230 protein-coding genes, 6 tRNA genes, 1 pseudogene and 2 riboswitches (2 of these 239 running past the window's edge) are annotated in these 228,918 nt (G+C 64.0%); of the genes and pseudogenes, 132 read left to right on the top strand and 105 right to left on the bottom strand.

The features are described from left to right. The 7 genes from R2823_02395 to R2823_02365 all read left to right on the top strand — a co-directional run. On the top strand, positions 1–1,254 hold the 3' portion of the coding sequence (locus R2823_02395) for a CCA tRNA nucleotidyltransferase (protein ID MEZ5175041.1). Its footprint begins 159 nt before the window's first position; 1,254 of the gene's 1,413 nt are visible here — the last part of the coding sequence; the start codon falls outside the window, past its left edge; it ends in the stop codon at positions 1,252–1,254. A gap of 56 nt (positions 1,255–1,310) precedes the next feature. Then, entirely contained in the window at positions 1,311–2,342 is a 1,032-nt protein-coding gene (gene argC, locus R2823_02390) for an N-acetyl-gamma-glutamyl-phosphate reductase (protein ID MEZ5175040.1), read from the top strand. Beyond that, positions 2,339–3,241, top strand: coding sequence for an acetylglutamate kinase (gene argB / locus R2823_02385; protein MEZ5175039.1), 903 nt, complete (start codon positions 2,339–2,341; stop codon positions 3,239–3,241). Before argC ends, argB begins: the two co-directional genes overlap by 4 nt. Next, positions 3,238–3,696, top strand: coding sequence for an arginine repressor (locus tag R2823_02380; GenBank protein ID MEZ5175038.1), 459 nt, complete (start codon positions 3,238–3,240; stop codon positions 3,694–3,696). The genes argB and R2823_02380 overlap by 4 nt, the downstream gene beginning before the upstream one ends. Continuing rightward, on the top strand, positions 3,693–4,910 hold the full coding sequence (locus R2823_02375) for an argininosuccinate synthase (protein MEZ5175037.1): 1,218 nt from the start codon (positions 3,693–3,695) through the stop codon (positions 4,908–4,910). Before R2823_02380 ends, R2823_02375 begins: the two co-directional genes overlap by 4 nt. Before the next feature lie 2 nt (positions 4,911–4,912). Further along, positions 4,913–6,268, top strand: coding sequence for an argininosuccinate lyase (argH, locus tag R2823_02370; GenBank protein ID MEZ5175036.1), 1,356 nt, complete (start codon positions 4,913–4,915; stop codon positions 6,266–6,268). A 111-nt stretch (positions 6,269–6,379) separates the two neighbouring features. Further along, on the top strand, positions 6,380–6,808 hold the full coding sequence (locus R2823_02365; protein MEZ5175035.1) for a DUF3052 domain-containing protein: 429 nt from the start codon (positions 6,380–6,382) through the stop codon (positions 6,806–6,808). Positions 6,809–6,984: 176 nt separating this feature from the next. On the opposite strand, the gene R2823_02360 is transcribed toward R2823_02365, so the two are convergent. Next, entirely contained in the window at positions 6,985–7,119 is a 135-nt protein-coding gene (locus R2823_02360) for a hypothetical protein (GenBank protein ID MEZ5175034.1), read from the bottom strand. A 59-nt stretch (positions 7,120–7,178) separates the two neighbouring features. Here R2823_02360 and R2823_02355 point away from each other — a divergent pair, with 59 nt between their 5' ends. Then, the gene (locus R2823_02355) at positions 7,179–7,460 is read left to right on the top strand and encodes a ribbon-helix-helix protein, CopG family (GenBank protein MEZ5175033.1); all 282 of its coding nucleotides are present in this window, start codon (positions 7,179–7,181) and stop codon (positions 7,458–7,460) included. 140 nt (positions 7,461–7,600) lie between these two features. Here R2823_02355 and R2823_02350 read toward each other — a convergent pair whose 3' ends face one another. Beyond that, positions 7,601–8,452: an alpha/beta hydrolase gene (locus R2823_02350; GenBank protein ID MEZ5175032.1), complete on the bottom strand. Its 852-nt coding sequence runs from the start codon at positions 8,450–8,452 to the stop codon at positions 7,601–7,603. Between the two features lie 168 nt (positions 8,453–8,620). Beyond that, complete coding sequence (locus R2823_02345) at positions 8,621–8,791, bottom strand: hypothetical protein (protein ID MEZ5175031.1); 171 nt, start codon at positions 8,789–8,791, stop codon at positions 8,621–8,623. Between the two features lie 119 nt (positions 8,792–8,910). On the opposite strand from R2823_02345, the gene R2823_02340 reads away from it, so the two are divergent. Beyond that, complete coding sequence (locus R2823_02340; protein ID MEZ5175030.1) at positions 8,911–9,252, top strand: cupin domain-containing protein; 342 nt, start codon at positions 8,911–8,913, stop codon at positions 9,250–9,252. A gap of 37 nt (positions 9,253–9,289) precedes the next feature. Here R2823_02340 and R2823_02335 read toward each other — a convergent pair whose 3' ends face one another. Beyond that, on the bottom strand, positions 9,290–9,925 hold the full coding sequence (locus tag R2823_02335; GenBank protein MEZ5175029.1) for a hemolysin III family protein: 636 nt from the start codon (positions 9,923–9,925) through the stop codon (positions 9,290–9,292). Positions 9,926–10,073: 148 nt separating this feature from the next. On the opposite strand from R2823_02335, the gene uppS reads away from it, so the two are divergent. Beyond that, entirely contained in the window at positions 10,074–10,856 is a 783-nt protein-coding gene (gene uppS, locus R2823_02330) for a polyprenyl diphosphate synthase (protein ID MEZ5175028.1), read from the top strand. Between the two features lie 5 nt (positions 10,857–10,861). Here uppS and R2823_02325 read toward each other — a convergent pair whose 3' ends face one another. Next, entirely contained in the window at positions 10,862–11,545 is a 684-nt protein-coding gene (locus tag R2823_02325; protein ID MEZ5175027.1) for a histidine phosphatase family protein, read from the bottom strand. 167 nt (positions 11,546–11,712) lie between these two features. Here R2823_02325 and pyrE point away from each other — a divergent pair, with 167 nt between their 5' ends. From pyrE to R2823_02310, 3 genes are read left to right on the top strand one after another with little or no spacing between them, the layout of a single operon-like run. Next, positions 11,713–12,273, top strand: a complete 561-nt coding sequence (pyrE, locus tag R2823_02320) for an orotate phosphoribosyltransferase (protein ID MEZ5175026.1) — start codon at positions 11,713–11,715, stop codon at positions 12,271–12,273. Between the two features lies 1 nt (position 12,274). Beyond that, complete coding sequence (locus R2823_02315; GenBank protein ID MEZ5175025.1) at positions 12,275–12,958, top strand: hypothetical protein; 684 nt, start codon at positions 12,275–12,277, stop codon at positions 12,956–12,958. Beyond that, positions 12,955–13,716 (top strand): deoxyribonuclease IV, encoded by a 762-nt coding sequence (locus tag R2823_02310; protein ID MEZ5175024.1) that lies wholly within the window; start codon positions 12,955–12,957, stop codon positions 13,714–13,716. Before R2823_02315 ends, R2823_02310 begins: the two co-directional genes overlap by 4 nt. Before the next feature lie 194 nt (positions 13,717–13,910). Here the strand turns inward: R2823_02310 and R2823_02305 are convergent, their stop codons facing one another. From R2823_02305 to R2823_02295, 3 genes are all read right to left on the bottom strand, one after another. Further along, the gene (locus R2823_02305; GenBank protein MEZ5175023.1) at positions 13,911–15,317 is read right to left on the bottom strand and encodes a glycosyltransferase; all 1,407 of its coding nucleotides are present in this window, start codon (positions 15,315–15,317) and stop codon (positions 13,911–13,913) included. Further along, entirely contained in the window at positions 15,317–16,498 is a 1,182-nt protein-coding gene (locus tag R2823_02300) for a HEAT repeat domain-containing protein (GenBank protein ID MEZ5175022.1), read from the bottom strand. The genes R2823_02305 and R2823_02300 overlap by 1 nt, the downstream gene beginning before the upstream one ends. 83 nt (positions 16,499–16,581) lie before the next feature. Continuing rightward, positions 16,582–16,947 carry a response regulator gene (locus tag R2823_02295; protein MEZ5175021.1) on the bottom strand — a complete coding sequence of 122 codons (366 nt, stop codon included), beginning with the start codon at positions 16,945–16,947 and terminating at the stop codon, positions 16,582–16,584. Between the two features lie 40 nt (positions 16,948–16,987). Between R2823_02295 and R2823_02290 the strand changes: the two genes are divergently transcribed. Then, the gene (locus tag R2823_02290) at positions 16,988–18,181 is read left to right on the top strand and encodes an MFS transporter (protein ID MEZ5175020.1); all 1,194 of its coding nucleotides are present in this window, start codon (positions 16,988–16,990) and stop codon (positions 18,179–18,181) included. Between the two features lie 33 nt (positions 18,182–18,214). Here the strand turns inward: R2823_02290 and R2823_02285 are convergent, their stop codons facing one another. The 5 genes from R2823_02285 to R2823_02265 all read right to left on the bottom strand — a co-directional run bounded on the left by R2823_02285 (position 18,215) and on the right by R2823_02265 (position 22,583). Then, positions 18,215–19,576, bottom strand: coding sequence for an NAD-dependent succinate-semialdehyde dehydrogenase (locus tag R2823_02285; GenBank protein ID MEZ5175019.1), 1,362 nt, complete (start codon positions 19,574–19,576; stop codon positions 18,215–18,217). Positions 19,577–19,643: 67 nt separating this feature from the next. Continuing rightward, positions 19,644–20,219 (bottom strand): carbonic anhydrase family protein, encoded by a 576-nt coding sequence (locus tag R2823_02280; protein MEZ5175018.1) that lies wholly within the window; start codon positions 20,217–20,219, stop codon positions 19,644–19,646. Positions 20,220–20,319: 100 nt separating this feature from the next. Then, entirely contained in the window at positions 20,320–21,429 is a 1,110-nt protein-coding gene (locus R2823_02275) for an inositol-3-phosphate synthase (GenBank protein ID MEZ5175017.1), read from the bottom strand. A gap of 22 nt (positions 21,430–21,451) precedes the next feature. Next, positions 21,452–21,970 carry a PadR family transcriptional regulator gene (locus tag R2823_02270; protein ID MEZ5175016.1) on the bottom strand — a complete coding sequence of 173 codons (519 nt, stop codon included), beginning with the start codon at positions 21,968–21,970 and terminating at the stop codon, positions 21,452–21,454. A gap of 133 nt (positions 21,971–22,103) precedes the next feature. Next, positions 22,104–22,583 carry a PPOX class F420-dependent oxidoreductase gene (locus tag R2823_02265; protein ID MEZ5175015.1) on the bottom strand — a complete coding sequence of 160 codons (480 nt, stop codon included), beginning with the start codon at positions 22,581–22,583 and terminating at the stop codon, positions 22,104–22,106. A 96-nt stretch (positions 22,584–22,679) separates the two neighbouring features. On the opposite strand from R2823_02265, the gene panB reads away from it, so the two are divergent. The 9 genes from panB (at position 22,680) to R2823_02220 (ending at position 29,502) form a co-directional block, all read left to right on the top strand. Then, positions 22,680–23,579, top strand: a complete 900-nt coding sequence (gene panB, locus R2823_02260; GenBank protein MEZ5175014.1) for a 3-methyl-2-oxobutanoate hydroxymethyltransferase — start codon at positions 22,680–22,682, stop codon at positions 23,577–23,579. A 179-nt stretch (positions 23,580–23,758) separates the two neighbouring features. Then, entirely contained in the window at positions 23,759–24,301 is a 543-nt protein-coding gene (locus R2823_02255) for a DUF192 domain-containing protein (protein ID MEZ5175013.1), read from the top strand. Positions 24,302–24,555: 254 nt separating this feature from the next. Then, positions 24,556–24,843, top strand: a complete 288-nt coding sequence (gene rpsF / locus R2823_02250) for a 30S ribosomal protein S6 (GenBank protein MEZ5175012.1) — start codon at positions 24,556–24,558, stop codon at positions 24,841–24,843. A gap of 62 nt (positions 24,844–24,905) precedes the next feature. Beyond that, on the top strand, positions 24,906–25,352 hold the full coding sequence (gene ssb, locus R2823_02245; GenBank protein ID MEZ5175011.1) for a single-stranded DNA-binding protein: 447 nt from the start codon (positions 24,906–24,908) through the stop codon (positions 25,350–25,352). A 27-nt stretch (positions 25,353–25,379) separates the two neighbouring features. Then, a complete protein-coding gene (gene rpsR / locus R2823_02240; protein MEZ5175010.1) occupies positions 25,380–25,643 on the top strand; it encodes a 30S ribosomal protein S18 in 264 nt (87 codons plus the stop codon). A 2-nt stretch (positions 25,644–25,645) separates the two neighbouring features. Continuing rightward, the gene (rplI, locus tag R2823_02235; protein MEZ5175009.1) at positions 25,646–26,092 is read left to right on the top strand and encodes a 50S ribosomal protein L9; all 447 of its coding nucleotides are present in this window, start codon (positions 25,646–25,648) and stop codon (positions 26,090–26,092) included. Positions 26,093–26,316: 224 nt separating this feature from the next. Beyond that, positions 26,317–27,678, top strand: coding sequence for a replicative DNA helicase (gene dnaB / locus R2823_02230; protein ID MEZ5175008.1), 1,362 nt, complete (start codon positions 26,317–26,319; stop codon positions 27,676–27,678). Positions 27,679–27,747: 69 nt separating this feature from the next. Next, positions 27,748–28,641, top strand: a complete 894-nt coding sequence (locus R2823_02225; GenBank protein ID MEZ5175007.1) for a DMT family transporter — start codon at positions 27,748–27,750, stop codon at positions 28,639–28,641. A gap of 42 nt (positions 28,642–28,683) precedes the next feature. Next, complete coding sequence (locus R2823_02220; GenBank protein MEZ5175006.1) at positions 28,684–29,502, top strand: hypothetical protein; 819 nt, start codon at positions 28,684–28,686, stop codon at positions 29,500–29,502. A 215-nt stretch (positions 29,503–29,717) separates the two neighbouring features. On the opposite strand, the gene R2823_02215 is transcribed toward R2823_02220, so the two are convergent. After that, positions 29,718–30,035: a hypothetical protein gene (locus tag R2823_02215; protein MEZ5175005.1), complete on the bottom strand. Its 318-nt coding sequence runs from the start codon at positions 30,033–30,035 to the stop codon at positions 29,718–29,720. Here R2823_02215 and R2823_02210 point away from each other — a divergent pair. The 3 genes from R2823_02210 (at position 30,022) to dcd (ending at position 32,106) form a co-directional block, all read left to right on the top strand. Next, positions 30,022–30,288: a hypothetical protein gene (locus R2823_02210; protein ID MEZ5175004.1), complete on the top strand. Its 267-nt coding sequence runs from the start codon at positions 30,022–30,024 to the stop codon at positions 30,286–30,288. The genes R2823_02215 and R2823_02210 overlap by 14 nt on opposite strands. A gap of 49 nt (positions 30,289–30,337) precedes the next feature. Further along, complete coding sequence (locus tag R2823_02205) at positions 30,338–31,375, top strand: LLM class flavin-dependent oxidoreductase (protein ID MEZ5175003.1); 1,038 nt, start codon at positions 30,338–30,340, stop codon at positions 31,373–31,375. A gap of 158 nt (positions 31,376–31,533) precedes the next feature. Continuing rightward, positions 31,534–32,106, top strand: coding sequence for a dCTP deaminase (gene dcd / locus R2823_02200; GenBank protein MEZ5175002.1), 573 nt, complete (start codon positions 31,534–31,536; stop codon positions 32,104–32,106). Positions 32,107–32,159: 53 nt separating this feature from the next. Here the strand turns inward: dcd and R2823_02195 are convergent, their stop codons facing one another. Continuing rightward, positions 32,160–32,588, bottom strand: a complete 429-nt coding sequence (locus R2823_02195; GenBank protein MEZ5175001.1) for a universal stress protein — start codon at positions 32,586–32,588, stop codon at positions 32,160–32,162. A 112-nt stretch (positions 32,589–32,700) separates the two neighbouring features. On the opposite strand from R2823_02195, the gene R2823_02190 reads away from it, so the two are divergent. Next, positions 32,701–33,423 (top strand): protein-L-isoaspartate(D-aspartate) O-methyltransferase, encoded by a 723-nt coding sequence (locus R2823_02190; GenBank protein MEZ5175000.1) that lies wholly within the window; start codon positions 32,701–32,703, stop codon positions 33,421–33,423. On the opposite strand, the gene R2823_02185 is transcribed toward R2823_02190, so the two are convergent. Next, complete coding sequence (locus tag R2823_02185; GenBank protein MEZ5174999.1) at positions 33,413–33,883, bottom strand: thioesterase family protein; 471 nt, start codon at positions 33,881–33,883, stop codon at positions 33,413–33,415. The genes R2823_02190 and R2823_02185 overlap by 11 nt on opposite strands. Continuing rightward, a complete protein-coding gene (locus R2823_02180; protein ID MEZ5174998.1) occupies positions 33,880–34,479 on the bottom strand; it encodes a TetR/AcrR family transcriptional regulator in 600 nt (199 codons plus the stop codon). Before R2823_02180 ends, R2823_02185 begins: the two co-directional genes overlap by 4 nt. Positions 34,480–34,570: 91 nt before the next feature. Between R2823_02180 and R2823_02175 the strand changes: the two genes are divergently transcribed. The 7 genes from R2823_02175 to R2823_02145 all read left to right on the top strand — a co-directional run bounded on the left by R2823_02175 (position 34,571) and on the right by R2823_02145 (position 42,331). Continuing rightward, positions 34,571–36,118, top strand: coding sequence for a long-chain fatty acid--CoA ligase (locus tag R2823_02175; protein ID MEZ5174997.1), 1,548 nt, complete (start codon positions 34,571–34,573; stop codon positions 36,116–36,118). Between the two features lie 81 nt (positions 36,119–36,199). Then, positions 36,200–37,357, top strand: a complete 1,158-nt coding sequence (locus tag R2823_02170; GenBank protein MEZ5174996.1) for an acyl-CoA dehydrogenase family protein — start codon at positions 36,200–36,202, stop codon at positions 37,355–37,357. Between the two features lie 20 nt (positions 37,358–37,377). Next, positions 37,378–38,229 (top strand): amidohydrolase family protein, encoded by an 852-nt coding sequence (locus tag R2823_02165; GenBank protein ID MEZ5174995.1) that lies wholly within the window; start codon positions 37,378–37,380, stop codon positions 38,227–38,229. Between the two features lie 4 nt (positions 38,230–38,233). Continuing rightward, positions 38,234–39,247, top strand: coding sequence for an alcohol dehydrogenase catalytic domain-containing protein (locus R2823_02160; GenBank protein MEZ5174994.1), 1,014 nt, complete (start codon positions 38,234–38,236; stop codon positions 39,245–39,247). Positions 39,248–39,256: 9 nt separating this feature from the next. Further along, on the top strand, positions 39,257–40,033 hold the full coding sequence (locus R2823_02155) for an enoyl-CoA hydratase-related protein (GenBank protein ID MEZ5174993.1): 777 nt from the start codon (positions 39,257–39,259) through the stop codon (positions 40,031–40,033). Further along, positions 40,026–41,174 (top strand): acyl-CoA dehydrogenase family protein, encoded by a 1,149-nt coding sequence (locus tag R2823_02150; protein MEZ5174992.1) that lies wholly within the window; start codon positions 40,026–40,028, stop codon positions 41,172–41,174. The genes R2823_02155 and R2823_02150 overlap by 8 nt, the downstream gene beginning before the upstream one ends. Further along, a complete protein-coding gene (locus R2823_02145) occupies positions 41,174–42,331 on the top strand; it encodes an acyl-CoA dehydrogenase family protein (protein MEZ5174991.1) in 1,158 nt (385 codons plus the stop codon). Before R2823_02150 ends, R2823_02145 begins: the two co-directional genes overlap by 1 nt. A 43-nt stretch (positions 42,332–42,374) precedes the next feature. On the opposite strand, the gene R2823_02140 is transcribed toward R2823_02145, so the two are convergent. From R2823_02140 to R2823_02100, 9 genes are read right to left on the bottom strand one after another with little or no spacing between them, the layout of a single operon-like run. Next, a complete protein-coding gene (locus tag R2823_02140) occupies positions 42,375–43,553 on the bottom strand; it encodes a CoA transferase (GenBank protein MEZ5174990.1) in 1,179 nt (392 codons plus the stop codon). Positions 43,554–43,567: 14 nt separating this feature from the next. Continuing rightward, positions 43,568–44,194: a TetR/AcrR family transcriptional regulator gene (locus tag R2823_02135; protein MEZ5174989.1), complete on the bottom strand. Its 627-nt coding sequence runs from the start codon at positions 44,192–44,194 to the stop codon at positions 43,568–43,570. Positions 44,195–44,196: 2 nt separating this feature from the next. Further along, a complete protein-coding gene (locus R2823_02130) occupies positions 44,197–45,072 on the bottom strand; it encodes a 3-keto-5-aminohexanoate cleavage protein (GenBank protein MEZ5174988.1) in 876 nt (291 codons plus the stop codon). Further along, positions 45,069–45,857 (bottom strand): enoyl-CoA hydratase/isomerase family protein, encoded by a 789-nt coding sequence (locus tag R2823_02125; protein MEZ5174987.1) that lies wholly within the window; start codon positions 45,855–45,857, stop codon positions 45,069–45,071. Before R2823_02125 ends, R2823_02130 begins: the two co-directional genes overlap by 4 nt. A gap of 2 nt (positions 45,858–45,859) precedes the next feature. Next, positions 45,860–46,651, bottom strand: coding sequence for an enoyl-CoA hydratase-related protein (locus tag R2823_02120; GenBank protein ID MEZ5174986.1), 792 nt, complete (start codon positions 46,649–46,651; stop codon positions 45,860–45,862). Then, positions 46,648–47,055: a zinc ribbon domain-containing protein gene (locus R2823_02115; protein ID MEZ5174985.1), complete on the bottom strand. Its 408-nt coding sequence runs from the start codon at positions 47,053–47,055 to the stop codon at positions 46,648–46,650. The genes R2823_02120 and R2823_02115 overlap by 4 nt, the downstream gene beginning before the upstream one ends. Beyond that, positions 47,052–47,516 (bottom strand): Zn-ribbon domain-containing OB-fold protein, encoded by a 465-nt coding sequence (locus R2823_02110; protein ID MEZ5174984.1) that lies wholly within the window; start codon positions 47,514–47,516, stop codon positions 47,052–47,054. Before R2823_02110 ends, R2823_02115 begins: the two co-directional genes overlap by 4 nt. Further along, positions 47,513–48,670 carry a thiolase family protein gene (locus R2823_02105; GenBank protein MEZ5174983.1) on the bottom strand — a complete coding sequence of 386 codons (1,158 nt, stop codon included), beginning with the start codon at positions 48,668–48,670 and terminating at the stop codon, positions 47,513–47,515. Before R2823_02105 ends, R2823_02110 begins: the two co-directional genes overlap by 4 nt. Next, entirely contained in the window at positions 48,667–49,728 is a 1,062-nt protein-coding gene (locus tag R2823_02100; GenBank protein ID MEZ5174982.1) for a hypothetical protein, read from the bottom strand. The genes R2823_02105 and R2823_02100 overlap by 4 nt, the downstream gene beginning before the upstream one ends. A gap of 145 nt (positions 49,729–49,873) precedes the next feature. Between R2823_02100 and R2823_02095 the strand changes: the two genes are divergently transcribed. The 3 genes from R2823_02095 to R2823_02085 all read left to right on the top strand — a co-directional run bounded on the left by R2823_02095 (position 49,874) and on the right by R2823_02085 (position 52,346). Further along, a complete protein-coding gene (locus R2823_02095) occupies positions 49,874–51,259 on the top strand; it encodes an ABC transporter substrate-binding protein (GenBank protein MEZ5174981.1) in 1,386 nt (461 codons plus the stop codon). Positions 51,260–51,401: 142 nt separating this feature from the next. After that, on the top strand, positions 51,402–51,947 hold the full coding sequence (locus R2823_02090) for a DUF1697 domain-containing protein (GenBank protein MEZ5174980.1): 546 nt from the start codon (positions 51,402–51,404) through the stop codon (positions 51,945–51,947). A 189-nt stretch (positions 51,948–52,136) separates the two neighbouring features. Then, a complete protein-coding gene (locus R2823_02085; protein MEZ5174979.1) occupies positions 52,137–52,346 on the top strand; it encodes a hypothetical protein in 210 nt (69 codons plus the stop codon). Between the two features lie 178 nt (positions 52,347–52,524). Here the strand turns inward: R2823_02085 and R2823_02080 are convergent, their stop codons facing one another. Further along, entirely contained in the window at positions 52,525–53,043 is a 519-nt protein-coding gene (locus R2823_02080) for a PEP-utilizing enzyme (protein ID MEZ5174978.1), read from the bottom strand. A gap of 73 nt (positions 53,044–53,116) precedes the next feature. Further along, positions 53,117–53,190: transfer RNA gene (locus tag R2823_02075), tRNA-Gly, on the bottom strand. A 155-nt stretch (positions 53,191–53,345) separates the two neighbouring features. Between R2823_02075 and R2823_02070 the strand changes: the two genes are divergently transcribed. Continuing rightward, entirely contained in the window at positions 53,346–53,903 is a 558-nt protein-coding gene (locus R2823_02070; protein MEZ5174977.1) for a DUF5698 domain-containing protein, read from the top strand. A 14-nt stretch (positions 53,904–53,917) separates the two neighbouring features. On the opposite strand, the gene R2823_02065 is transcribed toward R2823_02070, so the two are convergent. The 5 genes from R2823_02065 to R2823_02045 are packed head-to-tail and all read right to left on the bottom strand — an operon-like array spanning position 53,918 to position 59,202. Continuing rightward, positions 53,918–55,015: an FAD-binding oxidoreductase gene (locus R2823_02065; GenBank protein MEZ5174976.1), complete on the bottom strand. Its 1,098-nt coding sequence runs from the start codon at positions 55,013–55,015 to the stop codon at positions 53,918–53,920. Between the two features lie 4 nt (positions 55,016–55,019). Then, entirely contained in the window at positions 55,020–56,336 is a 1,317-nt protein-coding gene (locus R2823_02060; GenBank protein MEZ5174975.1) for an aspartate aminotransferase family protein, read from the bottom strand. Further along, entirely contained in the window at positions 56,333–57,001 is a 669-nt protein-coding gene (locus R2823_02055) for a 3-oxoacid CoA-transferase subunit B (GenBank protein MEZ5174974.1), read from the bottom strand. Before R2823_02055 ends, R2823_02060 begins: the two co-directional genes overlap by 4 nt. Continuing rightward, positions 56,998–57,708: a 3-oxoacid CoA-transferase subunit A gene (locus R2823_02050; GenBank protein ID MEZ5174973.1), complete on the bottom strand. Its 711-nt coding sequence runs from the start codon at positions 57,706–57,708 to the stop codon at positions 56,998–57,000. The genes R2823_02055 and R2823_02050 overlap by 4 nt, the downstream gene beginning before the upstream one ends. Positions 57,709–57,738: 30 nt before the next feature. Continuing rightward, the gene (locus tag R2823_02045; GenBank protein MEZ5174972.1) at positions 57,739–59,202 is read right to left on the bottom strand and encodes a hypothetical protein; all 1,464 of its coding nucleotides are present in this window, start codon (positions 59,200–59,202) and stop codon (positions 57,739–57,741) included. A gap of 77 nt (positions 59,203–59,279) precedes the next feature. Here R2823_02045 and R2823_02040 point away from each other — a divergent pair, with 77 nt between their 5' ends. Beyond that, a complete protein-coding gene (locus R2823_02040) occupies positions 59,280–60,140 on the top strand; it encodes a MurR/RpiR family transcriptional regulator (protein MEZ5174971.1) in 861 nt (286 codons plus the stop codon). 32 nt (positions 60,141–60,172) lie between these two features. Then, positions 60,173–61,531: an amidase gene (locus R2823_02035; GenBank protein ID MEZ5174970.1), complete on the top strand. Its 1,359-nt coding sequence runs from the start codon at positions 60,173–60,175 to the stop codon at positions 61,529–61,531. Positions 61,532–61,567: 36 nt separating this feature from the next. Here the strand turns inward: R2823_02035 and R2823_02030 are convergent, their stop codons facing one another. The 3 genes from R2823_02030 to R2823_02020 form a co-directional block, all read right to left on the bottom strand. Next, entirely contained in the window at positions 61,568–61,879 is a 312-nt protein-coding gene (locus R2823_02030) for a GYD domain-containing protein (protein ID MEZ5174969.1), read from the bottom strand. Between the two features lie 27 nt (positions 61,880–61,906). After that, positions 61,907–63,583, bottom strand: coding sequence for a thiamine pyrophosphate-binding protein (locus R2823_02025; protein ID MEZ5174968.1), 1,677 nt, complete (start codon positions 63,581–63,583; stop codon positions 61,907–61,909). Positions 63,584–63,739: 156 nt separating this feature from the next. Continuing rightward, positions 63,740–64,468 (bottom strand): GntR family transcriptional regulator, encoded by a 729-nt coding sequence (locus R2823_02020; protein ID MEZ5174967.1) that lies wholly within the window; start codon positions 64,466–64,468, stop codon positions 63,740–63,742. A gap of 240 nt (positions 64,469–64,708) precedes the next feature. Between R2823_02020 and R2823_02015 the strand changes: the two genes are divergently transcribed. The 7 genes from R2823_02015 (at position 64,709) to R2823_01985 (ending at position 71,763) form a co-directional block, all read left to right on the top strand. Then, positions 64,709–66,274: an ABC transporter substrate-binding protein gene (locus R2823_02015; GenBank protein MEZ5174966.1), complete on the top strand. Its 1,566-nt coding sequence runs from the start codon at positions 64,709–64,711 to the stop codon at positions 66,272–66,274. 26 nt (positions 66,275–66,300) lie between these two features. Next, complete coding sequence (locus R2823_02010) at positions 66,301–67,224, top strand: ABC transporter permease (GenBank protein ID MEZ5174965.1); 924 nt, start codon at positions 66,301–66,303, stop codon at positions 67,222–67,224. Continuing rightward, on the top strand, positions 67,221–68,213 hold the full coding sequence (locus R2823_02005; protein MEZ5174964.1) for an ABC transporter permease: 993 nt from the start codon (positions 67,221–67,223) through the stop codon (positions 68,211–68,213). The genes R2823_02010 and R2823_02005 overlap by 4 nt, the downstream gene beginning before the upstream one ends. After that, positions 68,210–69,250 (top strand): ABC transporter ATP-binding protein, encoded by a 1,041-nt coding sequence (locus R2823_02000; protein MEZ5174963.1) that lies wholly within the window; start codon positions 68,210–68,212, stop codon positions 69,248–69,250. Before R2823_02005 ends, R2823_02000 begins: the two co-directional genes overlap by 4 nt. Beyond that, on the top strand, positions 69,247–70,260 hold the full coding sequence (locus R2823_01995) for an ATP-binding cassette domain-containing protein (protein MEZ5174962.1): 1,014 nt from the start codon (positions 69,247–69,249) through the stop codon (positions 70,258–70,260). The genes R2823_02000 and R2823_01995 overlap by 4 nt, the downstream gene beginning before the upstream one ends. 2 nt (positions 70,261–70,262) lie before the next feature. Continuing rightward, positions 70,263–71,033: an SDR family oxidoreductase gene (locus R2823_01990; protein ID MEZ5174961.1), complete on the top strand. Its 771-nt coding sequence runs from the start codon at positions 70,263–70,265 to the stop codon at positions 71,031–71,033. 67 nt (positions 71,034–71,100) lie between these two features. After that, positions 71,101–71,763 carry a GntR family transcriptional regulator gene (locus R2823_01985; GenBank protein ID MEZ5174960.1) on the top strand — a complete coding sequence of 221 codons (663 nt, stop codon included), beginning with the start codon at positions 71,101–71,103 and terminating at the stop codon, positions 71,761–71,763. 7 nt (positions 71,764–71,770) lie between these two features. Here the strand turns inward: R2823_01985 and R2823_01980 are convergent, their stop codons facing one another. Next, the gene (locus tag R2823_01980; GenBank protein ID MEZ5174959.1) at positions 71,771–73,300 is read right to left on the bottom strand and encodes an aldehyde dehydrogenase family protein; all 1,530 of its coding nucleotides are present in this window, start codon (positions 73,298–73,300) and stop codon (positions 71,771–71,773) included. A gap of 2 nt (positions 73,301–73,302) precedes the next feature. Continuing rightward, on the bottom strand, positions 73,303–74,598 hold the full coding sequence (locus tag R2823_01975) for an FAD-dependent oxidoreductase (GenBank protein ID MEZ5174958.1): 1,296 nt from the start codon (positions 74,596–74,598) through the stop codon (positions 73,303–73,305). A 56-nt stretch (positions 74,599–74,654) separates the two neighbouring features. On the opposite strand from R2823_01975, the gene R2823_01970 reads away from it, so the two are divergent. Then, positions 74,655–75,821, top strand: coding sequence for an MFS transporter (locus R2823_01970; protein MEZ5174957.1), 1,167 nt, complete (start codon positions 74,655–74,657; stop codon positions 75,819–75,821). 88 nt (positions 75,822–75,909) lie between these two features. Then, on the top strand, positions 75,910–76,839 hold the full coding sequence (locus tag R2823_01965; GenBank protein ID MEZ5174956.1) for a dihydrodipicolinate synthase family protein: 930 nt from the start codon (positions 75,910–75,912) through the stop codon (positions 76,837–76,839). A gap of 30 nt (positions 76,840–76,869) precedes the next feature. On the opposite strand, the gene R2823_01960 is transcribed toward R2823_01965, so the two are convergent. Further along, on the bottom strand, positions 76,870–77,085 hold the full coding sequence (locus R2823_01960; protein MEZ5174955.1) for a hypothetical protein: 216 nt from the start codon (positions 77,083–77,085) through the stop codon (positions 76,870–76,872). Between the two features lie 56 nt (positions 77,086–77,141). Here R2823_01960 and R2823_01955 point away from each other — a divergent pair, with 56 nt between their 5' ends. From R2823_01955 to dinB, 4 genes are read left to right on the top strand one after another with little or no spacing between them, the layout of a single operon-like run. After that, positions 77,142–78,062: a hypothetical protein gene (locus R2823_01955; protein ID MEZ5174954.1), complete on the top strand. Its 921-nt coding sequence runs from the start codon at positions 77,142–77,144 to the stop codon at positions 78,060–78,062. A 57-nt stretch (positions 78,063–78,119) separates the two neighbouring features. Next, positions 78,120–79,904, top strand: a complete 1,785-nt coding sequence (locus tag R2823_01950) for a long-chain fatty acid--CoA ligase (GenBank protein ID MEZ5174953.1) — start codon at positions 78,120–78,122, stop codon at positions 79,902–79,904. A 55-nt stretch (positions 79,905–79,959) separates the two neighbouring features. Further along, on the top strand, positions 79,960–81,114 hold the full coding sequence (locus R2823_01945; protein MEZ5174952.1) for a hypothetical protein: 1,155 nt from the start codon (positions 79,960–79,962) through the stop codon (positions 81,112–81,114). Positions 81,115–81,155: 41 nt separating this feature from the next. Beyond that, positions 81,156–82,388, top strand: coding sequence for a DNA polymerase IV (dinB, locus tag R2823_01940; GenBank protein MEZ5174951.1), 1,233 nt, complete (start codon positions 81,156–81,158; stop codon positions 82,386–82,388). 33 nt (positions 82,389–82,421) lie between these two features. Here the strand turns inward: dinB and R2823_01935 are convergent, their stop codons facing one another. The 3 genes from R2823_01935 to R2823_01925 are packed head-to-tail and all read right to left on the bottom strand — an operon-like array spanning position 82,422 to position 86,957. Next, positions 82,422–84,095, bottom strand: a complete 1,674-nt coding sequence (locus R2823_01935) for an ABC transporter permease subunit (protein MEZ5174950.1) — start codon at positions 84,093–84,095, stop codon at positions 82,422–82,424. Next, a complete protein-coding gene (locus R2823_01930) occupies positions 84,085–84,993 on the bottom strand; it encodes an ABC transporter ATP-binding protein (protein MEZ5174949.1) in 909 nt (302 codons plus the stop codon). Before R2823_01930 ends, R2823_01935 begins: the two co-directional genes overlap by 11 nt. Then, positions 84,990–86,957, bottom strand: coding sequence for a S9 family peptidase (locus R2823_01925; protein MEZ5174948.1), 1,968 nt, complete (start codon positions 86,955–86,957; stop codon positions 84,990–84,992). Before R2823_01925 ends, R2823_01930 begins: the two co-directional genes overlap by 4 nt. Positions 86,958–87,011: 54 nt before the next feature. Here R2823_01925 and R2823_01920 point away from each other — a divergent pair, with 54 nt between their 5' ends. Both R2823_01920 and R2823_01915 read left to right on the top strand, forming a co-directional pair. Then, entirely contained in the window at positions 87,012–87,914 is a 903-nt protein-coding gene (locus tag R2823_01920; protein ID MEZ5174947.1) for a cation diffusion facilitator family transporter, read from the top strand. Then, on the top strand, positions 87,911–88,753 hold the full coding sequence (locus R2823_01915) for a hypothetical protein (protein MEZ5174946.1): 843 nt from the start codon (positions 87,911–87,913) through the stop codon (positions 88,751–88,753). The genes R2823_01920 and R2823_01915 overlap by 4 nt, the downstream gene beginning before the upstream one ends. 20 nt (positions 88,754–88,773) lie before the next feature. Here R2823_01915 and R2823_01910 read toward each other — a convergent pair whose 3' ends face one another. Both R2823_01910 and R2823_01905 read right to left on the bottom strand, forming a co-directional pair. Further along, positions 88,774–89,193, bottom strand: a complete 420-nt coding sequence (locus tag R2823_01910; GenBank protein MEZ5174945.1) for a low molecular weight phosphatase family protein — start codon at positions 89,191–89,193, stop codon at positions 88,774–88,776. A 2-nt stretch (positions 89,194–89,195) separates the two neighbouring features. Beyond that, positions 89,196–89,936 (bottom strand): gamma-glutamyl-gamma-aminobutyrate hydrolase family protein, encoded by a 741-nt coding sequence (locus R2823_01905; GenBank protein MEZ5174944.1) that lies wholly within the window; start codon positions 89,934–89,936, stop codon positions 89,196–89,198. Between the two features lie 169 nt (positions 89,937–90,105). On the opposite strand from R2823_01905, the gene R2823_01900 reads away from it, so the two are divergent. Continuing rightward, positions 90,106–90,198 carry an AURKAIP1/COX24 domain-containing protein gene (locus R2823_01900; GenBank protein ID MEZ5174943.1) on the top strand — a complete coding sequence of 31 codons (93 nt, stop codon included), beginning with the start codon at positions 90,106–90,108 and terminating at the stop codon, positions 90,196–90,198. Between the two features lie 9 nt (positions 90,199–90,207). Here the strand turns inward: R2823_01900 and R2823_01895 are convergent, their stop codons facing one another. The 4 genes from R2823_01895 to R2823_01880 all read right to left on the bottom strand — a co-directional run bounded on the left by R2823_01895 (position 90,208) and on the right by R2823_01880 (position 93,641). After that, entirely contained in the window at positions 90,208–90,600 is a 393-nt protein-coding gene (locus tag R2823_01895; GenBank protein MEZ5174942.1) for a hypothetical protein, read from the bottom strand. An 18-nt stretch (positions 90,601–90,618) separates the two neighbouring features. After that, positions 90,619–91,530 carry a PAC2 family protein gene (locus tag R2823_01890; protein MEZ5174941.1) on the bottom strand — a complete coding sequence of 304 codons (912 nt, stop codon included), beginning with the start codon at positions 91,528–91,530 and terminating at the stop codon, positions 90,619–90,621. Between the two features lie 87 nt (positions 91,531–91,617). Next, positions 91,618–92,112, bottom strand: coding sequence for a hypothetical protein (locus tag R2823_01885; protein ID MEZ5174940.1), 495 nt, complete (start codon positions 92,110–92,112; stop codon positions 91,618–91,620). Next, entirely contained in the window at positions 92,109–93,641 is a 1,533-nt protein-coding gene (locus R2823_01880) for a thioredoxin domain-containing protein (protein MEZ5174939.1), read from the bottom strand. The genes R2823_01885 and R2823_01880 overlap by 4 nt, the downstream gene beginning before the upstream one ends. Before the next feature lie 389 nt (positions 93,642–94,030). Between R2823_01880 and R2823_01875 the strand changes: the two genes are divergently transcribed. Beyond that, positions 94,031–96,112 carry an immune inhibitor A gene (locus tag R2823_01875; protein MEZ5174938.1) on the top strand — a complete coding sequence of 694 codons (2,082 nt, stop codon included), beginning with the start codon at positions 94,031–94,033 and terminating at the stop codon, positions 96,110–96,112. A 67-nt stretch (positions 96,113–96,179) separates the two neighbouring features. Here R2823_01875 and R2823_01870 read toward each other — a convergent pair whose 3' ends face one another. Then, a complete protein-coding gene (locus R2823_01870) occupies positions 96,180–96,674 on the bottom strand; it encodes a hypothetical protein (protein MEZ5174937.1) in 495 nt (164 codons plus the stop codon). A gap of 167 nt (positions 96,675–96,841) precedes the next feature. Here R2823_01870 and R2823_01865 point away from each other — a divergent pair, with 167 nt between their 5' ends. After that, a complete protein-coding gene (locus R2823_01865; protein MEZ5174936.1) occupies positions 96,842–97,042 on the top strand; it encodes an antitoxin in 201 nt (66 codons plus the stop codon). A gap of 22 nt (positions 97,043–97,064) precedes the next feature. Here the strand turns inward: R2823_01865 and R2823_01860 are convergent, their stop codons facing one another. The 6 genes from R2823_01860 to R2823_01835 form a co-directional block, all read right to left on the bottom strand. Beyond that, the gene (locus R2823_01860; protein ID MEZ5174935.1) at positions 97,065–99,236 is read right to left on the bottom strand and encodes a heavy metal translocating P-type ATPase; all 2,172 of its coding nucleotides are present in this window, start codon (positions 99,234–99,236) and stop codon (positions 97,065–97,067) included. Positions 99,237–99,249: 13 nt separating this feature from the next. Further along, the gene (locus R2823_01855) at positions 99,250–99,462 is read right to left on the bottom strand and encodes a heavy-metal-associated domain-containing protein (GenBank protein MEZ5174934.1); all 213 of its coding nucleotides are present in this window, start codon (positions 99,460–99,462) and stop codon (positions 99,250–99,252) included. Continuing rightward, the gene (locus tag R2823_01850) at positions 99,459–99,758 is read right to left on the bottom strand and encodes a metal-sensitive transcriptional regulator (protein ID MEZ5174933.1); all 300 of its coding nucleotides are present in this window, start codon (positions 99,756–99,758) and stop codon (positions 99,459–99,461) included. Before R2823_01850 ends, R2823_01855 begins: the two co-directional genes overlap by 4 nt. A 128-nt stretch (positions 99,759–99,886) precedes the next feature. Beyond that, positions 99,887–99,960 (bottom strand) — tRNA-Pro (locus R2823_01845). Between the two features lie 18 nt (positions 99,961–99,978). Then, positions 99,979–101,229 (bottom strand): hemolysin family protein, encoded by a 1,251-nt coding sequence (locus R2823_01840; protein ID MEZ5174932.1) that lies wholly within the window; start codon positions 101,227–101,229, stop codon positions 99,979–99,981. Positions 101,230–101,284: 55 nt separating this feature from the next. After that, positions 101,285–101,641, bottom strand: coding sequence for a hypothetical protein (locus tag R2823_01835; GenBank protein MEZ5174931.1), 357 nt, complete (start codon positions 101,639–101,641; stop codon positions 101,285–101,287). 64 nt (positions 101,642–101,705) lie between these two features. Between R2823_01835 and R2823_01830 the strand changes: the two genes are divergently transcribed. Both R2823_01830 and R2823_01825 read left to right on the top strand, forming a co-directional pair. After that, positions 101,706–103,010: an NfeD family protein gene (locus tag R2823_01830; GenBank protein MEZ5174930.1), complete on the top strand. Its 1,305-nt coding sequence runs from the start codon at positions 101,706–101,708 to the stop codon at positions 103,008–103,010. Positions 103,011–103,130: 120 nt separating this feature from the next. Then, positions 103,131–103,382, top strand: coding sequence for a WhiB family transcriptional regulator (locus R2823_01825; protein MEZ5174929.1), 252 nt, complete (start codon positions 103,131–103,133; stop codon positions 103,380–103,382). Positions 103,383–103,385: 3 nt separating this feature from the next. On the opposite strand, the gene selB is transcribed toward R2823_01825, so the two are convergent. After that, entirely contained in the window at positions 103,386–105,185 is a 1,800-nt protein-coding gene (selB, locus tag R2823_01820) for a selenocysteine-specific translation elongation factor (GenBank protein ID MEZ5174928.1), read from the bottom strand. Continuing rightward, positions 105,154–106,494 (bottom strand): L-seryl-tRNA(Sec) selenium transferase, encoded by a 1,341-nt coding sequence (selA, locus tag R2823_01815; protein ID MEZ5174927.1) that lies wholly within the window; start codon positions 106,492–106,494, stop codon positions 105,154–105,156. The genes selB and selA overlap by 32 nt, the downstream gene beginning before the upstream one ends. Before the next feature lie 70 nt (positions 106,495–106,564). On the opposite strand from selA, the gene R2823_01810 reads away from it, so the two are divergent. From R2823_01810 to R2823_01795, 4 genes are read left to right on the top strand one after another with little or no spacing between them, the layout of a single operon-like run. Next, complete coding sequence (locus tag R2823_01810; GenBank protein ID MEZ5174926.1) at positions 106,565–106,945, top strand: FxsA family protein; 381 nt, start codon at positions 106,565–106,567, stop codon at positions 106,943–106,945. Beyond that, on the top strand, positions 106,927–107,706 hold the full coding sequence (locus tag R2823_01805) for an NUDIX domain-containing protein (protein ID MEZ5174925.1): 780 nt from the start codon (positions 106,927–106,929) through the stop codon (positions 107,704–107,706). The genes R2823_01810 and R2823_01805 overlap by 19 nt, the downstream gene beginning before the upstream one ends. Next, on the top strand, positions 107,703–108,506 hold the full coding sequence (locus tag R2823_01800; GenBank protein MEZ5174924.1) for an MBL fold metallo-hydrolase: 804 nt from the start codon (positions 107,703–107,705) through the stop codon (positions 108,504–108,506). The genes R2823_01805 and R2823_01800 overlap by 4 nt, the downstream gene beginning before the upstream one ends. Next, the gene (locus R2823_01795; GenBank protein MEZ5174923.1) at positions 108,485–109,699 is read left to right on the top strand and encodes a M23 family metallopeptidase; all 1,215 of its coding nucleotides are present in this window, start codon (positions 108,485–108,487) and stop codon (positions 109,697–109,699) included. Before R2823_01800 ends, R2823_01795 begins: the two co-directional genes overlap by 22 nt. A 37-nt stretch (positions 109,700–109,736) precedes the next feature. On the opposite strand, the gene R2823_01790 is transcribed toward R2823_01795, so the two are convergent. Then, positions 109,737–110,852 carry a P-loop NTPase gene (locus R2823_01790; GenBank protein ID MEZ5174922.1) on the bottom strand — a complete coding sequence of 372 codons (1,116 nt, stop codon included), beginning with the start codon at positions 110,850–110,852 and terminating at the stop codon, positions 109,737–109,739. Between the two features lie 215 nt (positions 110,853–111,067). On the opposite strand from R2823_01790, the gene R2823_01785 reads away from it, so the two are divergent. From R2823_01785 to R2823_01770, 4 genes are all read left to right on the top strand, one after another. Further along, a complete protein-coding gene (locus R2823_01785) occupies positions 111,068–111,385 on the top strand; it encodes an iron-sulfur cluster assembly accessory protein (GenBank protein MEZ5174921.1) in 318 nt (105 codons plus the stop codon). Between the two features lie 100 nt (positions 111,386–111,485). Then, positions 111,486–111,866, top strand: coding sequence for a Rid family detoxifying hydrolase (locus R2823_01780; GenBank protein ID MEZ5174920.1), 381 nt, complete (start codon positions 111,486–111,488; stop codon positions 111,864–111,866). A gap of 103 nt (positions 111,867–111,969) precedes the next feature. Further along, positions 111,970–113,484: an aldehyde dehydrogenase family protein gene (locus R2823_01775; protein ID MEZ5174919.1), complete on the top strand. Its 1,515-nt coding sequence runs from the start codon at positions 111,970–111,972 to the stop codon at positions 113,482–113,484. Positions 113,485–113,573: 89 nt separating this feature from the next. Beyond that, positions 113,574–115,565: a beta-propeller domain-containing protein gene (locus R2823_01770; GenBank protein ID MEZ5174918.1), complete on the top strand. Its 1,992-nt coding sequence runs from the start codon at positions 113,574–113,576 to the stop codon at positions 115,563–115,565. A gap of 67 nt (positions 115,566–115,632) precedes the next feature. Here the strand turns inward: R2823_01770 and R2823_01765 are convergent, their stop codons facing one another. Further along, positions 115,633–116,286, bottom strand: a complete 654-nt coding sequence (locus R2823_01765) for a response regulator transcription factor (GenBank protein MEZ5174917.1) — start codon at positions 116,284–116,286, stop codon at positions 115,633–115,635. Next, complete coding sequence (locus R2823_01760) at positions 116,283–117,632, bottom strand: glutamine synthetase family protein (GenBank protein MEZ5174916.1); 1,350 nt, start codon at positions 117,630–117,632, stop codon at positions 116,283–116,285. The genes R2823_01765 and R2823_01760 overlap by 4 nt, the downstream gene beginning before the upstream one ends. 155 nt (positions 117,633–117,787) lie before the next feature. Here R2823_01760 and glnII point away from each other — a divergent pair, with 155 nt between their 5' ends. After that, positions 117,788–118,786 carry a glutamine synthetase GlnII gene (gene glnII, locus R2823_01755; GenBank protein MEZ5174915.1) on the top strand — a complete coding sequence of 333 codons (999 nt, stop codon included), beginning with the start codon at positions 117,788–117,790 and terminating at the stop codon, positions 118,784–118,786. Between the two features lie 43 nt (positions 118,787–118,829). On the opposite strand, the gene R2823_01750 is transcribed toward glnII, so the two are convergent. Both R2823_01750 and R2823_01745 read right to left on the bottom strand, forming a co-directional pair. Next, positions 118,830–120,638, bottom strand: a complete 1,809-nt coding sequence (locus tag R2823_01750) for an alpha/beta-hydrolase family protein (protein MEZ5174914.1) — start codon at positions 120,636–120,638, stop codon at positions 118,830–118,832. 44 nt (positions 120,639–120,682) lie between these two features. Then, positions 120,683–121,261, bottom strand: coding sequence for a hypothetical protein (locus tag R2823_01745; protein ID MEZ5174913.1), 579 nt, complete (start codon positions 121,259–121,261; stop codon positions 120,683–120,685). A 103-nt stretch (positions 121,262–121,364) separates the two neighbouring features. Between R2823_01745 and R2823_01740 the strand changes: the two genes are divergently transcribed. From R2823_01740 to R2823_01705, 8 genes and pseudogenes are all read left to right on the top strand, one after another. Continuing rightward, entirely contained in the window at positions 121,365–122,096 is a 732-nt protein-coding gene (locus R2823_01740) for an SDR family oxidoreductase (GenBank protein ID MEZ5174912.1), read from the top strand. Positions 122,097–122,140: 44 nt separating this feature from the next. Beyond that, positions 122,141–122,527: a dihydroneopterin aldolase gene (folB, locus tag R2823_01735; protein ID MEZ5174911.1), complete on the top strand. Its 387-nt coding sequence runs from the start codon at positions 122,141–122,143 to the stop codon at positions 122,525–122,527. Continuing rightward, positions 122,421–122,936: pseudogene (folK, locus tag R2823_01730) on the top strand (2-amino-4-hydroxy-6-hydroxymethyldihydropteridine diphosphokinase). The gene folB and the pseudogene folK overlap by 107 nt, the downstream one beginning before the upstream one ends. Before the next feature lie 63 nt (positions 122,937–122,999). Next, a complete protein-coding gene (gene folE, locus R2823_01725; GenBank protein ID MEZ5174910.1) occupies positions 123,000–123,653 on the top strand; it encodes a GTP cyclohydrolase I FolE in 654 nt (217 codons plus the stop codon). Between the two features lie 139 nt (positions 123,654–123,792). Beyond that, complete coding sequence (moaA, locus tag R2823_01720; protein MEZ5174909.1) at positions 123,793–124,794, top strand: GTP 3',8-cyclase MoaA; 1,002 nt, start codon at positions 123,793–123,795, stop codon at positions 124,792–124,794. A 151-nt stretch (positions 124,795–124,945) separates the two neighbouring features. Then, a complete protein-coding gene (locus R2823_01715) occupies positions 124,946–125,323 on the top strand; it encodes a type II toxin-antitoxin system VapC family toxin (protein ID MEZ5174908.1) in 378 nt (125 codons plus the stop codon). A gap of 83 nt (positions 125,324–125,406) precedes the next feature. Further along, positions 125,407–126,018, top strand: coding sequence for a LysM domain-containing protein (locus tag R2823_01710; GenBank protein ID MEZ5174907.1), 612 nt, complete (start codon positions 125,407–125,409; stop codon positions 126,016–126,018). 3 nt (positions 126,019–126,021) lie between these two features. Further along, a complete protein-coding gene (locus R2823_01705; GenBank protein ID MEZ5174906.1) occupies positions 126,022–126,687 on the top strand; it encodes a hypothetical protein in 666 nt (221 codons plus the stop codon). A gap of 37 nt (positions 126,688–126,724) precedes the next feature. Here R2823_01705 and R2823_01700 read toward each other — a convergent pair whose 3' ends face one another. After that, complete coding sequence (locus R2823_01700; GenBank protein ID MEZ5174905.1) at positions 126,725–126,976, bottom strand: NifU N-terminal domain-containing protein; 252 nt, start codon at positions 126,974–126,976, stop codon at positions 126,725–126,727. Positions 126,977–127,115: 139 nt separating this feature from the next. On the opposite strand from R2823_01700, the gene R2823_01695 reads away from it, so the two are divergent. From R2823_01695 to R2823_01685, 3 genes are read left to right on the top strand one after another with little or no spacing between them, the layout of a single operon-like run. Next, positions 127,116–128,534: an FAD-linked oxidase C-terminal domain-containing protein gene (locus R2823_01695; protein MEZ5174904.1), complete on the top strand. Its 1,419-nt coding sequence runs from the start codon at positions 127,116–127,118 to the stop codon at positions 128,532–128,534. After that, a complete protein-coding gene (locus tag R2823_01690) occupies positions 128,531–129,577 on the top strand; it encodes an FAD-binding oxidoreductase (GenBank protein MEZ5174903.1) in 1,047 nt (348 codons plus the stop codon). Before R2823_01695 ends, R2823_01690 begins: the two co-directional genes overlap by 4 nt. Continuing rightward, the gene (locus tag R2823_01685; protein MEZ5174902.1) at positions 129,577–130,839 is read left to right on the top strand and encodes a (Fe-S)-binding protein; all 1,263 of its coding nucleotides are present in this window, start codon (positions 129,577–129,579) and stop codon (positions 130,837–130,839) included. The genes R2823_01690 and R2823_01685 overlap by 1 nt, the downstream gene beginning before the upstream one ends. On the opposite strand, the gene R2823_01680 is transcribed toward R2823_01685, so the two are convergent. The 3 genes from R2823_01680 to R2823_01670 are packed head-to-tail and all read right to left on the bottom strand — an operon-like array spanning position 130,821 to position 134,815. Continuing rightward, on the bottom strand, positions 130,821–131,684 hold the full coding sequence (locus R2823_01680; protein MEZ5174901.1) for a GNAT family N-acetyltransferase: 864 nt from the start codon (positions 131,682–131,684) through the stop codon (positions 130,821–130,823). The genes R2823_01685 and R2823_01680 overlap by 19 nt on opposite strands. 12 nt (positions 131,685–131,696) lie before the next feature. Beyond that, entirely contained in the window at positions 131,697–133,727 is a 2,031-nt protein-coding gene (locus R2823_01675; protein MEZ5174900.1) for a thiamine pyrophosphate-dependent enzyme, read from the bottom strand. Beyond that, entirely contained in the window at positions 133,724–134,815 is a 1,092-nt protein-coding gene (locus tag R2823_01670) for a Glu/Leu/Phe/Val dehydrogenase dimerization domain-containing protein (GenBank protein MEZ5174899.1), read from the bottom strand. Before R2823_01670 ends, R2823_01675 begins: the two co-directional genes overlap by 4 nt. Positions 134,816–134,917: 102 nt before the next feature. Between R2823_01670 and R2823_01665 the strand changes: the two genes are divergently transcribed. The 4 genes from R2823_01665 to R2823_01650 are packed head-to-tail and all read left to right on the top strand — an operon-like array spanning position 134,918 to position 138,258. Beyond that, positions 134,918–135,673, top strand: coding sequence for a hypothetical protein (locus R2823_01665; protein MEZ5174898.1), 756 nt, complete (start codon positions 134,918–134,920; stop codon positions 135,671–135,673). A gap of 15 nt (positions 135,674–135,688) precedes the next feature. Further along, positions 135,689–135,934, top strand: coding sequence for a hypothetical protein (locus R2823_01660; GenBank protein MEZ5174897.1), 246 nt, complete (start codon positions 135,689–135,691; stop codon positions 135,932–135,934). Further along, on the top strand, positions 135,931–136,917 hold the full coding sequence (locus tag R2823_01655; GenBank protein MEZ5174896.1) for a GNAT family N-acetyltransferase: 987 nt from the start codon (positions 135,931–135,933) through the stop codon (positions 136,915–136,917). Before R2823_01660 ends, R2823_01655 begins: the two co-directional genes overlap by 4 nt. Continuing rightward, the gene (locus tag R2823_01650; GenBank protein MEZ5174895.1) at positions 136,918–138,258 is read left to right on the top strand and encodes an NAD-dependent malic enzyme; all 1,341 of its coding nucleotides are present in this window, start codon (positions 136,918–136,920) and stop codon (positions 138,256–138,258) included. Positions 138,259–138,267: 9 nt separating this feature from the next. On the opposite strand, the gene R2823_01645 is transcribed toward R2823_01650, so the two are convergent. From R2823_01645 to R2823_01630, 4 genes are all read right to left on the bottom strand, one after another. Next, positions 138,268–138,513, bottom strand: coding sequence for a hypothetical protein (locus R2823_01645; GenBank protein MEZ5174894.1), 246 nt, complete (start codon positions 138,511–138,513; stop codon positions 138,268–138,270). A 94-nt stretch (positions 138,514–138,607) separates the two neighbouring features. After that, positions 138,608–138,680 (bottom strand) — tRNA-Phe (locus tag R2823_01640). A 57-nt stretch (positions 138,681–138,737) separates the two neighbouring features. After that, positions 138,738–138,815 (bottom strand) — tRNA-Asp (locus tag R2823_01635). A 6-nt stretch (positions 138,816–138,821) separates the two neighbouring features. Beyond that, positions 138,822–138,894: transfer RNA gene (locus R2823_01630), tRNA-Glu, on the bottom strand. Positions 138,895–139,018: 124 nt separating this feature from the next. Between R2823_01630 and R2823_01625 the strand changes: the two genes are divergently transcribed. From R2823_01625 to R2823_01600, 6 genes are all read left to right on the top strand, one after another. Continuing rightward, a complete protein-coding gene (locus R2823_01625; protein ID MEZ5174893.1) occupies positions 139,019–139,690 on the top strand; it encodes a hypothetical protein in 672 nt (223 codons plus the stop codon). Then, complete coding sequence (locus R2823_01620; GenBank protein ID MEZ5174892.1) at positions 139,687–140,196, top strand: RDD family protein; 510 nt, start codon at positions 139,687–139,689, stop codon at positions 140,194–140,196. Before R2823_01625 ends, R2823_01620 begins: the two co-directional genes overlap by 4 nt. A gap of 45 nt (positions 140,197–140,241) precedes the next feature. Next, a complete protein-coding gene (locus tag R2823_01615; protein MEZ5174891.1) occupies positions 140,242–141,963 on the top strand; it encodes a phospho-sugar mutase in 1,722 nt (573 codons plus the stop codon). A gap of 66 nt (positions 141,964–142,029) precedes the next feature. Further along, on the top strand, positions 142,030–143,076 hold the full coding sequence (locus tag R2823_01610) for a class I fructose-bisphosphate aldolase (GenBank protein ID MEZ5174890.1): 1,047 nt from the start codon (positions 142,030–142,032) through the stop codon (positions 143,074–143,076). Positions 143,077–143,175: 99 nt separating this feature from the next. Beyond that, the gene (locus R2823_01605) at positions 143,176–144,702 is read left to right on the top strand and encodes a phosphoenolpyruvate carboxykinase (ATP) (GenBank protein MEZ5174889.1); all 1,527 of its coding nucleotides are present in this window, start codon (positions 143,176–143,178) and stop codon (positions 144,700–144,702) included. 179 nt (positions 144,703–144,881) lie between these two features. Beyond that, the gene (locus tag R2823_01600) at positions 144,882–147,164 is read left to right on the top strand and encodes a DivIVA domain-containing protein (protein ID MEZ5174888.1); all 2,283 of its coding nucleotides are present in this window, start codon (positions 144,882–144,884) and stop codon (positions 147,162–147,164) included. A gap of 105 nt (positions 147,165–147,269) precedes the next feature. Here the strand turns inward: R2823_01600 and R2823_01595 are convergent, their stop codons facing one another. After that, entirely contained in the window at positions 147,270–148,748 is a 1,479-nt protein-coding gene (locus R2823_01595; protein ID MEZ5174887.1) for an aminopeptidase P N-terminal domain-containing protein, read from the bottom strand. A gap of 164 nt (positions 148,749–148,912) precedes the next feature. Between R2823_01595 and R2823_01590 the strand changes: the two genes are divergently transcribed. Then, the gene (locus R2823_01590) at positions 148,913–151,093 is read left to right on the top strand and encodes a cation:proton antiporter (GenBank protein MEZ5174886.1); all 2,181 of its coding nucleotides are present in this window, start codon (positions 148,913–148,915) and stop codon (positions 151,091–151,093) included. Positions 151,094–151,128: 35 nt separating this feature from the next. Here the strand turns inward: R2823_01590 and R2823_01585 are convergent. Continuing rightward, a tRNA-Lys gene (locus R2823_01585) sits at positions 151,129–151,201 on the bottom strand. A gap of 156 nt (positions 151,202–151,357) precedes the next feature. On the opposite strand from R2823_01585, the gene R2823_01580 reads away from it, so the two are divergent. Further along, positions 151,358–152,467, top strand: a complete 1,110-nt coding sequence (locus R2823_01580) for an amidohydrolase family protein (protein MEZ5174885.1) — start codon at positions 151,358–151,360, stop codon at positions 152,465–152,467. A gap of 60 nt (positions 152,468–152,527) precedes the next feature. Here R2823_01580 and R2823_01575 read toward each other — a convergent pair whose 3' ends face one another. After that, the gene (locus tag R2823_01575; GenBank protein MEZ5174884.1) at positions 152,528–153,796 is read right to left on the bottom strand and encodes a formimidoylglutamate deiminase; all 1,269 of its coding nucleotides are present in this window, start codon (positions 153,794–153,796) and stop codon (positions 152,528–152,530) included. 279 nt (positions 153,797–154,075) lie between these two features. Here R2823_01575 and R2823_01570 point away from each other — a divergent pair, with 279 nt between their 5' ends. The 4 genes from R2823_01570 (at position 154,076) to fdhD (ending at position 159,486) form a co-directional block, all read left to right on the top strand. Continuing rightward, positions 154,076–155,965 carry a molybdopterin-dependent oxidoreductase gene (locus tag R2823_01570; protein MEZ5174883.1) on the top strand — a complete coding sequence of 630 codons (1,890 nt, stop codon included), beginning with the start codon at positions 154,076–154,078 and terminating at the stop codon, positions 155,963–155,965. Between the two features lie 63 nt (positions 155,966–156,028). Further along, positions 156,029–157,795: an NAD(P)H-dependent oxidoreductase subunit E gene (locus R2823_01565; protein MEZ5174882.1), complete on the top strand. Its 1,767-nt coding sequence runs from the start codon at positions 156,029–156,031 to the stop codon at positions 157,793–157,795. Next, on the top strand, positions 157,788–158,669 hold the full coding sequence (locus R2823_01560) for a 2Fe-2S iron-sulfur cluster-binding protein (GenBank protein ID MEZ5174881.1): 882 nt from the start codon (positions 157,788–157,790) through the stop codon (positions 158,667–158,669). The genes R2823_01565 and R2823_01560 overlap by 8 nt, the downstream gene beginning before the upstream one ends. A gap of 28 nt (positions 158,670–158,697) precedes the next feature. Continuing rightward, complete coding sequence (gene fdhD / locus R2823_01555) at positions 158,698–159,486, top strand: formate dehydrogenase accessory sulfurtransferase FdhD (GenBank protein MEZ5174880.1); 789 nt, start codon at positions 158,698–158,700, stop codon at positions 159,484–159,486. A gap of 8 nt (positions 159,487–159,494) precedes the next feature. Here fdhD and R2823_01550 read toward each other — a convergent pair whose 3' ends face one another. Together R2823_01550 and R2823_01545 are read right to left on the bottom strand one after the other, a co-directional pair. Then, positions 159,495–159,788 (bottom strand): hypothetical protein, encoded by a 294-nt coding sequence (locus R2823_01550; protein MEZ5174879.1) that lies wholly within the window; start codon positions 159,786–159,788, stop codon positions 159,495–159,497. After that, positions 159,785–160,348 carry a molybdenum cofactor guanylyltransferase gene (locus R2823_01545; protein ID MEZ5174878.1) on the bottom strand — a complete coding sequence of 188 codons (564 nt, stop codon included), beginning with the start codon at positions 160,346–160,348 and terminating at the stop codon, positions 159,785–159,787. The genes R2823_01550 and R2823_01545 overlap by 4 nt, the downstream gene beginning before the upstream one ends. Positions 160,349–160,399: 51 nt before the next feature. Here R2823_01545 and R2823_01540 point away from each other — a divergent pair, with 51 nt between their 5' ends. Next, positions 160,400–162,088 carry a formate--tetrahydrofolate ligase gene (locus R2823_01540; protein MEZ5174877.1) on the top strand — a complete coding sequence of 563 codons (1,689 nt, stop codon included), beginning with the start codon at positions 160,400–160,402 and terminating at the stop codon, positions 162,086–162,088. Here the strand turns inward: R2823_01540 and R2823_01535 are convergent. Further along, positions 162,085–163,329 carry a multidrug effflux MFS transporter gene (locus tag R2823_01535; GenBank protein MEZ5174876.1) on the bottom strand — a complete coding sequence of 415 codons (1,245 nt, stop codon included), beginning with the start codon at positions 163,327–163,329 and terminating at the stop codon, positions 162,085–162,087. The genes R2823_01540 and R2823_01535 overlap by 4 nt on opposite strands. A gap of 99 nt (positions 163,330–163,428) precedes the next feature. Next, positions 163,429–164,253, bottom strand: coding sequence for a sulfurtransferase (locus R2823_01530; GenBank protein ID MEZ5174875.1), 825 nt, complete (start codon positions 164,251–164,253; stop codon positions 163,429–163,431). Between the two features lie 62 nt (positions 164,254–164,315). On the opposite strand from R2823_01530, the gene R2823_01525 reads away from it, so the two are divergent. Then, entirely contained in the window at positions 164,316–165,185 is an 870-nt protein-coding gene (locus tag R2823_01525; GenBank protein MEZ5174874.1) for a 5'-3' exonuclease H3TH domain-containing protein, read from the top strand. A gap of 48 nt (positions 165,186–165,233) precedes the next feature. Here the strand turns inward: R2823_01525 and R2823_01520 are convergent, their stop codons facing one another. Together R2823_01520 and R2823_01515 are read right to left on the bottom strand one after the other, a co-directional pair. Continuing rightward, entirely contained in the window at positions 165,234–166,022 is a 789-nt protein-coding gene (locus R2823_01520) for an META domain-containing protein (protein MEZ5174873.1), read from the bottom strand. 69 nt (positions 166,023–166,091) lie between these two features. Next, the gene (locus R2823_01515; GenBank protein MEZ5174872.1) at positions 166,092–167,399 is read right to left on the bottom strand and encodes an ammonium transporter; all 1,308 of its coding nucleotides are present in this window, start codon (positions 167,397–167,399) and stop codon (positions 166,092–166,094) included. Between the two features lie 135 nt (positions 167,400–167,534). On the opposite strand from R2823_01515, the gene R2823_01510 reads away from it, so the two are divergent. From R2823_01510 to R2823_01490, 5 genes are all read left to right on the top strand, one after another. After that, complete coding sequence (locus tag R2823_01510) at positions 167,535–168,431, top strand: ABC transporter ATP-binding protein (GenBank protein ID MEZ5174871.1); 897 nt, start codon at positions 167,535–167,537, stop codon at positions 168,429–168,431. Next, a complete protein-coding gene (locus R2823_01505) occupies positions 168,431–169,261 on the top strand; it encodes an ABC transporter permease (protein MEZ5174870.1) in 831 nt (276 codons plus the stop codon). The genes R2823_01510 and R2823_01505 overlap by 1 nt, the downstream gene beginning before the upstream one ends. Further along, complete coding sequence (locus R2823_01500; protein ID MEZ5174869.1) at positions 169,195–169,755, top strand: N-acetyltransferase family protein; 561 nt, start codon at positions 169,195–169,197, stop codon at positions 169,753–169,755. The genes R2823_01505 and R2823_01500 overlap by 67 nt, the downstream gene beginning before the upstream one ends. A gap of 73 nt (positions 169,756–169,828) precedes the next feature. Beyond that, a complete protein-coding gene (locus tag R2823_01495) occupies positions 169,829–170,125 on the top strand; it encodes a hypothetical protein (GenBank protein ID MEZ5174868.1) in 297 nt (98 codons plus the stop codon). 92 nt (positions 170,126–170,217) lie between these two features. Next, positions 170,218–170,433 carry a hypothetical protein gene (locus R2823_01490; protein ID MEZ5174867.1) on the top strand — a complete coding sequence of 72 codons (216 nt, stop codon included), beginning with the start codon at positions 170,218–170,220 and terminating at the stop codon, positions 170,431–170,433. Positions 170,434–170,677: 244 nt separating this feature from the next. Here R2823_01490 and R2823_01485 read toward each other — a convergent pair whose 3' ends face one another. Together R2823_01485 and R2823_01480 are read right to left on the bottom strand one after the other, a co-directional pair. Further along, a complete protein-coding gene (locus R2823_01485; protein ID MEZ5174866.1) occupies positions 170,678–171,502 on the bottom strand; it encodes an ABC transporter permease subunit in 825 nt (274 codons plus the stop codon). Further along, the gene (locus R2823_01480) at positions 171,499–172,428 is read right to left on the bottom strand and encodes an ABC transporter ATP-binding protein (protein MEZ5174865.1); all 930 of its coding nucleotides are present in this window, start codon (positions 172,426–172,428) and stop codon (positions 171,499–171,501) included. Before R2823_01480 ends, R2823_01485 begins: the two co-directional genes overlap by 4 nt. A 109-nt stretch (positions 172,429–172,537) precedes the next feature. Between R2823_01480 and R2823_01475 the strand changes: the two genes are divergently transcribed. From R2823_01475 to R2823_01455, 5 genes are all read left to right on the top strand, one after another. Continuing rightward, complete coding sequence (locus tag R2823_01475; GenBank protein MEZ5174864.1) at positions 172,538–173,230, top strand: SOS response-associated peptidase; 693 nt, start codon at positions 172,538–172,540, stop codon at positions 173,228–173,230. Then, positions 173,227–174,324, top strand: a complete 1,098-nt coding sequence (locus R2823_01470; protein MEZ5174863.1) for a DUF2332 domain-containing protein — start codon at positions 173,227–173,229, stop codon at positions 174,322–174,324. Before R2823_01475 ends, R2823_01470 begins: the two co-directional genes overlap by 4 nt. 14 nt (positions 174,325–174,338) lie before the next feature. Then, positions 174,339–175,397 (top strand): lysylphosphatidylglycerol synthase transmembrane domain-containing protein, encoded by a 1,059-nt coding sequence (locus tag R2823_01465; GenBank protein MEZ5174862.1) that lies wholly within the window; start codon positions 174,339–174,341, stop codon positions 175,395–175,397. A gap of 53 nt (positions 175,398–175,450) precedes the next feature. Continuing rightward, positions 175,451–175,535, top strand: a riboswitch (glycine riboswitch). A gap of 4 nt (positions 175,536–175,539) precedes the next feature. Further along, positions 175,540–175,612: riboswitch (glycine riboswitch) on the top strand. Between the two features lie 33 nt (positions 175,613–175,645). Further along, entirely contained in the window at positions 175,646–178,501 is a 2,856-nt protein-coding gene (gcvP, locus tag R2823_01460; GenBank protein ID MEZ5174861.1) for an aminomethyl-transferring glycine dehydrogenase, read from the top strand. Positions 178,502–178,579: 78 nt separating this feature from the next. Beyond that, on the top strand, positions 178,580–179,050 hold the full coding sequence (locus R2823_01455) for a nitroreductase family deazaflavin-dependent oxidoreductase (GenBank protein MEZ5174860.1): 471 nt from the start codon (positions 178,580–178,582) through the stop codon (positions 179,048–179,050). Positions 179,051–179,100: 50 nt separating this feature from the next. Here the strand turns inward: R2823_01455 and fadJ are convergent, their stop codons facing one another. From fadJ to R2823_01425, 6 genes are all read right to left on the bottom strand, one after another. Next, positions 179,101–181,257 (bottom strand): fatty acid oxidation complex subunit alpha FadJ, encoded by a 2,157-nt coding sequence (fadJ, locus tag R2823_01450; GenBank protein ID MEZ5174859.1) that lies wholly within the window; start codon positions 181,255–181,257, stop codon positions 179,101–179,103. Between the two features lie 2 nt (positions 181,258–181,259). Next, a complete protein-coding gene (fadI, locus tag R2823_01445) occupies positions 181,260–182,558 on the bottom strand; it encodes an acetyl-CoA C-acyltransferase FadI (protein MEZ5174858.1) in 1,299 nt (432 codons plus the stop codon). Between the two features lie 68 nt (positions 182,559–182,626). Next, positions 182,627–183,151 carry a hypothetical protein gene (locus R2823_01440; protein ID MEZ5174857.1) on the bottom strand — a complete coding sequence of 175 codons (525 nt, stop codon included), beginning with the start codon at positions 183,149–183,151 and terminating at the stop codon, positions 182,627–182,629. 107 nt (positions 183,152–183,258) lie between these two features. After that, positions 183,259–184,188: a sigma-70 family RNA polymerase sigma factor gene (locus R2823_01435; protein ID MEZ5174856.1), complete on the bottom strand. Its 930-nt coding sequence runs from the start codon at positions 184,186–184,188 to the stop codon at positions 183,259–183,261. 105 nt (positions 184,189–184,293) lie between these two features. Next, positions 184,294–185,103: a thioesterase family protein gene (locus R2823_01430; protein ID MEZ5174855.1), complete on the bottom strand. Its 810-nt coding sequence runs from the start codon at positions 185,101–185,103 to the stop codon at positions 184,294–184,296. After that, positions 185,096–186,175, bottom strand: a complete 1,080-nt coding sequence (locus R2823_01425; GenBank protein ID MEZ5174854.1) for an amidohydrolase family protein — start codon at positions 186,173–186,175, stop codon at positions 185,096–185,098. Before R2823_01425 ends, R2823_01430 begins: the two co-directional genes overlap by 8 nt. A gap of 108 nt (positions 186,176–186,283) precedes the next feature. On the opposite strand from R2823_01425, the gene R2823_01420 reads away from it, so the two are divergent. Together R2823_01420 and R2823_01415 are read left to right on the top strand one after the other, a co-directional pair. Further along, a complete protein-coding gene (locus R2823_01420) occupies positions 186,284–187,321 on the top strand; it encodes an ATP-dependent DNA ligase (protein MEZ5174853.1) in 1,038 nt (345 codons plus the stop codon). A gap of 79 nt (positions 187,322–187,400) precedes the next feature. After that, on the top strand, positions 187,401–187,751 hold the full coding sequence (locus tag R2823_01415; GenBank protein ID MEZ5174852.1) for a DUF805 domain-containing protein: 351 nt from the start codon (positions 187,401–187,403) through the stop codon (positions 187,749–187,751). Positions 187,752–187,757: 6 nt separating this feature from the next. Here R2823_01415 and R2823_01410 read toward each other — a convergent pair whose 3' ends face one another. From R2823_01410 to R2823_01400, 3 genes are read right to left on the bottom strand one after another with little or no spacing between them, the layout of a single operon-like run. Next, a complete protein-coding gene (locus tag R2823_01410; protein ID MEZ5174851.1) occupies positions 187,758–189,068 on the bottom strand; it encodes an acyltransferase in 1,311 nt (436 codons plus the stop codon). A 24-nt stretch (positions 189,069–189,092) separates the two neighbouring features. Next, the gene (locus tag R2823_01405; GenBank protein ID MEZ5174850.1) at positions 189,093–190,325 is read right to left on the bottom strand and encodes an MFS transporter; all 1,233 of its coding nucleotides are present in this window, start codon (positions 190,323–190,325) and stop codon (positions 189,093–189,095) included. Positions 190,326–190,373: 48 nt separating this feature from the next. Beyond that, positions 190,374–191,360 carry an ATP-dependent DNA ligase gene (locus R2823_01400; protein MEZ5174849.1) on the bottom strand — a complete coding sequence of 329 codons (987 nt, stop codon included), beginning with the start codon at positions 191,358–191,360 and terminating at the stop codon, positions 190,374–190,376. Between the two features lie 72 nt (positions 191,361–191,432). On the opposite strand from R2823_01400, the gene R2823_01395 reads away from it, so the two are divergent. Further along, positions 191,433–191,981: a DUF308 domain-containing protein gene (locus R2823_01395; GenBank protein ID MEZ5174848.1), complete on the top strand. Its 549-nt coding sequence runs from the start codon at positions 191,433–191,435 to the stop codon at positions 191,979–191,981. A gap of 27 nt (positions 191,982–192,008) precedes the next feature. Here R2823_01395 and R2823_01390 read toward each other — a convergent pair whose 3' ends face one another. Beyond that, the gene (locus tag R2823_01390; GenBank protein ID MEZ5174847.1) at positions 192,009–192,980 is read right to left on the bottom strand and encodes an alpha/beta hydrolase family protein; all 972 of its coding nucleotides are present in this window, start codon (positions 192,978–192,980) and stop codon (positions 192,009–192,011) included. Beyond that, positions 192,977–193,642, bottom strand: coding sequence for an enoyl-CoA hydratase-related protein (locus R2823_01385; protein MEZ5174846.1), 666 nt, complete (start codon positions 193,640–193,642; stop codon positions 192,977–192,979). Before R2823_01385 ends, R2823_01390 begins: the two co-directional genes overlap by 4 nt. 48 nt (positions 193,643–193,690) lie before the next feature. Here R2823_01385 and R2823_01380 point away from each other — a divergent pair, with 48 nt between their 5' ends. After that, on the top strand, positions 193,691–194,071 hold the full coding sequence (locus R2823_01380) for a thioesterase (GenBank protein ID MEZ5174845.1): 381 nt from the start codon (positions 193,691–193,693) through the stop codon (positions 194,069–194,071). Between the two features lie 19 nt (positions 194,072–194,090). Here R2823_01380 and R2823_01375 read toward each other — a convergent pair whose 3' ends face one another. The 3 genes from R2823_01375 to R2823_01365 all read right to left on the bottom strand — a co-directional run bounded on the left by R2823_01375 (position 194,091) and on the right by R2823_01365 (position 196,396). Further along, complete coding sequence (locus tag R2823_01375; protein MEZ5174844.1) at positions 194,091–194,417, bottom strand: hypothetical protein; 327 nt, start codon at positions 194,415–194,417, stop codon at positions 194,091–194,093. After that, positions 194,414–195,169, bottom strand: coding sequence for an AAA family ATPase (locus R2823_01370; protein MEZ5174843.1), 756 nt, complete (start codon positions 195,167–195,169; stop codon positions 194,414–194,416). The genes R2823_01375 and R2823_01370 overlap by 4 nt, the downstream gene beginning before the upstream one ends. Before the next feature lie 141 nt (positions 195,170–195,310). After that, positions 195,311–196,396, bottom strand: coding sequence for a CapA family protein (locus R2823_01365; GenBank protein MEZ5174842.1), 1,086 nt, complete (start codon positions 196,394–196,396; stop codon positions 195,311–195,313). Between the two features lie 63 nt (positions 196,397–196,459). Between R2823_01365 and R2823_01360 the strand changes: the two genes are divergently transcribed. Next, entirely contained in the window at positions 196,460–197,902 is a 1,443-nt protein-coding gene (locus R2823_01360; GenBank protein ID MEZ5174841.1) for a DUF2079 domain-containing protein, read from the top strand. Here R2823_01360 and R2823_01355 read toward each other — a convergent pair. Together R2823_01355 and R2823_01350 are read right to left on the bottom strand one after the other, a co-directional pair. Then, positions 197,860–198,774 carry an alpha/beta hydrolase gene (locus tag R2823_01355; protein ID MEZ5174840.1) on the bottom strand — a complete coding sequence of 305 codons (915 nt, stop codon included), beginning with the start codon at positions 198,772–198,774 and terminating at the stop codon, positions 197,860–197,862. The genes R2823_01360 and R2823_01355 overlap by 43 nt on opposite strands. Next, positions 198,774–199,697, bottom strand: coding sequence for an LLM class flavin-dependent oxidoreductase (locus R2823_01350; protein MEZ5174839.1), 924 nt, complete (start codon positions 199,695–199,697; stop codon positions 198,774–198,776). Before R2823_01350 ends, R2823_01355 begins: the two co-directional genes overlap by 1 nt. 117 nt (positions 199,698–199,814) lie before the next feature. Between R2823_01350 and R2823_01345 the strand changes: the two genes are divergently transcribed. Further along, on the top strand, positions 199,815–200,507 hold the full coding sequence (locus R2823_01345) for a TIGR02453 family protein (protein ID MEZ5174838.1): 693 nt from the start codon (positions 199,815–199,817) through the stop codon (positions 200,505–200,507). A 23-nt stretch (positions 200,508–200,530) separates the two neighbouring features. On the opposite strand, the gene R2823_01340 is transcribed toward R2823_01345, so the two are convergent. Further along, positions 200,531–201,085: a helix-turn-helix domain-containing protein gene (locus R2823_01340; GenBank protein ID MEZ5174837.1), complete on the bottom strand. Its 555-nt coding sequence runs from the start codon at positions 201,083–201,085 to the stop codon at positions 200,531–200,533. Positions 201,086–201,244: 159 nt separating this feature from the next. Between R2823_01340 and R2823_01335 the strand changes: the two genes are divergently transcribed. From R2823_01335 to R2823_01290, 10 genes are all read left to right on the top strand, one after another. After that, on the top strand, positions 201,245–203,047 hold the full coding sequence (locus R2823_01335) for an acyl-CoA dehydrogenase (protein MEZ5174836.1): 1,803 nt from the start codon (positions 201,245–201,247) through the stop codon (positions 203,045–203,047). 51 nt (positions 203,048–203,098) lie between these two features. Further along, positions 203,099–203,599: a nitroreductase family protein gene (locus R2823_01330; GenBank protein MEZ5174835.1), complete on the top strand. Its 501-nt coding sequence runs from the start codon at positions 203,099–203,101 to the stop codon at positions 203,597–203,599. 44 nt (positions 203,600–203,643) lie between these two features. Then, complete coding sequence (gene murI, locus R2823_01325; GenBank protein ID MEZ5174834.1) at positions 203,644–204,954, top strand: glutamate racemase; 1,311 nt, start codon at positions 203,644–203,646, stop codon at positions 204,952–204,954. Positions 204,955–204,979: 25 nt separating this feature from the next. After that, positions 204,980–205,801: a pyrroline-5-carboxylate reductase gene (gene proC / locus R2823_01320; protein ID MEZ5174833.1), complete on the top strand. Its 822-nt coding sequence runs from the start codon at positions 204,980–204,982 to the stop codon at positions 205,799–205,801. Then, entirely contained in the window at positions 205,798–206,703 is a 906-nt protein-coding gene (locus R2823_01315; protein ID MEZ5174832.1) for a proline dehydrogenase family protein, read from the top strand. The genes proC and R2823_01315 overlap by 4 nt, the downstream gene beginning before the upstream one ends. Positions 206,704–206,838: 135 nt before the next feature. Then, on the top strand, positions 206,839–208,005 hold the full coding sequence (locus R2823_01310) for a hypothetical protein (GenBank protein ID MEZ5174831.1): 1,167 nt from the start codon (positions 206,839–206,841) through the stop codon (positions 208,003–208,005). An 82-nt stretch (positions 208,006–208,087) separates the two neighbouring features. Continuing rightward, positions 208,088–208,843: a PspA/IM30 family protein gene (locus R2823_01305; GenBank protein ID MEZ5174830.1), complete on the top strand. Its 756-nt coding sequence runs from the start codon at positions 208,088–208,090 to the stop codon at positions 208,841–208,843. A 43-nt stretch (positions 208,844–208,886) separates the two neighbouring features. Next, positions 208,887–211,046, top strand: a complete 2,160-nt coding sequence (locus tag R2823_01300; protein ID MEZ5174829.1) for a heterodisulfide reductase-related iron-sulfur binding cluster — start codon at positions 208,887–208,889, stop codon at positions 211,044–211,046. 70 nt (positions 211,047–211,116) lie between these two features. Beyond that, positions 211,117–211,941, top strand: a complete 825-nt coding sequence (locus tag R2823_01295; protein MEZ5174828.1) for a prephenate dehydratase domain-containing protein — start codon at positions 211,117–211,119, stop codon at positions 211,939–211,941. Positions 211,942–212,015: 74 nt separating this feature from the next. Beyond that, a complete protein-coding gene (locus R2823_01290) occupies positions 212,016–212,897 on the top strand; it encodes a site-specific DNA-methyltransferase (GenBank protein ID MEZ5174827.1) in 882 nt (293 codons plus the stop codon). A 78-nt stretch (positions 212,898–212,975) separates the two neighbouring features. On the opposite strand, the gene nhaA is transcribed toward R2823_01290, so the two are convergent. Then, positions 212,976–214,385, bottom strand: coding sequence for a Na+/H+ antiporter NhaA (nhaA, locus tag R2823_01285; protein ID MEZ5174826.1), 1,410 nt, complete (start codon positions 214,383–214,385; stop codon positions 212,976–212,978). An 86-nt stretch (positions 214,386–214,471) separates the two neighbouring features. On the opposite strand from nhaA, the gene R2823_01280 reads away from it, so the two are divergent. The 3 genes from R2823_01280 to R2823_01270 are packed head-to-tail and all read left to right on the top strand — an operon-like array spanning position 214,472 to position 218,728. Further along, complete coding sequence (locus tag R2823_01280; GenBank protein MEZ5174825.1) at positions 214,472–215,401, top strand: sodium:calcium antiporter; 930 nt, start codon at positions 214,472–214,474, stop codon at positions 215,399–215,401. Continuing rightward, positions 215,398–217,152: a DNA polymerase/3'-5' exonuclease PolX gene (gene polX, locus R2823_01275; protein ID MEZ5174824.1), complete on the top strand. Its 1,755-nt coding sequence runs from the start codon at positions 215,398–215,400 to the stop codon at positions 217,150–217,152. The genes R2823_01280 and polX overlap by 4 nt, the downstream gene beginning before the upstream one ends. 16 nt (positions 217,153–217,168) lie before the next feature. After that, the gene (locus tag R2823_01270; GenBank protein ID MEZ5174823.1) at positions 217,169–218,728 is read left to right on the top strand and encodes a molybdopterin-dependent oxidoreductase; all 1,560 of its coding nucleotides are present in this window, start codon (positions 217,169–217,171) and stop codon (positions 218,726–218,728) included. Between the two features lie 57 nt (positions 218,729–218,785). Here R2823_01270 and R2823_01265 read toward each other — a convergent pair whose 3' ends face one another. Then, on the bottom strand, positions 218,786–221,347 hold the full coding sequence (locus tag R2823_01265) for a penicillin acylase family protein (protein MEZ5174822.1): 2,562 nt from the start codon (positions 221,345–221,347) through the stop codon (positions 218,786–218,788). Positions 221,348–221,392: 45 nt separating this feature from the next. On the opposite strand from R2823_01265, the gene R2823_01260 reads away from it, so the two are divergent. Together R2823_01260 and R2823_01255 are read left to right on the top strand one after the other, a co-directional pair. Next, positions 221,393–221,881 (top strand): proteasome activator, encoded by a 489-nt coding sequence (locus tag R2823_01260; GenBank protein MEZ5174821.1) that lies wholly within the window; start codon positions 221,393–221,395, stop codon positions 221,879–221,881. A 9-nt stretch (positions 221,882–221,890) separates the two neighbouring features. Beyond that, positions 221,891–222,742, top strand: a complete 852-nt coding sequence (locus tag R2823_01255; GenBank protein MEZ5174820.1) for a PAC2 family protein — start codon at positions 221,891–221,893, stop codon at positions 222,740–222,742. Here the strand turns inward: R2823_01255 and R2823_01250 are convergent, their stop codons facing one another. Then, on the bottom strand, positions 222,743–223,345 hold the full coding sequence (locus tag R2823_01250; GenBank protein ID MEZ5174819.1) for an FHA domain-containing protein: 603 nt from the start codon (positions 223,343–223,345) through the stop codon (positions 222,743–222,745). A gap of 129 nt (positions 223,346–223,474) precedes the next feature. On the opposite strand from R2823_01250, the gene R2823_01245 reads away from it, so the two are divergent. From R2823_01245 to R2823_01235, 3 genes are all read left to right on the top strand, one after another. Then, positions 223,475–224,125 carry a CBS domain-containing protein gene (locus tag R2823_01245; protein ID MEZ5174818.1) on the top strand — a complete coding sequence of 217 codons (651 nt, stop codon included), beginning with the start codon at positions 223,475–223,477 and terminating at the stop codon, positions 224,123–224,125. 224 nt (positions 224,126–224,349) lie between these two features. Continuing rightward, complete coding sequence (locus tag R2823_01240; protein ID MEZ5174817.1) at positions 224,350–224,658, top strand: WhiB family transcriptional regulator; 309 nt, start codon at positions 224,350–224,352, stop codon at positions 224,656–224,658. A 117-nt stretch (positions 224,659–224,775) separates the two neighbouring features. Then, positions 224,776–226,215, top strand: a complete 1,440-nt coding sequence (locus R2823_01235) for a fused MFS/spermidine synthase (protein ID MEZ5174816.1) — start codon at positions 224,776–224,778, stop codon at positions 226,213–226,215. A 14-nt stretch (positions 226,216–226,229) separates the two neighbouring features. On the opposite strand, the gene R2823_01230 is transcribed toward R2823_01235, so the two are convergent. From R2823_01230 to R2823_01215, 4 genes are all read right to left on the bottom strand, one after another. Next, positions 226,230–226,742, bottom strand: a complete 513-nt coding sequence (locus R2823_01230) for a peptidylprolyl isomerase (GenBank protein MEZ5174815.1) — start codon at positions 226,740–226,742, stop codon at positions 226,230–226,232. Positions 226,743–226,791: 49 nt separating this feature from the next. Next, positions 226,792–228,027, bottom strand: a complete 1,236-nt coding sequence (locus R2823_01225; GenBank protein ID MEZ5174814.1) for a DEAD/DEAH box helicase — start codon at positions 228,025–228,027, stop codon at positions 226,792–226,794. Positions 228,028–228,103: 76 nt separating this feature from the next. Further along, complete coding sequence (locus R2823_01220; protein ID MEZ5174813.1) at positions 228,104–228,907, bottom strand: HAD family hydrolase; 804 nt, start codon at positions 228,905–228,907, stop codon at positions 228,104–228,106. Next, positions 228,904–228,918: the 3' portion of an acyl-CoA dehydrogenase gene (locus R2823_01215; GenBank protein MEZ5174812.1), read on the bottom strand. The gene runs 1,755 nt beyond the window's last position; the window shows 15 of its 1,770 coding nt (coding positions 1,756–1,770); its start codon lies beyond the right edge, outside the window — the gene reads right to left on this strand; its stop codon occupies positions 228,904–228,906. Before R2823_01215 ends, R2823_01220 begins: the two co-directional genes overlap by 4 nt.

The raw sequence follows: 228,918 nt of genomic DNA, 5'->3' as shown, positions 1-228,918 counted from the left end.
CGCCCGGGAGACATCGAACGCATCGGCGCGGAATGGGCATCATCGCTGTTCCTCGCAGGCAAGGATTTCGGCACGGTCGGTCTCGTCCACGAAGGAAGGGTCCATGAGATCACGACATTCCGATCGGAGGTCTATCGCGGGGATTCGCGCAAGCCGGTCGTGACCTTCAGCGACCATCTCGTCGAAGATCTGTCGCGGCGTGACTTCACCGTCAACGCGATGGCCCTTTCGGTGCCGACCGACCCGCGCACCGATCCCGTGATGGAAGACCCTTTCGGGGGACTGCCGGATCTCATGGAGGGCATTTTGCGTACACCGCAGCCGCCCGAGGTACTTTTCTCCGATGACCCCCTCCGGATGCTGCGCCTGTTCCGATTCATGTCGACGCTTGGCTTCGTGCCTGAGCGGGAGGTGCTCGACGCGGTCGCATCCATGGCGGACCGCCTCGACATCATCTCGGCGGAACGGATACGAACCGAGTTCGACAAGCTCATCGTCGGCGCGCATGTCGTGGTTGCGCTCGAGGCGCTCATCGAAAGCGGGCTCGCAGACCACTTCATTCCCGAGATACCGGCCCTTGCTGTCGAGCAGGACCCCGTTCACCGGCACAAGGATGTGCTCGCACATACGATCGCCGTTGTCGGCAAGACCGATGCTGGCCGCGAAGAGCCGAGGCTCGAGGTGAGGCTTGCCGCCCTCTTTCACGACATCGGCAAGCCAGCCACGCGTGAGTATTCGGGGAACGGGGTGTCGTTCCACCACCACGAGGTGGTCGGTGCCCGCATGGCGCGGAAGCGGATGAAGGCGATGCGCTATCCGAACCATGTCGTCCAAGATGTCGGCAACCTCGTCTTTCTCCACATGCGGCCCCACACCTACAAGATGGGTTGGACCGACGCTGCCGTGCGTCGGTATGTCCGCGACGCCGGACCGCTGCTGGATCAGCTGAACGAACTCGTGCGGTGCGATGTCACGACGCGGAACGAGCAGCGCGCGCGAGCCATCTCGCGCCGGATCGATGAGCTCGAGGAGCGGATCGTCTCCCTGCGAGCCCAAGAGGAGCTCGACGCGCTCCGGCCACCGATCGACGGGAATCAGGTCATGGATTATCTCGGCCTCGAGCCATCGCGAGAGGTTGGCCGCATCATGGACATGTTGCTCGAGAAGCGGATCGAAGACGGCCCCTACACCGAAGAGGAGGCCTACGCGATGCTGGACGCGTGGGCAGCAGCGTCGTCGGACACGCGGGGGTGACGCTCGGTCGAGCGCCACCGACGCATAACGCTGCGAATATGCGTATACTCCATGGCATGTCGATCTCTGTTGCGGTGGTTGGCGCTTCCGGATATGCCGGGGGTGAGCTCATCAGGCTTCTCGACGCGCACCCGGTGTTTTCGGTTGAGCTGCTTGGCGCCAATTCGAAGGCAGGCTCGGCGCTCGGCGATGTCCATCCACAGCTCTCGGGCGGTGAGCGCCCGCTCGTGACCTTCGACCAAGAACGATTCGGTGAGGTCGACGCGGTGTTCTTCGCGCTGCCGCATGGCGCGTCGGCATCGCCCGCCGTTGAGATGCTCGCCCGTGGTGTCGCCGTCATCGATCTCGGAGCTGATTTCCGTTTTGATGATCCTGACCGATATCGCAACGCATATGGCACGGAACATCCCCATCCCGAGCAGCTCGGGGAGTTCGTCTACGGGGTTCCCGAGTTGTTTGCGGACGCGGTTCGCGGCACCGATCGGGTCGCGGTCCCTGGCTGCTATCCGACAGCGACGATTGTTCCGCTCGCGCCGCTCGCATCGGCCGGGCTCGTTGACACGAGCGACATCGTTGTCGATGCGATGTCCGGCGTGACCGGTGCGGGGAGGGCCGTTTCGGAGTCGACGGCGTTCGGTGCGATCGACGAATCCGTGCGGGCGTACAAGGTGCTCGGGCATCGCCACCAACCCGAGATGATCCAGGGGATCGAACGGTTCGCGAGCGGCGAGGTTCGTGTCGTGTTCACACCCCACCTCGTACCGATGCTACGAGGCATCCTGTCGACGATCCATGTCAAGACCAACCCCGGCGTCGAATTCGGTGATGTCGTCGGCGCGTTCGACGGGACCTATGCCGATGAGCCCTTCGTGCGCAGGCTCGAGGTGCCGCCCGAGACGCGGTGGGTCGTTGGTTCCAACAACGCCCTCGTGTCGTACCACCTCAACGGTTCGACCGGACATCTCATCGCCCTGTGCGCCATCGACAACCTACTCAAAGGCGCAGCCGGTCAGGCGGTCCAGTGCGCAAACCTGATGTTCGGTTTGGAGCAAACGGTTGGCCTCTCCACGGAAGGATCGATGCCATGACCGGTCACACGAGTCCGTCACCACTCAAACCGAGGATCGCTTCGACCATGGGCAAGGCTGGGATCTTCTCGGAAGCCCTGCCGTTCATTCGGCGGTTCCGAGACACCACGGTCGTGATCAAGTACGGCGGGTCGGCAATGGTCGACGAGGAGCTTCGATCCACCTTCGCCGACGATGTGGCGATGCTGCACTTCGTCGGGATCAAACCGATCATCGTCCACGGGGGCGGTCCACACATCTCGCGCGCGATGGGTCAGCGCGGCATGGAGCCCCAATGGGTCGAGGGACTCCGGGTGACGGACGAAGAGACGATCAGGGTCGTGCAGGCGACACTGGTCGGTGAGGTCAACCCCGACATTGTTCGCCTCGTGAACAACCACGGTTCGGTCGCCGCCGGCGTGTCCGGTCTCGATGCGAACCTCTTCGTCGCCGAGCCCCAGGATGAACGCCTCGGGTTCGTCGGCAGGGTCACCAAGGTGAACACGGAGCTGATCGAAGGGCTCCAGGGGCAGGGCTATGTGCCGGTGATCGCCCCGATCGCACGCGGGGAGGACGGGCAGACCTACAACCTCAACGCCGACACCGCCGCAGGTGCCCTCGCTGCGGCGATCGGTGCATCAAAGCTCGTGTTCCTGACCGATGTCGAAGGTCTCTACCGGGATTTCGGAGACAACACAAGCTTGATCTCGAGGATCAGCACTCCCGAACTGTTCGACTTCGTCGAGTCCGGAGCCGCATCCGCTGGGATGCTGCCGAAGATCCGGGCGAGCCTCGCCGCCATCGATGCTGGCGTCAAGCAGGTGCACATCCTCGATGGGCGCGTCCAGCACGCACTGCTGCTCGAGATCTTCACCCCTGAGGGGATCGGAACAATGGTGACGCCGGAGGGAACAGAGTGAGAACCGACACGCACACCCGTCGGCGAGCAATCCGCTCCATGTTGGCGTCGTCGCATCCGGGGACGCAGGCCGAGATCCGTTCCCATCTCGCCGAGCAGGGCTTTGAGGTCACGCAGGCGACAATCTCGCGGGATCTCGACGCCGTTGGAGCCGTTCGCGTCAGGGCCGATGGTGGGACCGTCTATCAGCTCGGCGATCCAATCCATGATGATGAAACGACAACGGTTCTGCACGACGCCGTCGATGAGTTCGTCACGAGCATCGCGGTCTCAGGCAATCTCGTCGTGTTGAAGGTGCCGCCGGGGGCAGCCCATCTGGTGGCTAGCAGGATCGATGCAGCCGCCGTGGAGGGTGTTGTCGGCTCGGTCGCCGGTGACGACACGATCCTCGTCGTCGTCGATCAATCGGTCGATGCGGCCGTCGTGGCAAGCAGGCTGCAGGGAGTCGACACATGAACAGGAACATCAACAAGGTGGTGCTTGCCTACAGCGGCGGGCTCGACACTTCGGTGATCCTGCGATGGATCATCGAGGAGTACGGTGCGCAGGTCGTCGCCTACACCGCCGATGTCGGCCAAGGGGAGGAAACGGAGGAGGCGAGGGCGAAGGCCCTCCGGACCGGGGCCGTCGAGGCGATCTGTGAGGACCTGACGGAGGAGTTCGTCACCGACTATGTCTTCCCCGCGTTCCGAGCGTCGTCACTGTACGAGGGGTACTACCTCATGGGAACATCGCTCGCGCGGCCGGTCATCTCCAAAGGGCTGGTGCGTGCCGCGATCAACACCGGCGCCGACGCCATCGCGCACGGCGCCACCGGCAAGGGGAACGACCAGGTCCGCTTCGAGCTCTCCGCGTACGCGCTCAAGCCGGACATCAAGGTCATCGCACCCTGGCGCGAGTGGGATCTCAAGGGGCGCGCGGACTGCGTCGCCTACGCGGAGGCGCATGGCATCCCGACGCCGGTGACTCCGGACAAGCCCTACTCGATGGATGCGAACCTGCTCCACATCTCGTACGAGGGAGGCGTGCTCGAGGATCCGTGGACAGGGCCGCCAGCAGGCATGTTCAAGATGACCGTCGATCCCGAGGATGCCCCTGACGAGCCCGAGTTCGTCACCGTCGGCTACGAGGCGGGTGACCCCGTTTCCGTCAACGGGGACCGTCTGGGTCCAGTCGAGTTGTTGACGACGCTCAACGAGCTCGGCGGACGGCACGGGGTTGGTCGGGTCGATATCGTCGAGAACCGCTTCGTCGGGATGAAGTCGCGCGGCGTGTACGAGACCCCGGGCGGGACGATCCTGTATCACGCCCATCGGGCCGTCGAGTCCCTCACGCTCGACCGTGAGGTTGCCCATCTGCGAGACGAACTCTCGAACCGGTACGCCGAGATGGTGTACAACGGCTTTTGGTTTGCCCCAGAGCGCGAGGCATTGCAGCAGTTCATGGACGATCTCCAGAAGCCGGTCACCGGCGAGGCGCGCATCAAGCTGTATAAGGGCCAGGCGATCGTCGACGGGCGCCGTTCGGACACGCACGCTCTCTACGACGAGGCGACGGTGACCTTCGAAGCCGACGATGTCTACAACCAGTCCGATGCCGAGGGGTTCATCAGGCTCCAATCGTTGCGCCTCCGAACCTTTGCCGAGAAGCGGCTCGGGGAGGGGGAGTAGCGATGACCCTGTGGTCGGAGGGGCGGTTCACGCAAGCACCCGCGGAGGAGCTCTGGGCGTTCACGGTCGATCACGCCGACCGTCGCCTGCTCGTCGACGATGTCGAAGGATCGATCGCGCACGCGTCGATGCTCGGTGCCGTGGGTCTGCTCGATGGGTCCGAGACCGACGCGATCGTCGCCGGGCTTCGAAAGATCGCCGCAGAGGCGGCGAGCGGTTCGTTCGAGTTCACCGATGGCGACGAGGATGTTCATTCAGCCGTCGAGCGTCGACTCGGGGAGATCGTCGGGGAGATTGCAGGGAAGCTCCACACAGGACGGTCTCGCAACGATCAGGTTGCACTCGACATCCGCCTCTACCTGAGGCGGTCGGTTGCGGATCGGATCCGTCAGATCAAGTCGCTTGTGGGGATCATCGTCGACAAGGCCGAGGAGGCAGGCGACACCGTGGTCGCGTCCTACACGCACCTCCAGCAGGCACAGGCTGTCCCCCTCGCCCACCAGCTGTTGTCGTATTGTTGGATGCTGACGCGTGACGTTGGGCGGTTCGAGGGGGTCGCCGGGCGCATCGATGTTTCGCCGCTGGGTGCAGGCGCCTCCGGGGGGTCAACCCTGCCGCTCGATCCCGACGCGGTCGCTGCGCGGCTCGGATTGGGGGCCGTCTTCGACAACTCGATGGACGCGGTCGGGTCCCGCGATGTCGTCGCCGAGACCGTCTGGTGTTGCACCCAGACGATGATCCATCTCTCGCGGCTCGCCGAGGATCTGCTCCTGTGGTCGTCTTCCGAGTTCGGCTGGGTTGTGTTCGCCGACAACTACACGACCGGTTCGTCGGCGATGCCCCAGAAGAAGAACGCGGACATCGCCGAGTTGGTCCGTGGACGAGCCGCAGCAGCGATCGGTGACCTGACCGCGATCGTCGCGCTGCAAAAGGGTCTCCCCATGACATACAACCGCGACCTGCAAGAGGACAAACGCCTGGTGTTCCATGCCGACGACACCCTCGCCGGTTCTGTCAGCGCGCTCGGTGGGATGCTCGCCACCGCGTCATTCCAACCCCCTGTCCCTGATGCCGCGGTGACGGCCCTCGACCTCGCCGAAGCGCTGACCACGCGGGGAGTCCCTTTCCGTCAGGCGCACCAAGTCGTCGGTCGGCTCGTCGCCACTCTCCTCGCCGATGGCCGAACCCTGTCGGAGGCCGTGGCCGACGACCTGTCCAACGCTCATCCGGACTTCGAGCCGGGCGACCTCGACCTGATCGATGTCGAAGTGTCGGTCGCGAACCGGGCCACCCCCGGAGGCGGTTCCCACGAATCCGTTGCTCGGCAGATCGCTGCCCTGCGGTCCTGGATCGGGTGAGCCGGACGGAGCGACGGGCGTTCGGGCGGATGCTTGTGGTGAGGTCGGTGAAGGGGAGTCGGCGGGCTCGGCGCCGTTCTCGCGGCGGGGTCGGGTCGGTACGCTGCCGATATGGTCGGATACTCGGGTACGCCCCTCGCCAAGAAGATGCGGATCGTCGAAGAGTCGAGAGTTTTGACAATCCGGGCCCCCGATGCCTTTCCATCGTGGCTCGCACCACTCCCGGAAGGCGTACAGGTCTCGTCGCGCCTTCGTGTCGCTGATGTCGTGGTTGCCTTCTGTGTCACTGAGCAGGACCTCATGAGAGCCCTGCCGAGAGCCACAAGAGCGATCGGCCCGACCGGCACTGTGTGGACCGCTTGGCCAAAGAAGGCGTCAGGGATCAGCAGTCCTCTCCAGAAGCGAGAGACGATGATGTCCGTGATGGAACCCAGCGGGCTCGTGGATGTGAAGGTCGGTGCGATATCGGAGGTCTGGTCCGGTCTCATGTGGCTCGTGCGCCGCGACCTGAGAGACCACTGGCCACCGGCCGGGCTCTGAGGGCGCTGGGTCTGGATAGGCGCTCTACTCAGAAGGATGTTGATCGGGACCGGTGTTCTCCCCTGTTTCCCTATTCCATTCCTCACAATTGCGTATTACGATACTTCTGATGTGGAGATTCACTGGTCGGCCCGTAAGCACGGAGTGGCGGATGCCGCGATTCTTCACGCCCTCCATCACGCCGTCACTGCCATCGACCTCGACCCGGACACCGACCCTCCGAAGGTTCTTGCGATCGGCCCGACCATGCGGGCAACCTGCTGGAGATCCTCTGGCTCGAGCTCGCCGATGATGTCGATCTGGTGATCCACGCCATGCCTCTGCGACCCGTCTTCTACGACCTGCTCCCGCAAGCGAAGGAGGATTTGCGGTGACCGAACCGAAGACCTATCGCACTTCCAGCGGCCGCCTGCTCGCCGACGAGGAGATCGAAGCGGTGTCGACCGAGGTCGCCGAGACCGAATATGATGTCGAAGCCCTCAAGATCCGGCGACGGGGTCGACCTTCGATGGGGTCGGCACCTGCCGATGTGGTTCCGGTACGTATCGACCCCGAACTACGTGCCGCGATCGAAGCCCGCGTCGCGGCCGAGCAAACCACGACGAGCGAGGTCATCCGCGAGGCTATCCGCCGATTCCTCGAGGTCGTCTGACCTGACACGAGCCCATATCGTCGTGGAGTCGAAGCGTCTTGACCGACAGTCCGGTGGCGTCGGAGAACCTCCCGATCTACATCAGGTGGTGTTCGCGTTCACTCATGTTGGCCATTCTGGGGTCTCCCGCAGGGGGGGAGTCAAGGCGTTTCGCGGAATCGCGCCTTGTTGGCTTCCATGGTTCGATAGAAGTCGAACAGGGTGGCGAGCCACTGATCAGGATGGGTCCGGTAGGGCACATGCCCAACCCCCTCGAGCGTCTCGACTCGTACCGTAGGCACCTGTCGGATGAGTTCCATTGTCGTTTCGACCAGCAGGCGCGGACTCTCGGTTCCGAGGGTGACAAGGATCGGAACGGTGCTCTCCGCAAGGGCGTCCGTGTCTACCACGAATGCCGTTGGATCGGAGAGTTCTCCAGCGTAGGTGCCCGCATTGGCGATGTAGGCCGACTTCACCTCCTCCGGGAACTGATCCCATGCTCCCGACCCGACGGCCACATTGTCGATGAAGTACTCGGTTGCGGCCTCATCTCGGCCGGACTCGATCATCGTCTTCACCGCGTCGAGGTCACGGTTCATTTCCCTGAGTGTCCTAGCGGTGGCTTCGTCTGCGGTGTCTTCCAAGAGGCCGGGCAGGGCCGGCTCATGTACTGCGACACTGGAGACGAGATCCGGGTGGGTCACCAGCATCTTCAAGACCACAGCCCCACCGGACGATGTCCCGTACACATGTGCTCCGCGCCGGCCGAGATGGTCGATGAGGCCGGCTAGATCGGCAGCGTCTTGATCCAAGGTGTCAGGTCCGTCGCCTGCCGAGCTCCGACTGTGCCCACGCCTGTCCCATGTGACCACTTCGTATCCCTTGGCCAGTCCCGGCACGACGGCTCGCCATGCGGTGGAATCTCCCCAGGATCCGTGGGTGAGTAGCACCGTGTTACCGGAACCGTGCACCTCGTGGTACAGATCGGCGCCGTTGATCCGCGCAACTGGCATTCCAAGTCTCCTCTCTCCGTCTGGTGTCCCTCTGCCTCGAGGGTCCGTTCGGCGCAAGGGGCGATGACCCGACCTATTCGCTCCTCCGGATCACCCTGATGTTCGAGATCCGACTCCAGTCCGGGTTTCGCCATGCTCGCCGCGTCGAGTCGATGGTACTTCGACTTGCTATGCCGCCCTGACCGCAGCGGGGAAGCAGGTCCCGCAGCCGGCATCGTCGCAGTGCGGTACGACCGTGACTTCGACACCGAGCGCTGCGAACCAGGTTTCGAGCTCGCGGTCAGTGAGGGCGTCGGCATCGACGAACTCCGACATCGTTGTGAGGGTCATTGTGTCCATGTTTGTAACCTACCGATCGGGTGTGACAGAAACGGCGAGTGCCCGCGTTCTGTGGGCCGAAAGTAACCTTTTAGTTGAACGCGAACCCTGGGTACGCGGAGGGTGCGTAACATCGGTGTGTGGAATTGCGGCGATATTCTGACGCGCCGGTCTTCGAGTTCGGGGACCTGCAGCTTCGCGAGCTCACTCCCGATGTCTTCGATGTCGCGTCGTTCGCCGAGGTGATCGTTCCCATCGGCGCGGACCGTGAACCCCGCTCAAGCGCCAAGGAGCACCGCATCTATATCTGCTTCGCGGGAACCGTTGAGTTCTCTGTTGACGATGCGACGGTCCGTCTCAGTTCCGGCGATGTGCTCCACATCGCGCAGGGTGAACGCTACGGGTTCCACAACGGTGGCTATGAGGATGTGCGGCTGTTACTCCTCCGGGTGCCGGGGCCGAGCATCCCGGAGAACCTCTGAACAGTCCTTCTGCATGGCGCCGTGCCCTCGACCGGGTTCAGGCTCCCGTTGGCAACACATACCGCCAGATCATCACGAAGTGCACGATCGATGCCGTGACGACCATCACATGGAAGAGCTCGTGATACGAAAACACGCTGGGCCACAGCTTCGGACGGTTCGTGATCAACAGCACCATCCCGATCGTGTAGATCGCTCCGCCGCCCAAGGCCAGGCCTGACGCCGTCCAGCCGAGCTCCGTGACGAATCTCCACGCAAGGACCAGTCCAAGCCATCCCATGCCCACGCCGAGCGCCATCGAGAAGCCTTGCCGCTCGGTGGGGTAGAGCACATGCTGGAGACCGCCCACGAGGACGGTTCCCCACGCCACAGCCAACACCGTCCAGCGGAGCGGACCGTCAAGGGTTGCGATGATGACCGGCGTGTAGGTGCCTGCGATCAGCACGATGATCATCGAGTGATCGAGACGCTGCATCCGCTTCTTCCAGACTCCGCGCCATGGCACCGAGTGATACAACGAGCTGGTCGTATACAGCGCGACGAGGGCGAGGCCGAACACGATCGCACCGAACCGAAGCCCCCAGTTGGGTGCGCGTGCGACGAGCAGTGCCGTGCCGAACACGGCAGCGACGGCTGCGAAACCATGCAGCATGCCCCGGACGGGGTTCTGCATTCTGCCCAGTGTTGCCCGCGGAGGAATCATCGGCGCAAGGCTATCGGAGAAGAGCGCATCCGCGAAACAACCGATCGGCACACACGATGCACGCCGGACGCCTACGATTCGGCGTGCCGGGGCGGTGCCCCGAGCAGGAGGAGAACCCGTGTCGCTTCGGGACCGTGCGCTCAAACCGATCTATCGACTCTACGAGGACCGCCTCACCCGGGATCTCGACCTCGGAGCCCTTCCCCGTCACATCGGCGTCATCCACGACGGCCATCGCCGCTACGCGAGGGCCGAAAGGCTCCCCGACTACGCAGCGTCCTATCGGGTCGGAATGGCGAAGTTCATCGAGTTCCTGCAATGGACCGCTGATCTGGAGATCGAAGCGGTGACCTGCTGGCTCCTCTCGACCGAGAACCTCGCACGGCCACAGGCAGAGCTCGACCCCTACTACCGCGTCCTGATCGACATGTTCGACGCGATCCCCGGCACCTTTGCCGGGCAACATGTGCGGGTGCAGTTCATCGGGAGCCTCGACCTCCTCCCCTCCGACCTCGTCGACGCCGCCAAGAACCTCGAGTCGCGTTGCCGTACCGGGGACCGTCGAGTGACGATCGCTCTCGCCTACGGCGGGCGACAAGAGATCGTCGACGCCGTCAAGGACCTCGTGGACGATCTGGCCACCTCAGGCATCGATGCCTCCCACATGGCCGACCACATTGACAACACGGCGCTTTCTGCGCGCATGTACGCGTCGGATCTCCCCGACCCCGACCTCGTCCTGCGCACCTCGGGGGAAGCGCGGCTGTCGGGATTCCTGCTATGGCAGGCAGCGTATGCGGAGTACTCGTTCGTCGATGTCTACTGGCCAGCGTTCCGGCGCATCGACTTCCTGCGAGCTCTCCGCGACTACACGCGACGAGAGCGCCGGTATGGCCGGTAGGCGGTCTAGCGCGACCGCTGGTCGATCGGGATGTGGTCCTGATCGTTGAAGGTGCGCAGACTCATGACATGGTTCCCGGCAAGGGGAAGCACCTTGACCCGGGCGAACGATGCGTGGAAGAGAACGAACTTCTCCCATTCCCACGGTGACGGTGGAATCCCCAACAGGTGCGTGAGGCACACCGAGTTGGTTCCACCGTGGCCAACGATCACGATGCGCCCGTCGTCGTTGGCGCAGTGCCACAGGTTCGGGTCGTTCTCGTCCTTGGTGATGCCGCGTTCGGCAAGCAGGTGATCGAGTGCCGTCGTCACTCGATTGTGGAAGTCGCGGAACGACTCTCCCCCGTCGAGGCCCTGCCACCACTCCTCGGGCGAGCGGTGCTTCGTCGTCTTGAAGATGTTGATGACGGCCTCTTCTGACATACCGGACCAATCAGGCATCCGGACCTCGACGAGATCATCGATGGTATAGCCATCGAGTCCGGTGAGATCGGAAATCGGGGCGGCGGTCTGGCGGGACCGTAGCGCGGGCGACACAACGAGCTCGGTTGATCGACGATCATCTGACGCGAGGCGTTTGGCTGCGAGAGCAGCCTGTTCGTGTCCGAGGTCGGTGAGGTACGGATCAGCTTGCGAGAGGCCGTCAACGGCCCATTGCGGCTGCCCATGTCGGATGAAGACGATGTCCATCGGGTCAGGATACCGACGAATCCGCCAGAGTTCGGGGCCGCCCGAAGCAGCACAAGAACAAGGGGCCGCCTTTCGGCGGCCCCTGTTCGGGCTTAGACGGGAGGTCAGGAAGGCATCCTGTCTGGCTACTGTATCGGCACAACCCGCGCGAACTTGAGGACTTTCTTGTGGCCGAATTCAGCCCTTCAAGGCAGGCACTCATCGATCACCTCAAAGCCAATGCGGTCCTCACGAACGGGCCTTTCACGCTTCGCTCCGGAGTGGTCTCGTCGTGGTACATCGATGCGCGTCGAACGACATTCTCGGGAGAGGGTTCCCTGCTCGCGGGAACCGCAGTTGCCGAACTGCTCCCTGCCGAGGCGACCGCAGTTGGCGGAATGACGATGGGCGCTGACCCCATCGCCGTGGCGACCGCGATCGCTGCTTCGATGACAGGGCGACAGGTATCGGCGTTCTCCATTCGGAAGGAGATCAAGGATCACGGAACCGGAGGGCGCGTCGTCGGCCCAATCGCCGAACGGGATCGTGTCGTTGTCCTCGAGGACACCACGACGACCGGTTCTGCGCTGATCGAGGCGATCGGTGTCCTGCGCGCAGAGGGAGTGGCGGTGATCGGTGCGATTGCCTTGGTGGACCGGTCGGATGGAGCCGCAGCGGCAGCTCTGGAACGCCTCGACATCCCCTATCTGGCACTTGCCACTCGGGCCGATCTCGGGGTGGAAGCCTGACATGCACGCCTTCCGATCTCCCTTTCGCCTCTTCGTCATCGGAGTCGTCGGGCTTGTCCTTGTGCTCGCAGCGATCGACATCATGTATGTTCACGAGTTCTCGACGCCTCCCGATGGTGCCCCCGACGCCTTGACAACCCGCGGTCTCGCCCAACAGCGGGCCGACATCTTCTGGGGCGCCGCCCTGATGGGGCTCGGTGCGGTGCTCGTTGGCTCGTCCCTCGTCGACCTGTTCAGGCGCAGACCGGTCGTCGATGTGCGCGACGACGGGCTCTACGCCCGTGTTGGAGCCGACAACCCGGATGTGTTGATCCCATGGGAGGCGATCGCCGATGTGTCGAGCGGTGTGGACACCGACCAGTTCGACGGCTCCGCGCGCCACAAGCTGATCGTCACCGTGCATGACGCCGGGTCCGTCCCAGAAGCGGTGGCCGGGGCAGCATGGCACGGGAACGAACTCCACATCGATGCCAGCGATTGGAGTCGCTCGGTCACCGACATCGCCCTTGCTGCGCAAGGAGCAAGGGCGAACGCCTTGCGTCCACCTCCGTCCGCGGTGCCCTCATCTGGTGGGGCACCGTCGCTGATGTGGGAAACGCGGGTGGATCACACCTCGGAGCGCATCATCGATGCCGATGTGACACCGACTATCGGCGGTGAGAAGGGCACAGGGGGCGACGCGTGAGAATCGGGGCTCATGTGTCGGCCAGAGCACCGCTCGCCGAGGCGGCCGAGCGCGATGCTGAAGCCGTCCAGATCTTCCTGTCCAATCCCCAATCGTGGAAGCCGCCGGTTCCCCGCGCTGACGCCGACGAACTGCGGGTATCGGACATCGATGTGTATGTGCATGCGCCGTACCTGATGAACCTTGCATCACCGAACAACCGGGTGCGGATCCCGTCGCGCAAGACACTTGCGAGCACGGTCTTGGCCGCCGAGGCGATCGGTGCGCTCGGCGTGGTCGTGCACGGCGGAAGCGTCGGACCCGACGAAAGCGTCGAGGTCGGATTCGAACGATGGCGCAAGGCGCTCGAATCGTTCGAGGTGAAGGTGCCGATCCTCGTGGAGAACACGGCCGGTCGTGGCAACTCGGTGATGCAGAACCTTGAGAACTACGGACCGCTTTGGGACGCGATCGGCGACCTGAATGTCGGGGTATGTCTCGACACATGCCACACCTGGGCTGCCGGGCAGGACATGGAGCGCGCGGTGACGATGATCTCGGACATGACCGGTGGCGTGGCCCTCGTACACGCGAACGACTCTCGGGATGAGGCGGGCTCGAACCGTGATCGCCACGCCAACTTGGGCCACGGCTTGATCCCCGAAGGGCTCATCGTCAGCCTCATCGCACAGGCAAACACGACGACCATCGTCGAGACCCCGGATGACAACGGGGGCCAGGCGGCCGATATCGCATGGCTGCGTGAGCGGTTGGCCTAGTGCCCTGACCGGCAACATCTGCCGCGTTGACGGCGGCCAGATGACATCGCTGGCGGCGTCCTTGTCCTCGACCCATCCCCTGATGCGCCTTCGTCCTGCGTCCTTGCCAGCCACGCCCCCGGCTCGCCCTCAACATCGCGAACGAAGCCGGACAGGGCACTCGCCGGGTTGACCCCTGAAGGATCCGCTGTCGCTCAGGATGCGAGCTGGGTGACGCCACGCCGTTCCATGTCGCCCCACACGCGGGTCGACCGGCCACCGATCATCGCCCGAATCCTCCACCACACGGTCATCTGGCGCAGCCCGAGGTTCTCGATGAAGACCAACCCGACGAGTTGCAGTGTCTCCATCGGGTCGTTGAAGTACCCGTACCGCTCGTCGAGGACGAGGGCGAGCAAGGAGGTGAAGGCGCCGAAGAACAGCGCCATGAGGGCAAGCATCACGACCGTCTGTGGAGTGACCCATCCGAGGGCGAGGGCGAGCGGAATCATCAGATAGCCGGTGAACTCGACGATCGGGGCGAGGAACTCGAAGATGACGATGAACGGCCACATCAGCATGCCGACGGTGCCGTGGCGTGGGTTGAAGAGGCTCGTACGGAAGTCCCACACGGCCGTCATCAGGCCCCGATGCCAGCGGATTCTCTGGCGCCGAAGGATCGCCTTGGTTGGGGGCACCTCGGTCCACAGGACCGCGTTCGGCGCATACCGGATCCGGTACGGGACTCCGTGGTCGTGGCAGTATCGGTGGATGCGCATCGTCAGATCGAGATCCTCCCCGAAGTGGCCGGATGTGTAGCCCCCGAGTCCCGTGACGATCTCTCGGCGGAAGATCCCGAACGCCCCCGACACATTCGGAAGGGCGTTGATCGCGGCCCATGCCGGCTTGGTCGCGATGAACGAGCGGACATACTCGAGCACCTGGTAGCGGGCGATCAGCGACTTCGGGACCCCGGGATCGACGATGTGGCCGTGACGAACCGTGCCGCCGTTCAGGGGTCGGATGTTCCCTCCCACAGCGACGACCCGCTCGCGGTCCTCGGCGATGAGGCGCATCGAGTGAATGAGGGCATCCTCGTCGACGATCACATCGGCATCGGTTGCCATCACATAGGGGAACTGGGCGGCGTTGATCGCAGCGTTGAGCGCATCGGCCCTTCCCCCGTTCTCCTTGTCGACCACGGTAAGAACGACACCGGTGGCGTGGCGCGACTTGTAGATGCCGCGGATCGGTGCCGTTTCGATGTTCACACGGAGCGGATATGGCATCTGTTCGAGGTCGAATGCCTCAACCAGGAGATCGAGCGTGTCGTCGCTGCTTCCGTCGTTTGCGACGACGATTTCATATCGGGGATACGAGATCATGGTGAGCGACCGCACGGATTCAACGATTCCTGCTGCCTCGTTGTACGCAGGGATCACGATCGATACCGGTGGCGCAAGGTCCGAGTCGAGCATGTCCTGGTCCCGTCCGAAGCGTTCAACGATTCGCTCACGCCGGAGAAACACTGCCGAGCCCGCTGCGAGGACAAGCATGATGACCTGGAGCGCAACATAGAACACGAGGAAGAACAGGGACACGAAGGTGAGGAAGCCGATCATCAGAGGACGGACTCCAACCCTGTCAAACCCATCACCAACGGTTGGGCGTCGATCGGTAGGTTGCCGACATGCGCGAGCAGGTCGACATCGACCCGTGTCGGCTTTCCCGTTCGGGACCGCCTCGCCGCTTCAACGACCGCACCTTGCAGCGTCAGCTGGTACAACGCCGCGTCTGCGGCAAACGGATCATTGCCAGAGAGTGCTTTGACGAGAACCTCGGTTCCGCCGGGGAGCCGGCCGATGGCCTCGGCAGCGTTCTGACGAACCCACCACATCTCGTCGTTGAGAAGCGGTCGGAGTTGATCGGTGGCGCTGGCCACCGCGAGATGCCCGAGGGATGCAGCGGCTCGGGCTCGAACGGGCCAGTGGCGGTCGCTCAGTGCGCTGATCAGGGCGGTCGCGGCGCTATTGCCCCCGACGAAGCCGAGCGCCGAAGCGGCAGCGACACGCCACTGCGGCTGGTCCGACGCGAGGATCGACACGAGGAGGTCCTCCGCCGCGGGATCGGATACCTGTCCGAGGACCCGCACCGCGAGGGCAACCGTCTTGATGGGTGGTTGGGGGTCGTCGATGCTGCGCTCGATCCATGCGCGTGCGGGCGGGCCTACCACCGGTCCGTATCCGACGAGCGCGTCGGCGAGCCTCGCGGCGTGCCACGGCGATGCCTCGACCGCTCGGTCGAGAATGGGAGCGACGGACGGGATGTCGCGAAGACGGCTCAACCCCTTTGCCGCGTGGATCGCGATGTGATGACTCGGATCACCGAGCAGCCCCCTGAGATCATCCACATACGATTCGGTCGCGAGGTCGACGAAGGTGGCAACGGAGGCGAGTCTCGCGCTCGGCCGAAATGGTTTCCCGATGCGGTCGACGAGCACATCGAGCACTCCGAGGTATTCGACCAGATCGTCGATGAAACCTCGCTCGGAGCCGACGAGGGACAGGCGGTATTCGGCGAGGGCGCGATGGAACAGCGGATCGCGAGCCCATCCGGGCGCGGGACGCTCGGGCAACAGTTTGCGGCTGACCATCTCGCCGATCGCCGCGATGTAGTGCGCCATGCGGGCGCCTTGCCACCGCAGGTACATGCGATGGATCAGCTTCATGACCACGAGCAGAACGGTCGCAGCCAGCGCGGCGAGAACCGAGATGATGAGCCAGAGCACCAGTGGATCGTCCATGTAGGTGAGATATCGGAGCGACCGCGGGTCCGGTTGACCCATTCCCGCCCGATCGACGGTTCTGGAGACGGACCAGTCGCTCGTCAGCCGGAAGTCGCGAGGACGCGGCCCACCCTTGCGTTGAGCTCGGACGGGCTGAACGGCTTCCGGATGTAGTCCGCCGCACCTTCTTCGAGGGAATCGACGACAGCGTGATGGTCATCCACCCCCGACAGGAGTATCACCGGGAGATCGATCTGCTCCGAACGCCAGGTGTGGAGAACATCGATTCCCTTCATGCCGGGCATCAGCTGGTCCAAGATGGCGAGATCGAATCCTTGCGAGCGCCCGAGCTCAAGCGCCGCTGGCCCGTCGACGGCCTCCGTCACCTCATGACCGGCGGCTTGCAAGTGCCGCTTGACGAGAAGCCGAATCGTCGCGGCATCGTCTGCGATGAGGATGTGTGCCACGCGTCAATCGTAGCGATCAGATGCTTCCTTGCTGTGCCCGATGGAAGACAACGGCTTGCCGCGTGCCCTTGCGATACTGGAGGGGATGCATGTTCCCGCAAGGGTCCTCTACGGAGGTCGGTCAGGCACCCCGTTCGCCCTCATTGCGTCGACGGCTGCGGTCGCCGTCCTGTTCTCTGCGACACCGTTCCTGCTTGCTCCCATCGCTGAGCGCTATGGAGTGTCCGAGGGACTCACCAACTCGATCGCCGTGGCACAGGTCGGGGCGTTCGCGTTGGCGAACTTCGTCCTCCCGCGGTTGTTTCGACCCAACGGTCGAATCCTGCGATACGCGGCGATCGGCCTCGTCGCCACGAACATCCTGAGCATGGCGCCCAACCGGTACGAGGTGCTGGTCGGCCTCCGGATCCTCGCTGGCATCTGCGCAGGAACGATGACTTGGCTTGCGTGGGCAAGCGCCATGAAACGAATCCGATCGATGTCGTCGATCGCGGCGACGGGGCCGGTTGCCGCGTTGGTCGTGTCGCCCGTGCTCGCCGTTGTGGCAGAACACGGCGACCGGGCGGTCTATGGCCTTCTTGCTGTCGTGACGATCCCGGCTGCCGTGTTCCTCGCTCCGATCTCGGGGAGGCGGAGAAGCCGTGGCCATGTGTCTCGCTCCCGGTCGAATCGGATCCTTCTGGTGGTCCTGTTCGCATTGACCTTTTTCGGGTCGAGTCTGTATCTGAACATGATGATCGTCAGCCGCGACATCCACGACATGGCACCGCTCGCGGCCTCGATCGGGTTCAGCCTCAACGCCTTCGGTGGGTTGGTCGGCGCCTGGATGTCGACCCGCCACTCCAAACCCGGTTGGTTCATCGCCTCGATCGGGGTCGCCGCGGCGGTGACGGTCTTCGGCGGTCCATTCCTGTTCTTCGTCGGGATGTTCTGGTGGGGGTTTGCACACTGGATGGGGGTACCAGGTGTCCTCCAGATGCTCGTCGATCGGTCCCTCGAACCAGCGGAGCGTGCGGGTGACGGCCAGGGGGTCATGGCCCTCGGTCGCTCGTTCGGCCCCGCCATGGGCGGCGCTTTCGTCGACGCGGGAGCCCTCGGTGCGCTCGCGGTCGTGTCGGCGTCGGGTCTCACCGCCACCGGTTTGACGGTGGTCGCTGTCAAGGCGGGACGACGCCGACTGCCGGCAACCGACACCGAGTCCCTCGACCAGGGCGATGGATGGGCCGGAGCGTGACTGTACCAAGCCCACACCGTCCGTCGTGCCCTTTCAGTCGACCACAACGGTCTTCAGGTTGAGGAACTCATGCATACCGAGGGATGACAGTTCGCGCCCGTAGCCGGAGTCCTTGATGCCACCGAACGGGAGCCGTGGATCCGAGGCGACGAAGGCGTTCACGAAGCAGGAGCCGGCTTCGAGCTCGTCCCTTGCGATCTGCTCACCCCGTTCGACATCGCGCGTGAACACGGCGGCACCCAGGCCGAATACCGAGTCGTTCGCCATGCGGATTGCTTCGGCGTCGCTGGCCACCGTCGTCACCGCGGCGACCGGCCCGAAGGTCTCCTCGCGAAACACGGGCATGTGCGGCTGGACGCCAGCGAGCACCGTTGGCGGATAGAACGCCCCCTTGCCCGGCTCGATCCTTCCACCGGAGGTGACGGTCGCGCCGAGTTCGGTCGAGCGACGAACGAGGTCGTGGAGCTCGTCGCGCAGGTCGACACGAGCCATCGGGCCGATTTCGGTTGCGTCATCGAGCGGATCGCCGACGACCCGACGCGCCATGGATACCGCGAGCTTGTGCGTGAATTCCTCAGCAATGGCGGTGTGGACGATGAAGCGTTTCGCGGCGATGCACGACTGGCCGCCGTTGATCAGCCGCGACGCTGCGCAGGTCTCCGCGGCACGATCGACATCGGCATCGGCGAGAACGAGGTACGGATCGGACCCGCCGAGTTCGAGCACGGTCTTTTTGAGGCGCGCCCCCGCCCTCGACGCGACGGCGCGGCCAGCGGCATCCGAGCCCGTGACGGTCACGCCTCGAATCAGCGGATGGTCGATCATCTCCCCAACCCCCGACGAGGGGACGATCACGGTGCGGAACAGGCCGTCCGGAAACCCCGCAGCCACCACCATCTCGTCGATGGCGATGGCGCACCCCGACACATTCGATGCGTGCTTGAGGATCCCGGCGTTGCCTGCCATCAGCGCAGGGGCGGCGAAGCGGATCGCCTGCCACAGCGGGAAGTTCCATGGCATCACGGCAAGCACCACACCGATCGGCCGGTACGAGATATAGCTCTTGGCCCGGTGTGTTTCGATGGGTGTGTCTTCGAGGAAGCCAGCTGCTGAGTCGGCGTAGTACCGGCAGGCAAGCGCGCACTTGTCGACCTCGCCGCGTCCTTCCCGCACCGGTTTCCCCATCTCGACGGCCATGAGTTCTGCGAGCTCCTGCCGTCGCGACTCGAGAACCTCTGCGAGTCGATGCATGTGGTTGGACCGAACCACGAGATCGGTGCGCATCCAGTCCCGTTGGCGTTCTGCAGCGGTTTCGATATGGGCAACGATGTCAGCCGGGGTGGTGCGGTCGTAGGCCGCTACGACCGTGCCGTCGAGGGGATTGACGGAGATCATCTCCACATCGTACCGCAGTAACTCGTCGGGCCCCTTTGGTGAGGCAGGGCTCAGGGGTGCCGGGCGGTTACCCGTACGAGATGGACTCGCTGCCCGTCGGCTGCACAGGCCGGTTGTTCGGGCCGTACCGGTCGGCGAACTCGGTGAGCGCTTCGACCCCGACCGGGAGTCGTTCCGTGAGCACCACCCACCTGACATTGTCGGTGAACGGTGGCGTGGTCAACGATCCCACATAGGAAAACTGGGGCGCCCGGAACGGAACGAGATCCGACAGCCGAATGGGTTCGATCTGCGGCCCGCTGGTGAGAACCATGTCGATCGGATGGGATCCCGGGGCGGGGTCAAACATCACGCCGACGACGGCGATCTCTTCGCTCACGGCCTGATGGACGAAGTGAGCTTCGAGATCCGCCCCAACACCGTCGATCGTGTGCTCACTTGGTGTGTGGCAGTGGATCTCGGACAGGGAATACTGGGTTCCGTCGATTCCGATCACACCCCCCGGCTCCGCCACGGCGGTCACGGTCCAACCGGCGTCTTCGGTTGTGAGATGGCTCAGGTGGTGATAGGAGACCGACAGGCGCCTCGCACCGTCTGCCGCCGGGGTTGTGAGATTGGTCGTGAGATCGATCGGTGACTGCATGGAGCCGATCGTACCGAAACCGGATCCGCAGGCCACCGCCGCGCGCCTCCGCCGACGGTCGGTGCACGGGTGTCGAGGTGCTGGGCTCCGGTGTGGGGCTTCAGCCGCCGAGGAATGTCACGAGATCGGCCTGCGCCGGATCGTTGCCCGCAATGAACGCCTCGACATTGTCATGGGCGACGCTGTCGTGGTATTGCACCGAAGGAGACTTCATGAAGTACGACGACGGCGCAAGGAGTGGTCCGCCGAGACCGCGATCCAAACCGATCTTGGCGCAGCGGACTGCATCGATGATGACGCCTGCGCTGTTCGGCGAGTCCCAGACCTCGAGCTTCATCTCCACATTGAGCGGCACATCGCCGAAGCTCGTACCTTCGAGGCGGATGTATGCCCACTTGCGGTCCGTCAACCACGGCACATGGTCGGAGGGGCCGATGTGGACATTGTCGGAGTTGATCTTCTCTTCGATCTGACTGGTGACAGACTGGGTCTTGGAGATCTTCTTGGACTGGAGACGCTCCCGTTCAAGCATGTTCATGAAGTCCATGTTGCCGCCGAAGTTCAGCTGGTAGGTGTTGTCGATTCGCACGCCACGGTCTTCGAAGAGGCGTGCGAGCTGGCGGTGCACGATCGTTGCCCCGACCTGCGACTTGATGTCGTCACCGATGATCGGCAGTCCGGCGTCGACAAACCTGCGGGCCCACGCAGGATCCGAGGCGATGAAGACGGGAATGGCGTTGACGAAGGCGCAACCTGCATCGATGGCTGCCTGGGCGTAGAACTTCGTTGCCTCCTCCGAGCCGACAGGGAGGTATGACACGAGTACCTCGGCGCGGGCCTCCCTGAGTGCCGCAACCACATCGACGGGCTCTGCCGGAGACTCCTCGACCTGTCCGGTGTAGTACTGGCCGAGGCCGTCGTAGGTCGGGCCGCGCAACACTTCGACGCCCAGATCAGGAACGGTTGCGAACTCGATGGTGTTGTTCTGGCCGCCCCACATGGCCTTCGCGATGTCCTGGCCGACCTTGGAGGCGTCGACATCGAACGCCGCGACGAACTCGACATCGCCGATGTGGTAGTCACCGAGCCGGACATGCATGAGGCCGGGGATCTTGAGGTCGGCATCGGCGTCCTTGTAGTACTCGACACCCTGGATGAGGGAGTTCGCGCAGTTCCCGAGCCCTGCGATGGCTACTCGAATCTTGGACATGGATGCCCTCCTGTGGGGATGTTCAGGTACTCAGGCCGACTCGGCGTTCGCTGGCGATCAGTCCGTCCAGCCAGGCCATGTCTGCTTCGATGGACCGCATCGCATGCTCCATGAGGGCAAGGCGATACCGGTCCTGGTTCTGTGATGTGGTGCGCGCTTCGACGACGATTTCTCTGGCGGCCTTGAGTTGGGACGCGACCTTGGCCCTTCGGTGTTCGAGCACGCGGCTGCGCTGCGACTGGGGGAGCTGTGAGAGGAAGGCGAGCCTGATCTGGAAGGCACGATCGGTCTCGGACGCGTCGGGATCCGCGGTGAGGAGGGAGTCGAAGAGGTCACGCCCGTCGGCGGTGATGGCATATGCCTTGCGCCGGCCGGTTCCTTCGGTCGCTTGGATCGCACCGCGTTTGTCGAGTCGACGCAGCGCCGGGTACAGCGAGCCGAACGAGACCGTCCAGAACCCGAGCTGGGCAAGGGAGCGCTTTATTTCGTACCCGTGTCGCGGGTGTTCGATGAGCAGGCCGAGAATGGCGAAGTCCAACACGATGCCGCCAGTATATCGAATCGATACACGATTGTATATCGTTTCGATATAGAACGCGAAAAACCCGCGTACCCAGGGTTCGCGTTCGACAAAAAGGTCGGTCTCAGCCCACAGAACGGCACACGGGTGCGTGTCAGTATTGGCCGCCGAGCTTCGTGTGATCCCACGAGGCGACCGTGTGGGGTTCGACGATCACGGCCGTGTTCTTGGTCGCGTGACCCCCGAAGGTCTCGCGTAGTTCGTCGTCGCTGAGCGACACCGGTTCTGATCCGACCATCGGGTATCGAGCCGAGAGCCTCCCGTACAAGGCGAGCACATAGTCGGGGTCGGTGACGAGGGACGCGGTGCCCCGGATCATGACGCCGCGGAGCTCGCTGTAGGCATCACCCTCTTCGACGAGAACCGACAGCCTCGGGTCTCGAGCAAGGTTGACGATCTTCTGCGACTTGGTGAACGACCGGAACACGATTCGGCCGTCGTCGACCGCATACCACATGGGTGCCAGGTGGGGTGCCCCGTCCTTGCCCAGCGTGGCGAGTTGCAGGATCTTGCGACCCTCGGAGAGAAACTGCTGGATCTCGGCGTCGGTCATGGTGATGTCTTTGCGTGCCATGGCAACAGCATACGGTGCGCCGCTGCAGGCGCATAGCCCGATGGTTACCATGGTGGTGTCCCCCGACCCGCAGCGGCGGGGAGAAAGGATCGATCGATGTCTGGGAACAACGAACGCAAGCCGATGTCGGCTCCGAGCGTGGCCGCGCGCAAGGGTGGCGCCAAGCTCAAGATGATCACGGCCTACGACGCGCCGACGGCACGGATCGCAGACCGTGCGGGTGCCGACATCATCCTCGTCGGGGACTCGGTGGCCAATGTCGTGCTCGGTCATAGCGATACCCTCGCGGTGTCCGTCGATGTGATGGTCCATCACACGGCCGCGGTCAGCAGGGCCGAGCCGCGTGCGCTCATCGTGGGCGATATGCCGTGGCTGTCGTATCACTCCACGCCGGAGGAAACTGTTGCCAATGCGGGACGGTTCATTCGTGAAGGGGGTGCTGGCGCGGTCAAACTTGAGGGTGGACGCAAACGGCTCCCGATGATCGGAGCGGTGCTCGATGCGGAGATCCCGGTGATGGGACACCTGGGACTGACGCCTCAGTCGGTTCACGCGATGGGTGGCTACCGAGTGCAGGGCAAGGAGGCTCAGGCGGCCTACGAGCTGATCTCGGATGCGAGGGCGCTTGAGGATGCCGGGGTGTTTTCGATCGTGCTCGAAGGCGTGCCCGATATCGTCGCACAGATCGTGACGGAGGAGCTGTCGATCCCGACGATCGGGATCGGCGCCGGGGTCCATTGCGACGGACAGGTGCTTGTGTTCCACGATGTCACCGGCCTCGGGGCCGGGGAGTACCTGCCCAAGTTCGTCCGTCAGTACGCCCATCTCGCCGACGACGCCGTCGCGGCGGTTACCGCGTTCTTCGACGATGTCGAAAGCGGCGCGTTCCCTTCGGACGCCGAGACCTACCACATGCCGGCCGCCTCCGAAGAGATCCTTCGGAACCTCTCGGCTCCCTCGGATCACTTCCTCGCCGACGAAGCCATGGAACGGTGAGATAACAGATGACAGATAACAGATGACAGATAACAGATAACAGATAACAGATAACAGATAACAGATGTCGGTTGTCTGGGTTCTGGTATCTGGTATCTGTTGTCTGGGTTCTGGTATCTGGTATCTGTTGTCTGGGTTCTGGTATCTGATATCGGAGGTGTGGCGGTAGCGTCTCGGGGATGAGGATCCTCACACGGTCGACACTGTGTTTCGTCCTCGTCGCGTGCTCCTCGTCGACACCGGTCATCCCGACGAGCACCACGCCGACCACTTCGACGACGGTGCCCGCAGCCACAACCACCACGCCGCCCGTCACAACCACCAAACCGGATGCGACACCACCACTGCTTGCGGGGCACGAGATACGAGATGTCCGAGTTGGCGACCGGGTTCTTCGCCTCGCGATTGCTGATACGCCGGGACTGCGGGCGACCGGGTTGATGGGTGTCACCGACCTCGGGAACCTTGACGGCATGCTCTTCTATTGGCGTCATACTCCCGACGACGGCTTCTGGATGAAGGACACGGTGATCCCCCTCGATATCGCCTGGTTCGACATGGACGGGTCATTCATCGGCCTCGCCTCGATGGTTCCGTGCGACAAGGACCCGTGCATCTCGTATTCGCCTGGTGACGGCATCGACTACCGATACGCGATCGAAGCCGATCCAGGAGACCTCGACTGGATCGACGAGGACACGATGATCCTCTACACCGACTGAGATCAGTTATCAGATATCAGATATCAGACAACAGGTACCAGATACCAGATATCAGAGTTCTGGGTTCTGGCTTCTGGCTTCTGGCTTCTGGCTTCTGGGTTCTGGCTTCTGTCATCTGAAATCTGATTCCCGGTACACTCCCACCACACAGTCGGCACCAAGCCCGTGCCGCGACGCCGCGGCGTCACGATCCTGCTCCGGCCACCTGCCGGGGCCTTCCGCACCGCCGGATGTCCACAGGAGGAATATCGAACATGCGCTCCTACGAGCTGATGGTGATCTACCGCTACGACATGGCGGAGCCCGATGTCAGGGCTGCGATCGAGGAACTGGAAACAGCGATCTCCGACCGTGGAGGCGTTGTCAGCGAAACCGACTTCTGGGGCAAGCGACGATTCGCCTACGAGATCGACCACATGACCGAGGGCTACTACGCCGTCGTGACCTTCGACTGCGATGTGGATCTCCAGACCACCCTCGAACGATCGCTCGGTCTCCTCGACAGCGTGGTCCGTCACAAGATGATCCGACTGGTCAAGTAGCGAAAGTGTCACAGGGCCCCGCCATGCTGTCACCAGCAGGGGCCAGAGAGAAGAGAGATGGAATGAGCAACAGTGTGACCCTGGTTGGCAACCTCGTCGAAGACCCCGAACTCCGTTTCACGGCGAGCGGCGTCGCAATGGCCAAGGTTCGACTCGCGGTCAATCGGCGATACCGCGACCGCAACCAGGATTGGCAGGAAGAGACGAGCTTCTTCGGCGGCACATGCTGGCGTGAAGTCGCAGAGAACATCTCAGAGTCACTTTCGAAGGGTGACCGAGTGTTCGTGACCGGCCGACTCGAGCAGCGATCGTGGGAAACGAACGATGGGGAGAAGCGCTCGGTCGTCGAGGTCAGGATCGAGGAGATCGGACCGTCGTTGCGCTGGGCCACCGCTCAGGTGACCAAGACACCGAGGAACGACGGGGGCGGCAGTTACGGCGGTGGGAACACCACGCCGCCTGCACCGACCGCAAGGGACGACTACGGCCCTGACGAGGCGCCGTTCTAGCGGTAACCACCAGATCAAGGAGCAATCATGGCAAGTCCAAAGAGCCAGAAGCGACGGCGCAGACGCCCCGAGTTGAGTCCGAAGCGGAAGCGGATCGTTCACAAGTTCGCCGATGGTGAGGTCGTTGACTACAAGGATGTCGTGCTGCTGCGCAAGTTCATGTCGGATCGGGGCAAGATCCGCCCGCGTCGTGTCACCGGGTTGAGTCCGAGGCGGCAACGGGAGGTTGCCCAGGCGATAAAGAACGCACGGGAGATGGCCCTGCTGCCCTACACGCAGACGAGGCAGTAGCGATGAAGGTCATTCTCACCAAGGCGGTCGAGACACTCGGCGACAAGGGTGATGTCGTCGATGTTGCCGACGGCTACGCCCGCAACTACCTCGTTCCGAAGAACCTCGCCGTCAAGGCGTCGGAAGGCGCACTCCGCCAAGCGGAAGAGATGCGGCTCGCGAGGATCGAGGCGCAAGAAAAGGCACTCGCGGCCGCGGAGGAACTCGGGGAGAGCCTCGCTGGCACGAGGGTCGTCGTCGCGGCCCGAGCGGGGGATTCCGGCAACCTGTTCGGTTCGATCGGCGCGGCCGATGTCCGCGAGGCAATCGTCAAGTTCACCGGGATCGACATCGACAAGGGCATCGTGGTGATCGACCGGCCGATCAAGGAGATCGGTCTCCACGAGATCATCTTGCGCCCGCACGCCGAGGTGGAGGTCTCGGTCACCCTTGATGTGATCCCGGCGTAGGTCGTGCGCCGCTGCCTCCGGCACCAAGGCGCGAAGAAGAAGCGTGAACGGGAAAACTATGCCGTTGGATCCATCCTTGGTGGTCGGCAGGTCTGCATACACTCGCTCCCGGAAGCGCCAGAGCCCTGATACCGCGGGCATCCGATGTCCAGGGCTCGATGTGTGAAATCTGTCACACAACGACGGGATGATGTGACGGTACGACGAGCCACCGAGGAGGACCGGTGACATCGGTCTTGGACGCACCAACCGCCACATCGGGACCGCGCGTTCCGCCCCACTCGATCGACGCCGAGGTGTCGGTGCTCGGAGCGGTCCTGTTGTCGTCGGAAGCCGCAAACATCGCTCTCGAGAAGCTCCACCCTGAGGACTTCTACAAGCCCGCGCACCAGCAGGTGTTCGAGGTGGTACGGGGGCTCTTCGACGCCAATCAGCCCATCGATGCCGTGACGGTCTCTGAGGGTCTGCGTAGGGACGGGACACTTGATCGGATCGGAGGGATCGCCTTCCTCACCGATGTCATCGATGCGGTGCCTGCAACCTCGAATGTCGACTACTACGCCGCCATTGTCGAGGAGCACGCGCTTCGTCGACGCCTCATGCGGGTCGGGGGCGATATCGGGGTGATCGCCGCCCGGATGGCTGAACCGATCGAAGAGGTGGTCGATCGTGCTGAGCAGGCGGTCTTCGCGGTGGCCGAGAGGCGGGTCGGCGACGGGCTCCAGTCCATCGACGAACTGCTCGGGCCCGCGATCGAAAAAGCGGAGGAGCTGCAGCGCAGCGGTGCCGAGGTCACCGGCATCTCAACCGGGTTCCGCGACCTTGACCGGAAACTAGCCGGACTTCACCCGACGAACCTCGTGGTCGTGGCTGCGAGACCCGGCATGGGTAAGACCTCCCTTGCCCTGAACATGGCTCAGAACATCGCGCTCGGTGGCAGGGTGGTCGCGATCTTCTCCCTCGAGATGAGCAGGGAAGAGGTCGTGACGAGGATGCTGTGCTCGAAGGGACGGATCGACTCGCAGCGGCTCCGGACCGGCAAGCTCAACGAGGCTGACTTCACGAAGCTGTCGAATGCCGCGGGCGCGTTGTACAAGCAGAACATCTTCGTCGACGACTCGCCCGGCCTGACGGTCACCGAGATCAGAGCAAAATGTCGGCGCCTCAGGCGCAAGCCCGGACTCGACCTCGTGGTTGTGGACTATCTCCAACTCATGAACGGGTCCGGACAGGAGAACCGTCAGCAGGAGATCGCGATGATCTCGCGATCGCTCAAGAGTCTCGCCCGCGAACTCGGTGTCCCGATCATTGCGCTGTCCCAGCTCAACCGGCAAGTCGAGAGCCGCGAGGATAAACGACCAAGGCTCGGGGACCTCCGCGAATCGGGTGCCGTCGAACAGGACGCCGATGTGGTGATGTTCATCTACCGGGACGAGTACTACAACCCCGACCGGATCGAGTCGAAGGGTGTCGCAGAGGTGGTCATCGCGAAGCACCGGCAGGGTGGGGTCGGCAGGGTGGACATGACCTTCCTCCCCGAGTTCACGCTCTTTGCCGACATGGGGCGCTCCGAGTCGCCGATGTAGCGGCCACTCGCACGGTCGATCTTGGTCCGGTCGATCTTGGTCGATTCCGGCGAGCTGTACCGTTTCGTGATGTCCGACTCGCGCCTGTCCCCGCTGATGGCAAGCCTGCTCCTTGCGGGCGTTGCTGTGGCGTGGGGGGCGATCCCGCTATTCGTGCGCAACGATGTCCCTTCCGTCGGCCTCGTCGGGGTCAGGATGACCCTCGGTGCGAGTGTCCTGATCATCGTTGCTGCATCGCTCGGCAACCTTCGGCTTCCTCCGATGCACCGAGGGCGCGTCGTCGCGTCGGGGCTCCTGCTCGCGTCGCATTGGATCGCGTTCTTCGCGTCGATCAAGCTGACGACGGTCGCGATCGCCCTGTCCGTCCTGTATCTCGGCCCGATCGCCGCGTCCACCCTCGCGGGCCCGGTCCTCGGCCAGGTCGTGCCGCGACGCTTGTGGTACGCCCTCGGGATCGCGGCGACCGGAACACTGATTGTCGTCCAGCCGTGGGACATGGGCGACACGGGAAAGGCTTCGATCGAGGGGCTCGCCGTCGCCGCGTTGGCAGCGGCCCTGTTTGCCGCCCTGATGCTCGTGGGGTACCCGGCTGCACGCGACCTGCGCGGTCTGACGATGTCGATGGGCGAACTTGTCGTCGGGTCGGTTGTGCTCGCCCCTGCCACGGTGAGCGCCATCGCCAACCATCCCGACGAACTGGTGAATTTCGTGGTGCTCGGAGCGGTCTTCACCGGGCTCACCGGGTACCTGTACTGGGAGGTGTACCGGCTCATTCCCGTGGCTTCGGTGAGTACCATCATGTATCTCGAACCGGCATCGGCGGTCATCTGGGCGATGCTGTTCCTCGGCGAATCCCCGACCACACTGACTTGGGTCGGGATCGTCCTCGTGATCGCCGGAGGTGCAATCGCCGCAACCATGGCAACGGTCGAGGACGCCAAGAAGGCGCCATCGACGCTGTGATGCAACGCTGATGGCGTCGGGGACGGTCGGTACCATCGGGGTATGGAGACGATGGAGCGAACCGCAACCCCGATCGAGCGCGACATCGTCGTTGTCGAAGGATCGGACGCACGGTCGTACCTGCAAACGCAGCTGACCCAAGATGTCGAAGCGCTCGACCTCGGCCAGTCGGCGTGGTCGTTCATCCTCGACCCGAAGAGCTCCATCGAGGCGCTGGTGCGGGTCACGAGGATCGGGCATGATCGGCTCACGCTCGACATCGAGCCAGGCCACGGCGATGCCGTCCGCAAGCGGCTCGATGGCATGTTGTTTCGCACCGATGTGCGGTTCTCCCAGACGCGATGGCCTGGGGTGGCGTGGCGCGGGCACCGTGTCGGGGACTACTCCGCTCGCGCTCCGATCGTGTCGCGCTGTACGATCGGAGGCATCGAAGGGGTCGACATCGTCGGGCCCGATGTCGAAGCCCCCGTGGGGGTCCCTGCGGTCGATCTCGAGGAGCTCCGCATCGAGACCGGGTGGCCGGCGATGGGCGCCGAGCTGGTTGAGGGGATCACTCCGGCGATGACGGGGCTGGTCGCTGCGACGGTGTCGTTCGACAAGGGGTGCTACACGGGCCAGGAACTCGTGGCAAGAGCGCACCGTCACGGCGCGGCACCGACGAGGCGTCTCGTCCACATCACGGCAGAACCCGGAACCGTCACTGCTGGCTCCGAATTGACGGTCGATGGCGACCCCGCCGGGTCGGTCACATCGATGCTTCCCAGCGGGAAGGGCCTCGGTTACCTCGCTCGGAGGTTCGAGGTGCCGACGCGAGCGATGTGTGGCGCCACGACCGTCGAGATCACAGCGATCGAATCGTAGACATCAGTTGACAGTTCACAGTTGACGATGAACGGTTCAACGGGTCCCGTTTGCTCGCCGAGGGGCTCCAGTCCCATCTCGATGTGTCGATCCAGACGGCGCGCTCACTGGTGACTGCGGACGAGGATGCGTCCGGGTGACTCTCTCTTCGACCTGTGCGACAATTGGAGGACCACCGAACCGAGAGAACAGGTGACCATGTCGGATCTCCACATTCACGACGATCTCACACGCGCACGCTCATCCCGGCTGAGACGGTCACTCCTTGTGCCTGCAATCGTCCTCGTGGTCGGCCTCATCGTCGTCGGATGCGACACATCGTCGAGTGACTCCACAACGACGACATCGGCAGCCGTATCGACGACAGATGCACCAACCACCAGCACGACCATCGCTTCTCCGACCACCACGACCACGAGTACGACGACCACCCTCGTGGTCACGAGTACGACGACCACGAGCACCACATCGACGACCACGACCGTCCCTTCCGATCCGCCACCTGCCAAGGTGACCGGCGTGACCGTGGGCATCGGCGGAGGAAGCGGGGAGGTCTATGTCATGTGGAACGCGTCCGGTGCCGGAGACCTCCACCACTACTCACTGTCGTACTCGGAGAACCCCGGCGGCTCGAAGAGCCACCTTGTGGATGTGGCGGCAGGCACAACCGAGTACATCGACTTCCCGCGGGAGCTCATCTCGGGAATCCACTGCTATGTGATCTCGGCAGTCGACACCGGCGGTCACGCAGGTCCCGGCTCCAACGAGGTCTGTCTGACCATCTAGCGGTCCCGCGGCGCTTTCGGGGGTCACGGGCAGCCGTAGGCTCACGACGATGGATCTCGGGATCACCACCTTCGCAGAGACCGCAATCGGACCTGACGGCAAGCCGGTCATCAGCTATGGCGATCGGCTCAGGCAGGTCGTCGAAGAAGCGGTCCTTGCCGACGAGGTCGGACTCGATGTCTACGGCGTTGGCGAGCACCACCGGCCGGACTTCGCTGCATCGGCACCCGCCGTGGTGCTCGCCGCTATCGCTGGACGGACCGAACGGATCAAGCTCAGCCCCGCGGTCACCGTGTTGTCCTCAGACGATCCCGTGCGCGTCTTCCAGCAGTTCGCCACCCTCGACATCGTCTCGTCAGGCCGGGCCGAACTGCTCGTCGGTCGCGGATCCTTCATCGAATCGTTCCCCCTCTTCGGCTACTCCCTCACCGACTACGAGGAACTGTTCGCCGAGAAACTTGACCTATTACTGGCTATTCGTGACCAGGAACGGGTTACTTGGTCGGGTCAATTCCGTTCGGCACTCGACGACCAGGGGATCTACCCGCGACCGGACCGCATCCTGCCCATCTGGGTCGGTGTCGGTGGGACACCCGAGTCGATCGCTCGCGCTGCCAAGCGGGGGCTTCCGGTCGCCCTCGCCATCATCGGGGGCTCACCCGATCGGTTCGCCGTCCTGAGCAGGCTCCATCGCCAGATCCTCGACGACGCCGGATATGCGCCCGAGGACGCGCCGCTTGCGGTCCACGCCCACGGTCACATCGCACCGACCATGGAACAGGCAGTAGAGGAGTTCTATCCATCCTATGCAGCCGCGATGACCCAGATCGGGCGCGAACGAGGCTGGGGCCCGATGACAAAGGCCCAGTTCGATCAGATGGCAACCCCGGAAGGATCACTCGTCATCGGCACGCCTTCCGATGTCGCAGCCAAGATCCTCCGGTGGCGGGACATCCTCAAGATCAATCGGTTCATGCTCCACATCAGTGTCGGCACGATGGACCACGACCATGTGATGCGGGCGATCCATGCACTGGGAACCGAGGTCCGTGATCTCGTCCGCTCTGGCTCGTGCCCCGACCGGTAATGTTTGCCGCGTTGGCGGCGGCCAGATGACATCGATGGCGGCGTCCTCGTCCTCGACGCCTCCTTTGATGCGCCTTCGTCCTGCGTCCTGGCCAGCCACGCCCCCGGCTCGTCGTCAACATCGCCAACGAAACCGGACAGGCACTAGCATCGACACCCGTGATCTTCTCGGACCGCAGCATCAAGGAATGCGTTGCGTCGGGTCGGATCCTGATCGATCCGTACGACGAATCCATGGTGCAGCCGTCCAGCATCGATGTGCGCTGCGACGCCAACTTCCGAGTCTTCGAGAATCATCGCTACTCGCTGATTGATCCCAAGACCCCACAGGAAGCCCTCACCAAACAGGTGACGGTGGCCGGCACCGATCCGTTCATCCTGCATCCCGGCGAGTTCGTGCTTGGCTCCACCCTCGAAGTCGTTGGCCTCGCAGACGACATCGTCGCCCGTCTCGAAGGGAAGTCGAGCCTCGGACGGCTGGGACTGCTCATCCATTCGACGGCGGGATTCATCGATCCGGGCTTCAAGGGTCAGGTCACGCTTGAGCTGTCAAATGTCGCCAACCTCCCGATCGCGATCTATCCGCGGATGAAGATCGGGCAGATCAGCTTCTACCAGATGACGACCAGTGCCGACCTCCCCTACGGTTCACCCGAGCTCGGCTCCAAGTACCAAGGCCAGTCGGGCCCGACTCCGTCGCACATGCACGAGGACTTCCGCACTTCCGAGTAGGCCGTTCCGGGTAGGCCGTTCCGAGTGGGCCATCGGGGTCGGTGGACCGGTCCCTACTGCTCGGGCGGTTGCTCCGGCTTGACGACGAGCACATCGCATTCGGCGAGATGAATCGCTCGTTGACTCGTACTGCCAAGGAGCAGAGAGGTGAAAGAGCCCCGGCCGCGGGTCCCCACAACCAGGAGTTCCGCCGCGTGTTCAGAGGCATACCGCACCAAGACATCGGGCGGGTAGCCGCCCAGGTCGACGCGTTCAATCGAGATATCGGCCCCGGCGATGGTCGACTCGAGGGACCGCCACACCGCATTCCGTTGTGCCTCGGCGAACGCGGCCATGTCAAGTGGGAACTCTCCATAGGTCACCGGAGCTTGCAAGACATGCACCACATGCACATCGGTACCTCGCCACCTCGCTTCCTGGATGCCGCGTGCGAGCACCGTCACCGAAACAGGGGACTCATCGACACCTACCACAACGACCATGTCTGGCACCTCTTTCCGGGATGTGGCCGAGGACACACCTTCCTCTGTTTCATGGTACCCGGTCTCAGGCCCGGTCGAGAGGCGGTACAGTGACGATACGGATGAAGCAGTGATGAACCGGGATCCGAAACGAGGAGAAGGTCAGGCTTCCGACGAGGGATCGGTTTTCACCCGGGCGCGTGCGCGGATGGTCGCACGAGACATCGCAAGCCGCGGTGTGTCCGATCCCGATGTGCTGCGGGCGATGAGGACCGTCCCACGGGAGCGCTTCATTCCCTCCGAATTGGCCGAGTTCGCATACGAGAACCATCCTCTTCCCATCGCTGAGGAACAGACGATCTCACAGCCATACATCGTGGCGTTGATGGCAGAAGCGGCGGAGGTCGGGCCCAGAGATCGGGTGCTCGAGGTCGGCGCGGGATCAGGGTACGGCGCTGCAGTCCTGAGCCGGATTGCCGCAGAGGTGTGGACGATCGAGCGCCACAGGGCATTGGCTGACAATGCCCGCCGAATGCTCGAGGAACTCGGCTATCACAATGCGCATGTGGTCTGGGGCGACGGCACCCTCGGATATCCTGACGCGGCGCCATTCGATGCCATCGTGGTGACTGCCGGGGCCGTGCAGATACCCGAGGCACTGCTGGAACAACTCATCGATGGCGGACGCCGCGTGATACCGGTCGGGCCCACTTCACGCCAGCAACGCCTTCTCCGGATACGCCGCGATGGAGACACCTTCAACAGGGAGGATTTCGGTCCGGTGCGGTTTGTGTCCCTCGTCGGTGACGCGGACGAGAAGCGCGCTTTCCCCAAGCGGCAGTCAACTAGGGAATGATGTAGGTACCGGTGCCGACAGCAATGAGGGTCTCCGCGTCGTTGTGGAGCTCCATCCGGGTGACCGCAAGGCGGTTCCCCACCCGCAACGGATATGCCTCGGCGGTGAACGCGTCGCCGGTACCGGGGCGCAAGAAGTCGGTGCGCAGATCGATCGTACTGAGCCACGGTGAGACCTCGTCCGACCCATTGCTGTTCCGACCCTGCGCAACAACCCCCAGCAGAGCAGCGAAACCACCAACCGTATCGAGCACAGCCGAGATGATGCCGCCATGGAGGATGTTCCTCGCCGGGTTGCCAACGAACTCGTCGCGCATCTTGAGCCCGACATGGACCCGTTCGGTTGTGAGATGGGTGAGTTCGAGACCGAGCCATTGACCGAATGGGACGCGCTGCATCGCCGTGTGGATCATGTCGGTGACGGTTTGGGGATCGTCGTGGTTCGGAATGCGTCGACTCATGGCTTGGCGGCCGGTGAGCGGGCGACGAGGCCCATCCCGACGATGTCGTTGAGCGTGTCGAGAGCGACGACGAGGGGGAGCTCGGCAGTGTCGTCGAGTTCGGATCGCACGATCGCCCAACCGATCTCGAAGAGCACCGCCGCGGTCGCCTCCACATCGAGATCGGCTCGGATGGATCCGTCCTCGATCCCCTGCGTGAGCACTTCTGCGAGCAGGGCGCGGATGCGGCTGCGCTGGATGTCGGCGGCTTCGCGTGCCACGGTTCCGTCGACGAGCGCAGCCTCCCCGAAGAGGGATGCACGCAGCAGTTCGTCCTTGCCATAGTGTTCGGCGGTCACGGCCACCAGGGTGCGGAGGCGCCGTGGAACCGAACCGGGCTGGTGGAGGGCGGCGTCGGCCTCGGCGAGGAATCGCTCGAGTGACGCTTCGACGACGGCCATGTAGGCAGCTTCCTTGGAGGGGAAATGCAAGTAGAAGCTGCCCTTGCCGACCTCGGCGACCCTGGTCACATCGTCAATGGTCGTGCGGCGGTAACCGAACCGACGGAACTGTCCTTCGGCGGCTTCGATGAGTTGTTCCCTGACCGTTGTCGTCATGTGGGCTCGACTTGCAGCGGGGTGACCGGAATCCTAACTTGGTCACAGGTCAAGGGATCGTTTCCCGGACCTGACAACGGAGAGTATGGAAATGCGCACGAATATCGGTTCCTTTCTCACCAAGCGAGCTCTCCTCGATCCGACGATGGTCGGGTTGGTGTTCGACGGCCGGCCGGTCGCCTACCGAGCATTGAACGAGCGTGCGAATCGTGTCGCCAACGCCTTCCGCGACCACGGGTTGCGTCAAGGCGACCGGGTCGGCCTCCTGCTCGGGAACTCGCCCGAATTCCTCGAGTCCTTCTTCGGTCTCGCGAAGATCGGCGCCGTCATCGTTCCGCTCAATTGGCGTCTCGCTCCTCCTGAGGTTGTCCCTGTTGCGAGTGACGCTGGTTTGTCAGCACTCGTCTACGGGTCCGAGCATCGTGACACCGCACAAGTGGTGTGCGCCGAGACGACGGTCGGAATCCGGGTGGTCGTCGGTGAAGAGGCCTCCGGTGGAGACCATCGCTATGAGGCGCTGATCGAAAGCCACGAACCGAATGAGCCGAAGATCGAAGCCGGTGGTGATGATCCGGTCGTCATCATGTTCACCGCGGGCACCACGGGCCGTGCCAAAGGAGCGGTGCTGAGCCACAACAACCTCTTCTATGACTCGTGCACGGTCACATTCAGCCTTGACTGGCGTCGCAACGATCGGGTGCTCGTGGCACTTCCCCTGTTCCACATCGGTGCCCTTATCTACGCGGTGATCAATACCCATGTCGGGGCGACCACGGTGCTCATGCAAGCGTTCGACCCCGTCGCCTTCCTCGAATCGATCGAGGAGCAGCGAATCGACTCGTTCCTTGCGGTACCCGCCATGCTCAACTTCATGCTTCATGTGCCGGACTTCGACCGATACGACCTGGCATCGGTCCGATGGGCGCTGTGTGGTACCGCACCAGTCCCGGTGCCCCTGATCGAGGCCTGGGCAGGGCGCGGTATCGCCATCCAGCAGGTCTACGGACTCACCGAGTGCACGGGAGGGGCAGCAGTCCTCGGAGCGGAGCAGGCTCTCGACAAGGTGGGATCCACCGGACTGCCGATGTTCCACACGGATATCCGAGTCGTGGATTCTGATGGCAACGATGTCGCCCCCGACGAGGTGGGTGAGATCATCATCAGCGGACCCCATGTCATGGTCGGCTACTGGAAGGATCCCGCGGCGACGGCAGCTGCTCTCGAGGACGGCTGGCTGCACACCGGTGACCTCGGCCGGGTCGACGAAGACGGATATCTGTTCGTCGTCGACCGCAAGAAGGACATGATCATCTCCGGTGGGGAGAACATCTACCCCGCCGAAATCGAGAATGTGCTTGCCGCCATGCCGACCATCGCCGAAGCCACCGTCATCGGCGTGCCACATCCCGAATGGGGAGAAGCCGTATGCGTTGTTGCTCGCCCCATCGAGGGTCACGACCTCACCCTCGAAGAGGTTGTAGCGCGTTGCGAGGGCAGGCTCGGGCGATACAAGATTCCAAGGAGGCTCATCGTGACCGATCAGCCCCTGCCGCGGACGCCGGCAGGCAAAGTCCTCAAGCGCGTCCTCCGCCAGGACGCTGATGCGTCGGCTCAACCAGTTGGAATAGACGACGACTGACTGATATCCTCAGATAGTCAGTCGTCCAGTGAGGGGCGTCCCGGCACGGGTCGTCCCGCAAGACCGTCCGGAAGGATCGCGATGGCGTACCCCCGCCAACCATCTCGCTACCTTGATGCCGACCTGGACGCCTTCCGCCGCACGGTCGCTTCCTTCGTCGAAAGGGAGATTCGCCCCAATGCCGACGCGTGGGAAGCAGCAGGTGAGTTCCCGAGGGAGCTGTATGGCGAGGCTGGAAGGGCGGGTCTCATCGGCCTTCGCTACGACGCTGCTTGGGGCGGGGGTGAGGGCAGCTATCTGGCCACCTGCGTGCTGTGCGAGGAACTCGCGAAGGGCGACACCGTTGGCACCGCGGTTGGGCTCATGGCGCAGTCGGAGTTCGCCCTTTCGGTGCTCGCCGACGAGGGATCCGATGAGCTCAAGGCCACCTACCTCGGCCCGGCGATTCGAGGGGAGCTCATCGGTGCGATCGGTGTGACCGAACCGGCCGCAGGATCCGATGTGGCCGCCATCACGACCCGTGCGGTCCGTGACGGGGACGCCTATGTGATCTCGGGTCAGAAGACCTTCATCTCGAACGGGACGCGAGCAGACTTCATCACGCTCGCCGTCCGAACCGGAGATCAAGGGCCCCGCGGTGTGTCCGTTGTCGTTTTTCCGACCGCCACGGCTGGGTTCGAGGTCGGGAGAAGGCTCGACAAGCTCGGTGCCCGAGCCTCCGACACGGCCGAGCTGTTCTTCGACGAGTGCCGCATTCCGGTCGGGAATCTCATCGGAGCAGAAGGAATGGGTATGCGGTACATCCTCGCCCACTTCGCAGGTGAGCGCTTGGTGATCGCCGCGTTCGCCGTTGGGATCATGGAAAGACTCATCGAGCTCGGCCTCGCGTACGCCTCCACAAGGCGAGCCTTCGGTTCGACCTTGGACGGATTCCAGACATGGCGCCACCGATTCACCGAAATGGCGACACGGCTCGAGGCGACTCGCCTCCTCACCCATCAGGCGGCCTATCTGCTCGACGAGCACCATCCATCCGGTGAGATCGCCGTCTCGATGGCCAAGCTGCACGCCGCAGATGCGGTTCGTTTCGTCGCTTCTGAGGTTCTTCAACTCCACGGAGGCTTCGGACAGATGGAGGAGTCGCCGATTCCCCGGTACTACCGCGATGTTGCCGGCTTCTCCATCGGAGCTGGGACCTCCGAGATCCAGCGAGAGATCATTGCAAGGGCACTGATGTGAGCGAAAGGAAGGAGAGGCGAGTGACGCAACGAGTGGGTGCGATCGATGCATGGATGACGATCTGTTCGCCGGCCACTGCCGACCGATGGCCGGACTCGTTCTGGCACATCTTCCGCAAGTACGGCGTCGAGGAGCGGTTCCGGAAGGGCTTCACGCTCGACGAGGTGATTGCCGAGATGGACGAGGCAGGTGTCGAGATCGGAGTCGCATCTGCATTCAAGTTTCTCGACACATGGGTCGTCACGAACGATGAAACGGCTACCTATGTGCGCGAAGCACCCGACCGGTTCGTCGGGTCCTTCACCGTCGACATCAGGGATCCCATGCCTGCGATGCGTGAGTTCCGCCGGTGTGTCGAAGAACTCGACATGCGCGTGTTTCGGCTCGAGCCATATCAATACGGTGACGGGCGCACGACGGCGCCCCCTCCAACGAACCGGATGTACTGGCCGTTCTATGTCGCATGTGTCGAATACGACATTCCTCTCGCAATCCAGGTCGGGCACACCGGTCCGCTGCTGCCGTCGGAATGCGGTCGACCCATCTACCTGGATGAGGTCGCGCTCACCTTCCCCGAGTTGAAGCTGATCGGGACCCACAACGGGGATCCATGGGTCGAAGAGATGATGATCCTCGCCTGGAAGCATCCGAATGTCTACATCGAGTCGTCGGCGCGCCCCGCTCGATACTGGTCCGATTCCCTGAAGCGGTTCGCCGGTGGGCGTGGCCGGGACAAGATGCTGTGGGGTACCGACTATCCCCTGCTGCCGTTCTCGTGTGTCGATGATGTGTATGACGCCGGTTTCTCAGATGAGGCAACACGCAAGATCCTCCGCGACAATGCCGCACAGGTCTTCGGGATAGGCGCGTAGGGAGATGCGCGCTGTCGTCTTCCACGGAGCCAACGATCTGAGGATCGATACCGTCCCTGATCCCGATCTCGCCCCGGGCGAGGTCATGCTCGAGGTACGAGCTGCCGGGATCTGCGGAACGGATCGCCACATCGTCGCAGGCGAACTCGGAGTGGCCGCAGGGACGGTACCCGGTCACGAGATTGCCGGTGTCGTGACCGCCGTTGGCACCGGTGTCGATGGAGTTGTCGTTGGTGACCGTGTCCTTTCCTACGGCCAGGTCACATGTGGTGCCTGCCGAGCGTGCCTCGAGGGAAACGAGCATCGCTGTCGTCGTCCGGAGGTTCTCGGCATGAACCGCCAGGGGGGTTTCGCCGAACTCGTCGCAATCCCACACCAGATCCTGATTCCGATTCCGGACGAGGTGTCGGACGAAGTCGCCGCGATCGTGCCTGACGCCATCGCAACGCCCTATCACGCTCTGGTGTCGATCGGCAAGATCAGGGCAGGTGAGATCGTCGTGGTCGTCGGCGCTGGGGGGCTCGGGCTCCAGGCGATCGCGATCGCCCGCATGGCGGGAGCCAGACGAATCGTTGCGGTCGATCCGTCACCCGATGCGAGAGATGCGGCGCTTGCCGTCGGAGCGGACGATGTGGTCGATCCGGCCTCCGGTGACGGTTCCAAGTCCATCTTTGAACGCTCAGGCGGCCCTTCTCTCGTCGTTGAGTGTGTTGGTCGGGCCGAGTCCGTGGAACTCGGTGCGGCTTCGTTGGCGCCAGGGGGAAGGTTGGTGATCGTCGGTGTGGGCCACGACCACCCTCGTCTCCCGTCGCTCATCCGCTTCGTGGCGGGGGAGAACTCCGTCAGCGGATCGTTCGGTTCGACGCTCGCTGAAATCAGGACGGTCCTCGATCTCATTGCGTCGGAACGGCTCGATGTCACACATGCGATATCTCGAACGATCACACTCGACGAGGTTCCCGGAGTTTTCGAACATGCCCCGACGCCGGGGCGCACCGTCATGGTCCAACACAGGTGAGGTAGCAACATGGAGTCAGATGTCCTCTTTGACGAAGCCGACGGAATCGCCACCGTCACCCTGAACCGGCCCGACCGGCTCAACACGCTCGCGATCCCCACGGTAGGTCTTCTCGTGGAACGGCTCGAACAGGCGGCGGCGTCAGATGCCGCGGTCGTCGTACTTGCAGGCAACGGCAAGGTGTTCTGTGCCGGGGCCGATCAGGGCGAGATGGAGCCGCGGCCTGCCAAGGAATGGGAGGAGATCGTGCGGCACTACCTCGATCCCATCCACGCGATCGTAACAATGGACAAGCCGGTCATCGCGTCGCTCCACGGTGACACCGTCGGGGGCGGTCTCGGGCTTGCCATGGCGTGCGATTTCCGGATTGCTGCACGAGGGATCCGCCTCGGCGCCCCGTTCACAAGAATCGGGCTCGCCGGGTGCGACATGTCCGCTGGCTGGTTCCTTCCGCGGTATGTGGGCCTCGGCAAGGCACAAGAGCTCATGTTCACCGGCCGTCTCTTCGACGCTGATGAGGCGTTGGACATGGCTCTGGTTCATCGCGTCGTTGAACCGGCCGACCATGCCGCCGAGGTGGCCAAGTGGGCCGCTCGGATCGGATCGGGACCACCGATCGCGCACGCCTGGACGAAGCGGGCGATCCATCGATCCCTCGGAGTCGACATGGCGGACGAATTCGAATTTGAGATCTTCGCGCAGGTTCAGTGTCTCCAGACGGCTGACCATCGCGAAGGTGTTGCTGCGTTTCAACAGAAGCGGACACCGGAGTTCACCGGTGCGTGAACTGACCTCCGACCAGACGGCGTTCCGGGATGAGGTCGAGCGGTTCGTCGCATCGGAGATCGCGCCGCATGTTCGGGAATGGGAACTCGCCGATCGCTACCCCGTCGAGTTGTTCAAGCGTCTTGGCGATCTCGGCTGGCTTGGTATCGGCATTCCGGAAGAGGCCGGGGGATCTGGGGGAGGTGCGGTCGAGCGGTGCATCCTGTTCGAGGAGCTGTCGGTCGCCTCTGCCGGGGTGGCTCTCGGCATCTATGTCCACGCCGTCCTCGCTGGCGGGGCCCTTGCACTCGTCGCATCAGACGAGCTGCGCAACTCGGCCCTTCCCGGAGTGTTGACGGGCAGCACCATCGGCGCGTGGGCGTACGCTGAACCCGATTCAGGGGCCGATGTCACACGCGTCCGGCTTGCCGCAAAGACGACCGGCGACACCTTCACCCTGAACGGCTCCAAGCTCTACATCACGAACGGCACGATCGCCGACCTGATCCTCGTTGTGGCGAGAACTTCTGGTGAGCCCGGATCGCTTGCCGGGATCTCGGTGTTTGCTGTCGACGGCGACACACCGGGTCTCACCCGCACCGAGATGGACAAACTCGGCATGGACCCTTCGAAGCTCGGCGAGCTCCACTTCGACGATGTGAAGGTGCCGTCGAGTCGGCTCGTCGGACGGGTGGACGAGGGATTCCGCCAGTGTCTTCCCGTGCTCTCCCAAGGTCGAATCTTTGGGGCGACACTCGCCCTCGGTATCGGACGAGCCGCCCTTGACGCGGCGGTCAGCCACACCCGGACGCGGGAGCAGTTTGGTGGTCCCATGTCCGAACTGCAGGCGGTGCGGTTCACCCTCGCCGACATGGCCGCCCGACTCGTCGCGTCCCGGAACCTCGTCTATGACGCGGCTGGGATGCTCGACGCGGGCAGCCCCTACGACACCGAAGCATCGATCGCCAAGCTGGTGGCCTCGGAGACCACGACCTGGCTCGCCGAACGAGCCATGCACCTCCACGGGGCGCAGGGATACATGATGGAGAGCCCCGTGCAGCGGTACTACCGGGATTGCAAGATCATCGAATACGGGGAGGGCGCCAACGAGGTGCAACGCGAGATGATCTTCACCGCGCTCACCAAGGGGTGGAGGCCCTGATGATCACCGATTCACCCGAACACGCCATGATTCGTCGAACAGTTGGGGAGATCGCCGACGACTTCGGGCACGAGTACTTCGCGCAGCGGGCCCGCGGCAACGGGCATGTCGATGAGCTGTGGGACGCCGCTGCCAAGGCAGGCTTCGTCGGAGTGAACATTCCTGAACGCTTCGGCGGGGGAGGGATGGGTATGACCGAGTTGGCCATCGTCATCGAAGAGCTGGCCGCCCGTGGTTGCCCTCTCCTGATGCTCATCGTCTCACCGGCGATTTGTGGATCCATCCTTGCGCGACACGGGACCGCGGCCCAGCAGGACGAATGGCTCACCGGAATCGGTGATGGCACGAAGCGGATGGCCTTTGCGATCACCGAAGCTGATGCAGGCTCCAATTCGTACGAGATCTCGACCATGGCCACCCGCGACGGTGACACATGGCGGCTCACGGGAGCGAAGACCTTCATCACGGGCGTCGATGACGCCGACGCCATTCTCGTTGTCGCCAAGACGACCGAGCCTGGAGGCGATTCGAACGCGCGTGATCGGCTCTCGTTGTTCATCGTCCCAACCGATGCCGAAGGACTCGAACGCCAAGAGATCGCGATGGAGCTCATCACCCCCGAACGGCAATACACGCTCTTCTTCGACGATGTTGCGGTCCCGGCCGACTCGATGGTCGGGACCGTTGGTGCGGGTCTTCGCGTGTTGTTCACCGGTCTGAATCCGGAGCGGATTGCAGCGGCGGCAACCGCAAACGGAATCGGACGCTATGCCATCGGCAAGGCAGTCGAGTACGCACGAGAGCGAACCGTGTGGCGCACTCCGATCGGTGCCCACCAAGGCATTGCCCATCCCCTTGCCGAGGCGCACGCTGGGCTCCAACTGGCTCGGCTCGCGACCCAACACGCTGCGGCACTCTACGACGCCGACGAGGATGCCGCCGAAGCCGTCAACATCGCGAAGCTCGCATCGGCAGATGCCGCGGAACTCGCCCTCGATCGGGCCATCCAGACCCACGGCGGGAGCGGGTTCACCTCCGAGATCGGTCTCGCAGATCTCTGGTTCGTGGTTCGATCACTCCGGACGGTGCCGGTGAGCAGGGAGATGATCCTCAACCACATCGCCCAACACTCCCTCGGGTTGCCGACCTCGTACTGACAACGGCATTGGTGCCGACGAGTTCGGACTGTCCTTCCCGAAGTCAGATGACGGCTTCGTCCCGGAGTCGAGCGATGGCCGTGGTCGTGTACCCGAGTTCAGAGAGGATCTGGTCGGTGTGTTCGCCGAGCCGCGGTGGACGGTGATGGATGCCGGCGGCCGTGACACTGAACGAGACGGGCGTGTCGACGAGCGGAGGGGGTGAAGGGGTTTCCGGGTATGGTGTTGGTTTGAGCAGCCCGGTCGCCCGAATATGCGGATCGTCGAGCACCTGCTGGGGTGAATAGACAGGCCCGGCCGGGATCCCGACCGCAGCGAGCTCGTCAAGAGCGGTAGCGGTGGAACGAACGCTACACCAGGCGGCCATGGCTTGGCAGAGGGTGTCGCGGTGGTCACCGCGAGACTGATCGCTCGCGAAACGACTATCGGTGAGCCACTGCTCCTCACCCATGAGCCCGACCCATCGTCGGAAGAGCTGATCGCCCACCACCTGAACGATGACCCATCCGTCGGTGGTTCGAAATATGTCGGCTGGCGCCGCGACCTGTGATCGGTTCTGCGTGGCCACCCGATTCGGACCGATGACCGACTGCTCAATCAGCGCCGAGTTGGCCACGGTCAGCGCAGATGCCAGGAGGGAGCTGTGTACATGCTGGCCGCGACCGGTTCGTTCGCGCTCGGCAAGTGCCGCCATGGTTCCGAACGCCGCGATGGTGGCTGCAAGGAAGTCGACCCACGGCACATAGGACTTCGAGGGGAGATCAGGGTCACCTGAAAGAAAAGCAGACCCGCAGATTGCCTGACCGACACCATCGAAGCCGAGTCGGTCGCTCCACGGTCCCGGCTCGTCGTATGCGTCGATTGTTGTCAAGATGATGTGGGGATTGATCTGCGCCAGTGACTCGTAGTCGATTCCCATCCGGGCAAGGATCTGGCGGGGAGCATTCGCGACGACAACATCCGCTTCCGACACGAGATCCCTCACAATCCGGGCCCCGTCGGGATTCGTCGGATCGAGTGTCAGGCTCCGTTTGTTGCGGTTCGACTGGAGGAACATCGCCCCTCCGTCGTTGTGGGCGACCGGGATGAGCAGCCGATCCTCGCTGCCCGCAATCTTCTCGACTCGAATCACATCGGCGCCGAGATCGGCGAGCAAACACGCACAGTACGGTCCGGCGATGTAGCGACCGAAGTCGAGTACCCGGATTCCGGCGAGGAGCATCCGATCCTGCTCGGTCATTGCGATGTCCCCGGAGGGGAGAGTCCTTTCTCAAGCAGCCCAAGAGCGGCGACGAGGCCTGCCGGCGTCGGGTGCTCTGGCGCTCCGAGGTTTGTGCGGCTCTGGCGGAGGACCATCAGCCCGAGGAAGGTCGACCACAGGACATCTGCGGCGAGGCGCGGGTTCGCCACTCCGTCGAGTTCTGCCATGAGGTCTGCGAGACGCAGGAAGTTCTCCCCGGTCAGCTTCTTGAGGTTCGCCATGACATCGGCATCGACGGAAGTCGTCGATTGTGGCTGGGCGAGGTAGGTCGAGACATGGACATACTCGGGGTGTTCACGCTGAACATCCCCGAAGAAGCTCCAGACATCGGCGAGCTTCTGTTGGGAGTCTCCGTCCGTCGAGAGCAGCGACGCAAGTCCGTCTGCCCAGTATTGGCACGCCTCCTCAAGCAGCGAGATCAGGATCTCGTCCTTGCTCGAGAAGTAGAAGAACAGGGTTGCTTCTGACAGTTCGCAGAGTTCGGCGATCTGACGCGTTGTGGTTCCGTTGAAACCGTGCTCTCTGACCAGCTCCCTGGTCGCGTCGAGTATTGCCCGCCGGCGCGCTTCGCGTTCGCGCGCACGGCGCTCTGCGGTGCCCATCGCTACGCCCCCCGCAGCGAAAGCAACTCCCTGGCTTCATCAGGAGTCGCCGCCTCGAACCCCACCTCGTGGATGATCCGAACCGCCCGCTCGACGATCTGGCCATTTGATCGTGCGAGTTCGCCATGGTCGATGTACACATTGTCCTCCATTCCCACCCGGACCTGCCCACCCATGGCGAGCACGGCGCCGATCATACGGAAATGGTTGCGTGCACCGATCGAGGTGACTTGCCATACGGCGTCGTCCGGGAGCTGATCGACGAGGAAGACGAGGTCCTTCACCCTCGACGAAGTGATCTCGCCAGGGATCCCGGTCACGAAGTTCACAAGCATGGGGTGATCGAGCGCGCCGATCCGGTCGAGGTCGTGCACATTGTTCATCATTCCGGCGTGATACACCTCGAGCTCGGGCCGTGTCCCGTGCTGTTGGAAGATGCGAGCCACACGCTCGAGTTCACCGTGGGAGGAGAACAGCGGAACCCAGCGGTCGTTGACCCATCGATCGGTACGACTGTCGTACCGACCGAGGAGCGCTCCACCGCCGACGCTGTACGACGCGATCTCGGGAGCGAGGGCTGGTACGACCGCAACACGCTCCTCGAGAGGAAGACCGGCAACTGCTCCTCCGGTGGTGAGGTTGATGACCGCATCGCATCCCGCTGCTTTGATGCCTTCGACGATCGTCCGAAACACCTCGACATCGGCGGTGGCCTTGCCGTTGCGGTCCCTTGCATGAATGTGGAGGATGGCCGCCCCTGCATTCCACGCTTCGACACCTTGCGCAATGATCTCGTCCGGCTGCTCCGGTAGGTTCGGATTGGCCTCCTTGCCTTGCTGTGCCCCCGTGAGGGCACAGGTCACGACGACCCGGTTCATCGTTGTCCTCCTTCGAACTCGGCCTCTCGCTTCTCGAGGAAGGACGCCATCCCTTCCTTCTGGTCCCGTGTCAGCCAGTTGAGGACCACCGTGTTGATCGAAAAGTCGATGGCCGACTCGAGATCGGTGGTCATCCATTTGTGGATGATCTCCTTTTGGGTCCCAAGGGCCGCGGCAGGTTTCGTTGCAAGCCGACCGACGAGCGACTGAACCTCATCTTCGAACTCGCCCGGTGGAACGGCCGCATACAGGAGACCCCTGCGCTCTGCCTTCGCGGCGTCCCAGAAATCACCGAGATATGCCATCTCGCGAGCGCCTTGGATCCCGACCGCCATCGGGAGAATGGCTGCCTCGACGATGGCGGGTATCCCACGATGGATGTTCGGAAGCCCGAAGGTGGACCGATCGGTGGCAATCATGAAGTCGCACGAGACGGCAAGTTCGAGGCCGGCTCCGAGACACAGGCCGTCGATTGCGCAGACAATGGGAATCTCCTCGGTTCGCATGGCAAGGAAGGTCCGATGGAGTTCCCTTCCGATCTCACGAACACCGAAACCGGCTAGGTCCTTCACATAGGCGACATCGATCCCGGAGCAGAAGGCCGTTTCGGCGGCCGAGTCGATCAGCACGACACCTGTTGCGGGATCTTTCGCAGCCTCGGCAACGGCCTCTCTGAGTTCGGTGAGCATGGCGCCGTTGAGAGCGTTGAGCACTTCGGGCCGGTTGAGCGTGATCCGGCGCACCCGACCTTCGTTCGTACAGGTGATGGTGGTTGTCCGGTGCATCTTCATCGTCCTTTGAACTCGGGTGTTCGTTTCTCACGAAAGGCCTCGAGGCCCTCTTTGACATCTCCGGTGCTGCGAAGGGGTTCGGCGATCTGCTGTTCGAGACGGAGACCTTCATCGAGTGGAAGATGGCGTCCCTGTCTGGCCGCTCGGCGAACGGCTCGAACGGCGAGGGGCGCGTTGCGTGCGATTCTCGTCGCGATGTCGTACGCCGCACTCATCAGATCCCGCCCGGGGAAGACGGCACTCACGAGCCCCGAACGCAGGGCTCGTTCGGCATCGATGACATCGCCGGTGAGCAGCATCTCCATCGCCGTGGCGCTCGAGACCATGGCGGGAAGACGCTGGGTCGCTCCGGCACCCGGGATGAGACCCCATTTCACTTCGGGAAGCCCGAAGGTGGCATGGTCGGCAGCGATCCGGATGTCGCACGCGAGTGCCAGCTCAAGGCCTCCTGCGAGACATGCGCCATTGATCGCTGCGATGATCGGTTTCCCAGGGTCGAGGTTGCGCGTGATCCCCCCGAGACCGGGCTGGGTCTCGGCGTGCTGCCGTCGCTCGTCAGGGGACATCGACGCGTACCAAGACCCCACTTCTGTCAGGTCCGCACCGGCGGAGAACGCCTTGCTTCCGGCCCCCGTGAGGACGGCAACTCGCAACTCCGGGTCGTCGGCGAAGTCCTCCCACACTCCGATGAGCGTCTCGGTCATGGCGAGGGTGATGGCGTTGCGCGCCTGCTGATGGTCGATCGTCACGGTGATGACATGATCCTGCCTGGTGACGCCGATGCTCATGAATCGACTCCTAGTGCGATGAATCCCTCGATGTCGGTGATCCTTGCATCGCGGTGTTCAGCGAAGACCGCAATGACGCGACTGACTGAATCCCAGTCGGTCTGCCCGATCAACCGGTGGACGAGGGGTGTATCGGCGCCGTCGAGGTGAATGAGACCGAACACACCCTTCGTGGGCTGTTCGGTCCAAGCCTCGAGCGTCCCACCCGGGCCGATCCCGACCACCTCTTCGGTGGCGCGGCCGCATGCGGGGCAGAACGGAAGAGCCGGAGCGGTGACGGTCGAACAGCCCGTGCATCGAGCACCGAGAATGGCCCGCTCGTCCCGCAGGGAGACGAGGAACCGTGAGCTGATACCGCCCGCGGCATACGAGAAGGGGAGCTTGATCGTGCTCTCGAAGATCATCGCAGCACCTCGAAGTGGATGATGTCGTCCATCGCTCCGAGGAGCTCCTCACGCCACACCGCTCGCACCGTTGCGCCGATCGTGAGGAGCTCGGGATCGGCGGTTGCCATGTAGTGGTTGAGGGCCGTGTCGGAACCGTCGAGTTGGATGAGACCCATTCCGTATGGGGATGGGCGCGGCTCCCCCGTTCGGCCGTCGATGATCGGGACATGAACGACGGTCCATGCGACCAGCGTCCCGGTGTCGTCGACCGGGACCCACTCGTGCATCCGGACAAGGCATCGCCCACAGAACGGCCGAGGTGGCAGGTAGCGGCAGCCGCACTCCGGGCAGCGTGTTGCTTCGATGCGCTTCTGCGTGAGGCCCTCGAGGAAGCGTTCCATCGGTGCCCCCGATGCATATCGCCAGGTTGTGTCGAGCTCCAGCGTGGTGCTGATGAACTCCGGTTGGCTGGCCTTCACGGCATCTCCGTTCGCAGCACGATGACATCGCTCCACGCGTAGACCCCGTACCCGGTGACGAGGGCGGTTCGCGCACCCTCGACCTGTCTCGATCCGGCCCGGCCGTGGAGTTGTGCCGAGGCTTCCGCAACTCGGATGACACCGGACGCCCCGACCGGGTTCGTGGATAGGACGCCGCCTGAGGGATTGACCGGCAACGAGCCATCCATTTGAGTCGTTCCGTCAGCGATCAGGCGGCCAGCCTCGCCGTCCTCGCATAGACCGAGCGCCTCGTACCAGGCCAGCTCGGCATAGGTTGCGGGTTCGTAGATCTCTGCGACATCGAAATCCGCGATGGGCTTGGTGATGCCTGCTTGCGCGTATGCGGATGCCGCCGCGCTTCGCAGGGCCCGCGTCGTGACCAGCCGACGGTCGAGGTCGCCGAGGTAGGGCTGATCGTGGCGGGTTGCCGCCCCGTGGACCCAGGCTGTCGCCTTGCCACGGACCCGCGCCGTGTCGCCAGAGGCAACGACGATGGCCGCTGCTCCGTCGGACTGTGGACACATGTCGAGCAGCCGGAGGGGTTCGGCGAGCATGCGCGACGACAGCACCTCGTCCACGGTGAGATCGGGCATCTGGAGGTGGGCGTACGGGTTGTTCGCTGCGTTGCGTCGTGCCTTCACGGCTACCTGTGCGGCATGCTCCTCGTTGACGCCTCGTTCGACCATGTACTGAGATATCGACAAGGCGAAGTTCCCGAGTGCACCGGAAGCAACGGAACGGTCCCAGAACGGATCGACGAGTGCCATGCCGGTCTGGGTGTGTCCCTCCGAGTGCTTTTCGAATCCGACGACGAGAACCGTCCCGAACATGCCGGACGCCGCCTGGTGAAACCCGGCGATGCATGCGCTGGTACCCGAGGTCCCGCCGGTCGCGACCTTCATGACGGGCTTGCGATCCCCGTAGGCTCCTGCAGCGACCCAGAGTTCAGGAAAGGCGCGTCCCTCGAACATCTCCATGTTCGAGATGACGACCGCGTCGATGTCAGCGGGTCGAAGCTCTGCATCGGCGAGTGCGGCATCAACCGCTTCTCGTACGAGCTCGGGCTGTGAGACATCACTTCGGTCCTTCGCGTGGTTCGTCTGGCCGGTACCGATGATCGCAACGGGGTTCATCGGGCCTCCACGATCGCGACTGCCTGGCCCTGTCCGGCCGGACCCCAGGTGCCGTGAGCGAGCCCCCGTTCACCACGATGGCCGTTGAGGGTGTGTGCCACCCGGATGAGCCTGCTCAGACCTGAGATGGCAGGGGCGGTTCCAGAGAACAGTCCTCCGTCAACCGAGTGATTCGTCTCCGCGCCGATGCCGGTTGCAGCAACGAAGAGTTCCTCCTCGTGGGGGAACAAGCACGAGGGTTCGACTGCGGCGAACCCCGGTGAGACGATCCCTGCCGCCATGTAGGCCCGGCGACAGGCCCTTTGCAGTCCGGTCCACCTGCGGAGATCCCGTGCACCGGGATGATGGGGCTCGAGGTCGTGACCCGTTGCGGTGACCATCACGGTTCCACCCGGCGCCGAGCCGAGAATCACCGCACAGGCGCCGTCGCCGACCGGCGCGCCCATTTCGGCACGCAGCGGTGACGCAACGACGGGTGATGCCATCACCTCGGCCGCGCTGACGGGACCCGCGATCCCGCGCGGGGCGGCCGACCGTCGCTGCTCGACGATGGTCGCCCAGCGGGAAACAGCGGTCTCGTCGGAGTGGGCGAGTGACGATGCCTGGAGGCCTGCCATCGTGAGGAAATCGACCTGGAGCGGCTGAAGGAAGATCGGATCCATGGCCCAAGCGGTGAGGTCCCAGTACGGCGCCATCGACGCCTTGCCGTGGGCAACGACGAGAATCCGATCGTAGGCGCCAGCGGCGATCTGGTGCGCTGCGTGGATGGCGGCTGCAAGGCCGTCCGCGGCGATCCGCGTCTCGGGCTTCATGACCGCCCCGACCACCTCCGTCACCGCGATCGATGATGCCGTCAGCCCGTCGAAGAGGTCGACCGATGCGGTCACGACGGCATCGATGTCGTGCCACTCCAAATCGGCATCATCGAGGGCGTCCTCGACCACGGACAGCACCATTTCCGGGATGGACCGCGGGTCGTCGAACGACACACCCGTCTCCGCCGTCCCCAGAATCGAGACAAGCAGCCCGGGTTCGTCGGTCGGTCTCGTCCTGTCCAAAGTGTTCCTCAGTTGACAAATACTCAAAGTCTGAGTAATACTCAAGTCACTGAGCATATCAGTGTCAAGTCCGTTCGATCCGCGGCGTCGATCAGACGCTTCGACGGGGGCCAACGGAGGATGATTGAGGAGGAAGGGACAACACATGACCCGGCACAGAAGCGTGCTCGTCGTGGTCTTCACGCTGGCACTTGTTGCGGCAGCCTGCAGCTCGAGCAGCGACGACACGACAACCACGACCGGGCCCACCGGTCAGGACACAACGACGACCGCAGCGGAGGCAACCACGACGACGACTGCTCCGCCGGAGCTCAAGACGGGTCGGGGTGTCGATGTCGCGACGAAGACCATCACCATTGGATTGCTCGCCGACCTCACCGGCTTGTTCTCTCCGCTGGTGATCGATGTTGCCGATGCCCAGCGCGTCTACTGGGACAAGGTGAATGCCGAAGGGGGCGTTGACGGTTGGACGATCGAGCTCGTTGTTGAAGACACCAACTACAACGTCGAGCAGCATGTCGAAAAGTACGGGAAGATCAAGGACGATGTCCTCGCGTTGAGCCTGTCAACCGGCTCACCGCCGAGCGTGGCGGCTCTGCCAGACTATGTCGCGGACAGCATGCTTGCCGAGCCCCTCGGCTGGTACTCGGGGTGGGCGATTCCCGAGTTCGATTCGGGTGTGATGCTCGAACAGAACTCGAACTACTGCTTCGATGCCATGAACATGGTCGAGTTTGCCAAAGACCAGGGCGGCACCAGCGTGGCTCTCGCGACCTTCCCCGGCGACTACGGCCAGGACACGGCGGCAGGCGTCAAGCACGCCGTCGACTACTACGGGCTCGACCTTGCCTACGACGGCGAGGCCGCTGTGATCCCCGGACAAGACCTCACCGAGATCGTCCAGAGCATCACGCAGTCCGACGCTGATTGGACCATCCTCGCCGTGAGTCCCGGAACGCTCGCCGAGATCATGGGCGGTGCGGTCCAAGGTGGTTACACCGGCAAGTTCATCGCGAACAACGCTTCGTACAACTACGCGCTCTTGGACAGCGCGGTTGCGCCACTCGTTGACACCATGTTCTATCAGTCGGCGTTCAATATCGGGTGGGGTCAGGACGCACCAGGGAACAACGAGATGATGGCCGCGATGGCCGAGGCCTATCCCGATCGGCGACCGAGTGATGTGTTCATCCTCGGCTGGAATCAGTCATACCTGATGCACCAGGTCATCGCCAAGGCACTCGAGAACAACGATCTCACGCCCGAAGGCATGGTCGCCGCCTCGCACGAGATCAAGGTCGACTTCGGCGGATCCCAGCCGGCACAGGACTGGATCGGCGCCCCGAACGACTATGTCATTCGTGCCACGGCGATCTTCAACCCGGATCTCGCCTTGTACACGGCGGCCGGTGGTGCCGGGCAGACGCTGAGCCAAGCCGACGGAACCACGGGTTCCGTGTTGGAGAAGGACTTCTTCGTGTCCGAGGCGTCCGCTGAGTTCGACTTCACCGAGCCCTGCTGGCAGATCTGAGGAACGACGGGACGCTGGGGCCGACAGGCGGTCCCAGCATCCCGCTTCGAATGCCGTTGAGCACATGGAGCGGTGAGCCTGTTCGGCTCCGTATGGTGTCTCCGACGCGATTGCTGTCCCCGCAGAAGCGTACGCTCGGGGGATGGATTCCAACATCGCCCTTCTGCGTGGCATCAATGTCGGTGGCAAGAACCGGGTGGAGATGCCGAGGCTCAAGGCGATCTTCGAGGCACTTGGCTACAACCCGGTTGCCACCTACATCAACTCCGGCAATGTGATCTTTGGAGGAACCACAGACGCCGAGCAGCCCGTGACCGAGATCGAGCAGGCGATCGAGGACGAATTCGGATTGTCGGTCAGGGTGTTGCTCAGAACGAAACACCAGGTTGACGCTGTCCTTTCGGCGGTCCCGAGGACATGGGTTCACGACAAGACGACTCGGAGCGAGGTGCTGTTTCTCTGGGACGAAGTCGATCGTCCCGACATCGTCGACGAGATCCCTGTGAGAGAGGGAATCGACCGTGTCCTGTACGCCCCGGGGGCCGTTCTGTGGAATGTCGATCGAAGCGATCTGGGTCGCAGCCGGATGAGCCGTCTCGTCGGATCCAAGATCTACAAGATGATGACCATGCGCAACATCAACACCACCCGCAAGCTCGCAGGGCTGATGCACCAGCTGACCGAGTGAGATCGCACGATCAGCCGCCTCCGTTGCGCGAGACTTCGAGCATCACCGATCGTCGCCAGGCTGGACGACCCCCCGAAGGTCTGTCGGCAGCGGCGACAGCCTGTCCGTGGACCCCGGTTTTGCCTCGCCGTACCGCCAATCGCTGGTGCCAGCTACGATTTGCACGATCGAGCAGGATCGGATGCAACGATGAGACGCAGCATGCAATTCGTCGTCGGGGACGGGCTGGTCCTGATCGTCATGTGGTCCGGGGCACTCGGCTATGCCGTTGCGGAACTGTCGGAGGGCTGGCGAGAGGTGCCGCGACACTGGTGGTCGGCGTTCCCGCTTGTGGGACTGGCGGTCTCGTTGGCCGCGGTCATCGGCGCCCTGTCATTGCTGACTCGGCGCGACGAATGACCAACGGGGCGGGTGACGGGGATCGAACCCGGCCCTGATGCGGGATCGGTCAGAACCGCGACCTCCGTCATTTCCGCGATGTGCGGAGTGACGGTCGCCGTGGTCGTGGTGTCGCCGTGTGGCGTGCAAGGGGTTGGTTCTGTGGGAGTCGCTCACGGGTACGGGCCGTCCACGGACCTCACGACTCGCTCGATGGCATGGCAAACACGAGGCCGCGGGTGCCGTCGATCTTGACATGTTGACCGTCGCGAAGGGGGGTGGTCCCGTTGCCGGTGCCGAGCACGGCGGGGATGCCGTGCTCGCGAGCGGCGATGGCAGCGTGGCTGAGAGCACCGCCGCCGTCGGCGGTGACACCGCGCGCGAGGGGGAACAGCGGTGCCCATGCCGGGCTTGTGACCTGACAGACCAACACATCGCCGTCGTTGAGATGGTGCATGTCGTCGTGGGTTCGAATGACTCGTACCGGCCCCTCGGTGACGCCGGGTGAGGCGGCGACGCCGGCCAGGAGGATGTCGGTGTCGTCGGGTGCCGGGGTTGGCGCAGGGTATTCGTGGCTGACCATCCACAGGATCGGTTCGTTGACCCTTCGCAAGGAGGCGGGGAGTCGGCTGGTGTCGGGAGGTGCGCCCTGCTTGCCGACATATGCGGGTCCTGGGTGGGCTCGAACCCAGGCTTCCTCACCGCGGCGCAGGATCACCCGGTCAGTGAGGTCAGGGGCCGGGTCACCGATGAGTGCCGCGGTGATCCCTCCGATCTTCCGCTACCCGTGGTGGAGCGGGTGAGGGGAATCGAACCCCCGTATTCAGCTTGGGAAGCTGATGTTCTGCCATTGAACTACACCCGCAGATGGCCGGATTCTACTTCCCAGCCGTGTCTTGGCATCGCCGATCCCGATGGGGTGAGTCAATTCGCTCGGGCCGGTATCATCACGAAGACCGCATCGCCTCAGGAGGTGCGGTTCGTCGCGTACAACCCGTGCCCCATTGGAGCTGATTTCTCATGTCCACCCTCGGAATCGTGTCTGCCGACACCTTGGCGACCGCTGGGATCCTTGCGCTGATCGTCGCCATGCGGATCGTCGATGTGTCCGCTGGTGTCCTTCGTGTCATGTTCCTGATGCGAGGGAGGCGCCTGCCCGCAGCGGCCGTCGGGTTTATCGAATCGTTGACATGGCTCATCGCCGCCGCCGCCGTGTTCGCGTCACTCGACACGCCGGCGAAGGCGATCGCGTACGCGGGAGGGTTCGCGGTCGGGACCTGGATCGGGTCTTGGCTCGAGTCGACGCTTGCCGTTGGCAAGTCCGTGGTCAGGGTGTTCGTCCCCGTCGACGGGCCGATCCCGACTGAGGCGCTCCGAGACGCAGGGTTCGGAGTCACCGAGATCGAGGGAACCGGCTTCCGTAGCCCGGTCCTGATCCTGTTCTGCGTCGTGACCCGCCGTCGCACTCCCGAGGTGATGCGGATCGTTGCCCAAGAGAGCCCCGACGCTTTCGTGACCGTCGAAGATGTCGACACCCTCGACCTCACCCACCGTCGATACCAGCGCTCCCGCGTCTGACGCGGGCAACGGAATCAGCCGTCGACGAAGCGGGCAGGATCGACAAGCCCGTTGAGCCGGTCCGCCTCATCCCATGCCGGTGGGCAGCCGTCGAGGATCCACGACGCGGTGTAGGTCGCAAGGGAGGGCGCGGTCTTGATCCCTGAACCGCCCTGACCAACGAGCCAGAAGAACCCCTCGACCTGCGGGTCGAAGCCAACGGCGGGTGTGCGGTCCGGTGTGAAGGTCCGCAGCCCTGCCCATGACGAGCGCACCGAACGGATCGACAGATCCGTTGTTTTCCCGATGCGTTCGATGCCGAGGGCGATGTCGAGCTCATCGGGCCGTGCATCAACCGGTGGCGAGGGTGTTTCGCTCGCTGCCGAGCCGAGCACATTCGGTCCCTCCGGTTTGAGGTACCAGCGTTCGCCGGTATCGACAAGGAGCGGCCAGTGTCCGGCGTCGCGGCGGGGATCGAACAGAAACACGGATCGCAGCAACGGTGCAAGGCCGAGCGGTGGAATCCCCGCGAGGCCCGCCACCTGATCGCCCCATGCCCCGGCGGCGTTGACGATGACCGGCGCTCGGTGGGTATCGGCACCGGTCCCGACACGCCACATCTCGCCATCACGGTCGATCCGGGTCACCCGCTGCTCAAGCAGCATCTCGGCGCCGTTCCGTCGCGCGGTGCGCCGGAAGGCGGATGCGATCAGATCGACATCGAGCTCCATCGCGTTGGGTTCGAGCATCCCTGTTGACACCGTCTCGGGCCGAACGGCATCGCAGATCGTGACGATCTCGTCCCGATCGACCTCCCGCAACGAAGGTACGAGAGTCCCGAACTCGGCGAGCATCGAACCGATCGTGTCCGGCTCGTCGTAGGGAGCGACATACAGCACCGATCGGGGCGAAGTGACCCCTTCGTCGACGAAGAACTCCCTTGAACGCTGTGTGAGGAGCCGGATCGCCTCCGATCCGCGGCATTCGCTGTACATCGCTGCGGAGCGCCCCGATGCGTGATAGTTGAGTGTCGGTTCGGCTTCCACGACGACCACCGACGCACGAGCCGACAGCTCTGCAGCCGCGGACACGCCGGCGATCCCACCCCCGACGACGATCACATCGGCGTTCAAGGAGTCACAGGTCCAGTCGCTTGAGCCCCGACTCCACCGATGCCACGAGTGCGTCCACATCGTCGGTGTTCATCACCGTGGACAGGATCGCTGTGCAGGTGTTGACCATCATGAAACCGTCGTCGAAGAGATGGTCGAGCAGGGCGCTGCGGGCCGCGAGTTCACGGGGTTCCGCGAAGGCGGTGCGGTGGTTGGTCGGGGGATCCGGCTTGAGATGGATCCGGAACATCGAGCCCGCTCCCGTGACGCTCGCCGCTGCGCCGGTCCGACCGATGGCTTCCTCGATGCCAGCGATGGCGGTACTCGTGAGGTCGTTGAGGTCGGTCACCGAGGTGGCGTCGTAAAGGGTCATCGCCGCCAAGCCCGCCGTCATCGTGATGGGATTCGCAGAGAAGGTCCCCGAGTGGGGGAACCGCACCTTGTCGGTCAGCGGGTTCATGACCTGCATGACATCGCGACGACCCGCGATCGCACCGACGGGGAAGCCGCCACCGATCGCCTTCCCCATCGCGGTGAGATCGGGTGCAACGCCGAGACGCTCCTGAAAGCCGCCGACCTCGGTCCGGAAGGTGATCACCTCATCGAAGACGAGCAGTGCCCCGTCGCGGCGAGCCCAGTCGCTGAGCCGTTCGACGAACGACCGTGAGACGGGAATCAGCCCTACCCGATGCGGCATGGGATCGATCAGGACGCACGCGATCTCACCGGGATGGCTCTCGAGGATGGCGATTGCCGTGTCGGCGTCGTTGAAGGGGACGACAACCACATCGCCGAGCACCGATTCGGGTGTGCCGTGCGACACCGGGACGCTTTCGGGGCGCGACGCGTCACCCCAGTTCGACGGATTCGATGTCTGGCTCACTTCCGCGAAGTCGTAGAGGCCGTGATAGGCCCCCTCGATCTTCGCGATCTTTGGCCTCTCGGTGAACGCACGGGCGGCCTTGAGGGCACCCATGACCGCCTCGGTGCCCGAGTTCACGAACCGCACCTGGTCGAAGTTGTCGCTCCGGCCACAGATGTGCTCCGCGTGTTCGACCTCGACCTCCGTCGCGAGCGTGAACGCCGAGCCGCGTTGGAGTTGTTCGGTGACGGCGCCGACGATGGCGGGGTGGGCATGACCGTGGATCAGCGACGCCATGTTGTTGGCGAAGTCGATGCGTTCCACGCCCTCGATGTCGGTTACGCGGGATCCGGCCGCATGCGCCGCGTACAGCGGGTGCGGTGATCGCAGCACCGTGTTGCGGCTGACGCCGCCGGGGAGTGATCGCTGTGCGCGCTCATACAGCGCAGCGCTCTTGGTCGTCGTCAGGTGTTGGGTCATGTCATTCCCATCGGTCGGGCATCCACGAGGACACCGTCGGTGCGGCTCGCCACATCGTCGTAGGTCACCCCCGGCGCGAGTTCGAACAGCTCGAATCCATCATCTCCGATATCGATCACGGCGAGGTCGGTGTACACCCGCGAAACCACTCCGATGGCCGTGAGGGGGTAGGTGCATTGCTTGACGAGCTTCGGTTCGCCGTCACGGGTCGTGTGCTGCGTGATCACGAAAATGCTCGGGACGCCCGCCACGAGATCCATGGCACCCCCGACGGCGGGAATGGCGTCAGGGCCGCCGGTGGACCAGTTCGCAAGGTCGCCCGCGTGGGACACCTGGAGCGCACCGAGTACGCACAGGTCGATATGGCCACCGCGGATCATCCCGAAACTGTCCGCATGATGGAAGTACGACGCACCGGGAAGGGCCGTGACCCGCTTCTTGCCGGCGTTGATCAGCTCCGGTTCGCCTCCGCCTTCTTCCGGTGCCGGGCCCATCCCGAGCAGCCCGTTTTCGGTGTGGTAGATGAACTCGCGTCCTTCGGGGACATGGGACGCAACCAGCTCGGGGATCCCGATCCCGAGGTTCACATACGAGCCGTCCGGGATGTCAGCCGCGGCGCGCTTTGCCATCTCGTCCCTGCTCCAGCCGATTCGGTCACCGGTCATGGATACGACACCCCCCGTGCAACGAGATCCGACTCCTGCGCCGGATCCCGCACCTCGACGACCCGATCCACGAAGATGCCAGGCGTCACCACACACTCGGGATCGATCGAGCCCGTCTCGACCAGTTCATCGGTCTGCACGATCGTGGTTGTCGCAGCGGTAGCCATCACCGGGCTGAAGTTCCTTGCGGTCTTGTTGAACCGGAGGTTTCCGAGTCGGTCGGCCGTCCGGCATTTGATCAGGGCGAAGTCCGCCGTCAGCCCGTGCTCGAGGACATAGTCCCTTCCGCCGAAAGAGCGGAGCTCCTTGCCTTCTGCGAGGGGCGTACCCACGGATGTCGGCGTGTAGAAGGCGGGGATGCCGGCGCCACCGGCCCTGATCCGTTCCGCGAGCGTGCCTTGGGGCACCAGATCCAGTTCGATCTCCCGTGCCCGGTACAGGTCAGGAAACACGGTCGAGTTCGCCGTCCTCGGATACGAGCAGATCATTCGCGCAACCCGCCGTTCCTTAATGAGCGCCGCGAGGCCCACCTCTCCGCTGCCCGTGTTGTTGTTGACGACCGTCAGCCCCGTCGCACCCTGATCGATCAGGGCATGAATCAGCTCGATGGGGCTTCCCGCCTCACCGAAGCCTCCGATCATCACCACCGAACCGTCGGTGATGTCGGCCACCGCGTCGTGCACCGAACCGACCGTCTTGTCGATCATCTCTCCGGCCCTTCTCGCAAACGGGTCGGTTCAGCTGCCAACCGGTACGGCGACCGGCACCTCGACGGGCTTCTTTGTGACCCTCGTGTAGTCATACAGGCCCGCCTCGTCGAACAGGACGCGGTCCTCGTAGTCGTCAAACCAGATCGCTTCCGGATTACGGCCAACGATACAGACCTTGCCACGATCCGGGGCATCGGCTGCGTTGCGCAGGATCTTGAAGATCAACACACCGTTCTCCGACCCGGCGAGTCCCGGGATCGGTTCGTTGGTGACGGCTGCGACCTCCGTCTTCCCCTTGTAGTGGGTGATCGACAGCCGCGCGTGGGTCTCGACACCCGAGAGGCCCTTCTGGGACTCGTTGAGGATGTTCCACGCCGTCTCGATCGGGACATTGAACGCACGGTATGCAACGATGTCGCGACCGCAGAAGAAGTAGTGGTTCCCCACACCGACGCGGTACAGGGCCCGCTGCATGATCCGCAGGGCATCGGGGTCGTTGTTGACGCCCTTGATGATTGGCGCCTGGTTCTCCACCTGGAGCCAGCCGCGGCTCACGACCGCATCCATCGCCCGCTTCGTGGCTGGATGCCACTTGAGGGTCCCGTTCGCCTGCTCGATGTAGTTGCCGTCCTCATCCTTTTCGAGGAACTCGTCGGGATGGTTGAAGTGGATCATCAGACGGAACCCGACATCGGGATAGGTCTCGTGGAACCGATCAAGCACATCGAGGAAGTGCTCATCGAACCGATCCGGGTAGAAAGCCATTTCCTTGGTGCCGAGCCTGATGGATTCGACGCCGGCTTCGGCGAGGGCGGCGAACCATGCGGCGAGCTTCGAATTCGGGAGCACCATCGGGTCGCCACCCGAGAGAAGGATCTCGCGCAGTTTCTCACGGCCCGACTCGGGATGCAGGCCACCGTTGTCTGCAACGACGGCGTTGTGGGCACGGATGTAGTCGGTGATCTCCTTGATCTGGGCGAGGCCCTTCTTTGCGACGGTCCCGTCCTGGCGCTCGATCTCTTTGCGTGCGATCAGCTCCTCGCGGTAGCAGAATCGGCAGTGTGCCGAACAGGTCGAGATGACATACATCAGGCCCATCTCGTACTTGTGCAGCAGCCCTTCAACGGGGCTGTAGTCCATCTGGAAGCCCGGGTCCTCCGAGCCCTGGAGATTGAGGGTCTCGTCGGTGCTCGCCTTGATGATCTTCTGGAGGTTCGGGCTCTTTTTCGCGAGCTCGAAGTAGTGGCGGGTCATCTTGACCGGCATGCGTGATTCCACATCGCGTTCGGTGTCCCGAACACGCAGCAAGTCCGAGATCTCGGTCTCGGTGTAAAAGCCCTTCATGTCATCGGGGGCACGATCCTCGAAGAACGGGTCGAGGCCGTTGATGATCTCGCGGTCATACTTGGGATTGACGACCCCGTCGAGGAACGCCTGCTCGCGCTCGGTGGGTTCGTACTTGTCACGCTTGGTCGGGATCTCGATGTCCATGTCGGTGTCTCCTCCGATCACCAGTCAGGGCTATGGTTGTAGCAAAACGAATATCAGATTGGATACAATGTAACACAATGAACATCCAAGTGCCAGCCCCTTCTCTTGCCGATCTCATCGCCGCCGTCAATGACCAGCTGACGCCGAGCGAGGAGCTTCTCGCTCGTGCCGTCCTCGATGACCCGACCATCGTCGCCTTCGGGACCGTTGCGGATCTCGCACGGCATGTGGATGTCAGCCGTCCGACGGTCGTGCGCTTCGCGCGTACGCTCGGGTTCGGCGGCTATTCCGATCTCCAGGCGCGGGCCCGTGACGCCCTCACCGACACCCTCAACCGTCCGAGTGCTCGGATTCGGGGCGAACGGTCCCCAACGGCGACCGTGCGAGCGAAACTGTTCACCGCCCTTGATCACCTCTTCGCGCATCTTCCCGACGAGCGGCTCGCGTCGATGGTCGATCCGATCGTCACCGCCCGAAGGGTTCTCGTGGTGTCGGGGGAGACCTCCCGAGCCGGAGCGGCTGCCTTGATGAGCGGGCTGACGATTCTCGGAAAGGATGTGGTTCTCATCGACGACCACAGGGCCGGAGGGCAGCTCGGCGCCGCAACGACCGACGACTGCGTGGTGGCGTTCGACTTTCGGCGCTACCGCAAGCGGAGTCTCGATGCCGTCGCCCACCTCGATGCGCTCGGAGCGACCATTGTTGCGGTCACCGATGGGCCCCTCTCCCCGTACGCGGCGCTCGCCGACGCGTGGTGCGATGTCTCGGTTCCCGGCATCGGTCCGTTCGACAGCTCTGTGCCAGCAGTCGCCGTCGCCGAGATGCTCGTCGCGGGAGTTGCCGCTGCCATGGGCGAAGCCGCTGTTGCGAGCATCGACCGTACCGAAGCCGCGTGGACGGCGACCGCGGCATTCGTGGATCAGGGCTCGGGCGCGTGACGGATGTAGCGAACCAGATGACAGGAGACCCGATGAGCGGCACCGAACCGTGGAACCTTGATTTGACGAGCGCCGTCGACCTGATCGGTAAGGGCGCTTTCGACGCATCCGATGTCGTCGAGTCGTGCCTTCGGCGCACGGCAGCTGTCGAGCCGATCGTGCAAGCGTTCGCTGAGCGTGACGACGACCGGGCCATAGCTCGTGCCCGATCACTCGATGCGGTTCCGCGCGATCGACGGGGTCGTCTCCACGGCATTCCCATCGGCATCAAGGATGTGATGGACGCTGAGGGGTTCCGGACGCGTGCCGGCTCGGCCGTGCTCGGCGACGCCGCTGCGGCCGACGGCAACGCGCCCGCCGTCGATTGCCTCGTTGACGCCGGCGGTGTTGTGGTCGGCAAGACGACAACCCATGAGTTCGCGTACGGGTGTGAGACACCACCGACCCGCAACCCGTGGGATCCCGACCGGATCGCGGGAGGCTCGAGTGGCGGCTCGGCCGCGGCGGTCGCCTCGGGCGAATGCCTTGGCGCACTCGGTTCCGACAGCGGAGGCTCGATCCGGATCCCCGCCGCCCTGTGTGGCATCACAGGCTTGCGGCCGCTTGTTGGGTCGATCCCGCTCGATCGCACTGTGCCGTTCTCGCGCACCCACGACACCGTTGGCCCGATCGCTCGCACCGCCGCCGATGTCGCGCTGATGTGGTCGGTGCTGTCCGGCGAGGTGATCGCCCCTGTGGCCGACCTCACCGAGACAACGATCGCTGCGCCCGGCGATCTCGCGTCCCTCGGGACCTTCAATTCCGATGTGCTTACGGCCTACGAGGAAGCGATCGATGTGTTGGCTCGCCACGGAGCGACCCGGCGCGATGCGGCCCTTCCGAAATTCGCCGAGTGGAGTGCAAGCCGGACGGCCGTCGTCCTGTCCGAATTCCTCGCGGCACACACCCACGCTGGCTGGTACCCGAGCCGTCGCGAGCGGTACTCGGCGGAACTCCAGCGCTACTTCGCCAGGGCAGAGGAGATCCGTGGTGCCGACCTCGTCCTTGCCCACCGGGAGCTCGATACCCTCGCCCACCGCTTTCGACGCGGCCTCGGGGACGCAGACGCCCTCATCCTCCCGACGGTTTCCATCGACGCGCCATACGCGGCATCGATCGACAGTTCACAAGGAGTCGGTATCACGGAGAACACCATGCGGTTGCTCCAGACAACCGCGCCGGTGAGCTACACGGGACTGGCCTCCCTGACCGTGCCATGCGGCATGTCGGACAATGGCCTTCCGCTCGGCGTGCAGATCATCGGGCGAACCGAACAGGCAGTGCTTTCGATCGGCCTCGCCTACCAGCAGGTCACCGACTTCCACACGAGGCGCCCTCCGATTCCGGCCTGACATCCCACCCGAAGTGCTGGACACCAGAGGGATCTTTCAGCGCTCGTCTTCCCGGGGTTGGAGCGCAGCAACGATCGACAGCATCTCGGACCGATCGAAGGCGCGCATCGCGTGGGCCCGAACATTGCCGTTTCGTGACAGGGCGAGGGTCACCGTGTGGGCCGTTTCGGCGTCGGGAACTTCGGCCATGAACACGAGATCGTACGGGCCGGTCGTCCAGTAGGCCTCGTAGATGCGTGCCCCGAAGGTCTGCATCGTGTCGATGGCAGCCGTGGCCCGGTGAATGCTGTTCGTCGTGTCCTTGGCACCCTGGTCGGTCCAATTCGTGAGGTAGATGTACTTCTGCATGTTGCTCCTTTGCACGAGTGACCGTTGTCAGGTGAACCAGTCGGGAACCGGCGGGGGAGTCTCCTCCTCGCTCGCCGTGACGATGTCGATGAAGAACGGCCTCGGCTCGGCCAGACCCTCCTTGATGGCCGTGTCGATCTCGTCGGGATGAGTGACACGGATCCCGTCGATCCCGAACGCCCTTGCGACGCCGACATAGTCCGTCTGGGCTGAGAAATCGACGCCGAAGTACCGCTGGTCGGAGTGGTAGTGCTGAAGGGCCTTGATCCACCCGAAGGTCGCGTTGTTGAACTGGACGAGGAGCACGGGGATCGAAAGTCGCGCAATCGTCTCGAGATCACCCGCCGCCATCGCAAACGAGCCGTCACCCATGATGCCGACCACCTGGCTGCTCCGGCTCGCATAGGCGGCCCCGACGACGCCGGGGAGTGCGTAGCCAAGCCCACCGAATCCCCTCGGGATGATGACCTCACGACCCGGTGGGCTGTCGATGAACGCGGCCGTGAGCGGTGTTCCGGTCCCCGCATCGGCCACGATCAGCGCCTCCCTTGGTAGAAGTCGCTTGAGCGCATCGATGACGCGGTAGGGGTTGATGGGGATGTCATCTGATTCGAACAGGCCCCGGTACGAGCCGAGCCAGCCTGCCCTCGCCGGTTCCACATCGAGCCACGGTGATACCGGTTCGTCGGTCGGGAGTGTCGCGGCAAGGTCGCCGAGGAACACCTTCGCGTCGGCGTTCACGCCGAGCTCGAGCGGATAGTTCGCCCCGACCTCCTTGGGATCCACATCAACTTGGATCACCTGCGTGCCACCGGCCGGAGGCAGGGTCCATTTCATCGTCGTGACCGAGTCGGTCTTGCATCCGACGAACATCACCAAGTCGGCGCGTTCGATGGCCTCATTCGCGTAGGGACGGGCACCGTTGCCGCCAACGACACCGAGGCTGTTGGGGTGGCGCTCGTCGATACTCCCCTTGCCGGTGATGGAGGTACCGACCATTGCACCGCTCAGCTCGGCAACCCTTGTGAGCTCCGCCCATGCACCCGAGATCCGTGTCCCACCCCCTGCGACGATCACCGGTCGTTCGGCACGACCGAGGAGCTCGGCGGCGCGGCGCAGGTCCTCGGCTGAGGCCCCCGATCGGAGGCTCGGGAATGTGGTCACCTTGGGGGGCCGCGTCGGGTCGGGGGCCCCTTCCGTTGGGGTACCGAGCACATCCTCGGGAAGCGAGATGTGGACGGGGCCGGCCCGACCCGATGTGGCGATTCTCATGGCCTTGTGGATCGCCTCTGCGGCCCGGTCCGGCCTGCGCAGTTGGACGCTCCACTTCGTCACCGAGTCGAACAGGCCCTCCTGGTCCATCTCGGTCAGGACATTCTTCCCCTTCGTCTTGAGGGGGATGTCGGTTGTGAGGGCGATCATGGCGATGGAACTCGCGTATGCCTCGGCGACCCCGGGGATCAGATAGAACGCCCCGGCACCGGAAGGGGCCTCACACACGCCGGGACGACCTGAGACCCGCGCGTAGACCTCTGCCATGTATGCGGCGCCCCGCTCGTCGCGCGCCATCACATGGGTGACCGACCTGCTTTCGCGCAGCGCGTCGTACAGCGGAAGCGAGGTGTCGCCTGGGACACCGAAGACATATTCGACCCCGTGGGATTCGAGGGCGGCCACGATGTCGGTCGATGCATTCCTCGTCATGACCCTGTCACTCTCCCGTCGTCGTGGTGGGAGCGGTCACCGTTCGCCCCGCCGCACCGCCAGCCACCTGTCTCGATGTATTGGATACAACATACAATACAGCACGATTGAAGCAGCTTTGACGGGCCGAGGCAAGCGCGGGACTCCGGCGACGGATCAGATGCGCCCGCTGCCGGTTGCGGAGCGCTGCGCGAGATAGGTGATGCGCGCCGCTTCGATGTGGGCGCGTGCGAGCGACTCTGCCCGATCGCCATCACCCGAGCCGATGGCCTCGCGAATGGACCGGTGCTCTGACCACGACAGCTCCGGCCTGCGCCGGTTCACCGCAGTCTGGATCCACTGGATCCGATCCCGCAAGGGTGTCATCGTGTCGAGGAGCTGCCGGTTCCCTCCCGCCCTCGTGATCAGCGTATGGAACCGGAGGTTGAGATCGGCGAGCTCGGCAAGATCGCTCTGCGACAGTGAGGTCGACGCGTCGAGAATCGCCGTGGCGTCCGCGAGGATCGTATCGATCTGCGCCAGAATCTCGGGCCCTATCGCTGATGCGGCAGACCGTGCGGCAAGCCCGTCGAGCGCCATGAGGACCTCGAAGAGCTCGCTCGCTTCTTCGGTGGATACCCGCGACACGGTGGCACCGCGCCGGGGCTCGATGTCGACGAATCCCTCGAGTTGGAGCGTTCGGAGGGCCTCTCGGATCGGGTGGCGTGAGACATTGAGCTCTTGGGCGAGCCGATCCTCGACGAGGCGCTCTCCCGGGTAGAGGGTGCCGTTGAGGATCGCGGCCCGGATGCGTTCGGCGGCAACCTCATGGAGCGCGCGATGCGTGTCACCAACCGGGGTTGTGGTCGCGTGAGCGTTTTCCACTTTGATGTTCTCGCTGACCATCAGTCGCCCCTCCATTTCATGAGCTCACGGTAGCTTCCCGTGCGGGTGCACCCGGTTCTCTCGGTCTCACCTCTTGCATTTTGGCTACAGTATACAGTACGGTATGCAGAAGGACAGAGTTCCCACGGACGGATTGATGCTCAGCATGGATCTTGCGGCACGCGAACAAGGGACCCGAGGGGTGCCTTCGCCGCGGTCGGGTAGGGACTCAAGAACCAAGCACATGACTGGAGGAATGCAGTGAGACGACTGCTTGCGAATAACCGCGTGGTGTCGTTGCTCCTGCTCGTGCTCGTGTTGGCAATGGTTGCGACGGCATGTTCGAGCGATTCGGACACAAGCGGCGATACCACCACGACCACGGCAGGCGGCGATGGCGGCAACGGCGGCGATATGGGCGCGTCGATCGTGATCGCGATCGGATCTGAACCATCATCGCTCGATCCACAAATCAGGGATGATGGTGGTGAGCGGGCGATCAACGACAACATCTACGAGACGCTGTTGGCCCGTACTCCCGAGGGTGAACTCGTGCCGGGCCTGGCATCGGCGATGCCGACGCAGGTCGACGACACGACATGGGACATCACGATCCGTGAGGGCATCAGCTTCACCAACGGCAACCCGTTGACGGCAGAAGCCGTCGCGGCTTCGTTCAACCGCATCATCGGTCTGGGAGAGGAGTCCGAGCAGTTCGGGTTCTTCGCGCCGATCACGAAGGCGGAGGCTGTGGATGCAACGACCGTACGGTTGACCACCAACGGCCCCGACCCGGTGCTTCCTTCCCGGTTGTACTGGATCAAGGTCATCGATGCATCGCTCGCCGACAACGCCGACTTCGCGGAGAACCCGGTTGGCACCGGGCCGTACAAGTTCGTCTCGTGGAGCCGCGGTTCAGAGATCGTGCTGGAACGCAACGATGACTACTGGGACGGTGCGCCTGCGATCGAAGAGGTGACCTTCCGGTTCATCGAGGAGGCAGGAACGCGTCTTTCGGGTGTGCTTTCGGGAGAGATCGACCTGATGACCAACCTGTCCCCGGATGACATCGATGTGCCGCCGAAGTCGATGAGCGTCGTGGGCGGCGAGCAGCCGACCATGATCGTGTCGACCATCGACGGACCGACCGCGGATGTTCGTGTCCGTCAGGCCATGAACTACGCGATCGACAAGGAAGCACTCGCCAACTCGCTGTATGCGGGCAAGGCCGTCGTGACCCAGTGTCAGATGCTGCGCCCGGCCTACACCGGTTACAACGACGATCTGTCGGCGTACCCGTACGATGTGGAAAAGGCGAAGTCGTTGATCGCCGATGCAGGTGCTGAGGGTGCAACGATCGACATCGTCGGTGAGTCAGGCCGCTGGCTCAAGGACCGTGAGCTGATCGAGGCCGTCGCCAACTACTGGGCCGATGCGGGTCTGAACCCGAATGTCCAGATCTTCGAGTTCGGCGAGTACCTGAACCGGCTGTTCGACCGTGAGACACGCGCGTCAGCGATCTTCGTGTCGATGTCGAACGAACTGCTGGATGCGAGCCGCACCTATGACGCCTACTACCACATGGATGGCACGGGTGCTTCGAACCAGGACACCGAGCTCGCTGGCTGGATCGAGGAGGCAGCGGTCGAAACCGACCCCGCCACTCGCGAAAGCCTGTACAACAAGGCGGGTGAGCGTGCGTGCGACGATGCGTACTTTGCGTTCCTCGTCGACATCGAGGACACCTACGGCGCGACCGATCGCCTCGTGTGGGATCCTCGCGTTGATGCCAAACTGCTCGTCAAGGAAATGGCGGTCAGCGGCTGACCAACTGAGAAGGGCACATATCGACAATGGGTAGGTTCATCCTCCGGCGGGTAGCTCAGGGGCTGATCGTGATCATCGGCGTCGTCCTGGTGGTGTTCGTCGTCACCAGAATGATCGGCGATCCGGTCTCCCTGATGCTCCCGCTGGAGGCTACCCCTGCAGAACGAGCGGCCTTCGAGGCGTCGCTCGGCCTCGACCAGCCCATCCCTGCCCAGCTCGTTGACTTCGTCCAGGGCGCCGTTCGATTCGATTTCGGCGATTCGCTGTGGCAGGGGCGTCCGGCATTTGATGTCATCAAAGAAGCGCTTCCGCGCACCTTCATCCTCGTTGTGGTCGGTCTGTCGTTCGCCGTCGTGATCGGGGTGCCGATCGGCATCTGGTCATCGCTTCGGCCCGGTTCGTGGCTCGACCGCGCGCTCGTCGGCAGCAGTCTCCTCGGACTTTCGATCCCCCAGTTCTGGCTCGGGCTGATGCTGATCCTGGTGTTCGGTGTCGAGCTCGGTTGGTTCCCGACCTCGGGGTATGGGTCGTGGCAACACATCGTCTTACCCGCGCTCACCCTCGCGCTTCCGGCGATGGGTCGCATTGTCATGATGGTTCGCTCGACGATGATCGACGAGCTGCATCTGCCATACATCGAAACGGCGAGGGCCAAAGGACTCGTCTTCCACCGGATGATCTTCAATCACGCCTTCCGGAATGCCTCGATACCCGTCACGACACTGGTGGGATGGGAGTTCATCAGGGCAATGGCCGGGTATGCGGTCGTAGTCGAGACCGTCTTTGCCTGGCCTGGCATCGGTTTCATGTCGATCCAGGCCATCGACCGCCAGGATCTCATCCTGCTCCAAGCCATCGTCTTCGTCGTCGCCATCGTCGTCGTGTTCATCAACATCATGATGGACTTCGTCTACATGAGGATCGACCCACGCATCAAGGTGAACGCATGAGCATCGTTGCACCCCCCGAACCTGCCGATCCGACTGATATCGTCAAAGTGGACTCCAAGCAGGGTGCGAGGCGTCGGATGCTTCGTAACTTCTTTGCAGAGCTCTGGCAGGACAAGGCGGCGCTCCTCGGCTTCATCTATCTGGTGGTGCTTGTCATCGGTGCATTCCTTGCTCCGCTCCTTGCACCATATGATCCTGCCGCGCAGAGCCTCGGCGACCGACTTCTTCCGCCGTTCTGGATGGACGGCGGGGGAACCGACCACATTCTCGGGACCGACAACCTCGGCCGCGATGTCCTGTCCCGCCTCATCTTCGGCGCACGGATCTCCCTGCTCGTTGGGACGAGCGTCGTGGTCTTCGCGGGAGCCGTCGGGGTCGTTGCCGGGCTGTTCGCCGGCTACAAGGGCGGGCGTACCGACTCGGTGATCATGCGGATGGTCGATACCCAGGTCGCATTCCCCGGACTCCTGCTGGCCCTCATGATCCTTGCCGTGATCGGACCGAGCGTCGGCACGGTGATCCTTGTTCTTTCATTGAACGGCTGGATGGTGTACGCAAGGGTGACGCGAGGTTCGGTACTTTCGGTCAAGGAGCGCCCCTATGTCGAAGCCGCCGAGCTCGTCGGAGCGAAACAGAAGCGTGTCGTGTTCCGCCACATCCTTCCGGGGCTCACCGCGCCGTTGATCACGCTCGTCATTCTCGAGTTCGCCAGGGTCATCCTCGCCGAGGCGGCGCTCTCGTTCCTCGGCCTCGGAATCCAGCCCCCTGAGACATCGTGGGGTCTCGATGTGGCGACCGGGAAGGACTACATCTTCCGCGCACCGTGGCTCATCATCTTCCCCGGCATCGCGATCGCACTCACCGTCCTGAGCGCCAACATGATCGCAAGCTGGCTCCGCGTGCGAACCAACCCGCTGGCAAGGGCGAAGCGCTTCGCCGAGGTGACCGCATCCAAGGACAGGCCAACGACCAAGGAGGCCGCCTCGTGACCGACCCGGTTCCTCTGCTTGAGGTTCGTGACCTCGAAGTCAGCTTCTACACGCAAAGCGGAACCGTACGAGCCGTCCGCGGCGTGAACCTTCAGCTCGATCCCGGGGAAACCCTCGGGATTGTCGGGGAATCGGGAAGCGGCAAGAGCGTCACGGCTCGGTCGATCATCGGGCTGGTCGACATGCCGGGCAAGATCACCGGAGGCGACATCCTCTGGAAGGGCCAATCCCTCCTCTATGGCAAGGGGGCAGCGTCGCGTGCGCGGAAAGTCCGGGGCAAGAACATCTCCATGGTCTTCCAAGACCCGATGACCTCGTTCAATCCGCTGATGACGATCGGCGCCCAGATCAACGAGGTCCTCAAGCGCCACCTCGGCATGAACAAGTCGCAGGCGACCACCCGTGCCACCGAACTGTTGAGCCTCGTTGGGATGTCGGATCCGAAGCGCCGCTTCGCACAGTATCCACACGAGTTCTCCGGCGGCATGCGTCAACGAGCCATGATCGCCATGGCCCTCGCCTCCGAACCCGACCTGCTGATCGCAGACGAACCAACCACGGCGCTCGATGTCACGATCCAGGCCCAGATCCTCGAACTGCTCGCCGACCTCCAGGAGCGTCTGGGCCTCACCACGATCCTGATCACGCACGACCTCGCCGTCGTGGCAGGCGTGTGCCACCGTGTGCGAGTGATGTATGCGGGCCGCTTCGTCGAGAAGGGCAACGCCCTCGAGCTGTTCGGCAAGCCGGGTCATCCCTACACGGTCGGACTTCTCAAGTCCACTCCGAGGCTGGACGAGATCGTTCCGCGGCTCTACGCGATCACCGGTACCACGCCCGACCTCAGGCTCCCGGTTGTCGGCTGCTCGTTCGCCCCAAGATGTGAGATCTCGGGCGACGAGTGCAAGGTCACCGAACCGATCCTCTCCACCGAACGCGGGAAACGCGCGGTTGCGTGTTACAAACCGTTCGTCGCCGAGCGCGTGATCGAGCAAGAGCTCGAGGCCGAGTGGGAAGCCTTGGAGGAAGCACAATGACCGAACCGCTCGTCGAGGTCGAGAACCTCAGCGTCAAGTTCAATGTCGGCAGATCCGGTTTCTGGGGCCAGGAAACCCACTGGCTCTCAGCAGTCGACCATCTGAGTCTCTCGATTGCACCGGGAGAGGTCCTCGGCCTCGTTGGGGAATCCGGATCCGGAAAGACGACAACCGGGAGAGCCATCCTCCGCCGGGCCCCGATTGCGGAGGGAACGATCCGCTTCCGGGGAAACGACATCACGACGCTCGACGGCGAGGAACTCCGCCGATTGCGGCGTCACATGCAACCGGTGTTCCAGGACCCATACGGGTCGCTCAACCCCTCCCAGTCGGTCCTCGAGATCGTCGCCGAACCGCTGCTGGTCCACGGCAAGATCAAGAGGATCGAGGACGCCCGGAGTGAAGTCAAGGAGTTCCTCGACCTCGTCGGGATGCCAACCGATGCGGTCGATCGGTTTCCCCACGCCTTCTCTGGCGGGCAGCGCCAACGCATCGGGATCGCACGGGCGCTCGCACTGAGACCCGAGTTCATCGTCGCCGACGAGCCGGTGTCGGCACTCGATGTCTCGATCCAGGCCCAGATTGTGAACCTGATGCAGGATCTCAGGCAGGAACTCAATCTCACCTATTTGTTCATCGCCCACGACCTGTCGGTCGTACGACACATCTCGGATCGTGTGGCGATCATGTACGCGGGTCAGCTTGTCGAAGTGGCGACCAAGGACGCGGTGTACGAGAAGCCCTCACATCCGTACACCCAGACGCTGCTCTCGGCCGTCCCGATTCCCGATCCGGTGATCGAAGCCTCCCGCAAGAGGCTGATGGTCAAGGGCGAGGTTCCGAACCTCGTCGATCCTCCGGTGGGGTGCCGATTTGCCTCGCGATGCCCCCATGTGCGCGACCGGTGCCGGGAGGAGTCGCCTGAGCTGCTTCCGATCAACCCCGTCCACGAAGTCGCGTGCCACTTCGTCGACGAGATCCCACCGATCGACCTCACCGCCGTGGGTTGAGCATGGATCTCGGACTCGAAGGGGTGAGGGCCCTGATCTTCGGCTCGTCCGCCGGCATGGGACATGCCACGGCTGCATCCCTTGCGGCCGAAGGGGCTTCGGTCTTCGTGACCGGCCGTGACCCCGACCGGGTGGTCGCAAGTGCCGAGGCGGTCGGCGCCGCGGGTCACGCCATCGCTGACCTGTCCGTCGAAGGAGAAGCCGCGAGGGTCGTCGAGGAGGCCGTTTCCGTGCTCGGTGGACTCGACATCCTCGTCGGGAACTCGGGGGGAGGCAAACCCGGCGGGTTGGTTCACACCACTGCTGACGATGTCAGAGACGGTTTCGAAAAGATGCTCCGCCCCCAGCTCGAAGCAATGCGCGAAGCGACCCCTCACCTGGTCGCCACCGGGGACGGACGCATCGTCGTTCTGACCGCGCGATCGATTCTTGAGGCATCCCCGGAGCTTGCCCTGTCGTCAGTGTTCCGCGGTGGCGTTGCGGCGGCGGCACGATCACTCGCGTTGGAACTCGCCCCCGCCGTTCGTGTGAATGTCGTGGTGCCGGGCCAAGTCGACTCGGGGGCTCTCCAACGGTATGAGGCGGCCATGACGGCAAGTTCGTCGATGACACCCGCCGAGATCCGAAAGCACCACATCGATGCGATCCCGATGGGTCGGCTCGCCAAGCCGGAGGAGGTGGGGGACCTGATCACCTTCCTCGTGAGCGCAAGGGCCGGGTATGTGACCGGTGCGGTGTTCCGCATCGATGGCGGCCTCACGATCGGATTCTGAACCGCGGACCCCGACAGACCGCCGGTACAATCGGGCGTCTCCACGGCGAGCACCCCCGGAGAGGATGATGAAGGATCTCGGGCAGACACACAACAACCTCGGGGACCTCGTCGCCGCCGAGATACGCGCGGGGATCCTCGCTGGAGCATTTGCCCCTGGTGAGCATCTCAAACAGGCGAAACTTGCAGCCGATCTGAATGTGTCGCGAATCCCGGTGCGCGAGGCACTCCGCATCCTCGAATCCGAAGGGCTCATCGAGAGCACACCGGGCAAGGGCTCCCGTGTGATCCGCATCACGACCAAGGATGCCGGAGAGGTGCTGTCGGTTCGCGGTGCCCTCGAAGGTCTCGCCGCGCGGCTTGCGTCGGCTCGGGTCACGCACGACGACATCGAGGTGCTTCGCGCAACCATCGCCGATGGTCTCGCCGCCACCGGCCGGGAGGACCATGCCGCAGCGACCGAGCACCACACGAAGTTTCACCTCGAGCTCGCGAGGGCGTCCGGCAACCATCTCCTCTTCGAAGAGCTCGCCTCCATGCCTGCGAAGACCGAGTGGATCCATGCGTCGCTGCTCCAGTCGCGGGGCCCCTACTCGTGGACCGAGCATGAAGCGATCGTCGACGCCGTGGCACGGGGGGATGCCGATCTCGCGGAGCGCCTCGTGCGCGAGCATTCAGAGACGGTCGCCCGGGAGCTGTCGACGACCGGTGCGTCCACCGAGCCGGATTGACGGGCGTTCAGCCGAACTCGATGCCTTGGGCGAGTGGGAGGTCGGTCCCGTAGTTCGTCGTCACCGTTTGGCGGCGCATGTAGGCCTTCCAGGCATCCGAGCCCGACTCGCGCCCACCGCCGGTGTCCTTCTCCCCACCGAAGGCGCCGCCGATCTCTGCTCCCGAGGTCCCGATGTTGACATTGGCGATCCCGCAGTCGGAGCCCGCTGCTGACAGGAAGCGCTCTGCCGATCTCACCGAGTCGGTGAAGATCGCCGATGAGAGACCCTGGGGGACACCGTTGTGGATCTCGATTGCCTCATCGAGATCATCGAACTCGATGAGGTACAGGATCGGGGCGAAGGTCTCCTCGTGCACGATCGGGGCATCGGCCGAGATGCGAATGATCGTCGGTTGGACATAGTTGCCCCGCCTGTCAATCACGGAACCCCCGGTGAGGATCTCGCCTCCCTGGTCGACGGCTGTTGCGACCGCTGCTTCGAAGGTGGCCACGGCTTCGGGCGTGACAAGGGGACCCATGAGAACACCGTCGTCGAGGGGATCACCGATCGTCACCTGGCCGTACGCGACGACGAGCCTCTGAGCTACCTCGGCCGCAACGGAGCGGTGGGTGATCAGGCGGCGCAGGCTGGTGCAGCGTTGACCCGAGGTTCCCAAGGCGGCGAACAGGGCACCGCGCACGGTGAGGTCGAGGTCGGCGTCTGACATGACGATGATCGCGTTGTTGCCGCCGAGCTCGAGGAGCGACCGACCAAGCCTTGCCGCGACCGCGGTCCCAACTTCTCGTCCCATGCGGCACGATCCCGTCGCTGAGATCAGCGGGATCCTTCGATCGTTGACCATCGCATGGCCGACATCATCGACATCCCCAACCGTGAGCGAGAACACGGATTCGTGACCCGTTCCCGCCATCACCTCATCGACGATATTGGTGACCGCAACCGAGGTCAGGGGGGTGATCGGTGACGGCTTCCAGATCACCGTGTCGCCACACACGCCGGCGACGAGGGCATTCCAGGCCCACACGGCGACGGGGAAGTTGAACGCGGTGATCACGCCGACAGGACCGAGGGGATGCCATTGCTCGTAGAGGCGGTGGTTGGGTCGCTCCGAAGCCATGGTGAGACCGTAGAGCTGACGCGACAGACCAACGGCGAAGTCACCGATGTCGATCATCTCCTGAACCTCACCGAGGCCCTCTGCGAGTGTCTTGCCGGTCTCGAGGCTCACGAGCGCACCGAGGTGTTCCTTGTGTTCGCGAAGAGCGTTCCCGATCCGGCGGACATGGTCCCCTCGGATGGGGGCGGGAACCATGCGCCATGTACGGAAGGCTTCGAGGGAGCGGGACACCAGCTCGTCGTACTGATCGACCGTCGCGCCCACGACCTCTCCGAGCGCCTCATCGGTGGCGGGGTTCCGCGAAACGAACCGCGTCCCGCCAGCATCGAGCCATTTGCCGGAATAGACACCCGATACGGCTCCAATGAGGCCGTAGCGCGCGAGTGTGGGATGGGATTGTGCTGAAGGCTCCGCCACGGTCAGACGACCGACCTTGCAAAGACATCGTTGAGTCCCGTCGATGCGACCCGCTTTTTGATCAGGTCGATATCGGTCGTGTACCGGTTCCGTTCCTTCATCCGCTCGAAGAACACGGACCCCGAGAAGGTGTACTTCTGTGACATCCCTCCCGGCTTGTCCATCTCGGACCGCACATGGGCAATGGCGTCACCGGTCGCGAGGTCATGTGGGATTTCGATGGGTGCCCGTCCTGCGAGTTGGCGGACCGCGTTGTGTCCCGCGAGTGTCCCGGTGACGATGGCTTCCGTGTGCCCGACGAGGAGCCCGGCCTTCTCACCGCCGCAGTACAGGTTGTCGACATCGCACTCGACCTTCATGGTGTTGTCGCGCCGTGTCACATCCAGGTACCGGATCGAGTTCCCGAGCGAACCGGAGTACGGGTCCTCGTAGCGGGCCTGCTCGAATCCAGGGACGGTCCTGAGATCCGTGAGGTCGATGTAGGAGGTCATCATCTTGGCTTGCCCCGTGTCGAGGAGGATGATGTTGTCGGCATAGGCGTCAAGTGCGTATTGCTGGCAGGCCTTCGCGCCGAGCTTCGATCGCATCTTCTCCGCGGTGGCCGCAGGAAGCGGCACCGAGACCAGACCCTTTTCGGACAGCTCCCGCGCGAGCGCGGGTGCGAGGGAGTCCTTGCTGAGCTTGCACGATCCGCTCATCACGCCGACCTCGCCGTCCTTGCGGAAGCCATTGCGGTCCTCCGCTCCTGCAAGCCCCGAGATGGAGGTTCTCGGTCCGAAGGTGGGGCAGCGCACGATGCACATGACACAGCCGGATCCGTATCGGGTGCAGTTCTTCTGCGGTCCCACCGTGCCGGTCGCGTCGATGAAGACATCGCCCTCGATCGTCGTGCCGTTCTCCATGTGGATCGAATCGATCGAGCCGTTCGACATGTTGATCTTGGTGACCCGGTGGATCAGCCTGACATCGATGCCCTCCCCGACAAGCGCCTTGTTGACGGCGGGCTCGATCGCAGTGACATCGTAGAGCGAAGCGTGCTTGTGACCCGGGAAATCGAAGTTCTTGTGGATTGACACCTCGTCACAGATCTGGAACATCAGACCGCCACCCATGGCGATCATCTCTTCGGCCGCGGTGAACCGGCCGTTGTTGCGCATGATGCCGCCGACCAGACCCGTGCCAAGGAGGTAGTCCGTGCGTTCGACGAGGATCACGGAGTCGGCTCCCGCCATGTATGCCGCATGGGCAGCGGCGGTGCCCGACCAGCCCCCTCCGATGACAACGACCCGCTTGGACACGACAGACTCCTCGGTGTGGATACAATATCCATCTGAGCATATCAGGAGTGGTGGGCTTGTCAAACGAACGGCTCGGTAATGGGCGGAAATCACAACCGGGGGTTGCGTTTGCGACCGTGATGGTCGCCTATGTGGCTGTCACGCTGGGCGAATCGCTTCTCGCGCCCGTGCTTCCCGTGTTCACCGCCGAGCTCGGCCTCGACACGGTATCGAGCGCTCGTCTTCTCGGTGTGGTGTCGGTCGCGGCCGGTGTCGGCAACCTGGTCGGGGGATGGGTGCTTTCCCGTTTCACGGCGCGGGCGGCGGCGTTCACGGCCTCGGCGTTGTCGTTCGTCGGTTGTCTCGTCGCTGCGGCTGCCGGATCTGAGGCCACCTTTCTCGCTGCCCAAACGGTGATCGGTTTCGCCGCGGGGCTGTATTTCGCCGCAGGCGTCTTTTCGGTCGGTGCCCTCGCTCCCCCTGGCCGCAAGGGAAGGGCCATGGGGAGATATGGCATCGCGTATTCTCTCGGCCTCGCCATCGCGGCAGGTGCGATCGCCGTGTTCGGCACATCGTCCTGGCGGGGTGTGTATGTCGGCTCCGCGGTCCTTGCAGGCGTCATAGCGGTCGCCTTCACCCGGGTCACGCTTCCGGACGCGGACCCGATCCGAAAGGATGACCTGCGCGCCGCCGTCGGGCTCCTCGGCGCACCGGTGCTCGTGGGAGGTGTCGCGGCCCTCGCACAGTTCGGCCTTGTGGCGTACATCCCGACCTACGCCGTCGACGAGTGGTCCCTGACCGCATCGGCCGCGGCGCTCGTGCTGTTCATCGGACGGGTCGTGTCGGTACCGATGAAGGCCGTTGCGGGTTGGATGATCGATCGCTTCGGCGCCAAGACCTCGGCACGCATCGTCGGCGTTTCGATGATCGGTATCGGGCTTGTCTGGCTGCTGTCACCGGTTGTCGCCGTCGGAGCCATCGCGTCGATTCTCATGGCGTCGGCCGCAGGGGCTATGTTCCCGATGGCAAATGTCGTGGCCGTTGAACGCTTCGGGGATCTCGGCGGCCTCCTCGGCGTGTTCCGGGCGGCGCAGATGGTCATCGCCGGTGTCTCGGCATGGCTCGTGGGCGTCGCCGCGGAATATCTCGGATTCACCCAAGCGCTCGTGGTTGGCACCGTCGCCCTCGCGTTGATTCTGTTCGTCCGACCCTCGACCCGAACCGTGTTGATCGACCACAGATAGGAATCAGACGATGCCACGACACAACCGGCATAAGGTGTCAGTAGACAGGAAAGGACCCCGCCATGGGCCACAACGAAGGAGGAACCCCGTGACCGACGCGCCACTCACCGGATCGTTCGTGGCGTTGATCACGCCGATGAACGACGACTACTCGATCGACTTCGAGGGGTTCCGGGCACTGATCGACTTCCAGGCTGCCCACGGTACGAGCGCTCTGCTGCTGATGGGTTCGAGCGGTGAGGTGTCGATGCTCTCCGAATCAGAACGCCACCAGATCGTCGAGCGCACCGTGGCCTTCCGGCCGGAGGCAGTGGAGCTCTGGTACGGGTGTACCGGAGCGACGACGGAAGCCTCGATTGCCTATGTTGCCCAGGCCGCCAGCTGCGGTGCCGACGGCGCGATCCTTGCGGCACCTGCCTATATCACTGCGTCTCGGGCCGAGATCACCCAGTTCTTGCTCGATGTCGCAGACGCTTCAGCCATTCCGATCGGGATCTACAACAACCCCCCGAGGGTGCGCACCGATCTGCACACCGAGGACCTTGTGCGGCTCGCTGCGCATCCGAACATCAAGGTGCTCAAGGAGTCGACCGATCGGGTCGGTCAGGTCGCTCAGATGGCTCGGGCGGCCACGGGGATCTCGTTGATGTGCTGCTGCAATCCGAACCTCGGGCTCGTGGTCCCGACGATGGCGCTCGGGGGTCACGGCCTTGCCAACATGACCGGCAACATCCTGCCAGAGGAGATGGCAGCGATGTCGAGGCCATGGACGACACCGGACACCGCACTCGAGTTCCAGTCCCTCTACCTCGAGAACCTCCCGATGCTCGAGTATGTCTACTCGCGGGTGAATCCGGTGCCGGTCAAGTCCTTCCTGCATGCGGTCGGCATGCCGTCCGGGCCGATGCGCCGACCGTTGCAATTCATCGACAAGGACCGGCTGGCAGTCGGCCTGCGAGCCGCGAAGCAACTCGGGCTCGATGACCGTTACGGATACGATCTCACGGCCGCGGACTGACCCGAAACGCCGACCGGGACCGGATCGTGTTCAAGCGATCAGGCTGATACCGCCCCAGAGAGTGATCACGGCACCGACAGCGATGAGCCACCATGCCCTTCCCGCACGGAACTCCCCTTCCTCGTTCTTCGGCTTGTCCCCCCTGCGGTGCTTGTAGACCGCGTACAGGTTCCCGATCAGCATCGCGAGTCCGAGCGCGAGGGCGAGCTGCTTGATCAGCAGGCTGAGGTCCAGGATCTCTTCCACCGGCTGAAGGTACATTTTGACTCGCATATAGCGCATCGCTCGTAGCCTTCCATCCCGTGAATCGATCACCCTCCACCACGGGTCGAACCGTGAGGGACTCCACGAGGCGCGGAGTCCTTTCGATAGCGATGTGGGTCTTCGGCCTGTCCGTGTCGATGCTGCTGGTCGGGCTGTGGGGACGGTCGGTTGTCGTCGATCGACAGACCGTTGCCGATGCCACGCGGGTGGTTGTCGACGCAGACCTCGCACGGGAACGCATCCGCGGCTGGATCACGGGGGCCGTGACGGCGTCGCAGGATCTCGACTCAGGACAGGTGAACGAGGCCGTTGACGCGGTGAGCGATCGTCCCGAAGTAGCGGCGGCGATCGATGATGCCGTCGAGGCGTTCGTCGGCGCGCTCTTCGCGACCGGCGATGAACGGGTGGTCATCGACGCCGAGCGACTTGTCGCCCCGATCGTTCCGGTCGTCGTCGAACAACTTGAACGCCAACAGCTGCCCGTCGACGCGGAGGCGCTTGCCGCAGCGCTCAACGACGCTTCAGCGATCGAACTCGGGACCGACGGTCTTGCCGGAGTAGCAGCGGCCGTGCAGGATGCCAGAGCCCTCGTGACGCGCGTCGTCGTCCTTGCCCTTCTTGTGATGGTTGCCTCCGGTGGGCTCGCTGTCGCCCTTGCCGAAGAACGCTTCGCCATGGTTCGTACCCTTTCGATTCGGGTTCTCCTGTCGGCGTTGTCGTTCGCCGTGTTGTTCAGGCTCGGCGCATGGGCGCTCGATCCGCACGGAGGAAGGTCACCGATCGCGAGCGGTGGATCCGTTGTGCTTGGCTCCAACGGACATGTCTTCCTTGCCATGGCCGCGCTGGCTGCCCTCATCGGCACGATCGGTGCGGCGCTCGCATGGCGTCGCCGCCGACCGTTGCCGTTTGTGCCGATCGAGTCGGAGGCCGACGACACCGCCGAACTCGTCCCTGCTTGACCCGAGTCGTCGGCGCGACGCAGCGGCAGCCGAGCGCGCGGTAGCATCGCAAGGCCGATGCAGACATACACCACGCCAGGGGAACAGCCGGTTCCTGCCGAGACGAACGCAGTGACGCTGCTTCAACGCCGAGCCAAGGATGCTCCCGATCATCCTGCACTCGCTTACCGGGACGGTGACCGGTTCGTTGCCGTGTCGACGCAAGAGTTGTGGGAGACCGTTGTGGATCTCGCCGCCGGCCTTGTCGCTTCCGGCATCCAGAAGGGTGACCGGGTCGCCCTCCATTCGGCCACACGCATCGAATTCACCTACTTCGACTACGCGATCTGGGCTGCGGGCGCCGCGACGACCACGATCTACGAGACATCGTCTGCCGAGCAAGTGCAGTGGATCGTTGCCGACTCGGGTTCGGTGGCGATCATCACCGAGGATGCCGACACAAAGACTGTTTTCGATTCCGTCGCCGAGGCGCTCCCTGCCTGTCGGGAGGTTCATGTCATCGAGGAGGACGCGATCGCGAACCTGCGCGGTGCCGCAACCGACGACCTCCGCCACGAGGTGTTGCGCCGCGTCGCCTCGATTGCTCACAGCGACCTCGCAACGCTCGTCTACACCTCTGGAACCACCGGCAAGCCGAAAGGCTGCGCACTCACCCACTACAACTTCGCGTGGAACCTCAAGCAACTCGACGGATCCCTCGCCAGTCTCGTCGAGTCCCACAACCGGACCCTCATGTTCCTTCCGCTTGCCCACATCTTTGCGAGGGCCGTGCAATCGGTGTGTGTCTCGAACGGCGTCACGATTGCGTACTCGACGGGGATTCCACAGCTCCTCGACGAGCTTGCCATGTTCAAGCCGACCTGGGTGTTCTCGGTTCCGAGGGTCTTCGAGAAGATCTACAACGGGGCAAAGCAAAAGGCCGACACCGCCGGGAAGGGCAAGATCTTCGACCGCGCCGCCGCCACCGCCATCGCGTACTCCCAAGGCATCGAGCGCGGCAAGGTGGCGACACGCACGAAGGTTGCACATGCCCTGTTCGATCGTCTCGTGTACCGCAAGCTCAGGGCCGCGTTCGGGGGTGAGGTCACCTACGCGATCTCGGGCGGGGCGCCCCTCGGTGAGCGACTCGGCCATTTCTTCCGGGGAATCGGGATCGTTCCACTCGAGGGCTACGGGCTGACCGAAACGACTGCGGGGGCGACCGTCAACCGTCCGGACGCGATCAGGATCGGGACCGTGGGGCGGCCGATCCAGGGTGGATCGATCCGGATCGCCGACGATGGTGAGATCCTGATCAAGGGTGGGCAGGTGTTCCGAGGCTATTGGAACAACGAGACGGCGACGAGGGAGGTGCTCAGCGACGGCTGGTTCGCCAGCGGTGACCTCGGGGCCCTCGACGCTGACGGCTTTCTGTCGATCACCGGCCGCAAGAAGGAGATCATCGTCACGGCTGCGGGGAAGAATGTCGCGCCGGCCGTCCTCGAGGACCGCATGCGATCCCACCCGCTGATCAGTGAGGTGGTCGTGATCGGCGACGGACGACCGTTCATTGCCGCGCTCGTGACCCTCGATCAGGAGGCGATTCCTGTATGGGCAAGGGCGAACGGTGTCGACGACCTGTCTCCGGAGATGCTTGCAGCGAACGACAGGATGCGGGACGAGATCGACCGGGCGGTTGCGGATGCGAACAAGGCGGTGTCGAAAGCCGAGGCCATCAAGACCTACCGCATCCTCCCCGAGGATTTCTCGATCGAACGCGGTGAGCTCACCCCCACGCTCAAGGTCAGGCGGTCCGTGGTGGCGAGCCTCCACGCGGCGGTGATCGACGAGATCTACCGCTGAGGGGCCGGCCGTCGTCGTGTCGACATACGGGTTGTGTCCCTAGCCTCCTCGTCACATGACCCGCCGATCAGCCATCCTCGCGTTCGTCGCCGTGACCCTCGTGTTCGGGCTGCAAGCCGCCGTGACACCTGCGGACGCCTTCCATGTGAACGACAGCGATTCCGCCCCCATGGTGTGGTCGGCGTCCCTGCGGCTGCCGCAACGGCACAACGAGATCCTCGAAACCGACCTCGACATCACCGCATGGGCATCCGACTCCGTGGTCGCATACGAGTACCGCTGGATCCGTGCCACGGTCGGTGCGGTCCATACGACGGACGCAGTTGTTCCCGTGGTGAGCTTCGCGCCAACCGTCCCAGAACAGCGCCATGTCCTCGAGGTGCGCGCCGTCGGCGCCAACGGGCTTCGGTCCCGTTGGTTCGTCGCCGCGGACCTCGTCACGCCCCCGGCGCCCCGGGTCATCGTGGCCGGGGATTCGATCGCGTCGGGATACTCGCGGCAGTGGTTCACCTCTCGCGGTGTGTGCCGAGATGCCGCTTTCGCATACGGTGCCACCCTCGCGAGCGACCTCGCGGAACGGCTTCCCGCGGCGTGGGCACCCAGCTATCACAATGTCGCGTGGGCAGGGGCCGGTGTGCATTCGATGTGGAGCGGAGGATCGGACAGCTGTGGCGACGAGCATCAGAGTCAGGTGGAAGAGATCGTTGCCCTCGCTGATCCGGCGACTTGGAACACCGTTGTGATCACCGCGGGAATCAACTCGACGAATTGGTCCGAGGTCGTCGCCAACCTCACGAAGGACACCGCCTTTTCGCTGTTCGAACGCGGGGATCAGCGGGCGTGCAGGAAGGCAGTGACGGAGCGATGGGACCTGCCGAGCCGCACGGCGTCGATCGGTTCCGCCACCTCGCTGATCACGGGGACCCTCGCCGCACGAACCAACGCCGATCTGTACTGGACCAGCTACTACACCATCATCGACTCCCGCTTGGCTCCGGGGTGGACGCCGATCGGAGCGGAATGCGACCACGAGATGGCTGATGCCATGAAGCTGCTCGATGACGCTCTTGGCGCGGGCCTCGGGGACTCGGTGACTTGGATCGACATCGAACGGGACTCGGTCGCGATCCAGGACTGGGGTGGCTGGCCACATCCTGACCGGAGCGGCCATGTCGCCATCGGGCGTCGCGTCGCTGCGGCGATCGGGTGACGGCGGTCGATTCTGTCGTCGTGGTGTGACACGATGGCAGCGTGAACATCCCGGGCATTCTCCACGCGGATCTCGATGCGTTCTACGCGGCGGTCGCGATCCTCGAGGACCCATCCCTTGCCGGGAAGCCGATGGCGGTTGGGGCAGGCGTCGTGCTGTCATGCAGCTACGAGGCCCGATCGTTCGGAGTAAGGGGCGGGATGCCGGTCCGTGAGGCGCGAAGTCTCTGCCCGCAGCTCGTGGTCGTCGACGGGACCTTCGGCGCGTATACCGCGTTCTCGCGCAAAGTGTTCGCCATCTTCGAGTCGTACACACCGATCGTCGAACGCCTCTCGATCGATGAAGCGTTCCTCGATGTGACAGGCGCAACGCACCTGTTCGGATCACCAGCCGACATCGCCCGCTCGATCAGGGCCGAGGTCGCCGCCGAGACCGGACTGGCCGTCTCGATCGGTGCAACCACCCGCAAGTTCCTCTCCAAGATCGCGAGTCAAGTCGCCAAGCCGAATGGGCTGATCGTGGTGGAACCCGGCGACGAACTCGACTTCTTGCATCCGCTGCCCGTGTCGTACCTGTGGGGGGTCGGGCCCGTGACGAGGCGCAAGCTCAACGAGCTCGGCATCGTGACCGTCGGCGACATCGCGTCGACTCCCCTTGAGGCGATGGTGGTCGCGCTCGGTAGATCCCACGCGTCCCACCTGTCCGCACTCGCCCATTGCCGGGATCCGAGGCCCGTGGCTACCGGGCGGGCAGCGAAGTCGATGAGTGCTCAGTCCGCGATGCGGGCTCGGATCCGAACGCTCGACGAGCTGACTCCCGTCCTCGGAAGGCTCACCGACCGTGTGACCACCAGGCTGCGGGCCAAGGACATGTCGGCTCGTACGGTCACGGTGAGGATTCGCTTCGGGGACCTGACCTCGGTGACACGCTCCACAACCCTTCCGATCCCGACGGCGTCGAACGGCTCCATCGTGACCGTCGCGACCAGCATGCTCGAACGGGTCCTTGCCAAGCATCCCAACCACGAGACGACGCTCGTGAGCGTTGCGGTCTCGGGGATTGCAGCGGGCGAGCCGACCCAGCTTGCCTTCGCGGTGCGCGATGACGACGGCGCTGGAGGGTCACCGCGTGACCTCGAGTTCGAGTCGCTCGATAGGTCCGTCGACGACCTCCGCAAGAAGTTCGGCGCCGATGTCATCACCCACGGGTCGGATCTCCTCTCCGGCCGAACCGACTTCACCGACGGACTCTCCGAGATCATGACGCGGGACTGACGGGTCGAGCTCTTCGGAGAGATCCCGGCGGTGTCACACGGCGAGATCCCTCCGTTCGAACCGCAGGGCCGCCACCACGACGGCAACCGACGCGCCGATACCGAGCACCAGGTAGCCGAATGAGAAGCCGTGGGCGAGCGGTGGCATGTCGCCGAGATACCAAAAGAACGGCGAGAGGGGCCGGAAGGGTTCGAGGACATCGACGAGGGAGCCGAGGCCGTTGAGGAGAAACGCCCCGACGGCAATCCCCGCGGTGATCCCTCCGGCGGAGCCACCGGACGGAAGAAGGCTCCACACGGCCAAACTGAGCCCTCCGAAGAAGAGGGCGAGCAACACGAGACCTGCGTTGGCGGCAAGGACATGGACGGGCGAGAGGCCCATGTTCCACAGGGCGCTGCCAACGAGACCGGACACCATCAGCACGACGCCGATCACGAACGCCATCACAGCGATGGCGAGGGCCTTGCCGTACAGGACTCTGGAACGCCGGAGGGGATGCGACAGCACCAAGTCGAGGGTTCCGGATCGTTCCTCCCTGACGACGATCGACGCCACGGTGCCGACGCAGAACAGGATCATCACGACGGGACCGATCGTCTGGTAGGCGCGGCTCGAAACGAACCCTTCAGGGGTCGCGACAAGCGCGGGGTCTGTGATGCCGAGGAGCGCGAACAGCTCCTTGGGCATCGCGGTGATCAGACCTTGCATGGCGTCGGCATCGGCGGCGATGACGGGCCAGGCCGCGATGGTGAGCACGAGCAAGGCGCTGAGGCCGAACGCCCATGTCCACAACGAACGCCGCCGGTCCCAGATCGTCTTCCCGAACACCGATGAGAGGAGCCACGCGCTGCGCGGGGACCGGGTGGCTTGCCTCGCACCGACCGATGAGCGGCGCGGCAACAGCGTGAGTGCGGTGGCGATGTCTCGGCGCTGAAAGAGCATCACCGCGCTCACCACGAAGCCGGCCGTGACAGCGACGAGCCACACGAACGACACCGGGACACCGTTGAGGAGTGGCAGGTTGTCCGAGTACCACGAAAAGGGGCTGACCTTGGCAGGCACATCGAGCCAGCCGAAGATCCCGCGAAAGGCACTCGCAAACCAGGCCGCCACCGCCACGAGGAGCGTGGTTCCTGTCGTCATCGGAACCGACCCGGAGAAGGCACCGACGGCAAGTGCGAAGCCTGCGAAGACGAGGCCGAGGCCAGCAAGCCCCAGGTTGGCGGCGACGATCCCACGGATGCCGAGCTCGAGGTCGAAGAGGGGGTTCGTCGCGACCATCACGAGACCCATCGTGGCTGGAACAACGGCGACAGAGAGGGCCACAACCGACGATTTGTGAAGCAGGATCGAGGTCCGCGAGATGGGCATGGCGAGCAGCGTGTCCATCGTCCCTTCCTGTTCCTCGCGTGCGGTCGCGCCAGCCGCGGCGCTTGCACCCAATCCGATCACCATCACCGGCCCGATGAGGGAGTACAGCTCGCCTTGGAGGAAACCGGCACCGGTCAGGAAGGTTTCTGGATCGAATCCCAACACGCCCAGCACCCCGGGTGGCAGGTCCGAGATGATGTCCTGCATGTCGGGGGACGCCGCGAGGAGTGGGTAGACGGCGACGACCACAAGCGTGATGGCCGCCGTGCCCAGTGTCCAGCCCGCGAGCGAAACCCGGCGGTCCCAGATGGCCTTCGTGAAGACACTATGGAACATCGAGGGTACCCGTGTAATACGAGAGGAACACCTCTTCGAGTTCGCCGTCGCGGCTCGAGATCGACTCGACGCGGTGCCGGGCGGCCGCTTTGACGACGGCATCCACCGAGCCTGCGACGGTGACCACGAGAACCGTTCCGTGATCCCTCGCGTCGACACTCACGACCCGGTCACAGGCAAGGAACTCCTCCCGTGGAACGGGAGCAGCGAAACGCAGGGACACCGTCGCGTGTGCCTTCGACTTGAAGGCCTCGATGGTGTCGACCGCCACGAGGCGACCCTGTCTGACGATTCCGGCACGATCGGCGACCCGGTCGATCTCGGACAGGATGTGCGAGGAGAGAAACATGGTCTTCCCGCGTTCTCTCGTGTCGGCAACGAGCGCTTGAAACTCCTGTTGCATCAGCGGGTCGAGTCCGGCGGTCGGCTCGTCGAGGATCAGGAGCTCGGGATCATGCATGAAGGCGTTGACGAGCCCGACTTTCTGACGGCTGCCTGTGGAGTAGTCCTTCATCTTCCGGTCGAGGTCCAGGTCCAACCGCTTCGCGAGCGCTGCGACGCGGTCCTTCCTATCGATCCTCCGGAGATTCGAGAAGTAGCGCAGGAGCTCCCTCGCCGTCATGTTGCCGTACAGCGCGAGATCGCCGGGCAGGTAGCCGATCCGGCGCCGGATGGCGATCGAGTCCTCCACGATGTCGTGTCCGAGCACGGTGGCTGCGCCGCGCGTCGGGTGCAAGAAGTTGAGAAGGAGGCGAATCGTGGTCGTCTTCCCCGCACCGTTGGGGCCGAGGAAGCCGAACACCTCCCCGCGCTCGACGGACAGTTCGAGGTCGATGATGCCAGCGGTGTCGCCGTAGTACTTCGTCAGTCCGCGTGTGCAGATCGCAGCGTCCGTCACGATGGACTTCGAATCGCCTCAGCATGAGAAATCGCGACCGGTTCGATGTCGTCTGCCGGTTCGAAGCCGAAGACCTGCGCGTAGAAGGACAGTTCCGCGTTGAACACGGTGATGATGGATTCTGCGCGACGAAAACCGTGCTGTTCCCCTCCGAAGGTCAGGTAGGCGTTCGGGATGCCGCGACGGTCGAGCGCATCCATGATTGCTTCAGATTGGCTCGGGGGCACGACCAGATCCTCGAGGCCCTGGAAGGTGATGAGCGGGCAGTCGAAACCATCGAGATGGTTGATCGGAGACCGCGCACGGTACAGATCCTCGGCTTCGGGCCACGGCCCGACGAGCTGAGCCTCGTACCTGCTCTCGAACTTGTGGGTGTCCTGGGCGAGCGCAGCGATGTCCGAGACTCCGAAGAGGTTCCCCCCGGCACGGAAGGTGTCCTTGAACGCGAGCGCGGCGAGCGTCGTGTAACCCCCCGCACTGCCACCGCGTATGGCGAGGCGGTTCCCGTCGACGAGACCCTGATCGACGAGGTATTCGGCTGCCGCACAGCAGTCCTCGACATCGACGATGCCCCAGTTGCCGTACAGCAATTCGCGGTACGCTCGTCCGTATCCGGTGGATCCTCCATAGTTCACATCGACCACTGCGATCCCCCGTGAGGTCCAGAACTGGATCGAAGGGTTGAACGATGCCGTCACGGCCGAGGTCGGCCCGCCGTGACTCATCACCAACAGCGGGGGTTTTTCGCCCTCGGGTCCTTTCGTGTCGCTGTTGGTTGGGGGATAGAAGAAGGCGTGGGCCGTGCGACCGCCCGTGGACGGAAAGCTGATCGGTTCCGCCTTCGAGATCATTCCCGGATCGAGACCGAGGTTGCGGCTCGGGGCGATCACGGTTTCGACGAGACGGTCTTCCGGGAACGAGTAGGAAACCACCTCCGGCTCCCGGTCTTGGGATGTGGCGATGGCAACGACGCCATCTCCGTGGCTCCGCAGGGAGCTCAGGCCCGTCCGCGCGATATCGAACACCCGGTCGAGGTCGTCCCGGTCGGTTCGCAGCAGCTTGGCCGTGGTTCCTTCGGTCCATGTGGAGAAGATGACACCGTCGTCGGTGATCGCATACGAGGGCCTGCCGAAGACCCACGCAGGCGGTGCGACTTCGGCCGCGACCGGGTGGACCGGGCTGAGCTCTTCGACACTGTCAACTCCGTAGAGGTTCCACCAGTTCGTGCGATCCGAGATCACATACAGGTCGTTGTTCGGGCCCCACATGGGCCGTATCAGGGATTCCCCTGAAGCTCCAGCCAGTCGTTGGTGACCAGCCACGGTGGCGCTGCCACCGGAGTCATTGATCGTGCCGCTCCACAACTCGGTGGTGTCCCACGGCATGTTCGGGTGATTCCACGCGATCCATGCAAGCGTCGATCCGTCAGGGCTCGGGCACGGGTCAGAGACAAAGTCGCTTCCCGACACGACGACGGCTGGTGTGGTCGAACCATCGGTGGCGAGCACCACGATCTCGTTGCGTGCTTCGCTGGACCCCGTGTGATCCTCGCGGACGCAGAACAACCAGCGGCCGTCCGTTGTGGCCCGGCCGTCCGCATACCGCCACGCCCCCGGCTCGGGGGGTTCGGGCGTGATCGGCACGGGAGCGGCATTTCCGTCGACGCGATAGATCCGCTGATCCTCCCAGTTGCAGAAGAACAGGACGCCGCGATCAACCCACCAGGCGCCTCCCCCGTACTCATGGACCCGTGTCCGCGCGCTGTATCCGTCCGGCAGCATGTCACGCTTGATCCCACTCGACGAGCGCACGACCTGGATGCGCCCTGCCTCCGACGGTCGAGACTCGGACCACCAGATGTCTTCCCCGTCGGCTCCGGTCTCGGTTGGGGTCGCGGCATCGGCGACGATGCGTTCTGGCGTGATCGGGGACGGCCAAGAGCCGTAGGGGAGGGTTTTCATCATGCTGACCTCGGTCGCTACTCGTCTGAGGGTACCGAGACAATAGACTCGCCCGTCATGGCGTCCGGATCCAAACGGCTCATTGTGCTCGCACTCATCGCCAACGCAGCGATCGCGGTGACCAAGTTCATCGCCGCGTTGATCTCGGGAAGTGCCGCCATGTTCGCAGAGGCGATCCACTCCGTCGCCGACTCCGGGAACCAGCTCTTCTTGCTGCGCGGTGAGGCGGTTTCGCGTTACGCACCGACCGTGTCGCATCCGTACGGGCGCGGCATGGCTCTGTACTTCTGGTCGTTCATGGTTGCGATCATGCTGTTCGTCGGCGGGTCCGCGTGGTCGATCTTCAATGGTTGGCAGCGCATCATCCATGCCGATGACCACCACAGTGACGGCCTCGTCTTTTCGCTTGTCGTGCTCGCGATTGCTGCCGTGTTTGAGATCTTCATCGCGTTCCGTCCCGCGGTGAAGGAGTTCAACGCCCTTCGGGGATCGCGTGGTGTGTGGCGCACGATTCGCCGTTCGAAGGATCCGGCCCTGATCATCGTCGTGTTCGAGGATGCGTCCGCCGTCGCGGGCCTCGCGATCGCCGCCACCGGCCTCATCCTTGCGGAGGTGACCGCCAACGCCGTATGGGACGGTGTCGCCTCGGTCCTGATCGGTGTCCTGCTGGGCATTGTCGCATTCGTGATTGCGCGGGAGATGAAGGCACTGCTCGAAGGAGAGGCAGCTTCCCGCGAGGACCGCACGGCGATCCGTGTCGCGATCTTGTCGGTCGAACCCGTCAACCATGTCGACCGCATCTTGACGATGCATCTCGGACCACACGAGATCCTCGTCAACGCCGATGTTGCCTTTGACGACGGCATCGACGAGGTTGAGGCCATTGCCGCGGTCAAGGAGTCCGTCGCGGCTGCCGTCCCCGCAGCAACCCGCATCTTCATCGAGCCGACGCGACGATGAGGGCCACTGCATCCGCTCCAGCCTCGTCGGGCAATCTCGGACCCGGATTCGATGTGCTCGCCCTCGCGCTCGGTCTCCGGTGTGTTGCGACCGCTGAACCCTCCGACTCGATGATGCTCACCGAAGCGGGTTCGACTTCTCGTCTCGGTGAGGACGACATCATCCACCGTGCCGTGATGGACGCGGTTGGCTGTCCGATGCACATCACCCTCGCCAACGAGATCCCGCGATCGCGGGGCCTCGGATCGTCGTCCGCAGTCGCAGCAGCCGTCGCCGGTGCCGCGTACAAGGCGATCGGTGAGACAGAGACGCGGCGGTCCGTGTTCGAAATCGTTGCCCGCATCGAGGGCCACGCTGACAACGCCGGCGCGACGGTGTTCGGCGGGCTCGTCGCGGCGACCGACACCGGTGTGCAGCGCCTCGAACTGCATCCATCCTTGCAACCGATTCTTGGCATTCCAGCCGCCCATCTGCGCACAACTCGCGCCCGCGATGCTCTCCCGCGCGAAGTTCCGATGCCGGTGGCTGCGCGATCGCTTGCCCGCCTCGCGTTCTTGATCAGCGGCCTCGAGAACGGGAATCCGGACACCCTCGCCCACGCTGCTGGTGATGAACTCCACGAGCAACCGCGTGCATCGCTGTCACCGATCACCGGTGAATTGATGGCGGCAGCGAGGTCGGCGGGTGCCATCCATGCGTGCTGGTCGGGTGCAGGCCCCGCGGCGCTTGCGTTCGCCACATCGGAGTCGAAGGGACGGGTGATCGGCGCAATGGCGGGGGTGCTGGGTACCCGCGGTGAGGTGCTGAGCCTTCCGGTTGACACGGAAGGCTTGCTCTGACCGGGTGCTCGGGCCGTGGCCTAAGGGCTCTTGCCGGTTCGGTCGATTGCCGCTGCAATCGTCGCAGCGCACCGTCGGTACTCCGCAAGGGAGCCCCCGTAGGGGTCGTCGATGTCGCCGGTGCCGAGAAGGCGGATCCGGTCAGGCGCGAGGCCGGGGAGCATGCGCCGGACGCTGTCTGCGTGGTGGTGCTCCATGCACAAGACCAGATCGGGTACCGGTGTCTCGGCGAGCAGCCTCGCCGCATGGGACGAAAGATCGACCCCGAGTTCTTTGCCTGCGGTGACCATCGCGGGCGTCGCAGGTGTGCCCGGCGTTGCAGCGATACCGGCCGATGACACCGACCAGTCGCCGGGTGGCCACCGACGGCGCGCAAGGTACTCAGCAAGAGGGGAGCGACAGATGTTTCCGCTGCACACGAACAGGATGCTGGTAGCCACGCCTACCGATCGGCCCGGTACTTCCCGGCCGACTCGACAAATGCCCGGAAGAGCTCGTGGCTCGGTCCGTGGTCGCGTGCCCCGAGGAACTCTGGGTGCCATTGCACGGCAATGAGATCCCAGTCGCGGTCCTCGTGCTCGATGGCCTCGATGGTCCCATCGGGTGCCGACCCGACGACCCGAACACCATGCCCCGGATCCTCAACGGCCTGGTGATGGATGGAGTTCACACCGTGGTCACCGGCGCCGATGATCTCCGCGATGCGGCTCCCCTTGTCGATGCGCACAATGGAGTGGGCCTCGTATGCCGCATCGCCGATCATGTCGTGCCCTGCGGCGCCGGTATGGGACGGCAGATCCTGGATGAGCGTGCCTCCGAGTGCGACATTGACGACCTGGAGGCCCCGGCAGATGGCGAGTGTCGGGATCCTGGCCGCCAAGGCGCGGTGCACCAATTCGATCTCGAATCGGTCGCGTTCATCGTCGACTTCGGCGACCGTCTCGTGACGGGATCGCCCGTACCGTTCGGGGGCGATATCACCGCCCCCTGTGATCACAAGCCCGTCGATGCGCTCGAAGATATCTGCGATGGAGTCGTGGTGGACCGGTACGAGCATCACCGGGATACCGCCTGCGCTGATGACGCTGTCGGTGTAGGTGTGGAAGACCGTGTGGGCGAGGAGGTGGGACCCAACGGACGGGACCGACTTGGCTCGGCTCGTGATGCCGATGACTGGCTGCATCACGCCATGTTAGGACCGGCCCCCCGCGAAAACGGCGGGTCCAGAGCCGGTGTCGAAGGGCTCGACCGGTCGGCAGCCGCCGAATCGGCGTATCCTGTCGGCAACGCGTGCGGCCCCGGGATCGGATGTTCCGCACGAACATCCTGATTCTCGAGTGGAGGTCTCCTGTATGGGGTCGGTGAAGAAGAAGCGTCGCAAGATGATGAGCAAGCACAAGTACCGCAAGCGTCTCAAAGCGAACCGCCACAAGCGGAAGCGGTAGTTCCCCGGCTCAGAACGGGAGCATCACGGCAGCGGCGAAGATGCCGATCGACAGCACAAGGATCACGAGCTGAACAACGCCGCGGATGGCAGGGGGCGTTCGCCTCGCAGTCAGCTGGTGAATGCCGGCAATCACGATCGCCGCGGTGATGAGCGTCCATTTCAAGGTGAACTCCTGCGGACGGGCCCCATACATGGAGTACAGCCGGACACCGGTCGCGAGGGTCACCGCCATCGCCACCCACGACACCACCGAGAATCGCCTCGCGGTGGTTTGCAGGACCGCCCGGTCGTCGGTCACCGACCGGATCGCCGTGACGACGAATCCCAGCACGATGAGGCCTCCGGTCCATGTCGCTGCCGCGACGAGGTGCAGGGTCTTGATCAGCTCGAGTTCGGACACGGCGCTACCGGCGACGAGTCACGAGTTGTCGCCTTCGAGGTACCGGACGATCTCGTCGACGAGGTCCTCGGTCTGGTCGGGATCGATCGACGGTAGGTGGGGATTGGGCGTCCGGGGATTGAACGCTGACCCGCTGAGGGAGCCAAGGATCGGCTCATCGTAGGACTCGATTTCCTCGAGGTACTCCGTGAGATCAGAGCCTGCCTCTTCGAGAGCGTCGTCGACCCGTTGGGTGTACTCGGCGTCGACGGCGATCAGTTCCGAGGTGTCGATGTGGAGGTTCGTGATGTCCGAGATCTTCTCGACGATGGCGAGCACGGCCTTTGGGAATGGGTTCCCTGACAGATACGGGGGTGTTGCCGCCCACATGGCGAGTGACCGGATCCCCGCTTCCTTGCATGCCCCCTGGACCACCCCGATGATGCCCGTTGGACCGGCGTAGTTCGACGCCTCCATGCCGCTGCGCAGCACACTCAGGGCCTCCGTTCCCACACCGGCGAGAACAACGGGCTGGCGGTGCCCCACGGCACCGACATAGGAACCAACGAGGATCACCTCTTCGACACCGAGGTTGGCAAGCTCCTCGACGAGTGATCGCGAGAAGGTCTTCCAGCGGAAGTTGGGTTCCGGTCCCGTCACCACGACGAGATCCCGGTCGTCGTTGAGGCGGGAGACGGCGGTGAAGGTCACCGACGGCCACATCACCGACTGGGAGACACCTTCGTGGATCTCGACGACGGGGCGGTGCTGCTGGAAGTCATAGAACGGGTCCGGTTCGACCTCGGCATATGTCGTGGTGGCGTCGTGGGCATCCACGATGAACGCGGCGGTGCTGGATGCAACATCGCACGCATCGTTCCAGCCTCCGAACGCGACGATAGCGATGGGTCGACGGACCGGTGGTTGCTGTTGTCGCCTGATGACATCCATCGTGGGAGGGTAACGGGGGAGATGACTTGACCACCGTGGTCCTCACCGCGGCCGATTCCGAAGGATCTTGCTTTGGACCCACTGGGGTCACCGGCCGATGCGATCGGCGAGGGCCTCGGCCGTGGTCACCGGAAGGTCGCAGACAAGGCCGCTGCACACATAGGCTGTTGCTTGATCGGTCGCATCGCGGCCGGCGAGGAGCGGAACCGACGAGCCAGTGTCCCGGTTCACGGCAACGACCGCATCGGGCCGGAAGGCTGACCAGATGATGCGTTCCATGTCTGCAGTGCCTGCCTCGGAACCGGTGATTGCCACCTCCCGGATGCCTGCGAGGTGGGTTGCCCACACGGCGAGGCTGTGTCCGGCGAATGGCGGATGCCGCCGAGCGATCAGCGACACCGAGGCCATGGTTGCTTCCATCTCGCGGATCGCCGAGAGATCCCCGGTGAGCGCCGCGTGGAGTTGGAGCGCCTCGAGCGCGAGGGCGTTGTCCGACGGCGTCGGGTTGTCCTGGAGGATCTTTGGTCTGGTGATGAGCTGTTCGGCAGCGTCCGAGGTTGCGAAAACCGCCTTCGGGATCAACGGAACCTCGTGCGGAGTGCCTCAACGAGTTGCTCCGCTTCATCGAACCAGGTCTCATCACCGGTCGTCTCGTACAGCGTGTAGAGGCCGACCGCAACCGATGCGACATCGTCGGCGAACCCGCCGACCCCCGGCTCGTCACGCCAGGAGCGCACGAGTTCACCGTTGGGGCTCCCCGTCGTTGTGAGGAACTCGGCGATGCTGGTGGCCCGCTGCGTGTATCTCGCATCCTCGAGGATGGCCCCCGCCTCCGCGAAGGACCGCATGGCAAGGCCGTTCCATGCGGCGACCACCTTGTCGTCGCGAAATGGAGGCTCGCGATCGGCGCGTGCGCTCCGCAAGGCCTCGTCGATGCGACCGCGGGCTTCGAACCAGTCCTGTTCGGTCAACCCGAACTCGCCGAGGATGTCGGTGCGGTCGCGCACACGGGTCGGTATGTTGGCCCCCTCGAAGTTCCCCTCGGGGGTGAACCCGTAGATCGCAGCGCCGAGCGCGAGGTCGTCGCCGAGCAGGGCAGTCAGTTCATCCCACCGCCATACGGCGAACCGTCCTTCCTCGCCCTCGGAGTCGGCATCCTCCGCTGCGTGGATGGCGCCGGCGGGATCGGCGAGGGTCGTATCGAGGTAGTCGAGGACTTCGATCGCGATCGAGCGAGAGCGCTCGGTTCCGGTCAGCTGCCAAGCCCGCAGGTAGATGCGCGCATGGAGCGCGTTGTCGTACAGCATCTTCTCGAAATGGGGCACGGTCCAGGTCGCGTCGACGGAATAGCGGGCGAAACCGCCGCAGATGTGGTCGTAGATGCCCCCTCGGCCCATGTGATCCAGTGTCGTCGAAAGCATCGTGAGCGCCGTTCCACCCGCCGAGCTGTCGGGGTGCAGCGCCGCCATGCGAAGCAGGAACTCGAGGGTTGGTGCCTGCGGGAACTTCGGGGCACCACCGAATCCTCCGGCGTGAGGGTCGAAGGATCGTTCGATGGCGGTGACCGCTCCGGCGAGTTCGTCGTCCGTCGGAAGTGACCCGTTCGGAAACCGTGACGACGAAATGGCTCTCGTGATCTCGGCAGCTTGGCGGTCGAGGCCGGAACGGTTCGTTCTCCATGCGTCGGTGACGGCTTCCATCACGGTACGGAAGCTCGGATGGTGCGGCATGCCGACCTTCGGATAGTAGGTGCCCGCGTGGATCGGACGCTGATCCGGTGTCAGGAACACCGTCATCGGCCATCCCCCCTGACCGGTCAGGGCCTGGACCGCGTCCATGTAGATGCGGTCCACATCGGGCCTTTCTTCCCGGTCGACCTTGACATTGACGAAGTGCTCGTTCATGTAGGAGGCGGTCTCGTCGTCTTCGAACGACTCGTGCGCCATCACATGACACCAATGGCACGATGCGTAGCCGACCGAGAGCAACACTGGCACATCGCGCCGCGCCGCTTCGGCAAAGGCGTCGGCGCCCCACTCGTACCAGTCGACGGGATTGTCTGCGGGTTGGCGCAGATAGGGCGAAGTTGCGTTGGCGAGTCGGTTTGGCACGGGACAAACGGTACCGGCCCCGCGTGACCCGATCCGCGGCGATGCGACGCACGGCCGGTTGCTTCCTCGATTGAGCGACGGTCGGGTGCGAAGAGCGCCATTGTTGCCTGCACGACCGGCTCATAACAGGATCTTGAGAAGTTTTTCGCGTCGTTCATGTCACCACCGACTTATCCCGATCGCCCAAGGTATGGTCACGCGAAGTGTGGGATCAACTCCGCAGCGGAGTCAATCCCGCTGGAAGCAACCGAGCAGGGAGATGGATCTTGAGAAGAAGACTTCTTGTACTGGTCACGGTGTTGGCAGCCGCTCTCGCCATGGCTATGCCCGCCGGTGCCCGATCCGGTGGATCAGGAGCATCTGGCTCCACGAACCCAGACACTGCCGGCGTGCGGTCGGACAACTTGTCTCACCCTCTCGCCGACGCTCAGAACGAAGCGAAGGAGAGGGCGCAGGCCGCTGTGCTACACGGCAAGGCAACGATGAACAGCGACGGCGTTGTCCGGGTTGCACACGGCCAGTTCGTTGAACTCGCGCGACAGGGAGAAGACCGCATTTGGACCACTCTTGGTGAGTTCACCGACTTGGCGCACAACAACATCCCGGAGCCCGATCGCACTGTCGACAACTCGACCTACTGGGTTGGCGACTTCAGCCGAGCGCACTATGAGGACATGCTCTTTGACGACTCGCCGGGAGCGAACTCGATGCGGAACTTCTACATCGAGCAATCATCCAACCGCTACACCGTTGACGGCATTGTCGAAGACTGGGTTGAGGTCGATGGTCCCCAGGCTGCGTACTCCGACGCCCTTGGTTCGAACGCCACTTGGCCTTTCATCGAGCAGTCGGTGGACAACTGGTATGCAGGACAGATCGCAGACGGCATGACGCCTTCAGACATCAACGACTACCTGAGCCAGTTCGATGTCTGGGATCGGTATGACCACGACGGTGACGGGAACTTCGACGAACCGGATGGCTATATCGACCACTACCAAGCAATTCACTCCGGTGGAGGAGCCGAAGCGGGCGTGGCAGACGCTATCTGGAGCCATCGCTGGTATGTCCAACTGACACCCATTGGTTCCGGCGGTCCCACACTGGCAGACGGCACAGTGGTCCCCTACGGTGGAACCCAAGTCGGAGACTCCAATTACTGGATCGGCGACTACACCACCGAGCCCGAGAACGGGGCCGTTGGTGTCTTCGCCCACGAATTCGCCCACGACCTCGGTCTTCCGGACCTGTATGACACAGGAGGCGGTGAGAACACCACTGGATTCTGGACACTGATGTCGTCAGGTTCGTGGACCACCCAGAGTCCCGACTACATCGGTACGCATCCGATCCACATGGGCGCGTGGGAGAAGTTCCAACTGGGATGGCTCAACTACGAGGTCGCGTTCGCCGGTGACAAGTCGAGCCACAAGATGGGTCCAGCCGAGACCAACACCAAACAGGCACAGGGCCTGTTCGTTGTGCTTCCGCCGAAACAGGTTGACACGAACATCGGTACCGCACCCGAAGGAGCAAACTTCTTCTACAGCGGTGCCGGGAACGATCTTGACAACACGATGACGCGCACCGTGACGGTGCCTGCTGGTACACCGATGCTGACAGCGATGGTGAACTACGAGATCGAGACCGACTGGGACTACGCCTATCTCATGGTGAACGGTGTTCCGATCGCTACCAATCGGTCAACGGCAACGAATCCGAACGGTCAGAACTTCGGCCATGGGATCACCGGCTTCAGCGGTGGTTGGGTGTCCCTGACAGCTGACCTGTCGACCTACGCCGGCCAGACCGTGGAAATCGGGTTCCGCTATTGGACCGATGTTGCCGCGATCGAGACCGGATTCATGGTGGATGACATCTGGATCGACGGAACGCAGATCGGCACCGCGGAAGGTGACGAGGTCGACTGGACGCTCGACGGATTCCGGGTGACGAGCGGACAAGAGACCAGCTTCCACAACAACTACTACCTGGCGGAGTTCCGAACCTACATGGGTTACGACCGGGGTCTCAAGACCGGTCCATACAACTTCGTCGGTGGTGATTGGCTGGAGCACTTTCCGTACCAGGACGGCTTGTTGATCAGCTACTGGGACACCTCCCAGCCCGACAACAACGCTGCGTCGGATCACCCTGGCGAAGGTCTGATCCTTCCGCTGGATGCACATCCCGACAGCTTGTACATGAGCAATGGAACACCGTTCCGTAACCGTGTTCAGACCCACGATGCGACTTTCAGTCTGCAGCGAACCGACGCGTTCTCACTGACCACCTTTGGGACCAGTGTTGTCTATGGCGATCTGCCAGCAGTGAAAGTGTTCGATGACATGAATGAGTACTGGGATGAGGGCAATCCGAACGGATTCGTTCGCCACCCCCACACCGGTACGAAGATCATCATTCGGAGCGTCAGCGCTCGTGGCAACCTCATGCAGGTTCAAGTTCGCTAGCGCATCGACCGACCATCGAACGGAAAGGCCCCCCGGTTCCGGGGGGCCTTTCCGTATGCCGCATGTGCTACCGGATCGGCGGTGGAATCGAGATTTCGGGTGGCTTCTTGGTCGGCGGAATGAACCCATCGATAGACGGAGTGAGACACACGACGGGGCTGTGATTGCCTGCCTGGTGAACCTCGTATTGCTGCCCGTCGGTCTCGAAGACGATGAGATAGCCGTCGACGAGGGCTTCGGTGTATGCCTTGCCCACTTCAGGGCATCCGAGGGATCCATCACGCCAAGTGACGGCCTCAGACGAAACCAGCTCTAGCTTCATCTCGGGGACATCGATGTGTTCAGCGAGGTTGGCCCGTGCTCTGATCGCCACTTCGATCAAGTCGTCGACTGTCTCCGGTCCAATGGCCTTGTCGCTTGTCGGCGGGGGTGTCATGGATTCGGTGGATGTCGTCGGATTTCCTGAGGTCGACACTTCTCCGGGTGAGCCGCCGGATTGAGCAGGGAGGCCGCACGAAGCGAGAAGGATGGCCGGTATCAAGTACAGTGCAGTGCGTTTCATGACTCACCTCGAAACTTGGATGGTTGGGGAAGCGGTGCGGTTCCCGGCTCTGTGAAGACGATACATGCCGCGTCCCATAATGCCGGGGAGGGTGCGCTGCTCCTACCGGCCACCGGCAGCCCCTTGGAACCACTACTGTCAGCGATGCGCGACAGAAGGGCAACAACATGGGATTCTTCGACAAGGCAAAGGGCCTGATCGGCAAGGGCAAGGACGCGATCGGTGATCACGAGGACCAGATCCAGGACGGCATCGACAAGGCGGCGGACTTTGTCGACGACAAGACCGGTGGAAAGTACGCCGACCACATCGATACCGGCGCCGACAAGGCAAAGGACTTCGTCGAGGGCCTCGGGGACGACGAGTAGACGAGTAGTTTTCGCGACCCGATCAGCCGAATCGGCGGAGCCTGAGCGAGTTCAGAACAACCGACACGGATGAGAACGCCATCGCGGCGGCTGCGATCATGGGGTTGAGAAAGCCGAACGCTGCGAGGGGTATCGCAGCGGTGTTGTAGCCGAATGCCCATACCAGGTTCTGACGGATGGTTGCGAAGGTCGCACGCGCAAGCCTGATGCCGGTCACCGCCAGCATGGGATCACCCGACATCAGCACCACATCGCCGGCCTCGATGGCGACATCGGATCCCGAACCGACCGCCATGCCGAGGTCCGCGGCGGTCAGAGCCGGGGAGTCGTTGATGCCGTCACCGACGAAGGCCACCACCTGACCCTGCTCCTGCATCGATGTGATCGCGTCGACCTTGCCTTCCGGCATCAGTTCGGCGACCACATCGTCGATCCCGAGGGAAGCGGCGATCGTGTCGGCGACGCGTATCGAGTCCCCGGTCAGCATCGCCGTTCGCAGGCCGTCGGCGTGGAGTGCCTCAACGGCCGCCGACGAGGAGTCCCGCACCGAATCGGCAACCCTCAGAACACCGTGGACCTTGCCGTCCCAGCCGGCGAGGAAGGTCGTGTCCCCGAATCCGGCCATCGAGTCGAACCGGTCGTCCCACGGGTCGGTGTCGTAGCCAGCTTCACGGAGGAAGGCCGGGGTGCCAGCGATGACACTGACCCCGTCGACCGCACCGGTAGCGCCCTTCCCCCGTATCGCCGTGAACCCGGCGACAGGGACAAGGCGGGTGTCCCGCTCCTCGGCTCCGAGCGCCACCGCTCGCCCGATCGGGTGCTCCGAACCGGCCTCGAGGGAACCAACGAGGGTGAGGAACCGCGCCGGATCGGCGTCGGTGTCGAAGTCGACCAAGGTCATGGCCCCCCGCGTCAGGGTGCCGGTCTTGTCGAACACCACGGTGTCGATGCCGTTTGCACGCTCGAACACTTCTGCGTTCTTGAACAGCACGCCGGTCTCAGCACCCCGACCCGAACCGACCATGATGGCTGTTGGCGTTGCAAGACCGAGCGCGCATGGGCACGCGATGATGAGAACCGCCACAGCGTTCTCCAGTGACCGCGCGACCTCCCCCGTCGCGACGAACCAGGCCAAACCGGTCACGACCGCAATCGCGATCACCGACGGAACGAACACCGAAGAGACCCGATCGGCGAGCTTCTGAACTGGTGCCTTTGTGGCCTGCGCGTCCTCGACGAGCCGCATGATCTGGGCAAGCGCCGTGTTCGGGCCAACACCGGTGACCTCGACCTCGAGCCGGCCGTCCTGGTTGACCGTGGCCGCGTACACCGATGAGCCGGGCTCCTTGTCCTGCGGTCGACTCTCACCGGTGAGCATCGACTCATCGATCCCAGACCGTCCTGCGGTCACCACACCGTCGGCGGGTACCTTCTCGCCCGGAAGGACAACGATTGTGTTTCCTGGGGCAAGCTCGATCGGATCGACCATCGTCTCGATCCCGTCGATGACGAGACGCGCCTGTTTCGCTCCGAGCTCGGCGAGCTTCGCGATCGCCAGCGATGCCTGCCCCTTCGATCGAGCCTCGAAGAAGCGCCCGACGAGGATCAGCGTGATGATGATGGCGGCCGTCTCGAAGAAGACATGGGCCTCACCGGCAACGACTGCGGCTGCACCGTCGGTGACAAGCACGACCGTCGAGTACGCCCACGCAGTCAGTGTCCCAACCGAGATGAGGGTGTCCATTGCGGGAGACATCGACCGGAGCTGTTTCCGGGTCGCCGTGTGGAACTGCCAGCCGAAGACGAACACGACCACGCTCGTGAGGAAGAACTGCACCCACGGGTTCCATGCGACCGACGGCCCGACCATGGCGAGGAACAGCACCGGTGCGGTGACAATCGATGCCCCGACGACATTGCGCCACTGGCGTTTCGCCTCGTCGCTGTATCGTTCGGTGACGGGGCGCCGGTCGTCGTCGGGTCCGATCTCGGAGATCTCATAGCCGATCCGCGCTACGGCGTCCCGGAGTGCTTGCACATCGGTGTCCGCGGCGACGGTCGCCCTCGCCTCCTGGCCGGCGAAGTTCACGACGGCCGAGGCGACGCCTTCCTGCTTGTTGAGGACGCGTTCGATCCGCACCGCGCACGACGCGCAGGTCATTCCCTCGACATCAAAGCGAACCGTGTCGGTCATTCGCGCGCTCGCTTCAGGCGTCCGCGACTTCGTAGCCCTGCGTATCGATGGCTTCGATGATGTCGGCGACGGTGACCTTGTCGGCGTCGAAGACAACGGCCACCGTTCGATCGCCGATCGAGACCTCGGCCGATGCAACCCCCTCGAGGGGTGCAACGGCACCTTCGATCGATCGCTTGCAGTGGTCACACGAGATATCGGGTACTGACAGGATGACGGTGGTCATGGTGTTCCTTTCTGTGGTGTTTCCGGCAGGAGGTGTGGTGCATAGCGGAGGGTTTCGAGCAGCTCGTCGACGACCTGTGCTGATCGACCCGCCTCGACATGTTCGAGCACGCAGGTCTCGACATGGTTCTGGAGCAGGACGCGGTTGACGCCTTCGAGAGAGCCCTGGAGGGCCGACACCTGCTTCATGATGTCGGGGCAGTAGCGCTCCTCGTCAACCATGCGAATGACGCCGTCGAGATGCCCGCGGACGGTCTTGAGCCGGTTGAGTGCCGAGGTTCGGTGCTCGTCCTTCATGCATCGGAGGATAGCGCGATCGGAGATACCCCACCCCGGGAGGGGTACACCCGAGCAATCGACGCGCCAGAAACGAACGAGATGCCGGCCATGGGCTCATTCCAAGCCCGTGACCGGCATCTTCAGGGTCGGGACGGTCGGATTTGAACCGACGACCTCATCGTCCCGAACGATGCGCGCTGCCAAGCTGCGCCACGTCCCGAAGCGCCCATGCTACTGCTCAGGAGAGTCTCTCGACCCTGACACGGTCGACACGCTGGCGGTCCATGGACAGCACCGTGAACCGGATGTTCCCCTCCGTCATCTGGTCACCCTCGTCGGGGACCCGGCCGTAGATGGCCATGATGTAGCCGCCAACGGTCGCGTATGGGCCGTCCCCGAGATCCTGCGCGAGCGCAACACCGAGGTCGACGATGTCGACCTTGCCGTCCGCGATCCAGAGTCTCGGACCGAGCTGGACGAGCGAGGGCGCTCCCGGATCGTGTTCGTCCTGGAGTTCACCGACGAGTTCTGACATGAGGTCCTTGATCGTCACGATGCCTTCGACTCCTCCGTGCTCGTCGACGACGACCGCCATCGCGGAGCGCTGCGAACGCATCTCCGAGAGCGTCGTGAGGACCGACATCGTCTCCGGCAGGTAGTTCGGCGTCCGGATCAGCGAGCTGAGATCGTCCGCCTCGTCGTATTCGGGGTGCAGGAGGAGGTCCTTCACATGAACGATTCCGATGAGGTCGTCGAGGTCGCCGTTGGTGACGGGGAAGCGGGAATGGCCGGTCTCTGAGACCGCGGCCCGCACTTCTGAGGAGGTCAACGGCGCGGTGAGCGTGACGATGTCGAGTCGCGGTGTCATCACCTCGCGTACCGGGCGGTCATCGAGATGGAACAGGGCATCGATGATCTCGCGTTCGGCCTCCACGATGAAGCCACCCCGCTCCCCGAGCGCCGCGAGTGCCCTGATGTCGTCGTCGGTGACGCCGTCTGCGCTTGCGTCTCCGGTGATCCGCATGGCCCTCAGGAGGCCACGGGTGATCGAGCTGAAGAAGTTTGCGACCGGCGCGAGGACGAGTGACAGATTCCAGATCGTTGGGGCGACACGAAGGGCGAATCGCTCCGGCCGTCTGGCGGCAATCGTCTTCGGTGTGATCTCCCCGAAAACGAGAAGCACCGAGGTCATCACGAGCGTTGCCACCCACGGTCCCCACGCCTCACCGAGCAACGAGATGAACAGGATCGTCGCGATCGACGCGGACAGGACATTCACGGCGTTGTTCGCGACGAGCAGCGTCGACAGCATCCGCTCGGGGTCTGCGATCAGCCGTTCGAGTTTCCGCCCGGCGTCGCTGTCGGCCGCGAGTTGATGGACGCGTTCGCGGGAGATCCCGATCAATGCGGTCTCGGATCCGGAGAAGAAGCCCGAGCTGAGGGTGCACAGGCCGAGCACGATGAGGTAGGCGACGGTGTCGGGACCCATCAGGGATGTCCCGATGGGTCGTTGGTACTGCCCGGCTCCGAATCGCTCGACATGGTCAGCGTGCTACCCCGAGCGCCTTGCGCAGTTCCGCGGGTGTTGCGTTCTTGTCCACCCAGTTCGCTGCGCCGGAGCGCCCCGCCAAGAACGCGTCAGCCTCGCGATCGAGCAGGATCGTCACGGGAATAGCCGCACCGTTGTTGGCATCGGCGCGGACCGCCCTCGCGATTGCCATCGCACCCATCGAACCGACTTGCATCTCGGTGACGACCGAATCGACGGGCAGCTCGTACGCGACCTTCGAGGCGGTCCGCGGATCGTCGTGGTCGATGATGGTGATCCCGGAGCCAGCCAGTGCGACATGGACGCGGTCGGTGACCGAGGGGGTCTCTGCGACCAGGAGGATGGTGCTCATGGCGCACAGCGTACCGTCCCGGGCGCGTGGGTACTACCCGGAGCATGCTCCGTATCCTCGCGCCGTGCGCGTGTTCCGGCTGCTTCCCATCGGTCTGCTGGTTGTTGCCGCTGCGGTTTCCGGGTCATCGGCTCTGGGGCAGTCCGGCGAGGATCCGATCGTGGTGGTCGATGTCACGGATCCGATCGACCAGACGATCGTCGACTATGTCGTGGCTTCTCTCAAGACGCACCCGGTGCATGCGTTCATCCTCAAGGTCGACAGCCCCGGGGCATCGTCGGGAGATCTCGCCCCGATGTTCGATGCCGTCATGGGGGCCGAGGCGCCCGTCGTTGCGTGGATCGGACCGAGTCCCGCCGTCGCATACGGAGGCGCGGCCTATCTCGTGAACCATGCCGATGTGCGTTCGGCGGCACCGGGCACCAAGGTGGGTTTTCTCAGCCCTGCCGTGCTCAGATCGGGTGCGGAGTCGCCATCGATGCGGCCTGGCGACGACCCCGGCCTGGTCGTAGCAACCGTTGATGTTCTCGCGCACGCGACGGCAACGGTCGATGTCGACGACCCGGTCGTTGCGGGGTTCGTTGATCGTGTGGATCCCGCCCTCGGTCAGTTGATCGTCGGCCTCGACGGTGAGACGATCGTCAGGGACGACCGGGTCTTCGTGCTCGACACGGCCGCAACCTCGGTCGTTGACGGTCGGGAGGTGACGGTTGCGGCACGCCCCGTCCGCTTCATGAAGCCGGGTTGGCTTGATCGCTTCGTCAGGCTCGGCGCCCGACCCGACACGGCCTTCCTCTTCTTCGTGTTTGCCATGGCGTTCGCTGCCTTCGAGTTCTATGCCGCAGGGTCGGGCCTGATGGCAGCCGTGTCCGGACTGTCGATGATCGTCGCCGGCTACGGGCTTGCGACGCTGCCCGTCTTCTGGCCGGGCGTCGCGATGGTGATCGTGGGCTTCGGTCTGCTCGTGTGGGCGTTCAACCAGCACCGGCTCGGTTGGAGGGTCGTGGTTGGAGGGATCATGGTTCCCGTCGGTGGGCTCCTCTTCGCCTCGACGCGCCCCGGCTACCCGCCAGCGGTCTGGCTCGTGGCCGTCTCGTCGCTTGCTGCGGGTGTGTTCACCTGGTACGCGCTGACCACGGTCGTACGGGGACGATTCGCAACACCGACCGTGGGCCGGGAGGAGCTCGTCGGGCGGCGCTGCGTCGTTGTCGACACCCTCGACCCGACGGGGATCGTGCTCGTCGACGGGACCCGGTGGCGGGCGACCGCCGATCGTGGTATCCGCATCGAGGCCGGTGCTCCCGCTGAGATCGTCGGCCTCAGTGGCTTGGTCCTCGATATCGATCCGATCGGTCCGATGGGCGGATGAGGGTGAGAAAAAAACCGCTGGCGCAGCGACGCGTGAGAGGGTAGCTTCGTCGTCGCGTGTCGGGCGCGCTGCCCGTCTCGCATCTGAACTCGTACGCGATTATCGAAGGGCGGATTCTTCGTGACGGCACCCGATCGTTCCTGGCACCCGACCGCGTTGTGCAGCGGCAACCACTCACATCTCTTCTTCCCTCCCAGTACCCAGGAACGCAAGGATGAACGAGAACGACGCGAGGTCAGGGCGAAGGCAGTCTGCCAGGTGTGCCCCGTGTCGCCGCAATGCCGCGACTACGCGTTCGAGATCAAGGAACCGTACGGAATCTGGGGTGGTCTCACGGAGTCCGAGCGACGCGCAGCGCTTGCGGTTCGCTGACCGTCAGCGTACGAGCGTGCGGGTGTCCCCGCTTCTGCGTGTGATGCCCTGCTTGTCGAGCCATTCGAGCAACGGCACGGACTGGCGTCGAGCCATGCCGAAATACTCCTTGAATTCAGCGACCGTGAACGGATCGTCGAGTCCCTCGAGGCGGCCGAGAATCTGATCGATCTGGGCGCGGGTGAAGACCAGGTCGGGCTCGATCCGCTCAAGATCGCCTCGGCGAATCAGGGCGTGGAGCACCTCTGTATCAAGGCCGAGATGTGAGGCTCTTGGAACATCGAGGGACGACTCGAGCGCGGCCCGTGCCGCTGCCCACGCCGCTTCGTCGGCGTCCGAGAGCCCACCTTCGAACGAGGGTCTGCGCACGGTGCCGTCGGCGATGTCGAGTTCCTCCGTGCCGGTGACGAGGCTCGACATCAGGTCGTGCGCGATCCCGACCCGCGAAGCCAGCTCGGCGATCGGTATCCCCGCGCGTCTGGGGTGTTCGGCGTGGTAAGTCTCGGTGAGCCCAACCGCCCGTTCGACGGCGTGGCGTGCCCGCAGCAGCGAAACAGCGGTGCTCCCTGCCATCACGGCACGCGACGGCGCCCCACCTCCGGTGGCGCGTTTGAGGACGCTGATCGCCTCGTGGCCTCTCGCCTCCAGGATGGCATCTGCCAACGCGTCGGAGTCGGGTGCTGCGGTAACCGCAGCGGCGAGCCGCTCGATGGCGTCGGCGCCGATGCGTCCGGCTGCCCGTGTTTCGATCACGGTTCCCCCGGCGACGACCGCCTGGCGGCCACTCTCGCGGAGAATCAATCGGTCTTTGACAACGGCTGGAATCGGTGCATCGGTCGTGATCGCGACAATCGAGTCGCGGACGGTCCGAATCGTTGCCGGACGATCGATCGTTCCGAGGTGGACATGGAATGACCCGCGGTTCGGGAGGCGGTCGAATCCCCGTGCGGTGGTCACATCGACGAGGAGTCCGGTGGTGTCGGCCGTTGTGCCGGGGACGCTGAGCCTCGATCCGCGGCGGGCATCGGCGAGATCGATCCCCGACAGGTTGATCGCCGCTCGCTGCCCCGCGGTGACGATGTCGACCGCGTGATCGTGGTGGTGAAGCCCCCTGACCCGTGCCGTGGCCGAACCGGGATGCACCTCGATCTCGTCACCGGTGCGGAGCGTTCCTGCCTGGACGGTTCCCGTCACGACGAGACCCGAACCGTGAATCACGAACGCGCGATCGACCCACATCCGGAACGGCGCAGCGACATCGGCGGTAGCAAGCAGGGCCGTTGCCACCAGCACCTGTTGCAGATCACCGAGCCCGTCACCGGTGACCGCGGAGACCGGAACGACCGGCCACGACGCCATCGGTGTATCAGCAACCTCCTCTGCGATCTCGAGCGTGGTGAGCTCGATCGTGTCGTCGTCGACGAGATCGGTCCGGGTCACCGCGATGACACCGGTCGGGACACCGAGGAGCGACAGGATCTTCGCGTGCTCCTCGGTCTGTGGCATCCAACCGCTGTCAGCGGCGACGACCAACAAAGCGCAATCCACGCCGACGACGCCGGCGAGCATGTTCTTGATGAAACGCTCATGGCCGGGAACATCCACGAACCCCAGCTCGGTTCCGCCGACATCCATCCAGGCGAACCCCAGGTCGATGGTCAGGCCTCGCCGCTTCTCCTCGGCGAGGCGGTCCGGATCGCGTCCGGTGAGGGCTTCGACAAGCGTCGATTTTCCGTGATCGACATGGCCAGCGGTCCCGACGATCGGCATGTCAGACGATGGCGCCTTCGATTGCGGCGGCAACCGTCCGATCGTCGGAAGGATCGACCGATCGCAGGTCGATGAGGACGGCTCCGTCGCTGCGGGTTGCGATGATGGGCGTGTCCCAACCAGCGAGGGCGGACCACGCGCTATCCGCGTCGCCTTCGATTCGGATCGCAACCGTCGGTATCGTCGCTCCCGGCACCGATCCGGCTCCCGGGATCGACTCGGCATCAACGATGGTGACCCGTGGGTTCGTACCCGCCACCTGTGTCGCCCGATCGCGGATCTCGTCGACGGAGGCCGCAGCCATTTGCCAGAACGGGATGGTGAGAACAGCGGCTGTCGCATACCGATCGAGGACACCGGCGAGTCCCGCGATCGAGGCGCCGTCGAGACGCACCGCACGAGCAATCGGATGCCTCATCGCCTCGCGGATCTCGGCCCTCGTGCCGACCATGACACCCGCTTGGGGCCCACCGAGGAGCTTGTCGCCGGAGAACAAGACGAGGTTGGCCCCCGTCGCAACCGTCTGGCGGACACCCGGTTCGTCTGCGAGCCACCTGCGGTCGCGGTCGCCGAGCCAAGGAGCTGACGCGTCGACCAGCCCGCTCCCGATGTCCGCGATGAAAGGGATTCCGGCCTGTGTTGCGAGACTTGCGAGCTCCTCCCACGACGCCTCCTCGCGGAAGCCGTCGATCCGATAGTTCGAGGGATGCACCTTCAAGATGGCATCGACCCGGTCCGCAACCGCCTCGTAGTCGGATCGGCGGGTCCGGTTCGTGGTGCCGACCTCGACGAGGGTCGCCCCGGATGCTTCCATGAGCGACGGGAGCCGGAACGAACCGCCGATCTCGATCAGCTCGCCTCGGGAAACGGCCACCTTTCCCCGTCCCGCCGTCGACGCGAGTGCGAGCAGCAGCGCTCCTGCGTTGTTGTTGACTGCGAAGCCGGCCTCGGCTCCGGTTACGACCGGGAGGATCGCTTCGAGGTAGGCAGAGCGCCGGGATCGCTTACCGGTCGCGACATCGATCTCCACATTGCTCGCCGAGCGGGAGATCTCGGCGGCATCGGCCGCGACATCAGCGGGCAGAGGGGCGCGTCCGAGGTTGGTGTGGAGCAGGACGCCCGTCGCGTTGATGACCCTCGTCGGTCTGCTCGCAGCGATCGAAGCCACCAACGCCGTGAGTTCCTCGGCCGGATCAGGCGGCTCCTCGCCGGCCGCCAGGGCTTCACGCACGGTGTCGATGGTCTTTCGAGCCATCGCCACAACGAGGGCGGGAGGAAGTTCCGTGTCTCGCGCGACCACCGACGCGAGCGCATCGACGGACGGCAGGTCCCGCATTCTCATATACCAAGCGTAGGTCACCTCGACTGCGGTGCTCACCGACACTGTCGAGCGATCGGCCTAGCCTTGGAGCATGCGTGTAGGGACCTGGCTGTTTGCACTGTTTGTCACCGTTCCGATCATCGAGATCGTTCTGTTCATCGTGGTGGGTGGCTGGATCGGTATCTGGCCGACGCTCCTGATCGTCGTGCTCACCGCGGTGATCGGATCGGCGATGGTCTCGAGACAGGGCCGGGGCGCCTGGCGCCAACTCCAAGCCGAGATCGCGCGGGGCGAGTCGCCGTCGCGGACCCTTGTCCACGGCGCAATGATCCTCGTTGCCGGTGCGCTGCTGCTCACTCCGGGTTTTCTGACCGACCTCGTGGGTTTCCTGCTGTTGATCCCTGCGTTCCGTGAGGCCCTTCGGTCGTGGTTCATCGCCAAACTCAGGGCAAGATGGGTTGTCGTGCCGTGAGACCGGCATCGACGGTTTGCGTTGTTCGTGATCCCGGACACCTTGAGGTCCTGATGGTGCAACGCACGATGGATGCGAACTTCATGCCTGGCGTGTGGGTTTTCCCCGGTGGGGCAGTCGACGACACCGATGCCAGCCCTCCGGCGGGGTTCGGCACACCACCGGTCGACGCGTGGCGCGTGGCCGCGCTGCGCGAGATGATCGAAGAGACCGGCATCTGGCTCACCACCGACGGAACCCTCGAGCGCGATGTCACCGAGGACGCCTTTGGCGCCGTCGAGGCGTCCGGTGTGAGTCTCGATCTCGGGGCACTTTTCTACTTCGCGAACTGGATCACACCGGCGGTTTTTCCGATCGGTTTCGACACCCGTTTCTTCGTTGCGGTGGTCGAAGACCACATCAACGGGACGATCGACGGTGATGAGCTCATCGACATGGCCTGGGTGACTCCGCAAGAAGCGCTCAAGCTCGACGGGGATCGCCGGTGGGAGCTTGCCTATCCGACGCGCAGGACCCTCCGTCTGCTCGCTGGCGAGTCGTCGAGCGGTTCACTCATCTCGCGCCTTGAGCGTGTCGGGTCGGTGCCTGCGGTGCAGCCGAGGCTGGTCGTGACCGACTCCGAGGTGTATCTCCTGACACCCGACGACGAGGGCTGGGAGGAGGCGGGCCCTGCACAGAGTGATCCGACGATCCTCGACCGGATGACCGAGGTGCTGCGCCGCGGGGGCACGGTCCCGGCGGAGTTCAGGCACGGCTCGTGATCGAACGCGTGCTCGCCCCGAACCCGAGCCTGTACACGGGTCCCGGCACGAACACCTACCTCCTCAGTGACCGGGATGAGGTCCTCATCGTTGATCCGGGCCCCGTCATCGCCTCCCACGAGGCCGCGATCGGGGTCGCCATCGGCGGCCGCACGCCTGTCGGGGTCGTTGCCACCCACACCCATCCCGACCATGCCCCGCTGGCGAACCCCCTTGCGCGCCGGCTCGGGGTCCCGGTGTACGGGTACGGCGTCGGGCCGGGCTTCGTTCCCGACATGCGCCTCGCAGACGGCGGCGAGATCGTGTTCGGGGAACGGGCGGTGACGGCGGTGCACACCCCTGGTCACACGGCTGACCACCTCTGTTTCAAGCTCGACGACATCCTCCTCACCGGTGACCACATCATGGGCGGGTCGACCGTGGTGATCGAGGATGCTGCGACCTATCTCGAGAGCCTGTACCGGGTTCGGGATCTCGCCGTTGCGCGAATCGAGCCGGGACACGGCCCTTCCATCGACGATGCCGGCGCGGTCATCAACGAGTACATCGACCATCGTATCGCCCGCGAGGCCCAGATCCTCGACGCGATCAGGCACGGTGCGCACACCATCGGTGACATCATCGATACGGTGTATGTGGGTGTTCCTGCGGGGCTTCGTACGGCAACGGTGCGGCAGGTGGCGGTGCAGTTGAAGAAGCTTTTTGCCGATGGGGAGGTATGGTTCGGTGAGGGCGTGGCGGAGGAGCAAACACAGGTTCGCCTTCGAGAAGGGGAGCGATGCGACTCAGAGTCCTCGTAGCCGTTGCCGTCGCCATGGCGGTTGCAGCTCCCGCGTACGCGCAGGGCGGATCCGAAATCACACAGGCCGATGTCGACCGCGCCCGCGAGGCACGATCTGAAGCCGCCGCGTCCCTTGCCGAAGCAACCGCGGAGTTCGAGCAAGCGGTCGCGGATGAGGAGATCGCACGGGAGAAGATCGCTGCCCTCGCGCGGACGATCTCCGCGCTGGAACTCGACATCGCTGACCGCAAGGTCGAGGTGGGAGAGTTGGTGCGGAGTCGCTACATGTCCGGCGGCCCGACCGGTACCGAGCGCCTGTTCTCCGCCGCGACCTTCGACCAGTTGCCGGTCCAGGGCGAGTACTACGCCCTCGTCGGAGAGATGGACCTGATCACCCTGCGGGGCCTTGAGGCAGCCGAGGCGCATCACCGGGACCAGCAGGCGCTGCTCGATGCGACGCTTGCGGATCAGACCGCCCTCGTCGAGTCGATCACCTCGCTTCGTGATGACATCCTCGCGGCGCTCGAACAGGCAGACCTCGCCTACAACAAGGTGGCTGTCGCCTTTGCCGAACAGGAAGAGCGGAAACGGCGCGAGGAAGAGGAGCGCCGCAAGCGGGAGGAGGCTGCCCGCGCCGCCGCGGCTGCCGCAGAAGCCCCAGCGGCGACCTCCACGACGGCATCTCCGAACACGACTCGGACACCGCCGACGACCGTCGCAACGACCACGACCGCGGAGGCGACCACCACAACCACGCAGGGGAGCACGACCACCACAACACCGCCTTCGGCGCCGCCACCGGTTGTGACGGACGGAAAGACATGTCCGGTCAACGCCGCCACGAGCTTCTCCGATTCGTGGGGAGCCCGGCGTTCGGGGGGACGCACCCACAAAGGGGTCGACATGATGGCGGTCAGGAATGCTCCCCTGGTCGCGATCGAGACCGGTGTGATCACGAGAACCTCGAGCAGTTCGCTCGGCGGCATCTCGATCTACCTCACCGGTGATTCGGGCTCGCGTTACTACTACGCCCACCTCGAATCGCTCGCAGACGGTGTACAGAAGGGTCTTGCCGTGTCCGCTGGCGATACGATCGGCTTCAACGGCAGCTCGGGCAACGCCCCCGACTGGCTCCCGCACCTCCACTTCCAGTACGCCCCTCCCGCCAGCGACTGGGTCAACCCCTACCCCCTGGTACGAGAACTCTGCTAGGCGCGCACGCGTACCCAGGGTTCGCGTAAACATCGACCTATAGCGCGGAGAGGCGGCCGATGCATGTGTCGAGGGCGAGGGGGGGAAGAAGGCGTGTGATCTCTGCGGCGGCTTCCGTGATCGCCTTGGCGGCCGCGGTGTCGGGATTGTTGATGATGATCGGTTCGCCGGCATCCGAGCCCATGCTCACCGACGGGTCGATGGGTACCGATCCCAGCAACGGGACGGAGAGCTCTTCGGCAAGCGCAGCGCCGCCGCCCTCCCCGAAGATCGCGTAATGGTCGCCGGTGTCGGTGGTGAAGCCCGCCATGTTCTCGATCACACCCACGATCGGCATGTGTGAACGCCTTGCCATGTCGGCGATCCTCGCCGCGACCCTCTGCGCGGCGAGTTGCGGTGTCGTGACCACAACCATCTCGGCCTGTGGGAGCAGGCGCGAAAGCGCCATCTGTACATCCCCGGTGCCGGGCGGCATGTCGACGACCAGGTAGCCCAGATCTGATGGCCAGGCCACATCGTTGAGGAACTGCTCAAGGGCCTTGGACAGCATCAGGCCCCTCCACATCAGTGCCGTGGCCTCGTCGTCGAGCAGCAGCCCCGTCGACACCAGATGAACTCCGTTGGTGAGGATCGGAACGATCTTGCGGTCCTCGTTTGCGGTGAGCCGTACCGCGGTCATCCCGAGCATGCGAGGGGTGGAAAAGCCCCAGATGTCGGCGTCGAGGAGGCCGACGGAATGGCCCTGGGCCTTGATCGCCAGCGCGAGGTTGACGCTGAGTGACGACTTGCCGACTCCGCCTTTGCCAGAGCCGACGGCAACAACTCGCGTCGACGGGTCGATCGCTGTAGGGGCTGCCGTTTCGCGTGCGCGGAGGCGTGCGCGTTCCATCAGCGTTGCGCGCTGCTCCGGCGACATCACGGTGGTGACGACATCGACGCTCTCCACCCCGGGGATCGCACCGACGCGCCTGATGATGTCGCCTTCGATCTGGCCCCGCATCGGGCACGACGCGATCGTCAGGGCGAGACCGATGGTTGCGATCCCGTCGCGGACCGAGATGTCCCCGACCATGCCGAGATCGACGATGTCGGTGCCCAACTCGGGATCGATCACCCTCGCAAGGGTCGACCTGATGTCCTCCACGATGCTCATCTCCATGAGCCTATCGGCACGAGAATCGACCGCTCGCGGTGTCGATCACATGAACGGCTCGCTTGCGTCCGGCGAGATTTCGTCGGCGGTTCGGCGCGGTGTCGTTATCATCGGTACCCGTACCGAAATCCCATGGAGGCGATGTGACCGTCCAGGACTCCCAGACCGGCCACGACATACGGTTCTCACCCGACGGGCCCCCGACACCCGGCGTCATGCTCACATCGGACGCCGCGGCGAAGGTGAAAGAGCTCATCGAGGCAGATGGTGGCGAGGCCAGCGCGCTTCGGCTCGCCGTCAAGCGTGCAGGATGCTCCGGATACGCCTACGACATGTTCTTCGATTCGGTCATCGACGATTCGGACACTGTCACCACAGTCGACGGGGTCTCAGTGGTGGTCGATGCTGAGAGCATGATGATGGTCGACGGGGCAACCATCGACTTCAAAGACAACGGCCTCGACGGCGCAGGATTCGCGATCGACAACCCGAACGCCACCGGAGGCTGCGGTTGTGGCAAGAGCTTCTCTTGACCAATCGCCAACCCATCTGACTTCTGACATCTGACATCTGGAATCTGGAATCTGACATCTGGTATCTGACATCTGACATCTGACATCTGGAATCTGAAACATGCCCAAGACCGTCCATAGCCCGCCGAGCGGGCCAGCCGCACTCGGGCCTTACAGCCTTGCGACCGAAGCACACGGTTTCGTGTTCTGTTCGGGAATGGTGCCGGTTGAACCCAAGTCGGGTCAGCCGGTCGAAGGGGGCATCACCCAGCAGACGCATCAGGTGATGCAGAACATCGGTGCCGTGCTCGGGGATCTCGACCTCGGCTACGACGACATCGTCAAGACTTCGATCTTCCTCGCGGACATCGATGATTTCGGCGCCGTGAACGAGGTCTACGCGGAGTATGTCGGCGATGCCAAGCCAGCGCGGGCAACGGTGCAGGCGGGTGCTCTCCCGGGCGGTTTCCTCGTTGAGATCGAGTGCATCGCCGCCCGATGAGGGGTTCGTCCCCACACCGGTCATCTACCCTTGAACCCAGACGGGCATCCGTTGGGCGTCGCTGCGTCACGACGGACCGCCCACGGACCATCGAGGAGAACCCATGAATCGTGAATCTGCCCTCTCCGCCCTCGGTATCGACCCTGACAACTCCGGTGCCTATGCGGCTGGGTGGCGCCACGGCTCAGGGGCCACCATCGAATCGATCGATCCCGCAACGGAGCAATCAATCGGCGCCGTCCGGATGGCAGGCGCCGACGACTACGAGGCCGCCGTCGAGGCCGCCCAAACCGCATTCGCCCAATGGCGAATGGTCCCAGCGCCCCAACGCGGCGATTATGTGCGACGGATCGGGAACGCACTGCGCGAGTACAAGGAGCCGCTCGGCGCGCTCGTGTCGATGGAGGTCGGCAAGATCAAGGCAGAAGGGGAGGGTGAGGTCCAAGAGATGATCGATCTCGCGGACTTCGCGGTCGGCCTGTCCCGCCAACTGTACGGATTGACGATTGCCTCGGAACGACCACGCCACCGGATGTTCGAACAGTGGCATCCCCTCGGACCAATCGGGATCATCACGGCGTTCAACTTCCCCGTGGCGGTGTGGTCATGGAACGCGTTCATCGGTGCCGTGTGTGGCGACACAATGATTTGGAAACCTTCCCCCGTGACACCTCTGACGGCGATTGCGGTCCAGAACATCTGCCACGAGGTCATGGATGGCTCCGGCTTCGAGGGGGTCTTCGGCCTCACGGTCGGCGATGTGGACCCGATCGGCGCCGCGATGGTCGATGATCGCCGCCTTCCGCTGATCTCGGCCACCGGATCGGTGCGGATGGGGCAACAGGTCGGCACGCAGGTCGCCAAACGGCTCGGCCGTTCCCTGCTCGAGCTCGGTGGGAACAACGCCATCATCGTGATGGACGACGCCGATCTCGACCTCGCGCTGCGTGGCGCCCTCTTCGCGGCGGCGGGAACCGCGGGCCAGCGATGCACCTCGCTGCGTCGCCTGATCGTCCACAAGGATGTCGCCGACCTGCTGATCAAGAAACTCGTTGCGGCTTACGAACAGATCCCCATGGGCGATCCACTCGACGACGGCACCCTCGTCGGGCCGCTCGTCAGCAAGGCAGCCGTCGACACCACGAAAGCCGCCCTCGCCATTGCACTCGAGCAGGGAGGCGAGCTCCTCGCGGGTGGTCACGAGCCTGATCGAACCGGCTACTTCTTCGAGCCGACACTCGTGCGGCTCCCGAAGGATGCCCCCATCGCCCAGGAGGAGACCTTCGGCCCGATGATGTATCTCATCGAGGTGTCGTCATTCGAAGAGGCCCTTGCGGTCAACAACGGAGTTCCCCAGGGCCTGTCCTCTGCGATCTTCACCAACTCGCTTCGCACCTCGGAGCGCTTCCTGTCCGCGGAGGGGTCCGACTGTGGCATTGCCAATGTCAACATCGGAACCTCCGGGGCGGAGATCGGCGGCGCCTTCGGCGGGGAGAAGGAGACCGGTGGTGGGCGTGAGTCGGGTTCGGACGCCTGGAAGGCATACATGCGCCGCCAAACCGTCACCGTGAACTGGTCGGCGGACCTTCCTCTCGCACAGGGCATCGAGTTCGGCTGAGCCCGGCCGGGAGCCGTCGGTTCCCGCCCTGGGAACCTCAGACGCGCCGTCGACCGTCGTAGCACTGAGACCGTCGAGGGAGGAACCCCATGGCACGCTCACTGATCACCGCAGCGGCGGTCCTCGCCATTGCCGCAAGCGCATGCACGATTTCCGAATCGGAAGCAACGAGCCCCACGGTCGTGGGGTTTCCGCCGTCGGGGAGCCATGCGATCTTCGCAGCGGGAGCGCCGGTACAGGCATTCGACTCGTGCCAGGACTTCCTCGACCATGTCAAAGCCGCAGCGATCGAACGGGTCGGCCCGTACGGGCTCGACGGCGACTTCGGGTTCCCCGTTCCTGAGATCATGTTCGCCGCCGAGGACGGCGCAGGCCGGATCACCGCAGATCAGGCCGCACCATCCCAGCCGTTCTCGACGACGAATGTGCAGGTCCTCGGTGTCGACGAGCCCGATGTGGTCAAGACCGACGGTGAGCGGATCTTCGTCGTGGCGACGGGTCGGCTGTATTGGATCGATGTCACGACCGACCACCCACACATCGCGGCTTCGATTCCCCTCGAAGGGCGGGGTCAACAGCTGTTCCTCTCCGGTGACCGACTCCTTGTCATGACGGGCGCCGGCGGGTATGGCGGCCCGGTCTTCGAGACCGATATCGCTCCGGACGGATACGGCTACCACAGCCCCCGCACCGTCCTCGTCGAGGTGGATGTGCGTGCCCCCGACTCCATGGAAGCGGTTCGCACCCTCACCTTCGACGGCTCCATCGTCTCGTCACGGATGACGGGCGGGGTGGTACGGCTCGTGTCCCAATCGGCCCCCGTCGGTTTCGAATGGTCGTATCCGGAGGGGTCCGGACTCAGGGCCGAGCGTGCTGCGACCGAACGCAACAAGAAGATCATTGAAGCTTCGACGATCGAGCAATGGGTCCCGTGGTATGTCCTCGAAAACCACATCGCAGGGACGACTGCGGATGGTCCGCTCCTCGACTGTGACACGGTCGGATATCCCGACGAGTTCGCGGGCCTGTCGATGCTGTCGGTGATGAGCATCGATCTCGACGAGCCGCTGACACCGCACGGGGGCATGGGGCTTCTCGCCCAAGGCGACACGGTGTATGCCTCCCACGACAATCTCTATGTGGCGACCGCGCCATGGCGCTGGTGGCCCGTTGACGCCCGCGATGACGACACGCCCGAGGTGACAACGAGAATCCACCAGTTCGACATCTCCGATCCCCGCCAAGCGCGGTATGTGGCGTCGGGCAAGGTGAAAGGAACCCTGCACTCGCAGTTCTCACTCGACGAATACGACGGTGTTCTCAGAGTCGTGGTCACCGACAACTCGCCGTGGTGGCGTGGCTCGGGAACCCCAACGACCTCCGTCGTGACCATGCGGCGAACCGGTGAACGCCTCAACCGCATCGGCGCAGTGGGCGGGCTCGGCAAGAACGAGCAGGTCTACTCGGTCCGTTTCATCGGCGACCGGGGATATGTCGTGACATTCCGGCAGGTGGATCCCCTATATGTCATCGACCTGTCGAATCCCCGCCAGCCACGGGTGACGGGTGAGCTCAAGATCAACGGCTACTCCGCCTACCTCCATCCCATCGGCGACGAACTGATCCTCGGTGTCGGCCAAGATGCCACCGACGAGGGACGCACGACCGGAACGCAGATCTCGGTCTTCGATGTTTCGGACCCTGCGAACCCGATCCGCATGTCGCGCCTCACCTTCGACGGCGCGTACTCGGATGCCGAATGGGACCACCATGCCTTCCTGTGGTGGGCCCCCGAAGACCTCGCCGTGATCCCGATGCAGCGTTGGGGCTGGGACGAGCTTGCGAAGTCCGACCGTGGGTTCTCCGGTGCGGTCGCCGTACGCGCGACGAGCCAATCCGTCGAGGCTGTCGGGGAGATCACCCACCGCATGGGTGATTCGACCTGTGACGCGTGCGATGAATGGAGTGCCCCGATCATGCGATCACTCGTGATCGGCGACACCATCTACACCGTCTCACAGAACGGCGTCATGGCTTCGGATCTCACAACCCTCGACGAGGTCGCCTGGCTTGGATTCTGAGCCTTCCGCTCGACATCTGGAGGCTCGGTGATCTGGTGCCCGTGAGGAGGGCCCGGTTCTGTTCGGTTCAGCCGAAGCGGTAGCCGACCGAGCGCACCGTGGTGATCCACGACGCCCGTTCCTCGCCGAGCTTGGCCCGGAGCCGACGCACATGGACATCGACGGTCCGAGAACCACCGAAGTAGTCGTAGCCCCACACCTTCGACAGGATCTGTTCGCGGCTCCACACACGGTGCTGGTGTTCGACGAGGAACCGCAGCAGCTCATACTCCATATAGGTGAGATCGATCGGATCCCCTGCGATCGTCGCCTGATAGGTGGCGGTGTTCAGCTCGAGGTCTGCGAACCGCGCTACGAATTCACCCTCCGGGTGGTCGACTTCGACACCGAGCCTCGAAAGCCTTACCCGCAATTCGGTCGTATCGATCGGCGTGAGGACGAAGTCATCGAATTCGGACTCGCCGTCGAGGTCGGTGGTGAAGGTTCGGTCGACCACGACAAGGACCCGGAGTTGGGTCTCATCTCGGAGTTTCGCAGCAAAGGTGAGACCGGCCGAAGGATCCGAACCCAACTCAACGACCGCGCCACCCCAGCCTTCCTCGGGTTCTTTCGCCGCAGCCTCGTCGAGGCCCCCAACAGGAACCGGATGATGTCCCGCCGCAAGCAGCGCGGCCGTGAGGGCGCTCGATGGCGATGCGGGATGAACGACGAGATACATCACAGCACCGGAAGGTATTCCTCGAGCTCATACCGTGAGACATGCTGTTCGTAGCGGGACCATTCGCGTTTCTTGTTCCTGAGAAACCACGCGAACACATGATCTCCGAGCGCATCGCGCACGAGCTCGGAGTTCTCCATGGCTTTGATGGCATCAGCGAGGTTGCGAGGGATGTGGCGAATCCCCGCGGTCGTGCGTTCCTCGTCGGACATCGTGCGAATCTCGGAGCCCATCGCGGGCGGAAGCTCGTAGTTGTTGGCGACTCCGGCGAGACCGGCGGCGAGAATCACCGAAAGGGCGAGGTACGGGTTGCATGCCGGATCCGGTGATCGAAACTCGATCCTCGTGGCATCGATCTTCCCTTTCCTCGTTGCGGGAACCCGCACGAGGGCACTCTGGTCGTTTCGGGCCCATGTCTCCCATGTCGGAGCGTCGAATCCCCCAACGAGCCGCTTGTACGAGTTGACCCACTGGTTGGTGACTGCCGTGATCTCGGCGGCGTGGCGGAGCAGACCCGCGATGAATCCTCGCGCGACCTTCGAGAGCCCGTACTCGCCGCTTGCGTCATGGAAGGCATTCACATCCCCTTCGAACAGGGAGAGATGCAGGTGCATCCCCGATCCGTCGAACGCCTCGAGCGGTTTCGGCATGAAGGTCGCGTGGATGCCGTGTTCGAGGGCGATCTCTTTGACCGCGAGGCGAGTCGTTGTGATGTTGTCCGCCATGGTCAACGCGTCGGTGTGGCGGAGGTCGAGTTCGTGTTGGGACGGCGACACCTCGTGGTGACTGAACGCCACCGGGATGCCGAGATGCTCGAGCATCGTGATCGTAGATCTCCGGTACTGCTGGGCCACATCGAGCGGTGTCAGGTCGAAGTAGCCACCCTGGTCGAGCACCTTCGGGTCTGGCGAGCTGTCCGCGAAGTAGAAGTACTCGATCTCGGGTGCCACATAGAACGAATAGCCGAGCTCCGCCGCTCGCTCGAGGTTACGACGCAACACATGGCGCGGGTCACCGGGGAACGGATCGCCATCCGGTGTGACGATGTCACAGAACATCCTTGCAACGGCATCCTCCCCGGACTTCCACGGGAGGATCTGAAAGGTGGTCGGGTCGGGTTTGGCGAGCATGTCTGCCTCGTGACTCCGCGAGAAGCCGTCGATGGACGAACCATCGAACGAGACTCCTTCCTCGAAAGCCAGTTCAAGCTCCGCTGGGGTGATCGCGAAGGACTTCAGGAACCCCTGGACATCGCTGAACCAGAGCCGGATGAAGCGAATGCCTCGCTTCTGAACGGTGCTGAGAACATATTCCTGTTGCCTGCCGCGACCAGCTGTTTCGGTACCCATTGCGCCATCGTACGGAACTTCGGGCGAAGTGCCCAGCTGATCGCGGGAACGAAACACAGTGTTCACATTGGCGTTACCGGGGCGAAACCACCCCCTGCGATGCTTCCGACGCAGGCGGGGTGTTCAACGCCGCCACCAACCGAAAGCGAGAAACCATGCCCTACCGAGCCGAGTACATCTGGATCGATGGTCAGAAGCCGACCGCGAAGTTGCGCTCCAAGACGAAGGTGATTCCCGACGGCGAGGAGCTCCCCATCTGGGGCTTCGACGGTTCGTCGACGGAGCAGGCCCCGGGGAGTTCCTCCGATTGTGTGCTTCGCCCGGTCAAAGTCGTACCTGATCCGATCCGGCGCGGCAACAGCGTGCTCGCCCTGTGCGAGGTGCTCGATACGGACATGACGCCGCACGAGTCGAATACGAGGGCAAGGGTCGTCGAGGCGTTTGCGAAGTACGCGGACCAGGAGCCATGGTTCGGCATGGAGCAGGAGTACACCTTCTTCAAGGACGGGCGACCCCACGGCTGGCCGATCGGTGGGTTTCCTGCGCCGCAAGGGGGCTACTACTGCGGCATCGGTGCCGACGAGATTTGGGGTCGTGAGGTGGTCGAGGCGCACACCGAGGCTTGTATCGCAGCGGGCCTCGCCATATCCGGCACGAACGCTGAGGTCATGATCGGACAGTGGGAGTTCCAGATCGGCCCGGTCGATCCCGTCGAGGTCGGGGACTCGATCTGGCTTGCCCGCTGGTTGCTGTACCGCTGCGCAGAGGACTCCAATATCTCGGCGACACTGGATCCGAAGCCCGTCAAAGGCGATTGGAACGGTGCGGGGATGCACACGAACTTCTCGACCAAGGCCATGCGTGAGAGCTACGACGCGGTCGTTGCGGCGTGTGAGGCGCTCGGGGACAAAGCACAGGACCATGTCAGGTTCTACGGAGCAGGCATCGAGGATCGTCTCACCGGCCTCCACGAAACGGCGCCGTGGTCGGAGTTCTCCTACGGTGTGTCGGACCGTGGCGCATCGGTACGCATCCCATGGCAGGTCGAGGTCGACAAGAAGGTCTATATCGAGGATCGTCGACCGAATGCGAACGCTGACCCGTATCTGGTTGCGGCGCTGATGACCGAGACGATCTGTGAGGCGCTCGCGTAGATCCGAGCCTGCGGCTCCGCTGCACGGAAGAGACTTCGGAGACCTACTGGCCGAGGTCCTCGTCGCTGAGCACGAAGAGGGGCTTTTCCGCGAGGCGCATGGCATTGACGCGTGCTCGTTCGTCGCGCTGGAGCCTCGCGAGCATTCGGGCCCACTGCTGGGGTGTCGGTTCCGGAAGTCGATACGCGGCGACCGTCACCGCAGGGAGATCAGCTCGATAGTCGTGGCCGACCGATCGGAAGACACCCGGAGTCGGGTTGGTTGCGTTGGCCGCATCGACGATCGACTGGAATGCCGTGATGATCGGTCGCCATCGCTGGCGGGGAGAGATACCGGGTTTGCGCGGCGACTCCATCAGCCAAGAGGGCTCGCGGTAGAACATTGTGGCGTTCAGCCGGTCGACCGGATCGTTGTAGTGGGTGAGGAGGGTGACGATTCGTTCGTGCGAATCGGTATCGAGCTGACCGATGTCGTTCACCTGCTCGATCGTCCCTTCGGGGGCCCTTCCCTCATAGAGCGCCTCGTGACGCCACTTGCTGTAGTAGGGCGTTCCGACCCAGAGCGCCTCGGAAACGCCGAAGGCGCGTATGGAGATCACATCACCGCCGATGAAGGCGTCCTGGCCCGCCCACGCCCCGAGGCTCTCACCGTACACGACGAGGCGCGGGCGGTCCTCGGTGGGTACGAGATCGAGATGGTCCCGGATCGCTGCGAGCAGCAACCGATGGTGGTTCGCGCCCGAACGGGTGTGCTGGAGCGCCATCAGCGATGGGAGCCGGGCGTATTGGACGGCGACCGCGGCACAGTTGCCGAGGAGGGCGTAGTCCGCGACCTCCATCGGGAGGGTGTTCACATAGCCCGTTCCCGCGGGGCATGAAACGATCAGCACCTCTCGATCGAATGCTCCGGTGCGTTTGAGCTCGGCCATGGCGAGCGCGACCCGTGCTTCGGCGGAACGAGCCGCGTCGTACCCGACGAACACCCGCACGGGTTCTGCAACGGCAGATGTCCCCATGACGGTCGCGATGTCGTCGCGTGTTGGGGCATCGGTGATGAATCGCCGGCCCTGGCGACCGAGGCGCGACCACGGTACTTCGGAGCCGGGACCACCCGAGCGTGCCGGCGTTGTCGGTGGCTGGTCGTAGCCGGGATCGACGACACGATCGTAGCGGGCAAGCCCGGTCGAAACGGACTGATACGCCGTCCTCACGCCGAGGACCCACACCGCCGTCGCGAGGACATCTCCCGTGTATCTCGCGACCTGGGGCGGTACGCCGAGGCGGCGGTTCATGATTCGGGCAAGCGCTCCGCCCGACGACCGGTAGCCCCCGATCAGGGCCCCGAGACCTCCGAGAATTCCTGCACCTTGGATGAGGGCCCGCCATGGCTTCGGGGGATCCCGGTCGAGGGCGTCCCGGTTGACGGCCTGATCGGCGATCTCGCGCCGGACGCTGACTGCTCCGATGAGTGCTCCGACACCCCCAACTGCGACTCCTACCGCTATCCGGCGTCGCGAGTTGCGAACCGCTGTGATGGTGGCCGCCGACGCGGCGCCCGCGCCGACGATGGTGGACATGGACCGCACCGGTGCCCTCCATGGCGGCTCCTGTTCATGCCACGGGATGAGGTTTCGCGATGCAAGACCGGCCGTTGCGATCGTTGTCATGATGGCGGTGTCGGACACCGCGCTGTCGGTCCTCGCCCCCATCGCATAGATGGCAGAACCCGCGACCCACCCTGCGGTGCCCGAAAGCCCAGCGAGGAGCGCCTGGTGCCCGGTCGTTCTCGGCATGAGCGACGGGCTGAACGAGTCGACCGCCGCGAATCCTGACAGAGCTGCGCCGGCCCACACCTCAGGGCGGTTCCACCATCGCTCGGATCGTGGCGAGGGCACGGCTACGGCTTGAGTGCCCGCACCGCGTCGAGCTGCTGGGTGAACGCCGTTGTCGCCTCGCCGTAGGCTTTCACCGCAGCCCGGCGTTCGCTGCCGTCATCGGGAGCCGCGAGGCCGTCAAGCACCTCGTCGGCCCGCGTCACGAGGAGTTGCGCAGCGATGATCGTGTCGGGCCACTCCGCCGGGAATGGCTCGGGGACGATGGCGGCCGCTACCTGGTTCGCGAGGACCTGCGCCCTGTCTGCGACATCCTGGAAACCCTCTCTCGTCTCATCGATCGTCGCGCCGGTGTCGTCACGGTTCTCCCAGGCATCGTTCACCGCATCGAGGTCCGTTTGGAGGGAGAGTGCCTCGGTTTCGAATCGATCCACTTCCTGGAGAAAGGCGAGGATGTCGTTCGGAAGGGTCGTTGATGTGGTCGTGGTCGCGGCGAGCGTTGTCGTTGTCGACGAGGTCGTGCTCGTCGAAGCAGCGACATCGGCCGCAGGAAGGGCATTGACGAACAGGTAGGTGAAGCCGATCAACGCCGCGATGACGACCGGAAGGATCCACCGGCCCGGTTTGGGGTCGTTCGTACTCACGGACACGAGCTTAGGAGCCGTCCGCCGAAAAGGCCGAGTACCCGGGTGCCCACCGGTTCATCCGTCTGAACCGGTCGAGCGGCGCCACCGGTACGCTGCATCCATGGATCTTGAGGGTCGAACCGCAGTGGTCACGGGCGGAGGCGTCCGTGTCGGGCGGGCGATCTGCCTCGCCCTTGCACGCGCCGGCGCCCGGGTCTACATCCACTACAACTTGAGCGATGTCGCCGCGACCGAGGTCCGAGACGAGATCCTCAGCGACGGGGGAACGGCTGCCATCGGTTCGGCCGACCTCTCGGCCCCGCTGTCCGCTTCGATGCTGATGGCGGACGCAGCCGCCGCGCTCGGCCCCGTATCGATCCTCGTCAACAGCGCATCGATCTTCCCGAAGGACTCTCTGGCCGATGTCACCCTTGAAGGCGTCCGGGATGCAAGGTCGGTGTCCCTGGAGTCGCCGCTGATGCTGATCAAGGCCATGGCTGAAGCCCTGCCCGAGGAGATGGACGGTGCGGTCGTCAACATCTCGGATGTGCGTACAGCCCATCCGTACCGGGAGCACCTGTCGTACCTGCTCGCGAAAGGGGGTTTGGACACGCTCACCCGGGTCGCCGCCCTCGAGCTCGCGCCGCGGATCCGCGTCAATGCGGTGGCGCCGGGTGTCATCTTGCCCCCCGTCGACGAGGACGGCACCTATGCCGAACGCCTCGCAGCGACCCTGCCCCTCGCACGCGTCGGGGGCGCAGAGGTGGTCGCCGACACGGTGGTCTTCTTGTGCCGCAACGACTTCATCACCGGCGAGATCGTTCGGGTCGATGGTGGCGGCCACCTCCTGTAACAGCCGCCATGCGCGCATCGGACGGTCGGTAGCCTCCCGGAGACATGGAGCAATCGGACCATCTGGACCGGATCGTCATCCGCGACCTGTCACTGCGCGGCATCATCGGGATCAACCCGGACGAACGGGTCAACGAACAGGAGATCCTCGTCAATGCCGTGCTGTTCACCGACACTCGGCCAGCAGCCGAGTCTGACGACATCAACGACGCGGTCAACTACCGAACCATCACCAAGGAGATGATTGCCCACATCGAGGGAGGGAGGCCGATGCTCGTTGAGCGACTCGCGAGCGAACTGGCCGGCATCTGTTTGGCCCACGACGGTGTTGAGCGGGTCACGGTCACGGTCGAGAAGCCCGGTGCGCTTCGCCACGCGCGATCCGTGGGAATCAGCATCACCCGATCGCGCGTTGATAACGGCGAGGACTGAAGGGAGCGCCGTGTCAGATCACATCTCGAGGGCCGTGCTGCTTGCGGGATCCAATATCGATCGAGATAGGTGCGTCCCGGAAGCCGTGCGGCTTCTTCGCCGCACACCGCATGTGACCGTCGAAGAGGTCAGCGCCTGCTTCGATACCGTGGCGGTGGGGGACAGCGACGCGCCAGACTTCTTCAATGTCGCCGTGCTGGTTTCGACATCGCTCAACCCCGAGGACCTCCGAGAGGTCCTGCGGACCATCGAGCGGGGTCTTGGAAGGGTCAGAACCGACGACCCGAACGAACCGCGTACGATCGACCTCGACATCGTGTTCTACGACGACCTCGTGAAGGACTTCGAGGACTGGTCGATTCCGGACCCCGACATGGAGCTCCACAAGCATGTCGCGATTCCGGTTGCCGATGTCGTGCCCGACTGGATTCATCCCGTTTCTGGGAGAAGCGCTCGCGACATCGCTGCGGAGATGGCGGATCACAACGACGAGGTGCCCCCGGCGCGCGTGCACGAGATCAGCTCACCGTATGTGACAAGGGCCGAAGGATTCGATGATTCGGCGGAGGTCTATGCCCCCCGGCTTGAGGACCTCGTACGGTCCCAGCTCGTCGAGATCGGCGAGGATCCCGATCGGGCGGGTCTTCAGCGAACTCCGTTGCGGGTCGCCAAGGCACTCGACTTCCTCACCAGCGGCTACACGACCTCGCTTGACGATGTGGTCAACGGAGCGATCTTCGACGCGGAGGGCGCCGAAGAAATGGTCGTGGTGCGAGATGTGGAGTTCTACTCGATGTGCGAACACCACATGTTGCCCTTCTTCGGGAGTGCAACCGTGGCATACCTGCCAAAGGGCAAGATCATCGGCCTTTCCAAGATCGCCAGAATCGTCGATGTCTACGCTCGGCGCCTTCAGGTACAGGAACGGCTCACGAACCAGGTCGCGGACGCCCTTTTGAACATCCTCGACCCGCACGGTGTCGGTGTCGTGATGGAGGGCAAGCACCTGTGCATGATGATGCGCGGCGTCCAAAAGCAGGAGAGCAACATGGTGACCAGCTCCATGCGCGGCACCTTCCGCTCCGACGCCCGAACCCGCGCCGAATTCCTCGACCTCGTCACCTGACCGGGCGTCAACCCGTACCCAGGGTTCCCGTTCAACAAAAAGGTCAACTTTTTGGGGGTGGTTCGGCCTCGTATCGCTCCGAACCGTATCAAGGCAGCGGCCGGAGATTGCACCGCTTGAGACCACTAGCGTTTCGGCCATGGTGCGCGACACCCTCGATCGCCCGATGCGTGATCTTCGGATCTCGGTCACCGACCGGTGCAGTTTCCGGTGCGTGTACTGCATGCCGCGGGAGGTGTACGACAAGCACACCTATCTGGATCGTTCAGCCATCCTCACCTATGCCGAGATCACGAGGATTGCATCGATCGCGACCTCCCTCGGCGTGACGAAGATCCGGCTCACGGGAGGTGAGCCACTCCTCCGGCGTGAGATCGACACCCTGGTGCGGTCCATCGCCGAGATCGATGGTGTCTCCGACCTCGCGATGACCACCAACGGCCTCCAACTGGCGAAGATGGCGGCACCACTCGCCGACGCGGGGCTCGGAAGGATCACGGTGAGCCTCGACTCGATCGACAACGACCGGTTCAAGCAGCTCGTCGACACGGATGTCGATGTTTCGGTGATTCTCGACGCGATCGACACGGCATCCGCAGCAGGGCTCGGACCGATCAAGATCAACGCTGTGTTACGCAGGGGATGGAACGACGATCAGGTTCTTCCCCTCGCTGCGCACTTCCGTGGAACGGGGCACACGATCCGCTTCATCGAGTACATGGATGTCGGCACAACCAACCAATGGGTGCTCGAAGATGTGGTCCCCTCAGCAGAAGTCGCTGCTGTGATCAACAGCCGCTGGGAGATCGAACCCGTCGAGGCAGCATACCGGGGTGAGGTCGCGCAGCGGTGGCGCTATGTGGACGGCGCAGGGGAGATCGGCTTCATCTCCTCCGTCAGTCAGCCGTTCTGTGGTTCGTGTACGAGACTTCGGCTCTCAGCCGAAGGCAGCCTGTACACCTGTCTGTTCGCCGGTTCCGGCATTAACCTGCGAGGCCCGATCCGATCCGGAGCGAGCGACGAGGACCTCACCGCGATCATCCACACGACATGGACGGAACGGGAGGACCGGTATTCGGAGCTCCGGGGCGGTGTTCCCCTCGCCGATCCCAAGGTCGAGATGAGCTACATCGGCGGGTAGGGCCGGTTGTAGTGCTCTGACCAGGGAAAACGCGATCAGATGCGGTTCGCCTCCCGCGCCGATGTCGCCGTTTGCCCGGGTGTCTTGATTCTGACGCAGGCGGTAGCTTCTGCCAAGCACGACCTCGAGTACCGTGGCTGAAAGAGTCATCATGGATGCCTCTGCAATGGTTGACTTGCTCGTCGGGTCGCCAATGGCGGCCGCGGTGCGGGATCGACTCAGCGGTCACGAACTTCATGTCCCCGCTCACTTCGATGCCGAAGTGCTCTCCGCACTGGGACGCCTCCAGCGAGCGGGAGAACTCACTTGTCGTCAGGTCACCACGCGACTCAAGCGTGTTGCCGCTGCCCCGATTCAGCGTCATCTTCTCTCCCCACTCCTGATTGGAGCGTGGGACCTTCGCCACAATCTGAGGCTTGTTGACGCTGGGTACATAGAGCTTGCCAACCGACTCGATGCCCCCGTCGTGACGACCGATGCTGGATTGGCGGCCGCTTCACCGGCCGCCGAGCTCCTCCCCGCGGGCTGAACCAGTCGATCCGGAGATACCGGTTGGCTTGGTTTTCGAACAGGGGTCTTGTATCGGGGCCTCCGTTTTGGCAGGTTGGTCGCGTGGCATCCGAATCGTTTCTGCCCTTCGCCAATGACTTCGCATCGTTGTATCTCGTGGTGCTGCTCGGGCTGTCGGTTCTCTGGTTCGTTGGCGACCGGATCTGGGTCCTCGCGCTCGGTATCGCAACACCACCGCCCGAGGGAAGGCCGAGGAGGCATCGGCGATCCCGGACGGCTTCGATCGTGGCCAGCGCGCTCATCGGACTCATGTCGTGGCGGCTGCTCCCGGCAGCTGCATCGGTGGTTCCGCAACGCGAGCGGGTGATGGCGGTCTCCGAGGAGACCGGATCGGCTCTGACCCTTCGCAGCGTCATGGTGGACGATCCGCAGGCGGTGCAGCCCGCTACCGGATCAGATGCCTCGCCGACGAGGCTTGCGAGCCGTGTCCCGCCGATGTCACCGACACGGGCTGGGTCATACATGGTCGTGTCCGGTGACTGCCTGTGGAGCATCGCTCGGTCCATCCTGATGAGCGAATCGGACCGCGGCGCCGTGTCGGGTGCAGAGATAAGCGATCTGTGGCACGCCATCTACGACCTGAACCGTGAGGTGATCGGCGACAACCCCAACCTCATCTTCCCGGGGCAGGTCTTCGTCCTACCGGAGAGGTGACACATGGAAGCAGAGGAATACGAGGCGATCCCGTGGTCGACCCTGGTCGCGGATGCCAAGCCCGCCGTCGATCGGAGGATCTACTTCGCGGGGACGGCCGTTGCTGCCGTCGTTGTCCTCTTTCTCGTGATGAGGTTCCTCGGTTCGACATCCCCGACACCAGCCGCGACTCCCGCGACCGCCGCTGCCACCGTTCCCGCCGAGGTGATATCCGAGACGGTCGACACGCCGCTGGCACCAGCCATGCCTGCAGAGCCGCTTGGCAGCATCAGTGAGGCCGATCTCATGGCGATCGCCGGTGAGCCACTCGCCACGGAGCAAAGGATCCCGATCCTTGTGGCCGAATGGTTCGTGACCGACTACTTCACGCGGGACGGTTCGCCCGAAACCCTCGCGAGTCTCGAAGCGGCCCTCGGCGACCCGGGACTTGCAGCGCTGCTGCCCCACCGGGATCCGGACGACACGGAATCGTTTGTCGAGTGGGCGAGGGTGTTCTCGATCGACGAGGCCGCCGACGAGACCGTGATTTCGGTTGCCTATCGCACCGTCACCCGCGCCGAAGACGGCTTCGTGCGCGACCCCGTCCGGGCGGTCACGCTCGAGCTTGCGAACGAGCCGACAAGGGGTTGGGTTGTGACATCGCTTCCCGTCGCAGCCGACCTTCCTTGAACAGTCGCCGAACCGAACCTTTGGGGCCGTCTGACGGTCAGGAGAATGCCTCGTCGAGGATCTCGGCGATAATCTTTGACAACCCCGACCACTCGGCGTCAACGGATCGCGTCACCGTGACGAAATCCGCCGTTGCAAATACCGAGGCGACGCCGTCGAGCGCGAGGATCGACGCGAACGGTTCATCGGCGGACGCAGCGTCCGTCACGGTGACCGGACCGCCGACGGGGGATCCGACACTGAACTTCATCGCTCGAGGGTTCGGTGTGGCTTCGATTGTCACCGGCATGGACCGCCTCCTTCTACGGCGCAGCGTAGCGAGCCGGTCGAGGGTCCACCGGACAGCTCGGTGAGGGCGGGAACACCGCGGACCGCGAGCCGAATTGCGGTCGACCGGAGCTGGTGCACCGCGGTCCTAGTCTCGAACCATGGAACCCGATCGGGACCTCATCGAGGATCTGCGCGAAGCGGTCGGCGGCGACGCCCTCCGCAGTCACCGTCTCGATCTTGCCGTCTTCGCCCGTGATGCTGGCGTCACCGCGGGCACCGTCGTCGCCGCGGTGTTGCCTTCGACCACCGAGGAAGTCGCCGAATGTGTGCGGATCGCCCTTCGCCACCGTGTTCCGATCGTTCCCCGCGGGGCCGGTACCGGGCTCGCGGGCGGTGCGGTGCCGGCACGGCCCGGCCTGTTGATTGTCCTGACCCGGCTCAACGCCATCCACGAAGTGGACGAGGTGGCGCGAACGGCGTGGGTCGGTCCCGGTCTCATCAACCTCGACCTATCAGAGCGTCTTGTCGACCATGGGCTGCACTTCGCCCCCGATCCCTCGTCTCAGGCCGCGAGCACGATCGGCGGCAACCTGGGCACGAACGCAGGTGGCCCGCATTGCCTTGCCGACGGCACCACGGTGGCCCACATTCTCGCCGCTGAGATGGTGACCCCGGAGGGAGATGTCATCACCGTCGGAGGTGCGGCACCGGACACGCCGGGCCTCGACCTTCGCGCTGTCCTCGTTGGCTCGGAGGGCACGATCGGGATCGCAACGAGGATCCTCGTCAGGCTCATGCAGAATTCCCCGGACGCCACCACCATCCTCATCGGGTTCTCGTCGATCACCGACGCAGCCGCGACCGTGTCGGCGATCATCGCCTCGGGGCAGATCCCTGCCGCCCTCGAGATGATGGACCAGCCGATGGTCGAAGCCGTCGAGAAGTTCGTCCACGCCGGATACCCGACCGAAGCCGCTGCGGTCCTACTCGCCGAGGTCACCGGAACGCCGGAGTCCGTTGCGAGCGCGGCTCCATCGATCGAGGCGATCGCGAGGGAGCACCGTGCCACCTCGATCCGGACCGCGAGGGACCCTGAGGACCGCGCCCTGCTGTGGAAGGCTCGCAAGGCCGCGTTCGGTGCTGTTGCACAAAAGGCCCCCGACTACTACCTCCACGACACGGTCGTGCCGCGGACGCGACTCGTCGAGGTGCTGACCCGCATCTATGAGATCGGATCGCGCTACGAACTCGACATGCTCAATGTGTTCCACGCCGGTGATGGGAACCTGCATCCGCTCGTGGCATTCGACAGCTCGGAACCCGGGATGCTCGACAAGGTACGAGCAGCGGCCACCGAAATGGTCGTCGCGTCGATCGAAGCGGGCGGGTCGTTGTCGGGTGAACACGGTATCGGCATCGAGAAGCGGGACCTGATGGGTCTCGTCTTCGACGAGTCAGACCTCGACGCACAGGCCCGGATCCGCGACGCCTTCGATCCTGACGGTGTCATGAACCCTGGCAAAGTGCTTCCCACCGGGTCCCGGTGCTTCGATGCGGCAGGCACCGGACTGCCATGACGACGGTCGTATCCCCCGAAACGGTCGACGATGCGGCTGACGCAATTCGCGAGGCTGCCGCCGATCTGCAGACCATCCGATTCGCAGGTTCCCGATCGCGCCAGGGTCTCGGGGGCATCGGCGACGGCGATGTCAGGATCGACACGGCCGGGATGAAGGGTGTCGTCGAGTGGCTTGTCGAGGATCTCACGATCGTTGTCGAAGCAGGCATGCCCGTCGGGGAAGTCGAGCATCTCGTCGGAACCAAGGGTCTCACGACCCTGCTTCCGGTCGATGAGCCGAACCGAACCGTCGGTGGTCTCATCGCCGAGGGGGCTTCTGGCCATGCACGGCTCAAATATGGCCCCACGCGGGACCGGGTGCTCGAGGTGACGATGGCGACCGGCTACGGGAAGGTCGTCAGGGGAGGGGGAAGGCTCGTCAAGAATGTCACCGGATACGACCTCCCACGGCTGGTCACCGGATCCCTCGGATCCCTCGGCTTGATCGGGACGATCTGCCTCAAGCTGTGGCCGCTCCCACCTCTTCGGAGAACCGTTGTCGTCGATGACCCTGCCCATGCCCTCCGTGTCCTGTTCCGACCGGCGGCGATCCTCGAAACCGAAGTGCTCTCGTTTGCGGTGCTCGAAGGAAACGAGCCCCATGTCGACGCACAGATGGCCCTCGTCGGAGCGTCGACGCAGACAAAGCCTCCGGAAGCGATCAACTCGCCGATCCGTCTGTCCGTGCGTGTGCCTCCTGCCCATGTCACCGACACGGTGAGCCGTGTTCGGCGTTTGGGGGCCGAACGGTTCGTTGCCCAACACGGGGTTGGTGTCGTCGACGCCGGTTTCGCTGCGATCCGCCCAGAGGAAGTGCTCGAACTCAGGGCCCGCACAGAACTGGTCGGTGGTTCTCTTGTCGTCACGGCACCGGGATTGGCGCTCGCAACGGTGGATCCGTGGGGAACGCCGCGCGACACACTCGAGATCCAGCGACGCATGAAGGCACTCTTCGACCCGCGCGGTGTTTGCAACCCCGGAATCCTGCCAGGGGGCCTCTGATGCCGTGGACCACAAGGCACCACCCACAGCGGAGCGCCCTCAAGTCATGTGTCGCCTGCGGCCTGTGTCTCCCCGTTTGTCCGACCTTCCGCCTCACCGGAGATGAAACAGCTTCCCCCCGTGGTCGCCTCGCCGCGATGACGCTCGTCGATGCCGCAGGTGTCGCTGTCGACGATCGGTTCGCCGAGATGATGTCGCTGTGTCTCCAATGCCGGGCCTGTGAGACCGCTTGTCCGTCACTTGTGCCCTTCGGGGAGGCGATGGAGGGTGCACGGGCAGAGGCCGAGGCGCAGGCGCCACAGGGGTTGCAAAAGATCCGTCGCTTCGGGTTGACCACCGTTCTGCGATCCCGATGGTTGCTGCGAACGATCACCCTGGTTGCTGCGCTGCTGCAGCGCGCGGGGCTCCTCACCCGATTGCCCGTCATCGGGAATCAGGCGATGGGGCTTCGGCGTCTGCCCGTTGTGGCCCGTACCTCGGCAGGCGGGTCGTGGGGCAGCGACGGAAGGCCCGTCGCGATGCTGGTGTCGGGATGCGTTTCCGATGTGTGGTGCTCGGCGGTCCACACCGCCACCGTCGAGCTCCTCGTTGCGGCCGGATACCGGGTCGAAGCGCCTGCTACCCAAACCTGCTGCGGCGCACTCGCCTCCCACAGCGGGTTCGCGGCCGACGCAGCGAAAATGGCCGAACGCAACATCGTGGCCTTCCGTGGCGCGGACATCGTGGTGGCTGATGTCGCGGGATGCGGTGCCCATCTGAAGATGTACGGCCGGTTCGGTGAAGCCGGCGTCGATCTGGCCCGTCGAGTGAGGGACATCAACGAGGTGGTCGCCGACGCCATCGCCGACGGGCGGCTCCCCACGCTGCCGCAAACCGGACGGTCCGTTGCGATTCAGGATCCCTGTCATCTCGAACACGGTCAGCGGGCCCACACCTCGGTCGACACCGTTGTCGCTGCCGCAGGATTCGAACCGGTCCCCGTCGATCGTGGCGGCCTGTGCTGCGGCGCAGCCGGTATCTACTCGATCGATGAGCCGGTGATGGCACAACGCCTCGGTGTGGCGAAGGCAGATGCGGTCACACGGTCGGGCGTCACGGTTGTCGCGACCGCAAACATCGGCTGTGAGATGCAACTCCGCCGGTACCTCGGAGACGGCTACTCGGTGTTGCATCCCGTGGAGGTGTATTGGCGCCAATGGCGCGACGCCGATGGGCCCTATTCGGTCCAGTCCTCAGCAGCGTCTCACAGACCGAGCGCGTAGATACCGCTCGCCTCGGATTCGCACCCAGCAGCCGCGACCGCGTCGGTCAACCACCGGAGGTCGGCATGCCATATCCACACGGTATGGGCGTCCCGATCGGCTGCAAGATCGACGAGGGCACGGACAACAACGCCAGCGTCCGACTCCGCAGCATCGAGAAGGCCGATCTCGAAGATGCCGTCTCGTTCGTCGACAATGGCCCATGCGCTGCCGACGGCCCACAATCGGCCCTCGCCTGCTGCTGTCTCGACATCTCTCGAGCGGAGCCGATGAAACGCCCACGACCTGCCGATGAGTCCCCGCATGGCTCGTCCCGCATCGCTGGTCGGCCAGCTCGCTGCGATCATCTCGGCATCGAAGCGCGTTCCTCGTTGTGCCGACATCAGGGATCGTCGCCGCTGACCCCCGTTTCCCTTCTGTTGTGGCGACGGCGCCTGAAGGTCCCGACAGCCCCGGTGAACGACGGCCGTCTGCCGGAAGCCGGTCTTTGCGATGTGGCGGACGGACGCGGCATTGTCCTGTTCGATGAGCAGCCTCGCCACGAGGGCCCCTTGCGTGCGTGCCCAATCAGCGAGGGCGACGGCCATGTCGCTCGCGATGCCGCGTCCACGCCAAGCAGGGTGGACTCTCGCAGCGTGGAACCAGGCTTCCTGCGGTGTCAGGAGAAGGCCGCGCCCGATCGCAACCGGACGATCGTCGTCGTCGACGGCGACCAACACTCTCCCGGAGGCATCGGCGATCCATCCGGAGATCGACTCGGGCACATAGTCGCCCCAGTCGAAGGTTCCCGTCGTGAACGCGGCGATGGCATCGATGTCCTGTGACCGTGCAGTACGGAATGGCATGGAGGGCGGGGCTCAGTATCGGTCGAGTGTCCGAGCGTGGTCAACGATGCCTTCGACGGTGGGCATGACCCGATCCTCGAGGCCTTGGGCGAACGGGAACGACGGTATCTCGGGTGTTGCGTACCGAGCAACGGGTGCATCGAGCCACTCGAACGACTGCTCAGCGATCTGGGCCGCAACCTCGGCTCCGAACCCCAGAAACTTGTTGTCCTCGTGCACGATCAGGACCTTCGAGGTTCGCTTCACGGCTGCTTCGATCGACGGCCAATCAAGCGGTCGGAGCGAACGCAGGTCGAGCACGGTTGCGTTGATCCCCTCTGAGGCGAGGAGGTCGGCAGCCTCCACCGACCGGTGGGCCATCGTTCCGTAGGCGATAATCGTGAGGTCCGAGCCGTCCCTTCTGAGTGCAGCACGCCCGATCGGAACCCGGTAGCCGCTTTCGGGCATCGGTCCCTTCGCAAGGCGGTAGAGCTTCTTTGGTTCGAGCACCATGACAGGGTCCGGATCTTCGATCGCTGACCGAAGAAGCCCGATGGCGTCGGCAGGCGTCGATGGCACAACGACCTTCAATCCCGGGACATGGGCGTAGAACGCCTCGATCGACTGCGAGTGGTACATCGCTCCGTGAATGCCGCCGCCGTACGGAACCCGCAACACGACGGGCATGTTCCAGCGACCGTCGGATCGGTAGTGCACGCGGGCGAGCTCCGACACGATCTGATCGAATCCGGGATGAATGAAATCGGCGAATTGGATCTCGGGACACGGTCGGCCACCAGCAGCTGCCATGCCGACACTCAGTCCGATGATGAGGGCCTCCGCAAGCGGCGTGTTGAATGCCCGGTCGTTGCCGAAAGTGTCGGTGAGCCCCTTCGTCGCCTTGAACACGCCACCTTTTGGATCGGCGACATCTTCGCCGAACACGACCATGCGATCCTCGTCTGCCATCAGCGCGTGCAATCCCCGGTTGATGGCCGTGATCAGGTTCCCCTCGGGGCCGTCGGGTGCCGGTTCGATCTCGGTGACGGGTACCGAAGGCTCGATCGGGTTCCGGTACACATGGCTCAATGGATCCGTCGGATCGGGGGAGCTCTCCGTTGTCTTGACCGCCGCGGCGATCTCGTCGGCGATCTCGCTCTCGATGCTTCTTTCGAGGGTGTCGGAGAGGATTCGCTGTTCGACGAGGTACTGACGGAAGTTCGGGATCGGATCCTTTCGCCGCCACAACTCGACTTCTTCACGGCTTCGGTACAGCTTGTCGTCATCGTCGGAGGTGTGGGCGTAGTAGCGGTAGGTCTTCGCCTCGATCAGCGTGGGTCCTTCCCCTGCACGCGCTCGCTGAACGGCTGCCGTCATGGCCCCGTAGACCGCGAGCACATCGTTGCCGTCGACGACAACTCCCTGCATGCCATACCCCGCGGCCCGGTCCGCAACCTGACCGGCGACTTCCGACGCGGCAGGCACCGAGATCGCATACAGGTTGTTCTGGATGAGGAAGATGACCGGGAGCTCGTGGATGCCAGCGAAGTTCATGGCTTCGTGCCAGTCACCCTCGGAAGTTGATCCTTCACCGCCGTCGACGACCACGACGGCGTCGGAACCGGAGCGCTTGAGCTCGCAGGCGATGCCACACGCGTGGGGGTACTGCACCCCGATGACCGACGACTGCGTGAAGATGTTCAGCTCGGGTTCGGACCAGTGGCTTGGCATCTGACGGCCGCCGCTCATCGGATCGGAGGCCTTTGCGAAGACGCCCGCGAAGATATCCGCGGGGGGAACCCCGAGCGCGAGCGCGTATGCCGTGTCGCGGTAGTACGGGAGGGACCAGTCCTTTGATGCATCGATCGCCGCCGCAGCTCCAACCTGGGTGGCTTCGTGGCCCGACACCGAAACGACGAACGGGACGCGACCCTGCCGGTTCAGCGCCCACAGACGCTCATCGAGTCTGCGTGCGAGGACCATGTTGCGGTACAGGCCGATCAGGTCATCGTCGGTGAGGCCGAGCGCTTCGTGGTCGATCACACTGTCGAGTTCGAGGGTCACTTGTGCTCCTTTGCTCGTGCCAGCGCGATCCGTTCCTCTGCAATGAGCTCGGCGGCACGATGCGTATCGATGGTGAGGTCGTCCGCACGCTTGAGGATCATGGCAACGGTTGATCGAATGTGCTCCACCAATTCGATGGCGCGTGGCAGGGAGTAGCCGTCCCTGGCAACGGCGATGTTGATGATGCCACCCGCATTGGCGACGAAGTCCGGCGCGTAGACGACCCCGGCCTCCATGAGGCGGATGCTGTCGTCGGGCGTCGCGAGTTGGTTGTTCGCCGAACCGACAACCGCTGCACACGACAGCTGCGGGATCGTGTCATGCGACAGATCGGATCCGAGTGCGCACGGGGCGAAGATGTCACAGTCGGCGGCATGGATGTCGTCAACGGAAGTTACTTTGGCATCGAACGCGGCCGCGGCCCGGTCGGTTGCTGCCTGGTTGACATCGGCCACGACGAGTTCCGCTCCCCGATCATGGAGCCGTTCGGCAAGGGACATGCCGACCTTACCGACACCCTTGATGGCGATCCGTCTTCCGGCGAGATCGTCCGTGCCCCAGATGTGTTCAGCGGTTGCGGTCATCGCCGCGATGACTCCTCGTGCGGTCGCAGGGGACGGGTCCCCGGAGCCGCCGTGTTCGATGGGGAGGCCAGCGACATGTCTGGTTTCCTCCCTGACGATCACCATGTCCGCAACGGTGGTCCCGACATCCTCGGCTGTGATGTATGTTCCCCCGAGAGAGTCGACGAACCGCCCGTGGGACCGGAAGAGATCTGCGTTCCCGACCGTTGCGGGATCACCGATGATCACCGCTTTCCCTCCGCCCTGGTCGAGACCGGCGCATGCTGCCTTGTAGGTCATGCCCCTCGCGAGGCGCAGGACATCCACCAAAGCCGCCTCTTCCGACGCATAGGGGTAGAACCGGGTGCCTCCGAGTGCGGGTCCCAAGGTGGTGTCGTGGATTGCGATGATCGACTGATAGCCGGTTTCGGGATCTGCCCCGAAGTGGACGGATTCGTGGCCGCCGGTTTCGACGAGGTCGAAGACTCGCAAGGTGCTTCTCCGCGGATCGTGTGACCCTTCCATGATACCGACCTGCCTCCCGGCTCCACACGGCACACCCGCGGGTCGGGATGCTCGGGCGATTCTGGTGCCAACGGTGTGTGTCGATGTGCGTACCATGCGGGGATGATCGCCACTGCGTACCTTCGTGTCTATGTTCCGTCGATCGAGGTCGCGGGCCTCCCTCCCCACCGCAGCATCAACCGCGTCGGCAGGGTCGTGGTTGACGACGAGTTCATGTGGAGTGAGCCGATCGCCGACGATGCGATCTTCACGGTATGGAACGGAACGCAGTACGCGTGTCCGCGCAATCCGCGGGTGCGCATGTTGGAGGGTGTCGTGGCCCTTGGGCGTCACGATCCCGACTCGTACCTTGTGTCGGACCGTGAACAGGTACGGGCACTCGCCGAGCTTTCGCGCCTGCGGCGTACAGGCCCTATCGGGCGGTCGCACATCCTGTCCTCTGCCTTCCATGTGCCGCTCCGGTGGTTCTGCGCCTTCCACGCCTCGGAACGAGAGCTGTACGAGGCGAACGACATCGAGTCGATCCGCTACCGGACCTCCATCGGAGACGCGATCGACCGTGTCCGGTGGGCCGCGTCGGTTCTCGAGGGTGCGGGGTTCCCCGCAGGGCCGATCGAACACCTCACCGACCTCGACGGATGGCTCGCCGGGTTCTCCGCCGATTCGATGCTGGAACTCGACTACGGACGCGTCGCAACCGTCTTTGCGACCGGTGAGCTCGTGTTCGATGAGAGCGCAGGTGACATCCGAGACAGCCTCCTTGCCCTCGAGCGGGGGGACTTCCCTGCCTCAGGTGAGGGATATCAGCGCGTCGCAAGGCGGTGGGCGTCGCCCCAGGCATCCACTTTCACGAACTGATCGGCTGGGTGTCCTGTGACCGAACCTCGGCTTGTCGGAATGTACGCCCTGTGGCTGCTCGCTTCAGGTTCGATCGCCGTCACGGTCGCGGTTCTCGCTACAGAGGTGTTGGCGATCATCGGACTCGTTGATCGGTCCGGCGGCGACTACGGTTTGTCGCTGTCAATCGTCACCGGCGCAGCATTCGTGGCACTCGCGCTTGTCCCAGTCATCTTTCGGGATCGGTTCCGCGATGACAAGCGGGAGGCCGAGTCGAGATGATGCCACCACCTCCAACCATCGACGGGGTGGTGTGGCGTGCCGCGGTTGCTGACGACGCCGAGGCAATCGAGGAACTCCAAGCAGCGTGCTTCGCCGTCGACGACACCTTCATCGAGACCGCTGCCGAAATCGCCGACCGCTTCGAAAGCCCGATTGCCGACGCCGACACCGACACGCTCGTTGCTGTGCGAAGTGACGGTTCCATCGTGGCTTCGCTGTGGTGTGAGCTCGTACCGAATCCGGTGGGGACATGGAAGGTGTATGAGGACAACTACATCCATCCGGAGTACCGGACCCCGCAGATCTGCGAGTTTGCGCTTCGCTGGTGGATCGAACGCGGCGCACAACGAACGGCGGGCATCGACCCCGCGCTCCCGGTTCGGTATCACCAGCATGTCTACCCGAAGCAGGAGGCTCACCGGGACCTCCTTGTAGCGAACGGGTTCACGCCCTCGATGTTCCTCGACGAGCTTCGGCGTGACCTCGCTGAGCCCATCGGCACCGCTGAGGTTCCTTCCGGGTTCCGCCTCGTCCCCTTCGATGAGGTGCCGTCGGTCGAAGCCCTTGCGGTCCGCAACGACGCCTTTCGGGACCATCGAGGGTCTCAGCCATGGACGATCGAGATGTGGGAAAGCCGATCAATGGAGATGCATCGACCCGACGCTTCGTTCGCCGTCATGGACGGAGGCCGACCTGTCTCGTATGTGATGTGTGCGGCGTATCCCCAAGAGTGGGAGAAGCGGGGATACTCCGAGGGCTGGATCGAAGGTGTGGGGACGGCTCGCAGCCACCGCGGGCGTGGTTTCGCCTCGTTGTTGGTCACCCGAGCCATGACCGCGTTCAGGGATGCAGGCCTCGAGTATGCGACCCTTGGTGTGGACTCGGAGAACCCCACCGGTGCTGTTGGCATCTACGAGCGTCTCGGCTTTCGGAAGGTTCGTCGGATGGTCAACTACACCCTCACGGTCGAAGGAGTCAACTGAATGGGCGATCGATCCATCGAGCGCGACGAAGTGTTTCGGATCAAGACGGCCCGCACCCCGGGGCTCCTCGCGAAAGCGCTGGCGGCTGCAGGCGAGTACGGAGCCAACATCGGCGAAATCGAAACGATCCACATCGGTGCAAACCACAACATCCGGGAAGTCGCGATCATCGCGCCCGACGCGGCTGCGATCGAATCCATTGCAGCAGCGATGGCCGCCATCGACGGGGTCGAGGTCCTCCCCGGGCACTTCGACAAGGTGTGGGATCAGCATGCCGGGGGCAAGATCAAGATCCGTCCCAATGCCGTTGTTCGAACCCTCCAGGACATCCGTGAGGTGTACACCCCCGGCGTTGCCCGTGTCGTGAGCGCCATCGCAGAAGATCCGTCGCTCGCGAACTCACTTACCTGGCGCGGGAACACCATCGCAATCGTCACGAACGGAACGAGGGTGCTTGGTCTCGGAGATGTCGGGCCCGAAGCAGCTCTCCCCGTGATGGAGGGAAAGTCGCTGTTCTACGCGATGATGGTTGGCGTCAACGCGGTCCCGATCGTGCTCGACGCGAAGGACCCGAAGGACTTTGTCGACACCGTCATCCGGCTCGCGCCGGGCTTCGGTGGGATCCACCTCGAGGACATCGCGACGCCGGGCGTGTACGAGATCGAGCGCCGGCTGGAGGAGGAGCTCTCGATTCCCGTCTTCCACGACGATCAACACGGAACGGCTGTGGTGGTCGCTGCCGCGGTCATCGCAGCGGCCCGCCAAACGGGCCGCCATGTCGACGATCTCACCTTCGGCCAGGTAGGACTCGGTGCTGCTGGAAGTGCTATCGCCGGATTGGCGTCCGGGCTCGGTTTCCGATCGATGCTCGCCTACGACCCTTCCGATGCCGGGGTCGATCGGCTGCGCGAAGTTGCGTCGACCGATGCAAACATCGTGATGGGGACCGATCACGCCCATTTCGAGCGCCTCGTGGGAGCCGCCGATGTTCTGGTTCTGGCGACCGGCCAGTCGGATTTGCTGGATCCGGCAATGGTGCGGGAGGGGCAGATCATCCTGGCGCTTACGAACCCCCTTCCCGAGATCACACCCCGTGAAGCCATCGAGGCCGGTGCAGCCGTCGCCGCAGACGGAGCCATCGTCAACAATGTCCTTTCGTACCCCGGCCTCTTCAAGGGGGCGCTCGACGCGGGTGCCCCGTCGGTGACGATGGCCATGAAGCGTGCAGCGGCGTATGCGATCGCCGATGCCACGGCAGCAGGCGAACTGCTTCCTGAGCCGCTCGACGAGTCGGTACACATGGCCGTTGCCGCCGCGGTGGCGGACGCGGCTCACCGGTGAAGTGGAGCCTCAAATCACATCGTCGTCGTGACGATGCGGTGACCACAGTTCGGTCCAGATGAGGAACATCAGGACGGCCGTGGCGATCGATACCCAGCTGATCGGTGTTCCGGCCGCGGCGAGCATCGAGGCGAGGACGAGAGCGGCGATCGATCGGATGACCTTGCGCACCCGCCGGCTCGGGACCGGGCGGTCGAAGCGGTCACCATCCTCGACGAATCCGGGGAACGGCTCTTCGCGTTCGTCGGGGGTCATGACGGGAAGGTAGCAAGAGCACCGGTCACCGGAACGCATCCGGACAGTAGTGGATGTCGGTGGGACGAGGATTCGAGCGTCCGCACGAATCCGGTGGTCAGGGGCGGTCTCGAACCGCCGACCCCTGGTTTTTCAGACCAGTGCTCTACCAACTGAGCTACCTGACCAAGCACCTCGATCCCTGGCCGGTGTGACCAGCAACCGACGATCAAGGCGTACAAATATGGCGGGAGCGACGGGATTTGAACCCGCGACCTCCGGCTTGACAGGCCGGCGTGAACTCCAGGCTTCACCACGCCCCCGCGTTGTGCCCCCAGGGGAATTCGAATCCCCGTTGCCGCCTTGAAAGGGCGGAGTCCTAGGCCTCTGGACGATGGGGGCTGGGCGCCCGCCATTGTATCGACCCGGACCGGCTACGGCCCGGCGAGTATATCGGCGAACGGCCGGTGTCGGCCTGTGATCTCGACCCGTGACCTGAGGTCTCGGAGCCGGTAGGGTTCTCGCCATGACGAGTCATCAGCTGCCGGAAACGGGTCGATACAGCGAGCCCGATGCAGTCCACAAGACCCTTGTCCGCCTCATCGTCGGCGGGATCGGTGAGGGCGTCGAACGCCTGATGACGATTGCAGAGGCGATCGATCAGGCCGAAAGCGACCCCGCATCGGTAGCGATCGGGCCCATTCGTGCCAATCCGAGCCTGATGGCGATGATCGGCTGGGTATCCGAGATGCCCTCGGTGGCGCGTACGGTCGCGCGGGCCACAGCAACACGCCCGATGGCGCGAGCCGTCGGGGTTGCGTGGAACACGGTGGCGTTCGTTGCAGCAGAGACAGGGGTCACTTCGTTCGTCGACGGGCTGACCAAGCCAACACGCGAAGCGATCCTGCGTGAACGCGATCGCCTCGCCGCCGTGGGTGTGGGCGAGTACGCGCGCGGCCGGGTACTCGCCGTCGGAGTGTTCGAGCAGTCCATTGATGGTGTCGTCGGGTACCTCGGCACATCCGACGAACTCGGGGAACTCGTTCGGGAGCAGACGCTTGGGATCACCGGATCGGCCGTGAGGGAGCTTCGCGAGACCGGAGCGGCGGCCGACGGTCTCGCCGAGGGTATCTTCCGTCGACTCGTCGGCCGGAAGCCGAGAGGTGTTCCACCCCTGCCCGTCACGGACGCGCCGTGAAGCGGGACGACTACCACATCCTCCAAGACCGGGCAGCAGGGTTCGTATCGAGGATGTTCGCCTACATCGCCGACCTCGCCGTGATCGCGGGCATCGTCGGCGTCGGGGGTGGCGTTGCCGCCCTCGTCGACTCCGCGATCGAGAGCATGGGCTTCACCCCGAACATCGCGATGACCGTCATCTATGTCTGGATGATTCCCGTCATCGTGGGCGCCTACTTCATCATGCTGTGGTCCCTCACGGGTCGCACCATCGGAAAGTGGTTCATGGGTCTCAAGGTGATCGGAAGCGACGGTACGCCTCCATCGCTCTGGCGTTCGATCGTTCGCTACTTCGGGTATGTGGTGTCGGCCGTGGTGTTCTGGCTCGGCTATGTGTGGGTCCTCGTCGACGACGAACGCCAAGGCTGGCATGACCATCTCGCCGGGACGCATGTCGTGTACGACTATGCGCGTCGGAGAAGCGGCGAAATCTACGATCAGTACCGAACGCGTACCGAGTCATGATGCGCGAATGTTTCGTCGAAATGACTCGTCGGTAGCCTCCGCGTCATGAACGACCTCGAGCACGCCGCCGAGCAGTGGATTGCTGGCGATCCCGACCCGCAGACACGGGCCGAGCTCGCGGCGATCGTCGCGAGCCATGACCTTCCGACCCTCGTCGATCGCATGGCTGGCACCCTTCGTTTCGGTACGGCCGGCATACGCGGGGCGGTCGAAGCGGGCCCGAATCGGATGAATCGCGCGGTGGTGATCCGCACGACGGCCGGCCTCGCCGCACATCTCGCGGCCACCGTCCCCCCCGGCGACCGACTCGTCGTCGTCGGAAGGGATGCGCGCCCCTCATCGTCGGCGTTCATGGAGGACACGATTGGCGTGCTCGTCGCTGCCGGATTCATGGTGAGATACTTCGCGGATCCGACGCCGACTCCGCTCGTCGCCTATGCAGGCCTCACGGCCGGGGCATGTGCTTCGATCGTCATCACGGCCAGCCACAACCCGCCCGCCGACAATGGCTACAAGGTGTACGCAAGCAACGGCATCCAGATCATCGCCCCGACGGATACACAGATCGCCGAACAGATCGAGCAGATCGGACCAGCCAACGGTGTCCCGCGTGCCGCTGATCCCTTCGGTCACCCCGAGGCAACCGCGATCGGACCGGAGCTCTTTGACGGCTACCTCCACAATGTTGCAACGACCCTGCCGGGTCTCACGGGTGACCGCACGCTGTCGATCGTGTACACGCCGCTCCACGGCGTTGGAGGCAAGTTCGTGACCGAGGCACTGAGGAGCTTCGGCTTCAAGCAGGTCACCCCCGTGGCACGCCAGTTTGCTCCGGACGGGACCTTTCCGACCGTGGCGTTCCCCAATCCGGAGGAACCGGGAACCCTGGACCTCGCTCACGACCTCGCTTCCGCCATCGACGCAGACCTCGTCATCGCGAACGACCCTGACACCGACAGGCTCGGAGTGTCGGTACCCGATCCCGGAGGGGTCTGGCGGCCCTTGACAGGCAACCAGATCGGTTGTCTTCTCGCCGAATTCCTCCTGTCGCACCATCCTGACCCGTCGCGGGCAACGGTGGTCAACTCCGTGGTGTCGTCGCCGCTCCTCGGCAAGGTTGCCGAGGCCCACGGAGCGACCTGGGCCCGAAGCCTGACAGGATTCAAGTGGATCTGGAATGCCGCACTCGATCTCCAACGGGACGATGTCGGTGTTCTCGCGCTCGGCTACGAGGAGGCACTCGGCTACTCCGTCGGAACCACCGTTCGGGACAAGGACGGCATCTCGGCAGCGCTCGCGTTCGCCCTGATGGCCGCGGTCGCCCGCTCCGAAGGCAAGACGGTGCTGGATCTCGTTGGCGACCTTTTCCGCGCATACGGGATCAGCGTGTCGGATCAGGTTTCCCTGCGAACAGAGGGCGTCGACGGCGTTCAACGCATTGCGGCGGCCATGGATGGCCTGCGCACCGACCCCCCGCGAACGCTTGGCGGTCGCAGAATCACCGCCATAACGGACTTCCTCGAACACGCCGACGAACGCCCCCGCTACCTTGGCGCCACGAACCTCATCGAGTTCGGCCTCGAACCGTCCGGAAGGATCCTCGCCCGCCCGAGCGGCACCGAGCCGAAGCTGAAGATCTACATCGACCTCGACACGCCGTTCCCCGCCTGCGGCGACTGGATGGGCGCAGCAGCGGTGCTTGCGAAAGAGGCGACGGACACCGCCAACGATCTCGCAGACCGGATGAGAGCAACGATCGAATCGTGAGATCCGCTCACCGCCCGAGTCCGCGATAATGGAACACACGACGACAACCACAGAGGAGAGCATCCGATGGATCTCCGGTCACTACTCGGCGACCAAGCCGACTCGCTACTTTCCCATCAACCCGCGATCTCGAAAGATCGGCTGCACCTCCCCGGTCCCGACTTCATCGAGCGCGTCCTTGTCGATTCAAATCGCAACGCAAGGACCCTCGGCAATCTCCAGCGGTTGTTCGACGCGGGCCGCCTCGGTGGAACCGGCTATGTGTCGATTCTCCCTGTCGACCAGGGCATCGAACACTCGGGTGCCGCGAGCTTCGCACCGAACCCCGACTACTTCGATCCCTCCAACATCGTCGAACTCGCCATCGAAGGGGGCTGCAACGCGGTCGCGTCGACCTTCGGTGTGCTTGCGGCGACTTCACGCCGGTACGCACACCGTATTCCGTACATCGTCAAGCTCAACCACAACGAGTTGCTGACCTATCCCGCCACTTACGACCAGATCATGTTCGGGTCACCCGACGAGGCCTGGAATCTCGGCGCAGCCGGCGTTGGGGCGACGATCTACTTCGGATCCCTCGAGGCGGATCGCCAGATCGTCGAGGTCGCCGAAGCCTTCGAACGAGCCCACGAGCTCGGCATGTTCACCGTCTTGTGGTGCTACCTGCGCAACTCGGACTTCACCGTCGATGGAACCAACCACGAAGCATCGGCCGACCTGACCGGTCAGGCGAATCACCTCGGTGTGACGATTCAGGCCGACATCATCAAGCAGAAGCAACCCGAGTCGAACAACGGTTACGGCGCGGTCGGGTTCGGTCGCACCCATGCCGCCGTCTACGACAAGCTGACGACGGACCATCCGATCGACCTGACACGATGGCAGGTCGTCAACAACTACATGGGACGCCAGGGTCTCATCAACTCGGGTGGGGCGTCGTCGGGTGCCGGTGATCTTGCACAGGCCGTGACGACTGCGGTGATCAACAAGCGAGCCGGGGGAACGGGCCTCATCTCCGGCAGGAAGGCCTTTCAGCGCTCGAGGGCCGAGGGCATCGAGTTGCTCAACGCGATCCAAGATGTGTACCTGTCCGATGACATCACGGTTGCGTGATGTGAACCGTTGGCAGTCAACCGCCAACGGTGGATGGCCCCGATTGGTTGCTGAGCGCCGGGCTCCGTAACCTATTTGGGAAATCGTCGAGGAGGACGAGTGGATTCCCAGCTTCCCCCTGCAGCGTCGGTTGCAGTGAACCCAACCCAGCAGGAGATGCGGGCATGGGTCGAGGAATACATGTCGAACATCACGGTCACGGAGTTCGACAACATCAACTACAAGGCAGATGTCAAAGCGCGCCTCGCGGGCTCGACCTTCTTCATCACCGAGGTCGAGAACCACAAGAACCGTATGGGCCGCGCCGAGTACAACGAGTGGGCGGCCAAGCAGGACGCATACATCGCCGCCAAGGACATGATTCTCATCGAGGGCTACATCGGGCCCGATCCCGCGTTCAGGACGGGTTCGAGGCTGTACATGGAGAAGACTCAGGCCAACATCCCTGCCATGCAGCAGCAGCTGTTCTTCCCGAAGGACGATGCATGGAGCCCGGAGTTCACCGTCATCTACACGCCCGGCCTCATGGCGCCTGGCAAGCCGGATGACCGGTTGATCCTCGTCGATCACGACAACTATGTGACGCGGGTGATCGGTTCCGACTATTTCGGTGAGTCCAAGATGGGCGGGCTACGCATGTGGAATCACCTCGTGTACGAGCGGGGTGGTCTCGCCCTGCACTCCGGTCTGAAGGTCTTCCCTGATGTCGACGGCGAGGAGAAGGTCGCGTTGATGCTCGGCCTGTCGGGGACTGGCAAGACGACGACAACCTTCCGACAGCAGCTCGGATCCCTCCCTGTTCAGGACGACTTCAACGCGTTGTTCGCCGGAGGCGTGGTCTACGCATCCGAGAACGGCTGCTTCGCGAAGACCTTCGGGCTCGACCCGCACGACGAGCCAACCATCTACGGGGGCACGACCCGGCCCGACGCGTGGCTTGAGAACACATGGGTGTCTCCCGAAGGGAAGGTCGATTTCTTCAACGATTCGGATACCCGTAACGGGAGGTCGACCTTCCCGCTCGCGAACATTCGCCACCGTGATCCTCGGGGTCTTCCCACAGCCGACTACATCCTGATGCTCAACCGCAATCAGACGATCGTGCCTGCGATCGCCAAGCTCAAGCGCGAACAGGCGGCGGCCTACTTCATGCTCGGGGAAACCATCGGAACGAGTGCGGGTGGCAAGGCCGAGGCTGGCAGGAGTCTGCGGGTACCGGGCACGAACCCGTTCTTCTTCGACAACGATGCGCTGATGGGGAACCGCTTCCTCGAGTTGCTCGACACCATGCCCGACCTCGAGGTCTATGTCCTGAACACGGGTCGGGTCGGCGGCCCCGAAGGTGACGAGCGCTCCAAGAAGGTGAAGATCAGGCACTCGAGTGCTGTCATCGAAGGGTTCGTCTCGGGGTCGATTTCGTGGGTCGAGGACCCCGACTTCGGCTACCTCGTGGCCGAGGACCTTCCCGGATTCGACGATCCCGACCTGCTCCAGCCGAGGCTCATGTATCAGCGGCAGGGTCGCAGGGACGAATACACCGACCTTGTGGAGAGGCTCAAGGCCGAGCGCGTGGCGTACATGCAGACCTTCCCTGGTCTCGACCCCTCGATCGTGGCTGCTGTCTGAATCGGTTGACAAGTCACGATTCGGGACCACACTTGGTGGGCGGTCGCGGGCGCGATCGGGGCAAATGACCCTTCGCGTTTTTCTTCCGTAACTGGGTGCCTTCCCTTAAAGGGTCGACACCAACAGGCCGACAACTTGAGTAGCGAACTGTGCAGCCAACGAACTGTTGAGAATCCTGCGTGTCGATCATCGGAAAAGATGTACCGGACGAACTCGAACGGCGTGAGTTCACCCTTGTGCGGAAGGGCTACGACCGAGACGAGGTGCGAGAGTACCTCCGCAAAGTCGACGCCCAGTACCGCGACCTGTCGCTGCGTGCCCAGGACGCAAGCGTGCGCCTCGAACAGGCCGAGTACGAGCTTGCGAAGCTCAAGGAAGAACAGAACCAGTCCGTCGACGCTGCGATCGTCGCCGTGCTCGACGCGAAGGACCGGATCCTCGAGCGTGCGCGCAAGCAGGCGACCGAGATCGAAGAAGAGGCGCGTCAGAACGCCCTCGTGATCGGCGCACCGACCGGCGAGACCGAAGAGATCCTTGCGACGGCGAGGTCACAGGCGGCAGACATCGTCAAGGCCGCTGAGGAGAAGGCGGCAGAGATTGCCCGTGTCGAAGCTGCCGACATGGAGCAGCTCAAGCTCGTCACGGCAGAGCGGGACCGGCTCGCGAAGCAGGTCGAAGAGCTTCAGTCCGCGGCGGGAGCACCTTCAGGTGACGAGGTGTTTGCCATCGCAGCCGCCGAAATCAAAGCGAAGGAGATCATCGCGTCGGCCGAGGCGGCCGCGGCATCCATCAGCGACCGACTGAACCGGGAGCTCGTCGAGGCGACCGCGGCCACGGCTCGTGCCGAGGAAGAGGCGCAACGCAGGATCGACCAAGCCGACGCAGAGGTGAAACGGCGGCTTGAACAAGCCGACGCGGAGGCTCAACACCGGATCGACCAGGCCGACCAGCAAGCCAAAGGCACGATCGACAAAGCCGAGGAGCAGGCGCAGGAACTCGTTCAGCTTGCCGACGACGCAACCGGGGCGCGGCGCGAAGAGCTCGTCGCGGAGGCTGCGGCGGCAAGTGAGGCGATGCTCGAAGAAGCCCGCGCCGAGGCCGAGACGATCAAGTCGGAGGCCGAAACGCTGCTCAAGAACGCTGAAGCTGCTGCCGAGGCGCGCAGCGCTGAGATCGTGCTGCGCGAAGCCGAGCTCGAGCAACTTGCCGCGATGGCTGCCAAAGCTGAGGAAGACGCCGCCGAGGCGCTCGCGTCCGCCCGTGAAGGCGCAGAGGCGCTCAGGGAGGAAGCACAGGAGTTCCGTGACGAGGCGGCCCGAAAGCGTGACGAGGCAGAGGCTCTACTCGCCGAAGCCAAGGAACGGGCCTCTGCTGCCGACGCCGAAGCCCACGAGCAGCACGATGAGCTCAAAGCTGCGATCGCCGCGCTCGAGGCGACCATCGAAGAGCGGAAGGAACAGGCGGACGCCGTCGCAGCTGCCGTCGCATCGGTTCAAGACGATCTCGCTGCCGCTGAGGAGCGCAAGGCCGCCGAACACGAAGCACAGGAGGCCGCACGGTCCACCGCTGAGGCCGACCTTGAGGAGATCAAGCAGGAGATCGCCACGCTCAGAGAGTCGATGAACGCCGAGGCCGAGGCATTGCAGGCGAAACTTGAGGAAGAACGCGCCGAAGTTGCTGCCATCGCCGAAGCCAAAGAGGCGGCAGGTGCCGAGCTCGCGGAGGCACAGGAGCGCGTGGACAAGATGATCGCCGAAGCGACGGAGCGCGCGGAACAGATCGTCGCGGAGGCGGGTGCCGCGCAGGGAGACGGGGAAAGTGACGAGGCAGGCATCGCATCGGCGGCAGCGACCGTGATCAGCGAGGCCGAGGCAGCGGCAGAGGAGCTCATCGAGGCGGCCCGGGTGGAGGCTGAACGGATGCGCGAGGATGCCGCAGCGGTGCTCCGCGACGCGACATCCGAACGCGACGCTATTGCGATCCAAGAATCGGACGAATTCGAGATCCGGGTTGCCGAGCTCGACCGGCGGGAGGCCGCGGTGGTTCGCCGCGAACGAGCCGTGTCCGATCGGGAACACGCTGCCGACCATCCTGCGCCCGCCTTGTACGCACTTCCCGGAACGGGATCCGACGGACCGTCCTCGCAAGACACGAACGGTGACAGCATCGAGGCGATCCGCCGTGAGGCGCTTGCCGCCCTCGAAGCAAGCCGCGCGGGAGGCGGGCATAGCTCGTCCACCGTCGAGAGCGAAACGAGCGAGAAGGTCGCTATTGACTACTCGCCGTCGGTGCCGAAGCCGAATTCGGGCGAAGGTGTCGACGACGAGGACCTCGTCCAGCCGGAGGTCATCGAGAGCCGGTACCGTCGGAACTCGGCGAAGCTTCCGCGTATCGGGATCGATGCGAGTACGGCGTCGAGTTCGATCGCGAAACTCCGTCGCCAGATGTCAACGGAGGAGTGACTCCGGCATCTGAACGGCGGCGGTCCGAGGGTGACCGCACAGGCACCACACCGGTGAGAACGCCGCGGCTTGGCGATCGAATTGCACGCCCCGTCGAGGAGCGCCCTATTCCAGGGCCCCCTTCGCGTCGGGAGCGAACACCGGGACTGTCGAAGGCTCGGCGCACACGGCTTCGACGGCGTCCGGGTCGACCGGCACCATGGCCGTCATGTTCTCGGCTCCGTCCGGTATGACGAGGATGTCGTCCTCGATCCGTACACCGATGCCGAGGAACTCTGCGGGAACTTCGAAGTCGACTGTTCCGGCGTCGCTGTTCCGTTGGTCGAGCTCAGCCTTCGCCGCGGAGATCCCGAGCCGGAGCGTCAGTTCGGTCACTTCGTCGGGATCGTATGGCGCCTGTCCGAGCGAGATGCGAGTCTTGTTTCGTGCGACATACAAACCGGGTTCGACGGTGAACGCCATGCCGGACTCGAGTGCTCGCGAGGCGCGTTCGCGTCGGTACGCGCCAGCATCGTGGACATCGGATCCGAGCCAATGGCCGGTGCCGTGGAAGAAGAACTGCCGATACCAGCCCTTCGCGAGCGCCTCGTCGCCGGTACCGGGCAGGAGGCCGAGATCGACGAGGCCGTCGGAGAGCAGCCGTGTCGCGGTCGTATGCATGTCGGCGTATACGAGCCCCGGCTTCACCATTGCGATGATCGCCTTGTGGGTGGCCAACACGAGGTCGTAGAGGGCGCGTTGGGCGGCGGTGAATGTGCCGTTGATCGGGAAGGTCCGAGTGATGTCAGCAGTGAAGTGCCGGAATTCGGCGCCAGCGTCGATGAGGAGGAGCTCGCCGTCGCGGAGTGGCTTGTCGTTGTCGACATAATGCAAGATGCACGCGTTGTCGCCACCCGCGACGATCGATGGGTAACCGAGCCGCTCGCTGTCCATCGATGCGGCGACAAAAGCGATCACGGCGGCAACCTGCCGCTCGGTACGCCCGGGAGCGGCGAACCGCATCGCCTCGGTGTGGGCGATGGCACTGATACCGCAGGCCTCCTTGAGCGCGTCGATCTCGGGCGGGGACTTGATGAGCCGCATCTCGGACAGGATCGGACGGGGATCGACAATGCCGGACGGACTTGCCGTTCCGATCCGATCCGAGTGTGCGAAACCGGTGTTCAGGGCCTTGATGATGGTGGAGTCATACGCTGCATTGCCGAGGGCGTAGGCGATTGCATCGGCTCCGACCAGGCGCGTGCGGAGCCACTCCTCGAGTTCCTCGACGGGATACGCCGCATCAGCCCCGTAGCGCTCGACCGCTCCATCCACACCTACCCGAAGACCGTTCCATGCCTCCATGACCTCGTCGCGCGGGCGTACGAACAAGGTGTACGCCTCGGTGTCGCTGCGTGGATCGAAGACGGCGACTGCGTCGGGCTCGGGAAACCCGGTGAGGAAGAAGAAATCGGACGACTGGCGAAACTCGTGGGTGACATCGTCGTTGCGGACCTGCTCCTTCCCCGCAGGAACGACGGCGACCGCATCCCCGAGCTTGTCGAGGAACTCGGCGCGCCGCGCCCGATACCGAGACTGATCCATGCCCGCAAGGCTACCCACCTCGCGTTGACGCGTACCCAGGGTTCTGGTTCAACTAAAAGGTCAACTCTGGCCCACAGAACAAATCATCGCGTCTCCCCGCGAAGGATGCGGACCGACGCAGGACCGACCGTCTCGGTGGCCACCGAGGCATCTCGAATGGTGGTGTGTTTTCCGAAAGGGCGGATGTCGATCGTGCTAATCGGGCCGTCGATGCGGCGAAGGCAGGGCGCGATGCGGAGGAGGTGCCGAACATCCATTCGTCGCGGGCGTTCGACGACGCAGGGGTCCCGCGTGTGCGATCATTCCGGCGAGACGGCGGGACGACGAAAGGATCGATGATGCTTGTTGGGAGCGTGGAAGCAACGCTGCTCGTGCTTCTGCTCATCATCGTGTTCGGCCCGATCGTGGCACAACGGTTCCGCGTCCCCGGAATCATCGGACTCATCGCTGGCGGCGTCATCGCGGGTCCGTTTGTGCTCGGCTGGTTGAGGAACTTCGGCCTCGTCGCCGAGCTGGGTGCCATCGGAATCCTCTATCTCATGTTCCTCGCAGGGTTGGGCTTCAGTATCAGGGGGTTCGTCACGAATCGGAACAACGCGATCGTGTATGGGCTCCTCGGATTCGTGATCCCTTTTTCGCTCAGCATGTGGGTCGTCCTGACATGGTTCGACATCAGCGTGCTCGGTGCCGCCCTCATTGGAGCGATGTGGGCCTCGAACACGCTGGTTGCCTATCCCGATGTGAAGGCCGCTGGTCTCCAGAACAATCGAGCCGTGAGCGCTGCCGTTTCCGCGGGAGTGGTTGCGGACCTGCTGTCACTGACGGTACTCGCCCTCGTGACATCGACGGCGGTCATCGAGGTCGACATCGACGGTGGGCTGGGAATCGAACCGACCGTGGGCGATCCGACCCTTCCGGTATGGCTCGCCATACCCCTCCTCGTCGCCTTCACCATGTGGATCCTCCCGAAGGTTGTGCGGTGGTTCTTCGTGAATGTCGGTCACACCCGGATGCAGCGCTTTGTGTTCGTGCTCGCAGGCATGGCTGCCGGTGCCACCGTTGCGGTCCTTGGAGGTATCGAGGGACTCATCGGCGCGTTCCTTGCCGGTCTCGGCATGAACACTCTGGTCCCGGAGAAGGGTCAGCTGATGGAGCGGCTCGACTTCGTCGGCACGGCGCTTTTCATCCCTGCCTTTCTTGTGTCGATCGGGCTCAACATCGACCCGAGCGTCCTGTTCGATGCAGAAACGCTGTTGCTCGGTCTCGTCTTCACGGGATTCGTGATCGTCGGAAAGACGGCCGCAGCGGCCATCACCGCCCTCATTTTCCATCTGTCATGGAACGAGGTGGGGCTGATGTCCTCACTCAGCTTCGGGCAGGCAGCGTCGACGCTTGCGATCGCCCAGGTCGGTCTGAACCTCGGGATGTTCGGTCAGGAGACTGTGAACGCCGCGGTTCTCGCGATTGTCGCGACTGCCCTGATTACTTCCTTCGGGACCCTGTTCTTCATCAGACGGGTTCCTCGCCACGAGGCGCCGTCCGCCCCGATCGGTCAGAATGTTCTCGTCGATATCCGGCCGCAAGGTTCCGACATCGATGCGCTCATGACATTCTCGGCGGGACTCGCTCGACCCGACGACGGTCTGGTTGTTCCCTTCGCGATCCCGAGTCCCGGACATTCGGATGCAGCGAAGGTGAAGGTTGGCGCTGCCGCAGCAGCAGCGGCCTCACTTGGACTCGACAGCGACGGGATCATCAGAGTGGACGATTCGTTCGAGGATGGAACGCTGAGCCTGATCGAGGAGACAGGGGCATCGGTGGTACTGCTCGCGTGGGGCGGTCCTCGGATCGCTTCCGACTTCATGTTCGGGAGTGCCATCGACCGCGTTGGTGAGCGGTGTCCAGTCCCGATGATGGCTGTTCGGATCGTCCGGCCATGGTCCCGCATCGTCGCTGTCACCGGGAGAATGGATCTCGATTGGAGGCGGGAAGACGCCAATCTCGTGCTCGCGGCGCTACGAAGGCTACGGCGGGCTGCCGATGTCCCCGTCGTCGTCGTGACGAGGAACCGACCACTGGTCGAAGGTGCGGTCGGCGAACTCGACACGGTGCAGTTCGTCGTCGAGGAGCGAGAGCGCAAGGCGATCACCGACCTCCTCAAACCAGACGATCTCGTCATCACATCGGCCCATGTGATCCATGACCTGCCTGCCGTCATGGGGTGGAGGACCATGCGAACGCTTCAGGACCTCAACCTCGCCGTCGTCGCGGGACCCCACCGGCTGTCGATGTCGAGAAGTCTCAGCCCCGTCTCGGTGCGCGCAACGATTGACGCGACGGCCTGACGGGGGCGGCTCGCCGGTTTTGGTGTTCGTGCTCGTGGGCCCGGTGGGACTCGAACCCACACACTTCGGATTAAAAGTCCGCTGCTCTGCCATTGGAGCTACAGGCCCGATTCGGTCCAATTCTAGGACACCGGGATGCCTGGCCCCCCTCGCGCGCAGCCGGGTTCGCTTGATGCACCGAGGCTGGTTCACGGAATGGTATCGAGAGCGAGAGGCGCATGGCCTGTGACCCGATTGCCGATCGGCCGGGGGTACCGTCGCCGGATGGATCTGGTCTCGCTGTGGCACGATGCCTCTGCCCCCACCCTCCCTCGAGGGATTGAGATCTGGGACGCCCACACGCACACGGGAGCGAATGACCCGGACGGCGTCGTCGGGACCGCGTCGCGGCTTCTCGACAAACTCGCAGACGCCGGGCACGCCGGAGCGGTCGTCATGTCGAGCATGGAACCGCTCGGGTATCCACAGGCGAACGATCGGATCCTGAAGGAGGCAGGAATCTCGAACGGACGGCTCATCCCGTTTCTTCGAGTCGATCCGCGCCTCGGGTCGGTGGCTATCAAGGAGGCGGAGCGATGCCTCGCGCTCGGGGCACGCGGCATCAAGATGCACCCTCGGGGCGAGCATTTTGCGCTCTCACATCCCTCCGTCGCCGACATCGGCCGCGTCGCTGCTGCCCATGGTGTGCCGATTCTGTTCCACGCCGGGCGGGGAATCCCGACCCTCGGGGACGACGCCCTCAATCTGATCGATTCCGTCGATGGGCTCAACATCATCCTTGGACACGCGGGAGTCTCGGACCTTTCCTGGATCGGTCGAGAAGCAGCATCCCACCCGGGTCTGTTCTTCGACACGGCATGGTGGAGCACCCCCTCCCTCCTCATGCTCTTCGCCACCGTTGCACCGGATCGGATTCTCTACGCATCTGACACTCCGTACGGTTCGCCGAAGATGATCTCGACCGTCGTCATGCGAGTTGCCGCCGCTGCGGGATATCAGCCCGATGCCTACCACGCAGTCTTCGGCCGGAATCTCCTCGATCTCGTCGAGGGACGCAGGCCCGACAAGGTCGGGGAGCCGGTGGGTAGCGGCATCATGCCGGTCGATCCCGTCGGCTACACGGTCTATGCGAGCTTCCACGCCGCGATCACGCAGATCCTCCGTGGAGGTGACCCTGGCGAGGCGATCTCGCTCGGTAAGCTTGCGGTGCGGGTGCCCGACGATCATCCGCACGCCGCCATGTTCGCAGCGGTCTCCGCGACGATGGAACACATCGACTTCACATCGCCGAGACGCAGCGATATTATCCGCCCCCTGATCGTCGCTGCAGCGGCCGTGCTGACACCCGAACAACCGCTACCGAGGATCGCCTGACCGTCCCTCGTTCTGTGGGCCAGAGTTGACCTTTAGTTGAACCAGAACCCTGGGTACGCGTCAACGGGGGGTGTGGGGGATGCCGCCGATCACGACCTCGGTGATGCTCGCGCGGGTTGCTGACAATACGATCGCCTCGATCGAGCCGCCCGTTCCGCGCAGGTCCGCCGAGGTCGGGTCCACGACAACGAAGTCGGCAACACCTCCCGCAGCGATGCCGCGGTCGCTCCATCCGAGTGACCGCATCCCCGTGGTTGTCGCCGCTGCCATCAGGGCACTCGGGCTGTGGACGCCGCGCCGCAGCAGCCGGAGCCGGTCGTGGTGTTCGAGTCGGTGGGCCTCTCTGAGGATGTCGATGACCGCGTTCGAATCGGAGCCGAGACACAGCGGAACACCCGCTGATGCGAGCTCGATCGCCGGACCGATTCCATCCCCGAGATCGGCCTCAGTGGTCGGACAGAGGCACACCATCGAGCCAGCCGCAGCGATCAGCTCGATGTCGCCCTCCTCAAGGTGCGTCGCGTGCACGAGCGTCGTCCGGGGAGTCAGCGCACCCTCGCGTGACAAGAGCCCCACCGGTGAGAGACCGTGATGCGTGCGACAGGCTTCGTTCTCGGCACGCTGCTCCGACACATGGATATGGAACGGTAGATCGAGTTCCACGGCCGTCGCCGCAACGGTGGCGAGATCATCGATAGGCACGCCGCGCACCGAGTGGGCTGCGACACCGAGCCGGACCATCTCACGGTCGGCGACCGCAGCGGCAAGCATGGCGACGCGGTCCCTCCACGCATCGATCGATCCATCCGAAAAGCGGATCTGGTCCGGTGTCGGCGGTGCACCGCTGACATCCGAGGAGAGGTACGCCGTGTCGAGGAGCGTCATCCGGATCCCGGCCACCGTTGCGGCTTCGATGAGTGCGATGCCGACCGCGTTGGGGTCGTCGTAGGGGGCACCGTCGGGTCGATGGTGGAGGTAATGGAACTCCCCGACCGTGGTGACGCCAGCGTCGACCATCTCGGCGAAGACCTCGGTTGCGAGCTCGCGATAGCTCTCCGGGGTCAGGGTTCGGGCAAGCTCATACATCGACCGGCGCCACGACCAGAAATCACCCCTGGCCCCGTGGGTCCGACCCCGGAGCAGGCGGTGAAACGCGTGGGAATGCGCAGACACAAGCCCCGGGATCACCACTCCGGACAGGTACCGGTCGGCATCCACGACCGACCCCGGCTGCACCTCGGTGATCGAGCCCCCGTCGGTGACGATCGCAACATCGGATTCGAGCCCGGTGCCCCCGAGCCAGGCCTGCTGCGCGTGCCATGTGACCACAGGACCCTCCTTCGCGTTGCGACCCTAGTGGTCAGTCGGCCAAGTGATGAAGGCGTATCCCCGGTCTCGACGCCTTGTGGCTTCGTTCTCCGCCTTGACGCATTCACGAATACGCCTTCGTTGTGCGTCCTTGCCAGATGACGGCGATGACTCGACGAATCGCGCTCCGCATCTGGGCGACAGACCACTCGTGCCCAGTACCCGTTGTCGATGTGGGGCCACCGATGCCGAGCACCCGCGGTGGTAGATTGACCGGTGCCGCACGGGAAGGAGGTGATGATGGGCAAGCGCTACGAACGGCTCACCACCCCCATGATTCGGGTCGACAACCGCTTGAGGGAAGCCACCTGGGAAGAAGCCCTCGCACGGACCGCCGAAGGGCTCCACAACAATCCCGGCCTCGCGACCGGGATGTTCTCGTGCTCGAAGGCGACCAACGAGATGAACTTCATGGCTCAGAAGTTCGCCCGCACGGTCATCGGCAACAACAACATCGACAGCTGCAACCGGACCTGACACGCTCCATCCGTCGTCGGTCTGGCGACAGTCCTCGGAGCGGGAGGCGGCACCTCGTCGTATGAAGAGATCGAACACACCGATCTCATCGTCCTGTGGGGTTCCAACGCGCGGGCCGCCCACCCGATCTTCTTCCATCACCTCATGAAAGGTGTCCGTGGCGGCGCGAAGATGTACGCCGTCGATCCTCGCAGAACCGAATCTGCCCAGTGGGCCGATGTATGGCTCGGCATCGATGTCGGGTCCGACATCGCACTGTCGAACACGATCGCTCGGGAGATCATTCACGCCGACCTCGCCGACAAGGCCTTCATCTCGCGAGCGACCTCGGGATTCGACGCCTACGCCGCCTCGGTCGACGAGTGGACCCTCGAGCGCGGCTCCGAGGTGACGGGGGTTCCTCCCGATGCGATCCGCCAACTCGCGCACGACTACGCGATGGCGCCGACCGCACAGCTGTGCTGGACCCTTGGCATCACCGAGCACCACAACGCGACCGACAATGTCATCTCGCTGATCAACCTTGCACTCCTGACGGGTCATGTCGGCCGGTACGGGTCGGGACTCGTACCGATCCGGGGACAGAACAATGTCCAGGGGGGTGGGGACATGGGCGCACTCCCCAACAAGCTCCCGGGTTTCCAGGATGTGACGAACGACGATCATCGTGGCAAGTTCGAGGCGGCATGGGGCGTCAAGATCCCCGTTGAGCCGGGTTGGCATGTCACCGAAATGTTCGATGCCATGGAACGGGGCGAAATCACGGCGATGTACATCATCGGCGAGAACCCGGCACAGTCTGAAGCCGATGCGAAGCGAGCGGTCGAGCTCCTGCGTGGCCTCGACTTTCTCGTGGTCCAGGACATCCTTCTCACCAAGACGGCGACGCTCGCTGATGTGGTTCTCCCGGCGGCGGCAGGCTGGGCAGAGTCGAATGGCACCGTAACCAGTTCCGAACGGCGGGTGCAGTTGATGCGCAAAGCGCTGGACCCGCCCGGCGACGCCAAGGACGACATCGAGATCCTGTGCCTCCTCGCCAACGAGATGGGCCACATCTGGGGTCATCCGACGGCCGAGGAAGTGTGGGACGAGGTCCGGAGCCTTTCTCCGATGCACCGCGGCATGTCCTACGCACGGCTTGACGCACATGGTGGACTCCAGTGGCCATGCCCCGACGACGAGCATCCCGGCACCCAGTTCCTTCACGCATGGCTGTGGGAGGATCCGATGTCGCGTGATCCCGCGCCGATGATCCCCGTGGAGTGGGCGCCACCGGTGGATTCGCTGTCGCCGGAGTTCCCCATCCGGCTCACCACGGGGCGTCGCCTCGACGGGTTCAACACCGGGGTCCAGAGCGGGGGATATCAGTCGCCGATCGCCGACGGCGCCGTCATCGACATCGATCCGATCGACGGCAGCCGGATGCATATCGCTGACGGGGACCCGGTGCGGGTGGTGTCACGGCGTGGGTCGATCGAGGTTCCGGCGCGATACCGTGACGGTCTCAGACCCGGCCTCGCCTTCATGGCGATCCACTGGCCCGACGATGGTGATGTCAACACGCTCACGCTCGACGCATGGGACCCCAAGTCGGGAACCGCAGAGTTCAAGGCAACCGCGGTACGCATCGAACGGCTCGAGGCGGCGGGGTAGGCCATCGATATCAAGACCACCGCAGATGTTGCAACACCGGTCGAGCGAGCTGCCGTCGACGAGGTGCTCGGGCTGCCGGACTCACGGTGGGCTGGCGGTCTCGACCGGTCCGGAACCGACGACAGGGTGGCCTACGGCGGCTTCCGGAGAGCGGTCACCAAGCGACCCCTGCTTCTTCCCGCCCTCCTCGCCGTCCAAGATGCCGTCGGTTGGGTGAGCCACGGGGCAATCAACTACATCGCAGATCGTCTGACCCTCGGACCCGCAGAGGCATACGGCGTTGCGACCTTCTACAACCTCATCGCAACAGAGCCGACACCGGCGAGGGTGGCGCATGTGTGCGATGACATCGCCTGTGTTGCGTCCGGTGTCGATGGCATGCTCACCGAGTTGACAAGCACCCTCGGCCCAGCAGATTCGGACATCGATGGGGCCATGTGGAAGCGGTCGCCGTGTCTCGGGCAGTGCGACAAGGGCTCCGCTGCTTTCGTCCAGGTCGTCGGGGGAAGCCCACGGGTCGTGGCACCGGCAGCTGCGGAGCAGATCGTCGAGATCCTCGCGGCGGCAGAGCCCGCTGATTCGGTCACTGCCTCGCTCGTGGTTGGCGACGACCAGTCCCGCCTCTCGCGAACGGTCGTTGGATCGGTCCACACCCTTGATGCCTACATCGAGGCCGGTGGCTACCACGCTCTCGACATCGCGTTGGCAGAGGGCCCGCAGTGGGTGCTCGGCCAGGTCACAGCCAGCGGAATCAAGGGCCGTGGCGGTGCCGCGTTCCCGGCTGGCATCAAGTGGGAGGCCGTTGCGGCCCACGACGGTGTCAAGTATGTGGTGTGCAACGCCGACGAATCCGAGCCGGGGACCTTCAAGGACCGCGTGCTCCTCGAGCGCAACCCGTACGCGATCATTGAAGCACTGACCATTGCCGGCTTCGCGACGGGGGCGGAGCACGGCTACCTCTACATCAGGGGCGAGTATCCGATCGCTCAACGGGCGGTCAGTCGTGCCATGGGTGAGGCCCGCGCGGCAGGACTCCTCGGAGCATCCATCCGCCAGTCTGGCGTGTCGTTCGACATCGAGCTTCGCCGAGGTGCGGGGGCCTACATCTGCGGTGAGGAAACGGCACTTTTCAACTCGATCGAGGGCTACCGGGGCCAACCGAGGCAGAAACCGCCGTTCCCGACGGACGCGGGCCTCTTCGGCCGACCGACCCTCGTCAACAATGTTGAGACACTCGCCAACATCCCCGGCATCGTCAACGACGGCGGGGCGGCATTTGCCACCGTGGGAACGACGGACTCGACCGGTACGAAGCTGTTCTGCTGTTCGGGCAATGTCGCACGCCCCGGCGTGTACGAGGTGCCGTTCGGGAAGACTGTCGGCGACCTGATCGACCTTGCGGGCGGCCCGACCGGTGACCTCGCGGCGGTCCTCGTCGGGGGTGCGGCCGGATCGTTCATCACGAAGGATGATCTCGACATCCCACTCACCTTCGAAGGTGTCCGTGAGCATGGGATCGGTCTCGGCTCGGGGGCGATCATCGTGTTCACAACGGATATCGACATGGCAAGCATCGTCGTTCGGATCGCCGAGTTCTTCGCGGACGAGTCGTGCGGCCTGTGCATCCCGTGTCGGACGGGAACGGTTCGCCAGACAGAATCGCTCCTTCGGCTGGGAGAGGCGGGCGGCGATCCTCGCCGCGAGGGCGAACTCCTCCGCCGGTTGGACGCCGTTTTGCGGGATGGGTCGGTGTGCGGGCTCGGACAGACGGCATCGGCGGCTGTGCAGTCGGCGATCCGGCTCGGATTGATCGGACCGGACCATGCGTGACGCAACCATCGGATCACGCAAGCCGGAGGTGGCGATCACGATCGACGGGCGCGGGTACACGGTGGCTGCCGGATCCACCATCCTCGAGGTATGCAACGAGACAGGGATCGCGGTCCCGACCCTGTGCTACCTCGAAACCCTCAAACCGTTCAACTCGTGCCGGGTCTGTGTTGTGGAGGTCAGCGGATCACGAACGCTCGTCCCTGCATGCTCTCGCACCGTTGCCGAAGGGATGGAGGTTGCGACCGAATCCGAACGGGTGGTCGCGACGCGCACGATGGTGTACGAGCTGCTGGCGTCGAGCGTCGATCTCTCCCTCGTGAACGACGAGACGGCGATGTTCATGGAACGCTACGGGGTCGACGGAGATCTGTTCGACACCTCGGAACGCATGCGGCGCGCCGTCAAGATCGAAGACGATCTCTACATCCGGGACTACGACAAGTGCATCATGTGCTTCCGATGTGTTGCAGCCTGCGGCCCCGATGCGCAGAACACCTTCGCGATCGATGTTGCAGGGCGGGGCCTTGCGGCGACCATCTCAACCGAGTACGACATCGTCCTCCCCGACTCGGCGTGCGTGTACTGCGGCAACTGTGTGGGCGTGTGCCCATCGGGCGCCCTGATGGTCAAGACGGAATACGACATGCGTGCAGCGGGCACCTGGGACGAGGATGCCCAGACGGTCCAAACCACCGTCTGCAGCTTCTGCGGCGTTGGCTGCAACCTCGAGCTGCATGTGCAGGACAATCGGATCGTGAAGGTCACTTCCCCGATGGACCACCACATCACGAGCGGCCATCTGTGCATCAAGGGTCGTTTCGGGTGGGAGTATGTCCAGTCGGGAATCGGAGGCCCTGAACCCGATGCATGATCACCGTCCGGACGGAGGAGCCGGCACCATGCGGTGGTCCACGCTGCGGCATTCCGGTGGCCAGTGGTCGGGCCGTGAGGATGTCTTGACGGTCGAAGGACCCGTCGAGTACCGGATCGGCGGGGTTCCGATCGCCGTGCTCATGCGAACACCGGGCAGGGATGCACCGCTCGGACTCGGCTTCCTGCTCACCGAAGGGATCGTGATCGAACCCGACGAGGTCGCCTCCATCCATCCGGTTGAGGACACAGCGTCAGGAGATCGATACGACATCGAGCTCGCTGACGGGGTCATCATCGATCCCGAGCAGTTCCGGCGAAACATGTTTGTCTCGTCGTCGTGTGGTGTGTGTGGCAAAGCATCGATCGAATCGGTGATGATTGCGCGGCGCACACCTCCTTCCGGTCCGACGGTCCCACCGTCGTTCGTGACCTCGCTTCCGGGGAAGATGCGAGACCACCAACGCCAATTCGACGAAACCGGGAGCCTTCACGCTGCCGCGGCCGTTCTTGCCGACGGCACGCTGCTCGCACTCGAGGAGGATGTGGGAAGGCACAACGCTGTCGACAAGGTCGTGGGTGTGCTCGCATCGGGTGCGTGGCCGCCGTCTGAACTCATCCTCGTCGTTTCGGGAAGGATCGGGTTCGAGATCACCCAGAAGGCGGCGGTTGTCGGGATCCCGATCGTGGCAGGGATCTCGGGGGCATCGTCGCTCGCGATCGAACTCGGACGCGAAGCCGGGATGACCGTCATCGGCTTCGTACGGGACGACGGGTTCAACCTCTACACCGGCGCCGAGCGGGTCGAGACCTCCTGACGGTCGCCTCAGCGCGGTCGACGGCCCAGATCGAGTTCCACGACAACGGCTGCTCCCTGCTCTGAGAACTGGTGGATCAGGGGCCCATCGGGCCCCGGTGACTGCATCTTTGAACGAGGGAGATCGATCGAGATACGCCCCAGATCCGCGGTGAGTCGAGCCTCGGCGTCGTCAGTGGTCCGTACGGCAACCAAGACCGTGTCCCCGACAGCGACGGTTGCCTCGCCGCCTTCGAGCAGTCCGGCGATTTCGACAGTCGAGAGCCGGACACGCATCTCGCCGTCGGCAAGTCGGACCTTCATGGAACGGCACCCCCGGTGAGTTCGGCGTACTCCTGCGGTGTGTTGACATTCGTCAGCGTATGGCGATCGGCAATGATGTACTCAACCGGGCCGATCTCGTCCACGAACCCGAGAACTGATCTGCGGCCGGCGGCGAGGCGATGCTCGATCATCGCAGCGAGACCGCCTCCGTAGGTTGCGCACAGGGGTTGCACCGTGGTCCCGTCCGATGCCACCCTCGCCGCGTCGGGCTCGATCTCGGGGTCGGCGAGGCGTTCGATGAGGTCGACCGTGATGAGGGGCATGTCGACAGGGACAACCGTCACGGGTCTGCCCGCTGCGTGGTGAAGGGCTGCGAGGATGCCCGCGAGTGGTCCGCCGTCAGCAATGGGGTCCTTGAGGGACCGGATGGAGCCCCGGTCGGTTCCACCGCACAGAACCACTTCGTCGAGCACGAGGGACAGCGTCGCGATCACATGATCGACGAACGGCACGCCGAGGTACTCGAGTTCGGTCTTGGGTGAACCCATACGGGATCCGCTTCCGCCTGCAAGGACCGCACCGACGGTGTGGGTGATCATCCGCAGAGGCTACAACGCCGATTCCATGCGCGGATGGCGTATCGTCCCGACATGCCAACCGATCTCGAGATTGCCCGATCAGTCGAGCCGCGGCCGATCGTCGATGTCGCAGCCGACATGGAGGTCCCGCGGGAGTTCGTCGAACAGCGCGGGCGCGGCCTTGGCAAGATCGACATCGCCGCTGTCGAGGCGATGGGGCCTCCGCGGGCCAAGTATGTGCTTGTCACCGCAACCAGCCCCACCCCTTTCGGCGAGGGCAAGACCACCATGTCCGTTGGGCTCGCGCAGGGGTTCAAGCGAATCGGCGAACAAGCGGTGCTCACCTTGCGCCAGCCATCCCTTGGTCCCACCTTCGGCATCAAAGGTGGGGCAGCGGGCGGTGGATACTCCCAGGTGATCCCGATGGAGGAGATGAATCTCCACCTCACCGGTGATTTCCACGCTGTGACCGCAGCGAACAACATGCTTGCCGCCTTGATCGACAACCACATCTACCAGGGGAACCAGCTCTCGATCGGGATCAAGCGTGTCACCTGGCGGCGAGTGATGGATGTCAACGATCGTGCGCTTCGCAACATCGTCGTCGGTCTCGGAAAGTCGCTCGATGGCATTCCGCGCGAGACGGGATTCGACATCACGGCTGCCTCCGAGCTCATGGCCGTCCTCGGAATGGCAAGGAGTCTTCAGGATCTTCGGGAACGGCTCGGGCGAATCGTGATCGGCTACAACCGCCACAATCTGCCGATCACCGCGGAGGACATGCGCGGTGCCGGACCGATGGCGGTGCTTCTCAAGGAGGCTCTCAATCCCAACCTCCTCCAGACCCTTGAGGGCACTCCCGCCCTCATCCACACGGGACCATTTGCCAACATCGCCCACGGGAACTCGTCGATCGTCGCAGACCAGGTCGGGATCCGGGCAGGCGACTTTCTCATCACCGAGGCCGGGTTCGGGTCAGATATCGGCGCCGAGAAGTTCTTCAACCTCAAGTGCAGGGCATCCGGGCTCGAGCCGGATGTAGCGGTTGTCGTCACGACGGTCAGGGCGCTCAAGTACAACACGGGCCGCTTCGTGGTCAGGGGCGGTCAGCCCCTCCCGGACGCGATGGTTCGTGAGAGCCCGGACGATGTCCTCGACGGGGCCGACAACCTGCGACGCCACATCGCGAATGTTCGTCTCCACGGCGTGACACCGGTCGTTGCAATCAACTCGTTCCCAACCGACCATGACAGCGAACGCAAGGCGATCGCTGCGGTCTGCGAGGAGGAGGGTGTGGCGTGGGCCGTTGCCTCTCCCCACGCGGGAGGCGCGGACGGCATGACCGACCTCGCCGAGGCGGTCAGGGACGCCGCGGCCGCAGGATCGGACTTCAAGATGCTATACCCGACCGAGATGCCCCTTGCCGACAAGATCAGGACGATCGCCACGAAGGTCTACGGGGCGGACGATGTCGAGTACGACATGAAGGCACGCCGGGAACTCGCGAAGTTCGAGGACCTCGGCTATGGGCATCTGCCGATCTGCATGGCAAAGACCCAGTATTCGTTCAGTCACGATGCTTCGTTGCTCGGGGCGCCGACCGGTTGGACCCTCCCGGTGCGGGAGGTCCATCTCGTTGCAGGCGCTGGCTTCATACTGCCGCTGACCGGGACCATCAATCGCATGCCTGGACTTGGCGCGCATCCCGCGGCCCACAGCATCGACATCGATGCCGACGGGGAGATCGTCGGGCTGAGCTAGCCAGCGGAAACCTGCACGCCTTCCTGTGCCCGGTATGCCTTGTCGGCCCACAGCATGAACAGGTATGAGGCGATCCCTGTGGCGGCAGCTGCGATCCCGAAGGGGATCAGGGATCCGTCGTAGAGCGCGTCGATCGATGCTCCGATGATCGCGCCGCCGAGTGTGGAGGTCATCCCGATGATGGCGGCTGCGGACCCGGCTACCGCACCCATCGGGATCATCGCGATCGCGTTGAGGTTCGGGATCAGCAGGCTCTGGGCCACGAGGATCGGAAGCAGAGTTGCGATGAACACCGCAAACCCGGGGTGTCCGCCGGATGCGACGATCACAACGGCGAAGACGAGTCCCGCGACGAGGTAGGCCCCGAAGATGGTTCGGAGGAGCGGCCGAAGCTCGTAGATGTGGACGAGCCTTGTGTTGGACAGAAGGGCCGCACCCATCAGCACCGCCGTCAACCCGAAGATGAGCGGAAACCAGGCGTCGAGGTCGAAGATGTCCTCAATGATCAGCTGTGATGATGCAAGGTACGACTGGAAGAAGCCGAACACGGCCGTCTGCGCCAGTGTGTACCGCATCGTGATCGGATTGGACACGACGATGCGAGCTGCGCCCATGAGACGGCCGAAGCGCAACGGAACCCGCTCGGGCGGTGGAAGCGTCTCTGGCAGACGCAGCGTCCAGACGGCGATCCCGACACCGAACACGGCCGTGGAGACGAAGATCCACGGCCACGATCCGACGAGGAGCACAGCGGTCCCGAGCGTCGGCGCCACGATCGGCACGAGCACGAACACGGCCATGATGAACGACAGCGCCCTTGCCATTGCCGCGCCTTCGTAGGTGTCCCTGACGACGGAGCGCGCCATGGTCTGGGGGCCCGCCGCCCCGAAGCCCCACACGAAACGAACAACGAGGAGTGTGACGAGGCTCGGAGCGACGGCGGACGCGAGCGCGGAGCAGATGTAGACAGCGAGTGAGATGTACAGGACGCGCTTGCGCCCAAGCGCATCCGACACGATTCCCCACACCCCTTGGCCGATCGCGAGCCCTGCAAAGAAGAAGGTGACGACAGCCGCGACATCGTTCGAGTCTGCGGGCAGGCCGAACGCCGTGCGTAGTTCCCCCATCGCCGGCAGGATGATGTCGACGGCCAATGCGGCGACGGCCATCGACATCGACAGCATCAGTGTGAATTCGAGACGGCTCAGCTTCGATTGGATGAGGTCACGGGCGGCGTTCAAGTGTCAGGGTCCTCCAAACGCCTGAGCCTACGGGTGATTGCGGATCCACAGGCATCCCGACGCCTCACGGGCATCGTCAAGCCCGGCTTGCCGGTGCGACTAGGGAGCTGGCCCGATCGCGACCGGACGATCGGTGTTCGACCACTCGCTCCACGATCCGACAAACAGTCGCGGCCGCGGCAATCCCGCGACGGTCGCGGCGAGGATGAGGTGACATGCCGTAACCCCCGACCCGCAGTGGACGATGATGTTGGACGACGCCCCCGTCGCCGCGGCGAAACGCGCCGTGATGGTGGCCGGCGTGTTGAACCGGTCGTCGGTGAGGTTGCCGACGAGCGGCAGGTTGATCGCTCCGGGGATGTGGCCGGCTTTGGGATCGACCGGTTCGTTCTCGCCACGGTACCGCTCAGGGTCGCGAGCGTCGATGAGAACCGTGCCTCGAGGGAGATGCTCGACTTCGTCGATGGTCACGACGCCGCCCCACGATCGGGTTGCGATGTTCGCGGTACCCGTGCCCGGATCGGGGACATCGTCGGTGACGGGCCCACCGCTGTCGACCCACGCCGGAAGTCCACCGTCGAGGACGAATGCTGCGCCGTGTCCTTGGTCGGTGAGCATCCACCACAAACGGGCAGCGACCGCCCCTCCGGCATCGTCGTATGCCACGACGGTGCTTGCGGGACCGATTCCGAGCCGACCGAGGGTCGCGTCGAAGGTGGCGGGATCGGGGAGTGGGTGCCGACCGGGCCCACCGGCTTGTGACAGGTCGTGATCGAGGTCGGCATGCACGGCCCCCGGGATGTGTGCGGCGGCGTAGGCAGCTGGCCCTCGGTCGGGTTCATCGAGATACCAGCGGCAGTCGACGACGACAAGATCATCCTCACCGAGGCGAGTTCGCAGTTCTTCGGTCGTGATGAGCGGCACCCGCTCCAGCGTAGAGGTCGGACGGTCGACGCACCCGCGACAGTGACGGTACGGTGACCCTCGTGGCGACCCTGCATCTGATCGACGGCACCTATGAACTGTTCCGAGCCCATTTCGGCGCGCCTCCCCGCCAGACTCCCGAAGGCTGGGAGATCGGGGCGACGCACGGACTCGTCCAGTCCATGCTCACCCTCCTCGACAGCGGTGAGGTGACCCATGTCGGCGCGGCATTCGACACCGTCATCGAGTCGTTTCGCAACGACCTGTACCACGGCTACAAGACGGGAGAAGGGACACCACCGGAGTTGCACGCGCAGTTCCCTGTCGCTGAGCGGGCCGTGGAGGCAATCGGTGTGACCGTATGGTCGATGATCGAACAGGAAGCCGACGACGGGCTCGCAGCGGCCGCTGCGAAGTTCGTAGACGAGGTCGATCGGGTGATCATCATGAGCCCTGACAAGGACATGGCGCAACTGTTCGGGAACCCCAAGATCGTTGGATATGACCGCCGAAACCAGACATTCATCGACGCCGATGCGGTACGGACCAAGTTCGGGGTGGCTCCCGAATCGATTCCCGACTATCTGGGGCTTGTCGGTGACTCGGCCGACGGTTTCCCGGGCCTACCGGGATGGGGCGCCAAGTCGGCGGGGACACTGCTCGGCAGGTACCGACACATCGAGAACATCCCGCCGTCGGTCGATGACTGGGATGTCTCGGTGAGGGGAGCGGCGAGACTGGCGGCGGCGCTGCACGACCACATGGACGACGCGCTGCTGTTCAGAAAGGTCGCAACGCTTCGAACCGACGCTGACATCCCGGAATCGCTGGATGATCTGCGTTGGCGGGGAGTCCGTCGTGATGCCTTCCTCGCGATGTGCGACGAACTCGGCTGGGAGACGATCAGGACCCGACCGACCCGATGGCAGTGAGGGAGTCGACGGTTCACAGGTGACAGTTCACGGTTGACTGTTGACCGCTCACCGTTCACCGACGATCAGGGCCGCTCCGCCGGTATCACGAATCGTCAGAGTGTTGCCGTCGATCGAATAGGTCGATGAGCGTCCGAGGGCAGCGACCATCTGCTGCTCCTGATCCATCACACCTGCCGGTGACCCACAGAGCTTCTTCGTGAGACCGATCGATCCGAACGCCAGCGATTCGTCTGCGGACTCGTAGGTCCCGGACAGGATGTTGCAGCCGGTCGAGCCCGACACCTTGTCGTCGGTGCCGAACAGCAGCGTTGGATCGGTCCCCGCCATTACCGACTGGAGGCCACCCTTGCCGTTGTTCACATGGGTCACGGACCACGCCGATCCCGCGAGTTCGGTTTCGAGCCGATGCATCTCCATGACGATTCCTTCCCCTTCGGAAAGGCTCGCGAGATTGTCCACGACGGACCAGTGATCGGCGGCTTCGAATGCTGCGTGGATGTTCGATTCCTGGCGGGCGAGCACATCGTCGCACCCCATCAGCGTCGAAGCGAATGGGCCAGCCGAGAAGCTGCCGTCGTCCCCGATCGTCGCAGTCCCGGTGAATCGGTTGCAGCCAGTCGACCCGGCGACGGAGACGGCACCGGGGACTGACCCGTCGAGGAGGAATGTGACCCTCGGTGCCCCGACGAGCTGTCCCTCGATGGCATCGTCAGGACCCGCGACGCCATCGATCAGCCACTGGCCCTCGAGCGTTCCCACAGCGTCCTCCTCATCACCTCCACATCCTGGGACGAGCAGCACCACGACGGCGACGACGACAGCGATGCGGATCATGGGTTGAGGCTATCGCCACCGTGCGTCTTGTGGCCCCGAGGGGCGGCGGCAAGTTTGCGCTGTTTGCCGTCAGGTGCCGACCGGATCGAGGAGGTGCTTGTCAGCGATCTGCTCCTGGAAGATGAACTCCGGATAGGCGTCCCCACCGTGCTCGGAGCGGTCAAGTCCCGCGACCTCCTCCGCGGCGGTGACACGCATCCCGACGGTGAGGTCGATGATCTTGAACACCGCGAAGGAGGTGCAGAACGCCCATGCGATGATGGCCGCTGCCCCGAGCACCTGCGTGGTGAGGGTTCCGGATCCGAGGATGCCGACGGCGAGGACACCCCAGAGCCCCGCCGTTCCGTGAACCGAAATGGCACCGACAGGATCGTCGATCCCTGCACGCTCGAGCAGCATCACCGAGAACACCATCGCGATTCCCGCGACGAGGCCCGTGGCGATCGCGGCGCCGAAACTGAAGTGATCTGCCCCGGCAGTGATACCGACGAGACCGGCAAGGACGCCGTTGAGGGTGTACCCGACATCGGGCTTTCCCACCACCATCCAGGCCGTGAACATGGCACCGAGCGACCCTGCGCACGCGGCGAGCGTCGTGGTGACCGCCGGAGTTGCGATGTCGGTTCCGACCGCGGCGAGCGTCGACCCGGCGTTGAATCCGTACCAGCCGAACCACAGGATGAAGACACCGAGCGCCGCAAGCGTCACGGAGTGACCCGGGATGGAGGTCGGGCGCCCCGCTTCGTTGTACTTGCCGATCCTCGGACCGATGACGAGAACACCCGCGAAGGCTGCGGTCCCGCCGAGCATGTGGACAACCCCCGAACCGGCGAAATCGCTGAAGCCGATGGAGGACAGCCAGCCCCCGCCCCACACCCAATGGGTGACGATCGGATAGATGAGACCGGTGATGAACGGCGTGTACATGAGGTACGAGGAGAACTTGACGCGCCCGGCAACCGCTCCGGAGATGATCGTTGCAGCCGTGGCAGCGAACACGACCTGGAAGAACCATTCCCCTGCTCGGGCGTTGTCGTCGAAGAAGAACTCGCCGTACGACACGAATCCACCGAGGGTCGAGCCCCCGTAGGCCAACGCAAACCCGAAGGCCCAGTAGACGATGCCGCCCACCGAGAAGTCCATCACATTCTTCATGATGATGTTGGCCGCGTTCTTCGCTCTGGTGAACCCGGCTTCGACGAGCGCGAAACCGGCTTGCATGAACATGACGAGGATCGCTGCCACGATGAGCCACACCGAGTTGACGGCTCCCGCAACTTCCGACAGGGACAGATCCTGGGCCAGTGCAACACCCGCCCCCGGCCCGATCGTCATGACGACGACGATGCCTGCGCTGATCAGTACTCGTCTTTTCACGCTGCTCCTTGATCGCATGCGGCAACCTACGACGAGTCCATGTCGCCACCGTTACTCGACCGTTACGAGTTCGACACGGTTGTGTTTCGCGTGTGTTTCGGCGCGAAGGGGTGGTGCCCGTGCTGGAATGGCTGTATGTCGATTGTCGCGGTGTCGAACCTCGTGAAGGAATACGGGGACATTTGCGCGGTGCGCGGCATTGACTTCCACATCGACAAGGGTGAAGTCTTCGCCCTTCTCGGTCCGAACGGCGCCGGGAAGTCGACGACGGTCGAGATCCTCGAGGGCCATCGGAGACGCACCTCCGGGGAGGTGTCGGTGCTCGGATACGACCCCGACACCTCGCCACGGGCCTTCCGTGAGTCGATCGGGATCGTTCTCCAGGAAACCGCGATCGAGACACAGCTCACCGTTCGGGAAGCGATCGACATCTACGGGTCGATGTATGCGAAGCGGAGACCATCGGACGAGCTGATCGAGATCGTCGGTCTCGACGACAAGGCCGATGCGAGGGTCAAGACGCTTTCGGGAGGCCAGAAGCGGAGGCTCGAGCTCGCGCTCGGCATCGTCGGGGATCCCGACCTGATCTTCCTCGACGAACCGACAACCGGCTTCGACCCGAGTGCGCGAAGGCAAGCGTGGATCGTCGTCGACAACCTCGTTGCCCTCGGCAAGACGGTCCTGCTCACGACGCACTACATGGACGAGGCTCAACATCTTGCCGATCGGGTGGCGGTCATCGCCGATGGTCGGATCGTTGCCGAGGGGACACCGGAATCGCTCGGCGGACGGAAGACATCCGCAACGCGTATCACTTTCCGGGTCGAAGGGTTCAACCGCGATGGGTTCCCAGTCGACGATGCGTCGGTGACCGAGAACGGCCTGGTGACGGTCACCACGGTGACCCCGACGAGGGACATCCATGTGATCTCAGGATGGGCCGTGGATCGCGGCATCGAGCTCGTCGACCTGTGTATTGCCCGCCCGTCACTCGAAGATGTCTACCTCGACCTGACCGGCGAGGAGGCGTGATGGCGACGAAGCGCTCGATGATGGCGCTGCTCCGCGGGCAAACCGCCTACCAGAACAAGATCTTCTTCCGGGACCCCACATCCGCATTCTTCACCCTGTTTTTCCCCCTGATGATCTTCGTGATGTTCGCCCTCATCTTCGGCAACGACGAGATCGAGTATCTCGGTGTCACGACGGCGCAGTACTACGCGCCGGCCATGGCGGTGTTCGCAGCCGTGTCCGCCACATATACGAACCTCGCGGTCACCACCGCGTACCAGCGTGACGAAGGGATCCTCAAGCGCATCAAGGGAACTCCTCTTCCGCCCGTCGTGTACATGGGTGGAAAGATCGTCAGCGCGGTGATGATCGCCGTGATCTCGGTGCTGATCATGATGGCGATCGGTGTTGTGTTCTACGGTGTCGAGGTCTATGCGCGGACACTGCCGTCCGCAGTGCTCACCTTCCTCGTCGGCGTCGGCTGTTTCGCGGCGCTCGGGTTGATGGTTGCTGCGTTGGTTTCGACGGGTGCTTCGGCAACGGCCGTCGCGAATGCGACATTGCTGCCACTCGCATTCCTCTCCGGCGTCTTTATCCCTCCCGCGGAGGACGCCCCGGCGTGGCTCGATCTGGTGGCCAACATCTTTCCGCTCAAGCACTTCGTCGAACCGTTCACCGCTGCTTTCAACCCGCAGAGCACCGGGACCGGCTTCGATTGGCTGAGCCTCGGCTACATGGCGCTGTGGGGGATCGCAGCCATCATCGTCGCCGTCCGCTTCTTCAAATGGGAGGCATCACCCGGGCGAAGCCGCGGACGCCGTCGCGCGGGTCGGGCCGCAATCCGGTCATGAACCGTATCGTCATCCGGCAAGCAGGGCCTCATGATGTGGCGACGATGAACGAGATCTACAACACCGTCGTCGTGGACAGCCATGTGTCGTTCGATACCGAACCATGGACCGATGATGCTCGCGCCGCCTGGTTCGTCGAACGGACCAACGCCGGATTCCCGGTCCTCGTCGCCGAAAGCGAGGGCAACATCGTCGGAGTCGCATGGTCAGGGCCGTGGAGGGACAAGGCCGCCTATCGCAGATCGGCCGAGACCACGGTGGTGCTCGATCCGGCCGTCGTCGGGCGCGGGTTCGGTACGGTCCTCCTGCGCGCCCTCGTTGACCGCCTCACCGAAGACGGGTACCACCGGGCGTACGCCATCGTCGCGCTCCCCAACGAGGCGTCGGTCGCGGTGCACAAGAAGGTCGGGTACCGGGAGGTGGGTGTCCTCGACGAAGCCGGATTCAAGAACGGTCGCTATATCTCGACGCTGCTCCTCGAGAAGCGCTGCTGACAACCCACTGACCATTGCCGGTCGGGGCACGAGAGCCCATCCTCGAGGAAGGCGGAATCGCTAGGATCGCGCCATGGCAGGGTGGACCGAATCCGGTACGACCATGAAGGTCGGTATCGCTCTTGTTGCGCTCGGCGCCGTACTCGCTGCCATCGGTCTCGCTGTCGGGGGTGTCTTCATCGCTGCTGCCGTCGTTGCCCTTGGGGCCGCAGCCATCGTGGGCGGTGTCGACAGCGTTCGGACCCGGCGGCACCGGACGAGTCGATCTGGAACCGACAGTCTTCGACTCACCCACACCGGAGCCTCGGCCGTGATCTTCGGTGTCGGTTTCATCGCGGTTGGCGCGGGCACCTCGTCATCGCCGGAATAGCCTCAGTCATCGGAAAGGGCGATGAACTCTGGGACCAGATTGCCGAACGACCCGGGCTTGCACTGGTCGTACTGGGATGCGGATTCCTTCTGATGGGTGTGGGGACCGCGATATCCAAATGGACCTTCGATGACGGCGACACCGTTTGGTTGCAGCGAATCCCCGGGATCTTGGTCGGGGTCATTCTCGTTGTGATCGGTGGTTTCTTGATTGCGTTGGGGTGGTCTCTCGCACAAGACCCACCCGCATCGGGTGACCTGTTTGACCGAATCGTCGACACCGTCACCGGCTGGATCGGCTTCGAGTAGCGTCGCACGCGCATACTCACCAAACCCAGTCCGATCGACCCGGCAGTTTCGGGACCGCGGTGTGCCCTTTGGGAGGTTCGAAGATCCGCTCACGGTCCTCCTCGGGTATCGCCGTTTCGCTGTCGCAGACGAGCACACTTGCCATTGTGCCATTGCGGAGCTCCTCGACCCGGATGATGTCACCTCGGAGAGCGTTGGAGACGAACGGTCTGACGAACTCGCTCAGGATCGCCTACCGCTGGCACTAGAGATCACCTGAGACGCCGAGGAGCCGTTCGCGGCGAATGGAGCGTGCTCCGGTCGTCAGGAGGGCCAATGCCACGAGCCATGCCAGGAAACCGGCGACGGCAGCAGAGATGACGGGACTGTACAGAAGCCCCGACGCAACGCCGTAGCTCAACAGGATCACGGGGAGGGTGACGAGGCTCGATGCTTGGTGGGCTGAGGCGGCGCTTCGCACCTTCGCCGACAGGCGCAGGATCAGCGACAAGGCAATGGCGATGAAGGGGGGGACGACCCACAGGACGAGCAGCAGCCAACCCGCGGTGGGGAAGAACCACCCACCGACCTGACTTCCCACGATGAGGTTCACCACGATGGCGTAGAGCCCGAACCCGACGATGCCGGCGACATAGCCGGGAATGAGGCTTGCGATGAGCTTGCCGAGGTAGATCTCGCGCACGGTGAGGGGGGAGTGCGCAAGGTACTCGCCGGTGCCCCGTTCCCGTTCACCGACGATCGAGTTGGCGCCGACCGCCGACGAGATCGTGAGTGGCACGATGATCGCGATCGGCGCAAGCAGGTACACGGCGAAGGCATACGACGCACGCGTTGCGCCGTCGTCGCCCCTGATGTTGTCGAGGATCGCGTCGGGGAGGGTGCCGATGATGTCACCGATCTGAGCGACGGCACCCGTGTCCCTGACCATCGACATGGCTCCGAGGAGGATCGCGGGGAGGATCACGAAGAACATGCCCCCGAGGATCAGGAGCGGGATCCAGTAGTCGCGGGTCTTGATCAGGCGGAACAGGTCCGCCCGAACGACCGCTTTGACCATCCGCCATCTCATACGGTCTCCCGGTGGGTGCGCTGCATCTCGAAGTAGAGATCCTCAAGCGTCGGGTTCAGCGGCTCGACTCGTGTCGGGCGCACCCCTCGCTTGACGAGTTCGACGACGATGTCCGGCACGCGATCGATCGAGTCGAGCGTCACATGGAGTGCCCCTTCGGGGCGTACCGACACGACACCGTCGAGGTCGCGAACGATGTCGAGCATGTCACGGTCCTCGGCGTCGATGATCACGACCGGGTTGGCCATGTACCGGTTCGCGAGATCGCCAGGTCTCCCCGCTGTACGGACGGATCCGTTGTCCATCAGCACGACCTGATCCGCCACGCCTTCTGCCTCGTGGAGCAGATGGGTGCACATCACGATGGTCCTTCCCCTGCCTGCCGTTTCCTTGATCAGGTTCAGAACGGCCCGCGACGACTCCGGATCGAGCCCCGCGGTCGGCTCATCGAGCATGAGGATCTCGGGATCGTGGACCACCGCCCTCGCCAGCGCAAGGCGCGTTCGCATCCCGGTCGAATAGCCGCCGACCTCCTGAGCGAGTGCATGGTCGATTCCGAACCGTTCGGCCGCGGATCGGGCGCTCGCCTCGTCGCTCTCGAAGATCGTCGCGGCAAACTGGAGGTTCTCCCAGCCGGTGAGCTGGTCGTAGAACGCCGGCTTCGGGGGAACCACCCCCACCCGTCGGCGCACCTCGTCGCCCTGATCGAGCGGTGAGAGGCCAAGGACTTCGACCCTTCCAGCATCGGGAAGCAGCGCCCCTGTGGTGAGGCGCACGGTGGTCGTCTTGCCAGCACCGTTCGGGCCCAACAGCACCGTCACCGCACCGGTCGGCGCAACGAAATCCATCGAGTCGAGCGCGATCACATCCCCGAACACCTTGCGAACGGACCGGAACGCGATCGAGAACTCCATTGCGTCAACCATCGGCGTCAACGGTAGGGGGCTTGACGCCAATGGGAGCCCACCGCCAACCGTGGTCCATGCGATTCATGGGTCGGTGCAGGTGTCCGGCTCGGCATCGTACGATGCAGACATGTGCGGACGATTCGTCCAGGTCGAAAAGCCCGAGTTCTATGCCAAGCACTTCGCCGTCGATGTCGTCCGCACCGAGACCATCACGCCGTCGTGGAATGTGGCACCGACGATGGATGTGTACGGGGTCGCCGAACACGAAGACGAACGGGTTCTGACCTCGTTCCGGTGGGGTCTTGTGCCCTTCTGGGCGAAGGACCCCAAGATCGGCGCACGCGCGATCAACGCCCGTATCGAGACGGCCCCCGACAAGCCGATGTTCCGAGACTCGTTCGCGACCCGCAGGTGTCTGATTCCCCTCGACGGCTTCTACGAGTGGGAGAGGAAGGCCAAGGGCAAGCTCCCGCACTACATACGCAACAGGGATCGAACACCGCTTTCCGCAGCGGGATTGTGGGCATCATGGCGCGACCAGGACACCGGCGACCGTCTCGTGACCTGCACCATCCTGACGGGTGAGCCGAACCGGCTGGTCACCGCGATCCACGACCGGATGCCGGTCATCATTCCTGCGAAGCACTGGGCGGCATGGCTCGACCCCGCAACGGGCCCGGATGCCGCGCGGGGACTTGTTTCGTCGTACCCACCGGAGGCCCTCGAGGAGTTCCCCGTCTCGACGCTTGTCAACAATGTCCGAAACGATTCCCCTGCGAACCTGGTGCCACTGACCACACCGATCGTCGACTCGGAATGAAGCAGACCGTTCGCACCTCATTCGTCAAGCAGGTCGGCTGGTGTGAACGGATGGGGTCGGTGTTGACCGCTGAGCTCGTCGCCGCAGCGCTTGACGATCTCGACCGTGGGGGCCCCGTCTCGGACATCGTGGCCGGATACGAAGGCGACGCCATCTCCGACGCCCTTCCGCTGCGCCTCATGGGTGGGGTGCACCGTCTCGTGCTGCTCGGTGCAGCACCGGGCCTCGCACGGCACTACCCGACCGCGGGAGGCACACCGGACCGCGCGACCCTCGTGGAGGACTTCCTTGCCGTTGTGCAGGACAACGCAGCGTATCTGCGCGATGCCAACCTGATCCCGCCCCAGACCAACGAGATCGGACGATCCGCAACACTGCTCCCCGGGCTCGCGTGGGCGCTCGCCGGCCGGGATCTGCGGGTCCGGCTGCTTGAGATCGGATCGTCCGCAGGGCTCAACCTGCACCTCGACCGGTATGTCTACCGAACCGATGCCTGGCATCGCGACGGGGCCGATGATGCTCCCCGCATCGATGTGGATTGGACGGGACCCGCACCCGTTATCCCCGAACGCATCGACATTGCGGACCGTCTCGGCTGCGACCGCAACCCGCTCGATGTGGCCGACCCCGAAGCCCGGATTCGGCTTCTTTCGTTCATCTGGCCAGATCAGGTCGACCGCTTCAGGCGCCTCGACGCCGCGGCGCGACTCGTCGCCTCGGTCGGTGTCACGGTTGCAAAGGCCGACGCTTCGGCGTGGGTCGCCGCGCGGCTCGCCGAACCTCAACCATCGGGAACAATGACCGTGCTCCAGCATTCCGTGATGTGGATGTACCTGAACCAAGACGAGCGCGCAGCCATTGAGTCGGCCGTTGCCGACGCGGGGGCAACGGCCACGCCGGAAAGGCCCTTTGCGCACATTCGGTTCGAATCGTCACCGGAGCAGTACGACGCAGAGGGGCATCGCCTGACCGCAACGGTCTGGCCGGGAGGGCATTCCGAGGTGCTTGCATGGGGTCACGCCCACGGAACATGGGTTCGTTGGGTCGGCACGACGCGAGCTGATGGGCCGAAGTCGCACGCCGCGGATCACTAACTTACTGAGCCGACATGAGCGACTCACCCTTGCAACCCCCCCAGGAACCCAAGCTGCGGCCGTCCTGGCCAAGGATCGCCGTCCGGCTTGTCTTCCTCGGGATCACGGTCGTAGTCCTGTACCTGTTTCTTCCCCAGATCGTCGCATTCATGTCCGAGTCGTCGCAGCTCACGAGCATCGACTGGTATTGGTATGTGATGATGGGCGTCCTCACGATGGGGACCTTCGTGAGCGCGTGGGAGCTGACACGGGTCGCCGTTCCGGGAATTTCGATGTTCGTTGCAGCTACTTCCCAACTCGTATCGAACGCTCTCGCGAAGGTCGTACCCGGTGGTCCGGTCGCTGGGGGAGGCGTCTACTGGCAGATGTTGTCCGTGTCGGGCGTCCCGAAGGGCCAGGCAGCGTCCGCCCTCGCCGCGGTGTCGTTCATCTCGAATCTCGTGCTCTTGTCGCTGCCAGGTGTTGCCATCGTCATTGCTGCGGTGTCCGCCCCGATTCCCGATGGCCTGCTTCCCGTCGCGGTGGCCGGTTCGGTGCTGTTCGCTTTCATGTTCGCCGCCGTGTTCATCCTCGTGAAATACGACGCGGTGCTGTTGTTCGTTGGCCGCATCGTCGCGCGATCGGTCGGATGGCTCGCCCGCAAGTTCCACAAGCCGTGGACCTCGACGGCGCAAGGGTGGCTCGACCGCCGCAACGAGGTCGTTGATGCCCTCGGAGCCCGATGGTTCAGAGCGCTCGCCGCGGCCGTCCTCAACTGGCTCTTCGAGTACGGCGTCCTTGTCGCGGCACTCATCGGCGTGGGCGCGAAACCCCGAGCGAGTCTTGTCCTTGTGGCGTTTGCAGGCTCCGCGGTCCTCGGCATGATCCCGCTGACACCCGGCGGCATCGGATTCGTCGAGGTCGGTCTCGTCGGCATGCTGGTCGCGGCGGGGATTCCCGGCAACGATGCAACGCTCGCGACCCTCGCATATCGGCTGTTCCAGTTCTGGATCCCGATTCCCGCAGGGCTCGTTGCCTACATCGCCTTCCGGCGTCGTCACGGCAGGCTTGAGGACCTCCCTGCGCAGGCCTGAGCCTGCCACCACCACTCGTGGCCCACTGAGCGCTGGTAGCCTTTGTGTGCTGCTGACACCCTGCGGGAGAGCCGGTCGCCGGCGCCGAAGGAGCAACCGCCCCGGGAAACTCTCAGGCACACGGACCGCAGGGAAGAGGCACTCTGGAAAGCAGGGCGCGCCCTCACCGAAGGGGAAAGCCGCACCGCGGTGAATCTCTCAGGTCTCAAGACAGACGGGGCTGGAACGGCCGCGTGAGGAGTCGCCACATGCCAGAGAGTTCATCGCCATCGACGCCGATGTCGTTCGCCGACCGACACATCGGCCCGAAAGCGGCCGAGATCGACCGAATGCTCGACGCGATCGGTGTCGGGTCGGTCGATGAGTTGATCGCAGTTGCTGTACCGTCGGCGATTCGGACCGATGATCCACTTGAGGTCGGAGGTCCATACACCGAAACCGAGGGTCTCGCAGCCCTGCGTGCGATGGCGGAACGCAACGAGGTGTATCAGTCATTCATCGGGCTCGGGTACTACGGCACGACGACGCCGGGAGTGATCAGACGGAATATCCTCGAAAACCCCGGGTGGTACACCGCCTACACCCCATACCAGCCGGAGATCTCCCAAGGCAGACTTGAGGCGCTGATCAACTTCCAGACGGTGATCTGCGACCTGACCGGCATGGAGATCGCCAACGCGTCACTTCTCGACGAGGCAACAGCCGCCGCTGAAGCCATGACCCTCCTCCGGCGCGTCGTGAATGTCGAGGCGGAAGCGTTCTTCCTCGATCGTGACCTTCATCCGCAGACGATCGATGTCGTCGCGACGCGGGCGCGACCACTCGGTATCCCGTTGGTGGTCGGTGACCCCTTCAAGGACCTCACCCCGGACGAGGTCTTCGGTGTACTGCTCGCCCATCCCGGCTCCTCGGGGGCGGTCAACGACATTGGGCCGATCATCGACCGGTGTCACGCCGCCGGGGCTCTCGTAGCGGTCGTGAGCGACCTGCTTGCGTCCACCCTGATCGCTCCCGCTGGGGAGCTCGGTGCGGATGTCGTCGTCGGATCGTCCCAACGGTTCGGGGTTCCGATGATGTTCGGTGGGCCCCACGCCGGTTTCATGGCGACACGAACCGCGTATCAGCGGTCGCTCCCTGGGCGGCTCGTTGGCGTGTCGAGGGACACGGAGGGCCGGACCGCCTATCGACTCACCCTCCAAACCCGTGAGCAGCACATCCGTCGTGACCGCGCCACCTCCAACATCTGCACGGCGCAGGTGTTGCTTGCCGTGATCGCAGGGATGTACGCGGTCTACCACGGCCCGGATGGGCTTCGTGCCATCGCAGAGCAAGTCCATCACCGGGCGTCATTGCTGGCTGCTGATCTCGTCGCCGGAGGGCGCACCCTTGTCAACGACACCTGGTTCGACACGCTGACGATTGGCGTCTCCGATGCCGACGAGACGCTCGCGAAGGCGCGAGAACACCGGATGAATCTGCGAAAGGTCGACCCGACCACGGTTGCCGTTTCGGTCGATGAGACCACAACCGACGCGCATCTCGAGGCTCTCAGGGAAGTGTTCGCGATCGCTCCGACGGGAGAAGTGGACTCCGGCATACCCGAAGGGTTGCGACGAACCACGCGCTATCTCCAACACCCGACCTTCCACCGGTATCGATCCGAGACCGAGATGCTCCGCTACCTTCGGAGGCTCCAGGCAAAGGACATCGCGCTCGACCGCTCCATGATCCCCCTCGGGTCGTGCACCATGAAGCTGAACGCGACCTCCGAGATGGAGCCGATCGCGTGGCCGGAGTTCGCGGAGATGCATCCGTTCGCACCGCTCGATCAGACCACCGGTTATCTGGAAATGATCGGCATGCTCGAAGCGTGGCTTGCTTCCATCACCGGGTACGCCGCGGTGTCCGTTCAGCCCAATTCGGGTGCACAGGGCGAGTTCGCGGGCTTGCTCGCGATCCGCGGTTACCACGCAGCGAACGGGGAGGCGCACCGGGATGTCTGCCTGATCCCGGCATCGGCGCATGGAACGAACCCCGCGTCCGCGACGATGGCGGGCATGCGTGTCGTTGTCGTCAAGACCGACGATGACGGCTCGATCGATGTCGACGATCTCAGGGCGAAGGCCGTCGAGCACGCAGATGACCTCGCTGCGATCATGGTGACCTATCCGTCCACACACGGAGTCTTCGAAAGCGCTATCACCGAGATCTGCGACATCGTCCACGAGTACGGTGGCCAGGTATACCTCGACGGCGCCAACCTCAATGCAATGGTCGGGCTCGCCAAACCGGGGCTGTTCGGGAGCGATGTGTCGCACCTGAACCTGCACAAGACCTTCGCGATACCCCACGGGGGCGGTGGTCCCGGCGTGGGTCCGATCGGCGTACGGGACCACCTTGCTCCCTACCTCCCAAGGGCCGCTGGTGCCGGGCTCGTGCCGGATCGTCCGGGGGATGAAGGAGGCTCAGGGCCGGTGTCGGGCGCACCGTGGGGTTCCGCTGGTGTGCTTCCCATCTCGTGGATGTACATCGCGATGCTTGGCGCAGAGGGTCTCCGCCGCGCCTCAGAGATCGCGGTCCTGAGCGCCAACTACCTCGCTTCGCGGCTTGCCCCCCACTATCGGGTGCTGTACACGGGGCCGTCCGGGTTGGTGGCACACGAGTGCATCATTGACATTCGCCCCATCGAGGCGACCACCGGGATCACCAACGAGGACATCGCCAAGCGACTCATCGACTATGGGTTCCATGCCCCAACGATGTCGTTTCCCGTCCCAGGGACACTGATGATCGAGCCAACCGAATCGGAGTCACTTGCCGAACTCGACCGTTTCGTCGATGCGATGGTCGCGATCCGGGGCGAGATCGACGAGGTCGCATCCGGGGCGGTCTCGGCAGACGAATCGGTGCTTCGCAATGCCCCACACCCCGCAGAGGACCTCCTCACGAGCGAGTGGGGGCGCCCATACACCGTCGAGCAGGCGGCGTATCCCGTTGCGAGCCTTCGGTCCGACAAGTACTGGGTCCCCGTGAGCCGCATCGACAACGCCTACGGCGACCGCAACATCTTCTGCGCGTGCCCACCGGTCGAAGACTACCAGTGAGGTACGCGCGTACCCTGGGTTCGCGTTCAACTAGAAGGTGCTTTGTGGCCCACAGTACGAGCCGGACGGGGAGTCGGCATGGCATTTGATTTCAAGTCGAGACCGACCGGCGTGTGGAAGTGGCTGCTCCACATGCCGACCTGGCTCTTCCGGGCACGACTCGGCTTCGTGTTCGGGAAGCGGATGGTCATGATCGAACACCGGGGCCGAAGCAGCGGACGCCGCTACCGGACCGTCGTCGAGGTCGCTGGACGAGGTTCGGAAGGCGATTACATCGTCACATCGGGAACGGGCCCGAGAGCAGACTGGTACCGCAACATCCTCGCCGACGGTCTCGAAGCCGTTTGGATCGGATCCCGCCGGCGTCGGGCGACTGCAAGGAGCCTTTCCCCAAAGGAGGCAAGCCCGGTCTTCGCCGAATACGAACGAGCACACCCGAAGGCGGCAGCGATCCTGATGGAGCGGATGGGTGTGGCCTACGACGGCACCGACGAAGGTCGGATCGAGATGATGCGCCGCATTCCGATGCTGGCGTTCACCGTCACCTGAAGAGGTAGCCGACCCGGGCGAACCATGCCGGACTCGCTTGTCGTTGCGGCTCAGCGCTGCCGGAACCGCGTCCCGTCCGCCGCATGGCCCCTGAGCATCTCGGCAGCTGCGAATCGCTCACCGTGCGTGTCGGCAAGCCGGTCGAGGGCGTCGACCACTGGTGCTGCCCCCATCCGGTCGATGGTCCAGAACGGCCCACCGCGAAACGGCGGATAGCCAAGACCGAACACGGCTCCGATGTCACCGTCGCGGGCTGACCGGAGGATTCCCTCCTCGAGGCATCGCACCGCTTCGTTCAGGAACGCAAGCGAGAGCCGCTCCTGAATCGACGAGCGATCTGTTTCCCTTCGCGGACCGAGGCCGAGGACCCCGTACACGCTGTCGTCGACACCTTTGCGTTTTCCCTTTTCGTATCGGTAGAAGCCCTTCTCGTTCTTGCGTCCCCTTCGGCCGTCCGCGACGAGGGCTGACAGCAGATCAGGCCCCTTCATCCGGTCACCGAACGCGTCGGTGAAGATCTCGGCGATGTGGGCACCGACATCGAGCCCCACCTCGTCGGCGAGCAGAAGCGGCCCAACGGGAAATCCCCACGCCTTCATGGCGCCGTCGATGTCCTCGACAGTTGCCCCCTCGGACAGGAGATGCCCGGCCTCGTTGGTGTACGGACCGAGAACGCGAGATGTGTAGAACCCGGTGCCGTCGTTGACGACGATCACGGTCTTGCCCTGCCGCTTGCCGAAGGCAACGGCCGTTGCCACCGTTTGGTCGGATGTCGCCTCCGTCGTGACGACCTCAAGGAGTGGCATCTTCTCGACGGGCGAGAAGTAGTGCATTCCCACGATGTTGTCGGGATGCTGGCTGGCACGGGCAATCTCGACGATCGGAAGAGTCGAAGTGTTCGAAGCAAAGATCGTGTCGACACCAACCACACTCTCGACTTCGCGGACGACCGAGCGTTTCAGCTCGAGGTCCTCGAACACGGCTTCGATCACGAGATCGGTCCGGCCAAAGCCTTGCCAGCTCTTCGTCCCGGTAACCCGGTTCATGATTCGATCGACCTCGAAATCACTCAAGCGTCGCCGTTTGGCTCGTTTGGCGACCACCCGGTCCACATAGGCAAGACCGCGTCCGACACCGTCGTCGTCGACCTCTTTGATGCGGACCCTTGCCCCGGCATTGATCGCGGAAACCGCGGCGATACCCCCGCCCATCAGGCCCCCGCCGATCACGGCAACATCATCGACTGCGAGCGGCGTCGCATCGGAATCCACGCCGGTGTCGCGCTTCAGTTCGTTCTGTGCGAAGAAGATCGATCGGAGTGCTTCCGACTCCGGTGTCGCGACAAGTTCGGCGAAGAACCTGATCTCTGCCGCAACACCGGCGGCCCTTCCCTCCTCGATCCCGATCCGGATCGCCTCAATGGCTCGCTTCGGCGCCGGGTAGTTGCCCCCGGTCTCGGAGAGCATCATCTCGGTCGCCTTCTTGAAAAGCACCTTGCGACCTGCCGGGTTGCCCTCAAGCGCGAACCGTGTGAGGTCCCCCAGACGAGGCCTCGAACCTGATCGCTTCTTGGAAGAAGCTGCATCGGCTGCATCGATCGCATCGGCCGCACGCCTCGTCGCGACCTCAAGCAGCATCTCATTCGGCACGATCTCGTCGATGAGTCCGATCTGCTTCGCCTTGTGGGGTCGTACCGCCCTGCCCGTGACGATCATTTCGAGCGCATGCTGAACACCGACGAGGGCGGGCAGACGCTGTGTGCCTCCCGCACCGGGGATCACACCGAGCTGCACCTCCGGCTGGCCGAGCTGACTCGTGTCCGTACACAGCCGGATCGACGCGGTGAGGGCCAGTTCGTTGCCACCGCCGAGGCACGCACCGTTGATCGCAGCGACCACCGGCTTGCCTGCCGTGGCGTGGAGCGCCTCGATCCGGTCGTAGATCAGATGGATCGCCTTGAGCGCGTCCGCTGCGTCCTCGATCGAGTCGAACCGATCGAACATCCTGACATCGGCACCGGCGAGGAAGTCCTTCTTCGCCGAGCCGATGACGACCGCCTTGACATCTGGTTCTTCGAGCCGTGCGACAACCTGGTCGAGCTCGACGACGAACTCCTCACCGAGCGTATTCATCGCCTCGTCGTGTCGATCCATCAACACGACGGCAACGCCGTCGGTGACCTCGAAATGGAAGTTGCTGTACGCCATCGCTATTTCTCCAGGACCATTGCCGCGCCGAGGCCTCCTGCGGCACATTGTGTGACGAGCGCCGTACCCCCGCCGCGCCGGTTGAGCTCATTGGCCATGGTCATGATCTGTCTCGCTCCCGTTGCTGCGAACGGATGGCCGAGGGAGATCGAACCGCCGTACAGGTTGAACCTCGACGGGTCGATCTCACCGATCGCCTTGGCGCGGCCGAGGCGTTCTCGTGCGAAGCTGTCCGATGCGAAGGCCTGCAGGTTGGACAGCACCTGGGCGGCGAACGCCTCGTGCATGTCGATGATGTCGATATCGTCGAGCACCATTCCCGCGCGATCGAGCGCGATCGGGGTTGCGAACGCCGGTCCCATCAGGAGCTGCCAGTTCGGGTCGAGGGCCGCGAATCCGTAGGACTTCACATAGGCGAGCGGTTCGTATCCGAGCGCCTTCGCCGTTGATGCCTCCATGAGCAGGAGGACCGAGGCACCGTCGGTGAGCGGCGACGCGTTCGCTGCCGTCACCGAGCCGTACCGTCGGTCGAAGACCGGGCGCAGCGACACAAGCTTCTCGATCGTGGAGTCGGACCTCGGGATGGTGTCCCTCTCCACCGTTTTCGTATATCGCGGAGGAAGTCGATAAGGCATCACCTCAGCGTCGAAGATGCCATCAGCCCACGCCTTCGAGGCTTTGGTGTGTGATGCCAGGGCGTACTCGTCCTGGGCTCGCCTTGAGATGCCGTTCTCCTTTGCCATCTTCTCGGCGGAGTCGCCCATGGTCTCGCCGGTCGAGCGTTCCGCGATTGCAGGCGGATTCGGCGCCAGGTCCCGTGGCCTGATGCGGGCATAGTGCTTCAGCTTGGTGGGCATGTCCTTCGCCGCCTGCGCCGCCATCATGATCTCGACGAATCGATCCGAGTAGGTGACGGGTGGCTTCGAAAGGGAATCGGCCCCGCCTGCGATGACGATGTCAGCCTCGTTGAGAAGGATTGCCTGTGTAGCGTTGACCGTGGCCTGGGTCGATGTCGCGCATGCCCTCGTTACCGAGTACGCGTCGACCGATTCGGGGAAGGGGCCGGCAAGGACGATCTCGCGAGCGATGTTCGGTGCTCCGACATCCTGTACCACCGAGCCGTACACGACGCGGTCAACCGCTGCGGGATCAACCGCTGACCGGACGACGAGCTCGCTGACGACCGCCGTTGCGAGGTCGAGGGTCGTCTGCGAGGCGAGAGCCGTGCCGGACTTGGCGAACGGTGTGCGGAGACCCGCGACGATTGCGACCCGTCTGCCGTCTGGGGGAGAAGCCATCATGCATCCAATTCTTGAGCGTCCGCTCAAGATTCTATCGGAGGCGGAACGCCTCGAGTCGCCGCCCGCTCTCAGGAGATGGCGACGGGTCCTTCCGGGCCGATAACGACCCACTCGTTGTCGACGAGGTCCAGGCGGTAGGTGAACCATGTGCCGCAGAGTCCACCGCACCAAAGCGAGACCGGTACCAAGCCGGTGGACCCCATGATGACCGGCTCACCGACCCCCACGATCGCTGCTCCCTCAACAGCCGGTTGGAGGTCCCCGGTCCGCCATTCGGCTGGATCGTCGATCCAACGAACCGAGCCGAGCGGCGACAGGGCCGCCACGATCGCAGCCCGTTCCGCGTCGGTGAGAGCCCTCGTGGAGCCGCCTGAGCCACCGGATGTGTCGCCGGCAGCAGGGTCGACATGGTCGAGCACGAGGTACTCGGAGAACGGGGAAGGTCCCGTACCGAAGGTGTGATCCTTGGTGACGAGCTCCACGAGAGCCCGAGCCATCATTTCGGGGGCATGTGGCGTCGCGACATCGGTCGTCTCGTTGCCGCAGGAGACGGTGACGAGAGCGAGTGCGACGGCAACGGTCAACGACTTCATGCAGCTGGGACGCTCGGAGTGCCCCGACAGGTTCCCTGCCGTCCTTCGGGTTCGCACCATCGACTGGTGCTGTGACGGACCCGAGAACTCAGCCCTCGAACCCAGCCCTAGAAGTCCGCTTCCTGGCGAAGCCCGAAGGCAGGATGGCGAAGACGCGACAGCGCCTGCTTCTCGAGCGATCGCACCCGCGTGGGGCCGAGGTCGAGATGCTTGCCGATCTCCTCATGTGTCCTTGGGAGCCCGTCCTCGAAACCGACACGCTTGGCAAGGATGTACGCCTCGCGCTCGGGAAGCCGATCGATCGCCTCCCGCAGTGCTTCGATGGTCGACAGACGCTCCGATTCACGGACCGGGTCGTCCTCGTCGTCATGAGCAACGAAGTCGCCGAGGACCGCCCCGTCCTCGCCGACAGGGGATTCGAGCGACACGGAATCGGCAACGAGCTGTGCTTCGAGGACCTGGTCGAGTCGGAGCCCCGACTCTTCCGCAAGCTCTTCAGAAGTCGGCTCGCGGCCGAGTTCCGAGAGGAGACGGTTGCGGGTCCCGTTGAGGGTGAGCAGCGTGTCGTGGAGGGAGTTCGGAAGGCGAACTGTCCGCGACTTCTCAGCGACGGCGCGCTGCATCGCCTGACGGATCCACCAGGTGGCGTAGGTCGAGAACTTGAATCCCTTGCGCCAGTCGAACTTCTCGACAGCACGGATAAGCCCGAGGTTTCCCTCCTGGATCAGATCGACGAACTCGATGCCGTACTGGCTGCGGTAGCGCTTCGCCTGTGACACGACCAGCCGCAGGTTCGCCTGCGCAAACCGGTCCTTGGCTTCCTTGCCTTTGCGAGCGGTTCGCTCGAGCTTCACCTTCGCGGCGCCCTTGACGCCACCGGCGGCGAGCTTCTCCTCGGCTTCCCGGCCGGCCTCGATGGCCTGGGCGAGATCGACCTCGTCGTCTGCCGTGAGCAGCTCATGGTTCGCGATGTCCGTCAGGTAGGTGGTGAGGCTGTCACCAACCTCGGTCGGTGTGATTGCTGTTCGTGCGGTCATGTTGTGAATTCCTTCACATAGCTCTTGGTCTCCGACCCGCTCACGGGGTGTCGCGGGCGTGTCGAAGGTTGGTTCGTCCTTCGAGAGGATGCATGGATGTGACGCTCAGGGTACACCATTCGGTTCCCGGCGGCTGACCACATCGAAGAAGATCGACTGGTTCGCAGTTCCAATGAATCCGGACGCATCGTATAACAACGAATCGGTCATGCCTAGTCCCAATCCTGAGGAATTTGTTCGTGACCGCAGGGCGATCCAGTCCCCGACGGGAGCCCTCCCGTAGTAGACCGTGGTGTCCGTATTGACACAGATGAGTTCGTCGAGTCCTCCAAGGGCGGCGATTCCGTTGGGAAAATCGGCTGCCATTGCCGCGAACGCGTACGGATTCGTCAGCTCACCCGCAATGAGAGGAACCGGGATTCTGATCCACACGGCCGTTGTCCCCCCGACGCCGCGGAACGGCCGTCCCTCGACGCCGACCATCTCGACGGCGAGGCCGAAATCCCCCTCCCCGTCCCAGAAATCGAGGTTGATCGCCTTCCCCTCGGAGCGATCAGGCGGGGGGTCCCGGTCGTCGGTGGTCGCAGGGACGACCTCGCGGTCGGTGCGGATCATCCACGCCGTCGCCCTCGCGAACGGCGCCCCGTCGATGTCGGTCATCGTCGCAGCAACATGCGTGATCCGTTTGCCGGGACGCAGCACCTCGGTTTCGATCCGCACCGGTGTCAACGGAATCGGTCCCGGGATGTCCATCGTTGCCCTCGTCATCCCCATGCCCGACCACCGGTCGACGATGGCCGTCACGAGGAGCCCGAACGGTGGGCCCCCGTGGCAGTGCGCAGCGCTCCAGGGACCGCGCACGAGCTTGGAGGGGACCAACCGGTCACCATCGCGCTGGTACAGCCACTCAGCCAAGGTCGTTCCTCACGATCCTTCCCCGACGGATCACCAGCACCGGGTCCGCGAGGACGCTGACATCGGTGGTGGGATCACTCGCGAAGAACACCACATCGGCCTCCTCGCCGACGGCTGGTCGTGCGCTTCGTCCGACATAGTCATAGGCCGCCGTGGATGCCGCTCTCGTCGCCCCGGCATGGGACATCCCGTATTCGTGGAGCCTGACGGCCTCAGCAGCCACCTCCCCATGGGGAACCGCGAGGTCGGTGCCCGCCAGCACTGTGACGCCTGCCTCCTCGGCGAACGGCAGGTTCTCTCGCATCCGTTCCAGACCCTCACTGAAGAGCCTTCCACCGCTCGAGTGTGGTCCGAGCATGTCCCGAAGGTGCAGGAGGTTCACCACGGTGGGGACCCAGGCTCCTCCCCGTGCCGCGAGCGTTGCGAGATCCTCGGTCGAGAGGAACGGCCCGTGTTCGATCGAATCGACACCGGCGGCGACAGCGTCGGATGCCGAATGGGCCATCGAGTGGATCGCGATGCGTGCACCGGCTGCGTGGGTCACCGTCACGGCTTCGACGAGGACCTCGATCGGCCAGTTGTTCTGCGGTCCCTTCCCTGGTCGCGGCCAATCCCCGACGAGTTTGACCCAACCGCCCCTTGTCATGGCCGAGGTCCGGATGTGGTCCACGAGGCGCTGCGGCGTGACCTCGGTACCGAACCCCTCGTAGTAGCCGCCAGGTGGTGAGATCATGGAGCCTGCCGTCTCGGCGTACGGTCGAAGGTCCGCGTCGTGGTCGAGGGTGATCGCCGTGGCGTCCGACCTGCCTCCCTTGTCGAGGATCAGCAGGACCCCGTGGTCGAGATGGGCCCAAGTCGCCTGCGGGACGGTGGCGGCCATCGTTTCGTCCGTGATGGCGGGGAAGTCGGCGAGGGAGTTCATCGTGACATGGGCATGGCAGTCGGCGAGCCCGGGAAGTGCGAACAGAGTGCTCGTGTCGGGAACCTCAAGGCGTCCCACTTCGGGCTCAACGAAGCGACTTTCCGAGACACCGATCTCGTAGGATTCGCCACCGGGCAGGTTGATGATCATTTCGGTCAGCGTAGACGGCATCCCGCACCGGCCATCCATGATTGCCCGCCGGTCACGCGGGAGCCGGGGCCGGAAACGGCGGACCGTGTGGGAGCTACTGTCGTCGACATGATCCCGTTTGAACTGCCGATCCTCCCGATGGAGGCAAAGGTCCGGACCTCATGGCCTTCGGAGGGTTGGGCCTTCGAGCCGAAGTGGGACGGATTCCGTGCCATCGGCGCGAACGACGACGAGCCGCGTCTGGACTCACGCAGCCAACGGCCGCTGCTTCGCTACTTCCCGGAACTGGTCGATGTCGTGTCGACCGTGCCCGAAGGAACGGTGATCGACGGGGAGGTAGTCGTCGTCGACCAAGATGCGCTCGCGTTCGACATGCTCCAACAGCGCATCCATCCTGCCGAGTCGAGGATCGCCATGCTTTCCGAGTCCACCCCTGGGACGCTCGTTGCGTTCGATCTGCTCGCACACCGAGGCGAGGACCTGCGCAACGCATCGTTCAAGGAGCGGCGGTCGCGCCTCGAAGCACTCATGCCCGAGCTTCACGAGGATTGGGCGCTTACGCCGTCGACGACATCGCTGGACACGGCGCGGCGGTGGTTCGACGAGTTCGAGGCTTCGGGGTGTGACGGGATCGTAGCCAAGGCGCTCGAAGGCCCGTATGTCGAAGGTAAACGGGAGATGCTCAAGTTCAAGCACCGTCGTTCCGTCGACTGTGTTGTGGGGGGCTATCGGGTTCACAAGGACGGGGACAAGGTCGGATCCCTGCTCCTCGGGCTGTACGCACCGAACGGTTCGCTTGCATTCGTCGGCCACTGTTCCGGGTTCTCGAACCACGACCGGGTCGCGTTGCTCCAACGCTTTGAGGCGCTGCGCGATACCGAGTCGTTCGGCGATGATGTCCGCGCTCCGGGGAGCCCGAGCCGATGGACGGGGGACAAGGACCTGTCGTGGGTTGCCGTGAAGCCGGGGGTGGTGGTGGAGGTGTCGTATGACCAACTCACCGGTGACCGATTCCGGCATGCGACCCGCTTCGAGCGATGGCGACCGGACAAGGAACCGTCCGCATGCACCTTTGACCAGCTCGACCGTCCCGACGGTCCCGGTTTCGCCGACATCGTTCAATGGGAAGCTGGCTCGGATCGATGATCGGCGTGTTCACGGTGCTCCAGATCTACGGTCGCGACGGGATGTCCCGGTACGATGCGTCGACGCAAAGGAGGCGTGTGTGGAGAGCATTGATTGGCAGCACCTGTTGTTCCGGTTCGATGGCCGGATCAACCGAGCGAAGTTCTGGATCGGAGTCGTCGTCCTGTGGGTGGTTGAGCTCGTCGTGCTGCTGATCCTGCGGTCAGCGGGTATCGGTTTCGCTCTTCTCAGCTTCTTGATCCTTGTCGTGATCATCTGGCCGGCGCTTGCGATCCAGGTCAAGCGATGGCATGACCGGGGCAAGTCGGGTTGGTTCGTTCTCGTGGCGCTGATCCCGTTCGTCGGCTGGCTGTGGGTGCTCATCGAGTGCGGGTTCCTCGAGGGCGACCCGGGCGAGAACCAGTACGGCCCCAATCCGTTGGCGGCCTGAGCCCTTCTACGAAGTCGGTCGAATCCGGTAGGAACCGCTGACAACGGCCGCAATGACGGCGAACGCGGGGATGTACCAGTTGATGGCGGCGTCGTGTGTCACGATGCCGACGAAGGCGGTGAGCGCTGTCGCGCCGATGGCTGCGACGATGCCTGCGAACCAGACCATCCGGTTGCCCTGTGGCGGCCGCCGGTTGATGTTGCGTTCGAAGGAACCGAACACGGCCACGAGCACCACCGTCAACACCGCGAGCACGCCGAAAAACGGCACCCGTAGCCACCACCACGGAGGTGTGCCCGGCTCGAACGAGAACAGCCAGCCGTCGCCGATGAAGATGCCCGCGGCCCCGAGGAGGGAGAGCGCCGTGAGGTGCCACAGGTAGATCGTCATCATCACCGCCGATACGGCCACCACGATCCGCCACACCGGGCGGCGGTCTGTGAGCCGCCTCGCGAGCGGCATCGATACGGCGATCAATCCGGCATGCGCGATCGCGAGGAAACCGTTTGCGAATGTCGGGGGCGTCATGTTGGAAATGCCACCACCGGGGATCGTCACCATCGACACGGGATACCAGCCGATGCCTGTGGTGATGATCAACACACCGAGCCCGGCCGCGAGGGCGACGACCCCGGCTGTGAAGGACACCGGTCGGTCCGTCCGGTTGCGGTCGAACCATGCGTAGCCGAGCTGATGGACGAACGCCCACACGAACAGGTAGTTGACCCATCCGATGGCCGGGAGGTCAAGCCCGAAGCGCAGACCATCGATCGACAGAGCACATGCGGCGAGTACGAGGAGTGACCGAGCACCGGAACGCCGCCACCAGCGCAGCGTCAACGGGGCGAGCGTGACCATGACGAGGTACACCGCGATGAACCACACCGGCAGCGTCGCGGAGATCGTACCGGCGTGGACGACATTGGAAGGGATGTATGGCCTCAACACGGCCACGAGGATCACCCACACCACAATGAGGGGCACGACGGGTGTGTACAGGCGGCGAACCCGTGAGGTGACCCAAGTCCTGATATCGGGTGATCCGTCGAGTGCCGCGGCATTGGCATACCCACCTGCGAGAAAGAAGATCGGCATGACCTGGAAGAGCCAGGTCAGGTGCTCGGCTGCCGGAAACCATTCGAGGGTGTTCCCGGCAAGGATGGTTCCGTCGGGTTGGACCCATATCGACGCCGAGATCCAGTGGCCGAACACGACAAGGAGGAGGGCGAGCGCGCGCCAGCCGTCGACGACTCGGTTTCGGGATGGTGGCGTCAGATCGACAGCTCGGTCGATTCCGCGCAGGTAGTTGGCGACCATGGGTGCATTGTCGCGGACGACGGCTCAGATGGCGTGAACCGCTCGGGTGCGTACGAGGGGGATCAGGGGGATGAGGGCGAGGACCCCGCCTGCCATCGCAAGGGTCTGGAAGGAGGTGGCATCGAGCAGGAGCCCCGAGGCGGCGGCCGCTGCCGCGCTCGAGATCCAGGCTGCGGCGTCCACGGTTCCCTGGAGCTTCAGGCGGTCCGCTACCCCATGGCCCGCTTGCAGAAGCGTGCTGCCCGACACGAACCCGAAGTTCCAAGCAACGCCGAGGAGGAACATGCTCACCAGCAGCGTCACCGTATCGGCAGTGGTGGCGGTTGCGGCGAGGGCGCACGAAGCGACAAACACGGCGACGGCAATGATGATCATCCTGCGGGCGCCGACCCTTCCGATGAACCAGCCGGTCACGGGAGCGATTGCGAACATGCCGAGCGTGTGGGCCATCATCACATATCCGATCGTGGACAAAGCGCCGTCAAAGGCCCTGATGTGGAGCGGGGTCATGACCATCACCAGCACCATCACAACCTGGCTGATCACGATCGCGGCAATCGAGAGCTGCACGGCTCGCGAGGCGAGCAGCTCACGCAACGGGCGCGCCGGCCTCGTGGATCGCTCATCCTCGTCATTGTGGGCGAGGGCGAGCGGATCGGGCCGCAGGCCGACGAGCATGAGCGTCGACACGAGTGCGAAGCCAACGACCGACACGGCTACGGGGCCGACGAGTTCATTGAATCCTGCGGCGAGTGCCATGGCGCCGGTGGGGCCGAGCAGGGGTGGGCCGACGACGGCACCGATCGTCGATGCCCACACGATCAGCCCGATCGCGGCCGCCCGGCGATCCTCGCGGCGCATGTCGCCAGCGGCGTAACGCGACAGCTGACCCACGCTGCGACCGATGCCGATCCCGGCCATCCCCATGAGGAGCAACACGAAGTTCTCGGCGCCGATCGCCACGATGACCGTGATGCCCCCAGCAACGGCGACGGCGTAGCCCATGGCGAAGGCCGGGCGTCGTCCCGCCCGATAGCTCAGCCACGACAGCGTTGCCGCGCCGAAGGCAACGCCGAGGGTCCCCGTTGCTCCCGGAAGCCCACTGACGGATGTCGACCCGGTGATCTCCTCAGCGATCAGGGCCGCCACTGTCGCGATCCCGATGTATGCCGTCGAACCGATGGCGTTCCCGGCAAACAGGGTCCAGATGAGGCGCCGGCGCGTCGCTTCGAGAGTCGACGATGCGGTGGTGACCATCCGTCCATGGTACGCGCACTCGCGTCGCCTCGGGTGCTGCGAGCGTGGTCAGCCTTCCATCTTGCGCCGGGATGGCTGGACTCGGGGAGGTTCGCCAGGCATCTTGGGATAGTGCGGCGGCCATGGCGCATCGCCGAGGCCATCGGCCTCGTCGCGTTCGACCCATGCGAGGGCCGCGGCGAGGTCCCCGGGAGCGTCATCGATCCCGATCGTGAGGTCTCCGACGTCTCGCCACCGGTCCTTGAACGACATCAGATCGAACATGTCGGGCCGTATCGAATCGAGCTCATCCCACTGCAGCGGTGTCGAGATCCACCCGGTATGGCGGACCGAGTAGGCGGATGCGACGGTCCTGTCCCGAGCATTCTGGTTGTAGTCGACGAAGACCCCGCTGCGCTCCTCCTTCCACCACGCTGTCGTCGCTGTCGGATTGCGACGGCTCGCTTCACGAGCGATCGCAAGACACGCTCGTCGCACCTCGTAGTAGGTCCACTCGACGCGTAATCGGACGAGAACATGGATACCCCGGTTACCGGATGTCTTCGGCCAGCCGACAAGGCCCAAATCATCGAGGATCTCGCGAACCGTTGCAGCCACATCGATGACGGCGTCGAACCCGTGTCCGTCGGTTGGGTCGAGGTCGATTCGCAGTTCGTCCGGATGCTCCATGTCCGATGCCCGCGAATTCCACGGATGCAGATCGAGGCAGTTCATCTGTGCGAGCCACACGACATCCTGCACCTCGAGCGGCAGGAACATCCTTCCCGGCCGGGCAGAGGGGAACACGACATCGACCTTGGATCGAGCCGACTCGGGCACCCGCTTGACATAGAACGGATCACCACCAACCCCCTTGGTCCAGCGTTTGAGCATCGTTGGGCGGTTGTAGACACCTCGGAGGGCACCGTCGCCACACATCGCGAAGTGCTCCGCAACATCGAGTTTGGTCCAGCCGGTCGCAGGGAACACGACCTTGTTCGGACTGGAGATCCGGACGGGGACCCCGCCGGCATCGACAAACGACTCGGAAGCCATGTTCGATTATGGCCCACGATCCCCTCGACCGGTGACGCGTCCGGTATGGTGTGCAACGCAATCGGAGGAGCCATGTCAAGCAGCCAGCCGTTCGAAGTCGATCCGGATGTCGCGTCGCTGTGGTGGGTACTTGCGGTGTCAGGGCTGCTGTCGGTAGCGATCGGTGCTCTGCTCGTCTTCTGGCCGGGAAGGACGCTCACGGTGGTGGTGTGGCTCTTTGGGGCGCTGATGATCCTCACGGGCGTGGTGCGTTTCATCCTTGCCGTATTCGGCCAAACATCGCAGATACGGTGGCTCCTGTTGGTGTCCGCGATCATCGGTGTCGCCCTCGGCATCGTCGTCATCAAGAACCCCGACGCGGTGATCAAGCTCGTTGTGGTGATCGCAGGGCTCTTCTGGATCGTCGGAGGCATGATCGATGTGTTCCGCGGTGTGAACGACGACACGGCGCCCGATCGAGGGACTCGGATCGGGCTCGGTATCGTTTCCATCCTCGTTGGTTGCGTCGTGCTCATCTGGCCCGCACCGACGGTGCTCGTGTTCGCGATCGTCGCAGGTGGGTATGCGATCGCCTACGGCATCCTCGAGATCTACTCAGGGTTTCGCCTCCGGGCGGCGTAACCCTGCCCGGGAGACGCCGGGTGCTTGTCACACCGTCGCGCTCGTAGCCCCGAACACCCGGTCGAAGGACTCGGCGACGATGCGAGCGAGCTGCGCCTTTCGATACCACACGACGGTTGCGTGCCCGCCCCGAAACCAACGCAGGTCACTTCCTTGCCAATGGTTGGCGAGATCCGTCGTCGCTGCCGCAGGGATGTATCCGTCGCTGCGGCCGCCGACGATGATCGCGTGGGCCGCGTGTGGGGGTGGGGAGGCTCGGAGGACCGACACGGACCCGAGGACCCGGCGGAGGCGGTCCCTTGCCTCCGGCTTGCCACCGAGGGCGCCCCAGGCGATACCTTCGCGAAGGACGCCATCGAGAAACACCGGTGCGGGTGAGTGGGAAGCCGCGAGCGGAGCGGTAGCGACCGGGAACGGTGTTATCGACGAGATCAACGCTGCGACATTGCCTCCCATCGAGTATCCCGACACGCCTGGTTCGTTTCCGCGTTCGCGCACGCCTGCGAGGAGCCCTGCGCCTTCGGCAACGGCGGCGATTCCCATCCGCATGAAGTCCGAAACCGTCTCGATCGGTTGATGGATCGTCGGATCGGGCCGTCGCGAGCCGTAGTAGGGGTTCTCGGGGATGAGCGAGGCGATCCCGAGGCGCGCGAGATGCCGAGCGAGGCTGACTCTGACCCTGGGATCGTGTTCGTTCCATGCCGCCATGAGGACGACGGTGCGGTGGTGCGGTGCGATCGGCGAGATGCTGATGATCGACCCGGTTCTTGACCGTGCAGGGAGCGCATCTGCAACTCCGTCGTAGACGCCCCGACGGAGCAATCCTCCATCGAATCGTTCGTCACTCAGCCACACCGGGTGGATCGGTTGGGCGATTCGTGGCGAGATATCGGGGGGCTCAAGCAGGGCGGGATCGCCCCATCCGCGGGCAAAGAACCGCAGGCGTGATGGACCCCACGCGACGATCATGCCCGCTGCCGTGTCGACGGGATGTTTCACACCGATCGGGCCAAGAGTTCGCAGGCGACGGGGTAGAGGCGCCGCTTGACGGTCCCAAGGGTCGCTGGGTCCTTGCCGGTCAGGGTGGTCGCCAGATCGAGAGCCTCGGGGAGGACCCACCCCGCCGTGGTCGATGCGTGGACGATGCCCATCGTTGCGGCCTCATCGCCGGTGATTCGGCGGCCGGTGACGACGAGGTCGTGAGCATGGGGTTGTGGGACCTTCGCGGTGATGAGTGTGGCCATGCCTTCGGTGAACGGGATGCCGACATCGACCGACGGGAGGCAGAAGAAGCCGCGATCGTTGCGCATGATGCGATGATCGAAGGCCAAGGCAAGCAGAGCACCCCCGGCGTAGGCGTGACCGTTGAGGGCAGCAACGGTGGGAAATGGTGCCGTCAGGATCCGTAGGAGCAGGCCATCGACCGTCGCCATGAACGCCAGGCGATCCTCGTCGCCGAGGCGCCCCATCTCGTCGAGGTCGAGCCCCGTTGACCAAAAGCGGTCGGTTCCGACCGCGACGAGCACGGAGCCGGGCTTGGCCGCCACCTCGTCGAGCGCACGGTGCCACGACCGGATCGACGCACTCCCGAGTCGGTTCTCGCCATCGGCGAGGGTCAGCGTCCAGACACCGCCTTGTTCGGTGAGATCGAACCGATCCATGTGAGAGACGCTACCGGTGGGTGTCGAACAGTGCGTATTCTGCTCATCATGATCAACCGCAGCTCGAATGCGTCCGTCACTTTCGTCGTCGACGAAGCCTCAACCGCGATCGCGCTCGGATCCGGGGATGTGCCCGTGCTCGGAACGCCAAAGGTTCTCGCGCTCGCGGAGGAGGCTGCGGTGAAGGCGATCGGCAACCAGCTTCCGAAGCGACTGACGACGGTTGGGGTCGATGTGCAGCTCGGCCATTACGCGCCGAGCGCCGTCGGGTCGACGGTCGTTGCCAAGGCGGTTCTCGAGGACATCGAGGACAACGAACTCATCTTCCACTTCGAAGTGTTCGAAGGGGACAAGGTCGTCGCCGACGGCCACCATGTGCGAAGCGTGATCGATCGGGAGCGTTTTCTCTCGAGGCTGGCTGCAACCTGACACGCACCACGGGATCCGACTAACCGAACCAGTCGATCCGGCACCACGATCGCGTCTGGCAGGAAGGGCACGGAATCCAGCGGCTGTAGGGACGACCCGGAATCCACAAGGAGATCGACAGGATCCTGACGAACGACTCGATGAGGCTGATCCGAGATCGGACCTCGCAACGGGAGCAGGTGATGACGACGGTTCCCGGTTGGTGTTCACCGGCCGAATAGAGCGCCTCGTGGCCGTCTTCTGTATGGTGTTCGATGAGCGGATCATCCCGCAGCGGTTCGTCGATCTCGATCGGCGGCGATTCGAAGAGGGCTCGTTTTCCTTCGGGATCGCGTCGCTTGGTCACAGCATGCCAACCAGGCTCATTGCGACCTCGCGATACGCCTCAGCCGCCTTCGAGCTCCGAGCGTGGGCGAGAACCGACACTCCTTCACCGGGAGCTTCGGCGACACGCACCGACCGTGGGATCGGCGGTCCGATAACGCGGAGCCCGTGGCGCTCCTCCAGCTCGACGAGTACGCGTTTGCCGAGATTCGTGCGGGGGTCGTACATGGTTGCGATCCCGCCGAGAACCGTGAGGTCCTCGTTGGTGTATTGCCGGACATCGTCGATAGTGTCGAGGAGCTGGCCCACCCCGCGATCGCTCAGCGTCTCGGCCTGGAACGGGACGAGAACCATGTCGGCGGCGGTGAGGGCGTTCACCGTGAGGATGCCGAGGGAGGGCCCGCAGTCGATGAGGATCAAGTCGTATGTGCGGCCCAGGTCTCGCAGGGCACGCTTCAACACGAATTCTCGACCGGTCTTGGTGAGGAGATGCACCTCGGATCCGGCGAGGTCGATCGTGGATGGGACGAGATCGGGGCCTTCCCGATCCACGATGCAGTCGGTGAGCTCGATCCTGCCCATGAGCACATCGTGGATCGAGTGATCGAGGGAGTCGGGATCGATCCCGGCTGCGAAGGTGAGGCAGGCCTGTGGATCGAGATCGACCATCAGGAGGCGCCGGCCGAGCTCCGAGAGTGCTTCGGCGAGCGTGTGGACCGTGGTGGTCTTGGCAACCCCGCCCTTCTGGTTCGCCACTGCGATGATCGTCGCCACACGGGGAGTGTAGGTCCTACGAACCAACCCGGCAGAACGGCTCTCGGTGCTGTTCCGTCATCTACCCAGGGCTGCCACTCGGGTATAGCCGACTGGGAGCCCTGGGTACAACCCGGGGTTGCAGGTAACTTACGCGGTCGGTCAGCGGGGGCCGCGTGTGCCGCACACCGGGGCATCAGGGTCTTGGATCACGGGATGGCCGTGGCGTTCGATCACGACATCGAGCAGGCAGGCCGAGACGCGCCCGTCGGGCTCGTAGACGAACTGGGCGATGGCCGTCTGTTTCGCCTCTTCGGGGTAGGCCTGCCACACGAAGTTGCCGAGACCGAGGGCGATCGGCTTGCCGTTGTACCACATGAGGGGCTGGAGCCGATGTTGATGGTGGCCGAACACACCATCGGCGCCCGCATCGATCCACGACTTCGCCTGGCTGATCTCGAACGGTCGCGGCGTTGCCTCGTGTTCCTGTCCCCAGTGTGCCGTGACAAGAACGAGATCCGCGACGGCGTCGGCGGCGCGGATGGCGTCGGCGATCGATTCCGTGTCGTCCCCGCTTGTCATGCCGGGCCTGTCGTCGGTTGCGACCCAAGTTCCGGTTTCGGGGTACACTCCACCGCTCCCGATCACCGCCACCGTCCAACCACCGACCTCGACGAGGACAGGGGCATAGGCCTCCTCGCGATTCGCACCGGTCCCGACCGGCTCGATTCCGACCGCTCGCAGGCGGTCCCTTCCGTCGAGCATCGCGGTCATGCCGTAGTCCATCGCATGGTTGTTCGCGAGGTTCACGACATCGACCCCCGCCGCGGCCATCGCTTCGAACGCATTGGGGTCGCACTGGAACACCCACGGCTTTTCCCAGGGTGTCCCGAGCGGCGAAGGGGAGCACTCGAGGTTCACAACGGTCAGGTCGTCGTCGACGAACGCTCCGTTGAGCCCGGTCCAGGCATCCTCATAACCCGTCGAGGGGAAGGTCCGCACGAAGGACGGATCGAGGTTCACATCCCCGGTTCCGTTGATGACGAGACGCCCACGCTCCGGATCGGGTCGCGCTGCGAGCGGCGTCGTGGGAACCGTCGGAGTGGGGTTCGCGGTCGTCGTGGTCGAGGCAAGCGGAACGACCGGTTCGTTGCCATGCCAACGGTCGCTCGAAGCCTGCCGCGCGTCGGAACAACCGGTGGCAAGGAGCAGGATCGCAAACACGGTTGACAGGTATCGTCCGTCCATCAGCGAAAACGGTACCGCGTGACACGAACTCGGCGTGCCGCGTGGCGGAGGGTGGAGTCGGGCGTGTCAATCCAGACGGACGATCGCAGCACGATCCCCAGGCTTCGGAACCGATACGGGCTCTTGGTGTCGTCGGCGCTCGCAGCGGTGTGGACCGTCGTGTTCTCCATTCGGGGTGTTCTCCAGCATCTCCGGTTCCACACCCACGCGTTCGACCTCGGGATCTTCGCGCAAGGCACCTGGCTGCTGAGCCGCCTCAAGGACCCGTTCGTGACCGTTCGGGGTCTCCCGCTGTTTGCTGACCACTCCTCGTACATTCTCATCCTCATCGCGCCGATCTACGCGCTCGTTCCATCTCCTGGCACGCTGATCGTCATCTCGGTGGTTGCGCTCGGGCTCGCCTCGGTGCTCGCCTATGCGATCGCCGCGAGGGCAGGGGCAGGCTCGGGACTGTCGATCCTCACGGGTCTTCTCGTGCTCGTTGCCCCCGCCGTGCAGTGGCAGGTTCGGGACCCGTTCCACCCCGAGGTGCTTGTCATCCCGCTGATCCTGGCTGCGGTCCTGTTGCTTCAGCATGACCGCCACGGGTGGGCGATCGTCGTCGTCGTGGTTGCCCTCACCGCCAAGGAGGATGTCGGGCTCGTCGTGGTGCCCTTCGGGCTCGCCGTTGCGTGGCTCATGAACAAGCGAAAGGTCGGATTCGTGATCGCCGGTGTTGGGCTCGCAGCGTTCCTGGTGAACTTCCTCGTCTTGTTGCCGGCATGGTCACCGACCGGGGAACTGCTGTACTCCTATCGGTACGGCTATCTCGGGGAATCCCCGCTCGGGATTCTCGCCGGCCTTGTCACCTCACCCGATGTGTGGTGGGACACGGTCACCAACCCGACCAAGGTGTGGTATGTGGTGGCACTCGTGTTCGCGATGCCGCTCGCCGTGTTCGCCAGCAGGTGGCTCCTCGTGGGCATCCCGACCCTTGCTGCGAATGTCCTTTCGCTCCACGGATACCAGTACGAGATCCGATGGCATTACACGGCGTATCTCGTCGCAGTGGTGGCGATCGCCGCAGCGTTCGGAGCTGCGAGGCTTCGTGCCATCGGCAACCGGGGCATCAAGATCGCCGCGGTTGTGGCGTCGATCATCGTGCCGATCGGGATCTGGGTCGCCGCTGCCCCGATCCGTGACTGGGCCAAACCACACGACAGCAACGACCAGATGCGAGCCCTCCTCGAGGTCGTGCCGGAAGGTGATTCGGTCTCCGCATGGACCTCCTTCGTCCCCCACCTCACGAACCGTGAGGAGATCTACATGTTCCCGAACCCGTTCCTTCCGTACAACTACGGGGCCGACGACACCGGCCTGCCTGACCCTTCGGCCGTCGAGTGGGTTGTGCTGCGATGGGACTCGTTCCGTGACTTCGACCACATCGTGGAGGACCTCATCGACAGCGGCGACTATGTCGTCTTCTACGAGGATCTCCCGTTCACGCTGCTCCGGCGCGCATCCTGATCCCCATCCCCGAGGTGTCCCTCCCATGCGCGGAAGACCTCGATGAAGGTCTCAGGCGACTCGATCATCGGGACATGTCCGATACCTTCGAGATAAGCCGTTGCCCAATCCGGACGCTTCGCCGCGATCCACTGTGCGGTGTGGCGGTCGACGATCCGGTCCGCCAACCCCTGGATCAGGAGGGTGGGTTGTGCGACGCGGTCGAGAGCGTCGGTGAACCGGCGGGAGGCGACGACGAAGGGAAAGATCGAGCGTGTGGCCTCCACGAGGGAGTGTGCCGCCCACGGTTGGGTGCGGCGCAAGACGGCGATCTCGAGGGCGTCGGCGGTCGCTGTCGGACTCACCGTATCGGGGTCCGCCGTGACGAGGCGATACGACTCCGCAACGCCTTCTTCGGCTGATCGCGAGGATCGATAGGCATCGACGATCGCGGCTCCGATCCCTGGGATCAGGGGGGCGCCGATCGTCAACGCGGCCCATGGTCGCAAACGATCCCACCGCCGCACCGGTCCCGCGGGGCCGACGAGGACCATGGCCCCAACGCTGGCAGGTCGGTTGCCTGCCGCGAGGATCGAAATGAGGCCACCCATCGAGTTCCCGACGACCAGCGCCGGCCCTCCGTAGTGGTCGATCAGGCCCGAAACGAGGTCAGCGTTCGCCGAGACGGTCGCGGCCCTTCCCGATGGTTGGGTGTATCCGAAGCCGATGAGATCGGGAGCCACGACGGTGTGGGTTCGGATCAGGTCGGGTGCGATGTCCCGCCAGTTGTATGCAGAACCCTCGAGCCCGTGGACGCAGACAGCCAACGGGCCCGAACCGCCATACTCGATCACCGATACGGGGCCCCCGATGTCGATGGTGACCCTGCGCATCAGCCGATGCCAAGCCCATCGAGCAGTGCTTCCCCGTCGGTGCCGATTCCTTGGAAGTAGAAGCGCTGCATACCCATCCGCGCGTAGTCATCGAGGATGGCGCGCACCTGATCGTAGGTACCGTGAGGGGGTCGGCGTTGCGCGAAGTAGTCCGCGAGCTCGTCCCGTGACATCCCACGCTCGTGCGCTTCCTGTGCGAGGAGTGCTTCGAATTCGGCTTCCGTCTCGGCGGCGAGGACTTGGCCCGCCGATGAGATCCTGATGGCGTCCGGGTCACGGCCCGCAGCGACCGCCGCGTCGCGGCACGCCTTGATGCGCTCCACAAAGGCAGGCCCTGGGTACACATTGAACTCGTCGGCGAAGGTTCCGGCAAGGCGGGGAGTCGTGTGCCGGCCCGAGCCGCCAACAAGCAGAGGGATCCGTCGCTGCGGCATCGGGTTGAGGGGGAAGCTCTCGAGCCGATACCGGTCGCCGCGGTATCCGGGATGATCCGGATCGAACGCCGCAGACAGGTAGCCGAGGGCTTCTTCGAGCATCGCGAAACGCTCCCCACGGTCAGGGAACGGAAGGCCGAACACCTGATGCTCTCGTTCCAACCACCCTGCTCCGACACCGAGCGTGAATCGCCCGCCTGACATCGCGTCGAGCGTCATGGCTGTCTTGGCAAGGACCGCAGGGTGCCGAAAGGTGATGGGCGACACAAGCGCGACCAGCTCGATGCCAGCCGTGTCCCGAGCGAGCCCACCGAGTTGGATCAACGCATCGGGAGCGTCGGTCGTTGCGGCAAGATCGTCGTTGACGGACATCAGGTAGTGGTCCGGAAGGGCGAGCGCGACCATCCCCCTTTCTCGTGCAAGATTGGCGCCAGCGAGGAGATGCTCATATGGCCCGGAAACCTGAAGCCCGTATTCGATGACTGCCATGGGTCTCGCAGCGTAGGGGAAGGGACATTCATCGGAACCGGAACGGGGCGCGGCCAACCGACCCTCTTCCATCTGCGAACAGCTTTCGATAGGTTGGCACCACCAGAAGGGACCACCGTGCGCAGCACCTACTTCACACCGGCCGCCTTCAAGTTCCTTCGCGACCTCGCCGCCAACAACAACCGCTCCTGGTTCGAGGCGAACAAGGAGCGCTACATCAGGACGATCCGTGAGCCCGCTCAGGAGTTCATCTCCGACTTCGCGCCGCGGCTCACGAACATCTCGGATCACTTCGTTGCCGACCCGCGGACCAACGGCGGTTCTCTCATGCGTCCCTACCGCGACACCAGGTTCACCGGCGACAAGACGCCGTACAAGGCGAACATCGGGATCCAGTTCAGGCACGAGATGGCGAAAGATGTTCATGCACCGGGCTTCTATCTCCACCTTGAGCCCCGGAGCTGCTGGGCTGGCGTCGGGCTGTGGCGCCCAGAGGCAAAGGTGGCGAAACAGATCAGGGACCGGATCTACACCGATCCCGATGCGTGGCAGCGTGCGGTTACAAGCAGGTCGTTCATCGATGCCTGGGATGCAACTCCTGACGAGGCGGACCTGCTGAAGCGAATCCCTCGGGAATACGAGGAACCCGAGTTCCCGGTCGATGTTCGCCGGAAGAGCTTCACCGCGGGATCAAAGCTCACCCAGAAGACGGTGACTTCAGGATCGTTCGACGACGACCTCGGGAAGCTCTACGACAAGGCGGCTCCCTACGCCAGATTCCTCTGCGAGGCGGTGGGACTGCCGTTCTAGTGCCCCGACCGTGACCGCTCGCTTCACGCCAAACGGGAGGCGGCTTCGAGCGCGAAGGTCTCGAAGTCGAAGGTCGGATCGATCGCCCATCGGAACGCAAGACCGTCGAGCGCGCCGAGGAGGAGCTCCGCGTGGACGACGGCCTCATCCGGGCCGATCGTGGACCCATTCCTTGCCATGGCGTCGGCGAACCGCTCAACACGACGCTGGTGGTGCCGCAGGAAGCGGCGTCGCGCACCGTTGTTCGAACTCTCCGTGTTGACCGCAGCGAGGACATAGACCCTCGCCATCTCCGGCTGCTCGACGAAGAAGCGCACGAACGCAGCAACGAGATCGTCGACCGTGTCGGTGCCCGCGCCCTCGGGATCGGGGTCGACCGCATCGATGGCTTCCCGCACAACCCGAATCACGGCTTCTTCTTTGGAATCGAACAGGTTGTAGAAGCTCCCGGCCTTGACATCGGCCCGCTCGCAGATCGCCTGAAGCGTGGTTCCTTCGAGGCCGCCCTCCGCGAGCAGGGACCGGGTTGCATCGATGATGCGAGTCTCCGTGCGGAGTCCCGCCTGATACCTCGCCACGGTCGTGTGCTCCTCGTTCGATCCGGACCGAGATCGTACCCGAAATCTTGAGCGGTCGCTCAAAACTCGCTCAAATTCTGCTGGCAAGCCCCCAATTCTGATTGATCACTCAAAGTTGAGGGTATACTCAAATTACGAGCCAGAACAGGGAGGTGGACGATGTCGCATTACAAGACGAATCTGCGGGACCTCGAGTTCAACCTCTTCGAGTTCCTTGAGGTCGACTCGTACTACGGCTCAGCGCCGTTCGAGGGATTCGGGCGGGACACCGCGATGGATTCACTCCGTGAGATCGAACGGCTCGCCGTCGAGGATTTTGCCGTCAGCTGGGTCGATTCGGATCGCAATCCGCCCAAGCTCGTTGACGGCACCGTCGAGATCACCCCGAGCCTGAAGAAGAGCCTTGACGCGTTCTTCGACGGAGGCTGGCATCTGCTCGGGATCGGCCCGACACTCGGTGGCTACGGCGCACCCGACACTTTGCGATGGGCTGCAGGCGAGATGCTCGTGTCGTCGAATCCTTCCGCGTTCTTGTATGCCTCGAGTGCCCTCATGGCCCGCGTGATCGCCGAGATCGGAACCCCGGAACAGGCCGCCCGCTGGGCCCGACCGATGCTGGATCGGCGCTGGGGCGCAACCATGGTGCTCACCGAAGCAGACGCCGGTTCCGATGTCGGGGCAGGAACCACCAAGGCCATTCATGTCGAGGGGGACATGTGGCAACTCGAAGGCGTGAAGCGATTCATCACCTCGGGTGACAATGACTACTTCGAGAACATCATCCATCTGGTGTTGGCGCGCCGCGAAGGCGGCGAGCCGGGGACTAAGGGCCTTTCCATGTTCATCGTGCCGAAGTACCTCGTCGATGATGACGGCAAGCTTGGTGCCCGCAACGGCATTCGGGTGACGGGCCTTGAGCACAAGATGGGGATCAAGGGCTCGTCGACATGTGAGCTGACGCTCGGCGCGGGTGAACCGTGCGTCGGGTACCTCGTCGGCAATGTGCACGAGGGCATCAGGCAGATGTTCCACATCATCGAGGACGCCCGCATGCTGATCGGCGTCAAGTCGGCAGGTACGCTGTCGACGGGCTATCTGAACGCTCTCGCGTACGCGAAGGAGCGCATCCAGTCCGCAGACCTGACGCAAGCCGCCGACAAGACGGCTCCCCGGGTTCCGATCATCCGCCATCCCGATGTTCGGCGTATGTTGATGCTGCAAAAGGCGTACGCCGAGGGCTTGCGGGCTCTGTGGATGTACACCGCATGGACGCTCGACAAGATGCAGCTCGAACCGGAAGATGACTACTGGTCACGACTCAACGATTTGCTGCTTCCCATCGTCAAGGGCTACTCATCCGAGAAGGCATACGAGCTGCTCGCGCAGTCGCTTCAGGTATTTGGCGGATCGGGATTCACGCAGGACTATCCGATCGAGCAGTACATCCGTGACGCCAAGATCGACACCCTCTACGAGGGCACGACGGCGATCCAGGGGCTCGATCTCTTCTTCCGCAAGATCGCGCGAGACCAGGGGCAGACCGTGATGCGCCTCGGGGAGGACATCCTCGGGTACATCAAGGGCGGCTCCGACGAGTTCGCCTCCGAACGGCAGGCGCTCGGAGACGCCCTCGAACAGGTGCAGATCCACATCGGCGTGCTGGTCGGCCATGCCATGGCATCGTTGGAGGACCCGCCGGAGATCTACAAGACGGGACTCCACACGAACGCGCTTCTCGAAAGCCTCGCGGAAGTCATCATTGCGTGGCTTCTGCTCGAACATGCCGAGCGTGCAAGCGCGGCGCTGGAGGCGGCCGACGAAGACGACAGGGCCTTCTATGGGGGCAAGGTCGCATCGGCCAAGTTCTTCGCCTCCGATGCTCTGCCGAAGGTCGGGATCCGCACGGCAGCAGCCCAGGCCGAGACGGCGTGGCTCATGGAGATGAGCGACCAAGCGTTCTAGGGGGTTGTCACATCGTGTGGTCTCGTGGTTGACCGCGAGTATCGTGATCGCATGACCTCGCACTATGACGCGATCGTCGGGCTCCGAGCGATCCGGCAATTCGACAATCGGGCGGTTGCTGATGAGGATCTTGCGTCCCTTCTTGACGCTGCTCGTTGGACGGGGTCGTCGAAGAACTCGCAGAACTGGTCATTCGTCGTTGTCGATGATCCGGAGCAGAAGGACGCCATCTGTGCCGCAGGTGACTTCATGACGCCCGTGCGGAACGCACCGATGATGATTGCGCTCGTCCAGCACCCGGAGGGATACGAGTTCGACACCGGCCGCCTCGCCCAGAACATCATGCTGGCAGCGGACGCCATCGGCATGGCGAGCTGCCCCGTGACCCTCCACCGCGAGGAGATCGCTGCCGAGGTGCTCGGGCTTCCCGAGGGGTACCGATGCCGGTACGGTGTCGCGGTCGGTTACCCGGAGCCGGGGAGCGGGCCGGCGCGCATGGGGGGCCGAAAGCCCCTCACCGAGCTCGTCCACCGGAACCGCTTCGGGGCATGATCGGCCCATCGTCGGCGAACCTGTCCTGATGTTGTGATGCTCTGATGTCGCGGATTGCCGTCTTCGATTCGGGAATGGGCGGAATCGGTGTGCTCGACGCGATCCGGGCGAGGGCACCGTGGGCCGACATCATCTACCTTGCAGACCATGCATTCGGTCCATACGGTGAGCGCACCCTGGACGAGGTGCGCGACCGCACGACCCTGATCGCGCGCTTCTTGCAATCGGCGGGGGCCGACATGATCGTGGTTGCGTGCAACTCGGCGTCGGCGGCGGCACTGCACCACCTCCGTGCCGCCATCGGCGAGGTTGCGTTCGTCGGCATGGAACCGGCCGTGAAGCCCGCCGCAGAGCGCACGAAGACCGGCACCATCGCCGTGCTCGCGACCGATGCGACCTTCCAAGGCGAGCTGTTCAGGAGTCTCACCGGTCGGTTCGCTGGCGACATCGAGATCATCGAGCAGGCATGCCCCGGTCTCGCATTGGCGATCGAACGAGGCGACCCTGTCGATGCCCTCCTCGACCGGTATGTCTCGCCCCTCGGCGACACCGGTGCCGATGTCGTGGTCCTCGGTTGCACCCACTATCCACACATCATCGACCGGATCGCTGCGTGCCTTCCCGACTCCGTCGAGCTCATCGACCCTGCTCCAGCCGTCGCGGCACGGGTCACCGATGTCGCCCATGAACACCGGATCGATCTGAGAGGTTCAGGCTGGTGCGGCATGTGGACGACCTCACTCGACACGGTTCGTCCCGACGGCAGGGATTGGGAAACCGTTGACATCCCTCCCGAAGCAGCGTCTGCGGCAAGCTGCAATGACGCGACGCTCGTCGCCGTGCAGGGCGACATCACGGTCATGCCTGTCACGGCGATCGTGAACGCGGCCAATCCCGGCTTGATGCACGGGGGCGGCGTTGCCCTCGCGATCGCACGAGCTGGTGGGGCGACCATCGACGACGAGTCAGCGGCATGGGCCGCCGCCCACGGGCCCCTCACCACGGGAACCGCGGCACTCACCTCAGCGGGCAAGATGCCGTCGTCATATGTGATCCATGTCGCAGGCCCGATCCACACACCGGGTCAGGACAACGAGCGGCTCCTTGCGGCAGCGGTGAACGGCGCCCTCGACGCTGCCATCGAAATCGAAGCAGCGACCGTCGCCATGCCAGCCATCTCTGCCGGTATCTACGGCTACCCACCGGACGAAGCGTGCGCGGTGATCGTCTCCACCGTCGCTCGTCGGCTTCGTGACGATCCCGGCCCGCTGCGATCGGTTCGGCTCGTCGGTTTCGACCGGGTAATGGCCGACCGCTTCGGAGACCTCGTGCGCAGGATCGGCGCAGCGTCCTGACCGGACCGCGCGATATCCTCGCTGCATGTTGCGTCCCACCGTAGCGATTCTCGGCGCTGGCTCCCTTGGCGAGATCCTCGCGCGGGGTTTGCTGCGTGCAGGCTGGTCGACCGATGACCTCATCCTCGTCACTCGGCGCGCCGAGCGCGCGGAAGAGCTCCAGAAGGAGACCGAGATCGCCGCCACGACCTCCCTTGTCACTGGCGCCGAAGGGAGGCAGGTTGTCGTGATCTCGGTGAAGCCGCAGGACATGCCAGCCGTCACCAGTCAGATCGAGCCGGTGCTCACCACGGATCAGGTCGTTGTCTCGGTCGCGGCCGGTGTCGCGCTCTCGACGATCGAGGGGGCGCTCGCCGACGGTCAGCCGGTCATACGCGCGATGCCCAACACGCCCGCAGCGGTCGACCTCGGCATGACCGCCCTCGCGCCAGGCTCGCACGCAACGAAGAGCCATGTGGATCGTGCAACCGCGGTCCTCGGCGCCGTCGGGTCGACGATCGAGCTTCCCGAGGACCTCCTCGATGCCGTGACCGCCGTGTCGGGAACCGGTCCCGCCTATGTGTTCCTTCTCGCCGAAGCGATGATCGAAGCTGCCATCCGCGAAGGGCTTCCCCACCATGCCGCGGAGCAGCTCGTCCACCAGACGATTCGAGGCTCGGGCGAGCTCCTCATCCAGTCGGACCAGTCCGCGTTCCGGCTGCGCGGCCAGGTCACATCCCCTGGCGGTACGACCGCAGCCGCGCTGCATGTGCTCGAGGACGGCGGATTCCGCGCGTTGCTCGAGGACGCGGTCAGGTCGGCTGCCCAACGATCCCGAGAGCTCGGTCAGAGGGCGAGCGGCGTGTGATTCGCTCAGCGGTGCTCGCCGTCACGAATCGGAATATCACGCGGAAACTCATCACCGACACCCGCGCAGGGAAGGCTGTTGCGCACCGTTTCGTCGCAGGGAACCTCCTCGAGGACGCCGTCACCATTGCCCATGCCCTCAATGAGGGCGGTCTCAAGGTCTCGCTCGACCACCTGGGCGAGCATGTATCGACCCTCGATGAGGCCGAGACAGCGACCGCCTCGTACCTCGCGTGCATCGAAGCGATCGACAACCAGTCGCTCGATGCGAATGTCTCGGTGAAGCTGACCCAGCTCGGAATGGGCCTCGACGACGGGGCGGTGACCACCAACCTGGGCCGTATCGCCTCCGCTGCGCTTGCGTCGGGCGTCTCGGTGACGGTCGACATGGAAGAGTCGATCTACACAGAAGCCACCATCTCGATCTACGAAGATGTCCAGCGCAAGCACGGAAACCTCGGGATCGCGCTGCAGGCCTATCTGCACCGGACCCCTGCCGATGTGACGAGGGTGCTTCCGCTCGGGGGACACATCAGGCTCTGCAAGGGTGCATATGCCGAGCCGTCTGAGATCGCCCACCAGTCGAATACGGCTGTCGATGACGCCTTCGACGAGTTGACCTCTCTGCTCATGCGCTCAGCGTCGGTGCAACCAGCGATCGCAACGCACGATGACGACCGTATCGCTCACGCGCTGGACGAGGCGCAGGACCGATCCGCCCCGTGGGAGTTCCAGATGCTCTATGGCGTGCGCAGGGACCGCCAGCGAGAACTCGCAGAAGCCGGATACACCATGCGTGTCTATGTGCCATACGGCGAAGCGTGGTACCCCTACCTCACCAGACGGATGGCCGAACGCCCTGCCAACCTTGCCTTCTTCTTCCGGGCCCTCGTCGGTCGCTAGTGGTCTGTTGCGCCAGTGGGGAGCGCGTGTCGCCCGTCGAGACATCTCCACCATCTGATTGACCGGCCACTCGCCGTGCGGCGGTGGCGAGGTCGGCGGATCGGCTTGGGATCGACGAGGGGATACCCTGCACCGATGCTCTCCCGAATGGTCCACATGGCTCTCGCCCTTGTGGCACTCGTGTTCGTCGTGGCCGCCACACCATCGGATCTCGTCGACGCTGTCGGATCGAACGGGTTCCATGTCGACTCGGGGACTTCGGCGACCGACCAATGTGTGTCGGCGTCGGTCAGCGACGCCAGGAACGCCGGTGGCAACCTGTATGTCGTCGTTCTTGCGGATGAACCTTCCGGCGGCGCGACGACATTTTCCGGAGGGATGCTGACCGAACTGGGGACGGTTGGAACGGTGTTCACGGTCGCACCGGAAACCGTCGGCTATGAGGACAACGAGGGGTTCTGGTCCGGCACTCAGCTCGATGCTGCCGTTGCCGAGGCGCTGACCGTTGCATCCGACAACGATGTCGTGCGAACATTCGTCAACACGCTCACCGGCGAAGACGCGGTGTGTTCGAATCAATCCGTTGAAGGCAAGAGCGGGTGGGCTTGGCTCGTCGTGATGATCATCGTGGTGGCGGGCATCATCTTCCTCGTCTGGAGGTCTGTACGCCACGGAAAGAAGCGGACGGCGACCGATCTCGCCCAGGCCAAGGAGCCGATCCAGGCACAGATCGATGCCATCGCGAACGACATCCTCGATCTCGAACAGGAGATCGCCGAGGCTGGCAATGCCGAAGCCTCAGCCTTTTTCAGCAACGCCACCGCGTCGTTCGCTACCGCGAGCGATCGGCTCGCTGCTGCAGACCACGCCGGTTCGCTCCTCGACCTGAGCTACGACCTCGATGTCACGATCTGGGAACTCGACTGCGCCGAAGCGATCCTCGACGGGAACCCGAAACCGCCGCGGCCGCAGCGACCGGAACCTTCGACAATGCCGCCACCGACTGAGACGCCGCCACCGAACGAGTCCGCACCGACGCGGGCCGAGCTCCCCGCAAGGCTCCCTGAATACCACCGGTCGCAGTACCAGCGCCGCGGCCAACGCCAGAGCAGCTACGCCTCGAGCCAGACCCTCGAGATGCTGCTCGGCGCGGCAGCAATGACCGGCCTCGGTGGAGGCTTTTCCGGATCCGGATCCGGGGCTGAAACGAGCCGAGGTGGATCGCCACGCACACCGGGACCGACGGGATCAACCGGGAGGGCTCGGCGGAGAACCCGCGGCGGGGGTCGGCGCCGGAGCTGATCCATCCCATCCGCGCCCGACAACCGGCCGGTGAGGATGAGCGCTAGTATCGCCTGGCACGCAAGCGAGAGTCGGGGAGACGATGTTCCGTCGAATTTGGGCCTACATCAAGGCGCTGTTCAGCACTACCGCCGAAAAGGCGATGGATCCGAAGATCGAGATCGAGGCAGCGATCAACGAGGCCAAGAAGAAGGATCAGGATCTCCGCAACCAAGCAGCGAGAGTGGTTGCCCATCGGACACAACTCGAAAGCGGAATTGAGGACGCCGCCGAGTCCGCAGGGGAGGCTCGTGAGATGGCCAAGCAGGCGCTCCTGAAGGCGGAGGCCGCAAAAAGCGCAGGGGACACCGCCGGTGTCGAGAAGTGGACGCAGGCGGCCCAATCCATCGCCATGAAACTCCAGGCCTCCGAGAACAACCTGGCATCCCTCAAGGAACAGTACGCGGTCGCCCAGTCCCAGGCGGAGAAGGCCAAAGAGGCGGTACAGCAGAACTCCATGAACCTCCAGGAGCTCTCGGCCAAACGCATGGAGCTGCTCGGACAGCTCGAACAGGCAAAGATGCAGGAGGCCGTCAACGAAGCCGTCGAGACGATGTCCGCGTCGATCTCAGACGATGGACCGTCGTTGTCCCAGGTCGAAGCCAAGATCGAACGGCGCAAGGCCGAAGCGATGGCCAAGGCCGAACTTCGCGATGCAACCCCCGAAGGTGCAGAGGCAGAGCTCAAGGCGGCAATCAATGTGGCGCAAGCCGATGCGAAGCTCGCCGAGCTGAAAGCCGAACTCGGCCTGTCGGATGACGCTTCCGCATCCGGGTCGGACACCGACCAAGCGGAGTAGACCCGTGGCGTGTGATGCCTGACCGTCGGGAGGCGATGCAGCGGTGACGACCACCGAGGACAACGAACAGACAAGGCATCCCAGCGTCTCGGCCTCGTTGCTCATTGGGATTGTCGCTGCCGTCTCGGTTGCCGGCACGCTGGCGTTGTGGTGGCTCGGGTCGCTCCCGGGGCACGCTGAGTTCGTGATCGGCCGCGAAGTCTTCGGGAATGTGCCGGAGGTCGTCATCGCGGAGTTCTATGTCGTCGTGTCGGCCTTCGTCGGTATCTCGATCGGCATGCTCGCGGTGCGCGCTCGGAACTGGGAACGGGGAAGTTGGGAGCGCCGCACCGGAGACCTCAAGCGCCGACTGAAGCGCTTTGGTGAAGGCATCTCGATGCGAACGGTCGCCGAGGATCGTTCAACGGCACTCCTGCACTCTCTCATCTACTACGGGTTCCTGATCCTGTTCGCAGGTACCGTGACGCTCGAGATCGATCATCTGCTCCCGACCGATCTCAAGTTCCTCCACGGGACGGTCTACCAGGCGTACTCGGCGATCCTCGATGCAGCCGGTGTCGCCTTCCTTGTCGGCCTTGCCATGGCTGCGATACGGCGCTACGCCATTCGGCCGTGGAGGATCCGCTCGAAGACCCGACCCGAGGACGCGTGGATCCTCGTCACGCTGGCAGCCATCGGCGTTACGGGTTTTCTGACCGAAGCGGCCCGCATCTCGCTCGTCGGGCGCCCGGCCTTCGAGGTGTGGTCCTTCGTTGGGTACCCCCTCTCGGTGCTGGTTCCCGCATCGTCCGCATCGGGAATCCATCAGACGATGTGGATCCTTCATGTTGTCAGCTTCATCGTCTTCCTCGTGCTCTTGCCGGTCACGAAGCTCCGCCACATGATCACGACGCCCGCCAACCTCGCCCTCGCCGCGAGGGAACGCCCCAAGGGCGCAATGCGCGAGATGCCGAACCTGATGGAGGCGACCGACCTCGAATCAGTGGGATCTGCGGTCGTTGCGGACTTCACCTGGAAGCAGCTCCTTGACACGGACGCCTGCACGATCTGCGGCCGTTGTACCTCGGTGTGTCCTGCCAACACGACGGGGAAGCCGCTCGATCCGAGGGAGATCGTTCTCAAGCTCGGGACCGTCGCGGCCGCGACCGCAACACCACCGGTTTCGCCGCCGGTCGGGGTCGACGAGGGGATCACGGTCAGTTCCGACAATGTGTTCGAGTTGATCACCTCCGAGGAGTTGTGGGCATGCACGACCTGTCGGGCATGTGACGAGATCTGCCCTGGCGACATCGAGATCGTCGACAAGATCCTCGACATGCGCCGATATCTGTCGCTCATGGAGTCGGACTTCCCTTCGGAGCTCGGCAAGGCGTATGTGTCGATGGAGAACTCGTCGAATGTCTACGGGATGGCCCAGGCCGACAGGGACAACTGGACCGGCCAGCTCGACTTCGAAATCAAGCGGCTCGGTGAGCCAGGCGTGCAAGCCGAGTACCTCCTGTGGGTCGGCTGCGCCGGGTCCTATGACGACCGCAACCGCAATGTCACGATCGCCACTGCGCGGCTTCTTCATCGGGCTGGCATCGATTTCGGCATCCTCGGCGCAAGGGAGCTCTGCACGGGCGATCCGGCACGGCGCACCGGAAACGAGTTCGTCTTCCAGGGGCTTGCTCTCCAGAACATCGAGACCTTGAACGATCTCGGCATCGACAAGATCGTGACCCAGTGTCCCCACTGCTTCAACACCCTCGGGAACGAGTATCCGCAATTCGGCGGGAACTACACCGTGCTGCACCATTCGGAACTCCTCAGCCAGTTGGTCGAGGAGGGGAGGCTGCAGCCGGCGTCGACGGGCGAATCGATCGTCTTCCACGACCCGTGCTACCTCGGTCGCCACAACGACACCTTCCTCGCTCCGAGAACGATCGTTGACTCATCGGGCGTGCGGGTCGAAATGGAACGCAACGGCACCGGTTCGTTCTGTTGCGGCGCCGGAGGCGGGAAGCTCTGGTTCGAGGAGCACATCGGCAAGAAGGTCAACATCGACCGCACCGAAGAGGCCGTCGGGACGGGTGCTGATGTGATCGCGACCGGATGTCCCTTCTGCTATGTGATGCTCGACGACGGCATCAAAGAGATCGGTGTCGACGAGCAGGTGGTGGTCCGTGACCTCGCGATGCTTCTCGACGAGCGAACCCGCTGACGGCTCCTCCGTTTGACCTTGGTGCACCGTCACCTGCGGATGGTGAACCTGCCATGTCTATTGTCCAACGATGCGCGTTGGATACCAGGGCGAGCCCCTCAGCTACAGCCACCAGGCCTCGACGGAGCTGTTCCCCGACGGGGAGCTGATTGGCTTCCGTACCTTCGCGTCCGCCTTTTCGGCGCTGGAGGCGGGAACGGTCGAGCGCCTCGTCGTCCCTGTCGAGAACTCCACGACCGGTTCGGTCCTTCCGGTACTCGATCGCCTTCCCGGCGATGACAGCCATGTCCGGTTCTCGATCCTCGCCGAGCACCTCGTCGAGGTGCGCCACACGCTCCACGGACTTCCCGGCGCGACCCTCAAGGAGATCCGTGAGGTTCGGAGCCATCCTCAGGCCCTTGCACAGGCTGAATACGCCTTGCTTGCTCTGGGTATGGACGCAGTACCGACCCATGACACCGCGGGGGCGGTACGCCAGGTGGCCGAAGGGGGTGATCCAACCATCGCGGCTCTCGCACCTCCACTGGCGGGAGTTGCCCATGGTCTGGTGGTCCTGAAGGAAGATGTGTTGGACAAGGCCCACAACACCACTCGGTTCGTGGTGATCCATGTCGGAGAACCCGAGGTCAGCGACGACGACGACAAGACCACGATCGTGGTCACCTTCGCCCACACGCCTGGGTCGCTCGCCCTTGTCCTGACCGAGCTCGGGCTGCGAGGGGCGAACCTCACCCGGATCGAGTCGCGGCCCTCCGGGGCTGCGTGGAACTACCGGTCGTTCATCGACCTCGTGCACGAGCCCGGCATCGAGGGCCTCCGCAGGGTGCTCGATCCCCCTCCCGCGAACGCCGCAACCATCCTCAACCTCGGCTCCTACAAGGCCGTCGTGTCGTAAAGCCGTACCCACGGGAACCCTGGGTACGCGTTGACGATGGCTTGCGGTGATAGGGTTCGCGGGCAGGAGGTCATGTGGCGACCAGCACGGCCAGTTTCGGGGCGGGGAAGCGCGAGGGACACGACGCGTCCGGGTTCTACGGGAGACGGATGGCGCGGCCCCCGGACGGTGGTGACATCGGCCCGCTCGTCGATCCGCCTGCCAGCATCGTCGATCGGTTGTTCTGCCAGTCGTCCGTCACCATGGAGCAGATCCCGGACAACTGCGTTGCGCTGATGGTGACATCGCCGCCCTACAACGTCGGAAAGGACTACGACGACGATCTCAACATCGACGAGTACCTCGACCTTCTTCGTCAGGTCTTCACGGAGACTTGGAGGGTGATCGAGCCGGGCGGAAGGGTGGCGGTGAACATCGCCAATCTCGGGAGAAAGCCCTACATTCCGCTCAACCACCATGTGGCATCGATCCTGACCGACATCGGTTTCGACTTGCGGGGCGAGATCATCTGGCAGAAGGCGAAGTCCGCAGGTGGGAGCTGTGCGTGGGGCTCGTGGATGTCGGCGAAGAACCCGACGCTGCGTGATGTCCACGAATACATCATCGTCGCCTCCAAGGGCTCGTTTGCCCGCGTACGGACCGGTGACGATTCGATCGACAAGGACGGATTCCTCGAAGCGACGATCTCCGTCTGGGACATCCTTCCGGAATCTGCTCGTCGGGTGGGGCACCCGGCCCCGTTCCCCGTGGAGCTTCCGAGCCGCCTGATCGAGCTGTACACCTTCGTCGGTGACCTCGTCCTCGACCCCTTCGTCGGATCCGGTTCCACGGCCGTTGCCGCCGTCGAAACCGGCCGCCACTACATCGGCTACGACCTGCAGCGGGATTATCTCGACCTCGCTGCCAAGCGCATCCGCGAAGCCTCGATCGGGCACAGGGGCATCCGAGCGCACTGATCCGCTCGGCGGACCCGACCAGCTTCACCGGGCCGTCCGGGAAGCGTGTCGGGCTGTCGATAGGCTGATCGAAGCGACTCAGCTCAGCTCTTCGACAAGGAGACCCGCCGCGGCGTCGTACTTTTCCTGCGCGGTGCGCATGGTTCGAAGGACGAAGAAGCCCAGAATCCCCGCGATGGCCGAACCGAGGAAGATTCCGAGTTTGGCTTCATCGGCGAGGATCTCCTCCGTGAAGGCGAGTTCGGTGACGAACAGCGACACCGTGAATCCGACGCCAGCGAGCAGTCCGAGGCCGGTGACGGTTTTGAGGCTCGTCCCGCGAGGGAGCTCACCGACACCGAACCGCAGGCCGAGCCACGACGCGATCGTGATGCCGACCGGTTTGCCGACCAGCAGGCCGACGGTCACCGCAAGAGCTACCGGACTGAAGACCTGTTCGAGCAGGCTCTGTTCGTGGCCGATGAAGCGGACGCCGGCATTGGCGAGCGCAAACAGCGGGACGATCACGAACGATGACCACGGGTGAAGGGCATGTTCGAGTCGGTCGAGGGGCGACACGGAGGCTTTCGCGACGGCGGCAAGCTCAAGGGCGTCCTGGTCAAGGCGTGCCTCCGCGTCCGGTGATGCTCGGTTGAGGTTCCATCGCTCGAGCACCGCAACGGCCTTCTGGCGGAACTCCTCGTCGGTGTACTTCGGCTTCACCGGCGTCATCAACCCGAGGGCGACCCCTGCGATCGTCGCATGCACCCCGGACTCCAGGAAGAAGTACCAGATGACGAAGGCGACGGGTACATAGAATAGCAGGCTGTGGATCCCCTGTCGCCTCGCGAGGTAGACGAAACAGAGAGCACCGATTCCCGCAAGGAGGTAGCCGACATGGAGTCCGTCGGTGTACGCGACCGCGATCACCATGATGGCACCGATATCGTCGACGATGGCAAGGGCGAGCAGGAACAGCTTCGCCCCGACCGGAACCCTCGATCCCAAAAGCGCGACGATGCCGACCGAAAAGGCGATGTCGGTCGCCATCGGGATCCCCCAGCCATGGACCGCGTGGGCCGCCCCTCCCCACACCACGATCGTGATGTAGATCGTTGCGGGAACGACCATCCCCCCGAGTGCCGCAAGCGCAGGAAGCGCGGCCTTTTTGCGTGAGTTGAGCTCACCTACGACGAGTTCGCGCTTGATCTCGAGACCGACAACGAAGAAGAACACGGCCATCAGTCCGTCGTTGATGAGATCCTTGATCGACTCGCTGAGGTGGACCGGACCGAGATCGAGCGAAATGTGATGGTTGATCAAAGCGAAATACGACTCGAACCACGGTGAGTTCGCCCAGATGACCGCAATCGCGGCGGCGGCAAGCAGCACCAGTCCACCGGCAGCCTCGACGCGGGTGAAGCGGAGAACGGGACGGATGAAGATGCTCGGAACGACGCGGCTCGACCCGAGCCAGGTCGAGTGGATCGTCTCGTTCTCGACGCTCATAGACGCAGCAGGCTAATGCCGCCAGCGCCCACACGGAGGACCGCACACCACGGCGGTACCATCGCTCGATCGTTGCCGGGAGCGCCATGTGGCTTGACATCGTGAGAATCAGCGTCGGTCTGGTGGTCCTCGTCGTTGCAGCCGATCGGCTTGTCCTCGCAGCAATCCGCATTGCAAGGGTGTACGAGGTGTCCGCGGTCGTGATCGGAGCGGTCATCGTCGGGTTCGGAACTTCGATTCCCGAGTTCGCCGTCTCAGCGATGGCGTCGGGCCAGGGCAACACGGAGCTCGCAATCTCGAATGTGACCGCGTCGAACATCACCAATGTGATGCTGGTGCTTGGCATCGCGGCCGTGATTGTTCCGCTCTCGAGCAGCCGTGCGATCATCAGGCGTGAGGGGTTTCTGATGCTCGCATCGGTGTCGGCGCTCGGGCTCCTTGTGCTCACGGGAACCATCACGAGGTTCGCGGGGCTGATCCTTGTCGGTGGTTTGGTCGCCGCAATCATTCTTCTCGTCAAGTGGTCGAAGGACGGGGAGGGTGTCAGCGCCGATATCGAGGACATCCCAGCATCCGACATCCGGCTCGGCGTCGAGGTGATCTACGGATCTGTCGGCCTCTTCGCGACCGTGATCGCCTCACAGGTCCTTCTCACCGGTGTCGAGAATGTTGGGGAGCAGGTTGGGCTGAGCGTCGTGTTCATGGGGCTGATCACCGGCGTTGGAACCTCGCTTCCGGAGTTGTCCGCATCGATCGCAGGAGCGAGGCGCCGCCAGACGGACCTGATCCTCGGCAATGTGCTCGGATCGAACACCTTCAACTCGCTCGGTGTCGCAGGCGTCGCTGCACTGATCGGACCGGGACCCATCAACGAGATCGGGCTGCCGATCGTGCTGCTCATGGTTGGATCGGCACTCGTCGTCGGCATCCTTGCATACACATGGCAGCGGATCAGCCGACTCGAAGGGTTCCTCCTTCTCGTCGCCTTCGTCGGGTATGTGGTGCTATCGACATGAAGCCGTCGAACGATGCGATCGTGGCGGCCCTCCGACAGCTCGTCGCCTACACGAAGCTCGAAGATGCCCAGAGTCAGTCGTTCAGGACGAGGGCCTACGAGAAGGCGATCGATGCCATCGACGGGACATCGAACGATCTCGCCGACATGACACTCACCCAACTCAAGGCCATTGACGGCATCGGCGACAGCACCGCACGCAAGATCGTCGAGTATGTCACCACCGGGAGTATCGCCAAGGTCGATCGGCTCAAGGAGGAGTTCCCCTCGACGATGCTCGATCTGCTGAAGATCCCGGGCCTCGGGCCCAAGACGGTCCTCACGATGCGCGAGCATCTCGACATTGTCGATATCGCTGGGCTCGAGGCGGCGATCGAGGGCAAGGCCCTGCGTTCGATTCCGGGTCTCGGATCGAAGATCGAGGAGAAGATCGCCGCGTCGATCAAGTTGCTCGGCATTCACTCCGATGAGACCCGGACCCCGATCTTCGATGCCATGCAGATCGCCGCGAGGGTTGTCAACGACCTGCAACGAGTCGATGGTGTCGATCGCGTCGAGTACGCGGGCAGCCTCCGGCGGCTGTCCGAAACGATCGGGGACATCGACATCCTTGTCCTTTCGACCGAACCTGCCCCCGTGGTCGGGGCGTTCACCACGCTGCCGGGAGTCACCGCTGTGATGGCATCGGGGGACACGAAGGCGAGTGTCGTGATCGATGACACCATCCAGGTCGACCTTCGCGTCGTGGACGCCGAAGTGTTCGGCGCCGCGTTGTTGTACTTCACCGGTTCCAAAGGACACAACATCGAGCTGCGCCAGCGGGCAATGGACAGGGAATGGACCCTCAACGAGTACGCCCTTTCGGTTGCAAGCGATGGACCGGTCGTGGCCTCCACGACCGAGGACGACATCTATGCCGCGCTCGGCCTTCCGTGGATCACCCCCGAGCTGCGAGAAGGAACCGGGGAGATTCAGGCTGCGGAGGACGGCCGACTCCCCGCACCGATCACGGTCGACATGCTGCGCGGCGATCTCCATGTGCACACCGACTGGTCGGGGGATGGGAGATCGAGCCTCAACGAGATGCTCACCGCAGCCGTCGAGCGGGGCCTCGAGTATGTGGCCGTCACGGATCACGGCGAGGATCTCGCGATCAATGGCCTGAGCAGGGATCGGGTCCTTGAGGAACGGGAAGCGATCGAGCAGGCACGAGACCGCTTTCCGAGCCTGACGATCCTCCACGGTGCCGAGTTGAACATCGGTCCGGACGGCACGGTCGACTACGACCCCGAGTTCCTCGAGATCTTCGAGTTCACCGTCGCCTCGATCCACTCGCACTTCGACCTCGACCCGGATCGCCAGACGGCGAGGCTCATCGAGGCGATCGGTAATCGAGCGGTCGATGTGATCGGCCACCCGAGTGGGCGAAAGATCGGGACTCGACCCGGAGTGCAGTTCGATATCGGAGCCGTTGCTTCCGAAGCGGCCGCGACGGGGACGGCACTCGAGATCAATTGCCACCTCCAGCGCCTCGACCTGTCGGCGAAGCACCTGCGTGAGGCACTGTCGGTTGATGGTCTGATGGTCGCGATCTCCACCGACGCGCATCGCGTCTCGGAGCTGAACAACATCAACTGGGGCGTGGCGCAGGCCAGAAAAGGGGGCGTCCCGATCGATCGCGTGCTCAACTCCTTACCAATCCGTGAACTCAGGGCGCGAATCGCCCGGAAACGGCATGGTTCCTCGTCCTGACCGGTTCAATGGACGCATGGAACGAACAGCGCTCGAACCCGTGTCACGCACCCGTTGGCGGGCAGGCTGGGCAGGTGCCGCAGGTGTCGCCGTTGCGCTCGGTGTCACGGAACTGCTTGCAGGCATCATCAGCGGAGTCCCGTCGGCGATGGCCGCGATCGGAGCGTTCATCATCGATGTGTCGCCAGGCTGGCTCGAGTCGTTCGCCATCAGCGTGTTCGGGACAGCAGACAAGCTCGTCCTCGGCATCGGGATCTTCGTCGTCGCCATTGCCATCGGCGCCATAGTCGGCAGGCGCTCCACCGACAGCCCTATCCCCATCACGCTCGGCTTCGTCATCTTCGGAGCTCTCGGCTACATCGCGCAGCTCAGCGAGGCGGGCGCTGCTCCAGTCGTATCGGCAGCCAGCACGCTGGTCGCCATCGGGGCAGGCCTCGGGACCTTCTTCGCCATCATCTCCTTGTCGGCACCGGTCGAGGATCCGAACACCGACAACGACGCGACCGACATCGGCCGAAGACGGCTCTTCATCGGGATCGCGGCCGCTGTTGTCGTTTCCGGTGTCGGAATCGGCATCGGGAGAGCCGTGTTGCGCTCGCGTGCTGAGGCTCAGCGGTCCGCCCTCGTGCTCCCGACACCCGTTGAGATCATGGCCGATCCGACCTCCGCTCACGACTTCGATCTTCCCGGCGTGTCCCCTGCCGTGGTCAGCAACACGACCTTTTATCGCATCGACACCGCCCTGATCGTCCCCACGGTCGATCCCAACGAGTGGTCGATGACCGTGCACGGGATGGTCGATCGAGAGGTCAGACTCGACTACCGCGAGCTTCTCGAGATGGACCAGGTAGAACGCTATGTGACCCTTTCGTGCGTTTCGAACGAGATCGGGGGCAGGCTCGTCGGAAACGCGTTGTGGACCGGTGTTCTGCTCCGAGACATCCTTGACATGGCGGGCGTCGACGACCGGGCCGACCAGGTCGTCGGGCGCTCGGTCGACGGGTTCACGGCCGGGTTTCCCACCGAGTACGCATTCGACCGACGCGATGCCATGGTTGCCGTGGGTATGAACCGTGAGGTGCTCCCCACCGCGCACGGGTTTCCTGCCCGTCTCGTGGTCCCGGGCCTCTACGGCTATGTCTCGGCGACCAAGTGGCTGACTGAGATCGAGTTGACGACCTGGGGTGCGTTCGATGGGTACTGGATCGACCGGGGATGGGCAAAGGAGGGCCCCATCAAGACGCAGTCGCGCATCGATCGTCCCAAACACCGGGACTCCGTGGTTGCGGGAGCTTTCACCTTGGGCGGGGTTGCGTGGGCCCCGAACATCGGGATCGAGCAGGTGGAGGTACGGATCGACGACGGGCCGTGGCAGGTGGCGGATCTCGCGGAATCGCTCAGCGACGCGTCGTGGCGGCTCTGGAAACTCGATGTCGACCTTCCCGCAGGGGAGCACCACGCCACCGTGCGGGCAACGGATCGGACGGGAACAACCCAAACCGAGATGGTCACGAGTCCGAAACCAGACGGGGCGACGGGTTGGCACCGGATCCGTTTCCAGGCAACCGAAGCCTGACATGGACTCCCGGCGCCCTGACCCGGATCCGCCACGGCCATGACGCGGGACACGCGTTCATCGAGGTGAAAGCACCATCCGTGCCTCGGCATCCTCGTCGATGTCGGCCCGATTCCACAGCATTGGCGCCGTGTCGCCGACGAGCCAAAGGGCGATCATGTCGTCGTAGTGCGGATGATCGGTATGTCCCGACTGGCCGGTGGTGTGGATCGCTGTCGACGCGCTCAGATCACTCAGGTCGATGAGCATCCGCATCGAGGGGAGCCAGTCCACGGCGTAGCCTTCCGTTGCCGTCCAACCGACCGCGTTGACGACCCCTTCGGATCCGCTCGCCGGGTACGGCCCCCGGTTGAAGCGATCCTCGATGATCCCGATACCAGAATCACCGAGCGACTGGTTCACGAATGTCATCGTGTGGAGGTCGCCCCAAGTCCACTCCCACGGGTTTCCGCGCAGCAGGCTGCTCAGCTCATCGAGGGCGGCACCGAACGCTGCCACAAGGATGGCGTCCCGGTCTTCGACGGCTCCGGTCGTCGGATCGTCCCAGAAGGGGTCGTCGGGGACGACGAGGAGGCCCCTCATCACCTCGAACCATCTGGCGTTTCCCTCCGGCAGCCAGTCGGAGGGCAGATCGCCGCGAAAGGTGAGATCGAGCAGGTTGCGCCAGAACCCGTTCCATACCGCCGCTCCCGCGCTTGTCGCCGTGTTGCGGAGATCCCAAGTGAAGAGTTCGTTGATCGCGGCGGTTGCCGTTTCGTCCGAGGGAGCGTCGGGTTCCACGACAAGGGCGTTCTCGAGGTAGGGAAGAATGAATGCGGCGTTGAGGTCGTAGCTGTCGAACTGGATGACGCGATGCCCCTCCGCATCGATGCCGAGGTTCGAAGCAACGAGATCGACAATCCGTCGGGCCCGATACCCGTCGTCGAAGTCCTTTGTGATCAGGAAGCCGTATGTATCGTCGACAACGGCATTGTTCGCAGTGACAATCCACCCCGACGGCGGGTTGTAGCTCGACGGCAACTCGTCGAACGGAACAAAACCGGTCCATTCGAAAGCATCGGTCCAACCCGGAACCGGAAGAGTTCCGTCGCCGGAGGCCCTTATGGGGACCTTGCCCGGCATCTGGTAACCGATGTTGCCCGCAACATCGGCGTAGATCATGTTCTGCGCCGGTACATCGAACAGCTCTGCCGCCGCGCGGAACTCATCGAAGCTGGACGCCGTGTTCAGTCCGAGGATCGGGCCTGCGATCGACGGGGACGGATCGAGCGCGGTCCAGCGCAACGCGATGGCGTACGGATCGGGCTTGAACGCCCCGGAGGCATCGAAGTCCTCGAGGGGCTCATAGGAATCCGAGATGATCGGCCCGTGTCGCGTCGACCTCACGACCTTGGTCGTGGGTTCACCCCCGGCAACCTCGATCGTCTCGGTCCGGATCTCCATGTCGACCCATGCGCCGTTGACCTCGTACTGATCGGGATTGTCAGGATTGATCTTCTCGATGTACAGGTCCTGGACATCGGGGCCCGTGTTGGTGAAGCCCCACGCGATGTTCGCGTTGTGGCCGATGATGACACCGGGCACTCCTGCGAACGAAAAACCCGCGACATCGAACGGGCAGTCAGGTGTGACGGCGTAACAATGCAACCCCACTTGGTACCAGATCGAAGGCATCTGTGCTCCCAGATGAGGGTCGTTCGCGAGGTACGGGAGGCCGGTCGGGGTGTGAGCACCGGCAACAACCCACGAGTTGGACCCGATGCCCGTCCCCTCGCCGCCGAGGGTGATCTGGTTGATCGCACGAATCGCCCGCGACGCGGCCGAAAGCGGGGAGCGCGCACCATCGGGGATCTGCGATTGGACCTGTACCCCCGTCGGCACCTCTTGGCCACGGGGCACGATGTAGGGGTGTCGATCACCCGGGTAGGGTGGAAAGAGCTGGTCGACACGGTCGCTGCTCAACACGCCGAGATACATGGCCCGCTCGATCTCGGCAGACTTGTTGCCTCCGAGATCCCACGCCATCACCTTGCCCCATGCAAGGGAGTCGGCGCCGTCCCACGGCTCCGGGTCATATTCATGGTTGAGCAGCTCCAAGATCGTGTATTCGAAGCTGAGATCGGCGGGTGATTGGGTCTCGAGATACGCGTTGACGCCCTGCGCGTAAGCGTCGAGAAGTGCCCGGATGGCTTCCGTCTCGGCCTCGTATTGGGCCGTGGCGAGCCGACCCCAGCCCATGTCGCGCAGGAACATATCAGTCTCGAGCTGCGACTCGCCGAACATCGAAGCGAGCTCACCGTGGGAGATGTGTCTCCAGAAGTCCATCTGGAAGAAGCGATCCTGAGCGTGGACATACCCTTGCGCGAGCATGAGATCGTGCGGCGTGCTTGCGTAGATGTGTGGTACCCCGAACGAGTCGCGGATGACCTCAACCGTGTCGGTCAACCCGGGAATCTCGACCGTACCGGTCGTTTGGGGGAATGCTCGATGTACGGAGTATTGGAGGAAGACGATCGCCGCGATGACCAGTCCCACCCCGAACGCCAACAGCGACCAGAGGATCCGACGGAGAACCCGGCGCTTCTTTCGGGGCGTTGCCTCGGTGCCGGTATCGGTCATGGCGGCATCGTACTCGCATGCCGGGTCGGGTCGTATGCTTCGCGTATGCCCGACGAACAAGAAGTCGCACAGGCAGTGAGGCCCGAGGTGGTCACCGCGGACGACAAGACGGCCTCGACGAACGAACATCAGACACCAAGCGTGACGGAGCCTTCGAAGCTGATCAGGATCGCTTCGATGACCCGCGCGATGCTCGACGAGGTGCGCGAGGCACCACTGGACGAAGCGGGGCGCGAACGGCTGCTGTCGATCTACGAGCGTTCCCTCGACGAACTCAAAGATGTCCTCTCCGCGGACCTCCGTGACGAACTCGACTCTGTGTTCATTCCCATGGGGGAAACAGCTCCGTCGGAAGCGGAGCTGCGGATCGCCCAGGCCCAGCTCGTTGGATGGCTCGAGGGGCTGTTCCACGGCATCCAGGCGTCACTGATCAGTCAGCAGATGGCAGCATCTGCGCAGCTTGACCGAATGCGGCGACGGCCAGCCATCGAGGCGAACCCTGGCCAAGACCAGGGTGGCGGTCTCTACTTGTAGGTCGATGCCATGACGCTTTTCACCGTTGTCAACAAGCCAGAAGTTCAAAACCCCGTCCTGATCATCGGTGTCACCGGCTGGGGCGATGCGGCGGCCGCAGCCAGCGACGCCGTGGACTGGCTCGCCGAGGATGGGACGATCGTCGCTCATTTCGATCCAGACAAGGTCTTCGACTACCGGTCGAACCGGCCGATCATCCGAACATCTGCCGGTGAACAGATGATCTTGTCATGGCCACGCCTTTCGATCATCCACACGGTCGTTGGGGGTGTCGATGTCCTGATGCTCGCAGGGAACGAGCCTGACTACCGCTGGCAGGGAATCGGGAAGCACCTCGTGGAGTTCGCCGAGCAGAACGATGTCGCCAAGGTCGTGACGGTCGGCTCGATACCGACCCCCGTCCGACATTCGATGCCGACCGCGGTCATCTCGACCGCCTCGGACTCGAGACTGCTCGTGGCTGGTGACGACATGCTGATCGACAATGTGATCGTTCCGGCATCGGCTGGGACGGCGTTTCGCGCGCTGCTCGAAGATGCCGGTTTCCCGACGGTCGGTTATTGGGCGCAAGTCCCCCAGTATGTGGCACGACCATACGCGCCAGCCGTCTATTCCCTCCTGTCCAAGATCGCGGCGCAGCTCGATGTCGATCTCGATCTCGATGACATCGAGTCGGAAGCCCATGAGCATGTGGCTCGCCTCGATGAACTCCTCGCGAAACGCTCCGATGCAAGGGAGCTCGTGGAGGGACTCGATGTCACCTTCGGTACGACAGCGCATGTTCCGATGGATCTGCCGACCGCAGACGAGATCGCGGCGGAGTTCACGAAGTTCCTCGAGTCCTCGGGCGAAGACGAGTGATCAGCTCCCGAGAATGCCGACAAACAGCGTCAGGACGCAGAGTGCTGCGGTGACGGCGATCATCGCCCACACCGACCAGGTGAGGCCCCTGATGGCGGCGATCTGGTCGCGGATCGCGTCGTGGAGGTCGGGGTCAGTCGCCGATTTCTGGCGCGGCGGGTCGGACGCGGCGACGACTGCTGCGCTCGCCGTCGGTGACGGCGCTGGCGCGGAATCGACAGCCGAACGGCGCGATGTTCGACTCGGTACGGCCGGTGGTGTGTCGGGAAGCATGAACGAATCGATCTCATCTGCGAGATCCTGAACGCTGTTGTCGATCGGCGTGAAGGTGATCGACTCACCGTCGGTGGGATGTCCGAGGAACAGCGTCATCGGTCCATCGATCGTGGTGACATGGATCCGCTGCCCGTCGACGAAGGTCCCGTTGCGTGAGTCTGCGTCTTCGACCTTCCAAGTGGATCCGTCGTACGAGACGGCGGCGTGCTGGCGAGAGATGCCCGGGCGGGCGATGCGGATCGACGAACCCTCACCCGAACCGATGAGGATCGACGAACCCTCATCCACGACGACATCGTTGCCTTGATAGCTGACCTTGAGCGACACTCTTGCTCCCGCTGGGATCTGACCGTGCGCATAGAGAGTAGCGAGGACCCGGTTCCACCATCGCCGATTCATGCGGCGGGTTTGCATCGGCACTACCCTTGCGCGGACCCGACGACAAGGATGTGCCAAGTGAAGGTGTCCGACATCATGACCACCGATGTTTCGACCATCGGGACCGAAGCCTCCCTCAAGGAAGCGGCAATGGTGATGGTGAACGCCGGGGTGAGCGGGTTGCCCGTGGTCGACGACGAGCGGCGTGTCGTTGGGATCATCACCGAAGCGGACTTCGTGTCCGCCGAAGCCGAACGGTCATGGGGCCACCAGAGAAGGCGCCTGCTCGCGAACCTGTTCGGAGAAGCAAAACGGACGGTTGCGTCGCAGGTGTCCGATGTCATGTCGGTTGCACCGCACACGATCGATCGCGAGTCTTCCGTGACGGAGGCTGCCCGGCGGATGACCGACCTGGGAGTCAAGCGCCTTCCGGTGGTCACTCCTGACGGAACCCTTGAAGGCATCGTGAGTAGGGCCGATGTCATGGGTGCGTTCGCGCGATCCGACGACGAGCTTCTGTTGGAGATCGAAGACGATGTGTTCGAACGCGTCATGCGTCTTGACCCCGGTTCGGTCAAGGCTGTGGTCGACGACGGCGTCGTGACCCTCACCGGCACGGTCGAAACGAGGTCCGAGGCACGGCTGCTCGAAGAGCTCGTGGTTCGTGTCGAAGGTGTCGTGAGCGTCGACGCTGCGGTGTCGTTCACCCACGACGACACGAAACGCTGACCCGCCGCAGCAGCGCCATCCAGCTGTTTCGCCTCCGCCCGCTCGACGGAGTGGCCGATTCGACGGCTTCCCGAGACACCTGGCGAAGGCGTCGGACCAAAGAGCCTCAGCGGCGTGCTCGGCACGAACTCGGTCCCGTCGATGCCTGTTCGCGAGAAATCCTGAAAGAACTGGGATAAAAAGCTGGAATTCGGGAATTATCCCTAGCACCATATGCGTTATAGGTGTTCGCGGAGACGAAAGGCGGCGCGGTGCTGACACTGAGCGATGTGATGTGGGAACCGAACATCGACTGGCGAAGGGACGCAGCGTGCGCCGGGGTCGAGAGCAGCATCTTCTTCCCTGACTCCGATAGTGAGGCGGCAACCGCCAAGGCAAAGGAGATCTGCAATGCGTGTCCGGTGAAGGACGCCTGCTTGCAGTACTCCCTCAGCACCAATCAGGCGGCAGGGGTCTGGGGTGGACTCGACGCCAACGAGCGCCGGAGACTCCGCCGCAGGCTGCGCGATCGGGAGCGGCGCAAGGCCTCCTGAAATCACCACGGAGGTGTCCGCTCCCGAGGCGGCGACCCACCCGGGACAGCACCCTCCCTCTCCTCGGAGTGGCATCGCGCCCGTTGGGGTACCGTTCGACCCCGGAGGATCCCCCGAGTGCGAGCCTGGCTCATCAACATCGTTGTCTTTGTTGCCGCTGCAGCGGTGCTCGTCCTCGAGATAGTCGCCGGGCGGATCCTCGCACCTTATGTCGGCGTGACCCTCGAGTCGTTCACCGCGATCATCGGGACGGTGCTCGCAGCAATAGCAGTCGGTGCGTGGGCGGGTGGGCGCCTCGCGGACCGAGGAGGGGCGGGTGCGGCACTCGGTCCGGTGCTCGCGATCGGGGGGATCCTTGCCGTCGTATCGCCATCGTTCGTCTACCTCGTTGGCGACGATCTTGTCGGCTCCTCCGGGGCCACGGCGGTAGTGCTCGCTGCCATCGGCTTCTTCGCTCCGGCAGCGGTACTGTCGATGGTGACGCCGCTTGCTGCGAAGGTGCAACTGACCAACCTCGACGATACGGGCTCGGTTGTCGGCTCACTGTCCGCGATCGGCACCGCCGGGGCGTTGTTCGGAACCTTCGTCACGGGATTTGTCCTCATCGCAGCACTGCCGTCGCGACCGATCACTTGGAGTGTCGCGGCGTGCCTGCTGCTCCTCGCGGTCGTGGTGGCGGCACCGTCGTCCCGCCGATGGGTCCTCGTCGGTGGAGTGGTGCTCGTGGTGTCGGTGATCGGGTCCGCCGCCATTGCAGGCCCCTGCGACACCGAATCCGCCTACTACTGCGTCAGGATCGTCCCTGACGAGACCCGCCCCACAGGGCGCACACTGATGCTCGACATCTCACATCATTCGTATGTCGATGTCGCGGACCCGACCTTTCTCGGGTTTCGATATGCGAGGCTGTTCGCGGCCATCATCGACGCCGAAATCCCGGGTACCCCGATCGATGCCCTCTTCATCGGGGGAGGTGGCTTCACCATCCCGCGATATCTCAAGGCAACACGCGGGGGAACCTCCACCGTCCTCGAGCTCGATCGGGGACTTGTCACGATCGCAGAGGAGCGTCTCGGGCTCGTTGGGGGTGACTGGCTCCGAATCGTCACCGGCGATGCCCGATTGACGATCCGACACGAAGAGTCCGACGCCTACGATGTGGTGGTCGGTGACGCCTTCTCGAGTCTGGCGGTGCCGTGGCATCTCACGACCAAGGAGTTTCTCGAGGAGGTCCGCGGGAAGCTCCGTGCCGGCGGCCTGTACATCATGAATGTCATCGACCGCCCACAGACGAGGTTCGTTCGTGCCGAACTCAAGACACTCGCCAAGGTCTTCGACCATGTCGCGGTCGCTGCCCCCGCGAGCTACCTGACCGGCCCCGACGCCGGGAACTTCGTCCTCGTTGGATCGACCGAGCCCCTCGATGCATTGACAACCGAAGGGAACCTCCCGGCCGGTGAGACGGTGCTCATCGACGACGCAGCGATCGAATGGGCGTCAGATGCCGTGATCCTCACCGACGAGTTCGCACCAACCGATCAGCTTCTCCGCGAATAGGCGGGTTCTAATGATCAGGACTCGGTGATGCTGATCGAGTCGATGGTGACGGGTGAGACCGGGCGATCCTGCATGCCCGTTGCTGCAGCGGCGATCTGGTCCACCACCTCGATACCGTCGGTCACCTGTCCGAAGATCGAATACTGGTTCGGGAGACCGTAGTCGGCATGCATGATGAAGAACTGGGATCCGTTGGTGTTCGGACCTGAATTGGCCATGGCGACGGTCCCACGCAGATACGACGACTTGGAATGGCCGAGCTCGTCGCGGAACCGGTAGCCCGGACCACCCCTGCCACTCCCCGTCGGGTCCCCGCCTTGGATCATGAATCCCCGGATGGTGCGGTGGAAGATCACGCCGTCGTAGAAGCCGTCCCTTGCGAGGAAGACGAAGTTGTTGACGGTCTGGGGCGCATCCTCGGCGTGGAGCTCGAACTCGATGTCACCCACCGAGGTGTGCAGCGTCGCCGTGTAGGTCGTGGCGAGGTCGATGGTGAGTTCGGGGGCGGCGTCGTATTGGTTGGCCATGTTCAGCTCCGGTCGATTGCTGCCCGAACCATAGGGTGGGAGCGCGAGATCAGAACCGGCGCCGTTTGCGGTTCTTGATCGACTTCGCCGTGAACGGCACTTCGTCCTCCGGAGGTTCCCACCCCGCAAGATCCTCAAGTCGTTCATCGTTCGAAAACATCTTGACGATCGGAACATTCAGCTCGGCGCGACGCTGGATTCCGAGTACCTCGTTCACTTGGTCCCACTCGACCAGCGTCACGACAAGGCCGGACTCGCCGGCACGAGCGGTCCGCCCGCTGCGGTGGAGGTAGGTCTTCGGATCATCGGGAGGGTCGTAGTGGACGACGACATCGACCCCGTCGATATGGAGTCCGCGGGCTGCGACATTGGTCGCGACGAGCACTCCGACCGAGCCCTCTGCGAACCGTTTCAGCGACTGCTCTCTCTTCCGCTGCGGGAGATCACCATGGATCGGGGCCACCGCGATGCCGAGCTCCTTGAGATCCCGCACGAGGCGATCCACGCCCGCCTTTGTTCTGGCGAATGCGAGGATCCGCTCGTTGTGACGGGAGAGCTCGGCGACGACTTTCGGTTTGTCCATGTAATGCACCTTCAAGAAACGGTGCTCCATGGTTTCAACCGTCTCGGTGTCAGACGCAACCTCGTGGCTGACCGGGGCCGTCATGTAACGGTCGATCAACTCAGCGACCTGGTGGTCGAGAGTCGCCGAAAAGAGGAAGGTCTGACGCTTGTCGGGGAGCTGGGCCATGATCCGGCGCACCTGAGGCATGAAACCCATGTCGGCCATCTGGTCGGCTTCATCGATGGTGACGATCGAGATATCCGACGGATCGAGTGCTTGCCGTTCCATGAGGTCGATCAAGCGGCCGGGAGTTGCGATCGCAAGCGATGCTCCTTCGGCGAGAGCATCAATCTGCGGTCCCATGGGGGCGCCACCGTACACGGTGACCGCCTTGTGGCCCTTCGCTTCGAGGAGGGGGGCGAGCGCACGCGTGACCTGGACCGCGAGTTCCCTCGTCGGTACGAGAACCAGTCCATGCGGGCGCTTGGGCTGTGCCTCCCCGATATGGGCGAGCATCGGGATGCCGAACGCCAGCGTCTTGCCCGAACCGGTCTTCGCCTTACCGGTGATGTCGCGGCCCTCGAGCGCATCCGGGATCGTCATGGCCTGTATGGGAAACGGATCGACGATCCCTCGCGAGGTGAGAACCTCGACCACCGCCGGATCGACTCCGAGAGCGGCGAACGAGGAGGTTTCGGTTTCGGTTGCGGTATCTGGCATCGAAAATGGGCGGATCGAGAGGTAGCCCCTTCCATCACGGTAACGGTCACGGAACGGTACCAATGCCGGAGCCGCGTCAGCGGCCCACGCGCAGGAACCTCCTTGGCGCGGCGAGCCTGCCATGCCGTCGGCCGAGACCGTAGGCGGTTGCTGCGGCAAGCGCGGCGCCGCTGAGGGCAGTCGTTCGCTTGATGACCTTCTTGCGGGTCCTTGAGAACTCGACGACCGGCCATCCGCGGTGCATCGCGATGGCCTCGAGCTCACGGTCCGGGTTGACGGCGACGGGATGGCCCACCACATCGAGCATTGGGAGATCCCCTGCCGAATCCGTGTACGCGTAGGATCGTGCAAGGTCGTATCCCTGTCGGGCGGCCATCCTCCTGATGGCATCCGCCTTGCCTTCGCCGTAGCAGAACGGTTCAGCGAGATTCCCGGTGTAGGTGCCGTCGACGATCTCTGAGACGGTTCCGATGCCACCCGTCATGCCCATCTCGTCTGCGAACCGGCCGACGATCTCAACCGGTGATGCAGACACGATGTAGGTGTCGCGACCTGCATCGTCGTGCAGATCGATGAGCCCCCGCGCTTCGCGGCGCACATCGTGGAGCAGCTTCGGAATGATCTCATCGGCGAGGTCCGTGAGAACCCCGACCTCCACGCCCTCGATTGCTTCGAGAATCCGTTTCTTGACGGTTTCGGTCTTGTCGTCCGATGCGCCAGCGAACTTGAACGCCACGGCGTTGGCCGCATCCTTGATGAGCTGCGGGGTTGGGACGAATCCGCGCCGATAGGCGACCCATCCGAACACGAAGACGGAGCTCCCGGCGATGATCGTTCGATCGAGATCGAAGAACGCGGCCGCCTTCGGTTCAACCTTCACCGCGGCGTACC

This window comes from Acidimicrobiia bacterium (genome assembly GCA_041393965.1).
GTDB lineage: Bacteria > Actinomycetota > Acidimicrobiia > Spongiisociales > UBA5794 > UBA5794.
Note: the sequence above shows the minus strand (reverse complement) of the source record. Positions and strands in the feature narration are given on the sequence as shown.

Bases quoted from the DNA above. Each gene is read 5' to 3' on its own strand.
- R2823_01805 (MEZ5174925.1), top strand. From the start codon at position 106,927: ATGGGTTGTCGTGCCGTGAGACCGGCATCGACGGTTTGCGTTGTTCGT.
- argB (MEZ5175039.1), top strand. From the start codon at position 2,339: ATGACCGGTCACACGAGTCCGTCACCACTCAAACCGAGGATCGCTTCG.
- R2823_01785 (MEZ5174921.1), top strand. From the start codon at position 111,068: ATGCTCACATCGGACGCCGCGGCGAAGGTGAAAGAGCTCATCGAGGCA.
- R2823_01900 (MEZ5174943.1), top strand. From the start codon at position 90,106: ATGGGGTCGGTGAAGAAGAAGCGTCGCAAGATGATGAGCAAGCACAAG.
- R2823_01860 (MEZ5174935.1), bottom strand. From the start codon at position 99,236: ATGACCGACACGGTTCGCTTTGATGTCGAGGGAATGACCTGCGCGTCG.
- R2823_02055 (MEZ5174974.1), bottom strand. From the start codon at position 57,001: ATGACCGGTGACCGAATCGGCTGGAGCAGGGACGAGATGGCAAAGCGC.
- R2823_02095 (MEZ5174981.1), top strand. From the start codon at position 49,874: ATGACCCGGCACAGAAGCGTGCTCGTCGTGGTCTTCACGCTGGCACTT.
- R2823_01330 (MEZ5174835.1), top strand. From the start codon at position 203,099: ATGACCTCGCACTATGACGCGATCGTCGGGCTCCGAGCGATCCGGCAA.
- R2823_02315 (MEZ5175025.1), top strand. From the start codon at position 12,275: ATGCACGCCTTCCGATCTCCCTTTCGCCTCTTCGTCATCGGAGTCGTC.
- R2823_02170 (MEZ5174996.1), top strand. From the start codon at position 36,200: ATGGCGTACCCCCGCCAACCATCTCGCTACCTTGATGCCGACCTGGAC.
- R2823_02045 (MEZ5174972.1), bottom strand. From the start codon at position 59,202: ATGGACATCGAGATCCCGACCAAGCGTGACAAGTACGAACCCACCGAG.
- R2823_02025 (MEZ5174968.1), bottom strand. From the start codon at position 63,583: ATGACGAGGAATGCATCGACCGACATCGTGGCCGCCCTCGAATCCCAC.
- panB (MEZ5175014.1), top strand. From the start codon at position 22,680: ATGTCTGGGAACAACGAACGCAAGCCGATGTCGGCTCCGAGCGTGGCC.
- R2823_02215 (MEZ5175005.1), bottom strand. From the start codon at position 30,035: ATGCCCACGGTCACGCCGGTCACCTTGGCAGGTGGCGGATCGGAAGGG.
- R2823_02115 (MEZ5174985.1), bottom strand. From the start codon at position 47,055: ATGATCTTCGAGAGCACGATCAAGCTCCCCTTCTCGTATGCCGCGGGC.
- argC (MEZ5175040.1), top strand. From the start codon at position 1,311: ATGTCGATCTCTGTTGCGGTGGTTGGCGCTTCCGGATATGCCGGGGGT.
- R2823_01915 (MEZ5174946.1), top strand. From the start codon at position 87,911: ATGAGGGCCACTGCATCCGCTCCAGCCTCGTCGGGCAATCTCGGACCC.
- R2823_01625 (MEZ5174893.1), top strand. From the start codon at position 139,019: ATGACGAGTCATCAGCTGCCGGAAACGGGTCGATACAGCGAGCCCGAT.
- R2823_02285 (MEZ5175019.1), bottom strand. From the start codon at position 19,576: ATGATCTCCGTCAATCCCCTCGACGGCACGGTCGTAGCGGCCTACGAC.
- R2823_02220 (MEZ5175006.1), top strand. From the start codon at position 28,684: ATGGAGACGATGGAGCGAACCGCAACCCCGATCGAGCGCGACATCGTC.
- R2823_01335 (MEZ5174836.1), top strand. From the start codon at position 201,245: ATGTCGCATTACAAGACGAATCTGCGGGACCTCGAGTTCAACCTCTTC.
- R2823_02190 (MEZ5175000.1), top strand. From the start codon at position 32,701: ATGAACCGGGATCCGAAACGAGGAGAAGGTCAGGCTTCCGACGAGGGA.
- R2823_01610 (MEZ5174890.1), top strand. From the start codon at position 142,030: ATGGATCTCCGGTCACTACTCGGCGACCAAGCCGACTCGCTACTTTCC.
- R2823_01485 (MEZ5174866.1), bottom strand. From the start codon at position 171,502: ATGAGATGGCGGATGGTCAAAGCGGTCGTTCGGGCGGACCTGTTCCGC.
- gcvP (MEZ5174861.1), top strand. From the start codon at position 175,646: ATGCCAGAGAGTTCATCGCCATCGACGCCGATGTCGTTCGCCGACCGA.
- R2823_01560 (MEZ5174881.1), top strand. From the start codon at position 157,788: ATGCGTGACGCAACCATCGGATCACGCAAGCCGGAGGTGGCGATCACG.
- fadI (MEZ5174858.1), bottom strand. From the start codon at position 182,558: ATGATGGCTTCTCCCCCAGACGGCAGACGGGTCGCAATCGTCGCGGGT.
- R2823_02175 (MEZ5174997.1), top strand. From the start codon at position 34,571: ATGCGCACGAATATCGGTTCCTTTCTCACCAAGCGAGCTCTCCTCGAT.
- R2823_02090 (MEZ5174980.1), top strand. From the start codon at position 51,402: ATGGATTCCAACATCGCCCTTCTGCGTGGCATCAATGTCGGTGGCAAG.
- R2823_01840 (MEZ5174932.1), bottom strand. From the start codon at position 101,229: ATGGGTCCCGACACCGTCGCCTACCTCATCGTGCTCGGCCTGTGCACC.
- R2823_01255 (MEZ5174820.1), top strand. From the start codon at position 221,891: ATGACGCTTTTCACCGTTGTCAACAAGCCAGAAGTTCAAAACCCCGTC.
- R2823_01260 (MEZ5174821.1), top strand. From the start codon at position 221,393: ATGCCCGACGAACAAGAAGTCGCACAGGCAGTGAGGCCCGAGGTGGTC.
- selA (MEZ5174927.1), bottom strand. From the start codon at position 106,494: ATGAGAATGCGGGACCTGCCGTCCGTCGATGCGCTCGCGTCGGTGGTC.
- R2823_01520 (MEZ5174873.1), bottom strand. From the start codon at position 166,022: ATGATCCGCATCGCTGTCGTCGTCGCCGTCGTGGTGCTGCTCGTCCCA.
- R2823_01540 (MEZ5174877.1), top strand. From the start codon at position 160,400: ATGCCAACCGATCTCGAGATTGCCCGATCAGTCGAGCCGCGGCCGATC.
- R2823_01280 (MEZ5174825.1), top strand. From the start codon at position 214,472: ATGTGGCTTGACATCGTGAGAATCAGCGTCGGTCTGGTGGTCCTCGTC.
- R2823_02120 (MEZ5174986.1), bottom strand. From the start codon at position 46,651: ATGAGCATCGGCGTCACCAGGCAGGATCATGTCATCACCGTGACGATC.
- R2823_02010 (MEZ5174965.1), top strand. From the start codon at position 66,301: ATGGGTAGGTTCATCCTCCGGCGGGTAGCTCAGGGGCTGATCGTGATC.
- R2823_01945 (MEZ5174952.1), top strand. From the start codon at position 79,960: ATGACCCGCCGATCAGCCATCCTCGCGTTCGTCGCCGTGACCCTCGTG.
- R2823_01850 (MEZ5174933.1), bottom strand. From the start codon at position 99,758: ATGAAGGACGAGCACCGAACCTCGGCACTCAACCGGCTCAAGACCGTC.
- R2823_02325 (MEZ5175027.1), bottom strand. From the start codon at position 11,545: ATGGACATCGTCTTCATCCGACATGGGCAGCCGCAATGGGCCGTTGAC.
- R2823_02125 (MEZ5174987.1), bottom strand. From the start codon at position 45,857: ATGCACCGGACAACCACCATCACCTGTACGAACGAAGGTCGGGTGCGC.
- R2823_01865 (MEZ5174936.1), top strand. From the start codon at position 96,842: ATGGGATTCTTCGACAAGGCAAAGGGCCTGATCGGCAAGGGCAAGGAC.
- folB (MEZ5174911.1), top strand. From the start codon at position 122,141: ATGGAGCAATCGGACCATCTGGACCGGATCGTCATCCGCGACCTGTCA.
- R2823_02070 (MEZ5174977.1), top strand. From the start codon at position 53,346: ATGTCCACCCTCGGAATCGTGTCTGCCGACACCTTGGCGACCGCTGGG.
- R2823_01435 (MEZ5174856.1), bottom strand. From the start codon at position 184,188: ATGACCGCACGAACAGCAATCACACCGACCGAGGTTGGTGACAGCCTC.
- R2823_01405 (MEZ5174850.1), bottom strand. From the start codon at position 190,325: ATGGTCACCACCGCATCGTCGACTCTCGAAGCGACGCGCCGGCGCCTC.
- R2823_01680 (MEZ5174901.1), bottom strand. From the start codon at position 131,684: ATGCCATTCCGTACTGCACGGTCACAGGACATCGATGCCATCGCCGCG.
- R2823_01770 (MEZ5174918.1), top strand. From the start codon at position 113,574: ATGGCACGCTCACTGATCACCGCAGCGGCGGTCCTCGCCATTGCCGCA.
- R2823_01795 (MEZ5174923.1), top strand. From the start codon at position 108,485: ATGCGACTCAGAGTCCTCGTAGCCGTTGCCGTCGCCATGGCGGTTGCA.
- R2823_01655 (MEZ5174896.1), top strand. From the start codon at position 135,931: ATGATGCCACCACCTCCAACCATCGACGGGGTGGTGTGGCGTGCCGCG.
- rpsF (MEZ5175012.1), top strand. From the start codon at position 24,556: ATGCGCTCCTACGAGCTGATGGTGATCTACCGCTACGACATGGCGGAG.
- R2823_02035 (MEZ5174970.1), top strand. From the start codon at position 60,173: ATGAGCGGCACCGAACCGTGGAACCTTGATTTGACGAGCGCCGTCGAC.
- R2823_02205 (MEZ5175003.1), top strand. From the start codon at position 30,338: ATGGATCTCGGGATCACCACCTTCGCAGAGACCGCAATCGGACCTGAC.
- R2823_01455 (MEZ5174860.1), top strand. From the start codon at position 178,580: ATGGCATTTGATTTCAAGTCGAGACCGACCGGCGTGTGGAAGTGGCTG.
- R2823_01265 (MEZ5174822.1), bottom strand. From the start codon at position 221,347: ATGACCGATACCGGCACCGAGGCAACGCCCCGAAAGAAGCGCCGGGTT.
- R2823_01465 (MEZ5174862.1), top strand. From the start codon at position 174,339: ATGAGCGACTCACCCTTGCAACCCCCCCAGGAACCCAAGCTGCGGCCG.
- R2823_01995 (MEZ5174962.1), top strand. From the start codon at position 69,247: ATGACCGAACCGCTCGTCGAGGTCGAGAACCTCAGCGTCAAGTTCAAT.
- R2823_01985 (MEZ5174960.1), top strand. From the start codon at position 71,101: ATGAAGGATCTCGGGCAGACACACAACAACCTCGGGGACCTCGTCGCC.
- R2823_01385 (MEZ5174846.1), bottom strand. From the start codon at position 193,642: ATGGATCGGTTCGATCTCACCGAACAAGGCGGTGTCTGGACGCTGACC.
- R2823_01990 (MEZ5174961.1), top strand. From the start codon at position 70,263: ATGGATCTCGGACTCGAAGGGGTGAGGGCCCTGATCTTCGGCTCGTCC.
- R2823_02105 (MEZ5174983.1), bottom strand. From the start codon at position 48,670: ATGAACCCCGTTGCGATCATCGGTACCGGCCAGACGAACCACGCGAAG.
- R2823_01380 (MEZ5174845.1), top strand. From the start codon at position 193,691: ATGATCAACCGCAGCTCGAATGCGTCCGTCACTTTCGTCGTCGACGAA.
- R2823_01495 (MEZ5174868.1), top strand. From the start codon at position 169,829: ATGGCAGGGTGGACCGAATCCGGTACGACCATGAAGGTCGGTATCGCT.
- R2823_01775 (MEZ5174919.1), top strand. From the start codon at position 111,970: ATGAATCGTGAATCTGCCCTCTCCGCCCTCGGTATCGACCCTGACAAC.
- R2823_02060 (MEZ5174975.1), bottom strand. From the start codon at position 56,336: ATGACCCAACACCTGACGACGACCAAGAGCGCTGCGCTGTATGAGCGC.
- R2823_01475 (MEZ5174864.1), top strand. From the start codon at position 172,538: ATGTGCGGACGATTCGTCCAGGTCGAAAAGCCCGAGTTCTATGCCAAG.
- R2823_02140 (MEZ5174990.1), bottom strand. From the start codon at position 43,553: ATGCTCCTCGCCGGAATCCGGGTACTCGACTTCGGTCGCTACATCGCC.
- R2823_02040 (MEZ5174971.1), top strand. From the start codon at position 59,280: ATGAACATCCAAGTGCCAGCCCCTTCTCTTGCCGATCTCATCGCCGCC.
- R2823_01305 (MEZ5174830.1), top strand. From the start codon at position 208,088: ATGTTCCGTCGAATTTGGGCCTACATCAAGGCGCTGTTCAGCACTACC.
- R2823_01905 (MEZ5174944.1), bottom strand. From the start codon at position 89,936: ATGCAGCCAGTCATCGGCATCACGAGCCGAGCCAAGTCGGTCCCGTCC.
- R2823_02050 (MEZ5174973.1), bottom strand. From the start codon at position 57,708: ATGATCGACAAGACGGTCGGTTCGGTGCACGACGCGGTGGCCGACATC.
- R2823_01550 (MEZ5174879.1), bottom strand. From the start codon at position 159,788: ATGAAGGTCCGACTTGCCGACGGCGAGATGCGTGTCCGGCTCTCGACT.
- R2823_01580 (MEZ5174885.1), top strand. From the start codon at position 151,358: ATGGATCTGGTCTCGCTGTGGCACGATGCCTCTGCCCCCACCCTCCCT.
- R2823_01545 (MEZ5174878.1), bottom strand. From the start codon at position 160,348: ATGATCACCCACACCGTCGGTGCGGTCCTTGCAGGCGGAAGCGGATCC.
- R2823_01470 (MEZ5174863.1), top strand. From the start codon at position 173,227: ATGAAGCAGACCGTTCGCACCTCATTCGTCAAGCAGGTCGGCTGGTGT.
- polX (MEZ5174824.1), top strand. From the start codon at position 215,398: ATGAAGCCGTCGAACGATGCGATCGTGGCGGCCCTCCGACAGCTCGTC.
- folE (MEZ5174910.1), top strand. From the start codon at position 123,000: ATGGCGGATCACAACGACGAGGTGCCCCCGGCGCGCGTGCACGAGATC.
- R2823_02290 (MEZ5175020.1), top strand. From the start codon at position 16,988: ATGGAAGACAACGGCTTGCCGCGTGCCCTTGCGATACTGGAGGGGATG.
- R2823_01355 (MEZ5174840.1), bottom strand. From the start codon at position 198,774: ATGCGCAGGGTCACCATCGACATCGGGGGCCCCGTATCGGTGATCGAG.
- R2823_01935 (MEZ5174950.1), bottom strand. From the start codon at position 84,095: ATGTTCCATAGTGTCTTCACGAAGGCCATCTGGGACCGCCGGGTTTCG.
- R2823_01420 (MEZ5174853.1), top strand. From the start codon at position 186,284: ATGATCCCGTTTGAACTGCCGATCCTCCCGATGGAGGCAAAGGTCCGG.
- R2823_02155 (MEZ5174993.1), top strand. From the start codon at position 39,257: ATGGAGTCAGATGTCCTCTTTGACGAAGCCGACGGAATCGCCACCGTC.
- R2823_01740 (MEZ5174912.1), top strand. From the start codon at position 121,365: ATGGATCTTGAGGGTCGAACCGCAGTGGTCACGGGCGGAGGCGTCCGT.
- R2823_01855 (MEZ5174934.1), bottom strand. From the start codon at position 99,462: ATGACCACCGTCATCCTGTCAGTACCCGATATCTCGTGTGACCACTGC.
- R2823_01395 (MEZ5174848.1), top strand. From the start codon at position 191,433: ATGTCAAGCAGCCAGCCGTTCGAAGTCGATCCGGATGTCGCGTCGCTG.
- R2823_01480 (MEZ5174865.1), bottom strand. From the start codon at position 172,428: ATGGTTGACGCAATGGAGTTCTCGATCGCGTTCCGGTCCGTTCGCAAG.
- fdhD (MEZ5174880.1), top strand. From the start codon at position 158,698: ATGCGGTGGTCCACGCTGCGGCATTCCGGTGGCCAGTGGTCGGGCCGT.
- R2823_01410 (MEZ5174851.1), bottom strand. From the start codon at position 189,068: ATGGTCGCCAACTACCTGCGCGGAATCGACCGAGCTGTCGATCTGACG.
- R2823_02280 (MEZ5175018.1), bottom strand. From the start codon at position 20,219: ATGCAGTCACCGATCGATCTCACGACCAATCTCACAACCCCGGCGGCA.
- R2823_01295 (MEZ5174828.1), top strand. From the start codon at position 211,117: ATGCGCGTTGGATACCAGGGCGAGCCCCTCAGCTACAGCCACCAGGCC.
- R2823_01500 (MEZ5174869.1), top strand. From the start codon at position 169,195: ATGGGAGGCATCACCCGGGCGAAGCCGCGGACGCCGTCGCGCGGGTCG.
- proC (MEZ5174833.1), top strand. From the start codon at position 204,980: ATGTTGCGTCCCACCGTAGCGATTCTCGGCGCTGGCTCCCTTGGCGAG.
- R2823_01310 (MEZ5174831.1), top strand. From the start codon at position 206,839: ATGCTCTCCCGAATGGTCCACATGGCTCTCGCCCTTGTGGCACTCGTG.
- R2823_02185 (MEZ5174999.1), bottom strand. From the start codon at position 33,883: ATGAGTCGACGCATTCCGAACCACGACGATCCCCAAACCGTCACCGAC.
- R2823_01920 (MEZ5174947.1), top strand. From the start codon at position 87,012: ATGGCGTCCGGATCCAAACGGCTCATTGTGCTCGCACTCATCGCCAAC.
- R2823_02135 (MEZ5174989.1), bottom strand. From the start codon at position 44,194: ATGGGCACCGCAGAGCGCCGTGCGCGCGAACGCGAAGCGCGCCGGCGG.
- R2823_01890 (MEZ5174941.1), bottom strand. From the start codon at position 91,530: ATGGATGTCATCAGGCGACAACAGCAACCACCGGTCCGTCGACCCATC.
- R2823_01790 (MEZ5174922.1), bottom strand. From the start codon at position 110,852: ATGAGCATCGTGGAGGACATCAGGTCGACCCTTGCGAGGGTGATCGAT.
- R2823_02350 (MEZ5175032.1), bottom strand. From the start codon at position 8,452: ATGCCAGTTGCGCGGATCAACGGCGCCGATCTGTACCACGAGGTGCAC.
- R2823_02255 (MEZ5175013.1), top strand. From the start codon at position 23,759: ATGAGGATCCTCACACGGTCGACACTGTGTTTCGTCCTCGTCGCGTGC.
- R2823_01695 (MEZ5174904.1), top strand. From the start codon at position 127,116: ATGGAACCCGATCGGGACCTCATCGAGGATCTGCGCGAAGCGGTCGGC.
- R2823_02305 (MEZ5175023.1), bottom strand. From the start codon at position 15,317: ATGATCGGCTTCCTCACCTTCGTGTCCCTGTTCTTCCTCGTGTTCTAT.
- R2823_01230 (MEZ5174815.1), bottom strand. From the start codon at position 226,742: ATGGCCAACCAATACGACGCCGCCCCCGAACTCACCATCGACCTCGCC.
- R2823_01270 (MEZ5174823.1), top strand. From the start codon at position 217,169: ATGGAACGAACAGCGCTCGAACCCGTGTCACGCACCCGTTGGCGGGCA.
- R2823_01645 (MEZ5174894.1), bottom strand. From the start codon at position 138,513: ATGACCCCCGACGAACGCGAAGAGCCGTTCCCCGGATTCGTCGAGGAT.
- R2823_01425 (MEZ5174854.1), bottom strand. From the start codon at position 186,175: ATGATCATCAACCTGCCCGGTGGCGAATCCTACGAGATCGGTGTCTCG.
- R2823_01760 (MEZ5174916.1), bottom strand. From the start codon at position 117,632: ATGGGTACCGAAACAGCTGGTCGCGGCAGGCAACAGGAATATGTTCTC.
- R2823_02085 (MEZ5174979.1), top strand. From the start codon at position 52,137: ATGAGACGCAGCATGCAATTCGTCGTCGGGGACGGGCTGGTCCTGATC.
- R2823_01650 (MEZ5174895.1), top strand. From the start codon at position 136,918: ATGGGCGATCGATCCATCGAGCGCGACGAAGTGTTTCGGATCAAGACG.
- R2823_01510 (MEZ5174871.1), top strand. From the start codon at position 167,535: ATGTCGATTGTCGCGGTGTCGAACCTCGTGAAGGAATACGGGGACATT.
- ssb (MEZ5175011.1), top strand. From the start codon at position 24,906: ATGAGCAACAGTGTGACCCTGGTTGGCAACCTCGTCGAAGACCCCGAA.
- R2823_01700 (MEZ5174905.1), bottom strand. From the start codon at position 126,976: ATGCCGGTGACAATCGAAGCCACACCGAACCCTCGAGCGATGAAGTTC.
- R2823_02030 (MEZ5174969.1), bottom strand. From the start codon at position 61,879: ATGCAGAAGTACATCTACCTCACGAATTGGACCGACCAGGGTGCCAAG.
- murI (MEZ5174834.1), top strand. From the start codon at position 203,644: ATGTCGCGGATTGCCGTCTTCGATTCGGGAATGGGCGGAATCGGTGTG.
- R2823_02375 (MEZ5175037.1), top strand. From the start codon at position 3,693: ATGAACAGGAACATCAACAAGGTGGTGCTTGCCTACAGCGGCGGGCTC.
- R2823_02225 (MEZ5175007.1), top strand. From the start codon at position 27,748: ATGTCCGACTCGCGCCTGTCCCCGCTGATGGCAAGCCTGCTCCTTGCG.
- R2823_01685 (MEZ5174902.1), top strand. From the start codon at position 129,577: ATGCCGTGGACCACAAGGCACCACCCACAGCGGAGCGCCCTCAAGTCA.
- nhaA (MEZ5174826.1), bottom strand. From the start codon at position 214,385: ATGAGCGTCGAGAACGAGACGATCCACTCGACCTGGCTCGGGTCGAGC.
- R2823_01925 (MEZ5174948.1), bottom strand. From the start codon at position 86,957: ATGATGAAAACCCTCCCCTACGGCTCTTGGCCGTCCCCGATCACGCCA.
- R2823_01350 (MEZ5174839.1), bottom strand. From the start codon at position 199,697: ATGGCAGTCATCGAATACGGGCTTCAGGTTTCCGGGCCATATGAGCAT.
- R2823_01780 (MEZ5174920.1), top strand. From the start codon at position 111,486: ATGCCCAAGACCGTCCATAGCCCGCCGAGCGGGCCAGCCGCACTCGGG.
- R2823_02180 (MEZ5174998.1), bottom strand. From the start codon at position 34,479: ATGACGACAACGGTCAGGGAACAACTCATCGAAGCCGCCGAAGGACAG.
- R2823_02145 (MEZ5174991.1), top strand. From the start codon at position 41,174: ATGATCACCGATTCACCCGAACACGCCATGATTCGTCGAACAGTTGGG.
- rpsR (MEZ5175010.1), top strand. From the start codon at position 25,380: ATGGCAAGTCCAAAGAGCCAGAAGCGACGGCGCAGACGCCCCGAGTTG.
- R2823_01490 (MEZ5174867.1), top strand. From the start codon at position 170,218: ATGGGTGTGGGGACCGCGATATCCAAATGGACCTTCGATGACGGCGAC.
- R2823_02335 (MEZ5175029.1), bottom strand. From the start codon at position 9,925: ATGCAGAACCCCGTCCGGGGCATGCTGCATGGTTTCGCAGCCGTCGCT.
- argH (MEZ5175036.1), top strand. From the start codon at position 4,913: ATGACCCTGTGGTCGGAGGGGCGGTTCACGCAAGCACCCGCGGAGGAG.
- R2823_01505 (MEZ5174870.1), top strand. From the start codon at position 168,431: ATGGCGACGAAGCGCTCGATGATGGCGCTGCTCCGCGGGCAAACCGCC.
- R2823_02160 (MEZ5174994.1), top strand. From the start codon at position 38,234: ATGCGCGCTGTCGTCTTCCACGGAGCCAACGATCTGAGGATCGATACC.
- moaA (MEZ5174909.1), top strand. From the start codon at position 123,793: ATGGTGCGCGACACCCTCGATCGCCCGATGCGTGATCTTCGGATCTCG.
- R2823_01400 (MEZ5174849.1), bottom strand. From the start codon at position 191,360: ATGGCTTCCGAGTCGTTTGTCGATGCCGGCGGGGTCCCCGTCCGGATC.
- R2823_01835 (MEZ5174931.1), bottom strand. From the start codon at position 101,641: ATGAGCACCATCCTCCTGGTCGCAGAGACCCCCTCGGTCACCGACCGC.
- R2823_01705 (MEZ5174906.1), top strand. From the start codon at position 126,022: ATGGAAGCAGAGGAATACGAGGCGATCCCGTGGTCGACCCTGGTCGCG.
- R2823_02020 (MEZ5174967.1), bottom strand. From the start codon at position 64,468: ATGGTCAGCGAGAACATCAAAGTGGAAAACGCTCACGCGACCACAACC.
- R2823_01690 (MEZ5174903.1), top strand. From the start codon at position 128,531: ATGACGACGGTCGTATCCCCCGAAACGGTCGACGATGCGGCTGACGCA.
- R2823_02195 (MEZ5175001.1), bottom strand. From the start codon at position 32,588: ATGGTCGTTGTGGTAGGTGTCGATGAGTCCCCTGTTTCGGTGACGGTG.
- R2823_01595 (MEZ5174887.1), bottom strand. From the start codon at position 148,748: ATGGATCAGTCTCGGTATCGGGCGCGGCGCGCCGAGTTCCTCGACAAG.
- R2823_02345 (MEZ5175031.1), bottom strand. From the start codon at position 8,791: ATGGACACAATGACCCTCACAACGATGTCGGAGTTCGTCGATGCCGAC.
- R2823_01950 (MEZ5174953.1), top strand. From the start codon at position 78,120: ATGCAGACATACACCACGCCAGGGGAACAGCCGGTTCCTGCCGAGACG.
- R2823_01870 (MEZ5174937.1), bottom strand. From the start codon at position 96,674: ATGAAACGCACTGCACTGTACTTGATACCGGCCATCCTTCTCGCTTCG.
- glnII (MEZ5174915.1), top strand. From the start codon at position 117,788: ATGCCCTACCGAGCCGAGTACATCTGGATCGATGGTCAGAAGCCGACC.
- R2823_02005 (MEZ5174964.1), top strand. From the start codon at position 67,221: ATGAGCATCGTTGCACCCCCCGAACCTGCCGATCCGACTGATATCGTC.
- R2823_02275 (MEZ5175017.1), bottom strand. From the start codon at position 21,429: ATGTCCAAGATTCGAGTAGCCATCGCAGGGCTCGGGAACTGCGCGAAC.
- R2823_01365 (MEZ5174842.1), bottom strand. From the start codon at position 196,396: ATGGACGGACGATACCTGTCAACCGTGTTTGCGATCCTGCTCCTTGCC.
- R2823_01225 (MEZ5174814.1), bottom strand. From the start codon at position 228,027: ATGCCAGATACCGCAACCGAAACCGAAACCTCCTCGTTCGCCGCTCTC.
- R2823_01810 (MEZ5174926.1), top strand. From the start codon at position 106,565: ATGCGTGTAGGGACCTGGCTGTTTGCACTGTTTGTCACCGTTCCGATC.
- R2823_01715 (MEZ5174908.1), top strand. From the start codon at position 124,946: ATGGATGCCTCTGCAATGGTTGACTTGCTCGTCGGGTCGCCAATGGCG.
- R2823_02130 (MEZ5174988.1), bottom strand. From the start codon at position 45,072: ATGAACCGGGTCGTCGTGACCTGTGCCCTCACGGGGGCACAGCAAGGC.
- R2823_02300 (MEZ5175022.1), bottom strand. From the start codon at position 16,498: ATGGACGATCCACTGGTGCTCTGGCTCATCATCTCGGTTCTCGCCGCG.
- R2823_01615 (MEZ5174891.1), top strand. From the start codon at position 140,242: ATGAACGACCTCGAGCACGCCGCCGAGCAGTGGATTGCTGGCGATCCC.
- R2823_01440 (MEZ5174857.1), bottom strand. From the start codon at position 183,151: ATGAAGTCGTTGACCGTTGCCGTCGCACTCGCTCTCGTCACCGTCTCC.
- R2823_02365 (MEZ5175035.1), top strand. From the start codon at position 6,380: ATGGTCGGATACTCGGGTACGCCCCTCGCCAAGAAGATGCGGATCGTC.
- R2823_01665 (MEZ5174898.1), top strand. From the start codon at position 134,918: ATGATCGCCACTGCGTACCTTCGTGTCTATGTTCCGTCGATCGAGGTC.
- fadJ (MEZ5174859.1), bottom strand. From the start codon at position 181,257: ATGGCGTACAGCAACTTCCATTTCGAGGTCACCGACGGCGTTGCCGTC.
- rplI (MEZ5175009.1), top strand. From the start codon at position 25,646: ATGAAGGTCATTCTCACCAAGGCGGTCGAGACACTCGGCGACAAGGGT.
- R2823_01670 (MEZ5174899.1), bottom strand. From the start codon at position 134,815: ATGGAAGGGTCACACGATCCGCGGAGAAGCACCTTGCGAGTCTTCGAC.
- R2823_02265 (MEZ5175015.1), bottom strand. From the start codon at position 22,583: ATGGCACGCAAAGACATCACCATGACCGACGCCGAGATCCAGCAGTTT.